The following is a 230,147-nucleotide window of genomic DNA, read 5'->3' on the forward strand; positions in this document are numbered from 1 at the left end:
TGAAGATCGCGCGCCAACAGTGCGGCACCCCGGCACCCGCTGCTGTCACCAAAGGCGGGTTTCAAAATTTCGGGTCGCCGCGCGCGGGGCAGGGCGGCGCGGTCTACCGCAGCGGCAAGATATGTATCAAGGTCGGGAATATTCGACAGGCCACCGCCCAGCACGATGCAATCGGGATCAACATGCAACATGATTGTATGCAGCAGTTCGCCCGCCAGATCGGCCCACACCGCCATCACCCGTTGATTGCCGGGATCATCCAGATGCGCCCCGATACTGCGCGCGGTGCGTGGCGCGCCAATCAGCGCCGTGGCCAGGTTGGCCATGCCGGTGCCGGAAATCAGGGTTTCATAACAGCCAACCCGCCCACAGCCGCATGTCAATAACGGCAAATCATGGGTGCGGGCCAGCAGCGCAGAAATGCCGTAATGGCCAATTTCCCCCGCCATTCCGTTCAACCCCGGCACAAGGCGGCCATCCTGGCACAGGCCGCCCCCCACCCCGGTGCCCAAGGCCAGGCCAAACACCCGCCGGTGATTGCGCGCCGCGCCGCCACAGGATTCCGACAGGGTGAAACACTGACTGTCATTGGCGGCCACAACCGTACCGCCCACGCGGTCGCGCAGATCGGGCGATAACCTTTGCCCATTGGCCGACAGGTTGGCGGCAAAGGTCACGCCGGTTTGCGCATCGACCAGCCCGGGCATTCCGATACCCACTGGCAAATCTTCGCACCCCGCCTGGCGGCGCAGCCACTGCACCTCGTGTTCGAGGGCAGCCAGAAGTGCGCCGTAGGACGCGTTAGGTGTTGGCGTGCGCCGCGCTGTGATCGCCAAAAGATCGGCCCCAAACAACGTCGCCTCGATCTTGGTGCCGCCAAGGTCGATCCCGGCGGCAACCGGGCGGTGGGGGGGGGATGCGTGGGCCATGATGATCCGGGCGATTTGCAGTAAAACCGCGACAGTGGACAAGAACCGGCAGCGCGGCAAGGGGGCGGATGTCTGTCGCGCCGCAATCGTGAAAGGCGCGGATAAGATGCTTGACACCACGGGGATCTTGGCCAGTATGTGGCCAAATTCAACCAGGGGTGCCCCGAGCGGGGCTGAGATGCGCAAGATGCGCGAACTCTTCACAGCTGATCCGGATAATGCCGGCGGAGCGAGGGAAAAATATGTTCATTGGCGCACAAGTGTCTCTTTATCCGATGGTGTCGGATTTTGTCCGGGTCATTCTTTCAGGGCTCAAGGGGATTGACCCCTACCGCGATCAGTTGCGCATCGAAACCGATGATGTTTCAACCCTGATGGTGGGCGCGCCCGAACCCCTGTTCGGCGCAATCCGCGATTTGTTTGCCGAGGCCGCGCGCGATCCGGCCCATGTGGCGATGCATGTCACGTTTTCGCGCGGCTGCCCGGGTGAACCCGATGACCCCAACTGCCGCTGTGATGTTTTGGCCACGGCGCAAGACACGCCCTTGGCCCAACGTCAGCAGCAAGCCGCAGAGGCGGTGCGGGCCGCGCCGGTTCTGGGGGTCGAGATCGACGTGCAGTTTTCGCTGTATGTCATGGGCCAGGATCGGCACATGGACGAAATCTATGGCTGTATCGAGTTTCTGAAAGACTCGGGCACGTTTTTGAAATCGAAAAACTTCTGTACCCGGTTGCACGGCGATGCGGGGGCGGTGTTTGAAACGGTGCGCCAGGCGTTTCTGCGCTTTGGCCCAGCCCAAGGTCATGTGACGATTGATCTGACCGCCTCGGCCAACAGCCCCACCGCGCGCTAAACCCCCACGTTTACCCAAGGGGTATTTTGATGCTGGCGCGTATTTTGCCAACGCTGATCATTGCTGCGCTGCTTTTGGCCGCGTGGGAGGGATATTGCCATCTGATGGGGGTATCGCCGATGGTTTTGCCGCCGCCATCGGGGGTGATCCGGGCGCTGGTGGCGCACCGCGATGCAATAATCCCACATGGGGTGGCGACCCTGACTGTGGCCAGCATCGGCTTTGCCCTGTCGGTCAGTTTCGCCTGTCTCACCTCGGTGGCGTTGTATTTCACGCCTTGGGCGCAGCGCGGATTGATGCCGCTGTTTGTGGTCAGTCAGACGGTGCCTTTGATCGCGCTGGCACCGTTGATGATCCTGTGGTTCGGGTTTGGATTGCTGCCCAAGGTGCTGTTGGTCATTCTGGTGACGTTTTTCCCAATGCTGCTGAGCCTGTTGTCGGCGTATCGCCAAACGCCGGGCGCTTTTGTTGATTTGCTGGCGTCGATGGGCGCCGGGCGCTGGGCGATTTTCTGGCGCGCCACGGTGCCGTCGGCGCGGGCGGCGTTTTTGGCGGGGCTGCGGATATCGGCGACCTATGCCATCGTGGCGACCATTTTTGCCGAATATGCCGGGGCGCGGCGCGGATTGGGCATTTATATCCTGTCGGCCAAGAATAATTTTCGCGCCGATCTGGTGTTGGCGGCGGTGGTGATATCGGCGCTGTTGACCCTGACGTTGCTGGGCGCGATCCGCCTTTTTGACCGGCTGACCGCCAAAGGGCCAGAGGTGCGCCGGGATGCTTGAAATTCGCGGTCTGACCATTGCGGCGCCGGGGCGCGATCTGGTGCGCGATCTGTCGCTGTGTTTGCCCGGCACCGGGATCACCGCGCTGATCGGGGCGTCGGGTTGTGGCAAAACATCGGTTTTGAAATGGCTGTCGGGGATTTTGCCGGCAGGACTGGTCGCGCGCGGGCAGATCATGCTTGATGGTCAGGCCATCACCCCGCCCCATCCCGCACTCAGTTATCAGCCGCAAAGCGATGCCTTGTTTCCTTGGCTGACGATCATGGAAAACGCGATTCTTGGGCTGGAGATGTCGGGCCTGTCGCGCCGCGCGGCCCGGGCAAAGGTGGCGCCATTGTTTGCGCCCTTTGGCCTTTCGGGGTGCGAGGCGCTGTTTCCGGCGCAATTGTCAGGCGGAATGCGCCAGCGCGCCGCGTTCCTGCGCACCATTGTGCAAGACAGCCGGTTTGTTCTGTTGGACGAACCGTTTTCGGCGCTGGACGCTGTCACGCACATGCGGATGCAGGATTGGCTGTTGGCCCGCCTCGCCGACCGCCCGCGCGGTGTTTTGCTGGTCACCCATGATCTGCACGAGGCAACGTGCCTGGCCGACCGCATTCTGGTGATGGCGGGCGGGCCGGGCCGGATCATTGCCGATATCCCCGTCACAACCCCACGCCCCGCGCGCAGCGAGGCGGCGCTGGCCGATCTGCGCGAAACCCTGAAATTCCATCTGTTAAAGGACACATCCCCATGATCAAGAACCTGTTTCTGGCCGCCTGTCTTTTGGCCCCTTTTGCCGCCCAATCCCAGGATGCCGATGTAACCATCGCGCTGGATTGGACATTGAACACCAACCACATCGGTCTGGTTGTGGCGCGCGACAAAGGGTTTTTCGCCGATGAGGGGCTGAACGTTGAACTTCTGCCCTATTCCGATACCAATTCGGCCGCTCTTTTGGCGGCTGGGGTGACCGATTTTGCCTATCTCACCTCGCTTGGATTTCTCAGCGCCAAGGCGGCGGGTGCCGATCTGGTGGCGCTGTGGGCCACGATGCAGCATGAAGCGGGGCGATTGGTGTATAACACCAACAATACCGAAATCACCCGCCCCGCCGATCTGTCGGGCAAAACCTATGCCGGATTCGGCAGCGCCTGGGAGGCGGCGTTGATCGGCACGATGATCGAAAACGATGGCGGCGATCCGGTGTGGGATACGGTCACCCTTGGCACCGGCGCCTATGAGGCATTGGCGACGGGTGCTGTGGATTTCACCCTTGAGGTCGCAACCTGGGAAGGGGTGAATGGCACGCTGTTGGGCCGCGAACAATCATCGTTTACCTATGCCGATTACGGCATTCCCGATCAGCAAAACGGCTATATCGGCACCCAAATGGCCACCTTGGCCGATGATCCCGATCTGGTGGCCCGGTTCATGCGCGCCACACAGGCCGGATACACCTGGGCCGCCGATAACCCGGATGCCGCGGCGCAATTGCTGATCGCGGCGGGCGATTTCCCGAATCCCGCGTTGGTGCAAGGATCAATGCAGGCGATTGCCCAAGGTGGGTATTTGCGCGATGGTGATCGGCCCGTGGGCGGGATTGATGCCGACCGGTTTGCCGCCATGGCGCAATTTCTGTTTGACAGCGGCGTGTTGAAAGACGCGGGCGGCACGACCCTGAACTGGCCGGGCGATGTTTCAGGGTGGTACAATCAGGACTGGCTGACCCAATGATCCTGAATGCCGTTGTTTTTGGCCACGGCAGCCACGAGGCGGCGTGGCGCGGCCCGGGGGTACAGGCCACCGCGCCATTGGAGTTGGCCCATTGGGTGGCCTGCGCCAAGGGGGCCGAGGCGGCGGGGTTTGATGGGTTGTTTCTGGGCGATATCCTGTGCCTGCAGGATCGCCCCGAACATCACCCGTCCGAGGCATTGGACCCGTTTCTGGTGCTGGCCGCTTTGGCGGCGGTGACCGAGCAGTTGACCCTGACCGGCACGGCCAGCACCAGTTTCAATCATCCCTGGCATCTGGCGCGGCGCATCCTGTCGTTGCACCACCTCAGCGGTGGGCGGGCCGGATGGAACATTGTCACCTCGTCCTATCCGCAAGAGGCGGCAAATTTCGGCTGGCCCGAAATGCCCCCCACCGCCGAACGCTATGCCCGCGCCGAAGATGTGGTTCAGGCGGTCAAGGCCCTGTGGTCGGGGTGGAAGGGTGTAAGCCGGATCGCCGACACATCCACCGGACGATATTTAAGCCACGCGCCAAAAGACGTAGGGCACACGGGCCGATACGGTGCGGTGGGCGGCGCCGTAAATCTGTCACCCGCGCCCTATGATTGGCCGCTCTTGGCCCAGGCGGGGTCATCGCCCGAAGGCATGGCGTTTGCCGCGCGCCATGCCGATCAGGTGTTTACCGTGCAATCCAATCTGGCGGACGCGCGGGCGTTTCGCCAGAGTGTTCGCAATCATGCCGCACAGGCAGGGCGCGATCCTGACACGGTCAAGGTGCTGCCGGGGTTGGTGCCGTTCGTGGGCGCAACGCGCGTGCAGGCCGAGGCAGAGCTGCAAAACCTGAGCGCGCGGATCGGGTTGGATCATGTCCTTACCAAACTGGAACGGTTCATCGGTGCGCCGCTGGCCGGGCTTGACCCGGATCAACCAGTCCCGATTGGCCCCGACGATCTGACCGACAATCGGTTCAGCAATTCGCGTGCGCGGCTTTTGTTGGCCGAGGCGCGGCAAGGCGGCCTGACCCTGCGCCAGTTGGCAGCACGCTTTGCCGCCGGGCGGGGGCATCTGTTGGTGGTGGGAACGGGGGCCGATGTAGCCCAGGTGATGCAGTCCTGGGTGTCTGGTGGCGCGGCAGATGGATTTAACATCATGGTGCCCGAACTACCCGATGGAAACGCCCGTTTTGGCGCGGGCGTGATGCCGCATCTCAGCAGGTAAAAATTTGATGTCGGGCGGCAATCGACCGCGGAAAACGTCAAAAATAACTGATAATGTGACTTAATTGGCCCACCATCGAAAAGCTTTCGCCAATACCGCGCCCCCGGATCGTGGCGCGATTGAAAGGCCGCGGCACCGACCCCATATGACGATCATGAAACCTTCCAGTTATCATAAGAGGGCCCTGCACACCGCGGGAAAAACCCAAACCCTTCGTTAGCCCCGGGCGGGGCGGGCGCGCTGTGCCGCCTCTCGCCTCGGGGGTTTTGCAGATCTTTGTGATCTGTCGAGATGGCGAAGGGGCCTGTGCCACATTTCATATTGCAAATTTTCGCAACCGGCGCTGTGGCAGGCGGCATTCTGACGTCATGGTTTTGATCCTTTTTCAACTGGAGGATGATATGCATCCGTTTTTCACTCGTCGGCTTCTTCTGGCCGAACTTCGCCGCGATAGGGCCATGCATGGCGACACTGCGGTTGCCAAGCCTGGGTTGTTGCAACGTGCCATGTGGTTGGCCAACCAGCGCTGGAAACGCCACAAGACGATCGCGGCCTTGCGCGCGATGGATGATCACATGCTGAAAGATATCGGCGTAAACCGGTACGAGATTACCGACATCGTCGACCGCCCCGCGCACCGCGATATGCATCTTGTGCGCAATCACGCAAACCACAACAGCGTGCGGGAAGAGCAAAGCAGCCTGAAACTGGCGGCCTGACCGGCGCTGTTGCCGCAGGGCGCGCGCACCGTCTTACCTGACGCTGTTGGAATTGCAGAATTTCAATGCGTCGGGTGGGGCGCTTTGGCGATGAGAACGTGCGTCGTGCCGTATTGGCTGGCGCAGCCGAACATGCGATGGTCCGGGCAGACAATCAGATGATCACTCGCAAGGGATACCGCCGTGCCAGCCTCAACCATCCTTGCCGCTGTGGGGCAGTTCCCACAAGATACCGCCGTTCTGGCGCGGGCTGTCGCGCTGTCGGTGGCCCATGGGGCGCGGTTGCACGTCGTTCATATTCTTGATCTGCCCGAAAGCAGCGCGTTTCCCGGCGATGTCGGCACCCTGTTTGGCCAAGCCGAAATCGCGGCGCGCGATACGATCAAGGCGGCGTTGGCCGAACTCGACGTCGCGCCCGACAGGATCGAAATTCATATTGAGGCTGGGGCGCACGCCCTGCGTCTGATTGAGATCTGCGAACATATCGCCCCCGATCTAATTGTAATGCGCGCCCATCAAAAGACCAAAATCTCACAGCGGATTCTCGGGTCGACCACCGAACGGGTGATTGCCGCCGGGTTGGCGCCGGTTCTTGTTGTAAAACAGATGGTTGGCGCGCCCTATGCGCGGGTGATCGTGGCCACCAACGGCAATGATGATGCGCAAAACGCGCTGGGATATGTGGCCAATCTGTTGCCCGACGCCAAATTGCATCTGGTTCAGGTGGTGCGCATCGCGCCGCAATTGGAAGAGGCGATGTTGCGCGTTGGAACCCGCCAATCCGGCCTGATCGCGCATCGGCGCAATTTGACCCGGATCGCCAAGGACCATCTGCACAGCCTGACCGAAACCATCGGCCCCCGTGCCACATCGCAGGCGGTGACAGGGGCGCCAGACACCGTTCTGGCGCGGTTGTGCCGCAACCCGGGCGTGGATCTGATTGCCCTTGGCCCCGGGCGTGCCAGCCTGATTCACCGTGCCTTTATCGGCAGTGTGTCGCGCCGTCTTTTGCGCGACGCGGCCTGTGACGTTCTGATCTGCACTGCCCTGCCAAAAAGTGGGTTGGCCTGACCACACAGGATGTTCCGTAGGCCCGCAAAAAAGCCTGCCAAGGGGTATCCCTGGCAGGCTTTTGCAATTGTGGAACGAAAGGTTTCGTTACTCGCGGTTGCCAAAAAGTGACAGCAGCATCATGAACATGTTGATAAAGTTCAGATACAGGCTCAGCGCGCCCATGATCGCGGATTTGCCCAACCATTCCTGATCCATCGCCTGTGCATGGGCGATATAATCTGTCTTGATCCGCTGGGTGTCATAGGCCGTAAGACCGGCAAAGATCAGTACACCAATCACCGAAATCGCAAACATGATCGCGGGCGAGCCGAGGAAAATGTTAACGATCGACGCCACGATCAAACCGATCACACCCATGATCAGGAACGACCCCCAAGCCGAGATGTCTTTCTTTGTGGTATAGCCCCACAGTGACAGACCGGCGAACGAGATCGACGTGACCAGAAACACCTGTGCAATCGACAGGCTGGTATAGGCCGCAAAGATATAGCTGATCGAAAGGCCCATCAGCGCCGAAAAGGCGTAAAAGAACAGTTGCGCACCGGCCGCCGACATTTTGTTGATCAGCGCGCCAAACGCGAACACCATGATCAGCGGGGCAAACATCACCAGCCAACGCAGCGGCGTGCCGAACACGGCGGCAACCATCGCGTCATTGGTGCCCACGGCCCAGGAAACGCCAGCGGTCAACAACAGACCGACCGACATCGTGCCGTAAACCTTGTTCATGTGCGCCTTCAGCCCCTGGTCGATCTCGACCGAGCGGGCGCCGGTTTTGGCGCGGATCGTTTGATATTCAGCCATGGATCGCCTCCTGATGGATATAGCTCTTGAGGCGGCTCAGATTGAACAGGCCGCCCTTGGGTCTAATATCGGCAGGGGCGGCCGTAAATTCAAGAACGTAAGTGTCGGATTTGCACCGTTTCTGTCGGGTTTGGTGAACAATTTGTCAAAACCCGGATCAGCGGCGCCAGTTTGCAGGCACATCCCAAAGCGCGCGGCGCGATTCCGCCTCGATTTCAGCACGGCTCAGGCCCAGATCATACAGAATCGCATCGTCCAACTCACGCAATTGCGCCCGTTGCCGACGTGCCGCGATCATCGCGGAAATCTGCGCGAACAGGCCAGGGCGCGTTTTAGGCTGCGCCGTGCAACACTCGGCGGTTGGGGTAAGGCTGGTCATGTCGGGTTTCTTTCTGTTTTGTGAACAACTGCGTGTTCGATATCATTTCTGTTGATGTATATGGCGGCTTGTGTTCAATATTGAAAACGAATGTTTTTTACTTCTGATATCAAGGATTGTGATATGCCCCGAAATCTCGACATGACCGCCCTGCGGTCATTCGTGGCTGTGGCCGAAACCGGGGGCGTGACCAAGGCCAGCGGGTTTTTGAACCTGACCCAGTCGGCCGTATCGATGCAGCTTAAGCGGTTGGAAGAAAACATGGGAATCAGCCTGATTGACCGGTCAGCGCGCAGTGTTGCCCTGACGTCGGCGGGGGAACAATTGCTGTCTTATGCCCGCCGGATGCTGGACCTGAATGATGAGGTGATCGCGCGCATGACCGGCACCTCGTATGAGGGGGAAATCATCGTTGGTCTGCCCCATGATATCGTGCACCCGGCGATTCCGCCGGTTTTGCAACGCTTTGCCGTAGATTTTCCAAGGGTGCGGGTGCAGTTGAAATCATCGCACACCCGGCGTTTGAAACAGATGTTTGCGCGGGGCGAATGTGATTTCATCCTTACCACCGAAGACGGGGTCGAAACCGGCGGCGAAACTCTGGTTGAACTGCCTCTGGTGTGGTTTGGCGCGCCGGGTGGATCGGCGTGGCGGGCGCGCCCTTTGCGATTGGCATTCTGTTCGAACTGTATTTTTCGTGCCGGGGCGCAGCGGGCCTTGGATGAGGCGGGGATCGATTGGGAAATGAGCGTGGAATCTGACTCAGATCCGGCGATCGAAGCCACAGTCAGCGCCGATCTGGGCGTTACCGCAATGATCGAAGGCACCGCGCCACAATTCATGGAGCAGATCCCCCACAACAGTGGTCTGCCCGATCTCAAACGGCAAAAGATCAACCTGTATGCCGGGGAATTGGCCCAAGGCGAAGTCGCCGAAGGCATGGCGGCATTGCTGCGCCAGCAATATCGCCTGTTGTGACGCCTTATTCCATGGTGATCACAACCTTGCCGGTTGAGGCGCGATTTCGCAACAGATCCAACCCTGTGGCCGCCTCGGCCAAGGGCAGGGTGTGGCTGATATGGGGGTGCAGATGCCCCGCACGGTACCACGCGAACAGCGTTTGCAGACTGTCAGTCAGAACCGAAGGGTTAAAGGCCAGATAGCCCCCCCAGTAATACCCCATCAGCGTGATGTTTTTCACCAATAAATGGTTGGCGGGCACTTGGGGTATATCGCCGCTGGCAAAGCCCACGAGCACGATTCGCGCTTCGGGGTTGCAGGCGCGCAGGGCGGCGCGAAACAAATCGCCCCCGACCGGGTCATAGACCACATCGACGCCGCCAAGATCTTTGAGTGTGCGGCGCAGATCGCCGGCGTCACTGTCGATCAGGTGGTCGGCCCCGGCCTTGCGCGCCACGTCCAACTTGGCCGCGCCACGGGCACAGGCGATCACGCGCGCGCCCATGAGTTTGCCAATCTCCACAGCCGTCAGCCCGACACCGCCCGCCGCACCCAGAACCAACAGGGTTTCACCTGGGCGCAGGCGTGCCTTGTGCGCCAACCCCACATGCGCCGTGCCATAGGCAACCTGAAACGCGGCGCCGTGTTCAAACGGCATCTCGTCGGGCAGGGTGACACATCGCTCGGCTGCAAACACGCCATGGTGTGCCAGCCCGCCCTGACCGCCAAACACCGCCACCCGTGCGCCCCGTGTCAGGCCGGTGACACCATCGCCAAGGGCTGTCACTGTCCCGGCCACCTCTAAGCCAAGGGTAAAGGGCAGGGCGGGCGTGTCCTGATAGGTGCCGTTTGCCATCAGCAGATCGGCAAAGTTCAACCCACAGGCGGCAATCCGAACCGCCACCTGTCCGGGGCCGGGGCGCGGACAGGGCACGCCGACCAGGGCGGGGGGTGATTCGTGACTGACAACTTGCAAGGCTTGCATCTGAAAATCTCCTGTCTGGGCGTCCATGCTATGGGTTTGACGCGCTATGGTCGAGGTGGGATCAACCCTAGGATGCCGTCAGATGCGCCGACAATTCCCCGATTTATTGAGGGAAAACACGCTAGAGGCGAGTTAACAAATAGTTAACTGGTAAAAATCCAGGGTGGAGCAAAAGTTAACATACTGTTGATAAACGGTTTTTATACCTATCTTCCATACCTGTCCTAAAAGGCAGGTTGAGTTGAACGCCCATACGCAGTTCATTGGCATGCAAGCGTAGGTATTAGGAGTAATGGTATGAAACATCCTGTAGATGTGCATGTAGGTAAGCGCGTTCGTCACCGCCGGTGGATGCTGGGCATGACCCAACAACAACTGGCACAACATGTTGGGATCAAGTTCCAGCAGATCCAGAAATATGAAACCGGCATGAACCGGGTCAGCGCATCGCGTTTGTGGGATATTGCAAGTGCATTGGATGTGCCTGTCGCCTATTTCTTTGAGGGGATGGACGAAATCGAAAGCGGCGATTCCCGCGCACCCGGAACTGTCAAGGGTGATATCTTGGCCGACAAGGAAGCGTTGGAACTGGTCCGTTCCTATTATGCGATTCCCGAAAATCAGCGCCGCCGTCTGTTTGAACTGGCCCGCGTTCTGAGTGACGTCGCCTAAGGGCGGCTTGACCGGCCTGTTCCCAACACCTACCCACGTGGGGTGGGTAAAGGGGAATGGGCGATGAAAGACAGCCAGTTGCAATCTGATTTAACGGCTTGCGCCATGGCAATGGCAGACGCGGCCCGGCCCGAAACCTTGCGGTATTTTCGCGCGGTGGGGTTGGCCGCCGACAATAAAGACACCAATGGCTTCGACCCGGTCACCCAAGGTGATCGTGCGGCCGAAACCGCGATGCGCGCGGTTCTGGCCCGGCGGCGCCCGATGGATGGCATCACCGGCGAAGAATTCGGCACCACACCCGGCACATCCGGGCTGGTTTGGGTGCTTGATCCGATTGATGGCACCCGCGGATTTTTATCCGGCACCCCCACTTGGGGCGTCTTGATTGCGGTGGGGGATGAGACCGGGCCGAAATTGGGCGTGATCGACCAACCCTATATTGGCGAACGTTTCTTTGGCGGCTTTGGTCAGGCGTGGGTCGAGGGGCCGATGGGCCGCGCGCCCTTGGCCACCCGTCCGCCGCGCCCGTTGGATCAGGCGATCCTGTTCACCACATTCCCCGAAGTGGGGAGCGATATCGAAGGCGCGGCATTCCGCGCCGTATCGCAACAGGCACGGCTGACCCGCTATGGCGTTGATTGTTATGCCTATGCCCTGCTTGCGGCAGGGCAGATCGATCTGGTAATCGAGGCGGGTTTGCACAGTTATGATATTCAGGCCCCGATCGCAGTGATCGAGGCGGCAGGCGGCATTGTCACCGATTGGACAGGCGCGCCGGTGCATCAGGGCGGGCGCGTTCTGGCCGCTGCCAACCGTGAAATTCATGCCGCTGCCTTGGCGATCTTGCGCAGCGTGGCTGGTTAATCCAGCTCTTTGATTTTTCTTGCTTAAAATATCCCCGCCGGAGGCTCCGCGTGTGCAAAAAGTGCCGCCTGTCAATCCGTGCGCCCCAACCGTGCAAACAAGCGCAATCCAAACGCGCTGTCCTGTGCGGCGGGGGGCAGTATCGGGTCGTACGCCGCGCGGATCACCTGACCGATTTCGGGGCGCAATATGGTCTGCCCGTCGGCAACAGTGGCCAGGGGCGAACGGTCGGTAAAGGCAAGATCCGACCATAAAACAATCACTTGCACCGCTTGCGACAGGGCCAGTGTTTCGGCCGGAATGTCGGACAAATGCGCATCCATGCGCAGGAATACAAACGCCGCCTTGATCCCGCCATCGGGGTCGAACCGGAAGATCCGGTATTGATTGGCTTCGCCCTGTGATAGCCGGTCGAGAAGCGGCATCAGGTCGGGGATCATCCGCTCTAACCCTGGCACTTCGCGCAATTCGTCCCAGTCGCGCAGGAAGAACACCATCAGGTTGGCGCCCAATTCGGGGTCGGTTTCGGCCATTTTATGACCGGCCAGGGTCACCACAGCCTCAATCGCGCCCTTGATCACCGGCAGGGTGGCATCGTCAACGCCAAACACCACCGGCACAATCGGACGGCCCCAGCGGGCAAAGGCGAAATCGCCGGATTTTCGGGTAAACAGGGCGGTCACATCTTCGGGGGTCATCGGGCATCTCCTGCGCGCCACAGCATCAACGCCAGACACGAACTCCAGCTTAGCGCGATCAGGCCAAGCCCCCGTTCATAAAGGCCATCCCACCCGTCGGGCATGAAAAAGAACACAGGTGCCGTGATGATCCACAGGGCGCCAAGGGCATAAAACACCCGCCGCATCGGTCCCTGCGCCATGGCAAAGGGGGCAATCGCAAATCCGGCCCCCAGACCGTAAACCAGATAGATATGTATCACGACGCCTTCATTGTCATTGTCACCATATTCGTTGCGCGCCCCCACAACGATGATCAGCGCGGCCAGCACCAACAATGTGAGGATGCCGATGCTCCAGCCGCGCCCGCCCGGATGCATATGCGCCGCCCCCACCGAAAGACACAGCAGGGCGGCGGCATAGGTATAAAGCCCGATATCGACGATAATCTCATGCTCGCCTGCGCCCAGATCGCTGATCGTGTCGGCGATCCAGTTGTAATCGGGCACGAAAAGCGGCGCGATCAGGATGGTTCCGATCAGGCCCAGCGCGCCAAGAAACCCCACCAGCGCGCAAAACCGCAACAAACCGGTGCTTTGGATAGAGGAGGCGCGCTTATCGCTCACAGGGCTGCTGCCACCTCGTCGGAAATGTCGAAATTGGCGGTGACGTTTTGCACATCGTCATCGTCTTCCAAGGCTTCGATCAGTTTCATCAGCTTTTGTGCGTCTTCCAGGCCCAATTCCGTGCGGGTTTGCGGTTTCCACACCAGTTTGGTCGAGGTTGATTCGCCCAAGGTGGCCTCAAGCGCATTGGAAACGTCATTCAGATCGGTATCGGCGCAATAGATATAGTGGCCGTCGTCGTCATGCTCTACATCTTCGGCGCCCGCCTCGATCGCGGCCATCATGATGTCGTCTTCGCTGCCGGTTTCAAGGGGGTACACGATTTCGCCCTTGTGGTCGAACATGAACGAAACACTGCCGGTTTCGCCCAGATTGCCGCCGTTTTTGGTAAAAGTGCTGCGCACGTTTGATGCGGTGCGATTGCGATTGTCGGTCATGGTTTCGACAATCACCGCCACGCCGTTGGGGCCATAACCCTCGTAGCGGATTTCATCGTAATTTTCCGATTCGCTGCCCGATGCCTTGGTGATCGCGCGTTGAATCACGTCTTTGGGCACCGAAACCGATTTTGCCTCTTTCACGGCCAGGCGCAGGCGGGGGTTTTTATCGGGGTCGGGGTCGCCCATCTTGGCCGCGACGGTGATTTCTTTGGCCAGTTTTGAAAACAGCTTTGAGCGTTGGGCGTCCTGGCGCCCTTTGCGATGCTGAATATTGGCCCATTTTGAATGGCCTGCCATGGTGGCTGCTCCGAATGCAATGGATATAATTGGTGCTGTCTATCCCAACAGGGGCGGGGCGTTCAAGCCATCACAACCCGGCACCGGGCAGGCCAAAAGCGGCATCGCCCACGGCAATCACCCGCACGCCGCCACCGGGCAGGCGCACCAAAACCTGTCGCGGGGCCAATCCGCCGCCGGGCAGGGTGACGCGGTAGGGCAAAAGATGCGGGCAGCCCGCCAGTGTGCCATCCCAGGCGCGCGCCGTGCCAGGGCGTTTTGCAACACACAGCGCACCGTCGGAAAATTGCACCGTTACGGTGTTGCGGTACATGATCGCCTGTCGCGGTTCGGGCGCGGTGGGCGGCGCCATCGGTGCGGCGGCACAGCCCGCCAACAGAACCAAACCTGCCAGACGCCGCATCAGAGGGGCCAGATCAAAGGTATCGTCACACATGCACTTAACCCCAATAAAATGTTCAGCGGAATCCCGACCCGCATGAAATCGGTAAATTTATACCCACCCGGACCATAGACCAACATATTGGTCTGATACCCGATAGGCGTGGAAAACGCCGAACTGGCGGCAAACATCACCGCCACAACCAACCCCCGTGGGTCCAACCCAAGGGCAAAGCCCAGTTCGATCACGATCGGGGTTAAAATCACCCCCACCGCATTGTTGCTGACCAATTCGGTCAGGGTTGAGGCCAACAGATAGACGCACAAAATCACCATTGTCGGCGGCAGCACGGTCAGCCATGGCTGCAACACCCCCACCAACAGGGCCACCGCGCCCGATTCCTGCATCGCCGCGCCCACCGCCAGCATTGCAAAGATCAGTGCCAGCAATCGCCCCTCGACAAAGGAAAACGCCTCATCCGCGTCGATGCTGCGGGTCAGCAGGATCACGGTGACCGCCAGCATCGCAAGGGCAAATATCGGCGCCACGTTGAATGCCGCCAGGATCACGACAGCGGCCAGCGCGCCAATGGCAATCGGCGCTTTGGAGCGGCGATAGGCCTGCACCGTGGGGCGGTTGACGTTGACCAGGTTCATATCCTGGGCCATGCGTTCGATATCTTCTCCGGCCCCTTCGATCAGCAGTGTATCGCCCACCCGCACCACCACATCATCCAGTTTGCGCCCGATATTCTGGTTCTGGCGATGCACCGCCAGCGGGTAAACACCATAACGGCGGCGCAACCGCATTGCCCCCAAACTGCGCCCCACCATCCGCGCGCCGGGGGTGATTAACACTTCAACGGTTTCGGTTTGGATCGAGCTGAGCTTTTCAACCGGGCGCAGGTTCGGATCGCTTTGCAGGCCCAGAAGCTCGGCCATTTCGGTGCGCAGCACGACACGGTCACCCGCCTGCAACACGACGGTGTCCATATTGCGGCGCAGCGAGGCATCGCCGCGCAACACGTCAATCACCCGCACACCTTCGCGCTGAAACAGGCCCACATCGCGCGGATGATCACCAATCAAATCGGAATCGTGGGGCAGGGCGACTTCGGTGAAATATTTCAGCTTGCGTTTGTCACTGATCATGCCGCCCATGGATTGGCGTTCGGGCAATAAAAACCGCCCCACAAACGCCAGATACAGCCCCCCAAGACAGACCTGCACCATCCCCAGTGGGGCGATTTCAAAGATCGAAAACGCCGCCATGCCATTTTGGCGCGCCACCCCATCGACCAACAGGTTGGTCGAGGTGCCGATCAGCGTCAGCGTGCCGCCCAGGATCGCGGCATAACTGAGCGGTATCAGAAGTTTCGAGGGCGAAATCCCCATCCGTTTGGCCAGTTGCACAAACACCGGAATCATCACCACCACGACGGGCGTGTTGTTCATGAATGCGCTGCCGATGGCGACGATGATCAGCGATAGTACCACGGTCAGAACCGGCTGTGTTTCGGCGCGGGCATCGGCGCGTTCGGTCAGCCATTGCAACGCCCCGGTGCGCACCAACCCGCCCATGACCAGAAACATCGCCGCAATCGTCCACGGCGCCGAGTTTGAAAACACCGCAATCGCCGCGTCATAGGGCAACAGGCCCAGAACAAACATTGCCGATGCGCCCGAAATCGCCACCACCTCGGTGGGATAGGTTTCGCGCGCAAACAGGATCAGCATGCCGATCAGGATGACGAAACATAAAATCGCCTGTGTTGTCGGATCGAAATTGAACAGATCCATCCCTGGCCCCTTTGGCAAATCGGTTTGTAAACCTTAGCTTGCTCGTGGCCCACCACAAGGCCGCCTTTGGCGGTGGGAAGGGAAAACCAACCGTGCAGGGCAAACAGCAGGCCAAACACCGCCGATGCCTGTTTTCAGGGCGCGCTGCCTTGCAAAACGCCGCCCTCACGCACCATCGTAACGCGCAAGGCGCGGCCTGTGGCATCGTCGGTTTCCACAAACAACCCCGACAGGGTGGCGGGGCCGGCGGCGGGGGTGAACCGCCCCTTGCTCATCCCGGTGATGAACCGGTTTAACGGCTCGGCCTTGTCCATGCCGATCACTGAATTGTAATCGCCGCACATCCCGGCATCGCTTTGATAGGCGGTGCCACGGGGCAGGATCATCGCATCGGCTGTGGGCACATGGGTGTGGGTGCCCACCACAATGCTGGCCCGCCCATCGCACCAATGGCCCATGGCCATTTTTTCACTGGTCGCCTCACAATGCATATCGACCAGCGCGGCGTTCACCTGCACCCCCAGGGGCGCGGCCTTCAGCACCGGCTCAATCGCGGAAAACGGATCGTCAAACGGGCGTTTCATGAATACCTGGCCCAACACCTGGGCCACCAACACCTTGCGCCCGCCCGGCGCGGAAAACACCCGTGCGCCGCGCCCCGGTGCCGCCTTTGAGTAATTCAGCGGCCGGATAATGCGCGGTTCGTCCTCGACAAAGCGCAGCATGTCTTTTTGATCGAAGGCATGATCGCCCAGGGTGATCACATCTGCCCCGGCCTCCAACAGCGCCTTGGCGTGATCTGCCGACAGGCCCGCGCCATTGGTGGCGTTTTCGCCGTTGACCACGACGAAATCCAACCGCCAATCATCGCGCAGCCCGGCCAGACGCCCGGTTATCGCGGCACGCCCGGCGCGCCCCATTACATCGCCTAAAAATAAGATTCTCATGGGGTGGTGGGTAAGGCGGAACCGGCCTAAGGGCAAGCCGGGGTTGGCAATTGTGCCCCCGCGTCATATCAGAGTGTAATTGTCAGTTATTACAGCCCGAAAGGCCGCGCCATGTATCTTGCCATGAACCGTTTTACCGTGCCCACCGAAAATGCCGAAGCGTTCGAGGCGCTGTGGCTGGGCCGCGACAGCCATCTGAAGGAAATGGACGGGTTTGTTGAATTTCACATGCTGAAAGGCCCCGAAACCGACGGCACGATCCTTTATGCCTCGCACACCGTCTGGGCCGATGAAGAAGCGTTTCGCGCCTGGACCCGCAGTGACGCCTTTCGCGCCTCGCACAAATCCGCGGGCAGCAGTGCGCAGAAACTGCACCAAGGCACGCCAACCTTTGAGGGGTTTTCAACGCTTCAGCATATCCGATAAGGCGTGCCGCCTTTGGCGTGGCTGCCTGGGGCTGCGTGCGGAATTTGGATATTTATAGCAAGAAAAAGCTAGGGCGTCAGCACGGCCCGGTCTGTCACGATCATGTCCAGTGGTTGATCGGTCGGCTCCAGCGGCAGGGTGTCGGCCTCTTGCGCGGAAAAGGCAAAACCGATGGCCAGGGTTGGCGCGGTGGCGCGTAGCTGTTCGAGGGTGCGGTCGTAATAGCCGCCGCCATAGCCCAGCCGCCCGCCGTTGCGGGTAAAGGCCAGTAAGGGCACGATCAGGATTTCCGGCACCATCCAATCCGGTTTGGCAGGAACCATCGCCCCGAACGGACCCCGGACCAGATCACAATCGGGTGTCCACAGCGCAAAGCGCAATGGCTGTCCCCGGCCCATGATCACCGGCACACCGACGGGGCCATGGGCCGCCGCCTCGGCCATCGCCGGGGTCGGATCGATTTCCGTGCGAATGGGTAGGAAACCCGACACAGGTACGCCGCGATGCCCGGCCAGAACCGAGCTGAGCAGCCCGCCCGCCCCCGGCATGGCAGTGTCGAATGCCGTCTTGCGACGGGCAAAGGCAGCGGTGCGCGCAGTGGCTTTTTCATCGGCGATGGTCATATCAGCACCATCGCCGCCAGCCCGAGAAACGCAAAGAATCCGACAACATCGGTCACTGTGGTGACAAACGCGCCCGAGGCCAGCGCCGGGTCAATGCCGGCCTTTTCCAACGTCATCGGAATGACCACACCGGCCAGGCCCGCCACCACCAGGTTGATCACCATTGCCGCCCCCAGAACGACCCCCAACAGTGGCGTGCCGAACCAGACAATGCCGACGATGCCCATGATCACCGCGAAAATACAGCCGTTCACAAACCCCGCGCCGATTTCGCGGCGCAGCACGCGCAGCGCGTTTGACGATGTCAGATCGCGTGTGGCCAGGGCGCGTACCGCCACGGTCATCGATTGGGTTGCCGCATTGCCGCCCATGGAGGCAACGATGGGCATCAGCACCGCCAGAGCGACGATGGCAGCCAGTGTCGCCTCGAACTGGGCAATGACCAGTGAGGCGAGAATCGCCGTCACCAGATTGACCGCAAGCCAGGGAAAGCGGCGGCGCACGATCAACATCGTGCTGTCGGCCAGGCTTTCATCGCCCACACCGCCGAGGCGTTTCAAGTCTTCGTCGTGTTCTTCGTCGAGCACCATCATCGCATCGTCGATGGTGATCACCCCCACCAAGCGGCCATCGGTATCGACCACGGGGGCGGAAATCAGGTGGTATTGGTTGAACGCATAGGCCACGTCGGCCTCTTCCTCGTCCACTTCGAAAATGCGAAAGCTGGGTTCGGTGATATCGGCCAGTTTCATCGTGCGCGGCGATGACATGAGTTTTCCCAAGGTCACATATCCGGCGGGGCGCAACCGTGGATCGACCAGAATCACATGATAGAACTGATCTGGCAAGTCTTCGCTTTTGCGCATGAAATCAATCGCATCGCCCACGTCCCAATGTTGCGGCGCCATGACGACCTCGCGCTGCATGAGGCGCCCGGCAGAATATTCGGGAAACGACAGGGCGCGTTCCACCGCCAGACGATCGGCGGCCTCAAGCACCTCAAGGATGGCATCCTGTTGCGGCTTTTCCAGATCTTCGAGCAGATCGACCACATCATCTGATTCAAGCTCGCGCACCGCGTCCGACAACACCTGGGGCGACAGCGCGGCGATCACCTCTTCGCGGATGCTTTCATCAAGTTCGGACAGGATTTCGCCGTCGAACTCTTTGCCGTACAGCGTGATCAGACGGTGTCGGTCGGAACTGTCGATCTGTTCCAGAAGGTCGGCGATGTCGGCCGCGTGCAGCGGCTCCATCAATTCGGTCAGGCGAGGGGCGTCACCCTGTTCGACCGCCGCAAGAATGCCCGCGACCGCACGCCTGTCCAAGGCATAGGCGTCGTCTTCGTCATTGGCGGGGGGGATCGGATCTTGCATGGTCAAAAAATGTGCCCTCCTGTGCGCTATCAGGTTTCATACGTCAGGTGAGATGGCACGACTAGGGGATAAGGCAATTTACCTGCAGCAGTGGCAGGGGTATTGAGGCAGAATGACAGATCAACACTCCGGGGCAACTGCCCGCCTTATTCTTGGGCAACTGATTGATATTCAGGATGACCCCTTTGTCGTACCACTGACGCAGGCGGTGCAATACCATCGCCATGGCGCGATTTTGGTACAGGATGGGCGGATTGTCGCCACCGGCCCAGCCGACACTGTGTGCGCCGCCCACCCCGGTGTAGCGGTGCAGGATATGGGCGAAGCGGTGCTGTTGCCCGGTTTTGTCGATGCCCATGTGCATTATCCCCAGACGGCGATCATTGCCAGTTGGGGCAAGCGTCTGATTGATTGGCTGAACACCTATACGTTTCCCGAAGAACAGCGGTTTGGCAATGCTGATTATGCCGCACAAATCGCGGCGCGGTATTTCGATCTGACCCTGGCGGCGGGGACCACCACGGTGTGCAGTTATGGCACGATCCATCCCGCATCGGTTGAGGCATTTTTTGCCGAAGGACGGGCGCGCGGCGTGCGAGCGGTGGCGGGCAAAACCTGTATGGATCGCAATGCGCCCGACGGGCTGCGCGATACGGCGCAATCGGCCTATGATGACAGCAAGGCATTGATCGACCGCTGGCATGGGGTGGACCGGTTGCAATACGCGATCACACCGCGGTTCACGCCAACGTCAACGCCCGAACAATTGGCCGCGCTGGGCGCGTTGTGGGGTGAATACCCTGATTGCCTGATGCAGACTCATCTGTCGGAACAGGTGGATGAAATTGCCTGGGTTGGTGATTTGCACCCCGAAGCGCGCGATTATCTGGATACATATGAGGCGCATGGATTGCTGGGCGCGCGGGGCGTTTATGGCCATGCCATCCATCTGAAGCCGCGCGAGGTGGATCGTTTGGCCGAAACGGGGGCGGCGGTGGTGCATTGCCCGACCTCCAATGCCTTTATCGGTTCGGGCCTGTTTCAGATGGCGGCGCTTAAGGCGCGCGGCGTTTCGGTGGGGCTGGCGACGGACACCGGTGGGGGATCATCGTTTTCGATGTTGCGCACCATGGCGGCGGCTTATGAAATCGGGCAGTTGGCGGGCACTGCGTTGCATCCGGCGCAATTGCTGTGGCTGGCCACCGCCGGTTCGGCAAGCGCTTTGCACATGGCCGATTGTGTGGGCACCCTGGCCGTGGGTAGTGAGGCGGATATTATCGCGCTTGATCTTGGCTCGACCCCCGCGATTGCGCAGCGGGCCGAACGGGCCGAGGATATTTGGGAGGCGGTGTTCCCCACCCTGATGATGGGCGATGACCGCGCGATTGCCGCCGTTTGGGTGGCCGGTCAGCCAATCGCAGTCTGACCAAAAGGAGCGCCTGCGGCGCACACGATGTTTTGTTTGGCGTTTGGTGCGCCTGTTGGATGATATAAAACCCAAGACGGGATATGCGGCAAGGGCAGGGATGATGCACCAGTTTTCAGTGCGTGTATATTATGAAGACACGGATATGGCGGGCATTGTCTATTACGCCAATTACCTGAAATATATCGAACGGGCGCGTTCGGATTGGGTGCGCGAACTGGGTATTGATCAGGGCGCGTTGCGCGACGCAGGCCAGGTGTTTGCAGTGGCGCGGATTGAGGCGGATTATGTGATACCCGCCCGGTTTGACGATGCGTTGCAGGTGCAGACCCGGATCGTCAGGTGCACGGGTGCGCGGCTGGTTCTGGCCCAGGATGTTTGCCGCGATGGGCAGGTAGTGTTTGCAGCACAGGTTACTTTAGTCGCGCTGGACCGGGCCGGGCGGGCCACCCGCCTGCCGGCAGAGTTTCGCCGAGCGGCGGGGCAGACGACCTAAAATATCGGCAGGGGGCCATTGATATTGGATTTACCCCTTACAATGCTTTAAGATGCTTCTTTAATGAAGGCCGACGACAGAGCGGTCGAAGAGTGAGCAGGAATAATGGAAACCGAAACCCTTGCGCTGGCGCAGAGCGCCGATTTTTCGTTGTGGGGGTTGTACGCCCGCGCCACGATCACCGTAAAACTTGTGATGTGGTTGTTGATTCTGTCGTCCTTTTGGGGCTGGGCGGTGATCATTCAGAAACACATCGTGTTCCGCCGCGCGCGCAATGAACAGGCCCGATTCGAGGCGGCGTTCTGGTCGGGCGAACCGTTGGACGAATTATATGACAAGATCGGTGCCGATCCGGGCGGGAGGGCCGAGGCCGTATTTGTCGCGGGCATGACCGAATGGCGCCGCTCGCACCGGGGCGATGGCGGGTTGATTCCCGGCGCGCAGGCGCGAATCGACCGCAGCATGGATGTGGCCATCACCAAAGAGGCGGATGAATTGGAAAAAGGGTTGCCGCTGCTCGCGACCATCGGATCGACCGCGCCGTTTGTTGGGCTGTTCGGCACCGTCTGGGGCATCATGAACGCGTTTATCGAGATCGCAGAGCAGCAAAATACCAACCTGGCCGTCGTCGCCCCCGGCATTGCCGAGGCGTTGTTGGCCACGGGTCTGGGCCTTTTGGCGGCGATCCCGGCGGTGGTCTTTTACAACAAGCTGAGTGCCGATTCCGACCGGATCGTGCGCGGCTATGAAAGCTTTGCCGATGAATTTGCCACCATCCTTTCGCGCCAGTTGGACGCCTGAACCATGGGGGCCGGAGCGATTGAAAACAGTGGTGGGGGCGGTGGGCGTCGCCGCAACCGTCGGGCCAAACGCAAACCGATGAGCGATATCAACGTCACACCGTTTGTGGATGTGATGTTGGTGTTGCTGATCGTGTTCATGGTGGCCGCGCCGCTGTTGACCGTGGGCGTGCCGATCGAATTGCCCAAAACCAGCGCCGAGGCGCTTCCGACCGAGCGTGAGGAACCCTTGACCGTGACGCTGACCGTTGATGGGCGGGTCTTGTTGATGAGCAATGAAACCGAAAGTGATGATCTGATCGGTCAATTGCGCGCCATTGCCGCCGAGCGCACCAGCCAAAAGGTGTTTTTGCGCGCCGATGGGGCCATTCCCTATGAGCGGGTGGTCCAGGTGATGGGCGCGCTGAATGCTGGCGGGTTCAACGAAATCGGTTTGGTCACCGAGACCGGCGGTCCGACGTTGGACGGCCAGGGGAATTAAGGGGCAGGGTGTGAGAACCGGTTTCACCCTTTCTGGCGTTGGCCATGTGGCACTGATTGGTGTCGCCCTCCTTGGTGGGTTGTTTGCGCTGAATCCGCCGCCGCCGCCCGAAGTGGCGAATGTGACGCTGTTGAGCGAAGAGGAATTTGCCGCCCTGACGCGGCCTGATGCGGGCGAAACCCCGGCACCGGCAACCGAACCCGAAGTGGAGCCAGTGCCCGAGCCAACACCGCCGGTTGAAACGCCGGCCGAGCCTGAACCGGCCCCGGCGCCCGAGCCTGAGCCCGAGCCTGAGCCGATACCAGAACCCGAGCCTGAACCGACGCCCGCGCCAGAGCCGGAACCGACGCCAGAGCCGGAATCCGAACCCGAGCCGACGCCGGAACCCGAACCGGTGGTTGAGGCCCCCGAACCGGCCCCCGTGGCCCCCGAACCCGTGCCCGAGCCGCAAGTGGCCGCGCCCGAACCCGAACAGGTCGCACCGCCCGTGGTGACCCCGCGCCCCACCGCGCCAACAGCCACCCCGCGCCCGGCCCGCCGGATCGCAAACGAGGCAACACCGCCCCCGCCGCCCGATGCGGAAACCGCGCCTGACCCGGTGGAAACCGCCGCGCCATCCCCCGACCCAACGCCCGAGCCTGATCCGGCCCCGCCCGAACCCACCCCGGTGGAACCCGCCGCCGCACCCGAAGAAACCACGACCGAAATCGTGACCGAGGCCGAAACCCCGACGGATGAGGCCGCCACCCCACCCGCGGCCGGCGCCCCCACCACATCGGCGCGCCCGGCCCGCCGACCAGAACGCCCGCGTACGGCCGAAGTGTCGCGCACACCCGACGCGCCGCGCACCCCGGGGCGCACCGCCGAAGCCAGCAGCGACAGCGTTGAGGCCGCGCTGCGCGAGGCGTTGGAAGGCGCGCAGCAAGATACCACACCGGTTCAGGCCGCGCCGTCGGGCCCGCCCCTGACCTCTGGTGAAAAAGAGGCGCTTCGGGTTTCAGTGCAACAGTGTTGGAACGTCGGCTCGCTCAGCTCGGAAGCGTTGCGCACCACAGTGGTTGTGGCGATGACGATGAACCGCGACGGCACGCCGATCAACAGCACGATTCGGATGCTGGAATCGTCAGGCGGCGATGATACCGCCGCCCGTCAGGCCTATGAGGCCGCACGGCGCGCCGTCATACGCTGCGGCGCGTCGGGCTTTCCGCTGCCGCAGGAAAAGTTCGGCCAGTGGCAGAATATCGAAATGACGTTCGATCCCAGCGGGATGAGGATGCGGTGATGTTTCCCCCCGCCTGTTTCACAGAAGTTCCGGCAGATGCGCAGGTTGACAACGCGCCACGCCAGAGCGTCGGGTCAGCGCAGCAGGCAAACATTCACGGTGGCGCACCGCGTGTTCCCCTGCCACAGTCGACGTATAACCAGTGGCGCACATTGGAACTTACGATTGATCCCAGCGGTTTGGGGGTATGACACAGCCCACCGCACCCGATAGGACAGGATGAGGATTTATATGACCCGTTTCCGCCTGCTAACCGCCGCGCTGGCATTGGCTTTGACGCCGTTTGCCGCGCCCGTTTTCGCCCAGGATGGCCCGTTACGCATCGATATCACCGAAGGGGTGATTGAACCGCTGCCTTTTGCTGTGCCGGATTTTATAGCCGAAGATGGCGGCGGCGGTGAATATGCCGCGCGTCTGTCCCGGCTGATTGCCGCCGATCTGGCCGGTACCGGGCTGTTTCGTGAAATCCCCGCCGATGCCTTTATCACCCAAGTCACGCAATTCACCCCATCGGTCGATTATGCCAACTGGAAAGCGGTGAATGCCCAGGCTTTGATCACCGGCGCGGTCAGCGCCAGCGCCGATGGCCGCCTGACGGTGAAATTTCGGGTGTTTGATGTGTTTTCCGAAGCGCAGCTTGGTGAAGGTCTGCAATTTCAGGGCACGACCAATTCCTGGCGGCGTATGGCGCACAAGGTGGCCGATGCGGTGTATTCCCGGATCACCGGCGAAGGCGGCTATTTCGACAGTCGGGTGGTGTTTGTATCCGAGCAGGGCCCAAAAAATGAACGCAAGAAACGTCTGGCGATCATGGATTTCGATGGTGCCAATATCCAGTATCTGACCGACAGCAGCTCTCTTGTGCTGGCGCCGCGGTTTTCACCTGCGGGCGAGCGAATTCTTTATACCAGTTACGAAACCGGCTTTCCGCAAATTTACCAGCTGGATGTGGGAAGCGTCAGCCGCGTGAAACTGCCGGTGCCTGCCGACAGCATGACATTCGCGCCGCGATATGCGCCCGATGGGCAAACCGTGGTGTTTTCGGCGGCCCAGGGCGGCAATACCGATATTTACCGTCTTCGCCCCGGGGGGCAGCCCGAACGCCTGACCAATACGCCCAGCATCGAAACCGCGCCCAGCTATTCGCCGGATGGCAACCAGATCGTATTTGAATCCGACCGGTCCGGCACCCCGCAACTGTATGTCATGGGGGCAAATGGCGGCGAGGCGTCGCGCATTTCCTTTGGTGCGGGGCGCTATGGCACGCCGGTCTGGTCGCCGCGCGGTGACCTGATTGCCTTCACCAAACAGAATGCCGGGCGCTTTCACATTGGCGTGATGCGCACCGACGGGTCCGAAGAACGCCTGCTGACAGCATCGTTTCTGGACGAAGGCCCGACATGGGCGCCCAATGGGCGGGTGTTGATGTTCATGCGCGAATCCCAAGGGTCCGATGGGCAATCCGCGCTCTATTCCGTTGATATATCAGGGCGAAACTTGAAAAAAGTGCCGATTGACGGGGCAGCATCGGACCCGGCGTGGTCGCCGCTGTTGAAATAGGGCGCCAATTGGCGGCGGTTTGCGCAAATCTGCCTGTAAATCGTCGGTTTTACCATCAGACGGCACGTCGCCGTTTCCAAACACGAAACACAGTGCTAGAATCCCGGGAAACGGGCAGAGGCCAGAACAGGATACTACAATGAAAAAAATCGGCACCGCGCTGCTGCTTATGATCGCAATGACCGCTTGCACCAACGCTGACAGGTTCGGCGGCGGTGCCGGGGGCATGGGCGGCGGCCCGAATGACGGCTTTGGCAGTTCAGGGCCATTGGGCAGTGAAACCATCGGCCAAGGCAGTCTGGACCCCAGTTCGCCAATGTATTTTCAACAGACCGTGGGTGACCGGGTGCTGTTTACAATCGACACCTCAACCCTGACCGATGATGGCCGCGCCACCTTGGCCGGACAGGCCCTGTGGCTGACCCGCAATCCCGAATACACAGCCATCATCGAAGGCCACGCCGACGAGCAGGGCACGCGCGAATACAACCTGGCCCTGGGCGCGCGCCGCGCGTCTGCCGCGCGTGATTATCTGGTGTCCCAAGGCGTCAGTGCCAGCCGGTTGCGGACCGTGACATATGGCAAGGAACGGCCAATCGAAGTCTGCTCCTCCGAAGCGTGCTATGCGAAAAACCGCCGCGCCGTGACGGTGATTGCCGCGGGCGGGGCGCTGTCATAACCATGAACCGTTCCCTTCTTCTTTCCGGTGCTTTGGTCTTGGCGATGGCGCTGCCGATTGGCGCACAGGCACAGGCACAGGATACCACACTGGCCGATATCCGGCAGGAATTGTCGATCCTGTTGGTCGAGGTGCAAAAACTGCGCCGTGAATTATCGACCACCGGCACGCCGGGCGTCGATCTGTCCAACACGTCGGCGCTGCAACGCATCGACACCATGGAGGCCGAGCTGAGCCGCCTGACCGGATTGACCGAACGTCTGGAAAACCGGGTCAATCAGGTGGTGGCCGATGGCACCAACCGCATTGGCGATCTGCAGTTTCGGGTTTGCGAACTGGAACCGGGATGTGACATTGGTGCATTAGAAACCACCGCGCCCCTGGGCGGCGAAGCGGCCCCCCGTGCGGCGCCGCCCCGCCCCGCAGAGACAGGCAACACCGAATTGGCCATGGGCGAAAAGACGGATTTTGATCGGGCCCGGGCGGTGCTCGATCAAGGTGACTTTCGCACCGCCGCTGACCTCTTTGCGACCTTTTCCCAGACCTACACCGCCGGCGCGCTGACATCGCAGGCGCATTATTACCGGGGTGAGGCGCTGTCGTCGCTCGGCGAAAACGAACAGGCCGCGCGCGCCTATCTTGAATCGTTTTCCGGTGCACCGGCAGGTGAAAAAGCGCCCGATGCCCTGTTGAAGCTGGGTTTGAAACTGGGCCAGTTGGGCCAACCCAGCGATGCCTGCGCCATTCTGGCCGAAGTCACCGACCGGTTCCCTGAAACCACAGCCAGCCTTGAGGCACAGACCGCACGGGCCGGGTTGGCGTGTGGATAAGCGGCGCGGCTGACAATCTGATCGACGCGGCGCAACGCCCCTTTGATCCGGCCCTGCCCGTGGGCGTGGCGGTTTCCGGTGGTGGCGATTCCATGGCGCTGTTGCATCTGTTAAGCCGGTCCAATCTGCACCTGCACGCCGTAACGGTTGATCATGGCCTGCGCGACGCCGCGCGCGACGAGGCGGCGATGGTTGCACGGTTTTGTGCCGCCCACGATATCCCCCACGATACATTGCATTGGCAGGGGCGCGATGCATCGGGCAACCTGATGGACCAAGCCCGGCGCGCACGCTACGGGTTGATGTCGGATTGGGCGCGGGAATTGGGCATTGGTCAGATCGCCCTTGCCCACCACGGCGATGATGTGGCCGAAACCTTTGTGATGCGGCTGGCGCGGCGGGCGGGGGTTGATGGGCTGGCGGCGATGACGCCTGATTTTGTCTGGGGGGATGTGCGATTTTGCCGCCCATTGTTGGGCCAGTCGCGCGCCGATCTGCACAGCTATCTTCACCGGCAGAACCTGCCTTATGTCGATGACCCCACCAATAGCGATCCGGCCCATGAACGTGCCCGGGTGCGCGGCGCCTTGGCCAACCTGGCCGATCATGGTCTATCGGTTGATATTTTACGCAATGCGGCGCAAAACCTGGCCGAGGCGCGCACTGCCTTGCGGTTTTCCGCCCATCACTTTGCCCGGGGAACCGTGACCCAACAGGACGGTGATCTTTTGATCGATGCGGTGGGGTTTTCGGCGCTGCCCCGGGAAATCCGACGCCGCATCGCCACCGCGGCGCAATGTTGGCTGAATGGGGCCGACTATGCCCGGCGGCGCGCCAAACAAGACACGTTTCTGGAGGCAATCAGGACCGGCCGCCAAACCACATTGGCGGGGTGTCTGATGTTGGCCAGGGGGGAAACCCGCCGGATAACCCGCGAATATGCGGCGGTTCAGCATTTGAAGACCGCCACAGACGCGCTGTGGGATGGGCGCTGGGTGCTGCGCGGTCCTCACGCCCACGATCTGCACATTGCGCCACTTGGCCCGTTGGGTTTGCCCCGGTGTGACACGTGGCGCGACCGCCCCTTGCCCCGGGCCAGCCTGCTGGCCAGTCCGGCGATCTGGCGCGGGAGCGCCCTGGTTGCCGCGCCCCTTGCCGGGTTTGGCGATGAGTGGTCTGCATGTCTGGCAAAACCCCGCGACGATTTCGCCGGATTCTTGTTATCGCATTGAACAAATCATCATGATCTCTATCTTAGAGACAACCGCCGTGATCCGGCGCAACAGATTTCTGTCAGGAGAGAACCTTTGGGGAACGCGCGAAACTTGGCCTTCTGGGCCGTTCTGATCCTTCTGGTCGTGGCATTGTTCAACCTGTTTTCAGGTGGCCAGTCGTCGATCAATTCACGCTCGATCAGCTATTCTGAATTTGTCGAAGCGGTGGACAGCGGCAATGTTTCGGCCGTGACCCTGGATGGTGAGCGGGTGATGTTCCGTGGTGCCGACGGCAGCGATTATGTCACGATTCGCCCCGATACCGGCGATGCATTGACCCAGCGGTTGATCGATAAAAACGTCACCGTGAACGCCAAGCCACAGGAACAAAGCGGTTTCACCACCATTTTGATGACGTTCCTGCCGTTCCTTCTGCTGATCGGGGTGTGGATTTATTTCATGAACCGGATGCAGGGCGGCGGCAAAGGCGGTGCCATGGGATTTGGCAAATCACGTGCCAAATTGCTGACCGAAAAATCGGGCCGGGTGACATTTGATGATGTCGCCGGCATTGATGAAGCCAAAGAAGAGCTTGAGGAAATCGTTGAATTTCTGCGCAATCCGCAGAAATTTTCCCGCTTGGGCGGTAAAATCCCCAAGGGTGCGTTGCTTGTCGGCCCTCCGGGCACGGGTAAGACCCTGCTGGCACGCGCCATCGCCGGTGAAGCGGGCGTGCCGTTTTTCACCATTTCGGGTTCGGATTTTGTGGAAATGTTTGTGGGTGTCGGCGCATCGCGTGTGCGCGACATGTTCGAACAGGCCAAGAAGAACGCCCCCTGTATCGTGTTCATCGATGAAATCGATGCCGTAGGCCGGTCGCGCGGTGTGGGCTATGGCGGCGGCAATGATGAACGTGAGCAGACGCTGAACCAGCTTTTGGTTGAAATGGACGGGTTCGAGGCCAACGAAGGCATCATCATCGTTGCCGCGACCAACCGCCCCGATGTGTTGGACCCGGCCCTTTTGCGCCCTGGCCGGTTTGACCGGCAGGTTCAGGTGCCCAACCCCGATATCAAAGGCCGTGAAAAAATTCTTGGCGTGCATGCGCGCAAGGTGCCGCTGGGCCCGGATGTGGATCTGCGAATCATTGCCCGTGGCTGCCCCGGCTTTTCCGGTGCCGATCTGGCCAACCTGGTGAACGAGGCGGCCCTGACCGCCGCGCGTGTGGGCCGCCGTTTTGTGGTGATGGAAGATTTCGAAAACGCCAAGGACAAGGTGATGATGGGGGCCGAGCGGCGTTCCATGGTCATGTCCGAAGACGAAAAGAAACTGACCGCCTATCACGAGGCAGGCCATGCCATTGTCGGTTTGAACGTGCCGCAACATGACCCGATCCACAAGGCCACGATCATTCCGCGCGGGCGCGCCTTGGGTCTGGTTCTGTCTTTGCCTGAGCGTGATCAGTTGTCGGTGTCCTGGACAAAATACACCAGCAAGATCGCCATGGCGATGGGCGGGCGTGTGGCCGAAGAATTGGTGTTTGGCAAAGAAAACGTCACCTCGGGCGCGGCCTCTGATATTCAACAGGTCAGCAAGATTGCCCGCGCCATGGTCACCCAGTTCGGATATTCCGAGGAATTGGGATATGTCGATTACGCCAACGAACAACAGTCGCATCTGGGGTCGTATGGTGGCGGCACGAACCATTCGGCCGAATATCAGCGGATCATTGACGAAAAGGTGAAAGAGATCATCGACACCGGTTATGAAACCGCAAAACGGATTCTGACCGAAAAGCGTGATGATCTTGAACGTCTGGCCCAAGGGTTGTTGGAATATGAAACCCTGACCGGCGCCGAAATCATGAAGGTGGTGAATGGCGAGCCGTTGAACCGCGGCGATGACAACGACAACCGCCCCGATCAGGGCAATACGCCGTCGCTGACCGCTGTTCCAAAAACCAAGAAACCAAAATCCCCCGATACAGGGTTAGAGCCTGAACCCTCTGCCTGAGCGTCGGGCAAAATAAGATTGCAAATCCCGGGTGCCGACAGGTTTCCGGGATTTTTGTTTGCGGCCTCTGATCGAAAGCGAAGCCATGCCAGCCCTGATCGCAACCCGTTATATCGGCACCATAAAATGGTTGGGCTTTGTCCCGCACCGCGACGGCGCCGAAATCGTAACCCGGAAACTTGAGCAAATGCCGCTGACTTGGGGCGGATATGCCCCAGATTGTCACAGTGGCGAAAATCGCCCGTCCTGTTCGCGCGTGTTGGCCCAGTACAAACGCAACACTGAAATTCGCAACACCCGGCAAATCTCGATCGTCAGTGATGAAGAATTGGCGCAGATTGCCGCAAAGCTGAGCTTGGATCGGATTGATCCGGCTTGGGTGGGGGCGTCAGTGGTGGTGAAGGGGATTCCCGATTTCACCCATATTCCGCCCTCTGCCCGGCTTCAGGCCGAAAATGGCACAACGTTGACCGTTGATATGTTGAACCAACCCTGTCTGTTCCCCGCCAAAACCATTGATATGGCGCACCCCGGTCAGGGCAAGGGGTTCAAGACAGCGGCCAAGGGAAAACGCGGTGTGACCGCGTGGGTGGAACGGCCCGGCACCTTGCGCGTGGGTGATCGGCTGGCATTGCATATTCCGGGGCAACGGGGCTGGACCCCCTGAAACAGAAAAAACCGGGCGAGGGGCCCGGCCTTTTCCAACCTTTAGAGAGTGAGTGCTTACACCAACGCGAGGGCGGCTAAAGCAAGACCTGTAAACAGGCCGCCATGAATGGCAAGTGTTACGGTACGCATTTGATTTATTCCTTACTGTTGTCTAACCAACCCGCCATGGCCATTCTGGTTCCCGTCGCCCGAAAAAGTTTCCGATCAACCACATATCTTCTGTACAAACGGCGATTTCACTGGCCCAAAGGTCGTAATCCCCCTCACGCTTGGGGGGCGCGCCGGGCTATGACGGGCGCATTGGACCACGCAGGGAAAAGGGACCACCGATCATGAGCCACAAGACAGATATCGAAATCGCCCGCGATGCCAAGAAACGCCCGATACAAGAGATCGGCGCGAAATTGGGCATTTCGGCGGATGATCTGCTGCCCTATGGCCATGACAAAGCCAAGATCAGTCAGGATTTCATAACTTCGGTGCAGGGGCGCAAGAACGGCAAGCTGATTCTCGTCACTGCGATCAACCCGACCCCCGCTGGCGAAGGCAAAACCACCACAACCGTTGGTTTGGGCGATGGTCTGAACGCCATCGGCAAGAATGCGGCGGTATGTATCCGCGAGGCATCGCTTGGCCCGAATTTCGGGATGAAGGGCGGCGCGGCGGGCGGCGGGTATGCCCAGATCGTTCCGATGGAAGAGATGAACCTGCACTTTACCGGTGATTTTCATGCGATCACCAGTGCGCATAATCTGTTGTCAGCGATGATCGACAATTCGATTTACTGGGGCAACCCATTGGAAATCGACGCGCGGCGCGTCGTCTGGCGGCGGGTTCTGGATATGAACGATCGCGCCTTGCGCCAGATCACCGCGTCTTTGGGCGGGGTGGCAAACGGGTTTCCCCGTGAAACGGGGTTTGATATTACCGTCGCCTCCGAAGTGATGGCCATTCTGTGTCTGGCCAAGGATCTGAAAGATCTGGAAAAGCGTCTGGGCGATATGATCGTTGCCTATACCCGCGAGAAAAAACCGATCTATTGCCGCGATATTCAGGCCGATGGGGCCATGACCGTGTTGTTGAAAGACGCGATGCAACCCAATCTGGTACAGACGTTGGAGAATAACCCGGCCTTCGTACATGGCGGACCGTTTGCCAATATCGCCCATGGGTGCAATTCGGTCATCGCCACCACGACCGCGCTGAAACTGGCCGATTATGTGGTGACAGAGGCCGGATTTGGCGCCGATCTGGGGGCCGAGAAATTCCTCAACATCAAATGTCGCAAGGCCGGTTTAACCCCGTCTGCGGTGGTTCTGGTGGCCACCGTGCGCGCGATGAAGATGAACGGCGGCGTGGCCAAGGCCGATTTGGGGGCCGAAAACGTTGATGCGGTCAAGGGTGGCTGTGCCAATCTGGGGCGTCATATCGAAAACATCAAATCCTTTGGCGTGCCGGTGGTGGTGGCGATCAACCATTTTGTCACAGACACCGATGCCGAGGTACAGGCGGTAAAGGATTACGTCGCCACCCAAGGGTCCGAGGCGATTTTGTGCCAGCATTGGGCCAAGGGCGGCGAGGGTACCCGCGAACTGGCGACGCGAATTGCAGAAATTGCCGATGCGGATCAGGTTGATTTTTCCCATACCTACGCCGATGATCTGTCTCTGGCTGACAAAATCGAAACCATCGCGACCAAGATTTATCGCGCCGACGGGGTGGTGATGGATCAAAAAATCCGCAACCAGTTGAAAGAATGGGAGGAACAGGGATATGGCCATTTGCCGGTGTGCATGGCCAAAACCCAATACAGTTTCACCACCGACCCCGAAGCGCGCGGCGCGCCCACAGGTTTCACCATTCCGGTGCGCGAAGTGCGCCTGTCGGCAGGGGCCGGGTTTGTCGTGGCGATCTGCGGAGAGATCATGACCATGCCGGGCCTGCCCCGGGTGCCCTCGGCCAATTCCATACGCCTGAATGACGCGGGCCAGATCGAAGGGCTTTTTTAAGCGTCGTCCGTAAAATTCACGAAACAGACAGGGGCAAGATTGCCATGACAGCCAAGATCATTGATGGAAAAGCATTCGCCGCCACGGTACGCGCCAAGGTCGCAACCCATGTCACCCGGTTGAAACAGGATCACGGCGTCACGCCGGGTTTGGCCGTTGTGTTGGTGGGCGATGATCCGGCATCGCAAATCTATGTCCGATCAAAGGGGAAAATGACCGCCGAGGTGGGCATGGCCAGTTTCGAACATCGCCTTGACGCCGAAACATCCGAGGCCGATCTGTTGGCCTTGATTGAAAAGTTGAACGCTGACAGCGCGGTGCATGGGATTTTGGTACAACTGCCTCTGCCCGATCATTTGAATTCTGATCTGGTGATCAACGCGATCAATCCGGCCAAAGATGTGGACGGGTTTCATATCTCGAACGTTGGCCTGTTGGGCACCGGGCAGAAATCCATGGTGCCCTGCACACCTTTGGGCGCGCTGATGATGCTGCGCGATCATTTGGGCAATTTGGCAGGGCTTGAGGCGGTGGTGATTGGCCGCTCCAACATCGTGGGCAAACCCATGGCCCAACTTTTGTTGAACGACAGTTGCACCGTCACCATTTGCCACAGCAAAACCAATGATTTGCAGGCGGTTGTGCGGCGCGCCGATATTGTGATTGCCGCCGTGGGCCGCCCGGAAATGGTGCCGGGCGATTGGATCAAACCGGGGGCGACGGTGATTGATGTGGGGATCAACCGGGTGCCGAATGGCGAAAAAACCAAACTGGTGGGTGATTGCGATTTCGCCTCCTGTGTTGAGGTGGCGGGCGCGATCACGCCGGTGCCCGGCGGCGTTGGCCCAATGACCATCGCCTGTCTTTTGGCCAATACCGTCACCGCCTGTTGTCGCGCCAATGGCTGGGCCGAACCCCAAGGGCTGACCGCCTAACCGGTTTTCTTGCGCCGATCCATCGGAAATGCGTGGGCCTTGGGGCCGGTGATCACGGCAATCGCCCCCGGCGCCATCAGGGTGTTTAGGGCCGGATCGTTACAGCGCAATCCGCCGGTATAGGTGCCAAAAGCGGGCATGATCACCCGTGTGCGATCAATCAGAAAACAGGGGCGCGAAATGTGGTGCCCTTTAAGGGGCAAGGTTACTTTGGGGTGATAATGCCCCGAAATCTCGCCGCGTGTCGGTGTTGCGATATGGCGAAACACCAACGGCCCGGCATTAAACTGCGCCAGATGGTGCCCGGCCAGATCGACCGCGCCGGGATCGTGGTTCCCTTCGATCCAGACCCAACTGCGCCCGGCCATCAGCCGCGCCAGCCCTGCCCGATCACCCTGTGTCATGGCCAAACCCGCGGCCAGATCATCAAAACTGTCGCCCAGACAGATAACTGTTTCAGGGTTCAACAGGCTGATTTCCTGTTCCAACCGCATCAACGTGTCGTGCGTTTCATAGGGGGGCAGCATCGTGCCACCGCGCCGCGCGATCCGTTCCGATTTCCCCAAATGCAGATCGGACACGCACAAAAGATTGCGCGCGGGCCAGTGCAACGTGCCGCTGGGCCGGGCGATCAGCGTGGTATCGCAAAAGTTGAAGGTATGGCCGTTCATTTTTTGTTCTTGCCGTGAAACACATTAAAATTCAACGTCATTCAGACCCGAATCTTCCATCAATTGCGTGGCTGCTTCGGCCAACAGCCGTTCGGTGGCTGCACCCTTGATTGGCACCCGCCCCATTTCCAACAGCATTGGCGCGGCAAGCGGGCTGACCGTTTCCAGTTGCCGCAGATCAATGCGCCCGGCGGTGCGCGCCAGCATGTCTTCGATCCGGCCAAAATCGACCAGGCCTTTCAACGCCTCTTCGCGGGTGATTTGCAGCAACACATGATCGGGATCGTATTTCAACAACGTGTCATACAGAATATCCGATGAAAACGCCGCCTGCCGCCCTGTCTTGCGCTTGCCGGCGGTCATGCGGTCAATCAGCCCGGCAATGACCGCTGTCGTCTTGAATGTGCGTTTCATCACCGCATTACCCGCCAGCCAGGTATCAAACCCCGCGCGCAGGTTTTGCGCGCTGAACACCGGGGCAGGATCGGTGATTTGGTCCAGCCCCCACACCATCACCGCATAATCTGTGGCAACGAATCCCAAAGGGTTCAGGCCCAACTCCTCCATCCGTTGAGTGACCAAAAGCCCCAGTGTTTGCATGGCATTGCGCCCGGCAAAGCCATAGATCACCGTGTGTTCGCGCCCACGCCAGGGAAAGGATTCGATCAACAACCGCCCCGGTTCGGGCAATTGCGACCGTTCGCGGTGCAGGTGCAGCCAGGCGCGGGTGTGATCCGGCAGATCAGGCCAATCGTCCTGTTGAAACATTCGCAGGATACGTTCGGAGAGTTGGGTTGAGGTGGCAAATTTGGTGCCCATGAAGGTGGCGATTTTTGGCTGTTTGTCGGCGCGGCGCGTCACCTCAACGGTAAGTTCGCGCAGCCCCTCATAACGCACGATTTCACCGCCGATCAGAAACGTGTCACCGGGGGTCAGGGTGGCGGCAAAGCCTTCTTCGACTTCACCCAAAGGGTGGCCGCCAAACCGGTTTTTCAGGCGTACCTTCAACGTATCGGTATCCTGAATCGTGCCAATGTTCATGCGGATCTGTCGCGTCGCACGCGGATCGCGCAAATGCCACAGCCCGTTGATGTGTTTCAGCCTTTGCCACCGGTCATAGGCGCGCAGGGCATAGCCACCGGTGGCGACAAAATCGAGGCAGGCATCGAAATCGGCGCGGGACAGGGCGCTGTAGGCCCCCGCGCTGGTGACTTCATTATACAGGGCATCGGCGTCAAACGGGCCGGCGCAGGCGGTGATCAGGATATGCTGGCACAGCACGTCGCGCGGACCGGGGCCGCGCGGCTCACCATCCAGATCGCGCGCTTTCACGGCATCCAAGGCGGCGACACATTCGACCACTTCAAACCGGTTGGCCGGCACCAAAAGAGCCTTTGACGGCGCGTTATAACGGTGATTGGCCCGCCCGATCCGTTGCACCAGACGTTTCACGTTCTTCGGCGCGCCAATTTGGATCACCAGATCGACATCGCCCCAGTCAATCCCCAAATCCAGACTGCCGGTGCAGACAATGGCGCGCAGATGGCCAGCGACCATGGCCTGTTCCACCTTGGCGCGCTGTTGTTTATCAAGGCTTCCGTGGTGAATGCCAATGGGCAGGCTTTCCTCGTTCGCTAGCCAAAGATAGTGAAAGAAAATCTCGGCCTGGGCGCGAGTGTTGTGAAAGATCAGGGTGGTTTTATGCTGTTTCACCTGCTCCAACACCGCCGGAATTGCATAAGCCGCGCCGCCCCCGGCCCACGGGGGCGGATCATCGGTGGTCAGCATGGAGATATCCGGGTCGGGGCCGGGATCGGCGAACAGGATATCGCAAGGGCCGGGGTGGCGGGCCAGAAAATGCGCAATCGCGCCGGGGTCTTCGACCGTGGCCGACAGGCCGACGCGGCGCAGATCGGGGATGAGCGTTTGCAAGCGGGCCAAGGCCAGCATCAATTGATCACCACGTTTGGATTCGGCAAGCGCGTGAATTTCATCCACCACCACCCGTTGCAACCCGGCAAAGATGCGCGGCGCGTCCTCATAACTGAGCAACAGCGCCAGCGATTCTGGCGTGGTGAGCAGGATATGCGGCGGATCGGCGCGTTGGCGCCTTTTTTGAGTTTGGGTGGTGTCGCCTGTGCGGTCTTCGACCCGGATCGGCAGGTTCATTTCGGCGATGGGCGTGCCAAGATTGCGTTTTATGTCGGCGGCCAGGGCCTTGAGCGGGCTAATGTATAAAGTGTGCAAGCCCGAAGGCGGATTTTCGGCCAATTCCACCAGCGAAGGTAGGAATCCTGCAAGCGTTTTTCCCCCGCCCGTGGGCGCGATCAGCAATTGCGCCGGGGCATCCGCGCGCGCCAACATCTGTTGTTGGTGCGAGTGGATGTGCCAGCCGCGGCTGGCAAACCAATCATGAAAGCGTTGGGGAAGGTCGGTCATACACCGTCAGATAGGGCGCGTCAGGGCAAAGGACCAGTGCGGTAAAGTGCGATTCGCAATCCACCATGTTGCACCGGTGGCAAGGCAGGCAGAAATTGCAGGCCCGTCGCCTTGGCCAATCCCGGATCGCTGGTGATGATGCCCACGCGCCAGCCCTTGAACCGCTCGGTCAGGGTTTTGCCCATCGCGCCATACAGCGCGAACAGCAGTTTACGTTGGCCGATGCGCGCGCCGTAAGGCGGATTAACGATAACGATGCCCGGCGCGGATTCGGGCGGGGCAAGATCGGAAATCGCCGCACGGGTGAAGGTGGTCAGCGGTGCAACCCCGGCCCGGTCTGCATTGGCGATGCTGGCGCGAATTGCGCCATCGTCACGGTCAGAGCCAAAGAAAACCGGTTTTGCCTCAACGGGTTGCGCGGCGCGCATGGCATCCCATGCCCGGCGGTCAAACCCCGCCAGATTCTCAAACGCAAAGGCCCGGTCGCGCCCGGGGGGCAGACCGGCGGCAATCTCTGCCGCTTCAATCACAAAGGTGCCCGAGCCGCACATTGGATCAACCACCGCCTGTGTGCCATCATACCCCATCTGACGCAGGAAAAGCGCCGCCAAGGTTTCGCGCATCGGGGCCTTGCCGATTTGCAATTTATGGCCGCGTTTGTGCAGTGGTTCGCCCGATGTATCGATTGAGAAGGTGCACAGGTCATCTTCGATTCGGGTTTTCAGAGTCAGCGTGGCTTCATCGCTGACGCTCAAACCTTGAGCATTCAGCGCGCCAACAATCCGCTGTTTTGCCGCCTTTTCATGGTAAATGCGTGATTTGTGACAGGAGACTTCCACTTTTACCGGGATGTCTGACCGCAAAATGTCAGAAAATGGAAACTTGCGCGCCCGTTTGTCCAGCTGCGCAATATGCATCGCACGAAATGCCCCCAGCCGGGCCAAAACCCGCGCCGCGCCGCGCAGATGCAAATTGCACCGCCAGACATCGAGCCAGCCGCCAGAAACGGTGACACCGCCGATGGCGATTTCGGGCGCATAGCCCAAGGCGCGTGCCTCTTCGGCAAGGGTTGTTTCAAACCCCGGAGGGCAGACCAGAAATATGTCAAACGATTCCATCCCGCCTGCCTAACCGCAACGGAGGGGAATGTCAGCGGATGATATCCTCTTCCTTCACAAACATATTGGCCCAGGCCCGATCCAAAAGTTCGGGCGTCATCTGATAGGGAATGCCCTCAAACTCGCAAATTGCGATCATCTGATCGATCAGGAACACGGGCTGATAATTGGCATAGACGTTATCAATGGTCGGATATTTCTTTTTGAACAGGTGAATCAGCGTCGCTTCGTTCAGCGGCATCTTCTTTTTCTTCGCCACCAAGGCAAAGATTTTCAGGTAATCCTGCTGGTTCGGGCCGTCGATTTTGATCTTGTAAAAAATACGGCGCAACGCGGCCTGATCGAAAATCTTGTTGGGGTGAAAGTTGGTCGAAAAGATCACCAGAGTATCAAACGGCACGGTGAATTTTTCACCCGATTGCAGGGCAAGGATGTCTTTTGATTCTTCCAAAGGCACGATCCAACGGTTGATCAACGCCTGGGGCGGCGATGCCTGACGGCCCAAATCATCGACGATAAACACACCGCCGGTCGATTTTAACTGCAATGGCGCCTGATAGGTGCGCGCCGTGGGATTATAGACCAGATCAAGCATTTCAAGGGTCAGTTCCCCGCCCGTCACCACCGTTGGGCGCAAACAATAGACATAGCGCGTGTCATACCGCGTGTGGCGGCGCAGGGCGTTTGGGTCTTCCTCCTCTTCCTTTACGCGGGTGTGCACGATGGGGTCATAGACCGTGATCACCTGACCGGAATATTCAATGGCACGGGGCACATAGATGTTATCGCCAATGGCATCGCGCACCCCGTTACTGATCGAGGATTTGCCGTTGCCGGGGGGCCCATACATCAGGATCGACCGCCCCGACCCAACCGCCGGCCCCAGATTATCAAGCAGATCATCGGGCAAGATCAGATGCCCCATGGCCCCGGTCAATTGCTGCCGGGTGATTTGAATATTGCGGATCGATTGGCGCTTTACCTGCTCGGAATACACCTCCAACGGTACCGGCATCGCCCCATAATATTCCGATTGGGCCAAAGCATCCAATGCGCGGGTTTTTCCGGCATCCGACAGGACATAGCCCATTTCACTGCTGGAACTGGCATGCAGGGTGCCTGTAGCCTCAACCAGTTTCTGCGCGCGGGCCATATCCACCAATTCCTGGGTCACATTGACCGGCAGACAGATCAGTTTGGCAATGTCCGACACATGTTCAGCGTTCATTCGGAACATGGTTTTCAACAGGATGTCGCGCATCATCACAATGGGCAATTGCATCTGTTCCAGAGTGCGGGGCGGGGGCGGAGCCATCACCGGCGTTGTCTGCATGTTCATATAAACACCTCAACATATTGTCTTTTATGTTGCCAATTTCACAGGCTTGCCCTGATTTGGTCACCATGCCTTGGCATTTCTCTGTCAAACCAGATGCCAGAGTATTGTGGCCAAATGATGGAAACGAGGGTTGAGATGAACAGAGCGCATCCTGTCAGGCTTTTGATGGCGATTTTCGCGCTGATCGCCGTTTTGGGCGGTTTAAGCTTGGCGCGCGGTGGGCTGTATATGGATCGCTATGAGGGCGATGTATTGCATCTGATCGAAATCGTGGTGCGCATCGCCGAGGGGCAGCGGCCGCATCTGGATTTCATGACGCCGATTGGGGTGCTGGCCACCTGGCCGATTGCCGTGTTCGTCAAGGCCGGGTTCGGCATTGGAGTCTCGATCCATCTGGCGCAGATTTCGGTGGCGGTGGTGTTGGCCCTGCCGGTGTTCTGGGCCGGCTGGACCCGGTTTTCACCCGGCTTTGCCTATATTTACGCGCTGTTCTGCATGGTTTTGGCGCTGGCCTTGGTTCATGGCGAGGCCGATCCAAATGTGTCGATGTCGATGCATTACAACCGCTGGGCCTGGGCGTTCAGCTTTGTCGCGCTGGCGCTGGCGTTTCTGCCCGCGCGGGGGCGCGAAACGGCGCTGATTGATGGGGCGCTGATCGGTGTGGCTTTAGCCATCGTGGTGTTGGTCAAGGTGACATATATCGTGGCCTTGGCCCCTGGTATCATTGTGGCGTTGTTGGTGCGCGGGGCTGGCCGGACATTGGCTGTGGCGTTGGTTTCTGGCGTTGTGACTTTGGCCCTCGTCACACTGATCATGGGGTGGCAATTCTGGCCCGCCTATGTTGGCGATCTGATTGCCACCGCCACATCCGAGGCACGCGCACATCCCGGCCGCCCATTGAACAAGGTGTTGACCGCGCCAATGTTTCTGGGCGCGCATATGTTGGTGCTTCTATGCGTCGTGATGCTGCGTCAGGGGGGGCGGCCACAGCAGGGGCTGGCGCTGTTGGTGCTGTTTCCGGGGTTGGTTTACATCACCTATCAGAATTTTGGAAACGATCCCCAATGGTTACTGCTGATCGGGTTGATGATGCTGATGGTGCGCCCCGCGCCGGGCGAACAAAATGCCTGGGGCTGGGATTTGCGCCAAGGGGTGACGTTGGCGGCGGTGGCCATGTTGGCGCTGATTTCGCCCTCGTTTTTCAACATGGGATACAGCCCGTTTCGCCATTTCACCGATGACCGCGCCGAATATGTGAAGATCTTTCCTAATTCCACCCAGCACGATGATTTCTATACTTCGGGCGAACGGGCGTTTCAGGTGAATCAACAGATTGCCGGTGAACGCCCCGGTGCAGGTTTGGAACAATTTGCCGCCCTGTCAGAGCGGGGCGAACTGGCCGTGCTGAACGGTGAAACCTTGCCCGCCTGCGGTATTCAAAACGGGCTGATCGCTTATTACACCGCCACGGTTGAACAGTTGGAGGCGCACGGATTTGCGGATGGCAGTTCCATCATGATGGCCGATCTGCTGTCAAACCTGCCACTGTTTTCCGATGGTATTTCTTGGGTCAAAGGCGGCGCGCCTTGGCGGTATGACGGGGTGCCTGGGGTGGAAAACGCCGATTATGTGTTGGTGCCGCTGTGTGCGGTAAACGAACGTAGCCGTCGCGCGATACTGCAGGGCATCCGCGATCGCGACATCACGCTGCGCGAGGTGCATCGCAACCCATTGTTTGTGTTGTTGGAAAAGGCTTAGAAACCCGCGGCCGACAGGGCAAGGTAAAACAAAAGCGTGCCGCCCAGTGCCAGGCCCAATGGAAACTTCTTGTTGGTCCAACTGGCCCAGTGGGGCACCAGTTTACGCACGGGCGACAGGTGTTTGGCGCCGCGGTGGGTGACGAACGCCGCCAAAGTAATCGCGGCGAATAAAAACAAAACCGCGCCGCCGTCTTGTGGCATCACAAAGGGGGCGGCGGCGGCGGCGAATTTCGCATCGCCCGCGCCCAAACCGCCCGCCATGTTCATCACGAACCCAACCGCCAACACCACCACCAGATGCAGCCAGTTCCACAGCCAAACCTCAACCGACAAGGCGATTGGCCCGACGATGAGATAGACGAAAACCAAGGCCATCACCGCCTTGTTCGGGATTTTCATGAACGCCATGTCGTTCCAGGCCACCCAAATACAGATCGGGGCGACAAAGGGTAAAAACCACCAAGCGGCGCTGGCGGGCAGCAACAGGTCCACGGGCGTCAGTTCTGCACGTTGGCTTCTAAGGCGCGCAGGGATCGCACCGCCGCCTCAAAGTGCTGGGGGTGAGTTTCGATGGCCTGTTGCAACAACCCCTTGCCGATAGAAATATCGCCCTGTTTGATCGCGCTTAACGCCATGGTGTGCATCAATTTCGCCTGTTCCACCTGGGTCATTGGCACCACGGGCATGTCATATTTGCGCTGGGCCCCGCGCGCCAGAACCAGATTGTTCTTGGCGGTGAACAGATCCCGGTCATAGGTGATGGCCTGGGTGAATAAACGCTCGGCCTCGCCATAATCGCCGCGCGACAGTTTGGAATAACCCCAATTGTTCATCACGCTGGCCGGCTTGGTTGTCAGCCCGGCGGCGGTTTCATAAAAACTGTCGGCCTTTGTCCATTCCTTGTTGCTGTCGGCGATCATCGCCTCGAGCCGGTAACGTTTGTAGGATTCAAAGGTGGGCGGCACGCGGTCCAGTTCGGCCTCGGCCTTGTCCCAGGCTCCATCGCGGATCAGGGCATCTGCCAGATCAATCCGGTCATCGGGGGTGGAGTCGGGGTGGTTTGTTACGGCGGTCCAGGTTGTGACGGCTTCGGTGTTGCGTTTGGCCCGGACCAAAGATTGGCCCAAACCGCGCTGTAAATCGATACGATCGGGGTTGTCTTGGGTGGCGCGGCGGAAATAATCGACCGCCTCGTTCGGATCGGCAACGGTCAGCATGATATCGTTCAGGTTGGTTTCGTCGATCACGTTCACGTTCTTGACGGCGCGGTCTACTTCGGCGCTGCCTGACCTGTCACAGGCCGACAGGGCAATGGCGCTGCCAAGGCAGAGCGCAAATGTAATGATGTGGCGCATGTGGCTGCGTCCTTTTTTCCTGCTCAATAGTGCGCTGTGCTTATCAAATACGCGACAGGATTCGGTAATCGCCCGTGCCCCTGCGCATCAGTGCAAAGCTGCTTATATCGACATCAGCATAGTCGGGGTTTTCGATTTTGGCGAGTGCCAGCGCAAGATTTGCCTTGATGTCGTCACTTTCGCCACTATCCAACGCAAAGGCGGTGCGGAACACACGCTCGGCCTCGCCATAGGTGCCGCGCTCCATCAAGACGACGCCCAGATTGTTCCAGGCGGGCACGAATGTCGCGTCTTTTTCCACAGCGCGGCGCAGGATGCGTTCGGCCTGGCCCAACCGGCCCAGTTGCAGGTTCGCCGACCCCAGCGCTGACAAGACATCGACAGTTGTGCCCTGTTGCCCCGCCGCGCGGTAATAGGCCTTGAGCGCCAATTCATGTTCGCCCGCGGCCATCAGCCGATGCCCCACCAGCAATCCATCAACGCTGTCCTCACCCCGGTCAACCTGCGGCGCAAATGGGCTGTCGGGTGAACGGCCAAGACCGCCGGTGTTGCCACAGGCGGTCAGGCTGAGAATCAACAGAATCGCGGTGGTGCGCATGGCCCCTACATTTTGAATTTGCCGAGCGTTTCGACGATGTTGTAAATGGATGGCCCCAACAGGATGATCAACAAAGGCGGAACCGTTAACATCATTGTGGCAAGGGTCATCTTGGTGGGCAAGGTATTTGCCTTTTCTTCGGCCCGCATCACGCGTTTGTCACGCATTTCGGCGGAAAAGACACGCAATGCCTCGGCCACCGACGTCCCAAAGGTGGCCGACTGGATCAGCACGGTCACAAAGGATGCCACATCGGTGACACCGGCGCGTTCTGCCATATCGCGCAACACCGATACCTTGTCCTTGCCGGCCTTGATTTCGTGACTGACGATTTCAAATTCATCGGCCAGGGCCGGAAACCCGACGCGGATTTCCTTTGATACGCGCACGATGGATTGATCCAGCGATTGGCCCGCCTCGACACAGACCAGCATCATATCCAGACTGTCGGGAAACCCGTTGGTAATTTCTTCGCGACGCTGTTGCAGCCGCTTTGTGACCCAATATTTCGGTGCCATATATCCGATACAACCCGGAATCAGCACCGATAATATCAACGCCTGGGTGCTGGGCGTGCCGGTCGCGCTGGTAGCGATGGCATAAAAAACCCCCAAAACCAGAAGGCCAAGGCCCAGCGCGAATTGCGCAAAGTGGAATGTGCGCACCGCGTCCTTGCTGCGGTATCCCGCTTGCATCAGTTTCAGGCGCACGGCGGAATATTCTTCTTCGTTTTGCGGCTCAAGAAAGCTGGAATATTTTTCCAGCTTGTCGTTTTTATTGCCTGCCCGCAGGGATTGTTGTTCGGGCGTGCCCGCCTTGGCCGCCTTGCGATAGGCACCCAGTTTATCCAGCGGATCCTGTTTTTTGGTCAACACAAAGGGCAGAGTGACCACCACCAACAGCAGCCCCAAACCCCCCACCAACAGTAGCGGCCCCATGGGGCCCAGTTGGGCAGTGATCATTTCATTCAGCTTTTCCATGGTGTTAGCCCCTTATACCTTGATGTTCACAAGGGTTTTCATCACAAAGATGTTGACCACAAGGAACCCGGCGACAACCAGACAGGCCGGAATGAAATACGCGGTTTCTTTTACAGCATCGTAGTAATTTGGTGATAAAAGGTTAATCATCACCAGCGCGCCCAAAGGAAACACCGACAGAAACATGCCCGACCACTTTGCCTCGGCTGTGATCGCCTTGACCCGGCGAAACAGTTTGAAGCGTGATCTGATCACCTTGGCCAAGCCATCCAGAATTTCCGCCAGATTGCCGCCTGATGTCTGCTGAATCGTCACCGCGACGGCGAGAAATCGCAAATCCTGCATGTCCATACGTTCGGCCATGGCTTTCAATGCCTCGCCCACGTTGCGGCCATAGGCGGCCTCATCCGCGATCACACCCATTTCGGTCCCCAACGGATCGGGCACTTCTTTGGCCACGATATTCACCGCAGCACTAAACGGGTGGCCCACACGCAAAGAGCGCACCATCAATTCAACCGCGTCGGGCAGTTGTTCTTCCATCAATCCCAGACGTTTCTTGGCCTTGCCATTGACCCAGACAAACACGCCGCCCACGCCCATGGCCGCCGCCACCGCAATGCGGATCGGGGTTGAGGCGCTGGTTTGCATGGTTAACCCGACATAGGCGATCAGGCCCAAAACGCCCATCACCATGATCATCTGTACCGGCGAAAACGCGATATTTGCCAGCTGCGCCTTTTTCGCCAGCATGGAATACAGCGGAATTTTCTGGCTTTTCATGTGCTGGCCCATCTCCTTGCGGAGCTGCTCCAACACCTGTTCGCGGCCTTTGCCTTTTTCCAACATATCCAGGCGGCGATTGACCCGGTTGTTCAGGCTGATCGATTTGCCGAAAACGGTAAGGTAGATGCCTTCGACCAACACCAAAACAGCCACAAAGATGAGGCCATAAATCAGCGGTTCTGCGCTAATGACCATGCCGGTTATCCTTTTGTGGGTTCAAAGATTTCCGAAGGCAATTCCATGCCCCACATCTTGAACCGTTCTGAAAAATGCGACCGAACGCCGGTGCCGGTGTAATGGCCGAGTATTTTGTTTTCGGGGGTCAGGCCGACGCGCTGAAAGCGAAATACCTCTTGCATCGAGATCACATCGCCCTCCATCCCCGTCACTTCGGTGATTGATGTCATGCGCCGCGATCCGTCTTGCAGGCGCGACGCCTGCACGATCAGATTGACCGCCGAAGATATTTGCGAGCGCACCGCCTTGAGCGGCATTTCAATGCCCGCCATGGCGATCATGTTTTCCAATCGCGATACCCCGTCGCGCGGATTGTTGGCGTGAATCGTGGTCATCGATCCGTCGTGGCCGGTGTTCATCGCTTGCAACATGTCGATCACTTCTTCGCCACGGGTTTCGCCCACGATAATCCGGTCAGGGCGCATCCGCAGGGCGTTTTTCAGGCAATCGCGCGCACTGACCGCGCCTTTGCCCTCTACGTTGGCGGGTCGGCTTTCCATCCGGCCCACATGGATCTGTTGCAGTTGCAGTTCGGCGGTATCTTCAATCGTCAAGATCCGTTCGGAATTGTCGATGAACGACGACAGAGCATTCAGCGTGGTGGTTTTGCCCGACCCGGTACCGCCCGATACGATGATATTCAGCCGGGTCGATACCGCCGCCTCAAGATACAGCGCCATTTCCGGGCTGAACGCGCCAAAGGCAACCAGATCTTCAATGCCAAGTTTGTCTTTCTTGAATTTACGAATCGACACCAGGCTGCCATCCACCGCAATCGGCGGCACCATCGCGTTAAACCGCGATCCATCGGCGAGGCGCGCATCGACATAGGGATTGGATTCATCCACCCGCCGCCCCACGGCCGACACGATCTTGTCGATGATGCGCAACAGGTGGCGTTCGTCCTTGAACGTCACATCCGAAAGGATCAGTTTGCCGTCGCGTTCGATGAAAATTTGCCGGGGGCCGTTGACCAGAATATCATTGACGCTGTCATCTTTCAGCAGCGTTTCCAACGGGCCAAGGCCCTTGACCTCGTCATACAATTCCTGATTCAGGGTCAGGCGTTCGTCACGGTTCAGCACGATGCCGATTTCATCCAGCGCCTCGGAGGTGATCTGCATGATCTCGGCCTTGAGATCGCTTTCGCTGGCTTTGTCCAGCGCCGACAGATTGAGGTTGTCCAACAACCGGTTGTGCAATTCGACCTTGATTTCGCCCAGACGTTCGCGGCGCTTTTTCTCTTTATCCACCGGCGCCACCTTGGCCGGAACCGGTTTGGCCATGCGCGGTGGGGCGGTGGTAGATTTGGCGGGCATCTTGGCCGCGGCGGCGACCTGGGCCAATGGTTTGGGGGCCGCATTGCCCGCCACTTTGGCGACATCTTGTTTCTTGTAGCGTGAAAACATCTGTTTTGCCCTTTATTTGGCGGCAGCGGCGGCTTTGCGGTTCAGCTCGTGGGCGGAAACCGCCAATTTCTGTATCTCGCGGCGCAGGGGGTTTTTCTTGGCCACCTCGGCCAAGGGCAGCCCGTGATCGCAGGCTTGCACCACCTGTGCGCCGCCATCGGGCAGCTGCACCTCAATCGAGATATCCAGATTTTCGGCCAGGCGTTTCACCCGGCCTTTGCCTGTAAGATCGGTGAATTTCGGGGCGCGGTTCAGGATATAGCGCAGTTTTTCAACCGGCAGATCTTCGGCCTTGAGCGCGCGGATCAGGCGCAGGGCATTTTGCGCGCTGCGCATATCCATTTCCAACAACAGAAAATACACATGGGCGGCGTTCAGCACGGTTTCTGTCCATTGCACCACGGTCGAGGGCATGTCGATCACGACATAATCGAAATTGGCGCGCGCCTGATCGATGATCCGCTCCACCTCTTCAGCGGAAATCAGGTCAAGCGGCAGCATGTCGACCGGGCTGGTCAACACTTGCAGTTTGTCGTTGAACGGCAAAAGCGCCTGAAGAAAACTTTCGTTGTCCATCGTGTCGGTGTTGGTCAGCATTTCAAACACCGCCTCGCGGCGCTGCAAATCAAGATATGTGGACACCGCGCCAAATTGCAGATCAAGATCCAGCAAACAAACGCGCGGTGCGCTATCCTTTGATAATGTGGCCAATTCCCAGGCCAGGTTCACCGCAAAAGTGGTGGCGCCAACGCCACCCGACAGGCCATGCACGGGCAATACCACGCCATCGCGCCCCTCTTTCGGGCGGGCGCGGAGCGGGGTGTCGTCGGGTTCGATCGCGGCGGGTTCGGGGGCGCGAATACGTTCGATGGCTTCGTGCAGCGCACCTTCGGGCAGGGGGTAGGGCACGAATTCCTTTGCGCCAAGTTTCAGCAACTGGTGCAAAACCATCGGGCTGACTTCTTCGGCAATGACGATCACGCGGATGTTGCGGGCAACGGCGGTCTTGATCAGGTCGGCAATGGTGGCAACATTGCTTTCGTCATCTTCGTCAATCGCGATGGCAACAAATTCCAGGCCCTCGGCTTCGTCCTGGGCCAGAAACATCGTGGCATCGGCAAACGACAGATCGCCCCAGCGTTCGCCCAGCTCGGCCTCCATGTCTTCGATCAAAAGGTCAAAGTTCTGCACATTCCGGCAGATGGTACAGGCCAGAATCGGTTCTGGCTCTGCCTGTTGAACCGCTGTGTTGTTCATTGCCTTTGTCCTTTTCGTTGCCACGCACCAGAGGGGCCTTGGTGACGACAGACGTCCCCATTTCGCCCGATCCCTGGGGTTTGACCGCGCCTGAGATTCGCGGTCCTTACCTTTGTTCTGGTGATATTGCGGGTCAATATTGGCGACATTGAGGCTATAAAATCATAATTATCCGATACTGAGAGACATTTTTATGGCCAAATCATACACAGATCCGGCAAATTGTGCCGGTTGGGGCCGGAAACGGAAAAAGCCCCACCAAAGGTTGATGGGGCCTTAACCAAACTGTTTACTGCGGCTTAACCTTCGGCGCCGGCAATCTCGGCCAGGCCACCCTTTTGCGATTCGGGCTTTGAGGTCGCGCTGTCGACATATTCCTTAAAAATGACCTCGGCGTATTTTCCGTTCAGATCACCGGAACAGCGCACCTGCCCGCGGCGATATTGCGGCACAGTGGTTTGTTGCGGACTTTTGGGGTTGGCATAGGCATCGGGGTTCAGAACCACGACATATTCAGGCACGATGTGGCCCTTGGGTTTGTCGACACATTTCTGCGCGATGGTGTTGCGCATTGTCGGATTGCCAAACTGGCCTTCGTCGATGAATGCACCGGCGGGTTGGTGCCAACTGCCCAACGGGGATGAGGTGTTTGCCGAACAGGCCGCCAGGGTCAGGGCGGTGCCGATCAGAACCAGTGATGTGATGCGCATGCTCATCCCCTCAATCCATTACATAGCCATAGGAGCCGCCAAAATCCTGCTTGGCAACTTCGCCGGCCGCACCCCGGGTGGGCCGATTGCTGTTTGATCCGGTGGTGCGGCCAAACAAAAACAGCTCTGATTCCGTGGGCAATGTGATCCGGTCGGTGGGCAATGCCAATGCTTCGCCGCGCACGGGGCTGACCAGATGGGGCGTGATGATGATCACCAGCTCACTTTGCTGGCGTTCGTATTCGGCGCTGCGAAACAGCGATCCCAACACGGGAATATCGCCAAGCCACGGCACCTGGCCTGACAAATCCTGAAAATCATCCTCAAGCAGGCCGGCAATGGCGAAACTTTCTCCGTCGCGCATTTCAACCACGGTGCTGGTTTCGCGCCGCCGGAATGAGTTTACCGAAAACCCGTTGGCCTGAAACGTCACGGTATTGTCCAGCCCCGAAACCGCTGCTTTCAGTTCCAGATTGATCAGATCCTTGTCCACGACACGGGGCGTAAAGGTAAGTTCGACGCCGAATGGTTTATAGCTGATCGAAACGCCACCTTCGCCATCGACCACCGGCACCGGGTATTCACCGCCGGCCAGAAACGATGCCTCCTGCCCGGACAGGGCGGTCAGGTTTGGTTCGGCCAAGGTGCGCACGACACCTTTGGATTCCAATGCCTCAAGCAGCACGGCAAATTGCATGCTGCCCGCGCCAAAGGTCAGGGCCAGCGACCCTTCGCTTTCCTTGTTTGAGGTGTATCCGTTACCGTTAAGTATGTCGAAAGCGTTGTTGTTTTGGCCCAGGGTGCCGGTGCCCAGGGTCAACCCTGTGCTGCCTTTGGTGCCACCCGCGGCAAACGAAGTCGACAGAGATTTGCGCACCGAGCGGGCCATTTCGGCAAACCGCACCTTCAACATCACCTGTTGGGTACCACCCACGCTCATCAGATTGCTGACCCGTTCGGGGGCATATCGGTTTGCCAGATCCAGCGCGCGATCCAGTTTGGTGATGCTCGACACAACGCCCGACAACACGATCCCATCATTGGCGGTGCGCACTTCGATCGGCTCGCCCGGCAAAATCTGGCGCAAGCGTTCCTTGAATTCTGCGATGTCGGGGGCGACTTGCACCTCGACGTTGGTAATCAACCGGCCTTCGGCGTTCAGCAGGGTCAGGGTGGTGCGCCCCGGCGATTTGCCCAAGACGTAAATCGTTCGGTCCGACAGGGTGGAAATATCGGCAATCGAGGGGTTGGCGATCGACAGTTCCGCGAACGGCACATCCGATTCGACAACGACCGCCCGGTTCATCGGCACGCTTAGCGAACTGGACGCCGACCCGTTCATCACCCGCAGCGTTTCGGCATTGGCAGTTGGAACGCTGGCCACAGCAAGGGAAAAGCCTAATAATGCGGCTTTCCAAAATCTATCAATGTTCATGTGACCTGCCTCTCTGATCACGGATGGGATCGGATCTTTTGCCCGAATTTTAACGAACCATGCGCGGATTTCGCTTTTTTTGCAATAATCAAGGTGTTGAAGGGCAGGATTGATGTGGATAAGTCGCAACACCCAAATAGGTTTTGCGCGGGCTTGGGGCGCGATCACCATATTGGGTGCCCGCGCCGTGTTTCGCACACCCCGCTTAATTCGTGCAAGCCACCGGAATTTCGACAACATCGGCGCCGCGGCGGGTGCGGATGGTGCACACACGTTCGACCTCGCGTTCAACGACGCGCTCTTCTTCGATACCAAGCAATTCGCGTTGGTTCATTTCAACCGCTTCGGAAATGGTGGTGTCCTGCGCGCCGACCAATGCCAACGACAGTTTGCCGGTTGATTGGGCCTGCGCCAAGGCGGCAACCTGACGCGATGTCACTTCGACGGTGACGGTCCGTGCTACGGTGGGGTTTGATCTGTCTTCGTCGGCGGATTGGTCAATACCAACCAGACGCACGCCGGTGTCGATAAGTTGCGTTACCTCTTGGCGGTCGCCGCGTGCGGTTGGCAAATTGCCAGTCCAGAACACATCGACACGATCACCGGGGCGCAAGAACCCCGAAACGCCCGATGCCACATCAACCCGCACCGCAAAGGCGCGCATTCCCGGCGACAGCCGCGATGATACGCCGGCGTCCACGCCGGGTTTGGTAACCTTGACGGCAAGAACCGCCTCGTCTTTTTCGATGGCGCGCAATACCGCGCGGGGTTTGCGATTGTCGTCGGGAAACAGCGTTTCCAGATCCGTGAATGCACCGCCCGGAATTGCATTGGCGGGCCAGGCCACAGCGCGCACATCGTCGGGCGACAACCATTCACCATATTGGGCAACCCGGTTCATCACATAAACCGTTTTGGTTTCAATTGATGGGGATCGGTTGGCGCGTTCTGCGTCGATTGCGGCCTGATATTCGCCGATATATCCGCGGGCAAGGTAAACGGCAGATCCGGCAAGCCCGAGCCCGAGGATCAGCACCAGTCCAAAGATCATACGCATGGCAATTCCTTTCCATAATCGTAACGCTGCGCCCAAATAATGGCGCGCTGTCTGTTGCCCCGATATTGCCGCGACTTTGGGGCGAAATAATGCTGAGAATGCGCAGTTATTGCGACGTCTGGGCGGCTGTGCTGCCTGCCTTTTGAATGCGGCGATGGGCCGGTTCGCGTAAAATTATGGCGCGGAAGGGCGTTACCAGTTTATCGTCGTGGGCCGCGCGGCAACGGCCGAGCTGACGTGGTTGGAAACGTCCTCTGCCCCACTGCCGTATGTGCCCATCACCGCCATCGCAAGAGATACGAGGCCAGCGGTCAGCAATACCCAATCAACCGTCGTGGCACCCGATTCGTCCCGAAAGAAGGAATGCAGTGTTTTCGGCATTAACAAACTCACACTATTTCATTGGCGTGTTGAATGCTGCGATATCCGTATCATCCCGCGTGTTTCACGAGGGGACAGGATGCCCACCATTATATGACTGGTCGCGCCACAAAAGCAGGCGGCGCGACATAGTATTCAGAATGTCGTTGTAACGGTGGTGCCGTTCAGGTGCGAAGATACGGCTTCGGTCACGGTTTTGGTGCCCGATGTGACCGAAGTCAGAACGGCAATGCCCAGTCCGACGATGGCGGCGGTCAATACAACCCAGTCAACGGTAACGGCACCGTCTTCATCGTTGCGGAATGTCTTGGCAAGCTTGAACAGTTTCATTTCATGTCCCTCATTGGGTTTCACGTTGGGTCACACTGGCGCCTGTGGATGTGGCCTGAAGGGCCGGGGCGTCGTGCGATGACCCTGTTATGAAGGGCATTTGGGGCGAGACCATGGCAGTTTTGGTATTATGCCAAGGCATCCGAGCGGTGTTTTAACGGCGTGAAACGGAAAAAGGCCGCACCTTTTGGTGCGGCCTTTTGTTTTGCGCGGGTGCGCAAGGTTTAGAATGTGGTCGTGACGGTGGTGCCGTTCAGGTGCGAAGATACGGCTTCGGTCACGGTTTTGGTGCCCGATGTCACCGAAGTCAGAACGGCAATGCCCAAGCCGACGATTGCGGCAGTCAATACAACCCAGTCAACGGTAACAGCGCCGTCTTCGTCGTTGCGGAATGTTTTTGCGAATTTGAACAGCTTCATTTTGAGTTCCTTTTCAGGGTGGGTTTCAGTCAGCGTCCCGATCCGACGGTTTGCGCGGATCGGTCTTTGTCTGACCGCGCATTCGGGATGTCGCTATATGGCGCTGCAATCTGGGCGACATTTGGGCAGAGCTGTGGAATATTTTAAGCACTGGTAAAACGGTATTGTCTTGCCATTAAGCATTTGGTTTCATGAGCGAAAATATTTCCAATTCCGCAGATCGCATCGGCAAGGCGTTCCACAATGGTAACAGTTGCCCAAGGATTGGTGCCAGAACCCGGTTAAATCTGGCGCATCGGTTGGTTTTTTGCGACGCTCTGTAAAACACGAACGGGGCGGAGCAGTCACCGTATGAGGCAGAGATTTATAGCGTCGATCACAATCGCGGCCATTTTGGCGGCCGCGCCGGTTATGGCCGAAGGGCCACCGCCGTTTCCCGAATTTACATTCAAGCGGATGAAGCCGCCAAAGCCGGGGGCCGTCAAAAGAATAACGGTTCAGGTGCAACCACAAACCGCGCGAATTACCGCACGCCCCGCGATCAAGGAAGATCTGCCCGGTATTGGCGAGGATTCATCGGCCCATGCGTGGTTCTGGACCAAGGTGAAGGGTGGATCACCCGCAATAAGGGTATCCAGCGCATTGTTGGCGTTGCAACACGCCCCCGGCGGCGGCGTGGCCAGCCCGCGTTTGCAGGCCCTGCGCGAAATTGCCGACCGGCACGGCACCGAAATTCTGACGGCCACGGTCGGCACGCGGATTTCACCGGCCTTTGCTCTGGCGGTGATTGCCGTTGAATCGGGGGGCCGAAGCGATGCATTGTCCCGCGCCGGGGCGCAAGGGTTGATGCAGCTGATGCCAGCCACCGCCGAACGGTTCGGTGTAAAGGACCGCACAATCGCGGCGGAAAACATCCGTGCCGGCGTGACCTATCTGAACTGGCTGATGGGCCGGTTCGATGGTGATCCCATCCTGGCCCTTGCGGGGTATAATGCGGGCGAGGGGGCGGTTGATAAACACGGCGGCGTGCCGCCCTTTGCCGAAACTCGGGGCTATGTGCCAAAGGTTCTGGCCGCCTGGGCCGTCGCCAAAGGCCTGTGCCTGACGCCACCCCAATTGATCACGGATGGCTGTGTGTTTGTCGGCAACCGGTCTTCGACGAATGGCTGAGCCAAAGCCGTTGATCCTGGATGTGGATGGCACATTCCTGCGCACCGATATGTTGTTTGAATCGTTTTGGGCCTGTCTGGGGCATGATCCAATCGCAACGTTGCGTGTGACCGTTGGTAATTTTCGCCATCCGGCCCTGTTAAAGGAACGTCTGGCGGAAATTGCACCGTTGCGTGTTGATTTGTTGCCGGTTCACCCCGAAATGGCCGAAATCGCCAAGGCCGCCAGCGATACCGGAGCCGAGGTGATTCTGGCCTCGGCCTCGCACCGGACGCTTGTTCAAGATCTTGCACGCGAACACGATCTGTCGCCACGGGTTTTCGCCTCGCATGCCGGTCACAACCTGAAAGGCGCGCACAAGGCCGATGCCTTGATCGAGGCATTCGGCGCAGGCGGATACCATTATGCCGGCAATGAACCGGCCGATATCCCGGTGTGGGAAACCGCCGAAACTGCCATCCTTGTCGGACAGCACGACAAGATTGCAAAGGATTTGCAATCCAAAGGCCACCCAACCCATCAGGTCAGGGGCGGCTGGGCGTGGCGCGATCTCAAACGCGCGGTGCGACCCCATCAATGGGTCAAAAACTCGCTTTTGATCCTGCCGATGATTGCCGCCCATGATTTCAGCCTTGACACACTGTTGCTTGTGCTGACCGGCATTATCGCATTTTCGGCTGCGGCGTCGTCGATTTATATCATCAATGATCTGCTGGATCTTGAAGCAGACCGCCTACACCCGACCAAACGCAACCGCCCCTTTGCCACCGGCAAGGTTCCGATCCGGATCGGAATGATCGCCAGCACGCTTCTGGCGGTGCTTGCCTTGGGTATCGGGGTCGCGCTGGGCGGGGCATTTTTGGCGGTGATCGTTGTTTATATGGTGCTGTCGCTGGCTTATTCTTTGAAACTGAAACGGATGCGTTGGGTCGATGTGTTCACCCTTGCCGCGCTATATACCCTGCGTGTTGTGGCGGGGGCGGCGGCCAGCGCTGTGGATGTGTCGATCTATATGCTCATTTTCATTTTCCCGGTTTTCCTTACTCTTGGCTGTGTAAAACGCATGACCGAACTTGCCCTGGCCACGGGGGATGAACCGCTTCCGGGCCGTGGGTATGGGCGCAAGGATCGCAGTGATTTGTTGAACATGTCGGGTCTGGGTATCGCCGGTGCCCTGGCGATTTTCACCCTGTATTCGATCAGCGATCAGGGCAGGTCACTGTACCCGACCACGTGGATTTTATGGCTTACGCTTATCCCGATCACCGCGTGGCTGATCCGGATGGTCGCGTTGGGATATTACGGCAAACAGGATTATGATCCGATCGTTTTTGCCCTGCGTGACCGGATCGGTATCGGGCTTCTCCTGATCATCCTGTCGCTGATGTTCTGGGCTGCGGGATTATGGGCGCAATGGTTTGGCTAAGCCACAACGTTCTTTTGGCTCCGGCTTTTGGCCCGTCAGTATATGCTGACAATGGGCCACGCCCCGCGCGAAGCGTGGCCCATAAGTTTATAAGCCGCTTAGCCGATGATGGCGTTCAGCGTGGCCGATGGGCGCATCACAGCTGCGGTTTTCTTGGCGTCGGTGTGGTAATATCCGCCAAGATCCACTGAATGCCCTTGCGCGCTTACCAACTCGGACAGGATCTTTTCCTCGTTTGATGCCAGGGCCTCGGCGATGGGTGCGAAATGGGTGGCCAGGTCGGTATCGGTGGTTTGTGCGGCCAGGGCTTCGGCCCAGTACCGGGCGAACCAATAGTGGCTGTCGCGGTTGTCCGGCTCGCCGACTTTGCGCGACGGTGATCGGCCATTGTCCAGAATGCCCTGGGTCGCATCGACGACGGCCTCGCCCAGAACGCGGGCTTTTTCGTTGCCCTTGGAGTCGGCAAGAAACGTCAGGCTTTCACCAAGCGCGCAGAATTCGCCTAAACTGTCCCAGCGCAGGTGGTTTTCTTCGACCAATTGTTGAACATGTTTTGGGGCGGACCCGCCCGCGCCGGTTTCAAACAACCCGCCGCCATTCATCAGTTTGACGATGGAAAGCATTTTGGCCGATGTTGCCAGTTCAAGGATCGGGAAAAGATCGGTCAGGTAATCGCGCAGAACGTTGCCGGTGATGGCAATGGTGTTTTCACCCTTTGTAATTGTCTCGAACGAGGCGCGGGTGGCTTCGCGCGGGGCCATGATTTCAAACTTGTCGGCGACGCCCTTTGCCTTGAGGATCGGTTCGACATAAGCGATCAGTTCGGCGTCATGGGCGCGCGCCGCATCCAGCCAGAAAATAGCGCGGCAGCCTTCGGCCTTTTGCCGGTCGATGGCCAGATTGACCCAGTCTTCGATGGGGGCCTTGCGCGCCGAGGCCGAGCGCCAGATGTCACCGGCCTCAACCTGGTGTTCGTGCAATACGGTGCCATCATCCAGAATCATCCTGACGGTTCCGGCATGGGGGATTTCAAACGTGGTCGGGTGCGATCCGTATTCTTCGGCCTTTTGCGCCATCAGGCCGACGTTTTGCACCGTGCCGGCGGTGGCCGGGTTCAGTTTGCCGTTTTCTTTGAAAAACTTGATGGTTTCGTCGTAAACGGGCGCATAGGAGTTATCGGGAATCACGCAATTTGCATCGGATTCCTTGCCATCCGGCCCCCATCCTTTGCCGCCTGCGCGGATCAGGGCGGGCATTGAGGCATCGATGATCACGTCTGACGATACATGCAGGTTGGTGATGCCCTTGTCGGAATCTACCATGTACATCGGCGGGCGCGCGGCGATGCAGGCTTCGATATCGGCCTGAATTTCGGGGCTGTCCTTGACCCGTGCCAGAATATCGCCCAGCCCCGAATTGGGATTCACGCCCAGATCGGCCAGGGCTTTGGCATGTTTGTCAAAGACCGGCGCAAGAAATGCCTTGACCGCGTGGCCGAAAATGATCGGATCGGACACTTTCATCATCGTCGCCTTGAGGTGCAGCGAAAACAGCGTGCCTTCGGCTTTGGTCTTTTCGATCTGATCGGCCAGGAATGATCTCAGCGCCGAGGCGCTCATGAATGTGGCGTCGACAACTGTGCCCGCGGGATAGCTGAGCCCGTCTTTCAACACGGTTTCACCGGCGTCATTTACCAGCACGATCTTGGCTGTTGTGTCCTTGTCCAAGGTGGCCGACACCTCGTTTGAAAAGAAATCACCGCCCGACATGGTGGAAACGTGGGTTTTGCTGTCTGCCGACCAATCGCCCATGCGGTGCGGGTTTTTCTGGGCAAAGCTTTTCACCGCCTTGGCGGCGCGACGGTCCGAGTTGCCTTCGCGCAAGACCGGGTTCACGGCCGACCCTTTCAGCGTGTCGTATTTGGCGCGCACGGCTTTTTCGGCGTCAGTTTCGGGTGTTTCGGGATAATCGGGCAGGGCAAACCCCTGCGATTGCAATTCCTTGATCGCCGCCGTCAACTGCGGCACGGACGCCGAGATATTTGGCAGCTTGATGATGTTGGCCTCGGCTGTTTTGACCAGACGGCCCAGTTCGGCCAGATCATCGGAATGGCGCTGTGCCTCTTTCAGATGTTCGGGGAAAGCGGCCAGGATCCGGCCTGCCAGGCTGATATCCTTTGTGCCGACAGAAACGCCCGCCGCCGCCGCAAATTTCTGAATGATCGGAAGAAACGACGCCGAGGCCAGTTCGGGGGCTTCGTCAACCTTGGTATAGATGATATCGGACATTGGATACTCCTTGAGAGTGGATTTTCCCCCTCATACCCGACCCAGTTGAAAACGTCGACAGTATACCGCTGTATACAGAGTAAAATTTTTCGGGGCCCACACGCGTTTTTCTGGCACCGCCCGGCGTTTCCGATTCGCATATCGCCCCGGCTGACCTTCCGCTGGGCCTGATGATTTTTGTTACAAATCACCTGATCGGTCGGGACAGTGGGGCGAAAAAATGCATCGCTTGCGCCCTTAAGCGGCAAGAGATTTGGCACAAACTGCCATAGGTTGTAAAAATGCCCGATATATGTGGTATTATTGCACTGTTTGGAATATCGAAACAAAACCTGCCGTTCCGCCCCATTCTGTCCTTATTTAGATGTGAAATCTCTCAAACGCGCACACGAAAGATGCGTCAGGCAAAATGAGGGCAGTATGTACTGGTGCAGGACCACCAAAGAATTGCGTTTGGCGCAAGCACGCTCATCTTTTGCCCAAGGGCAGAAGTGACGGCACGTGCTTGTTTTTGCCCATATCGCGTATCTTTCGGTGGTCATGATCCTTGGATCGGTCATGTCGAAAGATCTGTTGGGCGCGGCTCCGGCGGCGATAATCGGTATCGGGTTGTTGGGCACGTGGCGCTATACTTGGGGCGCAATCAACTTTAGCCGCGCCTTCTGGTTTCGCACCGTGGCCCACCCCCGGCGCAAGGCGGCGGCGCGGGCGCGGTTTGAACGCTCGGGGCATTTGTCCCATGCTTATATGTTGATGACATCCTACATGATTGCGCCGGAAACCACGATTGTGGTGTATCGCGCCCTGTTTCAGGCCGCCGCACAGGCCCGCGATGGCGCAACGGTTGTGGCGTCGGTTGTCGATGGCGCGGACGAGCGGTTGATCCGACAGCTTTTCGAGGCATCACCAGCGGCGCGGGCGCCAGTCAAACTGATCATTGACCGGATACCGGCCACCGGCAAGCGTGACGCGCTGGCGCGGTCCTTGCGGATTATCGCGCGGCATTATCCGACACAGCACGATGTGCTGTTGATTGCCGATGGCGACACCACTGTGCCCCACGACATCATCGAAGAAATCGTCCCGGTTTTCAGCGACCCGAAAATCGGCGCGCTGACCACGGACGAGGCGGTGGCAATTCCCGATCAAGGGCTGTTTCGCGATTGGTTCGAACTGCGTTTTGATCAGCGCCAGATCATGATGTGTTCGATGGGCCTGTCAAAACGTGTTCTGACCCTGACGGGCCGGATGTCGGCATTTCGCGCCAGTCTGGCCACGAACCCCGATTTCATCGAACAGGTGCAATCGGATTACATTGATCATTTGCGCCTTGGGCGGGTGAACTTTTTGACCGGGGATGATAAATCAACCTGGTTCTGGCTGTTGAAAAACGGCTATCAAATGGCCTATCTGCCCGATGTCCGGTCACAATCGGCCGAAACCCAACCCTTGCCCACATTCTATGCCTCGGCGCGGGTGCTGACCGTGCGGTGGTTTGGCAACATGCTGCGCACCAACGGGCGGGCATTGAAACTGTCACCGCTCAGGATCGGATTTTTCACCTGGTGGTCGATTCTGGATCAGCGGGTCTCGATCTGGACCACGATTGCGGGGCCGGCCTTGGCGCTGATGGCGGCGCTGTTTTATGATGTTGCCCTGATTGCGGCCTATGTCGCCTGGATCATGCTGACACGATATATATACGTCACGCTGATTACCGCCTTTCGCGGTCGGCTTGGCTTTCCCATTACCTTTCCGTTCCTTTTGTATTTCAGTCAGCTTTATGGCGCACTGATCAAGAGTTTTGTTCTGTTCCGTCTTGATCGGCAAAAATGGACGCGCCAATCGACCAATGCCGTGGCCGCGCGCCAGACCACCGGCCAGCGGGTGATCGCGGCCAGTTCCATTTACATGACATGTCTTACCTTTGGCTGGCTTTTGGTCGGCCTTCTTTATCTTGCGGGCGGCCTTTGATTTTGGATGAGCCGACGAAAACACCATTACCACGCGAAAGCCTGAATTTTATGAAACATGCCGATTTGCAGCCGCCCGACAGCGCCGTTGCCCTGCCTGCGGGGTTCGCCCACAAGGGCGAGCATCCGCAACTTGAGGTGCCGTTCACGGCATTGATCGGCACGCAAATGCTGACCGGGCGCAGCCTGTCGTTGACCAGTGCGGTCGTTTCCGGCGCAATGCCGACAGGGGTGGACGGCACCGTTGTTGCCATGGCGCTGCGGCTGAATTTTTCGGGGTTTGCGGTACTGTTGTATGTCGATGCCTGGGTCGAAAACGGCAACGAGGATGACACCTATACCCTGCATTTCACCGAACCCACGGGCGAACATCTGGCACCGCTGCGCTATGTTCTCAACAGTTATATCGCGGGTGATATCGTGTCTTTGGGCGGCTTCATGGGCTATACCGGCCCACTGAGTGTCAAGGAAAAGGCAGCCGCCCAAACGCCCGGTTTGTCGCATAAGATCCAGAACGTGGTGCGGCGTGGCATCGTGATTGCCCTGACCGCCGGTCTGGCGCTGATTGCGCTGAACCTTGCGCATGAACGGGTGGTATTTTCCTATGAGGCGCGGCCCGTGACCGTGACCGCGCCGGGCCAGACCCTGATGGCGACGGCGGCCGGGCAATTGACCTATGCCGATCCGAACGCCGCCAAGGGCGAGGTGGTGTATTCCATCCTGGCCAATTCGGGCGATTACCTGAGCGTTAAAATGCCCTGTGATTGCACCATCCTGCCGATGCGCAATTTCGTTGAAGGGGCCACAATCATGACCGGCACGCCGATTGTGCGGCTGGCATCGGGTGATGCGGGGCTGGTGGCCAACACGGAAATCAGTGCCGAAGGCGCTGTGAAACTGGTGTCGGGGCAGCAGGCCGAATTGGTGTTGGCGAATGGCACCGTTGTGCCGGTCACCCCCGAAATCCTGCCATCGCCCGATGATGGTGATCGCACGGTACGGGTGGAAATGACGTTGGATGACACAACGAACGTGGCACCGGGTCAGGTGGCGCGCCTGCGATTCCGGCGCAATTTGTTGCCATCGTTTCTGCATTAAACCGAGACTTTGAAATTTCAACAGGACCGATAGAAAAAGTGTACAGCCCGCCAAACCTGCCAGAGATCATCGCGGTTGCGTTCCGGCGCCGGATGCGTGGCGTGCTGACGGCGCTGGCGATGCTGTTGATGATCGCCCAGACAGGGGCGGCCCAACCCATCGAACCAATCCTGGCCGAGATCGAGGCGCGCTATCACACCCTGATCAAACAGACCCGCGCGATCAAGGCACCAACTGGCAAGGCCGCGGGCGCGGTTTCTGCAAAAACCACGGCACATCTGGTCACATCCGATTTGCGCGTTGCGCTGTTGAAACTGGCGCGCACAGATGAAACCGAAGGCCGCAAAATCATTCTGGCGGCGCAGGGCGGGCGTGATCCCGTGGCTTTGTCGCTGGCCGCAGGTCAGGCCACGTTGCCCGGTCTGTTGGCCAAGGCACAGCAGTTGTTCCCGGGTGCGGTGGGCGAACACGGCCTGGGCATACCGTTGATTATCGAGCAGGGCGCGGAGCTGTTGTTGGATCAGGGCGCAGTGCTGAGTCTGAACCGGGCAGCGGGTGCGTTTGTGGTTAATTTCGGCGCACTTACCATAAATGGCGGTGGAATCATTGCCGCAGGTCCGGGCAATGATGCGGCCTCTTTTGCTCCCTTTGTCGTTACGGCAGGGCAGGGGGTGATGGCCGCCGATAATGGCTATTTTGCCGGCCTTGGTTTTGGCGCTGATCTGACATTTGCCGGACTTTCTGTTATGATCAGTGGGCTTTACCCCACTGACCGGCCTTCGGTTTTGACGGGGTCAATCCTGCGCGATGTCGGGTCAGCGGTGTTTGTCGGCGGGGCAGGGGTTTCTATCACAAACAACCGGTTTGTTGATCCGCGCCGCACCGCGTTGATCCTGCGCGCAACACATGGGGCACAGATCGCCGACAATATATTTACCGACGGGGCGTCGGGTGATGCGATCCGTCTGGCGGCGGGGGCAACGGGCACCGATATTCGGGACAGCGAAATCTTTCAGCCCCGCGAAAGCGGCATCGCGCTGTTGGCGGGCAGTGGCGACACGGTGCTGCGCAATGTGACAATCTGGCGGCCCCGTCACAACGGTGTGCGGGCCGAACACTCGGCCTGTCTGTCGATGCGCAACCTGCAAATTCTGGGGGCGCGGCAAGAGGGCGTGACCCTGCGCGGTGTGCAGGGCGCGAAACTGGCCGACAGCGTTCTGATTGCCTCTAAACGTGCCGGGCTGTTGGTGGCCGATCTGCCCGGTGAGGTGACGACGCAAATCACCGGCAACCGGTTTGCGATGAACCGCACCGGAATCGAAACCGCAGCGGCCGGGCATCTGGCCCTGTCGGGCAATGATTTTCAGGATCAGTTCCCGCGCTTTCTGGCCGGGGATGTGCAATTCATGACCCCGGATCTGTTGCGCGATCTGACCGGCAAAGAGCAGATCATTCTGGCCGGTGGCAGCGCGCCCGGCACCCCGACCCCCGCCCCCGTTTGCGCCCCCGATACAAAGGATTAAGCCATGGTGTTTTCGTCTGAATCCTTTCTGTTCCTGTTTCTGCCGCTGTTTCTGGCGCTGTATTACCTCACCCCGACGCGGACGAAATCCTATACCATTCTGGCGGGCTCATACCTGTTTTATGCCTGGTGGCGGGTTGATTTTCTGGGGCTTTTGTTCCTGACCACGGTATTTGCCTATGTGGTGGGGCAAAAGGTTTCGCGCCACCGTGGCACGGCGCGGGGCAAGGCGTGGTTGGGCATTGGCGTGGCGGGATGTCTGGGCGTTTTGGGCGTGTTCAAATACCTGAACTTTTTCTTGGATAGCTTTGCCGCGCTGGTTGGCACCGATACGGCGGGCCTTGGCATTCATTGGCGGTTGATCCTGCCGATTGGCATTTCGTTTTATATCTTTCAGGCGCTCAGCTATCTGATTGACGTGCATCGCGGCGATGCCAAGGCCGACGCCCGGTTCATTGATTTCGCCGCCTTTATCGCACTTTTCCCACAACTGATTGCAGGGCCGATCCTGCGCTATAAGGATTTGGAGGATCAATTCAAAAGCCGCACCCACAGCGCCGAAATGTTTGCCGATGGCATGGCGCGGTTTCTGATCGGGCTGGCCAAAAAGGTACTGTTGGCCGATGCCATCGCGCCCCTTGCCAATCTGGCCTTTGCCAATTCCGGCGATGTCGGCATGGGGTTGGTCTGGGTTGGGGTCATTGCCTATATGCTTCAGCTTTATTTCGATTTTTCGGGGTATTCCGATATGGCAATCGGGCTGGGCAAGATGATGGGGTTCAATTTCCTTGAAAACTTCCGCTTTCCCTATATCAGCCGCTCAATCACCGAATTCTGGCGGCGCTGGCATATTTCGCTTTCAAACTGGCTGCGCGATTATCTCTATATCTCGCTTGGCGGCAACCGGCGTGGCAAACTCTGGACCTATGCCAACCTGATGACAGTGATGGTTTTGGGCGGGCTGTGGCATGGCGCGAACTGGACATTCGTTTTGTGGGGCCTGTGGCATGGCGGCATTTTGGCGGTTGAGCGGGCCACCGGCCATGATCGCCGCGCCGCCCGCCTGCCTTGGGCATTGCCGCTGACATTGCTGTGCGTGCTGATTGGTTGGGTGATGTTTCGCGCTGAAAACGTGGGCCAAGGGTTTGAGGTTTACGCCGCCATGCTGGGGGCCAACGGTTGGGTCGGCAACCCCGCCCTGTGGCTTGAGGTGACGCGCGAAAGTCTGGCGTTTACCTGTCTGGCGGTGGTGATTTGCATTGTCGAACCCCGCGCCTGGACGCTGTTTGAGGCGCGACGCGATTTCGCCATTCGCCCCGATGGCACCGTCGCAATCCCGATGGTGCAGGGCGCGGTATCTTTGGGCCTGATCGCTTTGGGCGTGTTCACGGTGATGAAACTGGCCGAGCAAAGCTATTCCCCGTTCCTTTATTTCCACTTCTAAGGGTTAATGCGATGATGTTTCCCACTCCAAATCTGGCCCTGAAACTGACCGTACCGGTGGCGTTTTTCGGATATGCCCTGTTGGCCAATCTGTCGTTGTTCACGGCCCCGAATGCCATGCTGCCCACTGCCCAAGGGCTGTTGAACGGTCAAATAACAGCCGCCATTGATGGGCTGTATCGTGAGAACCTGCCCCACAAGGCCCCCTCAATCGGCGTGATCGGCGCGGCGCGGTATCTGCTTTTGAGCGAAGGGCGGCCCGGCGTTGTGGTGGGCCAGGCGGGGCATTTGTTTACCTCGGAAGAATACCGCGCGGTTGATGGCGCGGTATATGGCGCAGCTTTGGCACAGGTGGCGCGGGCGGCGGCGCAATTGGACGGGTTGGGCGTGCAATTGATCGTCGCGCCGCTTCCGGCAAAGCTGGATCTGATGCGCGATTGGGCCAATGATGGCGCGGCGGCAAATGCGCTTGCGCAGCTCTATCAAACATTTCAAACCGATCTGCGCGCCAAAGGCATCAGCGTGGTTGATAGCCGCCCCGCCCTGGCCGCCAGCCCCGCGCCGTTTTTAACAACCGATACCCATTGGACACCGCAAGGCGCGCGCACCGTTGCCACCAGTATCGCCGCCAGCGGGACAGTTGCGCCGGGGTCCGATGGTTTTACCATCGAAACCGGCCGCGAAATCATCTTTGCCGGTGATTTGGTCAGCTATATCACATCCGACGCACTTGCGCCCTTTGTCGGCCTGTCGCGTGAAACCGTCACGCCCTATACCGCCGTGGCGCAGAGTGTTGAAACCGGTGTGCTTGACCTGTTTGGCGGGGATGGCGGCGGCATTGATCTGGTTGGCACATCCTATTCCGCCAACCCGAATTGGAGCTTTGCCGAGGCGCTGAAGCTGGAGCTGAGCCGCGATGTGGTGAACCATGCCGAACAGGGGCAGGGGCCATTTGCCCCCATGGCGGCATATCTTGCCACGCTTGATCCGCTGGCCCTGCCCGAGGTGGTGATTTGGGAAATTCCGGTGCGCTATCTGACCGATCCGGCGATGAAGGGGGCGGAATGAAACGGCACTCTGTATACAAGCGCCTGCTGGCGGGGATGATTGCCGCAACCTTGGCCCTGCCTGTATTGGCCGATCCTGCGCCACCACTTCTTGATCTGACGCGGCTGGGCGGTTATGACGCCGAGGCGCGCAAGATTTCCGTGACCCTGACACGCGGCGTGCGCAGCGGGCGCGATTTACCCACTCAATCTCTCAGAACCACGCGCGAACGGATGGTTGACGATTTGCCCGTAACCATCGACGCCTTGCGCGCCTTGGCCGATGCCGGCGATGGCATCGCCGCCCTGCGTTTGATTGCCCAGCTTGAGGAGGAGGGGCACAGTGCCGCACCCGAAAATCTGGCGCATTATTACGGGCTGGCCGCGTCAACCGGGCGGGTTGTCGGGCTGTTCGGGCTGGTACGCACCCTGAAACAGGTTGATCCGGCCAAGGCCGGGCCTGCGCGGTTGCGGATGCTGCAAGATATCGTGATGGCCTATGCCAAAGCAGGCAATCCGGTGGCCTCGGCGGCAATGATGGAGTTTCACCGCACCGGACACCCGTTTGGCCCGATGCCGGGCGCGATTGCAGAATTGGCCACGGCGGGGCAGGGCAAAAGCAATGCGGTGATCGCGCTGCAACTGGCGGGGGATCTGATTCAGACTGGATGGGATGATCCGGCCGCATTGGCCCGTGCGCAAACCCATCTGCGCGCCGCCGAGACAGCGGATTCGGTGCGCATAAAGTTGATCGCGGGCAATCTTTTGCCGGTGCTTGCGGCGCGCATTCAGACCCTTTCACCGGTTGAGGAGCCAAACGGATGATTGGACGATTGCGCATTCTGGCGCTCACCGCTCTTGTGGGTCTGTCAACCACATCTGCCATGGCCGACAGCGCCTTTGGCTGTTCGGGGTTGGAAACCGATGCCGATCTGGCCACGCTTGAGGGGCACGACGGTGTGTTTTTCCGCATGGTTTCAGACCTGCGGATGGATCGCCCGTTTTCTCAGGCGACCGTTGCCAATCTGGCCGAACTGTCGCGCGCTTTGGCCGAACGGGGCACCACATTGGTGTTCGCGCCGGTCCCGACCAAAGCGGTGACCATGCCCGATTGGCTGCCTGAACGCGCCCGCCTGATGGGGTTTGACCTGACCGTGGCAACGGAGGTGCAGCGCGATATCTTACGCCAACTTGACGCTGCCGGTGTCATCACCGTGGATCTGCGCGCCGCCATGGTTCAGGGTGGCGCGGGCCGTCACACATTTTTCGGCACCGATACACATTGGAATGCGTTTGGTGCCGAATTGGGCGCGATGGCCGTGGCCGAGGTGCTGAAGGCACAACCGATCTATGACAGCCTGACCAAAACCACCCATGAAACCGTTGAGATGGGTGAGAAAACGGCGTTTTCGGGTATGCGCCGGATTTTGCAACGTCGCTGTATCGAAACCCTGCCCGAACCGGTGACCATGACCTATGAAACCCGCGTCGCCAGCACCGGCGCGGCCATGGCGGGCGGCACCCTTGATATCGGGCTGAACGACGAGACATTGCTGGATATCGGGCTGGAAGACGAACCGCTGGATATCGGGCTGGACGATACGCTGCTTGATATCGGATTGGACGACACCGCGCTTGATATCGGGCTGGGCGCGGATGCGGGCGTGGCCCGCGACCCGGCCAGCCAATTGCCTGTTGCCTTGGTCGGTACGTCGTTTACCGATCTCGCGGTCAGCAATTTTCCGGGCTTTGTGGCACAACATGCCGGGGTTGAGGTGGTGAATTACGCGATCACCGGCGGTGGTCAGTATGGCGCAATCACATCCTATCTGACGTCCGACGATTTTCAGACCGCGCCGCCCGCGTTTCTGGTGTGGGAAAACCCGATCTATGCGAATCTGGCGCAAAATGGCAGCGGCCCGATGCGCGAACTGATCGCCGCCGTGCGCGGCTGCGCACAGCCGGTGGATATCACCATCGGCGATGATCGTGCGCGCCTGACTGCCACGTTGCCACCGGATTTGGGCCCCGATCACACCCTGTTTCTGGACACCGGCACCGGGGCCATGGCCAAGGCGACGTTCCGGTTTGCCAACGCCGCCGGGCGCAACCGCACCAAAACCATTGAACGGGGCGAACGCCTGCGCCTGAACGGGCGGTTTTACATGCCGTTGACCGGTCTGTGGCCCGGTGGCGCGCAGAGCGTTGAAATTGATTTACCTCTTCCCTTGGGTCAGGCCGCCACATTGTCTGTCTGCGCCCCCGAACCATCATTACAAAAGGATTGAACCATGTTCGACAGACGCCGTTTTCTGGCCCTCGGCCTTGCCACACTGATCCCGACCACAACGTCCGCCGCGGGCGATGCGGGCCTGTATCAGGATGTGTTTGATCCACAATCCAGCTTTATCCGCGTTCTTGCCCCCGGTCAGGGCTTTGCCACCGTGGCCGGCACCCGGCTGAGCGATTTTGAGGCCGGCCTGTCGCCCTATGTCAACGTGATGCCCGGCAGCGTGGCCATAACCCATGCGGGCGGCACCACCGACCTGACTGTGGCGCCCAGCAGCCATTACACCATCGTGTTGCAAACCGGTGCCGATCCGGTGGTGTTGGTCGATGATCTGGCGATGAACCCGGCCAAGGCGGATGTGTCGTTATATAACCTCAGCATGCGCGACGGGGTTGATTTGTTCGTGCCCGCCGCGCGCGCTGTGGCGTTGCAGGGCGTGCCGCTGTCGGGGGCAAAATCGGTCGCGCTGAAGGCGCCTCTGACGCTTGATTTCGAACTGCGCGTCGGTGACGAAACCCTGGCCACCGTCGGCGCGGTGGCATTGCAGCGTCGCGCCGGCGTGTCGGTCGTATTGACCGGGGCCGACAGCCAATTCACCGCCGTCGCGGTGCCAAACACCTATCAAAGGTAACCAATGATGCCCGAAGGCCACATTCAATCGCCCCCAAACCGGCGGCTGTCGGGCCTTCGGTGTGTTCTGGTGGCATGTTTCGCGCTGGGCAGTCCGGTTCAGGCGCAAGACACGCTGGATCTGCAATTCCGCCCCCCCGCGATCACGCCGGGGCCGATTTGCGAATCCCCCCCCACCGATGATGAAACCACCGATTTTTGGGGCGATTGGGATCAACGGGTTCTGCCCGACCGCCCGATGCGCAGCATTCGGCGTGATATGAACCGGCTGGTTCAGATCGACGGCGCGCGCTGGTTCGATACGGTGACGCGCGCAATGGATCTGTTGGAAAAATCCGATCCGGTGTTTGAGGGCGAAACCGCTTTGGTCATGCGCATTGCCGTGTTGGACGGTGCGGGCAAATTCGAAGACCTGACCACAAGCGGCCTTGTCGCACAGTTGGCCGCGCAGATCGATGACTTGAAACCGGCGTCAAAACTGGTGCTGTCGCGGTATCTGCGTAACGGGATCGGTATTGCCGCCGATTCCGCCATGGCCGACCGGTTGTTGGTTGATGCGGGTTATGCCGGCGATCCCAAGGCGCTGCTGGCGCTGGCCGCGCTGCAACTGGCCGGGAAGGCCCCTGCCGACTGGTCGGTTCCGGCAGAATTGGCCGTAGCCACCGCGTTCAGCACCATGGTGGGCGAGTTGGACCCACAGATTTGCGACCGCGCCACCCGGATCGCCACCCAATTTCGGTTGGGCGGCGTCGTCACGCCCGATCCGCAGCTGGCCCATGATTGGTATCGCTTTACCGCCGATCTGGGCAGTGGCCATGCGGCATGGAAGGTGGTCGAATACCACATGCGTGCCGAACAGTTTGAAAAAACCAACGATCTGCTGCTGCGCTATCTCGAAATGGCTGCGTCGGCCGATCTGTCTTATGCACAGATCGAACTGGCCCGGGTGTTGGAACGCGGCGCCCTGGCCCCCCGAAACATCGACCGCGCCTATGCCCTGTACGAGGCGGCGTCGCGCTCGGGCGATCTGCGCGGTTTGTCGCAATTTGCCCTGTTTTTGCGCCGCCATGAACCTGCCGATCCGACAGTGCGCGCGCCACGCGTTACGGTGTTGCAAAAGCTTACCGCGCGCAACGACGCGCCGGGCTGGGCGTTTTCGCAACTGGCTGAAACAACGCTGGAAGATCGCGGCGTCTGGGCCGGTGCGGGCGATGCGCGCCCCCTGTTGGAACAGGCGGTCAAACGCGGCAATCTTGATGGCCATGTGATGTTGGCGCAACTGATCCTGGCCAACAGCCCCAACGCGGCAAATATCGATCGGGCCGTTGATTTGTTGGCCCATGTGGTAAATGAACGGGGTGGATCACAGCCGATGAAGATGATCCGCGCCGCCCATGTGTGCCGTGCCAACGGCGCGCCAGATCGCGCCGCGGCCCAGTATTGGCTGGCTGAAGAGCAGGCCATCGGCGTATCGGATTCCGATGATCATTCCAGCCCTTTGTTAAGCCTGACCATCGCTGACAATGCCCCCCGGCTTGCCGAAATACAGTCTTTCGCGCTCAGCGGATCACCGAACGGATTGGCAATGTGGCGCCGCGTGATCAAGGCCGCACCGTTCGCCGATGAGGCGATGCGCAATTTCTGGGCCAACTACTTTGACCAGACCGATGCGCGCCTGGTCGCCCAGGCCAAGCTGGACCTGACCCTGACCCGCGATCCGGGCGTTCACGCGGTGATCTTTGCCGCCTTGCGCGAACGGCACGCGACCTCGGGCCCCAATTTCGCCGGTTGGCTGAACGACACCTTGGTGAGCGGCATGTATGGCCCCGAAATACTGGCACAGCTCAGCACCGAGGCCCGCACCGCCGCCACGATTGAGCTGACCCGCTCGTCTGCGATGGGGTATGGGCGGGCGATGATCGGTCTGGCCGCTCTGGCCAACACCCCCGCCGACCGGAGCGCGATATTTGATCGGTTTCGCGCCGTGATTGACGCCAATGGCGATTACGCCGCGCAACTGTTTGCCGCCCGCCATGGCGACCGGCCCGGGTATTACGCAGCCCGCGCCGCCGGGATCATGCCCTGTTCGTTTCGCAGTGCCATGGAAATGGCCGCGCTGGGCGGCGATTTGGGCAATACTGCGCAGGAAGACCACTGGCTTGCGGTGGCTGATGTTCTGGCGCCAGAGCGGACATCCTGGATGATCGCCTTGGCGCGCGCCTATTTGCGCGGTGGCAAGGCTGAAATGGGCCCCCGTGCAATGGATTTGCTGACCGAGGCCAGCGCACAGGGCGATATCAACGCCGATGTCGAGATCTTTCGCCTGATCGTGACACCCGGCGGGCCGTCTTACGATCCTGATCGCGCGGCGCGGATAATTGCATCGGCGCTGGAGGGTGGGCAAATGACGGTGCTGTCGCGCTATCTGTCGGCCCACCGCAACGCGGATCAGGCCACGCGCACCCGGATCGAAGCGCTGTTGGACATGCCGATGATCTATCGCAGTGCCGCCGAGGCGGGCGATGCGGTGGCGATGCGCATACATGGTCTGGTCTTGCGCGAACAGGCGGCAGGTGCGGCAGATCTGACCGCCGCCATGGGCTGGCTGGCCCGCGCCGCCAAGGCGGGCGATACCACCGCCATGACCGAACTGGGCGAGGCACTGGCCTTTGGCATCGGTTTGCCGGCGGATCGCGACCGCGCGTTGATCTGGCTGACCCGCGCCGCAGAACAGGGCAGCGACAAAGCCCGGGAAATCACCCGTCTGGTGGGGCTAAGCGAATGAAACCAAACCACATTCTCCCAACCCTGGGCTTGGCCGTCGGACTGGCCAGCCCCGCCATTGCCGGGTGTTTTCCGCCAACCGAACCGGTTGTAACCCTCGATTTCGGCAGCCGCTATGTGGCCGAGGATGCAAGCCGCGCAACCATCGACGATGAAAGCAATGCAGCGGTCAACGCCGCGCTGGCCCCTGTCGATGATTTTATCCGTGATCTGGCCTTTGCCGCCAACACGGTCACCCGCCATGGCGCGCCCGAGGCGGCACTGGCCGATTGCGTCGTCGCGCGGATTGCCGCTTGGGCTTGGGCCGATGCCCTGTCGGATTTGGGCAGCCTGACCGCCCAACTTTCGGTGGGGGGGCGTTTGGCCGGCATTGCCGAGGCGTATCGCCAGGTGCGCCCCTTTGCCGAGATCAACCACAGAACCGCCGCCATCGAACGTTGGTTGGAAAAACGCAGCGCGGAACAAATTGATTTCTGGGAAAAGGATGCCACCCACGGCGCACGGCGTGGCAATCTGCGCGCCTGGGCCAGCTTGGCGATATTTCAGGTCGCCGATTTAACCGGCGACGATGCGGCGCGGCTCTGGGCCTTTGCCTCGGCCGCGCGAATACTGTGCAGCGCGCGCGAAGATGGCAGCCTGCCGCAAGAAACCGGGCGCGGAAAATGGGGGCTGCACTATCAGTTCCACGCCATCGCGCCGCTGGTCACCCTGGCCGCGCGGGCGGCCCCAACCGATCCGGCGTTGATGACCATCTGCAACGGCGCATTGCCTCGCGCGGTCACCTATGCGTTGGACGATTATGCAAACGGCGGCCTGCGCACTGCAGAATATTCAGGCCAGGTGCAAACCTATTTCGATGGCACACAGAATTTGGAACCCCACGCCATTGCCTGGGTGCCGGCCTATCTCACCCTTACGTCAAGCGATGCCGCCAGCGCCCTGGCGGCAAAAACCGAAACCTTGGCCAATTCAAAACTGGGCGGCGATCAACGCTTGCTGTGGCAAGGCACGCAACCCTGAAACCACGCCTTGGTTTTTTCTTGCTTAAAATATCCTCGCCGAAGGCGAAAATCCTTTTGGGGCTACTTCACCAATCCCACGATCTTATAGGTTTCTGCCAGGATCGGCGCGGCAATTTCACGGGCGCGTTCGGCACCGCGGGCCAAAAGCCGGTCAATCTCATCGGTGTGCTGCATCAGCCGCGCCATTTCCGAGGATATCGGGGATAGCTTTTCAACCGCCAAATCCGCCAACAGCGGTTTGAACTGGCCAAATTGTTGCCCGGCGACCTGGGCAATCGCGGCCTCGGCGGAAATATCCGACAGGGCGGCGTAAAGGTTGACCAGATTGCGCGCGTCGGGGCGGCCCTCCAAACCCTCTAAGGTTTCTGGCAACGGATCGGGGTCGGTTTTTGCCTTGCGAATCTTTTTGGCGATGGCATCGGCATCGTCGGTCATATTGATCCGCGATGCATCGGAAGCGTCGGATTTGCTCATCTTTTTTGACCCGTCGCGCAGCGACATAACGCGCGTTGCCGCACCCTCGATCACCGGTTCGGTCATCGGAAAGAAGTCGACCTTGTAATCATTGTTGAATTTCGCGGCAATGTCGCGGGTCAACTCAATATGTTGTTTCTGATCTTCGCCCACGGGCACATGGGTGGCATGATAAATCAGGATATCCGCCGCCATCAGCGCCGGATAGGCAAACAGGCCGAGGGACGCATTCTGGCTGTTCTTGCCGGCCTTGTCTTTCCACTGGGTCATCCGCTGCATCCAACCCATCCGCGCCACGGTGTTGAAAATCCACGCCAATTGCGCGTGTTCGGGCACCTGGGATTGGTTGATCAGCACCGATTTTTCGGGATCAACGCCAGAGGCAATAAACCCGGCGCACAGTTCGCGGGTGTTGTGTGCCAGAGTTGCGGGATCTTGCCAGGTGGTGATGGCATGCAGATCGACCATGCAATAGATGGTTTCAAAGGATTGCCCGTTCAGACCACTGTTTTGCATATCGACAAAACGTTTGATCGCGCCGAGATAATTTCCAAGATGTAATCCGCCCGAAGGCTGAATGCCCGAAAACACCCGGGGTGTGAAAGAAGGCTGCGCCATCATGGATACTCCGCTGGAAATTCCGTCTGCGCTCGCTTACCCATGGGCGCAACCCTCGTCAAGGAAAGCCCCATAATGCAACAGTCGTATAATGCCCCGCCGTTCAACCCGCTGCCCCCTGTGGTGCTGGCCCTGACCGCGGCTTTGGTGGTGATCGAGCTGATTTTTCAGGCCGGTGCGCGTGGCTTTGGCGGGGCCGATGCGGTGGGCTGGCGGATTGCGGCGTTCAACGATTATGCGTTCATTCCCGATCTGTTTGAACGGTCTTTGGCCACGGGGCAATGGGCGGCGCGCGACATGGTGCGCCTGGTCAGTTATGTGTTCGTGCATCAGGGGTTTGCACATCTGGCGTTTGTTTTGGTGTTCCTTCTGGCCATGGGCAAATACGTCGGAGAGCTGTTTCATCCCATCGCGATGTTGGTGATCTTTTTCGGCTCGGCCATTGTGGGGGCCGTGGTGTATGGTCTTGTTCTGGATGACCGCATGGCGTTGATCGGGGGGTATCCGGCGGTGTACGGATTGATCGGGGCCTATTCATTCGTGATGTGGACCGGGCTGGGCGCGATGCACCAAAACCGTGCCAAGGCGTTCACCCTGATCGGGTTCCTGATGGTGTTCCAGTTGACGTTTGGCCTGTTGTTTGGCGGCGGCAATTATTGGGTGGCCGAACTGTCGGGGTTTGGGGCCGGTTTTTTACTGTCATTTCTGGTCAGCCCGGGGGGATGGGCGCGGGTCATGGACAAGCTGCGCCAGCGCTGAGCGCGGGTCTGGCCGCGCTGCGGATCGTTTGGGGCCAGGTCTGACCTGACGGAGGCGCTGACGCGCCACATCATGTTTTGATTGCCGATTGGGGCCGCTGGCGCGCCCTGCCATTGGCGTTGGTTTTTGCCCGTTTCTGACGGCGCAGAGCGGTGCTTGGCGCGCAGATTTCATGCCGTTTGCCGCCGACCTGCATACAAATGCGACTTGTGCAATGTCGCGAACAGACAATTACTTAGTTGAACTCTTGCCCCAGCAGGTTAGGTTTAGTGCCGATAGCAGCTTTAGCCCCAAGCCGCCCTGCCACATCCGAATGCCTGTTGGGCATCACGATCTGACAGGGGCGTTGCGGGATTTAAGCGGCTTTTGATGGTTGGGCGCCACGGTGCTGATTGCCGTCACGGACCTAAAAATGGAGAGATACTTTAATGACACGATTTATTTACGGCGCCGCATTTGCAGTTCTCGCAAGCCCCTCGATCGCATTCGCCCAGGAGCAGTGCGGCGAAGTCACGATCACCGAAATGAACTGGGATTCATCGGCGATTGTTACTGCGGTTTCGAAATTCCTTATGGAACAGGGCTATGGCTGTGATGTAACGGCGGTGCCGTCCGACACAACGCCTGCTGTGACATCGCTGTCGGAAAACAACGAACCCGACATCGTGACCGAGCTTTGGAGCAACTCGACCGGCGACGTTTATAAAAAGCTGATGGCCGAAGGCCGGATCGAAGAAGTGGGCAGCGTTCTGGACCCGGGCGGTGTTGAGGGCTGGTGGTTGCCGACCTATCTGGTCGAAGCACATCCGGAACTTGCCACGATTGAAGGCGTGATGGAAAACCCTGAATTGGTGGGCGGCATGTTCAACAACTGCCCCGATGGCTGGGGCTGCCGGATTGCCAACGACAACCTGATTCGCGCTTTTGGTCTGGAAGATTCGGGCATCGAGGTGTTCAACCACGGGTCGGGCGAAACGCTGGCCACGTCGATGGCATCGGCCTATCAGGATGAAAAGCCATGGTTTGGCTATTACTGGGGGCCGACAACGCCACTGGGCAAATTCGACATGACCAGCATTGATTTGGGTGAGTTCAACGAAGAAGCCCATGCCAACAACCAAAACGCTGGTGCGGATAATCCGATGCCGTCGTCGTTTCCGTCCGCCCCTGTGGTGACGGTTGTGACCAAGGATTTCATGGAAAGCCATCCCGACATTGCCGAACTGATGTCGAAGGTCACATTCAAGACCGACACGATGAGCCAGATTCTGGCCTGGAAAGAAGAAAACAACGCATCGAACGAAGAAGCGGCTGTTTATTTCCTGAAGAACAACCCGGATGAGTGGAGCGCCTGGATCAACGATTCAGCGAAAGAAAAGCTGGCACCGCTGCTGAAGTAAGCGTAATGGGGCAAGGGCTTTGGCACCGTTTCGCGGTTGCCATTGCGCAATGCCTGCCAGCCTATTGATAACCGACAGGGCCAGGATCAGATGATCCGGCCCTGTCGTCGATTGAACAGAACAACAAAAAACGAGCGAAAATAACCGGCTCGGATGAGGGATTCATGGCGACTTACGATTTCGTATTTGATGGGCTTGGCTTGCGCAAATGGTGCGGAGAAAGCGGCGACGACGGCGGTAGTATGCTGTCGATGGCGCAATTGCTGGCCGAAACCTCGGGTGAAGAAGTCGAAGCATCGCCATGGGAAACGCCGTTTCCCTCGATGGACGCCCTGCACGAGGCGTGCCCTTCGTTTCCGCAATCGCGCGAATTGACCAGCGGCCTTGAAGAAGGGTTTCTGGCGATCAAGGACACCCTGAAGATTGTGGTTGATCCGCTGACACAACCGCTAAGCTGGGCGTTGGAAAATGCGCTTTGGGTGATGCAGGCGGTGCCGTGGTTCATCATGATCCCGCTGCTGATGATTGTTGCCTATGCTGTTTCACGATCGCTCAAGCTGGTTCTGCTGGTGGCATTGTGTTTTGGTTTCCTCGCGTTTGTCGATTACTATGATTACACCATGCAAACGCTGGCGATCATATTCGTCTGTGCGTTCATATGTGTGTTGTTCGGGGTGCCCATTGGCATCGCCATGTCGCGCAGTGACCGAACCCAACGAACCATGATTCCGGTTCTTGACATGCTTCAGACATTGCCGCCCTTTGTGTATCTGATCCCGCTGATTTTCCTGTTTTCAGTGACCGAGCCGAAATTGTACGGCATCGCGATCATTCTGTATGCCATCGTGCCCGTCGTGCGATTGACCGATCTGGGCATTCGTCTGGTCGACAAGGACGTGATCGAGGCGGCCGACGCATTCGGGATGACCGAACGGCAGAAATTGTTTAACGTGCAAATTCCCCTGGCGCTGCCCAATATCATGGCCGGCGTCAACCAGACCATCATGATGAGCCTTGCCATGGTCGTGATCGCATCGTTGGTATCGGCGCCCGGTTTGGGTGTGTTGGTGCTGCGCGGTATCCGGTCGTTGGAATTGGGCGTTGGTTTGTTGTCGGGTCTGGGTATCGTGCTGCTTGCGATCATTCTTGACCGCGTCACCAAGGCCGCGTTGGCCCGTATCAACACAAGCCAATCATAAAAGGGGTGACGGACATGAGCGATGCAGACATCAAGATTTCGATCCGCAACCTTTACAAGGTGTTTGGCGATGATCCATTACCCGCCTTGCAACATGTCAAGGATGGCATGGGCAAAACCGAACTGCTTGAGACCCACAATCATGTGCTGGGTCTCAACGATATCAACGTCGATGTTCCTGCGGGCAAGACGACGGTTATCATGGGGTTGTCTGGGTCAGGTAAATCAACCCTGATCCGCCATTTCAACCGTCTGATCGAACCCACAGCAGGCGAAGTGTGGGTCGATGGTGAGAATATTCTGGAGTATAACGACAAGCAGTTGCGCCATTTGCGACAGCACAAGATGTCGATGGTGTTTCAGAAATTCGCGTTGTTCCCCCATCGTACGGTGTTGCAAAATGCCGGGCTTGCCCCGTCGATCGAAGGCGAGCGGGAAAGCAAATATGCCGACGAGGCGCGCAAATGGCTGGATCGGGTCGGCCTGTATGGCCAGGGCGATCAGTATCCGCATCAGTTGTCGGGCGGGATGCAGCAGCGGGTGGGCATCGCGCGTGCGCTGACCAGCAATTCTGACGTCATGCTGATGGATGAGGCGTTTTCCGCGCTTGACCCGCTGATCCGGACCGACATGCAGAACCTGCTGATCGAATTGCAGGCCGAGCTGCAGAAAACCGTGGTGTTCATCACTCACGATCTGGACGAGGCGCTGAAACTGGCGGATCATCTGGTGGTGTTGAAAGACGGGCTGGTCGTACAACAGGGCGAGCCGCAACATATTCTGTTGCACCCGGCCGACCCCTATATCGAAGATTTCGTCAGCGATATCAACCGCGCCCGCGTTTTGCGCGTGCGGTCGGTCATGGATCGCACGACCGATGTATCGGGCGATCATGCCGGTGAAATAGATCACGACGACACCCTTGAATCGGTCATTGCCCTGTCGGAAGGCGACACAAAGCTGAGTTATCGCGTGATCAAGAATGGCGCGCCTGTCGGGGTTTTGAACATGCGCAAACTTGTGCGCGCATTGGTGCCTTCAGAACAATCCGGTGACCCTGAAAGCGCCCGCCGCAGCGGATGAGCGTTGATCAGAAAACACGCCCCATGACGTATAGCGGCGTGTAAAACCCAAACCACACGCGGCCCGTTTCCCTGGATGTGGGGAATGGGCCGCGGTTGCGAGAATTTCGCGTCTTTAGCCACAAATCCCGTGCGCACCGGTGCGATGGGTAATCCATGGGTTGTCGGATCGAAACCCGTAACCATGGCTGCGATTGCAATTACATGACTGTGTCGGCCTTCTGGCAATGGCGCGCCGGGCTGGCGGTAACGCCCGATATCCGCGATTAAATGCCCGATTTTCTGTGGAAACACCTGATTTCCCCGCTTGACCCGAAAAATTGATACCTGATTGATACAGTCTATTGACGCATTCCCCAATGCTGCGCAGTATCAAGGCAATGCTGGGAACACAGTATTAACCTTTTGGGAGGAACCATGACTTATCACATCACACGCGCCCGCCGGGCGTTGGTTTTTGGCACGGCATCCGCCCTTGCCCTGACCATTGGTGCGGCGGCCAGTGCTGCCGATCTTGACCTGATGATCAACGCCAATGACAATCAGGCGGTGGTGATTGCCGATTTCATCGAACGTTACAAATCTGTTGCCCCGGATGTGAATATCACCCTGAACGTGGTCGGGTATGATGTGGTGCGCGAACAGCTTCCCGTGCAGCTCGAGGCCGGATCAGGGCCCGATATCGCCTTGGTCACCAATCTGGGCGGGCTCAATTCCTATTACCTTGATCTGACCCCCTATGTGGATGCCGCCGCCTGGGAGGCCGCCTATGGCGCGGTTCTGCCGTGGTATCGCGCGGGCAAGCCCGATGGGATTTATGGCTTTCACTCGGAACTGACCGTGACCGGCCCCTATGCCAACCTGACCATGTTCGAAGAGGCCGGCGTGGACCTGCCCGCCAACGGCGCCACATGGGAGGATTGGGCCGAAGCAACCCAGACCGTAATGGACGAAACCGGCGCCTATGCCGGGATGATCATGGACCGGTCGGGCCACCGCATGGCCGGCCCTGCCATGTCATACGGCGCGAAATATTTCGATGCCGACGGTGGTTTGTTGATCGATGACGGGTTCCGGACATTCAGCCAGATGATGCTGGATTGGCACGCCTCGGGGTTGATGCCCGCCGATATCTGGCCTGCCGTATCGGGCAGCAAATATGCCAACGGAAACGAAATGTTCTTTAACCAGGATGTGCCGTTTTACATGTCGGGGTCATGGAACGCGGGCAATGTGCAATCGAATGTCGGTGACAAATTCGACTGGGCCGTGGTGCCGGTGCCCTGTGGGCCTGCGGGCTGTGGCGTGATGCCGGGCGGGGCAGGGGTGGTGGCCTTCAACCATACCGAACACCCGCAAGAGGCCGCAAATTTCGTGGCGTGGTTGGCGGAAAAGGAAAACGCCAAGGAATGGTACACCCGCACCTTTTCAATCCCGGCCCATGCCGAGTTGCAGGAAGAGGGGCTGGATTATGCCAGCGCGGGGGCCTCGGCCGCTGTGGCTGACGGGTTGAACACCTTTGCCGCCATGGCCGGTGTCGCCGCCAAGCAAACGCCACAGGCTTTTGCGCTTCAGGGCAGCCCGGATAACTTTGTCGTTTTCAATGCCACCGCTCAATATCTGGGCGCGGCGATGAATGGCGAACTGACGCTGGATGAGGCGATGGAAAAGATCAAGGAAGAGATCGCAACCAACACCAACTGATCCTGTTGCGGGGCCGCGCCAAAGTGGCCCCGCACCCCACGACGCCTGAACCAAGGACTCTCCCACCATGAGCATCGCCGGACTTGCGAGCCTGATTATCGGCATCCTCTGGATTGGCGGCGGCACCCTTTGGTTGCTGTCGCGCCGCACCTATGGCGTGAAACAGATTCCTGGTTTTGCGATGGATCTGATCGGGTTTCCGGTGGAATTGTCACAAAGCGTGTTTGGCCGCAAAGGCGTGCCCTATGCGCTGTTGATGCCGAATATGGTGATCTTCGGCTTCTTCACCTTCGCGCCGATGATCCTGAATTTTTACGTCAGCTTTACGGGTGGATCATCAATCAACCTGTTTGATCGCCCCTGGATCGGCAGCGCGAATTACAGCGCGATCTTTCAATGCGAAAGCTATTTCGATCCGCGGACCTGTTCCAATCAGGGGTTCAGTTTCTGGCGCGGCATGGGCAACACGTTGATGTTTGTGTTGATCCAGGTGCCAATCCTATGCGCGGCTGCCTTGGCCACCGCGTTGGTGGTGAACAAAAATCTGGTGGGGCGCGGGTTTTGGCGGGCGATGTTCTTTTACCCCGTCATGCTGTCGCCGGTGGTGATCGCCAACATCTGGAACTGGGTTCTGCACCGCAAGGGCATTCTGAACGAAGGGTTGGGCCAGGCGTCCGATGCGATGACCGCGCTGTCGGGCATGGCCGGGTTTGATATGGTCGCCACGATCCTTTTCGCGGTCCTGTTGCTGGTAAGCAGCGAACGGGCGCTGCGCGCCAGCGTTGATCCGTCACTGCCGTGGGCGGCCCTGTTCGGGGTTTTGTTTCTGGCGGTGTTCACCTGGGCCAGCCCGCTGGCGATGATCGGGTTTCAGGCGGCGCCGTCTTTCTGGCTGGGCGCGGTGTTGGTGGGCGGGTTGTTGTGGTTTGTCTCAACCGCGCATCCGCGCGCAAGCTGGGCGATCACCGGGTTTTCGATTGTCGCGGTGATCCTGCTGTTGACGATTCAATTTGACGCCGTGTTTGATTTTGGCCGGTTCCGCCCGATCAATTGGTTGGTACAGCCCAACACCGGTTGGCCGTTCTTCTGGCTGATCTTTGTGTTCACATGGTCGCACATGGGGTTTTACATGCTGATCCTGCTGGCGGGCCTGCAGGCGATTCCCGCCGATCTGTACGAGGCGGCCAAGATGGACGCCACCAAACCCGCCCGGGCGTTTTACCGTATCACCCTGCCACTGGTCATGCCGACGCTGGTGGTGGTTTTGGTGCTGTCGCTGATCCGCAGTTTTCAGATTTTCGATGAAGTCTGGCTTTTGACCGGGGGTGGGCCGGGGCGCGAAACCTTCATGATCGTGCAACATATCTATGAAACCGCCTTTACCGGCGATCGGCCCGCCTATGGCGAGGCGGCGGCCGGGTCGGTTTTGATGGCGATCGTGATTGCCGTTTTCACGTTCTTCCAACTGTTCATCACCCGCCGCCAGTCGGAGCTGTGACCATGGGCCTTGCCACCTTTCTGACCCGCACGCGCGGCAGCGCCGACAAGGCAAATCGCATCGGCGCCGCTGACATTCTGGCCTATGGATATCTGGCGTTGGGCGTTTTGATCATCCTGGTGCCGGTGCTGTGGACATTCGCCAGTTCGGTCAAACCCGAACGCGCGGTTGACAGTTTCGACACCCGGCTTTTGCCAATGTCGCAAATCGAACGCCCGGTCGAAGGTGTGGGAAACAAAACCAGCTGGATTTATATTGATGAGGCCGGCACCACCCAAGAGGTGTTCAAGGCTGGCCCCACCCGGCGTGAAACCGACGTGGCCACATTCGATAACCCGACCGATGTGTTCACCGTGCCGCGCACCGGGTTGGAACCGAACGAAGAAGTACGGATCGCCACGGAAAATTACCTTGACCCGATTTTGAAACGAAATGGGCAGGATAATTTCACCTTCTTCACCTATCTGTTCAACAGTGTATTTGTCACCGTTATGGCCACGGCGATCACGCTATTGATCAACGCCATGGCCGCCTTTGCCCTGTCAAAATACCGGTTTCGCGGGCGGCTGACCTTTACCATCCTGATCATCGCCACCTTGTTGATACCCTCGTCGATCATTCTGGTGTCGCTGTTCTTTGTGGTCTGGTCGTTCGGCATTTTCGGCAGCCTGTGGGGCGTGATCATCCCCGCCGCTGCCACGCCCACGGGCGTATTCCTGTTGCGCCAATACATGCTGACCATTCCCGATGAATTGCTTGAGGCGGCGCGGATGGACGCCGCCAGCGAATGGCGCATTTTCTGGCGCATTGTGATGCCGCTATCGCTTCCGGCGCTGTCGGTTTTGGCAATCCTGTCGGTGATCTGGCGTTGGAACGATTTTTTATGGCCGCTGATCGTGCTGATTTCCGATCCTTCGGCCCATACGCTGCAAATCGGTCTGACCACGTTCAGCGGCGAATTTGATAGCGACTTCCATTATATCCTGGCGATGACGGTTGTATCGCTTATTCCGATCACCCTGGTGTTTGTGTGGCTGCAACGCTTTATCACCACCGGCATTGCGACGACGGGTTTGAAATGATGATACCGGCTTTGGAACTGAAGACCATCAAGAAATCCTGGGGCGCGTTGCAGGTTATTCACGGCATCGATTTGCATATCGAAGAGGGCGAATTTGTGGTGTTTGTCGGCCCGTCGGGCTGTGGCAAATCCACTTTGCTGCGTCTGATTGCCGGTCTGGATGACCCGACTTCGGGTGATATTCTGTTGCAGGGCAAGCGGGTGAACACCGTGCCTGCCTCTGAGCGGGGCCTGTCGATGGTGTTTCAATCTTATGCGCTGTATCCGCATATGTCGGTGCGCCAAAACCTGTCATTCGGGTTGGAAAACCTGCGCATGGACCGGGTCGAAATCGACCGCCGGGTCGATGACGCCGCCGCCCTGTTGCAAATTGATCCGTTGATGGCGCGCCGCCCCGGACAGCTTTCGGGGGGGCAACGGCAACGGGTGGCGATTGGTCGGGCGATCGTGCGCGAACCGCAGATATTTTTATTCGACGAACCGCTGTCAAACCTTGATGCCGAATTGCGCCTGCAAATGCGGGTAGAGATTGCAAATCTGCATGCGCAATTGGGCAACACGATGATCTATGTCACCCATGATCAGGTCGAGGCGATGACCATGGCCGACCGCATTGTCGTGCTGCGCTCCGGGCAGATTGAGCAAGTCGGCAAACCGTTGGAATTATACAACCGCCCTTGCAATAAATTCGTCGCCGGATTTCTGGGCGCGCCGCAGATGAATTTTCTGTCCGGCATGATCCACCCGGATGGCACGCTTGATATGGACTGTGGGCTGAAAATGCCGGTGCGGTTGGGGCAAACGCTGAGCCAGCCGGAAAAATGCACCTTGGGTTTGCGGCCCGAAAACATTGGCGTATCGCTGGACGGGGCCGGGGATATGACCGTGAAGGTGCAGAATTTCGAACAGCTTGGCTCGGTCACCTATATTTATACGGTTTTTGCAAATGGCGAAACGCTGACCGTGCAACTGGGCCAGCAAATTCCGTTGCGACGGGGCCAGGAAATTGGCGTGACGTTCGATCCAAACCGGTTTCATATCTTCGCAGGCGAAGACGAGCGCGCGCTGGAGCTGATCGGGCGGGCCACCGCATGAAAACCGCTTTGATCGGATTGGGCATGGTTTCGGCCACCTATATCGATGCCCTCGCAAAGACCGACATCACCCTGGCGGGGGTGTTTGCCCCTCGTGATACGGCGCGCACTGCGTTTCTGGAACAGCATCGCCTGAACGCACGGAACCATGGATCGATTGCTGAAATCGCCGCCAGCGATGTGGACTTCGTGATCGTAACCACACCGCCCAATGCGCGCGTCGACATCGTGGCCGAACTGGCGGCGGCCGGTAGACCAATCCTGATGGAAAAACCGGTTGAACGCAGTTTGGCGGCGGCCACTGCTTTGGTTGATATCTGTGAAACTGCGGGTGTTCCCTTGGGGATCATGTTGCAACACCGCGCCCGCCCTGTGGTGGGTGATTTGCGCCGTATGCTGCCCGAACTCGGGGCGTTGCGCATGGTTGAGGTGCACGTGCCGTGGTGGCGGCCGCAAACGTATTACGATCAACCGGGGCGCGGCAGCTATGCGCGCGATGGTGGCGGCGTATTGATATCACAGGCCATTCATACACTGGATCTGATGTTGTCGCTTACCGGCCCGGTGGCCCAGGTTACCGCGATGGCCGCAACCACCGGATTTCACACGATGGAGGCTGAGGATTTCGTCAGCGCCGGTTTGGCCTTTGCCAATGGCGCGGTTGGCACCCTGTCGGCCACCACGGCCAGCTTTCCGGGCCGACCCGAGACGATCACACTGCATTATGCCAACGGCTCGGCGCGGCTGGATACCAACCTGTTGTCGATTGATTGGCAGGATGGGCGGCGCGAAACATTCGGCGCCGCCACAGCCAGCGGGGCAGGGGCCGATCCGATGGCGTTCACGTCAGATTGGCACCGCGCCATGATCGAAGATTTCGCCGCAGCGCTGAGCCAGGGGCGCGCGCCAATGGTGCCCGGGTGCAGCGCATTAGAGGTGCATCGCCTGATTGATGCGTTGGAAAAATCGGCCCGTACCGGCGCCCGGAGGAACGTATAAATGCCATTCAAACTGGGCGTCATCGGTATTGATCATGGTCATATCTTTGGAATGTTGGGGAATATGCTGGCTCAGGGCTGCACCTGTGCCCAGTGGTGGACGGACGGCACCGCAGTGACCGAGCAGAAGTTTTCCGAAACTTTTCCAAAGCTTGAAAAGGTCGCCGATTACCGCGTAATTCTGGACGATCCCGAGGTGGCGATGGTGCTGATCAGTGCCATTCCCTGTGATCGTGCCGATCTTGCCATCGCGGCGATGGAAGCGGGCAAGGATGTGATGGTCGATAAGCCCGGCTGCACCACATTGGCGCAGTTGGCCGCGATCAAAGAGTGTCAGGCACGGACAGGCCGGATCTGGACGGTGAATTTTTCAGAGCGGTTCGAAGTGGCCGCCGTTGCCAAGGCCGAAGAATTGGTGAACGCCGGAGCCATCGGGCGGGTGGTTCAAACCCTGGGCTTGGGGCCGCACAAGCAAAACCTGAAAACCCGGCCCGATTGGTTTTTTGAAACCGAAAAATTCGGCGGCATTCTGTGTGATATCGGCAGCCACCAGATTGATCAATTTTTGCATTTCACCGGGTCAGACAGTGCCGAAATTGCCCATGCGGCTGTTGAAAATACAACAATGCCCGATCATCCGGGGTTTCAGGATTTTGGTGAAATCGTGCTGCGCTCGGACCGGGGGCGGGGGTATATCCGGGTGGATTGGTTTACGCCCGATGGCCTGCCCACCTGGGGGGATGGGCGGTTGTTTTTGCAAGGCACCGAGGGGCAGATCGAGCTGCGAAAATATACCGATATCGGCCAGCCACACCGCACCGGCAATCTGTATCTGGTGAACGGCCAAGACAACGTTCATATGGATTGTTCGCAGATGCCGCTGCCTTATTTCCCGCGTTTATGTGCCGATGTGCAGGACCGCAGCGAAAACGCCGTATCGCAGCGCCATACATTCACGACGATGGAATTGGCGATTCGTGCACAAGGCATGGCGTCATGATCCGCAGTGTTTCAATCATCGGCGCGGGCATCGGTGCGCAGCACCTTTTGGGCTACGGGGCGCTTCCCGACCGTTATCAGATTCACAGCATTTGTGACTTGGATGCCGAGCGCGGCGGTGCCTTGGCGCGAACGCATCCTGACGTCACCTATGGCAATGATTACAACGCCATCCTGGCCGACCCCAAGGTTGATGTCGTTGATATCTGCCTGCCACCCCATTTGCATTTTTCTGCTATTCTTGCGGCGCTGGAGGCTGGCAAGATCGTGGTCTGTGAAAAACCATTGGTCGCCTCATTGGCCGAAGCCGATCAACTGGCCGACAAGGTGGCGCAGACCGGCGGCATTGTTTCGCCTGTGTTTCAATATCGCTATGGGCTGGGCACGGCGCAATTGCTGGCGCTGATTGAGGCGGGGCTGGCGGGGCGCTGTTATGCGGGCACGTTGGAAACCCACTGGAACAGGGAAAAACCCTATTACGACATCCCTTGGCGCGGCACCTGGGCCGGTGAGCGGGGCGGCGCATTGCTGGGCCATGCAATCCATATTCACGATCTGTTGGCTTGGTTGATCGGCCCGGTGGCGCAGGTGTTTGCCGATACTGCCACCCGTGTGAATGACATTGAGGTGGAAGATTGCGCCGCCCTCTCGATCCGCATGGAATGCGGCGCGCTGATCACCAGTTCGGTCACGTTGGGCGCGGCAGATGATACCAGCCGGATGCGCCTGTTGTTCGAGGGTTTCACCGTTGAATCCGATCACGCGCCCTATTCCCTGGCGGAAAAATCATGGCGGTTTACTGCCCGCGCGCCGACCACACAAACGCAAATTGATGCGGTTCTGGCACAAGTGAGCGAGGCGAAAACAGGTTTTGCCGGGATGTTCGAGGCATTGGCAGATACGTTGGATGGCCAGGGCGGGCGCGATGTAACGCTGCAGGACGGGCGGCGCAGTCTGGAATTTGTCACCGCGGTCTATGCCTCGGCGCGCAGCAATCTGCCGGTTGCCCTGCCCCTTGCGCGCGATCACCCGCTATATGGCGGTTGGGTGCCCGATGCGGCCCGCGAGAGGTGAAATAGCGCGCCGGATGCTTGCCCCTGCGGCCCAAATCGCGGCATGCTGGCGGTGGATGACACAGACACAAGGCCCCCGGTTATGAACATGCACCCCACCCCCGACGCGGCCCGGGAATTGGCGCAAAACGTCGCGCTGCCGTTTGAACAGGCCCGCGCGATGCCGCGCAGTGTTTACACATCCGAGGAATTTCTGGCGCGCGAACTGTCAGAAATATTTGCCAAGGAATGGGTGTGCGTTGGCCGTTCGACACAATTCGCCAAGACCGGGGATTATATAACCGCTGACATTGCCGGACAGCCGGTCATGGTGCTGCGGGATGGCGATGGGGTATTGCGCGCCCAATCAAACGTTTGCCTGCACCGTATGTCGACCCTGTTGCAAGGGGCGGGCAATGTGCGCAGCGTCGTCTGCCCCTATCACGCCTGGACCTATAACCTGAATGGTCAGTTGCGCGGTGCGCCGGGCATGGCGCTGAATCAGGGGTTTGACCGGCACGATTATTGCCTGCCGCAACTGCGCTGTGCCGAATGGCTGGGATGGGTATTGGTATCGCTGAACCCCGACGCGCCCGACCCGCATTCGCATCTGCAACAGGCCGCCGATCTGATCGCGCCCTATGGTCTGGAGAATTATGTGCAGACCTTTCAGGAGCATCACCATTGGAACACCAATTGGAAGGTGTTGGCCGAAAATTTCATGGAATCCTATCACCTGCCGGTTTGCCATGCCGACACGATTGGCGGCTTTGTCAGTCTTGAAGAAATGGATTGCCCGCCGTCTGGTGCGGCCTACAACTATCACACGATCCTGAAAGATGCCGCCGCGCCACTGACCAATGCGCATCCGTCCAACACCACGCTGAGCGGTGATTTGCGGCGCACGACGGTGTTGTTGACCGTCTATCCAGCGTTGATGATCACGCTGACGCCGGGATATTTCTGGTATCTGTCGTTGCATCCCGACGGGCCGGGCAAGGTGAAAATCATCTTTGGTGGCGGTCTGTCGCCCGACTATGTGAATGATCCAAAATCGCACGAACACTTTGCCGCGCTGAAAGACCTGTTGGACCGGGTCAACCAAGAGGATCGCGGTTGTACCGAAAAGGTATATACCGGGCTGTGTTCCGATCTGGCACGCCCCGGCCATCTGAGCCATCTCGAAAGACCGAATTACGATTTTGCGACCTATCTCAACGACCGTATTCAGGGCCGCAGCTGACCGGCACCGCCCAAGGATTTACCGATCATCCTGACCTGGGCAAGGCGCGGGGTGGAACGATAAAAACACAAAACGGGGCCCGGTGAGGGGCCCCGCCTGTGCGTTTCACGAAAGTGGAACTTATTCTTCGACTGCGGATGCCGGTACTTCGTCGGCGGCCACTTCGTCTTCGTCTTCGGATTCCGAAGACACCAGACCGGCCGGTGCCGACAGGTTGGCGATGACGAAATCACGGTCGATGGTCGGGCGCGTGCCTTCGGGCAGGGTGACCGACGAAATCGTGACCGTATCGCCAATTTCCAGACCTGCGATCGAGATTGTGATCTTTTCAGGAATGTCACCGGCGGTGCAGCGCAGTTCGACTTCGGGGCGAACCATGGTCAGCACGCCGCCTTTTTTCAGGCCGGGGCACTCATCTTCGCCCTCAACCTCAACCGGGATAAACAGCGATACACGGCTGGTCCGGCGCAGACGCATGAAATCAACGTGCGTCGGCAGATCCTTGACCACATGGCGTTGTACGCTGCGGCAGATCACGCGCACATCTTCCTGGCCTTCCATCTTCAGATTGAAGAGGGTCGACAAGAACCGGCCAGCTTTCAACAGCTTCAGCAGTTCGTTGTAGGGCAGGTTGATCGGCAGCGGGTCAGCGCCGCCGCCATAGACGACTCCGGGCACAAGTCCTTCGCGGCGTGCGGAACGGGCGGCCCCCTTGCCTGTCCCCGTACGTGGCAGCGCCTGGATGTCTGGGGTATTACCAGCCATTGCAGTTCTCCATTTGATTCTAAGTTGCGGGCGGCCTCCAAGGGTGTCCGCCCATGAGTGCGCGGCTATAGGCGATATCGCGCGCCTTGGAAAGAGATTGTTGCAAGGTGGCGCGATGGAATTGAGCGGGCATGACACAGCAACGCCAACGGCGCGCGCTTTGGTGCGGGGTGTGACATTGCACTTGCCGTTTGCATCTTTGGCTGGCAAGGCCCGATCATGAGTATTTTGTCCGCAGTTCGATTGTCACGCGCCCCCGCTTTGGCCTTTGCCGGAATGGGCGCATTGTGGGGAACATTTGCCGCGTTTGTTCCGGTGATAAAGGCCGGTCTGGGCGCCGGTGACGCGGCGTTTGGGTTGGCGTTGTTGTGTTCGGCAATTGGGCTGGTGATGGCGATGTGGTTGGCGCCTCTTGCCGATGCGCGGTTGGGCCGGTGGGCGCTGCCTGTGGCCTCGGCGGCGCTGTCGCTGGCGTTTTTATTGCCCGGTCTGGCGGGCAGTCTGGTTGTTTTTGGCCTGTGCATGGCGTTGGTCGGAATGGGTTCGGGGCTGTGTGATGTGGTGATGAACGCGCGGGTCAGTGAACTTGAGGCGGCGCATGACCGGTCGCTGATGAACCTGAATCATGCAATGTTTTCCTTTGCCTATGCGGTTGCCGCGCTGATCACCGGGTTCGCGCGCGAGGCGGGGCTGCCCCCCATCGCGATGTTTTCCGCCGTCAGCGCCGTGGCGTTGGTGGCCACAATGGGTATGCGGATGCCCGTTGCGGTGATCGAAGAGGTCGCAGGCGCGGTGCGGCGCGCCTTTCCCACCCAGATCGTGTTTTGGGGCGGCGCGATTGTTTTGATCGGGTTCATGGCCGAAAACGCCGCCGAAGGCTGGTCGGCGCTGCATATCGAACGCACCTTGGGCGGCGGCGCGGCGCAAGGCGCGTTTGGCCCGGCGATGTTGGGCCTGACCATGGGAATCGGGCGGTTTTCGGGGCAGTTGATTGCCGACAGATTGCGCGCCAGCGTGGTGATCCGGTGGGCGGCGATTGTATCGGCCATTGGCGTGTTGGTGGCGGCGGGGGCGGTGAACCTTGCCATGGCCTATGTTGGATTTGCGCTGTTTGGGTTGGGCATTTCGGTACTGGCGCCCATGGGGCTGGCGTTGGTCGGACGGCGCGTGGCCCCCGAACACCGCACCAAGGCGATTTCGCGCACTGCCGTGATTGGATTTCTGGGGTTTTTCATTGGCCCGCCATTGATGGGCGGGGTGGCGGAACTCGCCGGTTTGCGGATGTCTTTTGCGTTGATCGGGGTGCTGTTGCTGACGATTGTGGCCATGCTCGTGCCATTGCGGCGCAGCGAATATCAGGTGGCAGGCAGCAGCCAAACCCGCCCGTAGGGGGGCAGGATCACCGTGTCGCCTGCCAGCGGCGCGTCATTCAGCGCGTCAATGTACCGGGTGCCCGGGATCAGGCCCAGGGTTTCACCCGCAATCTGTTGCACATGTTCGGTGAAATTGAACACCGCCGTCAGAGTTTGATCATCACCCAGACGCTGAACGACAAAAAGCGCCGGGTGGCCGGTGTGTAAAATGCGCGTGGGAACATTGCCCGCCAATTGTGGGGTGGCCTTGCGCCGGGTCATGATCGCGCGGGTGCCGCGCCAGATGCGCGCGCTTGGCGTACCGCCTGCCTCGGCCGCTTGGGCGGTCACCCAATCCATCGCCGGGCGCTGCATCCAGCGGCCATCGCCCGCCAGATCAGGATCGTCGCGGTAGCTGTGATTGTTCAACAGGCCAATCTCATCGCCCATATAAATCAACGGCATCCCGCCGAACGATGCGATCAGGGCGTGGCCCAGCAATATCCGGTTCACCGCCAGATCAATCTGCCCCTCATCGTCCGATTCCAGCGCCGTTTCCAACCCGGCAAGCGAGGCAAAGCTGCCGTTGGTGCGCCGATCACCGGTTTCTGGGTTCACCTGAAAATCGGCACCGCGCGCCCAACTGCCCGGAAACTGCCCGCTGTAAAAATCGGCCAGAAACGCCCGATGGCCCGGCCCCGAGATTGGCGGAAATCCGGCGGCATCGCGATCATCAATCGCCCATCCGATATCATCGTGACAGCGAATATAGGTGGCCCATTGCGCGCGGCGAAACGATTCGGGAAAATGGTGCGCCAACACGCCCGACATCATTCGCGTGTCGCGCGCGGCCAATGATGACCAGAATTGCACCATCAGATTGTTGTGATAGGCAAAGTTGCTTTCGCGCCCCGCATGGCGGCCTTGGCCCAGATACGCCACCAAGTCGCGTGGCCCGACAATGGCTTCGGCCTTGTGAACCATTGCCGGGGCGGCAATGCGCGTGGCTTGAACGATGGCCTGCAACAGATCATGCACCTCGGGCAGGTTTTGGCACCCGGTGCCCATGCGTTTCCACATGAAGGCGACGGCGTCCAAGCGCATCACCTCGGCCCCGTTATTGGCCAGATCCAGGATGATGCCCAGAACGGCCAAGAAAACTTCGGGGTTTTCCCAGTTCAGATCCCATTGGTATTCGTTGAACGTGGTCCAGACCCATTTGCCCATATCGGGGTAATAGGTGAAATTGCCCGGCGCCTGATTTGGAAACACCTCAACCAGCGTGCGTTCATATTCACGCGGCAGGGTTTCATCGTCAAACATGCGATAGAACGCTTGATAATACGGATCGCCTGCGCGGGCCTTTTGGGCCCAGTCATGTTCTTTGGCGGTGTGATTCAGCACCATATCGATGCAGGTTGAAATCCCCGCCGCACGCAGTTTTTTGGTGGTGGCGCGGAAATCCTTCATTGTGCCCAGGGCGGGATTGATCGCGCCATAATCCATCACCGCATAGCCGCCATCGCTATCGCCGGGGCGGGGTTTCAGGCAGGGCATGAAATGGGCATAGGTTACGCCCATTTTTTGCAGATAGGGGATGTGTTTTGGCACATCGCGCAGGGTACCGGCGAATTTGTCGATGTAAAACACATAGCCGACCATGTTTTGACTTAAAAACCAGTCTGGCATCACATCGCGCGCCAGATCCAGCGCCCGCAGATCGCGAGGCCGCGCCGCCCATTTTTCCGCCAGCAGCGCGCGCAGACGGGCAATGAAATCGCCCATATCCGTATGGCGTGCATAAAGCCGGTCTAGGGCGGCGCGCAAATCGCCCAAGCTGCGCTGCCAGCGCAGATCAAACAGGGGGTCGGGTTTTGTGGCGGGCGCTTGGGGCATAGCGGCCCTAGGTATTGCGCCGCCAGCGGTAAAAATCATCGTCGATCAACAGGATGTCGCGGTCCACATCTTCGATGTTTTTATGCCCGCACAGGGCCATGGTGAAATCCATCTCTTTGTGAATCACATCCAGCGCCGTTTCCACACCCTTTTGCCCCATCGCGCCTAGCCCATAGATAAACGCGCGGCCGATATAGGTGCCTTTGGCCCCCAGTGCGATCGCCTTGAGCACGTCTTGGCCCGACCGGATGCCGCCATCCATGTGCACCTCAACCTGATCGCCGACGGCATCGATGATTTCGGGCAAGATCCGGATTGATGACAGCGCGCCATCCAATTGCCGCCCGCCGTGGTTGGACACGATAATCGCATCGGCCCCGATTTTCAGCGCCATTTTGGCGTCTTCAACGTCAAGAATCCCTTTCAGGATCAACTTGCCGCCCCATTGCTCCTTGAGTTTGGCAACCTTGTCCCAATCGAGCCGCGGATCGAATTGTTCGGCCGTCCAGGCCGACAGGTTGGCCACATCGGTCACGCCCTTTGCGTGGCCCACGATATTGCCGAACTGGCGGCGCGGGGTTTTCAGCATGTCCAAACCCCAGCTCCATTTGGTGGCCAGGTTTGCAATGGATTTTGGCGTCAGCTTGGGTGGGGCCGACAGGCCGTTTTTGATATCCTTGTGCCGCTGCCCCAGGATTTGCAGATCCAGCGTCAGCACCAGCGCCGAACATCCCACATCCTTGGCGCGGGCGATCATGTTGGCGACGAAATCCTGATCGCGCATGACATAGAGTTGAAACCAGAACGGTTTGCTGGTTTCGCGCGCCACGTCTTCAAGGCTGCAAATCGACATGGTGGACAGGGTGAACGGCACGCCTTTTTTCTCGGCGGCCTTGGCGGCCAGAATTTCGCCATCGGCGTGCTGCATCCCGGTCATGCCCACGGGGGCGAGGGCGACGGGCATTGAAACATCTTCGCCAATCATTTTTGTGGCGGTGCTGCGCCCTTCCATATCCACGGCGACCCGTTGGCGCAGGCGCAGCAAATCGAAATCGGATGAGTTTTCGCGAAACGTCTGTTCGGTCCAGGCCCCGGATTCGCAGTAATCGTAAAACATCTTTGGCACGCGGCGTTTATAGATGCGTTTCAGGTCTTCGATTTCTGTGATGTGGGGCATGGGGTGTCCTTGGGTATTGGTCAGAAAACGTTACCGTTTCACGCAGGGCCGGGCAATGGCATAAGTGAAGACGCGGGCGCGATGATCTTAGGCCCGGTGCGCGCCATCCGACAGGGTTTTGACAAAGGTCAACACCTCGTCAACGGATTTGCCCGACGCCAGTTCGCTGACAATGGCCGAGCCGACAACACAGCCATCGGCGATGGCGGCAATCGCCTGACTGGCCTCGGGCGTGCGGATGCCAAAGCCCACGATCACAGGCAGGTCGGTGGCGGCTTTGATCCGCGCGACCTCGGGGGCGACATCGCCCGCTTCGGGTGCGGCGGCGCCGGTGATGCCGGTAATCGAAACATAATATACAAAACCGCTGGTGTTCTGCATGACTTTGGGCAGGCGTTTGTTATCGGTCGTGGGGGTGGCCAGACGGATGAAATTCAGCCCCGCCGCCTGGGCGGGAATGCACAGTTCGGCGTCTTCTTCGGGGGGCAGATCAACAATGATCAGCCCATCAATGCCCGCCTCTTTTGCCTGTTTCAGAAATGTATCCACGCCGCGCGAATAGATCGGATTGTAATATCCCATCAACACAATCGGCGTCGTATCATCGTTTTCGCGGAATTGCCGGGCCAGATCCAGTGTGCGGTTCAGGGTCATGCCGCCCTCAAGCGCGCGCTGACCGGCCAGTTGGATCGTTTCGCCATCGGCCATCGGATCGGTAAATGGCAAGCCCAATTCGATCACGTCAACCCCGGCCCCTGGTAACCCTTTGACCAACGCAAGTGAGGTGTCAAAATCGGGATCGCCCGCCATGATGTAGGATACGAATGCTTTTTTACCCTGTGCGCGCAGGTCTGCGAATTTGGCGTCGATCCGTGACATGATGATCCCCCTTTTTACCCCACGGGGTTTGCGCGAATTGGCGGACAAGATCAATGCCTGCCTTGTCTTGGGCTGCAAACTCCCCATATTGGTCCGATGAATTATGTTCTTGCCCTGTTTTTGCCGCCACTTTCGATCCTTTTGACGGGTCGGATTTTTGTGTCGATCATCGTGTTCCTGATCTGGGTGCCTGCGATCCTGATTTCCGGGGGGCTGGGCCATCCGATCTTTATCTTGCTGGCCTGGTTGTTGATCTATCAGGCGCGTGAGGACCGGCGCAGCAGATAACCTTGCACCTTTGGGCGCGCCGCCCTAGAACCCGCCGAGTTTCATGTAAGGAGAGCGCGCCATGGGGTTTAAAATGGGGATCGTCGGATTGCCGAACGTGGGCAAATCGACCCTGTTCAACGCGCTGACCAAAACCGCCGCCGCACAGGCCGCGAATTTTCCGTTTTGCACGATTGAACCCAACGTGGGCGAAGTGGCCGTGCCCGACGCGCGGCTTGAAAAACTGGCCGAAATTGCAAAATCCAAGACTATAATCCCCACCCGGATGACATTTGTCGATATCGCGGGTCTGGTTAAAGGGGCCAGCCGGGGCGAAGGGTTGGGCAACCAGTTTTTGGCCAATATCCGCGAATGCGATGCGATTGCTCATGTGTTGCGCTGTTTTGAAGACGGCGATGTGACCCATGTGGAAGACCGGGTTGATCCCGTGGCCGATGCCGAAACCATCGAAACCGAACTGATGCTGGCCGATCTTGATTCGGTCGAACGCCGTCTGGCGGGCCTGTCGCGCAAGGTGCGCGGTGGCGACAAGGAGGCGGTGCAGCAGGAACGCCTGTTGCAACAGGCCAAAACCGCGTTGGAAAACGGCAAACCGGCGCGCACCGTCGATGTGCCCGAAGACGACGCCAAGGCATGGAAATTGCTGCAACTTCTGACCAGCAAACCGATCTTGTTCGTGTGCAACGTCGCCGAGGATGAAGCCGCCAGCGGCAATGCCCATTCCGCGGCGGTGGCAAAAATGGCGGAAGAGCAGGGCGCGGGCATTGTGGTGATTTCCGCCAAGATCGAAGAAGAAATCAGCCAACTTGAATCGGACGAGGCCGAGATGTTTCTGGGCGAATTGGGTCTGGAGGAAGCGGGGCTGGATCGGTTGATTCGCGCCGGTTATGAATTGCTGGGCCTAGAAACATATTTCACCGTTGGCCCGAAAGAGGCCCGCGCCTGGACCGTGGCCAAAGGCACCGCCGCGCCCCAAGCGGCAGGGGTGATTCACGGCGATTTTGAAAAAGGTTTCATTCGCGCCGAAACCATTGCGTTTAACGATTTTGTAACGTTAGGCGGTGAGAATGCGGTGAAAGAGGCGGGTAAAATGCGGATTGAGGGGAAAAGTTACATCGTCAAGGATGGCGATGTGCTGCACTTCTTGTTCAACACCTGATCCAGGTTGCGGCCTGTTCCAGATCGGCGCGAAACAGCGCTGTATCGCGATCGCGCAATTCAGCATCGGGCACCCGCAACAAATAGGACGGGTGATAGGTGATCAGGATATCCTGACCATTGTGGTGTTCAATCTTGCCGCGCCTTTGGCCGATGTTCTTGCCACTGCCGGTCAGCGCCTGCGCGGCGGTCGCGCCCATGGCCAGGATCAACCGGGGTGATATTTCGGCTATTTCACCGTTCAGCCACCATTTGCATGCCTCAATTTCGGGGGCGTCGGGGCGTTGGTGAATGCGGCGTTTGCCCCGGGCGGTGAATTTGAAATGTTTTACCGCATTGGTAATAAACACCCGCTCCCGCGCCAAACCCACCTGTTTCGCCACCCCATCAAACAGTTGCCCGGCGGGGCCGACAAAAGGGCGGCCCGACAGATCCTCGTGATCGCCGGGTTGTTCGCCCACGATCATCACGTCGGCATCACGGGGCCCTTCGCCCGGCACCGCCTGTGTCGCGGATTTGTACAACGGGCAGCGGATGCAGGCATTCAGTGCGTCAGGCGTGGGGGCCACGGGCAAACGGGCCAAAATCCGGTCACTGCGCAGCGGCGGCAGGGTTGGTGTGGCCTCTTGCATGTCACGGGCGCGGCGTTCGGCCTGGGCGATCATATCGGGGATCAGCGTGGCCTCGGGCAGGTTTTTCCAATATTTTTTCGGCATTTCCGCCTGCATCGCTTTCACCTTCAACCGGGCCGGATTGAAGATATTGGCATAATAAGTGCGCCATAAATCCTCGGTTGCGTCGTCGGGCAGGGGCGGTTTGGTTACACCATCGCTGAACCGAATCTTGCCGCTTTCGAAATGCGCGGTCAGGTGCGGTGTCTGGATGATCCAATCCATATCACCAAACCGATTGGCGAAAAACGGCGCGGTGGGTTCGGTGATGAAATGGGTCGGTTCGAACCACGCGGCAAAGCGGCGGCGCGCCCCACCATCGATTTCACGAAACCGCACAAAGGCGGTCATCTTGTGTTTGTCGCGGCGCACCGCTTTTTCCATCTCGCGCAGCTTTGCCAGCCCTTGATCGCCGCGATCCGACATCAGGCCGGGCCTGTCGCGCAACCGCCACAACAGCGTGTATAACCGGCCAAACCGCTGCGGATCAGAGTGCCAGACCGCCACATTCATCAGATCAACATAGGCGCGCGGGACCGACAGGTGTTTATTTGGCCCGACCGGGGGTGGCGGCGCGGCAAACAAATCGCCGTCGGCGTTATCAAACTGCCAGATCACATGTTCCGGCGCGGTGGCACTGCCCAAAAGGCCGCGCGCCGCCTCCCGAAACGCGGTATCCGAATGGCGCATGGGGATGTGGACCGTCGGCATATGCGGCCCTAAAACAAGCTCAGCTGTTCAGGGGGCGGTGCAAATCTTGCGCGCAAATCGCTGCTGTCGGTCAGGGCGCCCGGCGTCCAATCAAGCAAGGTGACAAAGGCGCGGGCCTTGGTCATTGACGCGCCCATGCGCAACAAATCGTCATAGCGCAAGGTGCGGTGACGCCGGGTAGACAGAATGCGCCCCACGGTTTTTGCGCCAAAGCCCGGCACGCGCAGCAGCATTTCGCGCGACGCACGGTTCACATCCATCGGAAATTGCGCGCGGTTGGCCAGCGCCCAGGCCAATTTGGGATCAATCGCCAAATCCAGATTGCCATCGGGTGACGCGCCGGTGATTTCACCAACGTCAAACCCGTAAAACCGCAACAGCCAATCAGCCTGATACAGCCGATGTTCCCGCGCCAATGGGGGGCGGATCAGCGGCAATTTCGCGGTGGCATCCGGAATCGGTGAAAAGGCAGAATAATACACACGTTTAAGGTGATAACTGCTGTAAAGACGGGTGCTTTGGCCCAGGATTGTTGCATCTGTGCTATTGTCGGCACCCACGATCATCTGGGTGCTTTGCCCGGCGGGGGCAAATTTGGGCGGCCGTTTGCCAGTGTGCGACCGTTCGCGCCCGGCATCCTTGCGCAACCGCACATTGGCCATGGTGCGGCGAATTTCATCGGGGTTCTTTTCAGGCGCATAGGATTTGACCGCGGCATCGGTGGGCAATTCCACGTTGATCGACAGACGGTCGGCAAAAAGCCCCGCCTCTTCGATCAGCAGGGGATCGGCGTCGGGGATGGTTTTCAGGTGGATGTAGCCCCGAAAATTATGTTCGGTTCTAAGGGTGCGGGCGATGCGCACCATATCAGACATTGTGGCGTCCGAACTTTTGATGATGCCCGAGGACAGGAACAGCCCTTCGATATAATTGCGCCGGTAAAACTCAAGCGTGAGGTGCACCACTTCTTCTGGCGTAAATCGCGCCCGTTCGACGTTCGAACTGACCCGGTTCACGCAATATGCACAGTCATATATGCAGAAATTCGTCATCAGAATTTTCAGAAGGCTGATACAGCGGCCATCGGGCGCATAGGCATGGCAGATGCCGCTGCCCGTTGTGCTGCCCAATCCCGTGCCGTCGCGGGATGTGCGGCGTGATGTGCCGCTGGACGCGCAAGAGGCATCGTATTTCGCAGCGTCCGACAGGATCGCAAGTTTGGTCTGCAGGGTCAGTTTTGTCATGCTGTTCACTATATGTTCACATCTGTCATGTGCAATAGGCAGAGATGTCGCAATGGAATGATGAGGTACAATAATGCGTGAACGCAGAGGGGCAGACGGGGCACCTCAAGGTCTGGGGTGCGAATCTGTTACAGGTTTGAGATCCGCGCATTGATCAAATCAATGCCTTTCTGGATGCGATCAACCGGTATTGCGGAATAGCCGAGGCGAAAATATTCAGTCGGGGCATTGTCGTTATCGAAAAACGGCGCACCGGGTTCAATGAAAACGCCGTCTTGCAACAGGGCAGCGGCAAGTTGAACGGTATCAATGCCATCCGGGGCTTTTACCCACAGGCTGGAGCCGCCAAAGCGCGCCGCGCCCGCAACCGTAAGGCAACTGTGTTGCAAGGCGTCCAGCATTGTTTTGCGACGCTGTGCAAATTGCTGGCGCAGATCGCGGATCAACAGATCATAGTGCCCTTGGGCCAGAAAATATGCCGCCGTTCTTTGAAGATGCCCCGGTGGGTGGCGCAACATCAGCGAGCGTAATTCGCGCGCTTCGGCAATCACCCGTTCGGGGCCAACCAGATATCCAAGGCGCAGGCCGGGAAACAGCGCCTTGGAAAAGCTCCCCGCGTAAAGCACGCGTTCATCGACATCCAACGCCTTGAGGGCGGGGCTGGGCGGTTCGATAAAGCTCATCTCGAACTGATAGTCATCTTCGATGATGACCATGTCGCGGGCTTTGGCATCGGCAAGCAAGCGTTCGCGCCGACTGCGTGGCATTGTGGCTCCGGTGGGCGCATGATGGCTGGGGGTGACGAACACGGCCTGTGTGCCAGGGGGTATTTTGTCGGGGTTCAACCCGTGTTCATCGACATCCACGGTGGAAACATCGGCGCCACACCAGCGTAACGCCTGAAGGGTATCGGGATAGCCGGGGTTTTCGCACACGGCCTTCAGGGGCGTGCGTGTCAAAAGCTCGATCGCCAACCAGATTGCGTTCTGGGCGCCCACCGTGATCAGCACTTGTTGCGGCGTCGCGTTGATACCGCGACGTGGCAGCATCCGGGACAGCACGTAATTTACAAGCATCGGATCATCGGTCGCATGATCGCCGGCCATTTCATCAAAATCACGCCGACCCATCGCCTGACGGGCACATTCACGCCATGCGGAATGTTTGAATATCGTCGGATCCATTTGCCCGAAAACAAAGGGATAGGGCAGCGCGTGCCAGTCTTTGGGTTTTACAATCCGACGACGGTTTGCCAGGTTTTCCGAAAGCGCGTTGCGCCAGACTTCGCTGGATTCCACCGGCTTGGCGTTTCGCCCGATTGGCAGGCGGGGCAGGGCACCGGAATCGGCAACCATATATCCGCTGCGGTCCAAAGGTGTCAGATATTCCTGATCGACCAATTCCTGAAACGCGAGGGTCACGGTCATGCGCGCAACCCCTAGATGCGCCGCCAGTTTGCGCGACGACGGCATCAGCGCCCCGATCTGGGCCTGTCCGGAAAGGATGGCGTTTACAACCGTTTCCCTGATTTGCGCCTGCAACGGGCGGGCTGATTGCCGGTCAAGGAAGAACACTTCGGCTGCGATGCGGACTTTTTCCATTGGTTATCTTGGCCAACGAAACTGGTCTAAGTCAATAACGATCCTGGACCTAACGCCGAATCATCTTTTCGACATACTGCTGCGTCGACTTGAAGGGGGGAACACGATTTCCTTCAAGCATCGCGCTTTTGCGCACGCAACATTTGGAGGATAGAATGGCATTTATTTCACGGATCAAGGCCGCGACAAGCATCGCCGCCACGACTTTGGTCATGGGCATGGGCGCGGCCCAGGCTGACAATTTCAAGATCGCGGTCGGCGACGGTGCCGGCGGCACACAAGAGGCACTGGGCAAGGCATTCATCACTGCCCTCGAAGAAAACACCGGTGGCAACCACACGGGATCGTTGTTCTTGAACGGTCAGCTTGGCGCCGAACAGGCGACCGTCAATGACATGGCAATGGGCACGCTGGATTTTTCGATTCTGGCGATCAACAACATCACGCCGTTCTCGCCTTCGGTTGGCACGCTGACATTGCCTTATGTGATCCTGAGCCTTGAAGACGCTGTAAAGGTGACCCAAGGGCCCATCGGCGAAGAATTGATCGAAAACACGATCCGCGACGCCGGTGTGCGGATTATCGGTTGGGCCTATTCGGGGTTCCGCGTTTTGACAAACTCGGTCCGTCCGGTTGAATCCGTTGCCGATCTGGATGGTCTGGTGATCCGCGTTCCAAAGAACGAAATCATGATCGCCACATATAAATCATGGGGCGTGAACCCGACCCCGATGGCATGGTCCGAAACCTTCACCGGTCTGCAACAAAAGGTCGTCGACGGACAGGATAACCCTTATATCACTGTTTATGCGATGAAATTTGACGAAGTTCAAAAATACATCACCAACCTGCGCTATCTCTTCTCGATCGAGCCGCTGGTCGTGTCAGAAGAGCTGTTTCAGGGACTGTCAGCCGACGATCAGGCCGCCGTTCTGGCCGCCGGTAAAACCGCGACTGAGTTTTCAGCCGAGTTCCTGAAAGCCGAAGAAGAAACCATCAAGGCCGAGCTGGTATCGCGCGGGATGGAAATTTCTGATCCGGCCGATGATGAAGCAGAATTCATCCAACTGGCGACAGACGCTGTCTGGCCCCAGTTTTACGACTCCATCGGTGGTGTTGAAAAGCTGAACGAAGTGCTGACCGCTTTGGGCCGTGACCCCGTCCAGTAAAATCACGAACGGGGGGCGCGCATGATGCGCGCTTCCCACTCTGGGAGGAGGCCCTGTGATGACCCGTTTTTGGAACGTTCTCAATAACATCGAAAGCTATCTCTGCCGGGCATTACTGGTGATGTTCGTCGCGCTGCTCTTTACCCAAATCGTCTCGCGCGAGATGTTTGGCCATTCATTTTCATGGATCGAAGAACTGTCGGTCTACATGTTTGTGTGGTTCGTTTTCTTTGGCGCAAGCTATGCCGCCAAGATGAGCGCGCATAACCGGGTGACATTTCAATTCGGTATGCTTCCACGCTCCTGGATCAAGTGGATCGAAGGGTTTGCCGATCTGTTCTGGATCGCGTTCAACGTCTATTTTGTCTACCTCGCCGGGGATTTTGTTTTCAACAAGATGAACAAATTCTGGAAATCCCAAACGCTCGGGATCGAGATGAAGTGGATTTACATGGTCTTGCCGCTGGCGTTCACGCTGATGACGGTGCGGATCATTCAGGTCAATTACCTCAAGCTTTTCAAAGGTATCGACGTGAAAGACCCCGACAAGATCGATCTTGATGACTTCAAATCCGACAAAGACGCGTAAGCGGCGACAGGGAACACTTTTATGGAAAATGAAATCGTAACCATCCTGTTCAGCACTTTTTTGGGTTTGCTGTTTCTGGGTGCGCCGATCACCGTTGCGCTTGGCGTTTCGTCGATGATCTCGTTCTTGTACCTGGGTGAAAACCCTATCAAATTTGTCCAGATTGCATTCACGTCGGTGGGATCATTCCCGCTGATGGCTTTGCCCGCGTTCATTCTGGCCGGGGCATTGATGGAGGCCGCGGGCATTTCGCGCCGTCTGATCAATGTTGCCGAAAGCCTGGCAGGGCCGTTCACCGGCGGCATGTCGGCGGCAACTGTTGTGGGCTGTCTTTTCTTTGGCGCGATTTCGGGGTCTGGCCCGGCCACGACCGCGGCTGTGGGCATGTTGATGATCCCCGCGATGATCAAACGCGGCTATGACCGGGGCTATGCCTCGGCGGTGACGGCGTCGGCTGGGGGGCTTGGCATTGTCATTCCACCGTCAATCCCGATGGTTATTTTTGGCATCGCTGCATTGGGCATGATGGCCCCGCCTGAAGCTGTTGAAAAATTTGGATATTTCCAGACTGTTTCGATTTCGAAACTGTTCATCGCGGGCTTTATTCCGGCCTTTGTGATTGCCGGCAGCCTGCTGATCATGAACTGGATCCTGTGCCGCAAGCATGGCTATACCGGGTCTGCCGAAGGCTGGTCAGCGCGCAACATTTTTTGCGAGCTTTATCGCGGATTTTGGTCGCTGATGGCGCCGGTTGTCATTCTGGGCGGGATCTATACCGGGTTCTTCACCCCCACCGAGGCCGCGATTGTTGCGATTTTCTATACCCTGTTCGTGGGCATCGTGATCTATCGCGAACTGACGTTTGAATCTCTGAACCGTGCGCTTGAAACCACCACGTGGTTGTCGGGCCGGGTTCTGTTGATCCTGTTCACCGCCACGGTGTTTGGCCGGTTATTGGTTGAAAATCAGATCCCCGCGATCATTGCCAACGGGATGCTGTCACTGACCGATAACATCTATATCATCTGGGCGCTGATCATCTTTTTCCTGCTGTTTGTCGGGATGTTCATGGAAACGCTGGCCGCGATCCTGATCCTGGTGCCGGTGATGTTGCCTGTGGCGTATAACATGGGGATTGATCCGATCCACTTTGGCGTGGTGATGATTTGTACGCTGGGTATCGGGTTTCAGACCCCGCCACTGGGCGAAAACCTGTTCATCGCGTCGGGCATTTCGAACATATCAATCGAAAACATCTCGATCCGCGCTTTGCCTTTTGCGGCTGTGAATACGACCGCCATTTTCATCATCGCGTTCTTCCCCGAGCTGTCGCTCTGGCTGCCGCGCATGTTTGGCTACTGATCGGGAAAGGGAAAACCATGCAACCGATGATCACCAATATTCTGTTCGCGACAGATTTGTCAGAGAACTCTACCTATGCGTTGCGCAATGCGGCAAGTCTGGCACAGGCAACACGGGCCGAAATCCACGTGTTGCATGTCAGCGAACCTCTGTCTGATGATGCGCGCGTGGCTTTGGAAATGTTCATGCTGAACGCCGAGTCGCGCAAACGCGCGATTGAGCAACGCGGCGAGATGATCGCGCAGCTTTTGGACGAGCGTCAGGAACGTTTCTGGAGCGCACTTACGGGTGACGCGGCAAAGATCCGCGAACAGGTCACCTCAATCGAAGTGATCGAAGGCCACCCGGCCGAGGTCATCTTGCGACGTGCGCGCGAGCTGAAATGTGACCTGATCGTTCTGGGCGCCCATGATCATGGGTTCACGCAAACCTTTCTTGGCACGGTGGCCAAACGTGTGCTGCGCCGCGCCGATATCCCCACACTCATCGTCCCATACAACGACGATGGCCGCAACATCAAAAAATAACCCGAAATAGGAGACACGACATGTCCACGACACTCACAGCCAAAGATCTTGCCGATACGTTTGATGCGTTCAACCGCCACGATATCGATGGCGTGATGACCCATTTCGCCGATGATTGCGTGTTTTACACCGTCGGCGGCGATCAGGTGTACGGCACGAAAATCGAAGGTGCCAAAGCCATTGCCGATGCGTTTTCGGCCGTCTGGGGCGGGATGAAAGACGCCCATTGGGATCACCACAGCCACTTTGTGCACGGGGACCGCGCCGTATCGGAATGGACGTTTTCGGGCACTGGCGCCGACGGTATGCGCGTCGAAGCCGAAGGTGCAGATCTGTTCACGCTGCGTGATGGCAAGATCGTCGTCAAACAGGCGCTGCGCAAATCCCGCCCCCCATTCAAAGCAGCGTAACCCCTTATTTAGTTGACGGAGCATTCAGATGCTTGACTCTAAAAGACCAAAACACTGGCCCAAGGCCAGCTATGATCCGCGCTATGATCCAATCATCGATGCAGGCCCCGGTCACAACCGGGCCCATGCGCCGACCTATTGGGTCGACACAGCGGGCGACGTGCCCCAGGACGATGGCCCGATCAGCGGTGATGTTGATGTTGATGTGGCCATTATCGGGTCGGGCTATACCGGTCTGTCAACGGCGATTCACCTTGCCAAAGAACACGGCATCAAGGCCGTCGTTCTTGAGGCAAACGCCGTGGCTTGGGGGTGTTCCACACGCAACGGCGGTCAGGCGCAAATTTCGTCTGGCCGACTGAAACGGTCACAGTGGATTCAACGCTGGGGCGTCGATGTCGCCAAGAAGATGCACAACGAAGTGGTCGAAGCGTTCGAACTGTTCAACGATCTGATCGGATCGGATGACATCGACTGTGATCCTCAGACCGGCGGCCATTACTATATGGCGCATCGCGACAAGATGATGCCGAAGTTGGAGAAGGAAAGCGCGCTTCTCAACGATGTGTTCGGCTATGGCTCGCGGATGATCGGGCGCGACGAACTGCACGAAAGCCATGTGCGCGACCAAGAGGCCGTAGGCGCCATGTGGGAGCCTGACGGCACCTGCGTTCATGCGGCCAAGCTGGCGTTCAGCTATGTCCGTCTGGCGCGCAAACTGGGGGCAAAAATCCACCCCGCCAGCCCTGTGATGGGATGGAAAACCAAGAACGGTGTGCATCATCTGACAACACCGGGCGGGACAGTGCGCGCGCGCGCCGTGGCATTGGCAACCGCAGGCTACACGCCGCCGGGCCTGAACGAAAAGACCAAGCACCGGTTGATGCCGATCCTGTCAAATTCGATCGTCACCCGCCCCCTGACCGACGAAGAAAAGGCCGAATGCGGGTTTCAGGTGAAATCACCGCTGACCGATACGCGCACCTTGCGCCACTATTACCGGTTCTTGCCTGATGATCGTGTACAGATCGGCAGCCGCAGCGCGATCACCGGGCCGGATGCGGAAAACCCCAAACATCTTGCGCTGTTGCAAAAGGGGCTTCACCGTAAATTTCCCGTGCTTGAGGGGATCGAGCTGGATTATTCATGGTGGGGTTGGGTCGATGTCAGCCACGACATGATGCCGCGCATTTTCCAGCCCGACAAGAAACAGACGATCTATTATGCCCTGGGTTATGGCGGAAACGGCGTGATGTATTCTGCCCAGGCGGGCAAACGCATGGCGCAACTGGTTGCGGGCAAGGGGCAAGAACTGGATCTGCCGATCTTTACTTCGCCGCTGCCCAGCCACGGGATTTTGACACCGTTCCGGCGTTTGGGCCAGCGGGTCATGTATCCCTATTATTACCTGAACGACGAGATTCTCTGAAACCTTTCTCAAAGGATGACCAACATGAAAATGACTACAGAAGAGGCCTTTGTTAAGGTTTTGCAAATGCACGGCATCGATAATGCGTTTGGCATTATCGGGTCGGCGATGATGCCGATTTCCGATTTGTTCCCCGATGCGGGCATCAAATTCTGGGATTGCGCCCATGAAACATCGGGCGGCATGATCGCCGATGGCTACACCCGCGCATCGGGCAAGATGTCGATGGCGATTGCCCAGAACGGCCCGGGCATCACCAACTTTGTCACCCCGATCAAGACCGCCTATTGGAACCACACTCCGATGCTGTTGGTCACGCCCCAGGCGGCCAACAAAACCATCGGGCAGGGCGGTTTTCAGGAAATCGAACAGATGAAACTGTTCGAAGATATGGTGTGTTATCAGGAAGAAGTGCGCGATCCGTCGCGTATGGCCGAAGTTCTGAACCGGGTGATTGAAAAGGCGTGGCGCGGCTGTGCCCCGGCACAAATCAACATCCCGCGCGATTACTGGACCCAGGTGATTGACATCGAACTGCCCCAGATCATCCGCCTGGAGCGCCCACAGGGCGGCACCCAAGCGGTGAAAGAGGCGGCCAAGCTGCTGTCCGAGGCCGAATTCCCGGTCATCCTGAACGGTGCCGGCGTGATCTTGTCGGGCGGTATCGATGCCTCGGCGAAACTGGCCGAAGCGTTGGATGCCCCGGTGGCCTGTGGCTATCAGCACAATGATGCGTTTCCCGGTTCGCACCCTCTGGCGGTTGGGCCGCTGGGCTACAACGGATCAAAGGCGGCGATGGAGCTGATTGCAAAGGCCGATGTCGTTCTGGCGCTTGGCAACCGTTTGAACCCGTTTTCCACCTTGCCGGGCTATGGCATCAACTATTGGCCGCAAAATGCAAAGATCATTCAGGTCGATATCAATTCCGACCGGATTGGTCTGACCAAAAAGGTTGACGTGGCCATTCAGGGCGATGCCAAGGCCGTGGCCGAACAACTGTTGGAGCAATTGGCAGACGGTGCCGGCGACAAGGGCCGCAAAGAGCGTAAAGAACTGATCGCGCTGACCAAATCGCGCTGGGCGCAGGAATTGTCATCGATGGATCATGAAGACGATGACGATGAAGGCGTCACCTGGAATGAACGCGCCCGCAATCGTCAGCCCGACCGCATGTCGCCCCGCCAGGCCTGGCGCGCCATCATGTCGGCCATGCCGGCCGATGCGATCGTGTCGTCCGATATTGGCAACAACTGCGCCATCGGCAACGCCTATCCAACCTTTGACAAGGGCCGCAAATATCTGGCGCCGGGTCTGTTTGGCCCCTGTGGTTATGGCCTGCCTGCGATCCTGGGTGCGAAAATCGGCTGTCCGGACGTGCCGGTTGTCGGCTTTGCCGGTGACGGGGCCTTTGGGATTTCGATGAACGAAATGACGGCATGTGGCCGGGGCGATTGGCCCGCGATCACCATGATCATCTTCCGCAACTATCAGTGGGGCGCCGAAAAGCGGAACACGACCCTGTGGTTTGATGACAACTTTGTCGGCACCGAGCTGAACGAAGGGGTGAATTATGCCGAAATCGCCAAAGGCTGTGGCGTCAAGGGCGTACAGGTTACGGGCATGGAGCAGTTGACCGATGCCTTGAACACCGCAATCCAGGAACAGATGAATGACAATGCCACCACCTTTATCGAGGTTGTCCTGAATCAGGAACTGGGTGAGCCGTTCCGTCGCGATGCGATGAAAAAACCGGTTTCGGTTGCTGGCATCACGGCGTCGGATATGCGAGAGCAGCAAATCGGCTGATCGCCGCAAATACCGGGGAACGCGCGCGTCGCGTTCCCCACATACCCCTTTATGACCGCGCCGTTGGTGCGGTTCATTTCCAATTCATGACGCGTCTCGCGGTTAAGGAAGCAGTGTCAGATGGCAAATTCAACCACATCCCCCAGTGACCTGATCGCACGCGTCCCGGTTTTCTTTTCTACATATGGTCCCGGTTTCGCTGTTTCGGTCGTTGTTGCCGCCGCGGCGCAGTTTTTGTCCGAACATTATGGCGCGCCTGCCATGCTGATGGCGCTGTTGTTGGGCATCGCATTCCATTTTCTGGCCGAAGAGGGGCGCTGTGTGCCCGGTATCGGTTTTACCTCCAAAACCGTGTTGCGCATTGGCGTGGCTTTGTTGGGCGCGCGGATCAGTGTCGAACTGTTGATCGGCCTCGGGCCAAAACTGATCGGGCTGGTTGTGGCCGGTGTGATCCTGACAATCCTGTTTGGTCTGTTGGGCGCAAAATTGTTGGGGCGCGGCTGGCGGTTTGCGCTGTTGACGGGCGGCGCCGTCGCCATTTGTGGCGCCTCGGCCGCCATGGCGATCGCCGCCGTTCTGCCCAAGAACGAACATTCCGAACGTAACCTGATCTTTACCGTGCTCAGCGTGACCATTCTGTCGACCGTTGCGATGATCGCCTATCCGATCATCACCGCCGCGCTTGAACTTGATGATCTGGCGGCGGGTGTGTTTCTGGGGGGTACGATCCACGATGTGGCACAGGTTGTCGGTGCCGGTTTTTCCGTCAGCAACGAAACCGGTGAAACCGCAACGCTGGTCAAACTGATCCGCGTTACCATGCTGGCGCCGGTTGTGTTGGTGTTTGCGCTGGTGATCCGGGCCTTTGCAGATGACGATGCCGCCGATGGCACACGCCCGCCGCTGATGCCGCTTTTCGTGGTGATGTTTCTTTTGCTGGCGGCGATCAATTCGTTCGGGTTGATCCCGGCGTTTGCGCAGACGTTTCTGGCCGATTTGTCAAAATGGGCGCTGTTGGTTTCCATCGCCGCCGTAGGTATGAAGACATCGCTGCGAACGATTTTCGATGTCGGCGGTCAGGCGATCATCCTGATCGTGGCCCAGACCGTATTTATCGCGTCGTTCATTCTGTATGGCATCACCCATTTTGCCAGCTAACCGATAAAGGATTCGTCATGCGCGTCATTGATTTCAACGATACCGTCCCGACCACAAAACGTCGCCTTGCGGATTTGCCCGATCGCGTTGTTGAGGGCGATCCCCGGCACGAAACCCAGATGCGGTTCAGCACCGAAGACGGATCGCTGATTGCCGGCACCTGGACCAGCACGCCGGGCAAGTGGGTGGCCTTTGCAGACCGGGATGAATTCTGCGTTCTGCTGAGTGGGCATGTGAAACTGATCTCTGAAGATGGCACCGAGCAGGAATTCAAAACCGGCGACAGTTTCCTGATCCCCAACGGGTTTCGCGGATTCTGGCATGTTCTGGAAACTGCAACCAAACATTTCGTCATCCGCAGTTACGAGGGCGCATAAAATTCCCCGGCGAACGGATGATCTGTTGCGCGTTGGCACGCAGGTGCGCGGCTTGACAACCCGCGCCCTATGTCAAAGTATGATTGGTGAATGTGGCGCTGAATGATCCGGGCGCGCATGAAAACCCACCTTGATCAGCAGGAATATTTGCCCCATGGCTAAGGATACCCAAGGCAAGGCAGTCACCGCCGGTGGTGCCATTTTCGGCAAGCTCAAGGCGCTTGGCGTCGATTATGTTTTTGCAAATTCCGGCACTGATTTTCCGCCCATCATCGAAGGTCTGATCGAGGCCGGGCATAACGGTATCGAACTGCCCGACGCCATCACCGTGCCCCATGAAATGGCCGCCGTCAGCATGGCACATGGCTATTACCAGATCAGTGGCAAAATCCAGTCGGTGATGCTGCATACCAATGTTGGCCTGTCCAATGGCGCGACGGGGGCAATCAACGCGTCGTGCGATCATATCCCCGTGATGCTGATTTCGGGGCGCACGCCGGTGATGGAAAAGGATCGATTTGGCGCGCGCACGGTGCCCATCGGTTGGGGGCAGGAAATGTTTGATCAGACCGCGCTGGTGCGCGAGGCCTGCAAATGGGATTATGAGCTGCGGTTTCCCGAGCAGGTTTCTGATCTGTTCGACAGGGGCTGGGCGATTGCCAATTCAACGCCCAAAGGGCCAATTTACCTCAGCCTCCCGCGTGAGGTGTTGTGCGAACAGACGCCTGCACAGGGGTTGGATGCACCGTCGGCCATGGCCCCTGTCATCACCGGCCCCGATGCGCGGTCGCTGGCCCGGGCCGCCGATCTGTTGGCCAAGGCGGAAAATCCGCTGATCATCAGTCAGCGTGGCGCGGGGTCGCAGGACGCATTTGATGCGTTTGCGGCGTTCGTGACCGACTGGGCCTTGCCGGTGTCCCATTATTGGGCCAACCAGATATCGATCCCGCTGACCCACCCGATGCAAATCGGTGTCGCACCCGAGGATTTGCTGGCCAAGGCGGATGTGGTTCTGGTGATCAACAGTCTTGCGCCATGGTGGCCCGACAAGGTGACGTTGCGCGATGATGTTCAGGTTATCCAGCTTGGTCCCGATCCGTTGTTCACCCGCACGCCCGTGCGCAATTTTCCGGCCCATGTGACCCTTGCCGGTGAAACGGCGCCAACGCTTCATGCGCTGATTGATGCGATGAATCCGTTGGATCGTGACGATGATCTGTTAACCGCGCGCCGTGAGCGTATTGCCGAACTGGCAAAAACCAACCGCGACGCCGCATTGGAAAAGGCCGCAGGCGGCAGCCGCAATCCAATGACCAAGGACTGGGTCAGCCTGTGCCTTGGCCGCGCAATCAAGGGGCGCAAGGCCAGCGTGTATCACGAACTTGGCTGTCCGCTTGTTCCGCTCGATCTGGAATCGCACCAAAGCTATTTTCAGGAGCCCCATTCCGGTGGGCTTGGCTGGGGGTTTCCCGCCGCACTTGGCGCACAGTTGGCCGACCGCGAGCGTCTGGTTTTTGCAACGATGGGCGATGGCAGCTATATGTTTGCCAATCCCACGGTCTGTCATCAGGTGGCCGAGGCGCTTGAGTTGCCGGTCATCACCCTTGTGCTTAATAACGAAGAATGGGGCGCTGTCCGCCATTCGGTTCAGGGGCTTTATACCAAAGGTCTGGCGGCCAGATCCAACGACGTTCCGATGACCGCGCTGAAACCCAGCCCCGATTTCACCCGCACCGCCGAGGCAAGCCGGGCCTATACCGAAACCGTGACCAACGGTGCAGACCTGCCCGCCGCGCTGGACCGCGCGATAAGCGTGGCAACCGAGGAGAAACGCCAGGTTCTGCTGAATATCGCGATTGAGCGTGTGACCTGAACCAATTGCGGCCATCTGAAAATAAATGCGTTGGATGGCGGGACAAAAGCCAGGAATATGTTAGGCATAGCCAAAACCATCTGTAGGGAGGAAACACACATGATGAACCACCGATTGAACCGCAGAACCGCCACCGCCGCATTGGCGGTCGGGTTCATGGCCGCCAGCGCCGGAATCGCATCTGCTGCCGAGTATGAATTCAAGCTGCACCATTTCCTGAACGCCAACGCGCCGGCGCATACACAGATGTTGCAACCCTGGGCCGATGCCGTGGCCGAGGCATCGGGCGGCAAGGTCGAGATCGAGATATTTCCATCGATGACGCTGGGCGGACGCCCGACCGAACTTGTCTCCCAGGTCAGGGATGGGGTTGTCGATCTTGTCTGGACACTTAACGGTTATACGCCGGGCCTGTTTCCGCGCACCGAAGTGTTTGAATTGCCTACCGTATTCAAAAACGATCCCGCAGCCGCCAACATGGCAATGGTCGATTTGTTCGAAAGCGATCTGAAGGAAGAATACAAGGGTCTTGAGGTCATGTTCCTGCACACACACGCGGGGCAGGCGATTCACATGCGCGACACCGAAGTGCGCAGCCCTGACGATTTGAAGGGCAAGAAAATGCGCATCCCGACCCGCTCGGGTGGTTGGGTCATCGAAGCGCTGGGCGCGTCGCCGGCATCGATGCCCGTGCCCGAACTGCCGCCCGCGCTGCAAAAAGGCGTTGTCGACGGGGCGTTCATTCCATGGGAAATCATTCCGCCGCTGAAGATTCAGGAGCAGACGGAATACCAGATCGAAGGCGCTGACGAAGCGCGCTTTGGCACTTCTGTGTTTCAGGTTTCGATGAACCAGGGCCGCTGGAACAGCCTGCCCGAAGAAATTCAGCAGGCGTTCCGCACCGCATCGACAGGCGATTGGCCCAAGGAAGTTGGCCAGATCTGGCGCGCGGTTGACGATTTCGGCATCAATGTCGCGGTCGAAGCAGGCAATCAGCACATCACCCTGACCGAAGAAGAAACCGCCGTATTTGACGAGGCGCTGCTTCCGGTGGTTGATCGCTGGATCGAAGAGGTCGACGGCAAGGGCATCGATGGTGCCGCATTGGTTGAAAAGGCGCGCGCCGCCATCAAAGAGAACGCGACCCGCTGATGGAGAACCCGGCAAAGACCGACAGCAGCGGATTTTTCGCTGTTGTCCGCCGTATAACCGCCGCTTGGGCGATACTTGGCGGTGTCGTGCTGATCCTTGTGGTGTCGGTGAACATGTTTTCGGTCATCGGCGGGCTGTTCGCCAGCCCGTTCCCGGGTGATTTCGAACTGACGCAGATGGGCATCGCGATTTCGGTCTTTGCATTTCTTCCCTATTGCCAGGTGACAGGTGCCAACGTGACCGCCGACATTTTTACGTCGGCGGCTTCGGCGCGCACCATTGCGTTTCTGACGTTTCTGGGGGCCGTTATCGCGTTATTGTTCAGCGGAATCCTGTTGTGGCGCATGTTCTACGGGATGTTGGACCAGAAAGAGTTCGATTACACCACGGCAATCCTGTCGATACCTCAGTGGCTGGCCTATGTGCCGATCCTGATATCGCTTGCATTGCTGGCCTTGGCCGCGGTCGCGACGCTGCTGACCGAAGCTGAAACCATGCGCTCAGGAGGCGATCATGTCTGAATCCCTGATCCTGGGCCTTGGCGGGCTGATCGCGCTGGTCGGGCTGATCGCATTTCGCATACCCATCGCCTATGCGATGATCCTGGTCGGTGGCATTGGCACGATGCTGATAAACGGCCCGGCGCTGGTGTTCAGTCAGCTCAAGACGCTCGCCTATGGTCAATTCTCGATTTATGATTTGTCGGTCGTGCCGATGTTCATCCTGATGGGGGCAATCGCGTCAAAAACCGGATTGTCCAAGGCATTGTTTCGGGCCGCCAACGCATGGCTGGGCTGGATGCCCGGCGGCACCGCGATGGCGGCGATTGCCGGATGCGCCGGATTTGGCGCTGTGTGCGGATCATCTCTTGCCACTGCTTCGACCATGGGCAAGGTCGCGCTGCCTGAATTGCGCCGCTACAATTACTCTGGCGCGCTGGCGACAGGAACGCTGGCGGCGGGCGGGGTTTTGGGCATCCTTATTCCGCCATCTGTCGTTTTGATCATCTATGCCATCATCGTCGAGGCCAATATCGTCACGATGTTCATGGCTGCATTTCTTCCCGGTATTCTGGCCGTCATCCTGTTTTTGCTGACAATCGCGATTTATGTGGCCATCTGGCCCGAATCCGGCCCCAAGGGCGGTAAACCGGAACGGGCCGAATTCATCGAAGCAACCATCGGCATGATTCCGGTTCTCATCATCTTCGGGCTGGTGATCGGCGGGATTTACGCGGGCCTGTTCAACCCCACGCCTGCGGCCTCGGTCGGGGTGTTTCTGGTTGTCATTTTCGGACTGTTGCAGCGTAATTTAAGCTGGCAAGGGTTTCGTGAGGCGATACTTGAAACCGCGTCGACCACGGGCATGATCTATCTGATCCTGTTGGGGGCTGAACTGCTCAAGATTTTCATGTCGCGCTCGGGCCTTCCGCAAGAGGCGGCGTTGTGGGTCGCAAATTCGGGCCTGACGCCGATGATTGTCATGGTGATCCTGCTTGTGTCGCTGATCCTGTTGGGCTGCCTGATGGATTCGCTGTCGATGATCCTGTTGGTCATTCCGTTCTTCTGGCCTGTTCTGGTCGAAGTGAACGGCGGAATTTATCAGGGGGCCGACGGTGCGGGCTATGGCATGAGCACCGAAGAGCTCAAGATATGGTTTGGCATATTGGCGTTGATTGTGGTTGAATTGGGCCTGATCACACCGCCGGTTGGAATGAACGTTTTTGTCATTTCATCCCTGGCGAAAGACGTGCCGATGATTGAAACGTTCAAGGGCGTTTTGCCGTTTTTCATTGCTGAAATCATTCGTGTCGTCCTGTTGGTTGCGTTTCCAATCCTGACCTTGTGGTTGCCACGATTACTGCAATGATACGGGCGCGCCGTGGTTTTGCGCCACGGCGTCACCCCTGCGGACTCACGGCAGTTTTTGGGATTTTGCAACTTCGGCATCAGGCACGCCAACAGCGATTGCTTTCCGGTAATCCGGTCAGCGGTGTTGAGCATGCATTCCTGAAACCGCGCAACCGCACAGGCCGTCAGCGCCACAGTTGAACTTGCCAATTGTGCATATCTGTTGGAGGTTGGCCGCAATCCCCGGGATGGCCCCGCCGCCCAGCCAAATACGACCCCGCCAGCCTACGTGCCTCACTGGCTACCTTGGCGGCGACATAGTGAAAGGAACGACCAATGCAAAATCTCGATCTTTATATCAATGGCGCCCATATTCCGGCTGAAAACGGGCGGGTCTTTGACCGCTGCAATCCGGTTTCAGGCGATGTCGTGACCAAAGCCGCCGCCGCGTCACTGGGCGATGCGGCAAAGGCGGTGGATGCGGCGGCCAGCGCGTTTGAAACATGGTCGCTGACCGGCCCCGGTGAGCGGCGGAAAAAGCTGCTTGCGGCGGCTGAAAGCCTGCAAGCGCGGGCCGATGAAATTGTCGCCGCGATGAAAGACGAAATCGGCGCGACAGAAGGCTGGGCGCGGTTCAACGTGATGCTTGGCTCGGAAATGCTGATCGAGGCGGCGGCGATGACAACGCAGATCAAAGGTGAGATCATCCCGTCAAACCGCCCCGGTTCCACCGCAATGGCCGTGCGCCAACCTGCCGGTGTCGTGCTTGCCATGGCGCCGTGGAATGCGCCGGTTATCCTTGGCGTACGCTCGATCGCGACACCGTTGGCCTGTGGCAACACCGTGGTGATGAAGACCTCGGAAATCTGCCCGCGCGTTCATGCCTTGGTCATTCAGGCGATTGCCGAGGCCGGATTTCCCGATGGCGTGTTGAACGCAATCTCCAATGATCCCGATGATGCCGCCGACGTTGTAAAAACGCTGATCGAACATCCGGCAATCCGGCGGATCAACTTTACCGGCTCAACGCGGGTCGGGCGCGTGATTGGTGAATTGGCTGGGCGCAATCTCAAACCTGCATTGCTGGAACTTGGCGGCAAGGCGCCGATGATCATCCTTGAGGATGCCGACATGGATGCGGCTGTCGCGGCTGCGGGATTTGGCGCCTATATGAACCAGGGTCAGATTTGCATGTCGACCGAACGGATCATCACTGTCGGTGCCGCCGGCGACCGGTTTGTCGAGGCGTTTTCAGCCAAGGTCAGCAGTTTGAAAGCCGGCGATCCGCGCGACGGAAACGCGCCGCTCGGATCGTTGGTCAATGATACGGCGGCAGAGCGGATTCAAAGCCTGATTGCGGATGCACAAGACAAGGGCGCGAAACTGATTGCCGGTGGTGGCAAGGGCACGATCCTTGACGCGGCTGCGCTGGATCATGTGACCGCCGACATGCGTATCTACACCGAAGAAAGCTTTGGCCCGGTCGTTGCGATCATTCGCGCCGATACCGTGGACGATGCGGTTCGGATCGCCAACGAAAGCGAACTTGGGCTATCCTCGGCCGTGTTTGGCCGCGATACCATGGCGGCGCTGTCGGTTGCAAAACGGATCGAAAGCGGCATCTGCCATATCAACGGGCCGACTGTCCATGACGAAGCGCAGATGCCCTTTGGCGGTGTCAAGGCATCGGGCTATGGCCGGTTCGGCGGAACATGGGGCATTCACGAATTTACCGATCTGCGCTGGATCACAATGCAGGATGGCGATCTGCATTATCCGATCTAAGGCACAGCGCCCCGCGCCAGAGGCCCGCCACCCCTGAGGCAAGGCGGGCCTGTGGGACTGTAACAAAACTCTTCTTCCCTGAAACTAAGGGGGGAAGAGGATCAGGTCAGGCAGAAACGGCCAGACCGGCGCGGTTTGGAAAGTCAATCTGAACGGGTCGCGGAGCGTTTCAGTTCAAGAGCCGGGGTTCAGGAGAGGACAAGCCTAAAGAAATAATCAGCCCAAATGAAAGTCCTGCATGTCCGCAGTTCTTAACAAAAGGTTAACAAAAGGTTAACAGGATCGGCTAGAAGGCCTATAGGATGGTCTTATGCCTTTTGAAACCGAAATTGCCGCGATTCTGTGTGCCCTTGTTCTGGGCGGCGAAACCGAGGTGTCGCACCCTTACAACGTGGGCTATGATCTGCACCGCATTCGCGTGGATTGCGAAACTTCCGATCAGGTGGTCGAGGTTGGGTTGGATAAACGCTCGTCACTGGATTCGATCCAGCAGGCGCTGTTTGCCGCGTCGCTGACCGGCAAAACGCCTGTGGTGGCGATGATTGATACCGACGGGCGCGAAGGCCCGTTCGAGTTGCGCATCAGAACGGCAGCCCGGATGGCCGGGGTGACATATACCAGTTACAAGATCGACGCGCTGATCCGGCTTCAGATGACATCGTATATGCGCGATCGCCGTCTTCCGGGCCGGGGATCTTAAAGACACATTCGCCTTTACCTTGGCCCTTTTCGGGGTAGTCTGCGGCGCAGATAAGGGGGCATTTTATGAATATGGATCACGTGCGCGACCGGGGGCTGGTGCTTTTGGGATGTGGCAAGATGGGCTCGGCGATGTTGGCGGGGTGGCTGAAAGGCGGATTGCCGGCCACTTCGGTCTGGGTGGTTGACCCGGCACCATCGGACTGGTTGCAAGGGATCGACGGCTTGCACCTGAACACCGATTTGCCCGATGCCCCGGCCATCGTTCTGGTGGCGGTGAAACCGCAGATGATGGCCGATGCGCTGCCCACGCTGGCGGCGATGGGTAATGGGAAAACCTTGTTTCTGTCTGTCGCGGCCGGCACGTCGATTTCTTATTACGAACAGGTGCTGGGCGATAAAACGCCGATCATCCGTGCGATGCCCAACACCCCCGCCGCCGTGGCGCGCGGAATTACGGCGATCATCCCCAATGGCCCCGGTGCGGCGGGCATGGATCTGGCCGAGGCGCTGCTGTCTGCCGTGGGGCAGGTGGTGCGGCTGGAGAATGAATCGCAGATGGATGCGGTCACCGGTGTGTCGGGCTCTGGCCCCGCCTATGTGTTTCATCTGATCGAAACCCTGGCGGCCGCGGGCGAGGCACAGGGATTGCCCGCGCCCCTGGCCATGCAATTGGCCAAGGCAACCGTGGCCGGGGCAGGGGCATTGGCCGAGCAGGCCGAGGAAGACCCGGGCCAGTTGCGCGTCAATGTGACCTCGCCCCAGGGCACCACCGCCGCCGCACTTGAGGTGTTGATGAATGAAACCGATGGGTTCCCCGCGCTGTTGAAACGGGCGGTCAAGGCAGCGGCAGATCGGTCGCGGGAGTTGGGCGCATGATCGATTATGATGATTTTGCAAAGGTCGATATTCGCTGTGGGGTGATCACACGGGCCGAGCCGTTTCCCGAGGCGCGCAAGCCATCAATCAGATTGTGGGTCGATTTTGGTGGCGATCTGGGTGAGAAGAAAAGTGCCGCACAGATTACCGAACATTACACACCTGATGGTTTGATCGGCAAACAGGTGATGGCGGTGGTCAATTTTCCGCCCCGTCAGATTGGCCCGGTGATGTCAGAGGTTCTAGTTCTGGGCGTGCCTGATGATACGGGCGCTGTGGTTTTGTTGCGCCCGGATATGGATGTGCCCGTCGGCGGAAGGATGTTTTGATGGAAAAGATATTGATCACCCGCCGTCTGCCTGATCCGGTACTGGACGCGGCGCGCGCCCGGTTCGATGTGACCTTGCGCGATGACACAACCCCGATGAGTGCGGCAGAATTGGCAGATGCCATGGCGCAATACGACGGGATTTTGCCGACCCTTGGCGATCAGTTGACGGCCGATGCCTTTGTTGGAGACCTCAAGTGCCGCGTTCTGGCGAACTTTGGGGTGGGCTATAACCATATTGACGTTACGGCAGCGCGCGGCGCGGGCGTGGCCGTGTCAAACACTCCCGGTGCCGTCACCGATGCCACCGCCGATATTGCCATGACCCTGATGTTGATGACATGCCGACGCGCGGGCGAGGGTGAGCGTTTGGTGCGTGCCGGGCAATGGGCCGGGTGGCACCCCACACAACTTTTGGGCCAGCATGTGAGCGGTAAGACCGTGGGCATTGTCGGGCTGGGCCGGATTGGCAAGGCGATCGCGCGGCGCTGTCATTTTGGCTTTGGCATGGATGTGGTGTTTTACAACCGCTCGCAAGTGGCGGATCCGGGCGTACCGGCACAGCAATTAAACAGCCTGACAGATGTGGCAAATGCCTGTGATGTGTTGATTGTGGCGCTGCCTGCGACGCCCGAAACCCATCATATGATCAACGTATCGGTCTTTGCGGCGATGAGACCAACGGCGGTGTTTGTGAACATCGCGCGGGGCGATATCGTGGATGAAACGGCATTGATCGACGCGTTGCAAAGCGGGCAAATCGCCGGGGCCGGTCTGGATGTTTATGAGTTTGAGCCGAAGGTGCCACAGGCGCTTAGGGCTTTGGAAAATGTCACGCTTTTTCCCCACCTTGGCACCGCCACCCTTGAGGTGCGCACGGCCATGGGGATGATGGCGGTTGACAACCTGGTGGCATTTTTCGACGGGCGCGATTTGCCCAACCCGGTGTGAGCTAACGGAGGCGCTGACGCGCCACACGATGTTTTGTTTGCCGCCCTTGGCCGGTGTCAATACGGATCGCCCATGGCGGCGCGCCAATGGCGGCGGCACAGGGACAGATAGGTTTCGTTGCCGCCGATCTGCACCTGAGCGCCTTCCTGCAGTGCATTGCCCTGATCATCCTGGCGGATCACCATGGTGGCTTTGCGCCCGCAGTGGCAAATTGTGCGCACTTCGCGCAATTGATCGGCCACCGCCAAGAGGGCGGCCGAGCCGGGGAAAAGCTGCCCCTGAAAATCGACCCTGAGGCCATAGGTCATTACCGGCAGGCGCAAATCATCGGCCACCCTGGCCAATTGCCACACCTGCGTGGGGCTGAGAAATTGGGCCTCGTCCACGAAGACGCAGGCGAGGGGGGTGGTGTGGTGCTGTGCCTGGACCTTTTTGAACAGATGATCGGTGGGGGAAAATGTGTCGGCATCCTCCTTGATCCCGATGCGCGAGGCGATGCGCCCGTGCCCGGCGCGGGTATCAAGCTGTGCGGTCAGCAGATAGACCGCCATCCCCTGTTCGCGGTAATTGTTCGCCGCCTGCAAAAGCAGGGTCGATTTGCCCGCGTTCATTGTGGAAAAGTTGAAATAAAGTTTGGCCATGGCAGAGCATTATCCAACCGGTTCGGGGCGAAAACGGGCGCGCGGGGCGCCCGTATCGCATTTGTGTGATTGGGCGGATTACCCCTGCAACGGCCGCACGTCCAATTCACCTTCTTCCCTTGCCTGCATGGCGCGGGCTGCGGCGTGGGACGCAGCGAGGGTGGTGAAATACGGGATTTTGTCCATCAAGGCGACGTTGCGCATGGAGCGGGAATCATCGACGGCGCGCGCGCCTTCCGTGGTGTTCATCACCAATGCGATGTCGCCGTCTTTCATAATGTCGACGACGGTGCGCCCGCCCTCATACACCTTGTTGACCTGCGCGGTTTCCACCCCGGCATCGCGCAGGAATTTGGCGGTGCCTTTGGTGGCGGTCAAGGTCATGCCAAGCGAAAGCAGAATGCGCGCGGTTTCGATGAACTGATCGGTTTTGTCGGTGTCGCGGATCGACAGGAACGCCATGCCGGAGGTCGGCAAATCCACGCCCGCCCCCATCTGTGCCTTAAGGAAGGCGCGGGCGAACGAGCGATCCCAGCCCATGACTTCGCCGGTTGAGCGCATTTCAGGCCCAAGCAAGGTATCGACGCCGGGAAAACGGGCAAAAGGCAGAACCGCCTCTTTCACCGAATACCACGGCATTGCCGGGTCGGCCAATGTCATCGGATCGGCATAGGGCAACACATCGTCAAGGCCGGTGCCCGCCGGATAGGCCGGGCGTTTGGCAAAATTGCTCAGCGGTTCACCGGCCATTAGGCGGGCAGCGATGGATGCAATGGCGCTGTCGGTGGCCTTGGCCACGAACGGCACGGTGCGCGAGGCGCGTGGATTAACCTCAAGCACAAAGATGTTTTCGCCCTGAATGGCGAATTGCACGTTCATCAGGCCGACAACCCCAAGTTTCAGCGCCATCGCCTTGGTTTGTTCCTCCATTTCCGCAATCACGGAATCCGACAGGGTATAGGGCGGCAGCGAACAGGCAGAATCACCCGAATGCACGCCGGCCTCTTCGATATGCTGCATCACGCCGGCAATGTGCACATCTGTGCCATCGCACAGGCAATCGACATCAACCTCGACCGCGCCCGACAGATAACTGTCAAGCAACACAGGCGTGTCGCCCGACACCTGCACCGCGTGTTTGATATAACGGGCCAGATGCGCGTCATCGCGCACGATTTCCATCGCCCGACCACCCAGAACGTACGAGGGGCGGATCACCAGCGGATAGCCGACGCGCTGTGCGATTTCCATCGCTTGGGTGTCGGAATGGGCGATGCCATTTACCGGCTGTTTCAGGCCCAATTCATTCAGCATCGCCTGAAACCGCTCGCGGTCTTCGGCCAGATCGATGGCATCGGGCGTGGTGCCGAGAATGGGGATGCCGGCATCTTGCAGATCATTGGCCAGTTTCAGCGGCGTTTGCCCGCCAAATTGCACGATTACGCCGTGCAGCGTGCCATTTTCCTGCTCGACCCGCAGGATTTCCATCACATGTTCAAAGGTCAGCGGTTCAAAATACAACCGATCCGAAGTGTCATAATCGGTCGACACCGTTTCGGGGTTGCAGTTGATCATGATGGTTTCATACCCCGTTGCCGACAGCGCATAGCAAGCGTGACAACAGCAATAATCAAATTCGATCCCTTGGCCGATCCGGTTTGGCCCGCCACCCAGGATCACCACTTTTTTACGATCGCTCGGGCGCGCCTCGCATTCCACATCGCCCATCACCGGGGTTTCATAGGTGGAATACATGTACGGTGTCTGCGCTTCGAATTCGGCGGCGCAGGTATCAATGCGTTTGAACACGGCAGTGACGCCCAGGTTCGTGCGGGCGCGGCGCACCTGCCCCTCGTCGCGACCGGTTAAAGTGGCGAGGCGGGCATCGGTAAAGCCCATCATTTTCAGGCGGCGCAGCCCGTGTTCCGTCACCGGCAGACCATCGCGGCGCACCACCGCCTCGGCGTCGATGATTTCGCGGATCCGGGCCAGGAACCAGGGATCAAAACTGGTGATGGCGTTGATGTCATCGTCTGACATGCCTTCGCGCATCGCCTGGGCAATCACGCGAATCCGGTCTGGGGTTTGGCGCGACAGGGCGGCGGTGATATTGGCCGGGTCACTGCCACCTTCGATTTCGATTTCATCAAATCCGGTCAGGCCGGTTTCCATGCTGGCCAGTGCCTTTTGCAGCGATTCGTGAATCGTGCGGCCAATCGCCATCGCCTCGCCCACCGATTTCATCGCGGTGGACAGCAGCGGTTCCGAGCCGGGGAATTTTTCAAACGCAAAGCGCGGGATTTTGGTGACGACGTAATCGATGCTGGGTTCAAACGAGGCCGGGGTGACGCCGGTGATGTCATTGTCCAACTCATCCAACGTATAGCCAACCGCCAGTTTCGCGGCGATTTTCGCAATCGGAAACCCCGTGGCCTTGGAGGCAAGGGCCGAAGAGCGCGACACACGGGGGTTCATTTCAATCACCACCATGCGGCCATCAGCGGGGTTCACCGCCCACTGCACGTTTGAACCGCCGGTTTCCACGCCGATTTCGCGCAACACGGCAATGCTGGCCGTGCGCATCATCTGATATTCCTTGTCGGTCAGGGTCAGCGCCGGGGCGACCGTGATGGAATCACCCGTATGCACGCCCATGGGATCGACGTTTTCGATGGCGCACACGATAATCGCGTTATCGTTGCGGTCGCGCACGACCTCCATTTCAAACTCTTTCCAACCCAAAAGCGATTCGTCGATCAGGATCTGCGACACGGGCGAGGCATCGAGGCCAGATTTGCAAAAATGTTCGTATTGATCGCGGTTATAGGCCACGCCGCCCCCCGTACCGCCCAAGGTAAAGGCGGGGCGGATGATGGCGGGCAGGCCGACATAATCGATGGCCTCCATGCATTCTTGCATGTTGTTGGCGATGGTCGCCTTGGGGTTTTCCAGGCCGATCCGCTCCATCGCCTCGCGGAACAGTTTGCGATCTTCGGCCATTTCAATGGCTTGGCGGTTCGCGCCGATCAGTTCAACGTTGAATTTCTTCAACACGCCCATGTCATCCAGCGCCAGGGATGTGTTCAGCCCGGTTTGACCGCCCATGGTGGGGAGCAATGCATCGGGGCGCTCTTTTTCGATGATTTTGGCAACGATTTCAGGGGTGATCGGTTCAATATAGGTGGCATCGGCCAGTTCCGGATCGGTCATGATCGTGGCCGGGTTCGAATTGACCAGAATCACGCGATACCCCTCTTCGCGCAGCGCCTTGCAGGCCTGTGCGCCGGAATAATCAAATTCGCACGCCTGCCCGATAATGATAGGGCCCGCACCAATGATCATGATGGATTTGATGTCGGTTCTTTTTGGCATGACGCAGACCCCCAAGGCAGATAAATCTTGGGGGTTATAGGCGATGGTCACTCCGGTGCAAGGGCGATTGCGCCTCGCGCGTGCCCGCCGCAATCATTGCGCCCGCCAACAGCAACATCAAAGCGGTGGCCCAATCCGTCAGGGCCTCTATCGGAACGCCCAAAGTCTGGAATGTGCCGGCGCCCGCCATGCTGAGGGAAAAGAAAACTGCGATGAAAATCAGTTTTCCAACGTCCCCCAAACGCGAGATCAGCATCGGCGCAAAGGCGACTGGCGCAATGAAGTGATAGGCCCAGGCGATGGGCGACAGCAACGCCAGCACAATCATCGCCACGGGATACACGGCGTCATTGTCGGGCGCGCGGCGCGCCCAAATGGCCAATACGACCAACATGGAAAGCAGCGACAGTTTGGAAAACGCTTGCCAGACAGGGGGTTTTGCCATCACCCGCCAGCCGCCTTCGGGATCCAACCCCAGAGGCATCATTGGCGAAATGCGCATCAACGAGTCGGCAAAAAACCATTGGCCGATTAACTTGTCAAAGCTCCAGGATAGGGAAAGCGAAAGGCCAGTGTCTGATATCACACCGATGAGTCGCAGAAATTCAACGTGCAGCGGCCAACCGGCCAGCCAGATCGAGGCGGCCGCCAGCGCCCCACCGACCACCGCGAACGACGCCGCCACACGGTATTGCCGACGGGCCAGAACGATCACAATAAGAAGTGCTGGATACAACTTGATGGCCGCCGCCACGGCCAATGCCGCCCCCGCAGTAATCGGGGCGTTGGCGCGCAACCTCTCTAAAAACACAAGCGTCAGGGTGGCGACCAGGATTTGCGGCTGAATTTCATCGATCGCCGAGGTGCCAAAAAATGTGCCGAACATTACCAGTGTGACGAGTATCGCATGGGGCAAAAACGCCATTTCGCGGCCCAAAGCCCGCCAAGACAGGATCGGGATCAATGCCAGAAGGGCATAATTCACGCAGCGCGCGCCAAACGCGAAACTGGCAAACGACAGATCAGCCCAGCCCACCAGCACCGCCCAAATGGGGGGATAGACAAAGGGGAACAATCGTTCGGTGTGGCCAATTTCGGCGGCCAGTGTTCGCCAGGCCGGATCGGGGCGCATGGTGAATACCGTGTCGTCGGGCGGATAAATGATGGCCGGATTGCCGTTTGAAAATCCTTCGCCCGCCATCCAAACGGCCAAGAGATCGGCGGCATCGGGGGGCAAGCTGATCGAATAAAATACAAACAAGGCGCATAAAAGCACACCCAACCCCAAATAGATTGTTCTCAGCATGCCGGGCCTTTCACGATCTGACTGCACCGTTTCAATGATGTCTGAATGGATGTATGCGGGCAGTGTGGCAGGGTGATGGTGGTTGAATGGCCGCAACACGGCAGTTTGGCGGTGTGGCATGACCGTTGGGTTGGCTTGCGACCCGACCAGACCTTGACTTTCGCCGCGCTGACAGGTGTATCGGCGCAATCCTTATGTTTACGCCCCGGAGGCCCTGATATGCACGCCTATCGCACCCACACCTGCGCCGATTTGAACGCCTCGAACGTGGGCGATACCGTGCGCCTTTCGGGGTGGGTTCACCGGGTGCGTGACCACGGCGGCGTGTTGTTCATTGATCTGCGCGATCACTATGGCATCACCCAGGTGTTGTGCGACGGTGATTCTGCCGCCTTTGCCGAATTGGAAAAGGTGCGCGCCGAATGGTGCATCCGCATTGATGGCACGGTCAAGGCGCGCGATGCCGATCTGGTAAACAGCAAAATCCCCACCGGCGAAATCGAAGTGTACGCGCGTGGCATGGAAGTGTTGGGCGCGGCCAAAGAACTGCCGTTGCAGGTGTTTGGCGAACAGGAATACCCCGAAGAAACCCGCCTGCGGTATCGGTTCCTTGATCTGCGCCGCGAGGAGTTGCATAACAATATCGTGCTGCGCAGTGACGTGGTGCGCGATTTGCGTCAGCGGATGTGGGATCAGGGGTTCAACGAATTTCAGACACCGATCATCACCGCCTCATCGCCCGAAGGCGCGCGCGATTTTCTGGTGCCATCGCGCCTGCACCCCGGGAAATTTTATGCGCTGCCCCAAGCGCCCCAGCAGTTCAAACAGCTGATCATGGTGTCGGGGTTTGATAAATATTTCCAGATCGCGCCCTGTTTCCGCGATGAAGACCCCCGCGCCGACCGTTCGCCCACCGATTTTTATCAGCTCGATCTGGAAATGTCGTTTGTCAGCCAGCAAGACGTGTTCGACACGATTCAGCCAGTGATGCAGGGTTGTTTCGAACGCTTTGGTGGTGGGCGCACCGTCAATACCGAGTGGCCACAGATCAGCTATCGCGATGCCGCCCTGTGGTATGGCACCGACAAACCCGACCTGCGCAACCCGATCAAGATGCAAGTGGTATCGGATCATTTTGCAGGTTCCGGCTTTGCCATCTTTGCAAAGTTGCTGGAACAAGACGGCACCGAAATCCGCGCCATTCCGGCCCCCAAAGGCGGTTCGCGCAAATTCTGTGACCGGATGAACGCCTTTGCCCAAAAGGAAGGGCTGCCCGGCATGGGCTATATCTTCTGGCGCGATCAGGGGCAGGGCATGGAAGCCGCCGGCCCCTTGGCCAAGAACATCGGCCCTGAACGCACCGAAGCGATCCGTCAGCAGTTGGGCCTGGGCGTGGGCGATGCTGCGTTCTTCCTTGGTGGTAAACCCAGCGCGTTTGAGCGGGTGGCAGGCAAGGCACGGGTGACGATCGGCGAAGAATTGGGCCTGACCGACAAGGACAGCTTTCAATTCGCCTGGATCGTCGATTTCCCGATGTACGAGGCCGACGAGGAAACCGGCAAGATTGATTTTTCCCACAATCCGTTTTCCATGCCCCAGGGCGGGCTGGAGGCATTGCAGGGTGACCCCCTCAAGGTGTTGGGATACCAATACGATCTGGCCTGCAATGGGTATGAGCTGATCAGTGGCGCAATCCGAAACCACAAACCGGAAATCATGTTCAAGGCATTTGAATTGGCCGGCTACGGCGAAGAAGAAGTGCGCAAGCGGTTCGGCGGCATGGTCAACGCGTTTCAATACGGCGCGCCGCCCCACGGCGGTTGTGCGGCGGGGATTGACCGGATGGTGATGTTGTTGGCGGATGAGGCGAACATCCGCGAAGTCATCATGTTCCCGATGAACCAGCGCGCCGAAGATCTGATGATGGGCGCGCCAAGTGAGCCGATGAACGAACAGCTGCGCGAATTGCGCCTGCGCGTGCTGCCGCCCGAAAGCTGAGCAAGCGGGCCACCGCCGGTGGCGTAACGGCTCTCTTGTAAACAATGCAGGCGCTTATATCTCTATAGTCGGCGGTCCGATTTTCGGATCGGCGACGATATGAGGTCGGAATGAAACAGGCGACTGTTGCAGCGATCCGGTTTGGCTATGGATTGGGGCCCAGTGCGCAGCCAGCCACCGTGGCTGCGGTTCACGACTCGTTGCGCGGGCCGGACGTGGCGCGCGAAACCTATCCGCTTTTGCCCCGCGACGACGCACTTGCCCTGCGGATGGAGCTTTTCCTGACCGGGCGCGCCACCCGCAACGGTGAGGCAGGCGGCGAGGCGGCCAACGCTGTCGCGCGCAAGAAATTGCGCGCAATCGAAGCGACCACATTGCGCCATATGATCGCGCGGCGACTGGACGGGCCTGCGCCCCTGCGCGAAAGGCTGCACATGTTCTGGCTTGATCATTTCACGGCACGTCACAAAAGCACGCCCGAGGCCGCGAATGCCGCGCCCTATATTGATGAAACGGTGCGGGCCACAATGACCCTGCGCTTTGCCGATATGTTGCGCGCTGTCGTGACCGACCCGCGCATGATGCTGTTTCTGGATCAAACCGCATCGGTCGGGCCGAATTCTGTGCGCGGTAAGCGCCGTGGCCAAGGGTTGAACGAAAATCTGGCGCGAGAGGTGTTGGAATTGCACACGCTGGGCGTCAGCGGCGCCTACAGTCAAAGCGATGTGCGCGAATTGGCCAAGTTGTTGACCGGACTGCAATATCACCCGGCCAAGGGTGGCTTCAAATTTGTATCAAAATTTGCAGAACCGGGCGCCGAAACCATTCTGGGGCACCGCTATGGTGGGCGTGGCAAGGCCAAGCTGGCAGATATCTTTGACGCACTGGAAGATTTGTCGGTGCATCCGGATACGGCCGGTCACATGGCGCAAAAACTGGCGGTTCATTTTGTGTCTGACACGCCGGACCCTGCTTTGGTGCGGCATATGACCCAGGCGTGGCAGGATGGCGGCGGTGATTTGATGCAGGTTTACACAGCGATGCTGGAACATCCCGCCGCCTGGTCGCCGGTGATGGAAAAGGCAAAGCAACCCTTTGATTTCGTTGTCTCCTCACTCAGGGCGCTGGGCTATTCAGGGCAGGACATCATCACTTTGCCGCGCAAGGGGTTCAATCAGATGGTGGTCAATGGGATGCGCGATATGGGGCAGACGTTCCTGCGCCCCTCAGGCCCCGATGGCTGGAAAGAAACAGCCGAGGCGTGGATCACGCCTGTGGGTCTGGCAACGCGCATTCGATGGGCGATGGCCAGCCCCGGACGGTTGGCCGCGCCGCTGCCTGATCCGCGTGAATTTGTGGTTCGGGCGTTGGATGACGCGGCGTCGCCCGATCTGATCTGGGCGGCAAGTGCCGCGGATACTGTGGCACAGGGTGTCGGGCTGATCCTCGCCTCGCCCGAATTCAATCGCAGATAGAAGAGGCAGAACATGTCAGACACTGTTTCACGACGGCGATTTTTACAGCGCGGCGCGGCCTTGATCGGGTGTTCGGCTGCGGCGCACCCTTTCATGTCATCCGTCACCCTTGCTTCGGCCCCTTGGGATGCCCGGCTTGTGGTGATCATCCTGCGCGGCGGCATGGACGGGATGGATGTTGTGCGCCCGGTCGGCGATGCCGCCTATGCGGCTGCGCGGCCGCGATTGGTGCAAACACCGGGTTTGCCATTGGATGGGTATTTTGAACTGCACCCAACCCTGGCGCCGCTCATGCCATTGTGGCAGGCGCAACAGTTGGGGTTTGTTCACGCAGTTTCAACGCCCTACCGGGGCAAGCGAAGCCATTTTGACGGTCAGGATATTCTTGAGGCGGGCACTGGGCTGGATGTGTCGGGGCCATCAACCCGCGATGGATGGCTGAACAGAATGTTGCAAACCGTGCCCGGATTGGACAGTGAAACCGCCTTCACCATCGGGCGTGACGAGTTGAAGGTATTGTCGGGATCGGCCAAGGTATTGAACTGGTCGCCTGATGCGGCGCTAACGGTTTCGCCGCAATCGCGATTGTTGCTTGAAAGATTATATCACGCCGATCCCCTGTTCCGCGATGCCGCGTCAGAGGCGATTGAACTGGCCGATCTGGCGATGCCTGACGACAGCACCGAACGTTCAATGGCCTTGGCCAAGCGGATGAGCGCTGCAAAGCGGAATTCGGTGGCGCAATTGGCCGGGTTTGCCGCCGAACGCCTGTATCACGACACGCGGATCGCGGCGTTTTCATTGAATGGATGGGATACGCACCGCCGCCAAGACACCGGTATCAATCGTGCACTCGAACACCTGTCCGACGCGGTTCTGACGCTGAAGGCCGGGTTGGGCGGAGTCTGGGACAAAACCACTGTTATCGCTATGACGGAATTCGGGCGAACCGTGCGCGAAAATGGGTCAGGCGGCACAGATCACGGCACCGGGGGCGCAATGTTATTTGCAGGTGGGGCTGTGCGCGGTGGCCGGATCCTGGGCCAGTGGCCGGGGTTGGACGAGGCCGATCTTTTTGAACGGCGCGATCTGATGCCAACGGGCGATGTACGGGATTACGCCGCCTGGGCATTGCGCAGTGCATTTGGCATTGATCGTACCATTCTGGAAACCAGTGTTTTTCCCGGCCTGACCATGGGTGCGAACCCTGATTTATTGCTGTAATCAGGTGGCGATCAGCGTGGGTGGCGCGGTATCCTGCGCCACCGTATTTGCGCCCGCCATCAACGTGCCGATCAAGGCAAGGCAAAGCGAAAGCGCGCCGATGGCCAAAACGATTCGATCCAGATAATCGCTTTTGCGTTCATGCCGCATGACAGTTTCAACAAGCTTTTCCATGATCTTTCCTTCGTTGGCGATGGAACTTTTCTTATTGCTCTTGTGACTATGCTCTGAGAATGGTTAAGAAATTGGTCACAAATATGATGAAATCAGCACATCAACGTGACTTTTGCGCGAGAGGAACTTTGGCATGGACAGGCACGATAAATTGGGGCGTCCCGTTCCCAATTGGCAGCCGCCGCCACGTCCCGGGCCAGAAACTCTCACCGGGCGCGCCTGTTCCCTGCACCGGTTGCGTGCTGACGATCACGCCGCCGCGTTGCACCGCGCATTTTCCGATGATGATCGGACGTGGGATTATATGTCTTATGGTCCGTTCGCCTCGGCGTCGCGCTATCATCGGTGGGTGCGCGAAGTGGCAGGCGGCGATGATCCGTTTTTTTACGCCGTACATGATCAGGGAACCGGGCGGTTGGGCGGCGTTGCCAGTTTTCTCAGAATCGCGCCAGAGGCGGGCAGTATAGAAATCGGGCACATTGCCTTTTCTCCCGAATTGCAGCGCACCGTCGCCGCGACCGAGGCGATATATCTGATGATGGGCTGGGCGTTTGGCGCGGGATATCGGCGGTTCGAATGGAAATGCAACGCGCTGAATCACGCCTCTCGCCGGGCGGCGCAACGGTTTGGGTTCAGTTTCGAAGGCGTGTTTCGCCAGGCCGACGTGATGAAAGGGCGCAACCGCGATACCGCCTGGTTTGCCTGTATCGATCAGGAGTGGCCGGCCCTGCAAACGGCGTTTGAAGCTTGGCTTGCCCCAAGTAATTTTGACGCCAACGGTCAACAGCGTGAACGCCTGGGTGATCTGACCGCGCTTGTGCGGGTCGCGGGTGATCCGACATTGCGCTAGGGCGTCAGATCGCGATTGGTTGCGCCTTCAGGCGGTCGTGAACCATGGCCGAGACAATCGAGATTTGCACACCGGTGGGTTGTTGCGTCTGCGATAAATGCGAAAGTTTCTCTGTCGCACCTGTCAAATCCCTGTCACCGATACTGCGCGCGATGCCGGATAGGAAACCCGTCACGTATTTCATTCGCGCCGGATTGTCCGCCGATCCCAACAGATCGGACACATGCGACAGGTCGTCTTGCAATGCCAACAGATCGGGTTGCACGTATTCTTCCAGAACCGGTCGCGGGCCTTTTGGCTGACTGTCCCGGGGCAGGCGGGCCAGAACCGCCTCCAAAAACTCGCCGACAGATAACATCGGTTTTTCCAAAAACGCATCTGCACCCGCCTGCAGCGCCTTATCCCGCATGTCTGGATCACCCGAAGTGGCCAAAAGTGCCGGAATGCGCGGGCTGGCCTTGGCCAGTTCTTCGATCAGATCGCGCCCCGACCCATCAGGCAGACCCATATCGATGATCGCCACCGATGGCCGGTACACGCGCAGATGCCGTGCCGCCGCGGCCAACGTATCGGCCCGCCTGATCCGCGCGCCACAGCGCAGACACATCAGGCGCATCGCCTCACTGGCAAACCGGCTGTCTTCGACAATCAGAACGGTTTGGCCCAGTAGCGGCCGCGCCGCGGTGGGTTTGAACGGGAACAGGAATTCATCGTGCATATCAGGCATGGCGCGTCCCTTTTGAAACAATCGAGATTCGTTAACCTCGATGTTAATCGCAAATTACCTAAGCAAGGGTTAACCCCTGCGGCTTTGCGCCCCTTGCAGCATCCCGATGCGATGGTCATAACACCCCCAAACCACCCCAACCCAAGGATCAGGCAAATGATTGGCCGTTTGAACCATGTGGCAATTGCCGTTCCCGATCTGGACGCCGCCGCCGCGCAATACCGTGACACATTGGGTGCGCAGGTCGGCGCACCGCAGGACGAGCCCGATCATGGGGTGACAGTGGTGTTTATCGACCTGCCCAATACCAAGATCGAATTGTTGTATCCGCTGGGCGATGACAGCCCGATCAATGGATTTCTGGCCAAAAACCCGGCTGGGGGAATCCACCATATGTGTTATGAGGTCGATGATATCCTTGCCGCGCGCGACCGTCTGATTGATGCGGGCGCACGGGTTCTGGGCACAGGCGCGCCGAAAATTGGCGCCCATGGCAAACCGGTGCTGTTCCTGCATCCGAAAGATTTCAATGGATGCCTGATCGAGCTAGAGCAGGTCTGAGCTTTTTCTTGCTTTAAATATCCAAATCCGCCGCCAACCCCACGAAGGAGCCGCCTGATATGGGCATTACCTCTGCAATTGTCTTGTTCGTCATGATCTGGTTCATGGTGCTGTTTATCGCCCTGCCAATCGGGCTGCGCACCCAGGGTGAAGAAGGCGAAGTTGTGCCAGGCACCCATTCGGGCAGCCCGGCCAATCTGAAACTGAAACGTAAATTTGCATGGGTAACCGGCATCACGGTGGTTCTGTGGTGCGCGATTGCCTGGGTGATTGTGTCTGGCGCGGTTACAATGAAAGATCTGGATTGGTTCGATAGGATGAATCCGCCAGCCGGTGAAACAAATGAGTAAAGGTGGCCGCGCCCAATACCGGAACAAACAGGTTGGCCAATGGCACCATCAGCGGTACGGCCATTAACGCGCCCGCCATCCAGATGATGACCGAATGTTTGCGGCGCAACGCCCGGGCATGATCGCGCGGCATCCGACGCATGGCGACCAGTTGAAAATACTCGCGCCCCAACAGGTATCCGTTCAGCCCGATGAAAAGTAATGGCGCGGCGGGGGCAAAAACGGCGTAGATCACGAAGGCCACCAGATTGGCCGCAATCAAAACACCCATGAAATTCACAGAATCCCGCAGACCTTCGAAAAAGCCCACCGATTTGCCGGGGGGCAAATGGCCGTAATGTTGATGTTCAACCGCCTCGGCCACATCATCCAGAAACAGCGATGTGAATGCCGATGCCACCGGCACCATCAGAAATATCGACAGAACCAGCATGAACAGGATCGAAGCACCCGATAACAGATCGTCGATCCAGGTCACGGTGCCAACGCCCGGAATGGTCGCCTCGTCCGGGACAAGCCAATTGATCAGCCCCAAAAACACCGCGTAAACCCCGAACAACAACGCCACCGTCAGCCCCAGACCCAGCCACAGAACACGGCGAAAGCGGGGATCGCCCAACTGTCTGAGCGCGCGCAAAAAATCGTTAAAGATCATGGAGTGAACCAGGTGGTCAGTTTGCCAAGATCCGGGCGCGGGCGGTCCGGCGGAATCGCCGATTCGGTTCCGATATGAATGATACCGGCGATGGATTCGGTTTCCGACAGACCCAACCATGCGGTAATCTCGGGGTCGCGCGACGGCCAGCCCGACAGCCAGTTCGCGCCCCATCCGGCGGCCAGCGCAGCGTTCAGCAGCGCCAGACAAACGGCGCCGGCGGAATAATGCTGTTCCATCTGCGGAATCTTTTCCGACGGTTTGGGCGCCGCAACCACAACCACCGCCAGCGGGCTGGTGGCGTATTCTGCCTGTGATTTAGAGAGTTTTTCGGGCTCAACACCTGTCACACCGCCGCGATCGGCGACCATTTGCGCCATCGCGTCCAGTGCCGGCCGCTCCAGCACGATGAACCGCCAGGGCTCCAGTTTGCCATGATCCGGGGTGCGCGCCGCCGCGGTCAGCAGCGGATGCAGCGCGTCGCGGTCAGGGGCGGGCAGGCACAGCGTGCGCCATGGGCGCGACCGGCGGGTGAGCAGAAATTCAAGGGCGGCAGGGTTTGGTGTGGGCATGGCGGGCCTTTATGCTTGTTTCCCTGTTATGTCGGGGTCCGGGCGCGCGGGGTCAAGACGATCCTAGGGTTTTGGCCGCTGATAGGCCCCTTCGGGCAGGTTAAGTGCGGCGGCGATGTCTTTTACCTGGGCCAGTGACAGAGTGATTTTCTGTATCCGGTCGCTTTGCGGATCAAGCTGTTCCAGGGTCACGCAATCGTCAAAGGCGTTGATGGTCACGTCTTCGCAACGATGGGCGGCGGCATCATCGATGAGGGTGATCACCGTGGCGTCAAATTCATGCTCAATGGTAAACATACCCACAGCTTAGGGGCAGGGCGCAGGTTTGACTAGGCCCGTTGGGGCCGCCGGTGCATGGAATAAATAAGCGGTGCCAAACACATATGCGCGAGGTGGCGAAAGACCGGCAAAAAAGCCCGCGCCACGACTGGTCGTCACAGACCAGTGGGGTATTGTGGCACCAAACAGGAGGGCGCGGCATGCGGGCGATTTGGGTGGCAGTGGTGATGTTTGGTCTGGCCGGTTGTGCGGTGGCGCCGCCCATCGCGGCCCCGATTGCCCCGCCCCCCGCCGCCCCCTATCAAAGCGGCAAGATGGCGGCGCGCAATTTCATTTCGGTGGTCGAAACGGTTGAGCCGGTGGCCGAACGTGAATGTCGCGCCCGCACCACAGGGGTGAATTGCGATTTTCAGATCGTGGTGGATGATCGCCGCGAACTGCCACCCAACGCATTTCAGACCGTGGATGAGAAAGGCCGCCCGATTGTGGGCTTTACACTGGCGTTGATCGCCGAGGCGCGCAATACCGATGAATTGGCGTTTATCCTGGGCCATGAGGCGGCGCATCACATCGCGGGCCATCTCCCTAAGGCCCGGCAATCGGCGATGAGCGGTGCAATTCTGGCGGGTGTCTTGGTGACAATCGGCGGCGGTGATGCCACCAGCGTGCGCGAGGCGCAAAACATCGGTGCCACCCTTGCCGCGCGCCGCTTTTCCAAGGATTTCGAACTTGAGGCCGACGCGCTGGGCACGATAATCGCGGCGCGGGCGGGGTATGATCCGGTGCGCGGGGCCGAATATTTCACCCGCTCACCCGATCCGGGCAACCGGTTTTTGGGCACACACCCACCCAACGCCCAACGCATCGCAACCGTGCGCCGGGTCGCCGCAGGGCTTTAATCGGGAGCGACCACGCCCTTTTTCAGGATGATATTGCCATACAGCCGGGTTTCACCGGTTTGCACGATGGCAAAGGCGGTTTTTGCCCGCTCATAAAACGCGAACCGTTCCAGTTTGCCCAAGGTCACCGGATTGTCGGCGGTTTGGGTAACGATGGATTGAAACTCGGTCACGACCGGCGGTGTTGCATCGGGGTTATCGACCACCTGCATCACCAGAGCCGGATCGGGCACAAAACTGTCAAGTGGCATGATGGCAAGGATGGCGGACAAAACATCGGTGGCGCTGATTCCGTCCAACCGGTGACAGCGCTGGCCCATTGCCGTGCCGGGAAAGTTTGCATCGACAATGACAATATCATCACCATGGCCCATGGCGCGCAGGGTCCACAACAGATCGGGTGACAGGATGGCGGGGATGTTACGCAGCATGGGGAATCCTTTGGTTTGAGCGGTTGTTCTGACGTATATGTTATATCGGGCGAAAATAATCGGGGTGTTGGCGTTTCAGTGGCACAATCCGTTCGATCAACTGGCGCAGATGCAGCGATGTTGCCGCGCGCGCCTCTTCGGGGTTTTGGGCGCGGATCGCATCCAGAATTGCGTGATGTTCGGTCAGTGCTTCGGCGGGGCGGCCCTGTTCGGGCAACAACAACATCCGCGCGCGGCGCAGTTGCAGTGAAATTTGCCCGGCAGCGGCCACCACCTTGGGAAATCCGGTAAATCCCAGGATCAATTCGTGAAAGTCCACATCGGCGTCAAAGAATCCCTGAAAATCTTCGTCTTCGATCAACAGCGATTGCAGGCGCAGGTTGCGCGCCAGAACGATCAGGTGGTCGTCGGTGCGTTCTTGTGCCACTTTTGCGGCGGCGGCTGTTTCGATCGCTTCGCGCAAAAAACATTCCTCGCGCAGTTCGGCGAGCGAAAATTGCGAGACCCGCGTCGCCGATTGCGGGATGATTTCAACCAATCCATCCGATGCCAATCGCCCCAATGCCTCGGCCACGGGCGAACGGGATACGCCCAGCTGTTCGCACAGCGCCCCTTTGCGCAGAACGGTGCCGGGCGCAAAAGTCATATCCAGAATGCCATTGCGCAGGGCGGTATACACCCGCTGGCCCAAAGGCCCCTCAAGTCCGTCAATCGCAAGGTTCAAGGTGGGCTTGGGCATTTCTGATCCTTCCAACTGACATGTTAGTTGACAGGTGGAGCGTGTCAATCTAATCCAATGTGTAACACAGGCCCGATCCGGGCCAAGGGGGGAGCAGGATCGATGGACGTAAAAACCCGCACGCTGCGTTTGCATCCGCAAGACAACGTCGCAATCGCGCTGGCCGATCTTTCGGCGGGCGAATCCATTGGCGATTCGGGCGATACCCTGTTGCAATCGGTCAAACAGGGCCACAAGATTGCCGTTGCACCGATCAAGGCCGGGCAGAACGTGCTGCGCTATGGGCAGACGATTGGTCAGGCGACCCGCGATATTGCACCGGGCGAACATGTGCATGTGCAAAACCTTGGCATGGGCGAACATACCCGCGATTACGCCCATGCAAGCGAGGCTGTGGCGCTGAGCCCCGCCACCGAAGAACGTACATTCAACGGCTATCACCGCGCCGATGGGCGGGTGGGAACGCGCAATTATCTGGGCATTCTCACCTCGGTCAACTGTTCCGGGTCGGTGGCGAAATTCATTGCCGAAGCGGCAGAGAAATCCGGCCTTTTGGATGATTTTCCCAATATCGATGGCATCGTGCCAATCACCCATGGCACAGGCTGTGGCATGTCGGGCGAAAATGAAGGCTACGATACCCTGTTTCGCACCCTGTCGGGCTATGCCCAGCACCCCAATTTCGGCGGTATCCTGTTGATCGGGCTGGGGTGTGAAGTGATGCAGGTGTCGGCCCTTGTTGGTGGTCGGCCGATCCGTGCCGATGGCGCGCTGCGCTATATGACCATTCAACACGAAGGCGGCACCCGCAAGACCATTGAAAAAGGTCTGATCGAATTGCGCGGCATTGCAGAACTGGCCAACACTGCCACCCGCAAACCGGCGCCGGTGTCGGAATTGATGGTGGGGATGCAATGTGGCGGCTCTGATGGATATTCCGGCATCACCGCCAACCCGGCCCTTGGCGTGGCATCGGATTTGGTGGTGCGCCATGGCGGCACGACGATCCTGTCGGAAACATCCGAAATCTACGGGGCCGAACATCTTTTGACCCGGCGCGCGGTATCGGCCGAAGTGGGCGAAAAACTGATCGCGCGCGTGCGCTGGTGGGAGGATTACACCGCCCGCAATCTGGGCGAAATGGACAATAACCCAAGCCCCGGCAACAAACGCGGCGGGCTGACCACGATTTTGGAAAAATCACTGGGGGCCGTGGCCAAAAGCGGCAGCGCGCCGTTAAGCGACGTGTTTTTGTTTGCTGAGAAAATCGACACCAAAGGCTTTGTTTTTATGGACAGTCCGGGGTTTGACCCCTGTTCCGTGACCGGGCAAATCGCATCGGGCGCGAACCTGATCGTGTTCACCACCGGGCGCGGATCGGTGTCGGGGTATATGCCGACGCCGGGCATCAAAATCGCCACCAATTCCGAAATGTACCGCCGCCTGTCCGATGATATGGATATCAACTGTGGCGACATCATCAGCGACGGTGTGCCGTTAAATGACAAGGGGCGCGAGATTTTCGAAATGTTCATCCGCGTTGCATCAGGCGAGGAAACCAAAAGCGAAGAACTGGGATTTGGCGGCGTTGAATTTGTGCCTTGGCAGATCGGCGCGGTGATGTGACCATTGCATATGGAAAACCCGCGCCGGACACCGGCGCAATCTGAACCGCTGATCACAGTTTGGGAGGGCTGTCTGACATGACTTTTCTGGTCGAAATGAAAGGGATCGAAAAACGCTTTCCCGGCGTTCACGCGCTAAAGGGTGTGCAATTCGATCTGAAACCTGGCGAAGTTCACGCCCTGATGGGGGAAAACGGCGCCGGCAAATCGACCCTGATGAAAATCATGTCGGGCATTTATACCCCCGATGGCGGTGAGATGTTTGTTGATGGCAAGCCCGCCAATCCCGACAGCCCCCGCGCGGCACAGGAATTGGGCATTGGCATCATTCATCAGGAACTGAGCCTGATGAACGATCTGACGGCGGCGCAAAACGTGTTGATCGGGCGCGAACCCCGGCGCAGCTTTGGCCGGTTGGATGAGGCGGCATTGAACGCGCAAACGGCGGAAATTTTTGCCTCGCTCAATCTGGCGATGGATCCGCGCGTACAGGTCAGCACCCAAACCATTGCCCGCCAACAGCTGATCGAAATTGCCAAGGCCTTGTCGTACAAACCGCGCGTGTTGATCATGGATGAACCCACGGCGGCCCTGAACGACACGGAAATTTCCGAACTGTTCAAAGTGATTGAAATGCTCAAGGCCGATGGCGTTGGCATTGTCTATATCAGTCACCGGATGGATGAAATCAAACGCATCGCCGATCGTGTGACCATCCTGCGTGATGGGGCCTATATTGATACGCTCGATGCCGCCGACACGCCGCTGTCGAAAATCATTCAACTGATGGTGGGCCGTGAGGTGACGCAAAGCGCGCCGGTTATTCCTGACCTGTCGCAAAGCCCCGTCGCCCTTGAGGTGCGCAACCTGTCGCGGGGCAAAGACGTGCGTGATGTCAGTTTTGATGTGCGCAAGGGCGAAATTCTGGGCTTTGCCGGGTTGATGGGGGCCGGGCGCACCGAAGTGGCGCGCATCATCTTTGGCGCTGATCCCCGCGATGCCGGCGAAATCCTGGTGGGTGGTCAGCCGGTGAATATCCGCACCCCCCACGCCGCGGTTGAGGCGGGCATCGGATACCTGTCGGAAGATCGCAAACATTTTGGCCTGGCCGTGGATATGACCGTGCGCGCCAATGTGGCCATGGCCAATCTGGGGCAATTCACCAACCGGATCGGCGTGTTGGATGAGGCGGCCATGGAAACCACCGCCGTGAAATACATTGATCGCCTCGGCATTCGCACACCGTCGGATATGCAGGATGTGCGCCTTTTGTCGGGGGGCAATCAGCAAAAGGTGGTAATCGCCAAATGGCTGTTGCGTGATTGCGATGTTTTGATTTTCGATGAACCGACCCGGGGCATCGATGTGGGCGCGAAATCGGAAATCTATGATCTGCTTGAATCCCTTGCGGCGCAGGGGCGGGCGATTATCGTGATTTCATCGGAATTGCCCGAGGTCATGCGCCTGAGCCACCGGATTGCCGTGATGTGCGAAGGCCGGTTGACCGGAATCCTGCCCGGCGGGGCAAAAACCACCCAGGAACAGATCATGGAATTGGCCACCCGGCGCGAAAGTGCCCTGGTGGATGCAGAGGATGGATTATGAGCACAGCAGCAGACACCCCACCACCATCGGCCATTGCGCGCATTATCGCGGCGGGCACCCACCAAAGGGTGTTGGCCTTTGCCAGTTTGGTCGTGCTGCTGATCGGGTTTTCCATCGCCTCGCCGAATTTCATGCAAACCTCGAACATGATTGCGATTTTACAGGCGACATCGGTGAACGGCGTGCTGGCGATTGCCGTGACATTGGTGATCATCACCGGCGGCATTGATCTGTCGGTTGGCACGATGATGACGTTTTGCGCGGTGATCACCGGCGTCGTTCTGACCTATGCCGGGATGCCTTTGATCTTCGGGGTGGTTGCGGCGCTGGCCACCGGCGCGCTGTGCGGCACCTGTTCGGGCACGTTTGTGGCGAAAATGAAAATTCCGCCGTTCATTGCGACCTTGGGGATGATGCTGATCCTCAAAGGGCTGAGCCTGGTGATTTCCGGCACACGGCCGATTTATTTCAACGACACGCCGGGGTTTTCCGAAATCTCACGCGGATCCCTGATTGGTGAGGTTATACCCGCCCTGCCGATCCCCAATGGCGTGCTGATCCTGTTTATCGTGGCCGCATTTACCGCCTATATCCTTAACCGCACGGTGTTGGGGCGGTATTGTTTCGCCCTGGGTTCGAACGAGGAATCCGTGCGCCTGTCGGGGGTGAACACCGACCGCTGGAAAATCGCGATTTATGCGCTGGCCGGGGCGATTGTGGGCATTGCGGGCCTGCTGATCGCCTCGCGTCTGAACTCGGCGCAACCGGCACTGGGCCTCGGGTACGAGCTTGAGGCGATTGCCGCCGTGGTGATTGGCGGCACGTCTTTGTCGGGCGGGCGCGGGTCGATCCTGGGGTCGTTGATTGGGGCGCTGATCATGGCGGTGCTGACCAATGGCTTGCGGGTTTTGTCCGTCGCGCAGGAATGGCAAACCGTTGTCACCGGCGCGATCATCATTCTGGCAGTCTACGCCGATATGATGCGGCGCAAAAACTCAAACTAAACACAACCAAACCCCCGACCGGCAAACGGTCGGGATCATCGACAACCGAGGAGGAAACCACATGTTGTCACGTCGCGTTCTCATTGGCGCTCTCAGCGCCACACTCGCCCTGGGCACGGCCCCCATGGCCCTGGCCCAAGACGGCGAAATCTATATCCCGCTGGTATCAAAAGGGTTTCAGCACCAGTTTTGGCAGGCCGTAAAAGCAGGCGCCGACAAAGCCGCCGAAGAAGAAGGCGTGCGCATCACATTTGAAGGCCCCGACAACGAAACCATGGTCGACCGTCAGATTGATATGTTGGCCGCGGCCCTGGCCAACAATCCTGCCGCGATCGGTTTTGCCGCGCTTGACAGTCAGGCCGCGATCCCGCTGTTGCGTCAGGCCAATGAGGCCGGCATCCCGATCATCGCGTTTGATTCGGGCGTCGACAGCGACATTCCCGTCGCCACCGCCACCACCGATAACGTTGCCGCCGCCGCATTGGCCGCCGATAAAATGGCCGAAATGATTGGCAGTGAGGGCAAGGTTGCCGTGGTTGCCCATGACCAAACCAGCCGCACAGGCATTGACCGGCGCGATGGATTCCTGGATCGGATCAAGGCCGAGTATCCGAATATCGAAGTGGTCAGCGTGCAATATGGCGCCGGCGATCAGTTGCAATCGACCGAAGTGGCCAAGGCGATCATGACCGCCAATCCCGATCTGGATGGCATGTTCGGCACCAACGAAGGGTCGGCCATCGGCATCGTCAACGCCGTGCGCGAAATGGGGGCCGAGGGCCTGACCATCATCGGCTATGACTCGGGCAAGGCGCAAACCGACGCGATCCGCGATGGGCTGATGGCGGGTGCGATCACGCAAAACCCCGTTGGCATCGGCTATGAAACCGTAAAGGCCGCCGTTGCCGCGATGAATGGCGAAGAATTGCCCGCAATCATCGACACGGGCTTTTTCTATTACGACAAATCCAATATCGATGACGCTGAAATTCAGGCAGTTCTTTACGACTGATCCTGTTTTCACCACGGTCCGGGGGCACCCCTGGGCTGTGGTTTCTTCCTTTCCCGATCTTTGAGGATATTATGAAACTTTTGCGTTATGGCCCCCAGGGGCAGGAAAAACCCGGCTGTCTTGATGATGAGGGCCGCGTGCGTGACCTTTCGGGTCATGTGGCCGATATTGCCGGGGCCGCCCTGTTGCCCGATGAAATGGCCCGCCTGATGGCGCTGGACATCAACAGTTTGCCTGTTGTCCCCGGCACCCCGCAAGAGGATCTGCGCCTTGGCCCCTGTGTGGGGCAGACCGGCAAATTTATCTGTATCGGGTTGAACTATGCCGATCACGCCGCCGAAAGCGGGCTGGACGTGCCGCCCGAGCCGGTGATTTTCAACAAATGGACCTCGGCGATTGTTGGGCCGGATGATGATGTGATGATCCCGCGCGGATCGAGCAAAACCGATTGGGAGGTCGAACTGGGCATCGTGATCGGCAAGGGCGGTGTTTACATCGACGAAGCCAATGCAATGGATCACGTTGCCGGATTCTGCGTCATCAACGACGTGTCCGAACGCGAATACCAGATCGAGCGTGCCGGCACCTGGGACAAGGGCAAGGGCTGCGATACCTTCGGCCCCACCGGCCCGTGGTTGGTGACCCCCGATGAGGTGGGCGATTTCAACGCGCTGGCGATGTGGCTTGAGGTGGATGGCAAGCGGTATCAGGACGGGTCGACCGCGACGATGGTTTACAAGGTGCCACACCTGATTTCGTATTGTTCGCAGTTCATGAGCCTGCAACCGGGCGATATTATCTCAACCGGCACGCCTCCGGGTGTGGGCATGGGGCAAAAACCGCCGGTTTACCTGGCCGGGGGCGAAACCATGCGCCTTGGCATTCAAGGTTTGGGTGTTCAGACACAGGTCGTTAAAAAAGCCTGATAAGGCGCTGAGTGGTCTGACAAAAAAGGCCCGGCATCATCGCGATGCCGGGCCTTTCCATTTACCTATCGGTAAATATTACTGTGCGCCCCAGGCTTGGGGATAGTTATCCATGGTTTCACAACCACACATTGCATAGTGCAGTGGCGGCATTGCCGGGTTCACAAAATCGGCCAGGTTTTCCTGGGTGATCGTTGGCTGTGGCAACACCCATTCCGGGCCTGGCACGGCTTCGCCCTCAATCACGCGGGCGGCGGCGATCACGGCTGTGCGCCACTGATAGGTGGGATAGGTGGGGGCGATGGCGGTCATGCCTTCGTCTTGCCACTTGCGCAGGAAATCCTGCTGATCTTCGCCCACGAACACCGGAATATCGTATCCCGAATCCTCGAACGCCTCAACTGCGGCAACGGCGGTGGCCCCGGCATCCATCCACACCGCATCGATTGTGCCGCGCATCAGGTAATCTTCGACAATGGATTTGGTTTTGGCATTGTCACCATCGGTGAATTCAACGCCGACAATGTTCATGCCCGCATCGTCCAACACCCGGCGCCCGGCGGAATAGCGGGTTTCCAACACGTCAACACCGGGCAAAATGCGCAGCATCAGCACATTCGCGCCTTCATCGACGTTATCCTTGATGAACTCGGCCCCTTGAATACCAAAACCGTAACCGCCCACAGGATGCACAAATGTGACCGGGCATTGCGTGTTTACGCCGCGGTCAAACACAACCACTGGCATCGCTTCGCAGGCTTTTTCAACCGCCGGGGTCAGGGCGGCGGTGGTGTTGGGCGATACGATCATCACATCGCAGTTTCCACCCGCCAACAGATCGTTGATATCGGCGATCTGTTTGTCGTCCGATCCTTCGGCATCGACATGCACGAAATCGCCGATTGAATCGTGCAATTTCAATTCTTCCAGCATGTTGGTATAGCCGACAACGCGCCACGGATTGTTGACCCCCGCGTTCGAGAAACAGACGGTTGCGGGGCCTTCCATACCGGCATTTTCGACCATGGCATCGCCGATATATTGCACCCAAGGCTGATCGGCGGGGCCGTTCGCGGTGGCGGTAAGCTGTGCCTGTTGTTTGGCAAATTCTTCGGGATCGTTAAAGTTTTGCGCATAGACAGGTGTGAGGCAAAAAGCCAAAGCAGTGGCCGCAGCGGTGGTTTGGACGATATGTTTCATAGGTTTCCTCCCTTTGAAAAACGGGCGCTCGGTCCTGGCGCCTTTCAGGTTCCTGTTCGTTCTCTTCGGTGCATGGCCAGCGCGACAGCCGCGATCAGGATCAGACCCTGCACCACCTGCCGCACGGGTTGCGGCAGACCGAGGAAGTTCAAAAGTGTGAAGATGGCAGTCAGCGCCAGCGCGCCGCCAATGGCCGCCGGAACCGACCCGCGCCCGCCCAGCAATTGCGCCCCGCCCAAAACGGCGGCGGTGATCGCCTGAAGCTCGTAACCAAAGCCGACATCGGTCGAGACACCGGCAAACCCGCCCAGCAATATGCCCGCCACCGCCGCCGAAAGCCCCGAAATCATGAACGCGGTAATCCGCACCCGGTTGACCGGCACGCCACCCAACCGCGCCGCCAGGGGGTTATCGCCAATCGCATGGATCATCCGGCCCAGATTGGTACGGTGCATCGCCCAGGCCAGCAATCCGCCGATCACGATCAACACGATCACCGAAACCGGAATAAACCGCACCATCGGCACATCGCGGATCAATTCGCGGCCAAAAAACCGGAATGTGTCGGGCAGGTATCCGCGCGGCGCACCGCCCGACCACATAAACGCCAACCCGTTCAGAGTAATCATCATGCCCAGCGTCGCAATCAACGATGGCACGCGCAGAAAACACACCACCATGCCGTTGATCGCGCCAACGCCCAACCCCATGGCCAACATCAGCGGGATCACCCAATAGGTGGCCGATGGGTCATTGTTGGTCAGCATCGATGCCCCCACAACCACCAAAGTGATCAGTGACCCAACCGACAAATCGAAACCGCCCGACACGATCACATAGACCTGTCCCGCCGCCAGAATCGCCAGGGGCGCGGCGCGTTTGAGAAAATTCATGTATCCGGTGGGTTGGGCAAAGCCCGGATTCATCACCACAATCGCGATGATCAGCACGATCAGCAAACCCCAAACCGGGTTAAACCGAAACGGCGCGCGGCGCTTTGCGGGGGCGGTGGCCTGATCACTCATGCGACGATCCTTTTTGAGCGGAAGGCATAGAATGCAACGGCAGCAACGATGATGATTCCGCGCATGACTTGTTTGGCAAAGCTATCGACGCCGGCGATGTTGAACACCGAATCGATCAGGGAAAAGATGATCATCCCGGCCATGGTGCCAAAGATGCCGCCGCGCCCGCCGGCCAATACCGTGCCGCCAATCACGACGACTGCGATACTTTCCAGATCATACACCCCGTCCGACCCGATCCAGGGCGCGCCCGAGCGCAGACGGCTGGCCAGATACAGCCCCGCCACCACGGCGCAGAGTGAACAGATGACATGGGCCGAAACGATCACGCGGTTGGTCTTGATCCCGGCAAAGCGCGCCGCCTCTTCATTGCCGCCCACGGCGTAAATGTCAGACCCCAGTTTGGTAAACCGCAACACTGCCCATGCCGCGAGCGCCAGGAGAACAAGGAAGATCAGCGCGGCAGGCACGCCCAGAATTTCACCATAGGCAAAGATCTGAAACTCGGGCGGCACCGATCCGGCAAAATTCGACACAAAGGCCGACAGGCAGCCTTGGATGATCAGGCTCATCCCCAAGGTTGCGATCAACGGATTCACCTTTAGCCCGGTGATGACCAACCCGTTGGCAACCCCAACGATCCCCCCCAACACCAACGCCGCCAAAATGGCCGGTACGATCATGCCCGGCGATCCATCCATGATCACCGAGGCCAAAACCGATGTCGCCGAAATCAAGCTGGCGACGCTGAGATCGATCGAGGCGACGAGGATCACAAAGGTCTGGCCAATGGCGGTGATGCCAAGGGCGATGGAGCGGCCCAGAATGGCGACAAGGTTGCCAAAGGTCAGGTATTGCGTCTGATCGGTGATCAGCGCAATCGCCACATATAAACCAAATGCCAGCGCCAAAAGGATCACCGGCGCCCATTTTTCAAACCGGAATCCGGGTTTGGCGGGGGTGTTGTCAGTCACGCTCATGCGGGTTCCCCGATTTCATGGGTGGCGGCGTGCATGATGTCACGCTCGGACGCGCCGCGTGGGAATTTGGCGGTGATCCGGCCTTCTTGCATCACCACGATCCGATCTGCCGCGCCGATCACTTCGGGCAGGTCGGATGAGATCATCAATATCCCGGCCCCGTCGCGGGCCAGATCGCGCATCAGGTGGTAAATTCCGGCCTTGGCGTTCACATCAATGCCACGGGTCGGTTCGATGAAAATCAACAATTTCGGGTTCATCGCCAGCCACCGCGCGACAATGGCTTTTTGCTGATTGCCCCCCGAAAGGCCGCGAATATCCTGCTCGTATGACGCGGCGCGAATATCCATCCGATCCAGCAAATCATCGATCCGCGACAGATCGGCATTGGCATTGCGTTTGTGGGTCGCCCAAAACGGCGCAAAGGCGCGGGGTGTCAACATCGCGTTGTCGCGCACCGATTGCATCAGCACCAAACCCTCTTTCTTGCGATCCCCGGGCAGCAGGCCAATGCCCGCCTCAATCGCCTGGCGGGGCGAGGTAAAGTTATGCGCGGTGCCATTCAGCACCGTTTCGCCCGATGTAAACGGCTCTTGCCCAAACAGCGCCATGGCCAAGGCCACACGGCCCGCGCCCTGAATCCCGGCCAGACCAACAATTTCACCGGCCCGCACGGTCAGATCGATATTTTTCAACCGGGCGTTGCGGCCGCCTGTCACGGTCAGAACCGGCGCGCCGATTTCCGCGTCGGTGGCGGGGGGCGCGTAAAAATCAACGATATCGCGGCCCACCATGGCGCGCACGATGGCGTCGGGGGCTGGCACATGGTCGAACCGCGCGGCGACTTCGCCATCTTTCAACACTGTCACACGGTCGGCCAGGCGGGTGATTTCGCGCATCCGGTGGGTGATATAAATGATCGCCGCGCCCCGGTCGCGCAGTTTATCAACGGTTTCAAACAGTTCGGCACATTCGGTATCGTTCAGCGCCGCGGTGGGTTCGTCCATCACGATCACCCGCGCATCCAGCGATACCGCCTTGGCAATTTCCACCATTTGCTGTGTCGCCACGTCCAATTCGCCCACCGTGCTGTCGGGGTCAATCTTTGCGCCCGAGGCGAACAGATCCAGCACACGGCGGGTTTCGCGCCGCATCGCGCGCTCATCGATCAGGCCGAATTTGCCGCGCGGTTCGCGGCCCAGAAACAGGTTTTGCGCGACGGTGCGTTCGGGAAGCAGGGAAAATTCCTGATAAATCACCGAAATTCCTGCATGAAGCGATTGCACCGGATGGGTAAAATGCACCGGTTCCCCGCCGAGGCGCACCGCGCCACTGTCGGCCTGATAGACGCCCGACATGATTTTGATCAGCGTCGATTTTCCGGCGCCGTTTTCGCCCACCAGCGCCTGAACCTCACCGGCGCGCGCATCAAAGCTGACATCCGACAGGGCCTTGACCCCCGGAAAGCTTTTGCAAATCCCCTGCATTTCGATCACCGGGGCGGTCATGTCGTGGCCCATGTGTCGCGCAAGAATGTGTGAGACTCCCGGATTAGGGTTTCCAGATCGGGAAACAGCGGCCGCCAAACCCGCGTGGCGGCGGCCAGTTCCGGCACGCCCGCGCCAAACGCTTCGACGACGACCGGGCCATCAAACCCCTGTGCTTTGACCGTGCGAAACACGGTGGCGAAATCGATCTGGCCGGTGCCGGGAATGCCGCGGTCGTTTTCGGACACATGCAAAACGTGCATTTTGCGGCCCAATGTGGCGATGGCTTCGGTTTGGGATTTCTCTTCGATATTGGCGTGAAACGTGTCGTACATGATGCCAAAGGCCGGGTGATCCACCGCTTTGGAATAGGCGGCGGCCTGTTCCATCGTGTTCAGGAAATAGGTTTCAAATCGCGACAACGGCTCAAGCGCCAAGGTATACCCATGGTTCGCCGCACGTTCGGCCATGGCACGATGCGCCTCGGCGCCCCAAGAAATTTCATCGACCGAGGGGCCAGAGCCGGTGAAATGCCCCATTGGCGCGTGAAATGGCCCGCCCACGGTTTGCGATCCCAACGCCTCGGCGCAATCCTGAATCCAATTCAGATGCGCAAGGCCGCGTTTGCGAATGGCCGGATCGGACGACAGTGGATTGGCATCCGGGTCAGGCACGATTGAGGTTTGCGCCCGCCCCAGGCCGAACTCGGCCAGCAGCGCGCCCAGCCATGCGTAATGATCGGGGGTGCCGTGCATCACCGGCACCTCAACATGGTCATAGCCGGATTCGGCAATCAGGTTGAGAAGGGGCAGGGCGTTTTCATCGATATGCCCGCCAATGCACAACAGGTTGATGCCCAGTTTCATGGCGTAACCCACGCCGCATTATCGCCCGACGATTGCACGCAAGCATTCACAAACCGCATTCCGGCCAGGCCATCGGCAACACCGGGCAACATCGGGTTGGGTGTGCCCGCGCGCAGGGCGGCGGCGGTGTTGGCATAGATATTGGCGAATGCCTCAAGGTATCCTTCGGGGTGGCCCGGCGGCACGCGCGATGCGTCAACCGCATCGGTATGGGCCTGTGCGCCCATCCGGGTCAGGCGGCGGGTGGGGTCGCCAAAGGGAGTGAACCACAACTCATTGGGGTTTTCCTGATGCCATTCCAACCCGCCCTTGGTGCCATATACCTGAATCGACAGGCCGTTTTCATGCCCCGGTGCCACCTGACTGCACATAAGGGTGCCGCGCATCCCGCTGGCATAGCGCAGCATGACATGGGCGTTGTCATCCAACGTGCGCCCCGCGCCAAAGCTGTGAATATCGGCGGCGAGGCTTTCAACCTCTTGGCCGGTGATGAACCCGGCCAGATTGTGGGCATGACTGCCAATATCGCCCAAGGCCCCACCAGCCCCGGCGCGGGCCGGATCAACCCGCCATTCGGCCTGTTTGCTGCCTTGGGTTTCCACCGCCTCGGTCATCCAATCCTGAAGGTATTTCACATGCACCAGGCGCAAATCGCCCAGATCCCCGGCGGCCACCATGGCGCGGGCCTGGCGCACCAAAGGATAGCCGGTGTAATTATGGGTCAGGATGAATTGTGCGTCGCTGTCTTGGGCGGCTTTGGCCAGTGCCTCGGCCTCGGGCAATGTTGCGGTCAGGGGTTTGTCGCAGATCACATGGATGCCGCGGCGCAGAAATTCGGTGGCAGCGGGGGCGTGCAGGTGGTTGGGCGTGACAATCGACACCGCCTCAATCCCATCATCGCGGCCTGCCTCAACCTCGGCCATTTTGGCAAAGCTGTCATAGCTGCGCGCGGGGTCCAGCCCCAGTGCCGCGCCGCTTTCGCGGGCCGTTTGCGGGTTGGACGACAGTGCGCCGGCAACAAGCGTGAAATGCCCGTCCATCCGCGCGGCGATGCGGTGCACACCGCCGATAAACGCGCCAGTGCCGCCGCCCACCATGCCCAATCTGATCGGTTCCATGGTCATATCCCCAACATTTTAAGGTTCGCCGCCTGATCGACCCCGCCATCGGCAAAATCGTCGAATGCCTTGTCGGTCACGCGGATGATATGATCGCGCACAAAGGCGGCCCCTTCGCGCGCCCCGTCTTCGGGATGTTTCAGACAACATTCCCATTCCACCACGGCCCAGCCATCGAACCCGGCGGTGGTGAGTTTGGAAAACACGGCGCCAAAATCAACCTGGCCATCGCCCAAGCTGCGGAACCGCCCGGCGCGGTTGATCCATGGCTGATAGCCGCCATAAACACCCTGTCGCCCGGTGGGGTTGAATTCGGCGTCTTTGACGTGAAACATGCCGATCCGGTCGGCATAAATGTCGATATTATCAAGGTAATCAAGACATTGCAGAACGTAATGGGATGGATCGTACAGCATCTTCGCCCGTGCGTGGCCGCCGACACGGTCCAGAAACATTTCAAACGTCACGCCATCGTGCAGATCTTCGCCGGGGTGAATTTCGTAACACAGATCGATGCCGTTTTCTTCGGCATGGTCCAACAGAGGGTACCAGCGTTTGGCCAATTCATCAAACGCGGCCTCGACCAACCCGGCGGGGCGTTGCGGCCAAGGGTACAAATAGGGCCAGGCCAACGCGCCCGAAAACGTGCCAAGCGCGCTCAGCCCCATGTGGCGCGACGCAGTGATCGCCTGGCGCAGCTGATCCGCCGCCCAAGCCTGTCGTTCGGCGGGGTTGCCATGCACCGATGGGTGGGCAAACCCGTCAAACGCAATGTCATAGGCCGGATGCACCGCCACCAACTGCCCCTGCAGATGCGCCGAAAGTTCGGTTATGGTAATGCCGTTTTGCGCGGCAACGCCGATGATTTCATCACAGTAATTTTTTGAGGATGCAGCCTTGGCCAGATCAAAGAACCGGGCATCCCAACTGGGCAATTGCACCCCGGCATAGCCACATTCGGCGGCCCATTTGGTGATGCCGTGCCAAGTGTTGAACGGGGCCTCATCACTTGCGAATTGCGCAAGGAACAGGGCGGGCCCTTTGATCGTTTTCATATCGCCTCCCCTCGACATGGTTGCGTCGTGAAACGCTTGGTAATCGATTACATCAAACCACATCTTGAAATCAACACAAATTTGTAATCGATTACACGAAACTATATTCCGAAAGCCCATGTCAGACAAAATCCGTATCTCCGATGTTGCCGCTTTGGCCGGTGTTTCAACCGCAACGGTCAGTCGTGCTCTGGCGGCACCGGGCCGGGTGGGCAAGGAGACCCGCGAAAAGGTGCTGAAGGCGGTGCATGCCACCGGATATCAGGTGAACGCCGCCGCGCGCGATCTGCGCCAGCGGCGGGCGCGGTCCATCCTTATTCTGGCGCCGAACCTGTCCAACACCTTTTTCAGCCGGATTTTTGCCGCGATTCAGGAAGAGGCCAGCGATGCCGGGCTGACGGTACAGATTTCAGACAGCAGGATCGGGCGTGAAAAACTGGCGACCCTTGGCCATGACGGACGGGCCGACGGTATCATCCTGTTGGATGGCGAAATTGACCCGGAGCTGGTGAACAGTTGGCGTTTGCCTGTGATCCAGCTCTGCGAATGGAATCCGGCCTATCATGCGCCGTCGCTGGCCATCGACAATGCCGCCGCGGCCGGATTGGCGGTAAGGCATCTGGCCGATCTTGGTCACCGGAACCTGTTGCATATTGCCGGACCGGCGGGGAACATTCTGGCGCAAACCCGGCTTGCCGGATTTCAGGATGCGGCACAGGCGGCCGGAGTGGCGGCGGCGGTATTGCCCGGTGATTTCACGATGGAGTCGGGCGCAGGCGCGGCGCACCAATGGGCCGCGTCGACAAATCGCCCCACCGGTGTGTTTTGTGCGTCAGATGAATGCGCGCTGGGGTTTATCTCGGACGTGATGCGCCTGGGCTTTGATGTGCCGGGGCAGGTAAGCGTTGTCGGGTTTGATGACATCGAATTTGCCGATCGGTTCAACCCTGCCCTCACCACCGTGCATCAGCCCCGCGCGACACTGGGCCGTGACGGGGCGCGACAGCTGATCAAAATGCTGGCGGGTGGGGTAACCGATCCGGTGCTGTCGCAGGTGGTGCCGGCGCATTTGGTCACCCGGGTGTCGACCGGTAAGGCGCCAACCGTCTGAGGCACGGCGTTTGACCCGAAAACAGGTATTAACCCAGGTTTCTGATCTCATCCGTTGCCACACGGCCATCTTCCAAAGTGATGATACGGTCGGCCATTTCCAGAATTCTGGGATCGTGGGTGACCATGACAGTGGTGGTGCCGCGCACCTGACCCAGGGTTTTCAACAACCGCACCACGTTTTGCCCTGATACCTTGTCAAGGGCCGCCGTGGGTTCATCGGCCAACACGATTTCGGGGTTCGACACCAAAGCGCGGGCCACCGCCACCCGTTGCTTTTGCCCGCCCGACAGGTTGCCGGGCAGATAATCGCGCCGGTCTGACAGGCCCACCAGATCAAGCATGTGATGGGCGGCGATACGTTGTCTATCGGCGTTGGCGCGGCCATGCACTTCAAGCCCCATAAGAACGTTTTGCGTCGCGGTCAGGCTTTCATGCAAATTATGCGCCTGAAAGATGAACCCCAACCGTTTGCGCAGCGCCACGAGCGAGCGTTCATCTGCCCCGTGCAATTCTTGGCCCAGAACCCGCACGCTGCCGCTGCCCACTTCGCGCAGCGCCCCGATCAGGGTCAGCACAGTGGTTTTGCCCGATCCGGACGGCCCCATCAACACGGTCAAGCTGCCGCGCGCGATGGTCAGGTTGATATCAAACAAGGCCTGTTTGCGCGCATCGCCAGACCCAAAGAAATGATCAAGGCCGCGTACCTGTATCGGATCGCGTGTCAAAACAAATCCGCCGGGTCGGCATTGGCCAACCGCCGGGTTGCGATCGCGCCCGACAGGGTACAGGCGGCCAATGTGCCCAGAAACACCAGAATTGCGCGCCCGGCCTCCATTTCAACGGGCAGGCCCGTCACCGCATTCAGCCCTGCATAAAGCCCGATGGAAACAATCAGCCCCGGGATGAAGCCAAAGATCGCCAGGATGATTGCCTCTTCAAACACGATGCCCAAAAAGAATGAATGCCCGTATCCCATGGCCTTGAACGTTGCATATTCGCGCAGATGATCGGCCACATCGGTGGACAGTACCTGGTAAACAATCACCAATCCCACCAAAATGCCCATGAACACCCCAAATCCAAAGATGATGCCGGTGGGGCGCTGGGTTGACATGTACGACAGGTCTGATTGTGCGGCCTCTGGCATCGCTTGCACCTTGACGCTTTGCGCCGGCAAGGTGGCGCGCAGCCGGGCCACCACCGTATCGTGCGACACGCCATCCGCGACCTTAAGCAAGATGTGACTGGGCGCGCCGCTGCTGCGCGTTGGAAAGAACCGCAAAAAGGTTTGATCAGACATCATCAACATGCCATCGGCCAAAAACCCGCCGCCCACATCCATCGTGCCCACCGCCAACAGGGTTTTGCCATTGGCCTCGAATGCAAAGGATTCTCCGGTGCGCAGGCCCGCGACCACCGATTTTGGAATGCCCCGGGTGCCCAGATCCAGCAGGGCGGTGTTTTCCAGGGTCAGTTGGTTCAGATCGCCCCCGATTCCCGGTGCGACAAAGCCGGGCTGTGTGGAATCCACGCCAAAGGTCAGCATCGAAACCGATGTGCCATCGGGCAGGGTAAAGGGCAGGTTGCCAAGATACATCGGCGTCGCCCGTGCCACGCCGGGCACGCCCAACGCCTGAAACATCCTGACCCGCGCAACATTATCCTTGTCGGTCAGGGTGTTGCCGGCGGCAGAGGATAGGATGATATCAGCGTTGAACAATCCATAAGGCGCGATTGTCGAACTGTTCAGCGCGCCCATGATCCCCAATTGCATGAACACCAGCAGGTTGGCAAAGGCCACGCCGGAAACGGCAGCCACAAACCGCCCCTTGCTGTGGGACAGTTGCAACCACCCGATGGGTAAACGCCGGAATAACAGGGTCAGCAGGGTGTTCATTCAGAACGGCCCGCGTCGATGCGAACGATGGTTTCCAGATTGGTAAAGGTGCGCGCACTGGCGGATGACGCCTCGTCCAGATCAATGATTACCATAACGACCCGGGCATCGGTATTGGCCGCAGGATCCGCCGATGTGATGGATTGCCGCCCGATTTCCAACCCGATGGCCGATACCACGCCATGCAAATCCTGGCCCAGGGCATCGGCCGACACCGTTACCGGATCACCGATGGTCACGCGGCCGATCATGGTTTGGTAAACTTCGGCCTCTACCGTCATTTTCGAGATATCGCCAAGGTCGATCATGCCGCCGCTGGGCGGGCGTTCGCCCAGACGGGCGTTGATATCCAACACGGTGCCGCGCACCGGCGCGCGGACATAGGCGCGTTCAAGATCCTGTTTGGCGCGGGCCAGATCGGCGCGCGCGGCGTCCAGATTGGCCTCGGCCACGGCGATGTCGGCCTGGGCGGTTTCTGATCCGCTGTCATAGCGCGACAGGGTGGCGATGGCGCGTTCTTCGTCGCGCTGCGCCTCGCTGGCGCGTGCCAGGGCGCGGTCAAAATCGGCGCGGTTCATCACGCCGCGTTCAAACAGCGATGTGGCACGGTCCAATTCCGATTGCGCCACCTTTGCGGTGGCCTGAGCGCGCTCAAGCGAGGCCAATGCCTCGGCCGTGCTGGCGGCGATTGCGCTTTTGGTCTGGGCCAAATTCGCCTCGCGCACGCGCAGGTTGGCCGCGGCTGCGGCGGCGATGCTTTGCAATTGCGCCAGATTGTCGAGCACGGCAAGGATATCGTCAGCCTCGACCGTGTCGCCAATCGCCACCCGGATTTCGGCAATCCGCGCGTCGCCCGCCCCTGACGGGGTTGCGACGCTGGAAATATCACCAAAGGGGATGATCCGGCCCAAGGCGACAACATCGCCCTCGCTGATCACGGCCACCTGTTCTTGTGCGATGACCTGTTGAATGGCGGTGGCAATCGGGGTTTGGGTGCCGGCCCCGGGTTCAAGTCCGGTCGCGTTGAAAAATACCCGCAGGCCGGGGGGCTGAAAATACATGCCGATCACAGCGCCTGTGAACAGCGTGACCATGACCAGCGGTATAAGAAACCAGTGGGATCGCCGGGCGCGCCGAGGTGCCTGATCCGGGCCCGCCTTGGTGATCCCGTTGTCTTCCAAAGGCAGGGGCGGGGTGGTTTTTACGGGATCGGATGTCATGGGCGGTCTTTCAAAAGTGATAGCGCAGCATAACATCGTTTGACCGCCTGCACAGGTCGGGGCCCGTGCAGGCGGCCGGTGTTTTAAAAGCTCATGACGGTCGTGTCATCGGCAACGATTGCCGCGCCCATCGCATCGGGCGCGGCAGCGGTGACACCGTCCAGCAATACCGATGCATCCGTGCCTTTGCCGGGCAGATAAATTGCACAGACCTGCACCTTCAGGCCCTTTTGCGCCATCATCATCTGCATCAACCCTTGCGGGCTTGCGTCTTTCGGGGGCTGACCCGTGGTGGCCGAGGCGGGCGCGTCTTTCAGCGCGATATCGCCTGCCGGACCGCACAACAGCATCTCGGCTTTTGCACCGGCATCAATGGCGTTCATGGTCAGAACCATCGCCATCAACTGAGTCTGGGGTTCGGCCGCTGTCAGGATGGTGATCAGTTTGTTCGGCTCATCAGCCTGGGCCGCAGTGCCAAGGCCAAGGGCAAGGGCGGTGGCGGCAAACAGTTTTGAGAAACGCATTGGAATACTCCTTTGGAGGGTGAAAAAAAAATCAGACGTGGATCGCCAGCCGGATGGCATAGGCCACAAGGCCAAGTGCAAGCACACTCATGATCCACAAGGCGACAAACCAGGTGATTTTGCGCCACCTGCCCGGCATCAGTGGTACCCCACGGCCGGGTCAATCTTGCCGCGGAACACCCAATAGGCATAGGCGGTATAGCCCAGGATCATCGGCACCAGAACCACCGTGCCAACCAGGGCAAACCACAGGCTTTCATCAGGGGCGGCGGTTTCGGCAATGGTCAGGCTGGGCGGCACCATATTGGGGTAAAAGCTGATGCCGATTCCGATGAAACACAGAACAAACAGGCCCAGTGCGGCCAGAAACGGCTGTGCATCCTTACCGGCATTCAGCCCCGCAAACAGCGCCCAGGCCGTTGCCAGAACCGCGGCCGGCATCAAAACGCTCAGGACACTGCCGGGCAGGTTGAACCAGCGCTGAAAATACTCCGGATCCTGAAACGGCGTCAGAATGCTGACGATTCCGATAAAACCCAGCGTGCCCGCGCCCAGCCACCAGGCATATCCCTGCATCTGGCGTTGCAGGCTGCCTTCGGTTTTCAGGATGATCCATGTCGCGCCCAGCAGGGCATAGCCGACGATAACGGCAAGCCCGGTCAGCACGGAAAACACGCTCAGCCAATCCCACCAGCCCCCGGCATAGGCGCGGTCGACCACTTCGATGCCCTGAACCAGTGCGCCAAGGGCGATGCCCTGCATGAAGGCCGCAATCAGCGAGCCGCCGAAAAATGCCGCGTCCCAGACCCATTTCCAACGGGTCGTGCGCCAGCGATATTCAAAGGCCACGCCGCGAAAGATAAGCGCCAGCAACATTAGAATGATCGGCATGTAAAGGGCGGGCATGATCACCGCATAGGCCAGGGGGAAAACCGCAAACAATCCCCCCCCGCCCAGCACCAGCCAGGTTTCGTTGCCGTCCCAGATCGGCGCGATGGAATTCATCATCGTCGCCTTTTCCCGCTCACTTTCGGCAAAAGGGAACAGGATTCCAACGCCCAGATCAAAACCATCAAGGATCACATAGGTCAGAACCGCAAAGGCGATGATCCCGGCCCAGATAAAGGAAAGTTCAAACATCACATATCTCCTTATTCGCCGGGCAGGGCATTGGGGTTTGTCTGGGCCACGGGCGTGGTGCCAGCGGCGCGCAGGGGGCCATCCTGCAGGTTTGGTTTCAAATCACCCGTGGGGCTGTTCATCATGCGCAGCAGATAAAACGTGCCCGCGCCAAAGATGAAGAAATACACGATGATAAAGGCAATCAGCGAGGCAGCCACCGCCGGTGCGGCCACCGGTGCCAGACTGTCGCTGGTGCGCAGCAGGCCATAGACGGTGAAGGGTTGGCGCCCGACCTCGGTGGTGACCCACCCGGCCAGAACCGCTATAAACCCGGTTGGCCCCATGACAATCGCCGCGCGGTACAACCATGGGTCGGTATAAAGCCGCCCGCGCAGCCGCCGCCATAACGCCCAGGCCCCTAGGCCCAGCATGGCAAAGCCAAGGGCAACCATCACCCGAAAGCTCCAGAATACGATGGCGACGGGGGGCTGATCGGCCTGTGGGATTGTATCCAACCCATCCAGCGGCGCGTTCAGATCATGTTTCAGGATCAGACTGGAGAGTTTCGGGATTTGCACGGCATAATCGACCCGCTTATCCTCGGCGTTGGGGATGCCGAACAGGATCAGCGGCGCGCCGTCGGGGTGACTGTCGTAATGCCCCTCCATCGCCATGACCTTGGCGGGTTGATGCTCCAACGTGTTCAGCCCGTGCAGATCGCCCGCGAAAATCTGAATCGGAGCGACGACAATCAACATCCACATCGCCATGGAAAACATCCGCCGTGCCGGTGTATCGCCACGATCCCGCAACAGATGCAAACCGCCCACCGCACCCACAACCAGCGCCGTGGTCAGATAGGCCGCCAGCACCATATGCACCAGCCGATAAGGGAACGACGGGTTGAACACGATCTGCCACCAGTCTTCGGGAACGAACTGACCCAGATCATTGATCCCGTATCCCACAGGCGTCTGCATCCATGAGTTGACCGATAGAATCCAGGTGGCCGACATCAGCGTGCCAAAGGCAACCATCGCCGTGGCAAACATGTGCAACCCATCGCCCACCCGTTCACGCCCAAACAGCATGATACCCAGGAACCCGGCCTCAAGAAAAAACGCCGATAACACCTCATAGGCCATCAATGGCCCCAGGATCGGCCCGGTCTTGTCAGAAAACACCGACCAGTTGGTGCCAAACTGATAAGACATGACAATGCCCGAAACGACACCCATGCCGAACGCCACTGCAAAGATCTTTTTCCAGTAGTTGAACAGCGTCAGATAGGTGTCGTCGCGGGTGCGCAGCCAAAGACCATTCAAAACCGCCAGATAACTGGCCAATCCAATCGAAAACGCAGGAAAGATAATGTGAAACGATACGGTGAACGCGAACTGTGCGCGCGCCAGAGTTTCGGCTGTGAACTGGTCAAACATGGCGGGCCTGTCAGATTAGAGTTTCACGGTACGCAGGTAGGGGCGCAGGGTGGTGAACCCCTGAGGGAACGCTTTTTGCGCATCGGCGTCGGATACCGACGGGGGAATGATCACATCCTGTCCGGGCACCCAATCGGCGGGGGTGGCGATTTTTTTGCTATCACCCAGTTGCAGCGCGTCGATCACGCGCAAAATCTCATCGAAATTGCGACCCACGTTCATGGGATAGGTCAGCGTCAGGCGCACCTTTTTGTTCGGGTCAATGATGAACACCGAACGCACGGCGGCTGTTTCACTCTCGTTGGGGTGAATCATGTCGTACATCTTGGCGATCTTCAGATCGGCATCGGCCACGATCGGGAACTTCAGCACGGTGTTTTGCGTGTCGTTCACGTCTTCGATCCACTTGTTGTGCTCGTCCACGCTGTCGGTCGACAGGCCGATGGGCTTCACGTTCCGCTCGGCGAACTGTTCGGCCAACTGGGCGGTGCGGCCCATTTCGGTGGTGCAGACCGGGGTGAAATCGGCCGGATGGCTGAAAAAGAACGCCCACTGATCGCCAATCCAATCGTGAAACTGGATCGGGCCGTTGGTGGTTTCGGCGGTGAAATCGGGCGTGATGTCGCCAATTCTGATGCTCATGGTTTTTTTCCTATATTGCGAATAGTTCTTTACTGCACCTATCAAGGCAGGTTTACAAATGCAATACTTTGAATATATCTTTTGGGTGCGACAAGAAGGTGCGCCATGAAATTGACCAGTTATTCCAACTACGCGCTGCGCTCGCTTCAGCTGGCGGCGCTGAAGGCGCCCAATCTGGTGCGCATTGAAGATGTGGCCAGGATTCACAACCTGTCGCGCCCGCATATCATGAAGATCGTTCATGAACTGGGGCGGGCCGGGTATCTGGAAACGGTGCGGGGCCGGGGTGGCGGGTTTCGCCTGTCGCGCCCGGCGGATCAGATCATTGTGGGCGATGTCATTCGCATCACCGAAGGGCCGCTGGACGTGGTTGAATGTTTCAACCCGGCAAAAAATACCTGTCCGCTGATCGGAATTTGCGTGCTGTCAAAGAAGATGCAAGAGGCGACAGCCGCTTTCATGGCGGTTCTGGATGATTTGACGGTTGCGGATATTTCGGCCAACCGTGGGCAGTTGATGGCACGAATCGCCCCTCTGGATATTCCAACACTGGACACAGCCGCAGAATGAGTGACACAGATCAATGGGTCGAAGGATTTCCCGGGCTTGCGCGTTTGCAGCCGTCGGTGAAACAACTGCTGTTGTCGCGCAGCGCGATCATTACCGCCCCAGCGGGCACCATGTTGTTCGGACCGAACAGATCGCCGGAAAACATGCTGTTTCTGCTGGATGGTACGGTGCGGGTGCAACAGGTGTCGGAAACCGGCCATGAAATTGTGCTATACCGCATTCAGGCCGGGCAAAGCTGTGTTCTGACCACTGCCTGCCTGATCGCCTACGAGGATTACTCGGCCGAGGGCATTGCCGAAACACCCGTGCGCGCCGCCGCCGTGCCGCGCGATGTGTTTGATGATCTGGTGGCCCAGTCAAAGGCATTTCGCGATTTTGTCTTTGCCGCGTTTTCCAAACGGATCACCGATCTGTTTCTGATGATCGACGAAGTCGCCTTTCAGCGGATGGATGTGCGGCTTGCCGACAAGCTGATCGAGCTGGCCGATGACACGGGGGTTGTGGCCACGACCCACCAAAAATTGTCGGTTGAATTGGGCACAGCGCGCGAGGTGGTGTCGCGCCAGCTTCAGGAATTTCAGCGCCGCGGCTGGATCGAACAAAGCCGCGGGCGCGTCGAAGTGTTGGATCGCACCCACCTGAAAGCCCTGGCAGATCATAACACCTGATTGATTTTACCGGCTTGGTGACATTGTCACCGACGATCCGCGGCGCGGCGGTTAATCTGGGTGTAACTTTTGAAGGAGTTTGAAAAATGACTGCGAATGTAGGCACAATTGACCGGGTTTTCCGGTTTATTCTGGGCATCGTGCTGTTGGCTTTGCCATTTGTCAGCGGCATGGCGATTTTTGCATCCACCACAGCCACGGTTATTTCGGTGATCCTTGGGATCGTGATGGTGGCCACGTCGGCCATGCGGTTTTGCCCGCTTTACCGTATCTTTGGCATCCAGACGTGTAAGCTCTGATGTTTGAGACTGTTTTTACCCCGTTTCAATCGCTTGGTGGCGGTGCCCTGATTGGCATCGCTGCTGTTTTGCTTATGGCCACTCTGGGGCGCGTCATGGGGGCCACCGGCATTCTGGCCGGGTTCTTTCAACCGGCGGATCGCTCTGACTGGCTGTGGCGCGCGGCCATTCTGGCCGGTATGGTCAGCGGCCCGGTGTTCATCCTGTTTGTCACAGGAGAGATGCCGACGGTGCAGGTGCCGGTTTCAACCGCAATGTTGGTGATCGGCGGTCTGATCGTGGGGGTCGGCGCGACCTTTGGATCGGGCTGTACATCGGGCCACGGCGTGTGCGGCATTGCCCGGCTTTCGCCCCGGTCGATCGTGGCAACCGCCACCTTCATGATCGCCACCGCGATCACCGTATTTGTCATTCGTCATGTGATCGGAGGCTGATCGATGCGACTTTTCATAACCTATCTGATCGGGCTGGTGTTTGGCATCGGAATTGCGATTTCGGGCATGGCGAACCCCGCCAAAGTGCTTAATTTCTTTGACGTGGCCGGTGATTGGGACCCCAGCCTGGCATTTGTGATGGGCGGCGCGCTGATTGTCACGATGATTGGCTATCGCTTTGTGTTGAAACGTCCGGGGCCGATGTTTTCAGGCGCGTTTCAATTGCCCACACGCCGCGATCTTGATCTGCCGTTGATTGCCGGATCGGCCTTTTTCGGGGTGGGGTGGGGCATTGCGGGCTTTTGCCCCGGTGGTGCGTTGCCCGCGCTTGGCACCGGACGGTCCGAGGTTTTGATCTTTGTTGCGGCGATGGTCGCAGGAACGCTGGGCGCAAAATGGGCGCAAGGTGCCCTGAAACGCCGCGCCCAATCCACAGCCGAAGTTTGAGGAAATCAAGATGAGCTATCCCATAGACATGTCCGTAAAACCCGAGGTTTCCGCCCATTTCGATGAGGCCACGAACACGATCACCTATATCGTCAAGGATCCCACCAGCAATCATTGTGCCATCATCGACAGCGTGATGGATATTGATTATGCCGCCGGGCGCATCACCTATGATCACGCCGATGGCTTGATCGCCGAGATCAAAGAGCGCGGTCTGACCCTGGACTGGATCATCGAAACCCATGTGCATGCCGATCATTTAAGCGCGGCGCCCTACCTTCAGCAAAAGCTGGGCGGCAAGATCGGCGTTGGTGAAAAAATCATGGTGGTGCAGGAAACCTTTGGCAAGGTGTTCAACGAAGGCACCGAATTTCAGCGTGACGGATCACAGTTTGATGCGTTGTTCAAAGAGGGCGACACCTATAAAATCGGAAATATGCAAGGGTTTGCCATGCACACCCCCGGCCACACACCGGCATGCATGGTGCATGTGATCGGCGATGCCGCCTTTGTGGGCGATACATTGTTCATGCCCGATGGCGGCTCGGCGCGGTGCGATTTTCCCGGCGGCGATGCGGGTGATCTGTATGACAGCATTCAAAAGGTGCTGTCGCTGCCCGATGAAACCCGGCTTTTCATGTGCCACGATTACGGTCCGAACGGCCGCGCGATTGAATGGGAAACCACAGTGGCCGAACAAAAGCGCGACAATATCCATGTGGGGGGCGATAAAACCCGCGCAGATTTCATCAAATTCCGCACCGAACGCGATGCACAGCTTTCGATGCCGAAACTGATCATCCCATCGTTGCAGGTGAATATGCGCGCGGGCGAAATTCCAAAGGATAAAGACGGCAATCAAATGTTGAAAGTGCCGGTGAACGGACTTTGAACCAAGGGGACCATCCATGGAAATGAAAGCACTGACCGCAGGTCTGTCCGTGAGCGGACAGATCGTGCCTGCCGATTTACCGAAAATCAAGGATGCCGGTTTCCGCGCAATCCTGTGCAACCGGCCCGATGGCGAAGGGTCGGATCAGCCCTCGTTTGATGAACTTGCCAAGGCGGCGGGCGAACTTGGTCTGTCGGCGGCCTATTTGCCGATTGTCGCGGGCAAGGTCAGCGACAAGGACGCCGCCGATTTCGACAAGGCCCTGACCGAACTGCCCGGCCCCGTGTTGGCCTATTGTCGCACAGGCACACGTTCGGCCACCCTGTGGTCATTGGCGCAGGCGGAGAAACGCAGCCTGGCCGATATTCTGGCGGCGACCAAGGCCGCGGGATATGACATGGCGGGCGTCGTGCGCCGCATCGTCAATGGCGGCAAAACCCCGACCGACACGGGCGATGCCAGTTATGATGTCGTCATCGTTGGGGCGGGGGCCGGGGGCATCGCCGCCGCCGCCAGCCTGAAATCACGTCAGTCCGGTCTGGAAATCGCAATCATCGATCCGGCAGATATTCATTATTACCAACCCGGCTGGACCATGGTGGGCGGCGGTATTTTTGAACCCCAGGACACCGCGCGCACCATGGGGTCACTTATTCCGCGCGATGTACATTGGCTTAAATCTGCCGTGGCCGCGTTTGAACCTGAAAACAACGCGGTGATCCTGGATGGTTGCCGGGTGGTGAAATACAAGCGCCTGATCGTGTGTCCGGGTCTGAAACTGGACTGGAACAAGATCGACGGTCTGGTCGAAACCCTGGGCAAAAATGGTGTAACGTCGAATTATCGCTATGATCTGGCGCCCTATACCTGGCAATTGGTCAATGGCATGTTCGAAGGACGGGCAATTTTCACCCAACCACCGATGCCGATCAAATGCGCCGGCGCCCCGCAAAAGGCGATGTATCTGTCGGGTGATGCCTGGCACCGGCGCGGTGTGTTGAAAGACATTGATATTCAGTTCAACAATGCCGGTGGCGTGTTGTTCGGGGTCAAGGATTACGTGCCTGCCCTGATGAAATATGTCGAAAAATACGACGCATCGCTGAATTTCTTTCACAATCTGGTGGCGGTCGATGGCCCGGCCAAAAAGGCATGGTTCGACGTGGCAAAACCCGACATGCCGGTGGAGCGGGTCGAGATGGAGTTTGACATGATGCATGTCTGCCCGCCCCAAACCGCCCCGGATTTCATCCGCGTTTCGCCCTTGGCCGATGCGGCGGGATGGGTCGATGTGGATCAGGCAACGCTGCGCCACAAAACCTATGACAACATCTGGTCATTGGGCGATGTGATGAACGCGCCAAATGCGAAAACCGCCGCTGCGGCGCGGATTCAGGCGCCGATCGTGGCCGAGAACATCATCGCCGATATCGCCGGACGGTCGCCAGTGGCGCAATACAACGGTTATGGCTCTTGCCCGCTGACGGTTGAACGGGGCAAGATCGTGCTGGCCGAATTCGGCTATGGCGGCGCGATGCTGCCCAGTTTTCCGAAATACGTGATCGACGGCACCAAACCATCGCGCGCGGCATGGTTTCTAAAGGAAAAGATGCTGCCGCCGGTCTATTGGAAGGCGATGCTGAAAGGTCGCGAATGGATGGCCAAACCCGAAAAAGTCACCGCCGGGTAAAACACCTTGGCCGTTCCTGTTTATCAGGAACGGCCCCAAATCCGAGAATCCCATGACATTTGCACGATATCTGCCCATCCTCACCTGGGGGCGGGCGTATAACCGCACAGCCCTGTCCAACGATCTTGTGGCGGCTTTGATCGTTACGATCATGCTGATTCCGCAATCGTTGGCCTATGCGTTGCTGGCCGGCCTGCCGCCCGAGGCAGGGCTTTATGCCTCGATTGCGCCAATCATCCTGTATGCGATTTTCGGAACCAGCCGCGCCTTGGCGGTGGGGCCAGTGGCGGTTGTATCGCTGATGACGGCCGCCGCCCTGAACAATATCGTTGAGCAGGGCACGATGGGCTATGCGCTTGCCGCGCTGTCGCTTGCGGGGCTGTCGGGGCTGATGTTGTTGGTTATGGGGCTGTTTCGGCTGGGGTTTATCGCCAATTTCCTGTCTCATCCGGTGATTGCGGGGTTCATCACCGCATCGGGCATCATCATCGCGGCAAGTCAGCTGAAGCACATCCTGGGGATCAATGCCGAAGGTCACAACCTGTTGGAATTGGTCGTTTCCTTGGTGCGGCATTTACATGAAATCAACTGGATCACCGCCATTATCGGCGTGCTGGCCACCGGATTTCTGTTTTGGGTGCGCAAGGGTTTGAAACCGCTGTTGCAACGGTTCGGCCTGGGCGCGGGGTTGACCAGTGTGTTGGTGAAAACCGGGCCGGTTGCGGTTGTGGTGGCGACAACGCTTGCCGTCTGGCTTTTCGGGCTGGCGGATCAAGGGGTCAAAATCGTGGGTGAGGTGCCCCAAAGCTTGCCACCGCTGACCCTGCCGTCATTTTCGCCGGAATTATTGGGCCAACTTTTGCTGCCGGCGTTTCTGATTTCGATCATCGGCTTTGTCGAATCGATTTCCGTCGCACAGACCCTGGCCGCCAAGAAACGCCAACGGATTGATCCGGATCAGGAATTGATCGGCCTTGGGGCGGCCAATATCGGCGCATCCCTGACGGGTGGATTTCCGGTGACTGGCGGGTTTTCACGGTCGGTGGTCAATTTTGATGCCGGGGCCGAAACCCCCGCCGCCGGGGCATTCACGGCGGTTGGTCTGGCCATTGCCGCGCTGGCGCTGACGCCGCTGATCTATTTTCTGCCCAAGGCGACGCTGGCCGCGACGATCATCGTTGCGGTGCTGAGCCTGGTGGATTTTTCGATCCTGAAACGCAGTTGGGGATATTCAAAGGCGGATTTCGCCGCCGTGTTGGCGACCATCGTGATCACCCTTGGACTGGGCGTTGAAATCGGCGTGTCGGCGGGCGTTGGGCTTTCCATTTTGCTGCATCTTTATAAATCGTCAAAACCCCATATTGCCGAAGTGGGGCAGGTGCCGGGCACCGAACATTTCCGCAATATCCTGCGCCATGATGTGATCACCGACCCGGGTGTTGTCACGCTGCGGGTGGATGAAAGCCTGTATTTTGCCAATGCGCGGTATCTTGAGGACAAGATTCACAACCGTGTTGCCGGGGATACCATGGTGCGCCACGTAATCCTGCAATGTTCCGCAATCAACGAAATTGATCTGAGCGCGCTTGAGTCACTGGAGGTGATCAATGAGCGCCTGCGCGAAATGGGGGTCAAACTGCACCTGTCCGAGGTAAAAGGCCCGGTGATGGACCGCCTCAAAGAGCAGCATTTCCTGAAGGACATGACCGGCAAGGTGTTTCTGTCGCAATATCAGGCCGCTCTGACGGTTGGGTCGCAAACTTGATCTATCGCTCTCACCGCCCTTAATGATCGATCGGCAGGCCGCTTGGGACAGTTTCGGGAATGCCCAAGCGCCCGGCCTGTGCCACCGGGTCGGTCAGGCTGTGCAGGAATGCCTCAAGTGCCGTAAGGTCGGCGTCGGTCAGGGCGATCGGTGGTGTTGTCACGGCGGCGCGAATGGCATCAACATGGGCGATGTCGGCCAGTGGGCGCATATCATCGCCTGTGCCGATGCCAGGCATCATTTGCACATTCGCGATAATGTCATCCGGATTCACAGTAAAATCGGTATGATGCTTTAGAAAATCCGACAATCGCGCAAATGCACCCGTATGCCCATAGGGCGCGGTCAGCGCGACGTTGCGCAGGCTGGGCGTGCGAAACCTGTAGGCATCTTGCGCCACGCCGGTCACTTCCATCCGGCCTTCATCGCGTTGGTGATCCTCGAACGACGCGGCCTTTCCGGGGCCAAATTGCGGAACGCCCATGGCGTGAAACCCGTGATCGGTTTGAAACGGGCCGCTGTGACAGGTGGCACATTGTGCGGCACCATGAAACAGATCCATGCCAAGGGCGGCATCATCGGCCAGGCTGTGTTCGCCGCGCAGCACTGTATCAAAGGGTGACGTATCGCTGCGCCATTCAAATTCGATGAAGGATGCAATGGCATTGGAAATATCGGTAAAGGCGATGGGCCGACCGGCGGCGATTTCGGGATATACCGCCTGAAACCGCAGCCTGTATTCAGGAATGTCGGCCACCCGCTGGCTCAGCAGATGCCATGCGCCACCGGGGCCGGTGATCATGCCCTGACGTACCGCGCGGGCCACGTCGTTTTCGGAATAATGCCCGGCCATTTCATCCTGGCTAAGCACGGGAAACATGGTTTGTGCCGATAATACGCCATCAAACCCCACCACCATATCATCATCCATTGGCGTACGCAGCCCCGAGGCGCGGGCGCTATCGGCCTCAACCCGACCATCGTGAAACAGCACGCTGAATTCCCGCGCGCCAAGGTTGAACAGGGCGGGCGCGTTGCGCGGTATCCGTTCTTCGGGCGGGTTATTGGGATCGGGGCGGCGATCGGGGCCCAGACCGATGCCACCTTCGCCAATCCCCAGGGGCAAGCCATCGGCGGTGCCGAATTTGGGGTGGTGGCAGGTGCCACAGGAAATGTTGCGATTGCCCGACAGGATCGGATCCCAAAACAACAACTGCCCCAGTTTCGCGGCGTCCTGTGCCGCGGGCCGGAACATTGCATCGCTTACCGGCGGGGGCAGATCGCCCGCCTGTGCCGCGCCCGCGGTCAACAACACCCAAACCCATGATTTCATGACATACTCCCACCATTCACAGGCCCAAGGATACAGGGTGAATGCCGGAATGCGTACAGGAATTTTGGATAAAAGAACACCGCCCCCGGGTTCACGGTTGGAACCTCAGGGGGCGGCGCCGATGGCGGTTATCCTTGCACGCCCTTAGGCCGCTGGATGGTATCGGGTCTCCTCCCACGAACGCCATCAGATCTTGCAATCTCACATTGGTGTGATGCCTTGTTTCCGGTGAAAAGTCCACAAAAAACGTTTACGGATTGGTCATAAATTGGGCATCCGGCGCAGATCGAGGGTGAAGGGATATTCAGGATGCGGCGTTTCGGCCACCGGATCCCATGTGCCAACGGTGTGCCCGTGGGGTTGGAACCGCGACAGGCGGCGCGCCTCGGCCTCGTTTCCGTTGACCGGAAAGGTATCGTAATTGCGCCCGCCGGGATGGGCCACATGATAGGTGCAGCCGCCCAGCGCCTTGCCCGTCCAAGTGTCGTAAATATCAAAGGTCAACGGCGCATCGACCGGCAAAACCGGGTGCAGCGCCAGCGGCGGTTGCCACGCCTTGAACCGCACGCCGCCCACCGACACACCGTTGGTTTTGGTGCGGCTCATCGGCACCCGACGTTTGTTGCAGGTCACGATATAGCGGTCTGGATCGGCGCAAGTCAGCTTTGCCTGCATCCTCTCGACCGAACTGTCGGTATAGCGCACGGTGCCGCCGATTGCACCGGTTTCGCCCAACACATGCCAAGGCTCTAACGCTTGGCGAATTTCCAGATGCGCGCCTTCATATTCGACCTCGCCGCAGAACGGAAAACGGAATTCGGCCTGGGCCTTGAACCAATCGGGCGACAGGTCAAATCCGTGATCGCGCAGGTCGCGCAGCACTTCAAGAAAATCCTCCCACACCAGATCGGGCAGCATGAACCGGTCTTGCAACGCTGTGCCCCACCGGGTCAGCGGCCCCTTCAGCGGGGCGGCCCACATCCGCGCGATGATGGCGCGCAACAGCAGTTGTTGCGCCAAAGACATGCGCGGGTCTGGCGGCATCTCAAAGCCGCGAAATTCGACCAGGCCCAAACGGCCCGTGGGGCCATCGGGGGAATACAATTTGTCGATGCAGATTTCGGCGCGGTGGGTGTTGCCGGTGACATCGACCAACAGATTGCGCAACAAACGGTCAACCAGCCAGGGCGGCGGCGGCGTGCCTTCGCCGGGGGCCGGAATTTGGTTCAGCGCGATTTCCAATTCATACAGCGCATCATGGCGCGCCTCGTCAATGCGCGGCGCTTGTGATGTGGGGCCGATAAACATGCCCGAAAACAGATAGGACAGGGCCGGGTGACGCTGCCAATAGCGGATCAGCGAGGCCAACAGATCGGGCCGGCGCAAGAACGGGCTGTCGGCAGGGGTGGCCCCGCCCACCACCACATGGTTGCCACCGCCGGTGCCGGTGTGGCGCCCGTCGATCATGAATTTATCGGCGGCCAGGCGGGTTAGGCGGGCCTCTTCGTACACGATTTCGGTGATCGCGCGCACTTCGTCCCAATCTTTGGCCGGGTGCACGTTCACCTCGATCACGCCGGGGTCGGGGGTGACGCGGATCACATTCAGACGCGGATCATGGGGCGGGCCGTATCCCTCAATATGCACGGGCAGACCTTGGGCTTTGGCCGCGGTTTCCGCTGCGGCGACCAGTTCAAGGTAATCCTCAAGCTTTTCAACCGGGGGCATGAACACGCACAGCCGCCCGTCGCGCGGTTCCACCGAAACCGCCGTGCGCACCGCGCCGCCGACTTCGCCCAATGTCTGTTCCACCCGATCCTGGGTGGGTTCCGAGGCGGTGAAGCTGCTGCGCGCCTGGTGTTTCTCGGCGGCTTCGGCATCGGTTTCGCCACCGTATTCGGGCAGGGGGGGCCGGGCATCAAACGGATCTTGCGGGATCACATGGGGAAAGGCCGAGTCGGGCACATGGGGCAGGGTGCCAAGCGGCAGACGGTATCCAACCGGGCTGTCACCGGGCACAAGGTACAGGTGATTGCGGCGCAACGACCATTTTTCACTGCGCCAGCCTGCGGTGGCCTTTGCCTGCCATTTTTGCACGGGCAAGACATATCCCGAAGGTTCGGTCAGGCCGCGCGCAAACACCCGCGCGATGCGCTGCCGTTCTTCTGGGTCTTTCAGTTTTGAATTTTCCGGGGTGACATTTTCGGGCAGATTGGCCTCTTTGATGATCCATTCTGCCGGGTCTTCATAGGCGGGGGTCACGTTTTCGCCAGGCACGCCCAGGGTTTGCGCCATATCGGCCAAAAACTGCGCGGCTTGCTTTGGGGTTGCCTTGGCATCACGGCCTTCTTCGGCCACCAGATCGGGGTTTTTCCAGACCGGTTTGCCATCTTCGCGCCAGTAGAGTGAAAATGTCCAACGGGGCAGGGTTTCGCCGGGATACCATTTGCCCTGTCCGTAATGCAAAAAACCGCCGGGGGCGAACCGGTCGCGCAACCGGCGGATCAGTTGATCGGCAAAGGCGCGTTTGGTGGGGCCGACCGCGCCGGTGTTCCATTCTTCGGCCTCGAAATCGTCAATCGAAACAAATGTGGGTTCGCCGCCCATGGTCAGGCGCACATCACCATCCGCCAGCGCCTGATCCACCTTTTTGCCAAGGGCGTTCAGATCATCCCATGCGGTATCGGAAAACGGTTTGGTTATGCGTGGATGTTCGGCCACGCGCGTCACCTTCATGTCGAAATCAAACGTCACATCCGCCGCACTGGCCATGCCGGAAATCGGCGCGGCGTTGCGATAATGGGGCGTTGCGGCCAAGGGAATATGGGATTCGCCTGCCAACAAACCGCTGGTCGGGTCCAGGCCGACCCAACCGGCACCGGGCAAATATACCTCGCACCAGGCGTGCAGATCGGTGAAATCCTTGTCGGTGCCTGCGGGGCCATCCAGCGCGGTCAGGTCGGGTTTCAACTGTACCAGATAGCCCGATACAAACCGTGCGGCCAGGCCGAGGTGGCGCATCGCCTGCACCAAAACCCAGGATGTATCGCGGCACGATCCCTTGCCGGTGGTGAATGTTTCTTCGGGGGTTTGCACACCCGGCTCCATCCGGATGACATAGCCGATTTCCTGTGACAACCGGCGGTTCAGCGTGACGATGAAATCATTGACCGGGGTCTTTTCGCGCGGCACCGACGCCAGAAAAGCCGACAATTGCGGACCCGCCGGTTCGGGCGACATATAGATCGACAGATCGGGCAAAATATCATCGTCATAATCAAACGGCCAATATTCAGCGCTGTCTTCGACGAAAAAATCGAACGGATTATAAACCGACATGTCGGCGGTGACGTCCACCTCGATCTTTAATTCGCGCACCGGTTCGGGAAACACATAGCGCGCCATCCAGTTGCCATAGGGATCTTGTTGGTGGTTCACGAAATGCGGCTGTGGCGATACCTTAAGTGCGTGGGAAATCACCCGCGTGCGGCTGTGCGGGGCCGGGCGCAGGCGAATGATCTGTGGACCCAAAGTCACGGGTCGGTCGTATTGATAGTGGGTCAGGTGATAGATGCTGGCATAAATCGACATTAGGCCCCCAGGGGTTTGGTTTGCCTACAAATCTCACATAAAACCGTTGCTGACCACCCGATAGGGTGCAATCAGGCTGTGAATGAACTGCATCTTGTCGATAACCGGCGCGTTCAAAACGAAAGGGTAAAGATCGGGCTGGCCCAAGGCACGGTTGACCGCGTTGATCGCAATACTGACGGGCACAAAGGCATCAACCACCGCCTGCGCGTCCGGTGCGCCGTAAGGATCAAACGGCGCGCCGCCGCCCATGCCATAGGCCATGGCGGTATCCAACCCATCAACCATATGCAGCCAATGGGCAAAGGTTTCGGCGAAATCCTCCCACGGGTGGGACGCGGCATAGGCGCTGACGAAAGATTGATCCCAATCGGGGCGGGGGCCGTTGGCATAATGGGTTTTCAGCGCCTGCTGATAATCGGCGCGATCATCGCCAAACAGGGCGCGGCATTCCTCCAGACGGTTGGAATCCTGTACCAGAACCTGCCAGTAATAATGGGCAACCTCATGGCGCATATGGCCGATCAGGGTGCGGTACGGTTCGCCCATGGCGGTGCGGCGCGCCTCGCGGGTGGCATCATCGCCCTCAGCCACGTTCAGGGTGATCAGACCGTCGGCATGACCGGTCAGCACCTTTTCATCCTTGCTGTCGGCCAGAAAATCAAAGGCCAGCGCCTGTGCCCCATCCACGGGGGTGGGCAGGTTCCAGCGGATCAGCGAATAAAACAGCCGCCGCTTTGCGCGCTCGATCTTGGCCCAGGGTTCGCCGTGATCGGCGGCATCGGGCACGGTGCGGTTGTGTTGGCACGCCCGGCAATACCCGCTGGCCGGATCGGCCACCCAATTGCACAGCGCCGCGTTGGCGTTGCGGCACAAAACGGCGGGGGGGGCGGGGGTGAACGATTGGGATTCGGGCGCAAACCCCAAGGTGGTGGCACAATGCACACAGGAATGATTGCTAAAATGCACTTCTTCCTCACAGGTAGGGCAGGCAAAGCGTTTCATCTTTGGTCCGATCAGTCAGAGTTGCGCGGCAACGCGGCCAATGCTTTGTCAGCGGCCCAACCCGTGCCCAAGGCCACGATCAGGCCCCATATTGCCCATATGGCGAACAGAGCCATAAATACAAGGCAGAATGCCGAAACCAGAAAGGCGTTTGTGTAATCTTCGACCATGTCATGCCCCCTTTCATAGGGCCATGATAGCCAGCTTGCGCGCGCTGTCATCTGACATTCGCGTCAGCGCGCGGCGTTCAGTGCCTTTGGCAGACAGTGCGCCAACAAATCCAGATCTTCGGGCAAACCACAGCCGATGCGGATACACCTGTCTTGCGGCGCGACAAACGGCATCCGCACAAAGACACCCTGTTTGGTGAGTTCCGCCAAAACCCGGCGGGCAAATGCACCATCACCGCCACAATCGACAGTAACGAAATTGGTGGCCGAGGGCAGGGGGATCAACCCGTTATCGCGGGCGATTTCACCGATACGATCCCGCGCGGTGGCGATTTTTGCAATGACTTCGGTAAGATACGCCTGATCCTGTACGGCGGCCAAGGCCCCGGCCTGTGCGATGCGGTTCATCCCGAAATGGTTGCGAATCCGGTCAAATCCGGCAATCAGATCGCGTGGCCCGATGGCATAACCCACCCGCGCCCCGGCCATGCCGTAGGCCTTGGAAAAGGTGCGCATGCGAATGACATTGGCTATGTCGGGGGCGATCTGTGGCGCGGTGCCAGCGGGGGCGGTATCGATATAGGCCTCATCCAACACCAACAGCGTGGTTGCGGGCAGGTGCGCGATCATGTCTTGGATCGCAGTGGCACTGTGCCAGGTGCCCATGGGATTGTCGGGGTTTGACAGATAAATCAGCCGCGCATCGGTGGATTTTGCGGTGGCGATCAAGGCCTCCAGATCTTCGTGATCATCGCGATATGGCACCTTGTGCAAGGTGCCACCATATCCGGCCACATGGAAATTGAATGTCGGATAGGCGCCATCGCTGGTCACCACATTCACCCCCGGTTCCACTGTCATGCGGCAAAGATAACCCAAAAGCGCGTCGATCCCTTCGCCGATCTGAATATGCGCCGGATCGATGGCGTGAAGATCGGCCAGGGCGTGGCGCAGGGCGTGATTTTCGGGATCGGCATACATCCAGACATCGCGCGCGGCGTTTTCCATCGCCTTTATCGCGCTGGGCGCGGGGCCGAACACGTTTTCATTGGCCCCAATCCGGGCGCGAAACGGCGCGCCGCGCTGGCGCTCTTGCGCCTCGGGGCCGACAAAGGGCACCGTGGCGGGCAGGCTGGCGATATGGCGGGTCAGGAACGTGGACATCGGCGCGCCTTCTTATTGGGCCGGGGGCGGTGCGACAGCCCCCGGCGAATTGATCAGCCGATTTCGGCCAAACGATGCAACGCGGTTTCAAGGCGCTGTTTTTCTTCGGCTTTCACGGCGGCCTGCGCCTCGGTTTCCTCAATCACCTGGGCATCGGCGTTTTCACGGAACTTGGGGTTTTTCAACCGCCCGTTCAGGCCCCCCAGTTCTTTTTCAACCTTGCCCAGAGCCTTGGACAGGCGCGCCTTTTCTGCCGACACGTCGATAATATCGGCAAGGGGCAGGGCAAATGTGCCCCCCGCAACCGGGATTGTCGCGCTGCCTTTGGGGGCGGTTTCGGCCAAGGCCAGGCTGTTGAGCCGCGCCAGTTTTTCGATCATCGGCGCGTTGTTGTTCCATGCGGTCTGGCCCGGCTCATCCAGATCCAGCATCAACAGATCAACCTTCAGCGCGGCAGGCACGTTCATTTCACCGCGCACCGACCGGATGCCTTCGATCAGGGAAATCACCCAGTTCATTTCACTGTCGGCCTGTGGGTCGATCAATTCATCGCCATAGGTGGGCCAATCGGCATGGATCAACATTTTTGACCGCTCGATCTGGCCCCACAACTCTTCGGTGATGAACGGCATGATCGGATGCAACAGGATCAGACACTGATCCAGCACCCAAGCCAAAGTTTGCCGGGTTTCGATTTTCTGTGCATCTGTCCCATCCAACAGCAGCGGTTTGGACAGTTCCACATACCAATCGCACACCTTGCCCCAGACAAAGACATACAGGGCATTGGCGGCATCGTTGAACCGATAGGCGGAAAGCGCGGCGTCAACATCGGCCCGCACCTTTGCCGTTTCGCCGATGATCCAGCGGTTCACGGTTTGGCTGGGTTGGGGCAGGCCCTTGTGGGTGGTGGCGCCATTCATTTCGGCAAAGCGGAACGCGTTCCACAGTTTGGTGCCAAAGTTGCGATTGCCGGCAATGCGCGCGGTCGACAGTTTCAGATCGCGCCCCATCGATGCCATGGCGGTGAGGGTAAAGCGCACCGCATCACAGCCGTATTCATCAATCAATTCCAACGGGTCCAGAACATTGCCCAAAGATTTGGACATTTTCTTTCCCTTTTCGTCACGCACCAGGGCATGCACATACACCGTATCAAACGGTTTTTGCCCGACCACGGCATATTGCATCATCATCATCCGCGCGACCCAGAAAAAGATAATATCAAACCCGGTGATCAGAACCGAAGTGGGGAAATATTTTTGCAAAGCTTCGGTGTTTTCGGGCCACCCCAAGGTGCCGATGGGCCAAAGCCCCGAGGAAAACCAAGTGTCCAAAACATCGGCATCGCGCCAAATTGGATAGACCAGTTTGGTGGGGTCCTGGGTCACGTTATATTCGGCAAGGGACACCGCCAGTTGATGAATCGCGGCGCTGCGATCGGCCACCTCAACCACACGGGCGTTGTTCAGCGGGTTTGGCAGGCTGGCCAGATCATCGCGAAACCGCTCGGTAATCGTGGCGGGATCGGCGGCGCAGTGGGTGCGCCGCCCGGCATGAACCAGATGATCGCGGGTCAACAGCGCCAAAAGCTCGACCTCATCCAAGGTATTATCGCCTTCGTCGTCCTTGAAACTTGAGGTGTGCAGATCAAGGCCATACCAGACCGGAATCTGATGCCCCCACCACAATTGCCGCGAAATGCACCAAGGTTCGATATTTTCCAACCAGTTGAAATACACCTTGCGGTCTTGTTCGGGCAGGATCGTCACCTCACCCGATTTTACCGCATCAATCGCGGGTTGCACTATTTTGGCGGTGTCCACAAACCACTGATCGGTCAGCATCGGTTCGATTACCACCTTTGAGCGGTCGCCAAACGGCTGCATGATCTTTTTATTTTCCACCAGCGGGATCGTGGCAGGTGCGCCTTCGTCCGTTGACGGGTTTGGCACCATCACGGCCAAACCTTCGTCGGTGATTTGTTCGACAATTTGTTTCCGGGCCTCAAACCGGTCAAGCCCGCGCAGATCTTCGGGCACCAGATTGGTTTCGCGCACATTCGGCACCGGCTGTTCGCCCGACGATTGAACCTGACCATGATAGGTATTCACCCAATCGCGGGCATAATCCCCGGCTTGGCTTGCGCTTTCGTCATAGGGCAAGCCATCGGCGCGCATCTGCCCACGGGTATCGAGCAGGGAATAGAGCGGAATGCGATTACGCTGCGCCACGGCATAATCGTTGAAATCATGGGCACCGGTGATTTTCACCGCACCCGACCCAAAGGCGGGATCGGGGTAGTCATCGGTGATGATCGGGATCAGGCGGCGCTGTTCCTTTGGCCCCACCGGAATTTCACACAGCTTGCCCACAATCGACGCATAGCGCGCATCAGACGGGTGAACGGCGACAGCCCCATCGCCCAACATGGTTTCAGGCCGGGTGGTGGCAATGGAAATATAATCGCGGGTTTCGCGCAGGGTTTCTTTGCCGTCTTCGTCTTTTTCCACATATTCATAGGTGGCCCCATCGGCGAGGGGGTATTTGAAATGCCACATATGGCCGTCGGTTTCGATATTTTCGACCTCAAGATCGGAAATCGCGGTTTCAAATTGCGGATCCCAGTTGACCAGCCGTGTGCCGCGATAAATCAAACCCTTGTCGTACATATCGACAAACACTTTGATCACGGCATCGTGGAAATTGCCCTCTTCGCCCTCGGGGGCTTCGGGCGCGCCTGACATGGTGAAGGCTTCGCGCGACCAATCGGCCGAGGCACCCAAGCGTTTCAATTGGCCAATGATGGTGCCGCGCGATTTGATTTTCTGTTGCCAAACCCGTTTGGTGAAATCTTCGCGCCCCATTTCGGTGCGGGTTTTTTCGCCATTCGCGGCCATATCCCGTTCGGTGACCATTTGCGTGGCAATGCCCGCGTGATCGGTGCCGGGTTGCCACAACGTGTCAAACCCGCGCATCCGGTGCCAACGCACCAGAATATCCTGCAAGGTGTTGTTAAACGCATGGCCCATATGCAGGCTGCCGGTGACGTTGGGCGGCGGGATCATTACGCAAAACGTTTCGGCGCGGCTGGCATTGGCCCCGGCCATAAAACATCCGGCGTCTTCCCAGGCATCATAAATGCGCCCTTCGGCGTCGGCGGCTTGGAATGTTTTTTCCATCGGCATTGCGCTGTTCCTTTGGCTGCTTGGCCCTGATTTAACCGCTTGCGCCTGCAAGGGAAAGGGCGCGCGTTTATCGGCGTTGGATTTGGATATTTTTAGCAAGAAAAAACCCAAACGTGGTGGGAAAGTCCGGCCGTGCCGCTGGTTGGTAAACAAATAATCATGTGCGCCGCAAGGCGCCCGTTTTGGTCAGGCCGCGGTGATTGACCGGTCGAGCTTTGTACTTAGATGCACCAGGCTTTCTGTGTCGACCACACCGGGCAGGGTGGCGACGGCTTCGATGGTGTCATCCAGATTTTCGGTGGTGTCGGCGGCCAGTTGCACGATCATGTCAACCCGCCCCGATGTGGTGTGAACCACCTCAACCTCGGGGATTGCCTTGAGCCGGGCCAGAACGGCGGCGCCGCTGCGCGGTTCGATTTCCATCATCACCGTGGCGCGAATCCGGCGCACTGTGACTGCCTGACCTAAGCGCACCGTGTAGCCGCCGATCACCCCGGTGCGCTCCATGCGTTCGATTCGCGCCTGCACTGTACTGCGCGCGACCTTAAATCGCCGTGCCAATTGCGATGTCGAGGTTGAGGAATTGGCCGCCAAAGCCGCCAAAAGTCGTTGATCCAGATCATCCATCATTTCGCCCGCCAGTTTCGTCATTTTAACCGATGTTCTGGGCGATTTTACTCTTTTCTTAGGCGAAATCAACGGGCATATGACCATCAGACTTCAGGAGATAAGGGCGGCTTTCTCGCGCACCTGGCCTGGGGTGGTGGACCTTCGTGTGTGCCTCCCAACCGGTGATCCGGGCAAGAGAAAGCAGCGTTCTTTTACGTAATCCTTCCTGAGGAGACCTTGTGTCATGGGCCTGTCAAAAACCATTTTCGCCAACCCAACCGAATACCTTGTGCGCGAACAACCCGAGGATCCGGTTCTGTTTTTTGCGCCGATGGTTTTGCAAGCCACGGCGCGCCGGTTTTTGCGCGGTTTTCCGGGCCTTGTAACCTATGCCGTCAAATCCAACCCCGACGAAATGGTTGTGGCCAATCTGGCCGCTGCGGGAATTCGCGGATATGATGTGGCCTCGATTTTCGAGATTGATCTGATCCGCCGCGTCGCCCCCGGTGCGGCGATGCATTACAACAACCCCGTGCGCTCGCGCAGCGAAATTGCCCGCGCGGTTGAATTGGGTGTGCGGTCGTTCAGCGTGGACAGCCACAGCGAATTGGCCAAATTGCAGGATTTGGTGCCCGCTGGTGCCGAAATCGCCGTGCGTTTCAAGCTGCCGGTCAATGGCGCCGCCTATAACTTTGGCGCGAAATTCGGCGCGACCGCTGAAAAGGCCACTGAACTGTTGCGCGCGGCCCGGGATATGGGGTTTGTCGCATCGCTTACCTTTCATCCCGGCACCCAGTGTGTCGATCCGATGGCATGGGACAGCTATATCCGCACTGCCGCGCAGATTGCGACAGATGCGGGCGTGGAGATTGCCCGTCTGAATGTGGGTGGTGGGTTTCCATCGCACCGTCTGAGCGATGTGAACCCCGAGTTGGAAAACATCTTTGGCCTGATCGACCGGGTCACAACCGAAGCGTTTGGCGATGCACGCCCGGCGCTGGTGTGTGAGCCGGGCCGCGGATTGGTCGCGGAATCGTTTTCGTTGGCCACCCAAGTGCGGGCGATCCGCGATGATGAACATGTGTTCCTGAACGATGGCGTCTATGGCGGATTGGCCGAACTGCCGCTGATCGGGATCATTGACCGGGTCGAAGTGCGCGATCCTGCCGGTGCGCGCCGCAATGCCCCTGGGCGGGCGCGGATCGTGTTTGGCCCGACCTGCGATTCGGTTGATCGGTTGCCCGGTGAATTGGCGCTGCCCGGTGATATGGCCGAAGGCGATTTCGTGATGTTTCATGGGCTGGGTGCCTATTCTACCGCCACGGTCACCCGGTTCAACGGCTTTGGCAATTTTCAGATTGTCACTGTTATGGCGCTTCACGGTTAAAATAGCGTGGTGGCGGGGCTGGACATGGCCCCGCCTGCCGTTACTCTTCGATGCGTAATCAGACGCGTAGGAGCAGACCCATGGACACCTTCGGCAAATCACAATCGACGACGCGTGTTGAGGATATTCGGTTTCTTACCGGTGGTGGGCGTTATGTGGATGATATTGCGCCGAAAGCTGCGCTGTTTGGCTATGTTTTCCGCTCGCCCGTGGCCCATGCTACGATTGGTGATTTGAATGTGAATGCCGCGCGCCAGGCAACCGGTGTAAAGATGGTTCTGACCGCCGCCGATGTGCGCGATCTTGGCGTCGAACTGAACATGGGCGCGTCCCTGATCGACAACCGTGATGGCACCAAGGGCGCGGCACCCGCCCGCCCGTTTCTGGCCACCGACACGGTGCGGTTTGTCGGCGAACCGGTCGCCTTTATCGTCGCCGAAACCCTGTCACAAGCCCGCGATGCCGCTGAATTGATTGATCTGGATTACACCGATTTGCCGGTCAAGGTGGATGTGGAGCCGGGGGGCCAAACCCTTCATTCCGAGGCGCGTGATAACATTGCTTTTGATTATGGCTTGGGCGATGAGGCGGCGACCGACGCGGCATTCCGCGCCGCCGCCCATACCGTCAGCCTGCGCATTGATGACAACCGCGTCATCGCCAATTCGATGGAGCCGCGCGGGGCCTATGCAGAGTGGGAAAATGACCGCCTGCATGTCTGTTTCAACGGACAGGGGGTGTGGGGCCTCAAGGGCGATCTGGCCAAGGCGTTTTCCCTGCCCCCTGAACAGGTGCGTGTGACCAATCCCGATGTGGGCGGCGGATTCGGGATGAAGGCATTCACCTATCCCGAATATCTGATGGTCGCCACTGCCGCCAAAGCGTTGGGAAAACCCGTGCGCTGGATGGGCGAACGCACTGAATCCATGCTGTCGGACAATGCCGGGCGCGATCTGGTCAGCACGGCGGAGCTGGCCTTTGACGACGATTACAAGATCACCGCCTATCGCATCAAATCCCTGTGCAACATGGGCGCCTATAACAGTTCGTTCGCGCAATTCATCCAGACCGAACTGTTCGCGAAGGTGTTGATGGGGGTGTATGATGTGCAAACCACCTGGATGAACGCCATCGGTATTTACACCAACACCACCCAAGTTGACGCCTATCGCGGGGCTGGCCGCCCCGAGGCGATATTCGCGCTGGAGCGCGTGATCGATTATGCGGCGCGCGAATTGGGCGTTGATCCGTGGGAACTGCGCCGTCGCAATTTCATTGCCGCCGATAAATTTCCCTATACCAGTGCGACCAACGAAACCTATGATGTGGGCGATTTTCACCGGGTTCTGGCGTCGGCCGAACAACACGCTGACAGGGCCGGGTTCGCCGCGCGCCGCGCTGAATCGCAGGCGGCGGGCAAATTGCGCGGTCTGGGATTGTGCTATTACATCGAATCGATTTTGGGCAACCCGTCGGAAACCGCAACGGTTGAATTTCAGGACGATGGCACAGTGCTGATCTTTGTCGGCACCCAATCCAACGGCCAGGGCCATGAAACGGTCTATGCCAAATTCCTGTCCGATCAAACCGGCATCCCGTTTGAGGCGATATCGGTGATCCAGGGCGACAGTGACCGGATCGCCAAGGGGGGCGGCACCGGCGGATCGCGCTCGGTCACGGTGCAAAACAATGCCACGCTTTATACCGTGCGCAAGATCATCACCGATTTCAGCGCCTTCCTGGCCGAAGAATACGACACATCCGAAATTGAGTTCGATGATGAGCGTTTTCGCATCCCCGGCCGCAACGAAACCCCCACCATGCTGGAGGTCGCGGCCATGGCCCGCGCTAAGGGGCGTAGCGATCTGTTGCGCCAGACCGAAACCCAAACCTTGCCGGCCCGGTCTTTCCCCAATGGCGCCCATGTGGCCGAGGTTGAGATTGATCCCGATACCGGCGTCGTCAGTATCGCAAAATACACCGTCGTCGATGATTTTGGCAATCTGATCAACCCGATGCTGGCCGAGGGCCAAGTCCACGGCGGTGTCGCCCAAGGCATCGGTCAGGCGATCACCGAACGGGTGGTTTATGACGCCGAAGGCCAGCTTTTGACCGCCACATTCATGGATTACGGCATGCCCCGGGCCGACGATCTGCCGATGATTGCGTTTTCCACCGAACCGGTGCCATCGACCGCCAATATCATGGGCATGAAAGGCTGTGGCGAGGCGGGCACCGTCGGGGCATTGGCCGCGGTTTCCAACGCGGTTCTGGATGCGGTGTGGGATCGTGGAATCCGACAGATCGACATGCCGTTCACCCCGATGCGGGTGTGGGCCACCCTGAACCAAAGCGCGCAAATCGCCGCCGAATAAACCCGTGATTGGTGGTATCCGTCAATCGCCCTGGCACGCGCGGCGGGGGCCCGTGACCCATGTTATCATCCTTGATGGTACCATGTCTTCTCTGCAAAAGGGCTGTGAAACCAATGCTGGGCTGATCTATAAACTCCTCGCCGAATTGCCGGTGCGGGCCAATGTTTCGCTGCGCTATGAACCGGGTATTCAATGGCGCACGTGGCACAGCCTGCGCGATGTGATCACCGGCAAAGGGCTGAACGGACAGATTCAGCGGGCTTATGGCGCGCTTGCCTCGCGGTATCGGCGGGGCGACCGGATTTTCATGTTCGGATACAGCCGCGGGGCGTATGCGGTGCGATCATTGGCCGGGGTGATCGACCGTGTCGGGTTGGTGCGCGCCGATCACGCGACAGCGCGCACCGTGGCGCGGGCTTACCGCCACTATCGCGATCTGACCGATGCCACCGCTTTTTCCGCCGCCAATTGCCATGAAGCCGCGACTGTCGAAATGATCGGCGTGTTTGATACGGTCAAAGCTCTGGGGTTACGCGCGCCGTTGTTATGGCGCGATTCGGACCCGGCCCATGAATTTCACAATCACGAACTGGGCCAAACGACGCGCAACGGATTTCACGCGCTCGCCCTCAATGAAACCCGCCGGGCCTATGACCCGATTTTGTGGGACAGCACGCCGGATTTCACCGGAACGCTGAAACAAATGTGGTTTCGCGGCACCCATGGCGATATCGGTGGCCATCAGTTGTGCCGCGCCGAATGCCGGCCGCTGGCAAATATTCCGCTTACCTGGATGCTGGAACAAGCCGAAGAATGCGCGCTTGCCTTGCCAAATGACTGGCGTGCAAGGTTTCAGACCGATCCGGAGGCCCCCAGTATCGGCAACACCGAAGGCTGGGGCAAATTCATCCTCAATCGTGCCCCCCGCATCCCCGGCCACGACCCGAGCGAGGCAATTCATCCCACGGCGCGGTGAGGCGATATTTCGCTGAAATTAGCCAAAACAGACACCGCCAACCGTGGCGCGCCAGACAAAATATCAAATGCGCCAAAGGCGCTCAATCTGGTCAGGGTCAGCCCGGTATCGCCATGATCAAACACGTGGTCGACCCGCTTGCGTACAAGGTATCATCCTTGGCGTTGCGGATTTCGCCATGGGCCACGGCGGTTGAACGTCCGGCATGAACAACCCACCCGGTGGCCAGAATATCGGTGCCTGCGGGGATCGCGCGGTTGATGTTGATCTTGTATTCCAGCGTTGTGTAAATCGATCCTTGCGCCACTTTGGTCATCACCGCGCAGCCCATGCAACTGTCCAGCACCGTGCCATACCAGCCACCATGGATGCCTCCGACCGGATTCATGTGGTCAAACCCGGGTGTGCCGGTAAAGACCACGCGCCCGGGGTCCACCTCACTCACCCGGCAATTCATCAGGCGGCCAATCGGTGGCCCGGCCTGACGGCCATCGCGCACGGCCTCCATGAACGCCATGCCCGACATGGATAACACCTTGTCGCGGCTGGGCAGATCATCGGGAGAGGTTGCAAAAAACATCAAATCTGTGTGGCGTGATCAGGCGACGTTTTCAAGGGTGGTCTTTTGCGTGACCCCGAGGGCATGGCAAACATCCCGCGTCAGATGCGGTTTGTTGAGGGTGTAGAAATGAAAATCCTCCACGCCTTCGTCCATCAGGGTGCTGCACAATTCGGTGCAAATGGTCGTGGCCAGCAATTCTTCGCGGCCATCGCGGATGGCGGTGGTAAAGGCATCATCCAACCACTGGGGCACCGATGTGCCACAGCGCGCGGCGAATTTCTTGACCCCGTTCCAGTTTTCGATCGGCAGAATGCCGGGAACGATCGGCGCATCGATTCCGGCGGCGGCACAGGTGTCGCGGAACCTCAGAAACGTATCGGGCTCGAAAAAGAACTGTGTGATGGACGAATGGGCGCCTGCATCGATCTTTTTCTTCAACCAATCCACATCGCCGCCGGGGGTTTTGCAATCGGGGTGGGGGTCGGGATAGGCGCCAACGCGAATGTGAAAATCGCCGGTTTCGGCCAAAGCGCGGGTCAGTTCGACGGAATTGGCAAAGCCATCGGGATGGGGCTGAAACGCACCGGCCCCCTTGGGTGCATCGCCGCGCAGGGCGACAATCTGGGTCACGCCCGCCTCTTTGTAGCCGCGCACGATGTCCATGGTTTCGTCGCGACTGGCGTTGACACAGGTCAGGTGGGCCGCAACGTTCAGTTGATATTTGCGATGCAGCAGGCGCACTGCCTCATGGGTCAGGTCGCGCGTAGTGCCGCCCGCGCCATAGGTGACGGAAACGAAATTCGGATCCAGCGGCGCAAGGGTCTGCACTGTGTCCCACAGCCGAAACGACGCCTCAAGCGATTGTGGCGGGAAAAATTCAAACGAAACATTGGGCGTGGGCATCTGGGGCATCCTGTGCTTGCGGTGTCCCCTTGTGCCAGAAATGTGAATGTGAGACAAATTCATAAAATTCATCAACATCATGAGGCGATCATGCATATCGAGTTTCGCCACCTGCGCACGATCAAGGCGATTCATGATGCCGGCGGGGTCGCCCGCGCCGCCGAGCAGTTGAACATCACCCAATCCGCGCTGTCCCATCAGGTGAAAGGGCTGGAAGATCAGGCCGGTGTGGAATTGTTTGCGCGCCGTTCGAAACCTCTGAAATTGTCAGCGGCGGGTATGAAATTGTTGCGCCTGGCCGAACGGATATTGCCGGAAATCGAAGCGGTACAAGACGAATTTGCGGGGCTTGTCAGCGGCAAATCCGGCCGGTTGCACATAGCGATTGAATGTCACGCCTGTTTTGAATGGCTGTTTCCGGTGCTTGAGAAATTCCGCCATGCCTGGCCCGATGTGGATGTTGATATCCGCCCCGGTCTGGCCTTTGGCGCGCTGCCCGCGTTGCAAAAGGAAACAGTGGATCTGGTGATTTCATCCGATCCCGAAGATTTGCCTGGCGTAGGGTTCACACCTCTGTTTGATTACGAACCGGTGTTCGTGGCTGCGGCCAATCATCCGTTGGCCAGCAAACCCTTTGTCGAAGCCGAGGATTTCCGCAATGAAACGTTGATCACCTATCCGGTGGAACGCGCGCGCCTTGATGTCTTTACCGAGCTTCTGGCACCAGCCAGAGTAGAACCACATGGGGTCCGCCAGGTTGAATTGACGGCGGTGATCCTGCTTTTGGTGGCGTCGGGGCGTGGGGTGGCGGTGTTGCCCGATTGGGTGCTGCGCGAAGTGCGGTATCATTCCGACTATATCACCCGGCCCCTGACCGCGCAGGGTGTGACCAAACGCCTGTATGCCGCAACCCGCAGCGAAGACACGACAATGCCGTACATGTCACATTTCCTGCGGCTGTGCCGCACCGAACCGATGAAGTTGCAGCGGGGCGGGGTTTGACCAAAAGGACGCGCTGACGCGCGACACGATTTTTTGTCTGGTGCCCGTGGTCCGGTGTGGTGTGCCACCTCAGGGGTTGGCATTTGTCTGCCCGGGGTGTATCGCGCGGGCTTGGGGTTTTGAGGGTAAAAGCGATGCAAGGCAGTGCGAATCTGAACGTGATGATCAAGGCGGCGCGCCGGGCGGGCCGGTCTTTGGTCAAGGATTTCCGCGAAGTGGAAAATCTGCAGGTGTCGACAAAGGGTGCCGGTGATTTTGTCAGCCGCGCCGACATTGCCGCCGAAGCGATCATTCGCGAAGATCTGATGGCCGCGCGCCCCAACTATGGCTGGTTGGCCGAAGAAAGCCCCGAGATCGAGGGCAAAGACCCGACCCGCCGCTGGATCGTTGATCCGCTGGATGGAACGACGAATTTTTTGCACGGTTTGCCGCATTGGTGCATTTCCATCGCGCTGGAACACAAGGGCGAGATCGTGTCGGGTGTGATTTTCGATCCGGCCAAGGATGAGATGTTCGTCGCCGAAAAGGGCGGCGGGGCCTGGATGAATGAAAGCCGGATCCGTGTATCGGGGCGGCGGTCCCTGATCGAGGGTGTGTTTGCCTGTTCCATTCCCCATTCCGGTGGACCCGGCTTGCCCGAAAAGTTGCGCGAATTTGCCCGCATTATGCCCGCAGTGGCGGCGGTGCGCCATTGGGGATCGGCCGCGCTGAACCTGGCCTATGTGGCCGCGGGGCGGTTTGATGGCCAGTGGGATCAGCGTTTGAAACCCTGGGATGTGGCGGCCGGCCTGTTGATCTGTCGCGAGGCAGGGGCCCTGATGGAGCCGATGCAAGAGGGCCGTTCGATGTTGGAACATGGCAACATGATCGTTGCCAATGAGGCGATGTTCACCGGATTTGCCAAACTGGTACGCGGTTAATTCTTTGCGTCTGAGGGGTGGTTTTGCCCATCGGCCCATGGGATCGGGTCATGGTCGGGCAGATACATCCCCTGGATGCAGGCGGCGTTGATACCCACTTCTGCGGGATTGCTGCGCCGGTTGTGGTGCGTGTAAATTCCACAGGTCTTGCAAAAGTGGTGGCGCGCGGTGTTGGTGCCGAACTGGTAAAGTTGCAGATTGTCCGCGCCTTGCACAATTACAACATTTTCGCGCAAGGCAGTCACCGCCGCCGCGCCCCGTTTTACACAAAACGAACAATCGCACCGGCGGATCGTGTTCATCCCATCGCTTAGGGTGACATCCAGAACCACGGCGCCGCAGTGACATGTTACTTTCATCGGCGTCTCACGGTTGGCACGTTTGTGCGCGATAATTTATACTGCGCTTCGGGGTGGGGCGGTTTGCCTTGGGTGCGGTTCCAGAACGCCGGACCGCCCCGGCGCAGCCACAGACGAATGCTCAGAACAATACCGGCGACAAACCCGCCCGCATGGGCCCAATACGCCACTCCGCCGCCATCCAGCGGGGTGTTGACACCTGAAAACATCTGAATGCCAAACCACAGGCCCAGCACGATCCAGGCGGGAACCGGGATGATGCGAAAAAACACGACAAAGATGATCAAAACATCGATTCTAGCCTTGGGAAACATCAGCAGATAGCCCCCCATCACGGCGGCAATTGCCCCCGAGGCGCCGATCATTGGAATGCCGCTGATCGGGTCGGCCATGGTTTGCGCCAGCCCCGCCGCAATACCCCCCGCCAGATAGAAGGCCAGAAACGGCCAATGACCCATCTCATTTTCAAGGTTATCGCCATAAATCCACAAAAACAGCATGTTGCCCGCCAAATGCATAAAGCCGCCATGCAGGAACTGTGAGGAAATATAGGTCAGCGGATCAGATTTGGCCGGAATCAGCGCCCAGTTGAAATAGAATTCATCCAACGCGCGCTGACTGGGTTCAAGCGTCAGCATCCCGGCAAACACCGCGATATTCAGCACGATCAGCGCATAGGTGACGAACGGTGTGCGTTCAGACGGGTTATGGTCGCGAATGGGAAACATAGGCGGCAGAGTTGCCCGTGTTTCCCACTGTGGTCAAGCGGTTGCCGCCTCGGCCAGCAATTGCGCATTGCCCCCGGATGCGGTGGTGTCGATGCAAATGTGCCGTTCAAACGTGCAATCATTGGCGGTGATCCGGGCGGTGATCAACGGGGTGATTGCGCCGCGCCGTTTGGCCAGGGTCTGTGCGATGGCGCGCGCGGTGGCCGCGTCACCCCACCACACGACGCCGCCCATTTCCGGCAGGGTTTCAAGCGCGGCAATGTCCAGGGGCGGGCAGGGCAGGGCGGTGCCGCCCCTTGCCATCACATCGCGCATTTGCGCGGCGCGGGCGGGTTCGCCCGGCCCCATGCACAAGATTGGCGCGCGGGGATGCACCGACAGGCGGTTGGATTCCCCGGTCGGGCCGGGCAATTCAACGGCGCGGCGTTTTGGATCGTTTGCGCCTTTGGTCAGACCGCGCGAAAGGGCATCCAGATTTGCGGCGTCTTTGGTGTCTTCGATCGCTTCGCTCACTTTGGGGGGCGCGGTAAACCGGGGCAGATAAGATGGCCCGCCGGCCTTTGGTCCGGTGCCCGATAACCCTTCGCCGCCAAAGGGTTGGCTGCCCACAACCGCGCCGATCTGATTGCGGTTCACATACAGGTTGCCCGCTTTGATCCGGTCACTCACGTGTTGAACACGGGTGTCGATGCGAGTGTGCAGGCCAAACGTCAACCCATAGCCGGTGGCGTTGATATCGCTGATCACACGGTCCAGTTCATCCGCCTGAAACGTGGCAATGTGCAGGACCGGGCCAAAGATTTCTTCCTTCATCGCGGTGATACCGGGCACCTGAATCGCGGTGGGGGCCAGGAAATGACCCTGCTTCGGCGCCTTGAGTTGTTTTAAAACGCGGCCTTCGGCCTGGGCCTGTCGGATATGGGCGGCAATGTTACGATGTGCCGTCTGATCAATCAACGGCCCCACATCACTGGCCAGATCCCAAGGGTCACCAAGGGTCAGTTCATCCATCGCGCCAAACAACATCTGTTGGAATTCATTGGCGATATCGGATTGCACATACAAACAGCGCAGGGCCGAACACCGCTGCCCCGCCGATTGGAACGCCGATTGCACCACATCGCGCACCGCCTGTTCCAACAATGCGGTGGAATCGACGATCATCGCATTCAGGCCGCCGGTTTCCGCGATCAGGGGCGCGCCGGGGTCCATGTGATCGGCCATATTGGCGCGAATGCGCAGGGCTGTGGCTGTTGAGCCGGTGAATGCCACGCCGTCAACCCGCCGATCTGCGGTCAGCGCGGCGCCGACCGCGCCATCCCCGGGCAACAACTGCAGCGCAGATTTTGGCACACCGGCCCGGTGCAACAGCGTTACCGCCGCATGGGCAATCAGCGGCGTTTGCTGTGCGGGTTTGGCCAAAACCCCATTGCCCGCGGCCAGTGCCCCCGCGATTTGGCCGGTGAAAATGGCCAAGGGGAAGTTCCACGGTGAAATACAGGTGAACGTGCCGCGCGCATCATCGGTCAGCCCGGTGCACTGGGCGGCGTAATAGCGCAGAAAATCAACCGCTTCGCGCAATTCGCCGGTGCAATCGGGCAAGGTTTTGCCAGCTTCGCGCGCAAGCAGGGCAAAGAACAGGCCGAAGTTTTCTTCGTAAAGATCGGCGGCACGGTTCAGGATCGCGGCGCGATCCTGCGCCGGGACCGGCCAGGGTTGCGCGGCCGCCATGGCTGTTTGCACATCGGCCGCGCTGGCATTGCGCACCTGGCCGATTTCCTGCCCATCAACGGGGCTGATCACAGGCTGGGCCGCGTCAGGATTTGCCGGGCCTGCAAGGATTGGCGCGGCGCTGTGGGGCGTGTCGCGGTGCGGGGCGCGGGCGGCTTTGATTTGTATCAGGGTTGGGGCATCGTTCAAATCCCACCCTTTGGAATTTGCGCGCCCGTCAAACAGTTCGGTGCCGGGGCGCACCGGGGCCTTGCGCGCGATCTGATCAAACGGGTCGGCGGCAACCTGTGCGGCGGGCACGTCTTTATCGACAATCTGGTTCACAAAGGATGAGTTCGCACCGTTTTCCAACAGGCGCCGCACCAGATAGGCCAACAGATCGCGGTGCGCACCCACGGGCGCATAGATACGGCAGCGGGTGTGTTCGGCCGCCAGAACGATATCGTGCAATTGTTCGCCCATGCCGTGCAGGCGTTGGAATTCGAATGCATTCTTATCACTGGCCATATGCAGAATGGCGGCAACCGTGTGGGCGTTGTGGGTGGCGAACTGGGGATAGATCCTGTCGGTCATCTGCAACAGTTTGCGCGCATTGGCGATATAGCTGACATCGGTGGCGGGTTTTGCGGTGAACACCGGAAACCCGCCCATGCCCAGGGTTTGGGCATGTTTGATTTCACTGTCCCAATAGGCCCCCTTGACCAGTCGCACCATGATCTTGCGATCCAGTTTGGTGGCCAGTCCGTGCAGCCAGTCAAGAACGGGTGCGGCGCGCAGGCCATAAGCCTGAACCACTACGCCAAAGCCATCCCAACCGGCCAGTTCGGGATCGGCAAGCACCTGTTCGATTACCTGCAACGACAGGGTGAGGCGGTCGGCCTCTTCTGCGTCAACGTTGAATCCGATGCCAAGGCGCGCCGCCTGACGGGCCAAAGTGGTGACACGCGGCACCAGTTCATCCAGCACCCGTTCGGTTTGTGCCACTTCGTATCGCGGATGCAGGGCGGAAAATTTCACGCTGATGCCGGGGTTTTTGCGGATATCGCCGTGGGTGGCGGCCGGGGCCATGGCGGTGATCGCATCGGCATAGGCCTTGGTATAGCGCGCGGCATCGGCGGCGGTGCGCGCCGCCTCGCCCAACATGTCATAGCTATAGGTGTATCCGCGCGCCTCCATCTTTGCGGCGCGCGCCATCGCGCGGGGCATGGTTTCGCCCAACACGAACTGGCGGCCCATTTCGCGCATCGCACGGGCCACGGCAGTGCGGATCACCGGTTCGCCCAACCGTTTGATCGCACCGCGCAATGTGCCCGCCATGCCCGGTTTTTCATCCTTCAACACCTTGCCGGTCAGCATCAGTGCCCAGGTTGAGGCATTGACCAGCGGCGATGAGGAGTGGCCCAGATGGCTGCTCCATTTGCTGGGCGCGATCTTGTCTTCGATCAGATCATCGATCGTTGCGGAATCCGGCACGCGCAACAATGCCTCGGCCAGACACATCAGCGCGATGCCCTCTTCGGTGGACAGGCCGTATTCGGCCAAAAACACCTCCATCAAACCGGGGTTTGCGCCGTTGCGGATTTGCGTGACCAAGTCGGCAGCGCGGGCGCTGATTTTGACGCGGTCCCGGGGCGGCAACGCGGCGGTTTCGATCAGCGCCGCCAGAATTGCATCGGCATCGCCATAGGTTTCGGCGTCAAAGGGCAGGGCGGGAGAGTGAAGTGCGTCGCGCATATCGAACCTTTCGAAGGATTTAATCAGGTATATCGGATATCAGACGTGACGATGGCCCGATTATGCGCCATTCTCGGGAAAAATGACCAACTTTCAGGGGTGCAGCAGTGCAAATGGATGTTTCCGATCTTGACCGGTTTGACCGCGCGATTCTGGCGATTCTGGCTGTTGAGGGGCGGATCAGCGTGACCGAGCTTTCCCAACGGATCGGGCTGAGCAAATCGCCCACGCAAACACGGCTGAAACGGTTGGAACACAGCGGCATCATCACCGGATATCGCGCAATGATCGACCCGGTGCGCGTGCAGCGCGAACATGTGGCCTTTGTCGAGGTCAAGCTGACCGATACCCGCGAGGCGGCGCTGGCGGCGTTCAACACCGCCGTGCAAAAGGTGCCAGAGGTCGAGCAGTGCCACATGATCGCGGGCGCGTTTGATTACCTGCTAAAGGTGCGCACCGCCGATATGACCAGCTATCGCGCGGTGCTGGCCGAGCGTATTTCATCACTGCCCCATGTGGCGCAAACTTCGACCTATGTGGCCATGGAGGCGGTGAAGGACGTGGCGCTGTAGGCGCGAACAGGCGATCGTCGGGTGTTTCGCCAATGCGCAGAAAATTAGCCGCAAACCGCTTGAAGATTTTCGCGCGGCACCCTAGCAAGGCGGCACTGCGGGCGTGATGGAATGGTAGACATAGCAGACTTAAAATCTGTGGGCCTTTGAGCCGTGGGGGTTCAAGTCCCCCCGTCCGTACCATATTTGGGATTTGGGGGCTGGATCAGACCAGCACCGCCTCGGCCTTTTGATTGCCCACACCGAACACCCGTTTGTAACGTTCGATTTCCAGGCCCGGCCCCATCGCCTTGTTCGGGTTGTCCGACAGTTTTACCGTCGGGCGGCCATTGGCGCTGATCGCCTTGCAGACAAGGGAAAATGGCTTCAGCTTGTCACCGGGCACCAATCCGCGAAAATCATTGGTCAACAATGTGCCCCAACCAAACGAAACCCGCACCCGCCCGTTGAACTGGGCCTGAAGCTGGGCGATTTTGGTGGCGTCCAACCCATCGGAAAAGATCACCAGCTTTTGCTTTGGGTCTTCGCCCCGGCTTTGCCACCATTTGATTGCGGTTTCCGCACCCGTGGCCGGATCGCCCGAATCGATGCGGATGCCTGTCCAACCGGCCAGCCAATCGGGGGCATGTTCCAGAAACCCGACCGTGCCATAGGTATCGGGCAGGATGATGCGCAGGTTGCCTTCGTGTTCTTCGGCCCAATCGGCCAACACGTCATAGGGTGCCTGGCGCAGGGCGGCATCGGTTTCGGCCAGGGCGGAATAGACCATGGGCAGTTCATGGGCATTGGTGCCGATTGCCTCAAGTTCGCGGTTCTTTGCGATCAGACAGTTTGACGTGCCGACAAATTTCTCGCCCAGCCCCTCTTGCATGGCTTGCACGCACCAATCCTGCCACAGGAACGAATGCCGCCGCCGGGTGCCAAAATCGGCCAGCCGCAGATCGGGCACATCGCGCAACGCCTCGACCTTTTCCCACAACTTGGTCATGGCGCGGGCATATAAGACCTGAAGCTCGAACCGCCCCATCCCGGCCAGCACCTTGCGCGAGCGTAGCTCCATCAGGATGGCAAGTGCCGGGATTTCCCACAGCATGACTTCGGGCCAGTTGCCCTGAAACGTCAGCTCGTATTGGCCATCGCGCTTTTCCAGCTCATAGGCCGGCAGGCGCAGAGCCTCGAACCAATCCATGAATTCGGGGGTGAACATTTGCCGTTTGCCATAAAACGTGTTGCCGCGCATCCACGTGCTTTCGCCGCGCGACAGAGAAAGCGAGCGCACATGATCAAGCTGTTCGCGCAATTCGCCCTCGTCGATCAGATCGGCAAGGCGAATCGATTTGGTGCGGTTGATCAGGGAAAACGTGACCTGGGTTTTGGGTTTGTTGCGAAATACCGATTGGCACATCAGCAACTTATAGAAATCCGTATCGATCAAAGACCGTACAATCGGATCGATCTTCCATTTGTGGTTCCAAACCCGGGTGGCAATATCGACCATGCTCAGTTTCCTCAAGATGCCGCCCCTTGTGGCCCAGTCCGGGGGGGCAGGGCAAGGGGGCGGATTTTCTGGTTTGGGCTTGGCACTTTGGCCGTGGTTGCGTATTTCAGGGGAATATTTGGAGGGCACGATATGACGGCGCAGGTATTTATCGATGGTGAGGTGGGCACGACAGGTCTGCAAATTCGCGAACGGTTGACCGGGCGCGATGATATCACGCTGATTTCCCTGCCCGAGGATCAGCGCAAGGATGCGTCGGCTCGTCGCGATGCCCTGGCCGCGGCCGATGTTGCGATACTGTGTCTGCCCGATGACGCCGCGCGCGAGGCGGTGACGCTGTGCCAGGGCACCGACACCCGGCTGATCGATGCCAGCACGGCCCACCGCGTGGACCCCGATTGGGTATATGGATTTCCCGAAATGACCGCAGGTCAGGGCGCGGCGGTGGCGGGTGCGGCACGGGTCAGCAACCCGGGCTGTTATTCCACGGCGGCGATTGCGCTGTTGCGCCCGTTGCGCCGCGCGGGCGTCATCGGCGCCGAAGCGCCGGTGTCGATCTTTGGCATTTCCGGCTATTCCGGTGGGGGCAAAGGCATGATTGCCGAATTTGACCGCGGCGAAAGCGAGGGCAGTTTCATCTATGCCACCGGGCAGGGGCATAAACACCTGCCCGAGATCGTGCGCCATGGGTTGTTGGACAATCTGCCGATCTTCATTCCGTCGGTGGGGCAGTTTGCCCAAGGTATGGTTGTGCAAATCCCGCTGCATCCGGGTATGTTTTCGGGATCAATGAATGATGTTCACGCGGCACTGGCGCAATATTACCGCGCCGGTTTCGTTTCGGTGCGCCCTTTGGGCGATGATCCGGCGCGCGAATTGCCACAGGCGGTGAATGGCACCAACAGGTTGGAACTATCGGTGCTGGGTGACGCGGCCACCGGGCGCGTTGTGCTGTCGGCGGTGCTGGATAATCTGGGCAAAGGCGCGTCGGGGGCGGCGGTGCAGAACCTGAACCTGATGTTGGGCCTGCCCGCCGATACTGGACTTTAGGCCAGGGTCACGCCTGCCTTTTTCATTGCACTCAGTGCCGCGTCACGCGATCCGTCAAAATCGATGGCGCGGCACAGATCCGGGCGCACGGTGACGTCAAACCCCAATTGCGCCCCATCCACCGCCGAATAATTGACGCAAAAATCCAACGCCAATCCAACCAGAGTGATCGCATTGATGCCACGGGTGCGCAAATACCCCTCCAGCCCCGTGGGGGTGGTGTGATCATTTTCAAAAAACGCGGAATAGCTGTCGATCGCGGGGTTGAACCCTTTGCGAATGATCAGATCGCCATCAATGCGCAAATCGGGGTGAAAGGCGGCGCCATGGCTGCCCTGAATGCAATGATCGGGCCACAATACCTGTGGTCCATAGGGCATTTCGATCACGCTCATCGGGGCGGCCCCGGGGTGGGACGATGCAAACGAAGAATGCCCTGCCGGATGCCAGTCCTGGCTTAGAATCACGGCATCAAAGGCCGGCATCAGCGCGTTGATCCCGGCAACGATGTCATTGCCGCCAGACACGGCCAAGGCCCCGCCGGGGCAGAAATCATTCTGCATGTCGATCACAATCAGGGCGGATTTCTCTGTCATGGCGATACCTCAACGTGTTTTGGCCATCCTACACCTTGCGGCGCGCGGGCCAAGGGCGTATTTGGCGCGCCATGATTACCATTGCAGCCCTTTATCATTTCACCCGGTTTGACGATCCTGCCGCCCTGCGCGGCCCGTTAGCGGCCCTGTGTTGCGAAGGCGGGGTCAAGGGCATTTTGCTGCTCGCCCCAGAAGGGATCAATGGAACCATTGCCGGGTCACGCGGCGCGATTGACGCGGTGTTGGCCCATATCCGCGCCTTGCCCGGCTGTGCAGATCTGGTGTGGAAGGAAAGCCAGGCCGAGACCCAACCGTTTTTGCGGATGAAAGTGCGGCTGAAACGCGAAATCGTGACCATGGGTCAGCCCGAGGTTGATCCGGTGGCGGGCACCGGCCATTACGTGGCCCCCGCCGATTGGAACGAACTGATTTCAGCCCCCGATGTTGCGGTGATCGATACGCGCAACGATTACGAAGTGGGGATCGGCACGTTTGAGGGCGCGATTGACCCCGAAACCCCGACATTCCGTGATTTCCCGGCCTGGTGGGAAAAGAACAAAAACCGGTTCTCCAACAAACGCATTGCGATGTTTTGCACCGGCGGTATCAGGTGCGAAAAATCGACAAATTATCTGATGTCTCAGGGGGTTGAGGATGTGTTTCACCTGCAAGGTGGCATCCTGAAATATCTTGAAGAGGTGCCAGCGGATCAATCTTTGTGGCGCGGCGAATGTTTTGTGTTTGATCAACGGGTCGCGGTCGGCCATGGATTGCAGGTTGGAACCCATGATCTGTGCCATGCCTGCCGCCGCCCGATTGCCGAAGCCGACAAGGCGCGCCCGGAATATGAGGCGGGCGTGTCGTGCCATCAATGCCTTGATACGATTTCCGATGCCGACCGGGCGCGGTTTCGCGAACGCCAGCGTCAGATCACCCTGGCCCGCGCCCGGGGGCAAACCCACCTGGGTGCCGATCAGGGATAGCCCGGCGGGGTCAGCGGCACGCGGCCCCGGTTGGTCAGCACCCAGCATTTGCGCCCCTCAAACACGGCAACGGTCAGCGGATTGCCATATCCGGCCCCGGTATCAAGATTGACCCGGTTGCCGGCGTGATCCGGCGTTTCCGTCACTGTGTGGCCATGCACAACCAGCGGTCCATGATCGGTGGTGTCGGTGATGAATTCCTGCCGGATCCAGACCAGATCCTCTTCGGCCTGATGGTTCAGCGGCACACCGGGGCGGATGCCCGCGTGCACAAATATCAGATCGTCGGTCTTGTACGTCAGCGGCCGTGTAAACAGAAAATCGCGATGCGCCCGAGGAATGGCAAACGCCATATCGGCGGCAATGTCGCCGGGTGCGCGGGCCGGGTTGCCATCCACCCCGTAAGAGGCCAGCGTCGTCATCCCGCCCAAACGCGGATGCCGCCAGGTCAGGCCATTGGTCAACCGCGCCTCGTGATACGTCGGGTCATCGGTAAAACGCTGAAACATGCGGTCATGGTTGCCCTTCAGCACGATCCAGGGCGCACCGGCGGTGATGCCATCAATCAGGTGATCAATCACCCCTTTGCTGTCTGGCCCCCTGTCGCACAGATCCCCCAGATGAACGACCGGTGCATCGGCGGTGCCATGGGCGGCGCGGTCTTGCGCCACGCGATCATGGGCGGCGTGCAGCATTTCGATTTGGCCGTGAATATCCCCGATGGCATAGATCGTCATTTCATTTCTTTCCTCGGTCAATGCACCGCGTCAGCCATGCGGTGTTGAAACGTTCAATGCCTCCGGCGGGGATATTTTCAGCAAGAAAAAACCACGGTCAGATTTCGTTATTGACGGCGTTCAGAATGTGAACCGCTGTCATCAAATCAAGATGTGCGCCGCCGCCGTTTTTGAAAAGGGTAATTTCATCCGCGTCGCTGCGGGCAAAACTGCCGCTGGCCAGATCATAGAAATCGGCGCGGATCGCATCACGGCTGATGGTGCCATTGTCGAGCGGGATTTTCAGCTCGCCGATGTGATCCAATGTGGTATCGCGGCTGTCAACAAACAGGCTGGCGCGGGTGAGGGCGATATCATCCGCCTCGCGCATGTCAGGGCGGTAAGCGCCGATCAGATCAATGTGTTGACCGGGGCGCAGCCATTCGCCACGAAGGATCGGCTCGGTCGTCATGGTGGTGGCGATGATGATATCGGCCTTGGCCACAGCGCCCGCCAGATCGGATGTGGCGGTGGTGATGTCATTTTCCATCGCCCGGGCATTGGCGGGGGAGCGGTTCCAAACCAAAAAGCGGGCGTTTGGAAACAGCGCGCCATAGGCGGCGCGGGTCGCGCGCGCCTGATTACCCGCGCCCAGGATCAGGATCGTTTCACTGTCCGGTCGGGCCAGATGGCGCGCGGCAAGCAGGCTGTCACCGGCGGTTTTCCATTTGGTGACGAGGTGAAAATCAATCAGCGCGGTCAGGGTGCCATCGTCGTCAGAATACAGATTGACGCCGCCGTTCACCATCGGGTCACGCCCCGGAAAGATCGTGGCGGTTTTCACCGCGATGCCCAGGCCATCAATCCAGGCGGCGCGCGATAAAACCGTATCCTTGCCCCGGTATAAAAAGCTGTCCTTGATATCGGCCCGGGGCAGGGTGTGCCCCGCGGCCAGGGCATCGGTCAGCGCCAGCCAATCCAACGCCTGTTCGCCTTGATCAAATGAAATGGTGGTGAATGTCATGTCGCCTCTGCCTCGCTCAACAGGCCCGCGGCGATCAGGCGCTCGGCCCAGCCTTGGGGGGTGGTGAAATGGTGGGTTTGCCAGCCGCGCGTCTGGGCGGCACTGATGTTTTCGGTGCGGTCATCGGTAAACAACAAGGTGTGAGGAGGGAGGGCACAATCGTCCTCAACAATTTGGTAAATTCTGGCATCGGGTTTCACCACCCGCAACGCGCCCGACACATAGGTGCGGTCAAATTCCGACAGGAAATCATGTTCGCTTTTGGCCAGATCAAAACTGCCGACACCGAAATTGGTCAGGGCAAACACCGGCACGCCCTTGGTGCGCAGGGCGCGCAACAACCGCACCGATCGGTGAATCACCGGTTGTGCCAATTGCAGCCAGTTGTCATGCCAATCGCGGATTTCGCGGTGCCATTCGGGGTGGGCATCGGCCATGTCGTAAATGGTTTGGGTGAAATCATGCCCCATATCCACCCGTTCGTTCATGCCGATCACATCGACCTGATCGAACAATGCCTTGCGCCGGGCCGGACCAATGGTGCGGTCGTAATATTTTTCGGGCTTCCATTCCAAAAGCACGTTTCCGATGTCAAAAACAACCGCCTGAACGGTCATGCCACATCCTTTGCACTGGCGCGCACCGCGCGGTCCAACCCATCCAGAAACCGTGACCGGTCGGCCTTTGTGAACGGTTTCCCGCCGCCTTGGCGAAACGGATCGGCGGCGCGTAGATCGGTCATCAGATCGCGGGTGGCGAGGGTTTGGCCGATGTTCTTTTCGGTCAGCGGCTCACCATCGTGTTTGATCACCCGCGCGCCGTTTTCAATGGCGCGCGCCGCCAGCGGGATATCGGCCGTGACCACCACATCGCCCTTGGTGGCACGGTCGGCGATCCACATATCGGCGACATCGGGGCCATCATCCACGATCACCAGTTCCACATTGGGGTTGCGCGACGGGCGGATGCCGCCGTTGCACACCAGAAACATCTTGGTGTTCAGGCGCGTCGCCACGGTTTCCGCCTCGGTTTTGACCGGGCAGGCATCGGCATCGATATAAATCATGCCAGCGCCGCAGCGTGAAACGCGATATGCTCATCAATGAATGTCGAGATGAAGAAATAACTGTGGTCATATCCCGGCTGCATCCGGAATACGCCGGGCTGACGCCGCGCGGCCATGGCATTTGCCAATGTTTCGGGGCGCAGTTCTTCCATGAACTGATCATCCGTGCCCACATCGATCAACATCGGCCCCTCAAACCCGGTTTGCAGCATGAGCAGGCTGGCATCATGAGCCTGCCAGGTGGATTCATCATTGCCCAGATAGGCGGCCATCTGTTTGCGGCCCCAATCGCTGTGGGTGGGGTTGCAGATCGGCGAAAATGCCGAAACGCTGGAAAACCGACCGGCCAGGCCCATCGCCAAGGTCAGTGCGCCATGCCCGCCCATGGAATGGCCGGTGATCGCCTGGCGGTCAAAATCCAACGGCTGATCGGCCAGGGCGGCGGGCAGATCATCCGCCACATAATCCCACATCTGGTAATGGTGTGCCCAGGGGTCTTGGGTGGCATTTACATAAAACCCTGCGCCCTGGCCCAGATCGTAAGCCTCATCATCGGCCACGCCCGCGCCGCGCGGCGATGTGTCGGGAAACACCAAGGCCAGACCATGGCGCGCCGCGTGCGCCTGTGCGCCCGCCTTGACCATGGCGTTTTCATGGGTGCAGGTCAGCCCCGACAGAAACCAAAGCACCGGCACCTTGCCGTGTTTTGCCTGTGGCGGCAGAAACAGGCCAAAGGTCATTTCGCCCCCCGTGGCGGCGCTGTCATGGGCATAAACCCCTTGGGTTCCGCCGAAACATGTATTTTCTGATATGGTTTTCATGGTTTGACCTCTTTCGTTGCCCTATGGCTATCCCGTGGCAAGGGCGCTGGCAACACCGCCGCCGGTGATCCAGGCGATCACCAACGAAACGCTCAGCACCGACAGGGCAGTTGAAATCAGGATTGAGGCCGACACCCGCTGTGGCGCAACCCCGTAATGTTGGGCGATGATATACACATTTCCCGCCACCGGCAGCGATGCCGCGGCAATCATCACCCCGGCGGCATAGGGATCAACCGGAATGACATACAACACGGCCACGGCCACCGCCAAAGGGTGCAGCGCCAGTTTGCAGGTCGACAGCCAAATCGCCACGCTGACCCGTTCGGCCGATTTTGACGCCAGCGATGCGCCGATGGCGAACAGGGCGCCGGGCGTGGCCGCGCCGCCCAATATCGCCAGAAATTCGTTCATCGGTGCCGGGATCGGCCATTCCAGTGCGGCCCAGCCAAACCCAAGAGCGATGGACATGATCATCGGATTGCGCATCAGGCCCAAACCCACAGTGCGCACTACTCCAAAGGCCAACCGCCCGTCGCGCCCGCCCGTGATCAGGATCACCACCAGCGATCCAAACACGATCAGATCGACGGCGATAATCAACATCACCGGGCCGATCGCCCCGTCGCCCAGAAGGAGAACCAACATCGGCACGCCTAAAAACCCGACATTGCCAATCACCGCGCATTGCGCCTCAATTGCGGCCTGTTCCACCCCGACCCCCCGGATCACCGCCACAACCGTGGCCAACAGATATACCGCCAGCGACGCGCCGAAATAGGCCAGGATCAGATCACCGTCCAAAACCTCCCAGAATGACAGGTTGGCGGCGAACCGGAACAGCATTGCCGACAGGGCAAAGTAGAACACGAACTTGGTCAGATATCCTGTCGCCTCGGCGGTGAAAAACCGGGTGCGCCCGGCAAGATAGCCAAGGGCGATCAAGGCAAAGAAAGGCAGGGTTTTCATGAAAATCTCAACCATGTCAAATGGCTAGACCGTCACCGATGAGAACACAATGCGCCCTGGTTTTTTCTTGCTGAAAATATCCGCGCCGCAGGCATCCTGCCCTTGCCACATGCGCAACGCGTGATAACTCATGCCCCAGTAGGGAACAGGCGCTTGCCCCGATTGAACCAAGCGGTTTACACTTGTCCAAAGCCGGGGGTGGCCATGAACATGTTGGATCAGACGATCAAAAAAGGCCGCAAATTCGATCAGGTTCTGACCGGCGCGCGCGCGGTATTTCTGGCCGATGGGTTTGAGGGCGCCAGCGTCGATGAGATTGCCAAGGTGGCGGGCGTGTCGAAGGCCACGTTATACAGTTATTTTCCCGATAAACGGGTGCTGTTTTCCGAAGTGGCCAAGGCCGAATGCCGCCGCCAGGCCGATACCGCCATTGCCCAGATCGACATGGCCGGCCGCCCCGAAACCGTATTGTTTGCGGCGGGTTCACATCTGATCCGGTTTTTCCTGTCGGATTTCGGGCAACGGGTGTTTCGCATCTGCGTGGCTGAAACCGAACGGTTCCCCGAACTGGGCCGTCAGTTTTACGAAAGCGGCCCGGCGGTGGTGGAGGCGGCGCTGGTTGGTTATTTCGATCTGGCGATGGCGCGGGGGGAACTAAAGATTCAGGATCAACCGCTGGCCGCGCATCAATTCAGCGAGTTGTGCAAGGCCGAGCTGTTTCCAAAGCTGGTGTTTGGGGTGCAAACCAGTTTCAGTGGTGCCGAGGTCGACCGCGTGATCGGTGGCGCGGTCGACATGTTCATGGCCCGCTACGGCGCTTAATCAATCCGGCGCAGGTGGAACTGACTGCCGATTTTCTTGGTTTCGAACCGCTTCAGCTCTTGCACCAGATCGCTCAGCTTGCGCTTGCCATAGGTGCGGGTGTCGAAATCGGGGTTGTCGGCCATGATATATTGGCCAAGCGGGCCAAGGGCATACCATTCATCATCCTGATCGATCTTGTCCATCGCCTTGATGATCAGGGGCACGGCGTTGATCGGGGGTTGTTTGCCACCGGTGGCGGGGGCTGTCTCGCCCTTTTGGGTGGGGGCCGGTGGTTCATCGATGATATTTTCGATCAGAATGAACCGGTTGCACACATTGCGCAGGGATTCCGGTGCCTTGCCTTCGCCAATGCCGATCACCACCAGACCCTGTTCGCGGATGCGGTTGGCCAAGGCGGTAAAATCGCTGTCGGAACTGACGATGACAAACCCATCGAACCGCCCTGTGTGCAAAATATCCATGGCATCGATCACCAGCCCGATATCGCTGGCGTTCTTGCCTTTGGTGTTTGCGGTTTCCTGATGCGCGACAAGGCCAAGCGCGCGCACGGTGCCGCTCCAATTGGCCAACTGGCCCGAGGACCAATCGCCGTACACCCGGCGCAGGGCCGGTTCGCCGATGGTGGTGATTTCTTTTAGGATCGCACCGGCATATTTCGCAGGAATATTATCGGCATCGATCAAGACGGCATAAAGGGGACGGTCATTGTGTTTCATGACCGTCCCATATCATACTGAAATAACTTTGGAAGAATTCAATAGCACCAAAGCGGCCCGCAAATCGGCATTCGGCGCGACGTTTCTGTTTCGGCGTCCGTAATCACGTCAGTCAGTGACGGATCGCCCGCCGCCAACTCCTTTGCCAAGGCAAAGGCATCTTCGCGACTGGTCAGCGCATCGCCCGGCGCTGCCGCCGCACCGCCAAGAGTGGCCCGCAGCCGGATGCCGGCGAGAACCAGAACCGGCTCACCCCGCGCCTGGCCCAGGGCAATAAGGTGTTCTGACATTGCGATTTCGTCCAGCACCGCAGGCGATGCAGTTTCCTGCGCCTGAATCGGCAGGGCAAAAGAGGTGGCAATGGCAAGGGCGGCAAGCAGTGTTTTCATATCTGGCATCCGTTTGAAGGTAAGCAATACAATAACGCTAGATCGGCATTTTCGGCCGCGCAACGGTTTCGTATCGGATGACAGAGTTTGTCATTCGGTCGCCGGTGATCAGGGAAACAGGCGGCGGCGCATGGTGACAGGGCCATCGCCGCCCGCCTCGATCCGGGCAATTGCATCGGCAATCGGTTCGCGCCGGGTGATCATGCCAAAGGCGGTGGCGTGAATCATGGTGTCCGCGTCTTCGGCAAGGGCAACATGCCCGGCCCAGAATATCACATCGTTGCGCTGACAGGGCTGATTGTCACCCAAGGGCACGCCCAACGTGCGCGCCTGTTGATCGCTGTCGCCCATACAGGCAATTCCGGCGGCCAGACACGCCGCCTGCACCAGCCCCGAACAATCAAGACCATCGCCGGTATTCCCGGCCCAAAGATAGGGCGTGCCCAAAAACAGGGCCGCGGTTTCGGCAGGGTCGGGCAGGGGGGCCGACACCGGGCGCAGATGATCGCGGTGCACGATCCCGGTGCCACCGTGCCAATTCACCGCGTGCCAATCCGACCTGTCGTCGCTCACGCTGACGCGGGCGTTGAACGGCAGGCGCATCAGCGGTGCGGCCTTCATTCCCGCCTGCGGGTAAATATGGGTTTGGCGCACACGCACGGCATGGGTGGGCGGGATGACCGGGCCAAGGGCGGCCTCATCGAGATACCCGCAATATCCATCCTTTCGGGATTGAACAAAGGCAACGCCGCCGCGCCGTTCATAGACATCGACGATATCGCCAAACAAAAGCTGTCGGTCGCGGGGGCCATCGGGCCGGGCCAAAAGAAAGACGGCAAATGTGATAACTTGCGCCGGTTGCGGGGTGACAAAGCGGTCGGCCTTTACCTCACCCTCGAGATGAGCAGCGGCGACGCGGCCATTGGCGGGGGTCTGGCGGCGGTCTGTCACAGGTTCAACATTCCCGGAAGCGCCTGAAGAATGGCGCGTGCGCCCATGCCAACGCCGCCTTTGGGGCGGGCGGGGGCGGGCGTGGGATTCCAGCCGTAGATATCAAAATGGGCATAGGGCGCAGACCCGGCAAAGCGGCGCAAGAACAGCGCGGCGGTGATCGATCCGGCAAATCCGCCCGATGGCGCATTGTCCAGATCGGCAATGCCCGGTTCGATCATTGTTTCATAAGGATCCCAGAACGGCATCCGCCACAACGGATCGCGCACCTGTGTCCCGGCATGAAACAGCGCATCGGCGATACCGTCATCGTCACAGTAATAGGGCGCCAGATCCGGCCCCACGGCCACCCGCGCGGCCCCGGTCAGGGTGGCCATCGAGATCGTCAGATCGCTGGGGGTTTCTGCGGCCAGCGCCAGAGCGTCGGCCAGAACCAGCCGGCCCTCGGCATCGGTGTTGTTGATTTCAACGGTCAGGCCATTGCGCGCGGTCAGGATATCGCCGGGGCGAAAGCTGTTTGCCGCCACGGCGTTTTCCACCGCCGGGATCAGCACGCGCAGACGCAGTGGCAGGTTTTGTGCCATGATCATATGCGCCAGACCCAGAACCGTTGCCGCGCCGCCCATATCCTTTTTCATCAGCGCCATTGAGGCACCGGGTTTCAGGTTCAGCCCGCCGGTGTCAAAACACACGCCCTTGCCCACCAGGGTCAAGGTGGGGCCGGCATCGCCCCAGATCATATCAATCAGGCGGGGGGCGTCGGCGGCGGCGCGGCCCACGGCGTGGATCATCGGAAAATTATCGGTCAACAGGGCGTCACCGGTGGTGACGGACACCGCCGCGCCATGGGCGGCGGCCAGATCGCGTGCGGCCTGCTCCAGCGCGGCTGGCCCCATATCGCTGGCCGGTGTGTTGATCAGATCGCGGGTCAGAGCCTCGCCCTTGGCGATGGTTTCCAGCCGGGCCGCATCAACCCCGTCGGGCGCGCGCAACATTGCCTTGGGCGGCGCGGATTTGGCATAGCGTTCAAACCGATACCCCGCCAACAGCCATCCCAGCGCCGCCTCATCCAAGGCCGGGCCGGTCATGTCTGTGTGCAATTCCCAGGTGCCCTCGGGCAGGTTGGCGCGCGCGGCGGCCACGGTGAACCGCCGCCGCCGGGCGTCGTTCGCGCCGCCAAGACCAACAATCGCGCCCACGGGCGCACCATCGGGCCCCGGCAGCACCAAAACCGTATCCGCCGCGCCGGTAAAGCCGTTGGCGCGCACCCACGCGCGATGGGCCGGCTCCGCGCGGTCAAGCCACCGATCCAGCCCTTGGGTGTCAACCACATGCAAGGGCAGGGCGGTTTCATCGGCGGGGGCAAAACGAAGGGGCATGGGGGGTGGCCTTTCCAGAAAACACTTCCGCCACACTAACCCTGTTTTGCCCGCCGACAAGACCCCATCGGTTACACGATCTGATCCTGCAAATCCCAGATTTCAGACAGGGCATCATTGCCCAACCGCACCAACCGGGCCAGATTAGCCGACAGCGCCACACCATCACTGCCCTTGGCCAATGTGGCTACGGTAAAGGCGACGCGCGCCATCCGCTCCAACCCGATGCGCCCGGCAATTTCGCCTATGGCGATGCCTTCGGTTTTGATATCGTCAAACCGGTCCTGGCGATACGCCCCCGCGATCCGTGACAGGCCCAGGGCCACGTCTTCCAACGCTTCGGCGACGTTGTTGTCGGCCTGATTTGCGCTGTTGGTATCGCGCAACAGCGCCAGACATGCCGGATCAATCGACACCGGTTCGATTGGCCGCAACATTGCGACCTTGTGTTGAGTGTTCATATTCTTCCACCTCTCTTGCCCCACAGGCATCATTTCAGAAATGGCTCAACAATTCGTTGCCGCGTGAGGGCAGAAATCGCTCGAATTCCCCGAAAATTGGCACTACACGGGGGCACAACAGGCCGTTGAGAAAAAGGATCTTGGATGGAATTCGCCCAACCGCTTCCCGCCTATTTGGTACAGCGTTATCATGGCTGGAAGGCGACGACATATACCGAGAACAAAGTGTGGTATCGCCATTTGGCCAGCGAGGGGCAGCATCCCCGCGCCATGGTGATTTCATGTTGCGACAGCCGTGTGCACGTTACCTCTATTTTCGGGGCCGAGCAGGGCGAGTTTTTCATTCATCGCAATATCGCCAATCTGGTGCCGCCCTTTACCGACGACGGCGATCACCACGGCACATCGGCGGCGGTGGAATATGCGGTCACCGCGTTGAAGGTGCCCCATATCATCGTGCTGGGCCATTCCAACTGTGGCGGTGTGAAAGGGTGTTACGACATGTGTTCCGGCACCGCGCCCGAGCTGGAAAAAAAGACCAGCTTTATTGGCCGCTGGATGGATATTTTGCGGCCCGGTTACCTGGCGCTGAAGCAAACCGAAGATGTTGCGCGCCAGATCGAGCTGGAACATGCGGCGGTGCGAATTTCGCTGGATAATCTGATGTCATTCCCCTTTGTCGCCGATGCCGTGCGCGAAGAGCGTCTGACCCTGCATGGATTATGGACAGATATCGGCGAAGGCGGCCTGTGGGGATTTGACGGCAAAGCCAAAGCGTTTGAACCGCTTTGATTGCGTAGGGCAGGCGGCATCTGGCCGCCTGTCGTGGCGCGCCGGTTGGTTCAAATGGATGCCAGCAGCGCCTCGCGCGGGGGCGACATGCGGATGCGCAAATCGGTCAGTTGCGCGGCCACCGAATGTTGTGGCACGGTGCGCGGGCGCCCATCCCAAAACAGGTTGATCTGCGGCATCCGCGTTTCCAAAAGCGCGGTCTTGCGGTTCTGGCGGGCCTTTTCAACAAGTTCCTGATACATCTGAAACTCCGTTCTTACTTCGAAATTATGGCGTGGTGCGGTTGGTGTGATATCCCAATTCGGCTGCAAACAGCCGGGTGATTTCTGCGCGGCTCAGGCGTTCTGGTGCGCGCGGGCAATGTGATTGGCGTTCCAACGTGACCGGGATTGGCCAGGCATTGTTCCAAAATCGGCCGAGTATTCGTGTCAGGTGTTTCATCATCCACTCCGATCATCACCCCCCACGCCCGCATATGGCGCGCTGTGGGGGGCTGAGATTCAAGGTTGTTCCGCTTGATTTGCCGGCCCGATCAACGGTGGCGGGAGCATCGTTTCGAATGCCCCGATCTGTGAACGGTGCCCCAGTTCCCTGGTCGGCATCGTTCGGTGCGGCGGTCAGGATCGCGTTGTCGTATGTCAGGCACCCCTGCACTGTCATACCGTCGATCTGCCTTGCCGCGCCTCTCCCCTCTCCCGAACCAAACTGTCCGAGGTCATGACCCGGTTTAACACGCACATTGTTGCCGGACCTTTACGGAACCAATTTCAATCCGCCGCGCTCTGTTAACCTTTGACGTACAGAACTGATTTTGTTGGATAAAAAACAGGTTTAGTGGTGGAATTTTCTGTATCTCCGCGCCCTTTTCACGGATTGTTCCCGGATTTCACCCCATGGTAAGCTTTCTGTCTGGTAAAGATTTACCAATTTGCCCCGTATTCCCCGGTTTTATCAACGGTTCGTCAACCTTGATCATACGGATCAGGCAACCGGTGCCGCGAATCGGCGGGCCATCTTGGGCGCGGCCCGCGATGCACGATCCTTGCCGACCGCAGATGATTTGGAAAAGCCTCTGGCATTTCCGGGGCAGAGGACGCTAAAATCACACCACAGCTTTTTAATTCCGGATCACTCCAATGGCCGCGCCGCACCTTCCCAAACAAGCCTCTGATTTGCGCCTGCCGCTGCGCGATTTGATGCGCGGCGCGCGGCGCACCCTGTCCTTGCCCGAGGCCGCGTTGAAACCCGCGCTGGGCATATTGCCCGGGCCTGTGGGCGATATATTGCACCGGATGTCAGGGTTGCTGCCCGATTTTGAATCCGCCGGGCAACCCGCGTCGCGCGCTGACATCGATTTGGTGTGCCAGGGGTTGGCAGGGGTCAAGGGGCGCAATATTTCGCGGGCGTTTGCCAGGGTATTGGCCCATGGGATGGAGCGCGTTTTGGATCAGAGCGGCGATACGACCCTGTTGATCAGTGAAACCTTGGCCGCAATTGCCTTTGGCGCTTTGCGCTTTGATCAGGGGGCGGGCGATGATGTGGCCGATGCCGCGGCCCAGCTTTGGCTGGCACTGGATGCGGGCCATGTGATCGGCGTGGTGCCGGGCACGCCCATCGCCATCAATGCGGCCGATTCGGCGCGTATTCACAGTGCCTTGCACGCTTTGGTGCTGTGGCTGCTGACCGAACGCCCCGACGACCCAAGCCAGGAGGATGACATCCTCGCCCTGTGCGCCGCCTTTGCCAGCGTGACCGAAGCAGAGCGATCCGCCGCTTTGGCGACGCCCGAAACCTTGGCGCAGATGGTGCGCCAACACGCCGTCATGATCTGATGACGCCCGAACCTTCGCCCCTGGATCACGGTCAGCCGATCCGCAAATCCATTCGTCGCCTGCGCTGGTTCGTGCAGGGCTTTCGCGCGCAGATGGAACAGATGGAACAGGAAACCGGCCTGCGGTTTGCCTTGGATGCGGGTAAATTGTCGGCGGCGTTTCTGGATTGGTTGCGCGCGTTCGAAACCCACCGGCCCGATGATCCTGCAGATCGCCGCGCCTATACCGGCTTTGCGGCCGGCCTGATGCTGCGCACCCTGCTTGACCATGGGCCGGCCCGGTTGGTCGAACCCGGCAGGGCGACGCCAAGCGATGTGCCGGAACATTTCTGGCCCGAAGGGTTCTTGTATGTGTCGTTCTGCCTGAATGTGCGCGCGGCCGTGCTGGCGCAGGATTTTCACGAAAAACAACGCATCGTGCCAGAACTGACCGATTTGCGTACCTGGTGGTCGTTCAAGGAAAACACCGCCGAAGACGTCACACAGGCCATCGGATTTCTCGATCTGTTCGCGGGCGAAACCCCCGATTGGGAAATGCCCGGCCTGTTTCGCAGCAAAGCCGCCCAGAACCGCGCCCTGACCGATGCCAAATCCATGGTCGCCTTGGGCGGCACCAAACCTGAATAGGAAACCCTATGCATATCATGATAATCGGGGCCGCCGGAATGATCGGCCGCAAACTGACCGAACGGCTGGTGGCCGATGGCACTTTGGGCGGAAAGCCGATCACCGCCTTCAGCCTGATCGATGTGATCGAACCCGCCGCACCCGCCGGGTTTGGCGGCACCTGCGTCTGTCAGGCCGCCGACCTGTCGGCGCCTGACGTGGCCGCCGCGCTGGCCACGGCCCGCCCGGATGTCATCTTTCACCTCGCTGCCATTGTCTCGGGCGAGGCCGAGGCCGATTTCGACAAAGGCTATCGGATCAACCTTGATGGCACCCGCTATCTGTTTGATGCGATCCGCGCCGAGGGGCAAACCGAACCCTATTGCCCCAGGGTGGTATTCACCTCCTCCATCGCAATCTTCGGCGCGCCCTTTCCCGATCAGATCAGCGATACTTATTACCACACGCCGCAAACCAGCTATGGCACCCAAAAGGCGATCTGCGAATTGCTTTTGGCCGATTATTCCCGGCGCGGCATCTTTGATGGGATCGGCATCCGCCTGCCCACCATCTGCGTGCGTCCCGGTGCACCCAACAAGGCGGCGTCGGGGTTCTTTTCCAATATCTTGCGCGAACCCCTGATCGGCCAACCGGCTGTTCTGCCGGTTCCCGATACCACGCGCCATTGGCTCGCCAGCCCCCGCGCCGCCGTCGGGTTCCTGATTCACGCGGCAGTGTTGGATACTGCCCCCTTGGGCCAGCGGCGCAACCTGTCCATGCCCGGCCTCAGCACAACAGTGGCCGAACAGATCGAGGCCCTGCGCCGCGCTGCCGGTGACAAGGCTGTCGCGCTGATCAAAATCGAACCCGATGAAACCATCGCAAAAATTGTCGCAGGCTGGCCCGAAAACTTCGATCCGCAACTCGCCATTTCGCTGGGCTTCACCGCTGACCCGTCTTTCGATGCCATCATTCAGGCGCATATCGATGACGAACTGGGCGGCACCCTGCCGTGATCATTTCTGTTTTCTAAATATCCCGGGGGGGGCCGCAGGCCGGGGGCAGCGCCCCCAACCCCCGCTCAAAACATCTGGATCGCGACCCAGATAATCACCACACCTGCCGCCATCTCAACGGCAGGCAATACCAATTGCGCGACCGGTCCCGCCGTCAGCGAAATCAGCGCCCCGCGCCGCAGGCCGGTGGCAGCCAACGCCACGCCTATGGTGATTGTCGCGGTGCCCAGACCCATGGCAAATGCTCCGGCCACCCCGGCCAGACCCACACCCATTTGCCAGGTCAAAAGCAACAAAAACAGCGCCCCAGTACAGGGCCGTATGGCAATGGCACCGATTAAAACCAAGGCATCGCGCCAGCTTTGCACACCTTCGGCCTGTTCCAGGGTGGGGCCATGGGCGTGGCCGCAACTGGCACAGGTGCCATCCGTGCCCGGCACCGGCGCATGGCTCTGCGTGCGCCGCACCACCCACAATTTGCGCCCACCGCGCCAGAACAACCACCCCCCGATCAGCCCGATGGCGACAAAGCTGGCGGGGGCCAGATAGTTTTCGGCGACGCCGGTCATGTCGGTCCGGCCCAGGCTCAACACTGACAATCCGCCATAAACCAGAATGACCGCTGTTCCGGCCTGTGCCATGGATGACGCAAGGGCAATTCCCGCCAGCCGCGCCATGGCCACGGTGCGCCCCAACCCATAGCCGCCAATCAAAACCTTGCCATGGCCCGGCCCGGCAGCGTGAAAGAACCCATAGGCAAAACAAACACCCATCAGCGCGGCAAACGCGCCCGGTTCGCCCGCCCGCAAGGCCCGCAGACCCCGCGCCATCGCGGTTTGAAACGCGCGTTGTCCCTCTGCCGCCCAACTGGCCAGCGCGCCGGGCGCACCGGCCCACCACCCGATCACGCCCAACGCGATCAGGCCGAGGGTCAGAAATCCAATCACCCGGCGCATGAACACCGATCCGTGCGCGCGCTTTTGTTATCGGCAAAAGAAACGGGACGCGGGAAAAGCACTGCCCCTTTCAGGACAGCGCGATAAGGCGTTACTTTATCCCTCATAAACAATCTGCCATCGCTTGTGCCATTGCGCCCAGCAGGGTGGGATAAAATGCCTGCCCCGTGGGTATTGTCGTGCCCAACGGATCCAATAGGCCGGTGCGCGCGGCGCTGCCATCAAACACGGTGGCCACCACCCCGGCGTTGAATTGCGGTTCGGCAAATACGCATGTGGCGCCGGTGCGCGCGACAATGGCGCGAATATCGGCAATGCGCGCCGGGCTGGGGTCAGACGCATCGCTCAGCGATATCGCGCCGGCCGGTGTCAGGCCGAATGCCGTTTCAAAATACTGATAGGCATCGTGAAACACGACATAGGGCGTATCGGCAAACGGTGCCAGTTGTGCCGTGATGTCGTGCACCACGGTGTCGATCTCGGCCTGTCCGGTGGCGGCGTTGGCGCGGTAGGTGGCGGCATTGTCCGGGTCAGCCTGTGCGAGGGCGTCACCAATAATCCCCAGCCACGCCTGGCCATTGCCGGGCGAAAGCCAGGCGTGTGGATCATGGGCGTGATCGTCATGATCGTGGCCATGATCGTGGTCGTGATCCGCATCCATCAGGTTTGTTCCCTCACGGCGCTCCAATACCTCGGTTTCGGGTCTATCCAGCAATGTGATGTGGCGTGCGGACCCGGCCAGGGTGGCCATCGGCTTGGCCAATCCGGGCGACAGGTCGGGGCCGATCCAAACCACCAGCTCGGCCTGTTCCAGCGCCGAGGCATTGCTGGGGCGCAGAGCGTAATCATGGGGCGATGCGCCCGGTGCGATCAACAGATCGGGTGTGCCGACCCCTTGCATCACACGGGCGACCAATCCGTGAACCGGGGCGATATCGGTTACCACACGGGGTGGTTCGGCCCAGACGGGGGTGGTGAAAACGGTCAGGGCACAGAGCAGGGGCTTGAACATTACGTCTATCCATGTAACTTTATAACATAACCTTCGTAAGTGATATACTATAACACTTCAAGTTCTTTTTTTGGAAAGTCGCCCGATGACCGTACCTGCCTTTCAACGTCACGATCATGCGGCCTGTATCGACAGCGCCGTGGCCGCCGCCGCCGCCGCCTGTGCGGCGCGGGGGTTGCAATTTACCGAAATCCGCCGTCGGGTGCTGGAAATTCTGCTGGCAGAACACCGGGCCTTGGGCGCCTATGACATCTTGGAACAGTTGCGCGCCGAGGGGCGCGGCGCACAGCCGCCCGTGGCCTATCGTGCACTGGATTTTCTGGTCAAACACGGGTTCGCCCACCGGATCGAACGATTGAACGCCTTTGCCGCCTGCGCGCATCCGGGGGTGGATCATGCGCCTGCTTTTTTGATTTGTCGATCCTGCAGCGCGGTGGCTGAGGCCGAGGCGGGGCCGGAACGGGCCTTGGGGGCCGTGGCCGCGGCGCAGGGCTTCACCATTGAACAAACCGTGGTCGAGGCCGAGGGCCTGTGCCCCAATTGCACGCCCGAGGCACAGGCATGAGCCTGTTGTCGCTGGAAAACGTGGCGGTGCGCCTTGGCGGGGCCGATGTGTTGCGCGATGTGACGTTGAATTTTGACCGGGGTGAGATTGTTACCATTGTCGGGCCAAACGGCAGCGGCAAATCCACCTTGCTGCGCACGATGATCGGCGCCGTCGCCCCATCAGCGGGGCGGGTGGTGCGCATGGCGGGGCTGCGCATCGGATATGTGCCCCAAAGCCTGCATATTGATCCGACCCTGCCGATGACGGTGGCGCGGTTCTTATCCCTGCCCGTGCGGCGCGGTGCGGCCGAGGTTGCGGCGGCGCTGGCGCAGGCCGGGGTTGCAACCCTGGGCACGCGACAGATGGCGCGCCTGTCGGGGGGGCAGTTTCAGCGCGTTCTGTTGGCCCGGGCGCTGTTGGAAAAACCCGATTTGCTGTTGCTTGACGAAGCAACGCGCGGTCTGGATCAACCCGGATCGGCGGCGTTTTACCATCAGGTGGAAGAATTGCGCCAGACCTTGGGCTGTGGGATCGTCATGGTCAGCCATGAACTGCACGTTGTGATGGCGGCGTCGGACAGGGTGATTTGCCTGAATGGTCACATCTGCTGCGAAGGCAAACCCGATGTGGTGGCCAGTGCGCCGGAATACCGCGCCCTGTTTGGCACCGGAACCGGCGGCGCGCTGGCGCTGTATCGCCACGAACACACCCATTCCCACGATTGCGATCACAGCCAAGAGGCGGCATCATGATATTGGACAGTTTTTTGATCCGTGCGGCATTGGCGGGGGTGGGCGTGGCGCTGGCTGCGGCACCGCTGGGCTGTTTCGTCGTGTGGCGAAGGATGGCGTATTTCGGCGATGCCACGGCCCATGCGGCGATACTTGGCGTTGCGCTGTCGCTGGCCTTTTCCATGTCGGTGTTTGTGGGCGCATTGGTGGTGGCACTGGCCATGGCAGGGCTTGTATCGTCCCTGTCAAACCGGGGTTATGCGATGGATACGCTGTTGGGCGTGCTGGCCCACTCGGCGCTGGCCTTTGGATTGGTTGCGGCGTCGTTTCTGACCGGGGTGCGGTTGGATCTGATGGCTTATCTGTTTGGTGATATCCTGGCCGTGTCGCGCACCGATGTGATGGTGATCTGGGGCGGCGCGGCGCTGGTTCTGGCGCTGCTGTCGTGGCGGTGGTCGGCGCTTCTTACTGCGACACTGAACACCGATCTGGCCTATGCCAGCGGTATTGATCCGCGGCGCGAACAACTGGTGCTGACCGTGGCGCTGGCCGTGGTTGTGGCCGTGGCGATAAAGGTGGTTGGTGCGCTGTTGATTGGGGCAATGTTGGTGGTGCCCGCTGCCGCCGCCCGGCCTCTGGCGCGCACGCCCGAATCCATGGCGATCATCGCGGCAGTGATCGGTGCCGCCTCGGCCCTGGGGGGATTGGCGGCGGCGTTTCGGTTCGACACGCCCACCGGCCCCACCATCGTATGTGTGGCTGCGGTGTGTTTTGCCGTTACGGCAGTATTTGGCGGAGTGCGCCGCGCGGCTTGACAGGCAGTGTTACCGATAACATAACCAGATGACAACCAAGGGGGATCGCATGGACCGATATGTTGTCATGGGGGTGTCGGGCTGCGGCAAAAGCGTGATTGGCGCGCTTTTGGCCGAACGGATGGGGGCCACGTATATTGATGGCGATGATCTGCACCCTGCTTCGAACGTGGCGAAAATGGCTGCGGGTACGGCCCTGACCGATGAGGACCGCGCGCCGTGGCTGGACCAGGTTGGCGCAACCCTTGGCGCGGCGCAGGGCGTTGCGATTATCGGCTGTTCGGCGCTGAAACGCATTTACCGCGACCGGATTCGCGCGGCGGCGGGGCAGGATGTGATGTTCCTGCATCTGTCGGGTGACAAAACGCTGATTGCGGGGCGAATGGGCGCACGCACCGGGCATTTTATGCCCACATCCCTGCTCGACAGTCAGTTTGAGGCGTTGGAGCCGCCCACATCCGATGAAACCGCGCTGAGCGTTGATATCGGCCCTGATCCGGCTGTGATCGTGAGCAATATTTTGGCGCAGCTTGGCCCAAAGGATCGGTGATTGGGGCGCGGCGCGTTGCAATCGCGGTTATGGAATGGGCATGTTGCACCATTTGGAATAAGGGGCCGAAATGCCAAAATCGCCCACCATGAAGGACGTGGCCCGCGCGGCAGGGGTTTCGGTGATGACAGTCAGCCGTGCATTCAAGGCCGAAAGTTCGGTTAACCCCGAAACCCGCCAGCGCATTCACAGCGTCGCCGAAGACATGGGATATGTGTTTGATGCGATGGCTGCAAACCTGCGGGCGCAGAAATCAGATTTTATCGCAGTGACGATCCCGGCCCTGAACAACGGGAATTTTGCCGATACGGTTGACGCCTTGTCGCGCCGGATGGGCGCAGAGGGCCTTCAGGTGTTGTTAGGATATGATCATTACGATGTTACCGAAGAAGAGCGGCTGATCGAACAATTGCTGCGCCGTCGCCCCGAAGCGATTGTCGTCACCGGCGGCACCCACACGCCCCGCGCGCGGCGGCTGCTGGCGGGGGCGGGGATTGCAGTGATTGAAACCTGGGATCTGCCTGTTGATCCGGTTGGTCACGTGGTGGGGTTTTCGAACGCGGCCTGCGCCGATGCGATGGTCGATCATCTGGTCGGGCAGGGGTTTCGCCGCATCGCATTTATTGGCGGGGACCGCAACGAAGACACCCGCGGCGCCGAGCGCAAGCGCGGGTTCCTGCGCGCCATGGCGCAGCGTGGGCTGCCGGCGGATCGGATGGTTGGCGCGGGGCCACCGCCGATTTCCATGCGCGAGGGCGCAGATGCCATGGCGCGGCTTTTGAGCGATTATCCCGATACGGACGCGGTGATGTGCGTGTCTGACCAATCTGCATTCGGAGCCATGACCGAATGCGCGCGGCGTGGCGTTCGCGTGCCGCAGGATATCGCCATTGCCGGATTTGGTGCCTATGACATCGCGTCGCTGTCGGTGCCCACGCTGACCACGATTGATCCGTTTCCCGCCCTGATCGGCACCCGCACGGCAGACCTGATTCTGGCATTGCGCGATGGCACCGCGCCCGCGGGCAGGCAGACGATCAAAATCAGCCCGGTCTTGCGATTGGGCGGATCGACCGCGCGAGATTAATCCAGACGCACGCTTTTCCCAACGGTTGTGCGTTCCTGGGTGGAAAATCCGGCATAGGTGCGCAATCCGAAATTCGCGCTTACCGCAATCACGACAATGGCGACGAAGGCCAAGATCATTACCTTCATGTTTTCGCCCCCTTGTTTTCGCGCGCTTTCACTTCATCCACCCAAATGCTGTGGTGTTCGCGGGCCCATTGCTCTTCGACATCGCCCGACCCCATGGCGGCATAGGCCCCCTCCATTCCGACAGAGCCGATATAGATATGGGCCAGCACAATGGTGGCCAGAACAATGCTGACGATTGAATGCCACAACTGGGCATATTGCATTTCTTCATGGGGCGTCAGTGCCGTGTTCAGGGGCGCCTGATTGAACCATCCGGGAATGCCCCAGGCATTTATGGTTTCAAATGTCGCCGCAAACATCGGCATTTCAAACGGAAACAACAGCGAAAGCCCGGTAACGGAAATCGACGTGCCCAACAGGATCACCGACCAGAAGATCACCTTTTGACCGGCATTGAACTTTTTCGCCGGGGGATGGCCCCCCCCGAAAATGCCGCCACCTTTCAACAGCCAATTGATATCGGTCTTGTCCGGCAGGTTATGCGCGACCCAAAACACGAATATAATGACGAGGGCCAGCATGAAGGCCCAGGAAACGTTGTTGTGAATCAACTTGCAGGCAAGGGCGACGGTGGAAAACGCATCATGCCCGATCACCGGAATGATGAATTTTCGGCCAAACAGGGTGATCGTGCCCGACAGCGCCAACAAAATGAACGAACCTGCCAACAGCCAATGACCAAACCGTTCGGCGGCTTTGAAACGTTCGATCCTACGGCCGGTTTTTTCGCCTTCAATCGGAATGCGGCCCCGGATCAGGTAAAACAAAATCAGCGCAATCAGCGTGCCCAACAGGATGAAGAACCCATAAGTCATCAGCGGCCCGCGCTGTTTCAGCCACCACATGCCGCGATCCTGAATCAGAACTTCGGCGGCAGGGCCGTTGTTTTGGGTGGTGACATCGGCGGTGTTGAACCGCAGGGCGCGCCACAATTCAGGGTCTGACGCCCCGCCGCGCGTGCCAAGTTGTTCTGTAATCGGCAGCCCTGCATCAGGGTTGCCGGTATTTGCGCGTCGGGCGCTGTCGTCGACCTTTTGTTGGGCCTGACGGGCCATGATATCGGCCAGCGTGGGCGCACCGCCCGTCGATGAGCGATCAGGAATTTCCTGAGCCTGAACGAGGCCCGCCATAAGAATGATGCTGAGCGTACAAAGTACGGTTCGAAGAATATTCATCGGCGGCTTTTCCTCTACCTGGGCGTGCCTCAGATTAGCCCAACGGGACAAAAGTGGGAAGGCTCTGAACACAGTTCACTACCGTTTGATCCGATAGGTCTGGCGTCGGCCCCGTGCCGGGCTATGCCCACGAAAAAGGGCACCCAAATCGGGTGCCCTTGATCGGTGTCAGGTTGATCAGCAGGGGGCGGTATAACGCGACCCGTCACTGCGCTGGTACACGCACTGGCCCGGCTGGTTGGCCCGGCCGATATAGTTACCCGCCGCAGCACCGGCAGCCCCGCCGATAAGCGCGCCAACAACTTTGTCATTCCCGCCCGATACAGCGGCCCCCGTGGCGGCCCCCAAAGCGGCCCCTGTCAGGGTCGATTGACCGGGTGTATCGCAGGCAGCGACCAGACCGACGAGGGGAAGAACGAAAAACAGGCGTCTCATAAGACTACTCCGATATGTGGAACTCGTACACCAAGACCGCAGGTCAGGGAAAGTTCCCGTTAAAAGTGAAAAGTATCCCCAGACATTTTCGCCCCGGGATACGGGTGTCAGAACATCAGGGCTTAACCGCCCTTTTGATCATAGGCGGTGCCCCAGCCCCAGGCGCCCGATCCAAATCCGCGCGCCACAACGCGTTCGCGGTAAATGTTGGCAACATCGTTGCCATCACCGGCCAACAGGGCCTTGGTGGCGCACATTTCCGCACAAAGCGGCAGTTTACCCTCGGCGATCCGGTTCCGACCGTATTTCTGGAACTCGGCCGCCGAATGGTTTTCTTCCGGGCCACCGGCGCAGAAGGTGCATTTGTCCATCTTGCCGCGCGATCCGAAATTCCCCGCCTGTGGAAACTGCGGCGCACCAAAGGGGCAGGCGTAAAAGCAGTACCCACAGCCAATGCACAGATCTTTCGAGTGCAGGACCACGCCATCATCGGTCTGATAAAAGCAATCCACCGGGCACACCGCCATGCAGGGCGCGTCGGAACAATGCATACAGGCCACGGAAATCGACCGTTCGCCCGGTTTGCCATCATTGATGGTGATCACCTTGCGGCGGTTGATGCCCCACGGCACCTCGTGTTCGTTCTTACAGGCCGTGACGCAGGCGTTGCATTCAATGCAGCGTTCGGCGTCGACCAGAAACTTTGCTCTTGCCATCTCGTTCTCTCCTTACGCTGTCCAGATTTTGCAGAGGGTCGCTTTGGTCTCTTGCATCTGGGTTACGCTGTCATAGCCATAGGTTTGGGCGGTGTTGGTGGATTCACCCAACACATAGGGATCGGCGCCTTTGGGGTATCTGTCGCGCAGATCAACGCCTTCCATGTGACCACCAAAGTGGAACGGCATGAAGGCCACGCCGCTGGCGACACGTTCGGTCACCATTGCCATCACTTTCACCTTGCCGCCTTCAGGGCCTTCGACCCAAACCTGTTCGCCATCCCGCACGCCCAGATTATTGGCATCGCGAATGTTGATTTCCACGAACATATCCTGCTGCAATTCGGCCAGCCACGGGTTTGAACGGGTTTCATCACCGCCACCCTCGTATTCAACCAAACGCCCTGAAGTCAGGATGATGGGATATTCTTTCGAAAAGTCGTTTTCCTGAATTGACGCATACATGGTGGGCAGACGCCAGAACTGTTTATCCTCATAGGTTGGATAATCGGCCACCAGATCGCGGCGGTTGGTATAGAGCGGTTCGCGGTGCATCGGGATCGGATCAGGGAACGTCCACACGACGGCGCGGGCCTTGGCGTTGCCATAGGGTGCACAGCCGTGTTTTATTGCCACCCGTTGGATCCCGCCCGACAGGTCGGTTTTCCAGTTCACACCACCGGATTTCGCCTGATAATCCGACGGAATTTCGCCTTGTTGGCTGGTTTCGCCGACTTCCTGTTCTGGGCCGGGGCCGGGATCACCATCGGGGAAGCCGGCCACACGGTTGATCGCCGCCAGTTCCTCATCGGTCAGGTCGCCGTCCCATCCCAGATCGCGCAGCATCTGCATGGTAAATTCGGGATATCCATCCTGAATTTCCGAACCCACCGGATACACGCCTTCGGCCAACAGATTGTCGCCGTTACGCTCGACACCAAACCGGGCGCGGAACCCCATGCCGCCTTCGGCCACGGGCACCGAAAGATCGTACAGGTTGGGTGAACCGGGGTGGTTCATTTCGGCGGTGCCCCAGCTGGGCCATGGCAGGCCGTAATAATCGCCATCGGCCGGGCCGCCCACGGCGCGCAGCGTGGTCTTGTCGAACGTGTGCTGGTTGGCCATGTGCATCTTCATCCGCTCGGGCGATTGGCCGGTATAACCGATCGTCCACATGCCGCGGTTGAATTCGCGGGTGATGTCTTCGACATTCGGTTCATCCCCGTCCATGCCGATATTGCGGAACATCTTGTCGTGAAAGCCGAACTTTTTCGAGAACATCGAAATGATCTCATGATCGGTTTTCGATTCAAACAATGGCTCGACCACCCGGTCACGCCACTGCAATGACCGGTTCGAGGCGGTGACCGACCCGCGTGTTTCATACTGGGTCGTGGCGGGCAGCAGGTAACAGCCATCCTGGCGGTCCTGCATCACGGCCGACACGGTTGGGAACGGATCGATCACGACCATCAGGTCGAGTTTTTCCATCGCCGTGATCATTTCTTTCTGGCGGGTCTGCGAGTTGGGGGCGTGGCCCCACAGAACCATGGCGCGGGTATTGTCGGGCTGATTGATATTCTCTTTCGCCTCAAGCACACCATCGATCCAGCGCGAAACCGTGATCCCCGGTTCGCCCATCATCTGGCGGTCTTCGCCGTCTGCGCCAGCGCCTTGCATGACTGAAAAACGCCCTTTCAGCCAATCCAGGTCTTCCTCCCAGACCCGCGCCCAATGGGCCCAGGATCCGTCGGACAACCCGTAATATCCGGGCAAGGTATCGGCCAGAACGCCCAGATCGGTGGCGCCTTGTACGTTGTCGTGCCCCCGAAAGATGTTGGTGCCCCCCCCGGACCGACCCATGTTGCCAAGGGCAAGTTGCAAGATGCAATAAGCGCGGGTGTTGTTGTTACCGTTGCTGTGCTGGGTGCCACCCATGCACCAGATCACTGTGCCGGGCCGGTTGTTGACCAGGGTGCGCGCGACACGGGCCAGTTGTTTGCCCGGTGTGCCGGTGACACGCTCAACCTCTTCGGGGTTCCATTTGGCGACTTCGGTCTTGATCTGGTCCATACCCCACACGCGGGTGCGGATGAATTCCTTGTCTTCCCAACCGTTGTCGAAAATGTGCCACAGGATGCCCCAAACCAATGCCACGTCGGTGCCGGGGCGGAACCGGACATATTCATCGGCATGGGCCGCTGTACGGGTGAACCGCGGATCGCATACGATCAGGGGGGCGTTGTTCTGTTCCTTGGCCTTGAGAAGGTGCAACAGCGACACGGGATGTGCCTCGGCGGGGTTGCCGCCGATCACAAAGATCGCCTTGGAATTGTGGATGTCATTATAGCTGTTGGTCATGGCGCCGTAGCCCCATGTGTTGGCCACACCCGCCACCGTGGTCGAATGGCAGATCCGCGCCTGGTGGTCGATGTTGTTGGTGCCCCAATAGGCGGCAAACTTGCGCAACAGATAGGCCTGTTCGTTGCTGTGCTTGGCCGAGCCCAGCCAGTACACCGAATCGGGGCCGGATTCATCGCGGATTGCGGCCATCTTGTCGCCGATTTCGTTGATCGCCTGATCCCACGAAATCCGCTCCCATTCGCCGCCGACTTTTTTCATCGGGTATTTCAGGCGGCGTTCGCCATGGGCATGTTCACGCACCGATGCGCCCTTGGCACAATGGGCGCCCAGGTTGAATGGGCTGTCCCAGCCGGGTTCCTGGCCGATCCAGACGCCGTTGGCGACTTCGGCAATGACGGTACAGCCGACCGAACAATGGGTGCAGACGGATTTGATGATTTCAACATTGCCGGTCATTGCCTGTTGTGCCGTGGCGCGGGTCACCGACCCGCCGGTGGCCGAAATCGCCGCCAAGCCGCCAATCGCCAGCCCGGACCCGCGCAAGAATGCGCGCCGGTCTACCGACGTGTTGGCCACCTGGGCGGCAATACCACCGCGCGCGGTGCGCCGGGACGTGCTGTTTGTCTTTTTGCGTAACATGTCTTTCTCCCTTCCCTCGCTCCCTTTCGGGGCTGGGTATTGGTGGTGTTCTTAAAACCGGGCGCTGGCCAGATAGGCACGGGTGTGGGCGGTATCCTGCATGGTTTGACTGTCCAGGTTCACCTCGGCGCTGGCCTTGGTCGGGGTCAGGGTTGCGGCGACCACGGCGGCGGGGGCGGCAGTGCCGGCCAGTTTCAGAAAATCGCGGCGGCTTGCGCCTTTTTCGGTGTCTTTGGTCATTGGGATGTCTCCCTTTCTGATGTGGTGGGCATCCCCACCGGTGATTGCCCCGAACGGGGGATTAGACGGCGAGGCGAAACGCCTCACGCTCGATCTCAAGAAATGCGCGGCCCACATCGCCCACAGAGGCATACAGGACCGAATTCTTCGCACCTGTCAGATCGGTAAAGAAATGCGGTGCCCAGGGTGCGATATGGGCGCCGAAAAACGTTTTCTGCTGACTCAGATCGGCAGGTCGGCCAAACCGGCCCACGATCATCCCGCCCATCATCTCCATCAGCGATGCGGCGTTGTCTTCGGGTTCAAACACATTGGCGGCGCGGGTGATGCCAAGTTGGCTCATGTCCGTGCGCAGCCGGGCCAACGGTTTTTCGTTCAGGAACCCAGTCAGATAATAACTGGCATAAGGGAGCAGTTCGCCACGCCCCAACCCGATGAACAGCGCGTTGAATTCGCTGCGCACGGCCTTTGGTTTGCTGACGCGCGCCACATTGGCCAGCCCCGCAATGGCACGGCCCAGTTCAGTATCATCGCCGGTCAATCCCGCGCATTGATCCAACAGCAGTTGATCGGGCGGCCCCGCCAAAAGCAGGCCGATAAAATTATAGAGATCCGCGCGCAGGCGGTCTTCGGCGCTGATGTCGATGGTTGGGGCGGTGTTCATACGCTGGCCTCTTGATCAAAACGAAACCGCATGCGGCGCGGGGCGGGTGCGGGTTCTGGCGCCGTTTCGGCAGTGGCAACCGGCATATCGGCGGGCGCTTCGGTTTCGGCCTCGGGTGCAGGTTCGACTGCGTCATCCTCGGCAATGTGCTCTGACGGGTCTTCCTCAGGATTGCACGCTTCTGCCTTGCGCGCCAGCGCTTCGATATGGGCCAACATGCCTTTGCCCACCTGATAGGTTGTGGCAATCACGCCATTTCCGGTTGAACCGGTCAGGTAATCATCATCGTAATCGTTCAACCCGTCAACACAGGCCAATACCGGATTGCTGCGCCATAATTTGCGCAGGGCGCGGTTGCGCAGCCGCAGTGGCACGCCTTTGGCCATGAACGCGGCAAAATCATCGCCCATTTTCAACGTATCGGGATCGGGCAGGTTCAGACGCGCCAGCACTGCCTCATCGGGTTCGGCCTCTGACGCGGCGTCAATCTGGGCCTGATGTTCGGCTTCGGCGATCCGCGCCTCTTCGGCCTGTTCCGCGCGTACGGCGGCGCGGCGGCGATCCCAGTATGAAAGGTGGTTTGTCATGACCGCACCTTGTGGCCGGGCGCGCGGTAAACATCAGAGGGTTGCGCAATGCGCGCATCGCCCACGCCGTCTTCCACCTGATCAACGCGGGTATTGCGCCGCTTGCGTTTGACAAAGGGTTCTTCGCGGTGATGTTCGTCAATGAACTCCTGAATCCAGGCGGCCATTCCGGCGGGCATCGCCACGCGTTCCACCACTTCTTCGCCCGAATCGCAGTAATCCTGCCCCTCATAGGGGGACACGGTCACAACCTGTGGCTCAAGCGGGAATTCACCCTCGCTGGGGCGAAGAACCACATAAACCGATGGCTGTTCGGCCTGCAATTCGTGAACATAAGCCTCGGTATCCGATGGATACAGGGTCAGCGGCAGTGTGGCCGCATGATAGAGGGAAACCGTGTCGGAGTGCGCCAGCACTTTCCATTTCGCAGGCCCGGCACCGGGCAACACATCGGATGCCGACCAGGCCCATTTGGCCCATCGCGTCACCCCAGGTGTCCGTTTCAGAACCACACCCAAGGGCACAGTCCTTGATTTGCTGAACAGAAAGGCCAAGTTGTTCCTCTTGCGTTTGCGGTGTATCTATTGTGCAATAATTTCCTGCAGTTAAAAAGCAAAATTTTGTTCACTGTTGCATACATCGGGATTGACACAGTGAAACCGAGGGCCGCATCCATGGGCCGCGTTTTGGGTTTACCTTAGCCCGCTTTCCTGACCAAATGGGCGCCGAAAAGCGGGGGAATGCCCGCAAAAGGGGATCGACATGACCAACACCGTTCTGATCTGCAGCTGCCTTGGCAGTCAAACCGTTGCGGGTGATACGATCGAAGGCGCAACCGGGCAGCGCTGTTCGCGGCTGCATTCTGCCCTGTGCACGGATCAGATAGATATCGTGGCGCAGGCACTGCAGGCGGGGCCGGTGACGATTGCCTGTGGTCAGGAGGTGGCGCGTTTCGAAGAGTTGGCCGAAGAGCTGGGGGTTGAACCGCCGCTTTGTGTCGATCTGCGGGATCGAGCAGGGTGGTCGGAGCAGGGCGATGAGGCGGGGCCGAAAATGGCCGCACTTCTGGCCGAAGCCGCGGTTGCGGTGGCACCTGCGCGCACGATGGATGTGGAATCCGAAGGCACCTGTCTGATTCTCGGCGCCGCCGATGTGGCGCTGGCGGCAGCGCGGGATCTGGCCGATATTCTGGCGGTGACTGTGTTGCTCGACACCGCCGATGAGGTTGAACATACCACCGCGTTTGATGTGGTGGTGGGGCGTCTGGCGCGGGCCAGCGGCACGTTGGGTCAATTTTCCCTGCGCATCGACGGGTTGCAACAGGTTGTGCCCGGCGGGCGCGGCGCGCCTGTGCTGACACCACCCCGTGATGGCGCGCAGTCCGAATGCGATATTATTCTGGATCTGCGCGGAACAACGCCGCTGTTTCCCGCGCCGCAAAAGCGCGATGGATATCTGCGCGCCGATCCGGGCCGCCCGGCGGCGGTTGGGGCCGCCGTTCTGGCCGCATCGCAGATGGTGGGAACGTTTGAAAAACCGCTTTATATCCGGCTGGAGCCGACATTATGCGCCCATTCGCGGGCCGAACAGGTGGCCTGTACCAACTGTCTGGATATTTGCCCGACCGGTGCATTCATGCCCGATGGCGACCATGTGGCGATTGATCCGATGATCTGTGCGGGCTGTGGGGCCTGTTCGGCGCTGTGCCCATCGGGGGCGATCACCTATGACGCGCCCAGTGTTGAGTCGGTGTTTCGCCGGCTGACCACATTGGCCGATACCTATCGCAAGGCCGGCGGTGGTGTGCCCCGCCTGTTGGTGCATGATGCGCCCCACGGGGCCGAGATGATCGCCCTTGTCGCGCGCTATGGCCGCGGATTGCCGGCCGATGTGATCCCGCTTGAGGTGGCCGCCCTTGAGGGGTTCGGCCACGCCGAAACCCTGGCCGCCCTGATGGTGGGCTTTGCCAGTGTCGATATCCTGCTGACGCCGAAAACCGACCGTACTGCGCTTGAACGCGAGGCGGCGCTGACCGGGGCGATTGCGCCGGGTGCGGTGACATTGATTGATATGGTTGATCCTGATGCCCTGTCCGATCACCTGTATGGTGGCGCGGCGCGCGCACCGGTCATCCAGACCGCACTGCCCATGGGCAGCCGCCGTCAGGTGGCGCGTCTGGCGGCGCGGGCGCTGAATCCCGATGGCGCGATGTTGGATTTGCCTGTGGGCGCCCCTTACGGCGCGGTTGTCGTCGATACCGACGCCTGCACCCTGTGCCTGTCGTGTGTGTCATTGTGCCCATCGGGTGCGCTGGGCGACAATGACGATCTGCCGCAATTGCGGTTTCAGGAAGATGCCTGTTTGCAATGCGGGCTGTGCGCCAACATCTGCCCCGAAAACGCGATCACGCTTGAACCCCGGTTCAACCTGACCGAAACCGTCCTGCGCCAGGTGGTTCTGCACGAGGAAGAACCGTTCGCCTGTATCGAATGCGGCAGCCTGTTCGGGGTGAAATCCACCGTCGAGAAGATCACCGAGAAACTGGCCGGGAAACACGCGATGTTCGCCAATCCCGCCGCTGCGCGGATGATCCAGATGTGCGACAACTGCCGCGTGCAATCACAGTACCACAGTCAGAACAACCCGATGGCCGGAGCAGAGCGCCCCCGCGTGCGCACCACCGACGATTATTTGTCAAAGCGCAAGGACCACTAGCGCCCGGCGCGGTCCCTTGACTGTACCGCGATAAGGGCCAACATCATTTCAAAGCAATCAAAGGAGCGACCCCATGAGCGAAGATTTCAACATGTCGATGCGCAAGTTTCTGAAACAGGTCGGCGTGACCTCGCAACAGCAGATCGAAGAAGCCATGCGCGAAAAGGGTGCAAGCGGCAAAACCTATGAGGCCAAGATGGTTCTGACCATTGATGGCCTTGAATTGGAACACACCGTCACGGGCACGATTTCGGGGCAAAGCTGAGGTGGCGCTGACCCGTGATGATGTTCTTGCGGCGCTGAAAACAATCACCGATCCCTTGGCCGGGTCCAGCATTGTTGACGCCGGTATTGTCAAAGCGTTGACCGTGCAGGATGGCGCGGTGCGGTTCGTATTGGAAATCGCACCCAGTCAGGCAAATGCATATCAGGCGGTGAAAGACGCCGCCGAGGCGCGGGTGAAAGCATTGGATGGGGTGGGCACGGTTTCGGTCGTGCTGACCGCTCACTCCACCCCATCCGCCCCGCCGGATCTGCAAATGCGCAAATCCGAACCCAAGGGTCCGCAGAAAATTCCCGGTGTTGATCGGATACTGGCAATCGCCAGCGGCAAGGGCGGCGTCGGAAAATCCACCGTCGCGTCGAACCTGGCCTGTGCGCTGGCGGCTGAAGGGCGGCGTGTGGGCATGTTGGATGCCGATGTCTATGGCCCCAGCCAACCGCGTATGTTGGGCGTGTCGGGGCGGCCCGCATCGCCCGATGGCAAAACCATTCTGCCCCTGCGTAATTACGGCGTCACGATGATGAGCATCGGGTTGATGACCAACGAAGATCAGGCGGTCGTCTGGCGTGGCCCGATGTTGATGGGCGCGTTGCAACAGATGATGATGCAGGTGCAATGGGGCGCGCTGGATGTGTTGATCGTCGATCTGCCGCCGGGCACCGGCGATGTGCAGATGACCCTGGCGCAAAAGGCCGACGTAACCGGCGCACTGATCGTCAGCACGCCCCAGGATGTGGCATTGCTCGATGCGCGCAAGGGCATTGATATGTTTAACCAACTGAACGTGCCGATTGTGGGCATGATCGAAAACATGTCGACCCATATCTGCACCAATTGCGGCCACGAAGAACATGTGTTCGGCCATGGCGGCGTGGCCAGCGAGGCGGCAAAACTGGGCGTGCCTTTGCTGGCGGAAATTCCGCTGCATCTGTCGATCCGACAGGCCAGCGATGGCGGCGCGCCGATTGTGGTGTCGGCCCCCGACAGCGCGCAGGCCCAGGTATTTCGCAGCGTCGCGCGCGATCTGATCGCAAAGGGTCAGGCGTAAATGGATCTGCCGCCGCTGTTTTCGCCGCTTGCCAGTGCCGGGGCCGATCCGTTTGCCGTGGCGGTGGCCGAGGCGCGGGCGGGGTGTGACGCCGGGCTGGTGGTTTATGATTTTGACCACGAAAGGCTGCGCGCGGCGATTGTATTCGCCCCCGAAGTAACGCTGTCACAGGCGGTGATCATGCTGCCCCTGTGCGGGATCGGGTTTCAGAACGCCCTTGGCGCGCTGGGCCCGCCCGAAGTGGCGGTGCATCTGGGTTGGGATGGGACGCTGCGGGTGAACGGCGCGGTGTGCGGCACCTTGTCGATGGCCGCGGCGCCCCGTGATCCTGGGGCCGAGCCTGATTGGTTGGTGATTTCACTTGATCTGGCCCTGTGGGCGCCAATGGGCGACACGGGTCTTACCCCCGACACCACGACCCTGGCCGCAGAAGGCTGTGGCGATGTCGAACCGGGCGTATTGTTGCCCGCCTGGCTGCGCCATACCCTGGTGTGGCTGACCACATGGGAGGATGAGGGCAACGCGCCGCTGCACCGCGAATGGATCGGGCTGGCCCATGGAATTGGCACCGATACGGTGATATTGGGGCAGGCGGGGCATTTTACCGGGGTCGATGCCGATTTTGGCCTGCTGTTGAAAACCCAAGGCGGCACACGGCTGTTGCCGCTGAGTGATGTGATAAGGGATGTGCCATGAAACTGGCCCGCGCGATCCATTTCGACGAAAGTGATACGCGGGTGTTTCACAGCCCCGCGCGCACCGGTGAGTGGTGCATTTCCGGTGGGTTTGAATTTTCGAACTGGTCCGAGGCGGATTTGACCGGCAAGGCAAAACAGGCATTTTCAAACGGTTGGATGGGCTGTGAAACCTTTGGGCGGGTCAGTTTCGTGGCGGTGACACAGGTTGAACCGGGCGAGGTTGAGGCATTGACCCAAGCCCTGGCACAGCATTTCGTGGATATTTACGGCGCGCCATCGCTTGAGGCCGCCCGTGGTGTGGCCGAGGGCGAAATCGCCCACATGGCCGAATTATGCGAAGATGCCACGCCAAACACCCTGTTGACGGTTGCGCGCGAACTGACCGAAGCGGGGGTGCGCGAAGGATACCGCATGATCGAGCCGCAAGACGCCGGATTGGAACAATTTGCCATTCACGGCTCTCTTGATGATGAGCCCCACAGCCATTGACGAAATGGACCCGATCGCCATTTGCAAAATTGACCGGCTGGTTTTGCCGCGCTAGGCTGTGAAAAGACATTTATCGCACAATAACATCCGTCGCGGGGGGCGCTTATGACATTTAATTCGCAACTGAAATTGGGCCTGGGGCTGTTGATGCTGGCCGGGTTGCCCGCAACCGCCAGTGCGCAGGATGCCGCGCTTTACGCTTATCCGACGGAAAATTTCTGTCCGGCAGGATTGCAGCCGATCACGATTTCCGGCGTCATCTGTTGCGGTGTGCCAACCCGCGCGCAAAGCTATGCACAGATGATGCAGCATCCGGTTCAGCGCAAAGTCCAAAAGGTACGCCGGGTGCAGCGTGAATATATCCCGACGCAAAAGGGCATTCCGACCGGCAAAGGGTTGGGAGACTGAAAAAAACCTGCCCACTCAGACTGACGTGGGCAGGTTTTCGGGCCTGAAATGGCTTAGCGCTGATCCGGCGCTTTTGCTTCTTCTGCCAGATCTTTCAAAACATCGTCCAAGGCCACGGTGCGCGTCTGTTTTTCGCCCAGACGACGCATGGAGACGGTGTTGTCCTCAACCTCCCGCGCGCCGATGGCCAGGATCACCGGCACCTTGCCCATGGAATGTTCGCGCACCTTATAGTTGATCTTTTCATTGCGAATGTCGGCCTCGGCCCGCACGCCCACGGCGCGCAGTTTTTCCACCACCTCTTGGGTATAGCCATCGACATCAGAGATGATCGAGGCAACAACCACCTGACGCGGCGCCAGCCAGAAGGGCAGGCGTCCGGCGAAGTTTTCGATCAGGATGCCGATGAACCGTTCAAACGATCCAAGGATCGCGCGGTGCAACATGAACGGGCGGTGTTTGGCGGAATCCGCCCCGATATAAGTGGCGTCGAGCCGTTCAGGCAGGTTGGGATCGACCTGAAACGTGCCGCATTGCCATTCGCGGCCAATCGCATCGGTCAGTTTGAAATCGAGCTTGGGGCCGTAAAACGCGCCTTCGCCGGGATCGATTTCATAGGGCGTGCCGGTGGCCTTGATCGCGTTTTCCAACGCTGCTTCGACATAATCCCACGATTCCTCGCTGCCGACCCGTTTTTCAGGGCGGGTGGACAATTTGATGTCGAACTTTTCAAACCCCAGATCTTTGTAGACCGACGCCAATAGGGTGATGAATTTCGCGGTTTCTGCCTCGATCTGGTCTTCGGTACAGAAGATATGCGCGTCATCCTGGGTGAATCCGCGCACCCGCATCAACCCATGCAGTGCGCCCGAAGGTTCATAGCGGTTGCAGGCGCCAAATTCGGCCATGCGCAGGGGCAGATCGCGGTATGATTTCAAACCCTGATTGAACACCTGCACATGGCAGGGGCAGTTCATCGGTTTCAGGGCATTCACCGCCTTGGCGGCGGCGTGCTCTTCCTCGACCTCGACGATGAACATGTGTTCCTGATAATTGTCCCAGTGGCCCGAGGCGACCCACAATTTGCGGTCCACCACCTGTGGTGTGTTCACCTCGACATAGCCATCGGCATATTGGCGGCGGCGCATGTAATCTTGCAACTGGGTATAGATGCGCCAGCCATCGGGGTGCCAAAACACACGGCCTGGCGCCTCTTCCTGAAAGTGAAACAGGCCCATTTCGCGGCCCAGTTTACGGTGATCGCGCAGCGCCGCCTCTTCCAGCATCGTCAGATGCGCCTTGAGGTCTTTGCGGTTCTTGAACGCCACGCCATAGATGCGTTGCAGCATCGGGCGCGACGAATCGCCCAGCCAATAGGCCCCGGCGACATTCATCAACTTGAACCCATCGGCGGGCAGTTGGCCGGTGTGCTGTAAATGCGGGCCACGGCACAGATCCTGCCAGTCGCCGTGCCAATACATGCGCAGGGGTTCATCGCCCGGGATGCGTTCGATCAGCTCAACCTTGAACGGTTCGTTGCGGTCCTGATAATGTTGAATGGCGCTTTCGCGATCCCAGATTTCGGTGCGCACGGGATCGCGGGCGTTGATGATGTCTTTCATCTTGGCCTCGATCACCTCCAGATCTTCTGGGGTGAACGGCTCGGCACGGTCAAAATCATAGAACCAGCCGTAATCGCGCACCGGGCCGATGGTGACTTTGACATCGGGCCAGATTTCCTGAACCGCGCGGGCCATCACATGGGCCAGATCGTGACGGATCAGTTCAAGCGCAGGCGCGTTATCGGCCATGGTGTTGATCGCGATGGCCCCATCTGTGTCGATCGGCCAGGCCAGATCGATATGCGCGCCGTCCAACGTTGCCGAAATGGCCTTTTTCGCCAGCGACGGGGCGATGGATTGCGCCACCTCGGCGGCGGTAATGCCGGCATCATAGCTGCGCTGATTGCCATCGGGAAATGTGAGGGAGATTTGAGCCATCTGGCCGATCCTCGTCTGTTTGGCGCCTACGAAACGCCCGGTTGCGGGTAAAATGTGGGGGGGTCATGACCAATGCGGCGTCCGGTGTCAACACATGCGCGCCAAGATTGGTTGCATCGCGCCCGCTGCGGGCTAGGGTGGCGCGACAACGGAGGGCAGACATGACCGAGTTTTTCGACACACCCCAAGGGCGGCGCATTGCCTATCATCACAGCACCGGCGCGGAGCCGGGCGTGGTGTTTTTGGGCGGCTTCAAATCCGACATGCAAGGCACCAAGGCTGTGCATCTTGAAGCATGGGCCAAGGCGCGGGGCCGGGCATTTTTGCGGTTTGATTATTCGGGCCATGGCGAGTCATCGGGGGCCTTTAGCGACGGCTGTATCGGCGATTGGGCAGAAGATGCCATGGCGGCGATTTCCGGGCTAACCGAGGGGCCGCAAGTTTTGGTCGGATCGTCCATGGGCGGTTGGATTTCGTGTCTGGTGGCGCGGGCGATGCCCGAACGGGTCGCCGGGTTTGTGGGCATCGCGGCGGCCCCGGATTTCACCGAAGACAGCATGTGGGCCGGATTTGACGATGGCCAAAAGGCGGCCCTGAATGAGGCGGGGCAGGTGGCCTTGCCCTCGGACTATGGCGACCCTTATATCATCACCCGCCGGTTGATCGAAGATGGCCGTAACCAATTGGTTTTGCGCGATCCTTTGTCGATTTCCGGGCCTGTGCGCCTGCTTCAGGGTACGGCGGATGCGGATGTGAAACTGTCGGTCGCGCTGCGGCTTTTGGACCATATCCGGGGGGGTGATGTGCGGCTGACTTTGGTTAAAGGTGCCGATCATCGGTTTTCGACGCCGGAATGTTTGCGCCTGATTGAAGGCGCCGTCGAAGAGGTTTTGGCGGCGTGCCAACGATAGAGCACCGGATCAGTCTGATCCCATCGGGCATGGGCGATCTGAATATGGTGGCCGCATTCTGGCAAGCGCCAAGTCGGGTGCGGGTGGACCGCGCGGATCAAAGCGAAAGTTTGCCACCCCTTTCGGGTCGCGCCTTGTGGGTCGCCGGGCACAACCTTAGGGTGGCGCGATGAGTATTTATGTTGGCCTGTCAGTGGAGTGTGCGGTGTGAACGAACCTTTGGTGTTGTTGCCCAGCTTCATGGCGGACGCGCGGATCTGGGGCGCCCAGATTGAGACATTTTCCCAGACCCATGCCATTCATCTGGCCCATGTCGGGTATGAAGGATCGGTCGAGGATATGGCTGAAATGGCGCTGGTCGGGGCGCCGGAAACGTTTTCTTTGGCCGGTCACGGATTGGGCGCGATGGTCGCGATCGAGATGCTGCGCCGCGCCCCGGAACGGGTCAGGCGAATCGCGCTGATGTCGACGAATTGTCTGTCGGAAACGCCCCCCGCTGCGGCGGAACGCGATTTGCGCATTGCCCGTGCCAAGGCCGGACGGCTGGCCGAAGTCATGGAGGCCGAGGTGCCGCCAAGCTGTTTCGCACCGGGCGAATACCACGATATGGTGGTGGGATTCATGGGGCAGATGGCGCTGGATCAGGGGGTGCCGGCGTATTTGCGGCAAGCCATGGCGTTGCAGCGGCGGCCCGATCAGCAAAGAACCCTGCGCCAGGTGCGGGTGCCCACGCTGATCCTGTGTGGGGAACATGACACGCTGTATCTGCCGCGCCGCCACGAATTCATGGCGGGTTTGGTGCCCCGGGCCGAACTGGTAATATTGCCGGGGGCCGGGCACGCGCCGATGGTTGAACGCCCGCGCGCCACGAATGAGGCTTTGCGCCGGTGGATGGCGGGCGAACGGCAACTGCGGGTTTCAGACAGCTGAGTTTGACCGGACAGAGGGGCGATGCCCCACGCCATGCCCCCCACCCCCGGCTTGCGCCGGGTGCGGGGCCCGTGGGTGCCTGTGGCCATCTGCGGTGATTTTATTCTGCCGCAGTCGCTTTTGGTGGGGTTTTGGTTTGCACCTGCTGTGTCGGTGTCACGGCTGAGCGGCTGTTGCGATCAATGAAGTCCAGCACGAGGGGGCGGATATTGTTACGCCAGCTTTTGCCAGCGAAGATGCCATAGTGGCCCGCGCCCGGTTCGACATGGGATGCCTTTTTGCTGTCGGAGAGGCCGGTCAGCAGATCAAGCGCCGCCAGACATTGACCGGGGGCGGAAATATCATCATTTTCACCTTCGACGATTTTCACGGCAACATCGGTGATTTTCCCGATGTCCACCTTGTGACCGGCGACGGTGAAATCATTACGGGCGATGTCACGGTTCTTGAACACCTGTTCAACGGTGGAAAGGTAGAATTCGGCGGTCATATCCATCACTGCCAGGTATTCATCATAGAACTTGTTGTGTTTGTCGTGATCGCCCGCTTCGCCTTGGGCGACCTTCATGATCTGATTCGAAAATGCCTTGGAGTGGGTTTCAAGGTTCATCGAAACAAAGGATGACAGCTGCAACAGGCCCGGATATACCATGCGCCCGGCGCCGGCATATTTGAAACCAACCCGTTGAATCGCCGCTTCTTCCAGTTGGCCCATGGTGATGCGGCGGCCAAAATCGGTGACATCGGTGGCGGCGGCGTCCGGGTCGATCGGGCCACCAATCAGGGTCAGTGATGCGGGCTGTGCGCCGGGGTCCTGTTCGGCCAGTAGCGCCGTTGCCGCAAGGGCCAGGGGCGCGGGTTGGCACACCGCGATGACATGGGTGTCAGGGCCGAGATGGCGCATGAAATCAGCCAGATAGAGGGTGTAATCCTCAATATCGAATTTGCCCTTGGACACCGGGATATCGCGGGCATTGTGCCAATCCGTGATCCAGACATCGGCATCGGGCAACAGCGAATTCACGGTTGAACGCAACAGCGTGGCATAATGCCCCGACATGGGTGCAACCAACAAAATGCGCCGGGTGCGTGCAGGGCGCCCCGATACATCAAATCGGATCAGATCGCCAAACGGGCGCGACAGCTCGGTTTCGACGTTCACGACCATATCACGGCCATCAAGGTTAAGAATACTGCCGATGCCCCAATCGGGTTTGGCCACCATGCGTGCAAAGCTGCGTTCGGTGACATCACCCCAAGCGGCCATCATCTGAAACATGGGATTGGGAACCAGGCCAACGGCCGGGTAGGATCCGATGGCCGACGCGGTTGCGCCCAGCCATTGATTGGTGTTGCGGATGGTCTCCAATAGATCATAGGTCGCCATGTATCGCATATTGCTCCTTACTCAGGGGGGTGCCCCGATAGAATCACACTTTGAACCCATCTGACAGAATCGTTATGATGGGGGGCGCGGTTCTTATGCTGCTGTGCAGCAATTTAGGGTGGAAATATTAATATGACAACAAAAGATTCAAAAGACGCTACGGACAATGCGCCGTCTGCATTGCTTGAGGCGAATCTGGCCAAGGTTGAAGAACTGTCGTCCCGGCTGATTGCGGCACTGTCGAACAAACGCACGGTGCCCAGTAATTTGCAAGGGCCAAGCCAGGATCTGTTTCAAAAGGCGGCTGCCGCATATGTGGCTGAAATGATGTCAAATCCGTCAAAGATGATGGAGCAGCAGGTCGGATTCTGGGCCAAGTCAATGAAACATTACATGGAAGCCCAGCAAACCCTGGCGAGCGGAAAATTATCTGCCCCCGCCGATCCGGGCCCCAAAGACCGGCGTTTTTCCAACCCGATGTGGGACACGCACCCCTATTTCAACTATCTCAAACAGCAATATCTGTTTTCCTCCGAAGCGATGAGCAATGCCGTGACATCGTTGGAAGGGTTGGACGCTGCCGACCGGAAACGTGTGACATATTTCACCCAACAGATCATGGATATGTTCAGCCCGACCAATTTTCTGGGCACAAACCCCGAAGCCCTGGCGCGCGCTGTCGAGACCGAGGGCCAGTCCCTGGTCGATGGATTGGAAAATCTGGTCCGCGATATCGAGGCGAATGAAGGCGAGTTGATCGTTTCACTGGCCGATAAAGAGGCGTTCAAGGTGGGTGAAAACATCGGCACGACCGAAGGATCGGTGGTGTTTCGAAACAAGATGTTCGAGCTGATCCAATACGCGCCAAAAACCGAAAAGGTGCGCAAAATCCCGCTGTTGATTTTTCCGCCCTGGATCAACAAATTCTATATCCTTGATTTGAAACCGAAAAACAGCCTGATCAATTGGATTGTCGAACAGGGATACACCCTGTTTGTGGTCAGTTGGGTGAATCCTGACGCCAGCTATGCGGGCATCGGGCTGGGCGACTATATCGAAGACGGCTATTTGACCGCGATTGAAGAGGTCAAGGCGATCACCCAGCAAGAGCAGATCAATGTGATCGGGTATTGCATTGCCGGCACCACCTTGGCGCTGACACTGTCCTTGCTGAAACAGCGCGGCGATACATCGATCAAATCTGCCACGTTTTTTACCACGCTCACGGATTTCGCGGATCAGGGCGAAGTGGGCGTGTTTCTGAACGATGATTTTATCGATGGGTTAGAGCAGGAGGTCGGTCGCAAGGGGATACTTGAATCGTTTTATATGGCGCGCACGTTCAGTTATCTGCGGGCCAATGATCTGATTTATCAGCCGGCAATCCGCAGTTATATGATGGGCGAGGCGCCGCCAGCGTTCGATCTGTTGTATTGGAACGGCGATGGCACCAATCTTCCGGACTGCATGGCGATGGAATATTTGCGCGGGCTGTGCCAGGAAAACAAGTTCGCCGATGGCGGATTTGATTTGCTCGATACGACGCTGCACCTGCAAGATGTTCAGGTGCCCGTCTGCGCCATTGCCTGTGAAACCGATCACATTGCCGCTTGGGGCAGCAGTTATGTTGGAATCCAGCAAATGGGCAGCCGGTCAAAAACGTTCATCCTGTCGGAATCCGGCCATATCGCAGGGATCGTGAATCCGCCCAGCAAGAAGAAGTATGGCCATTATACCAACTCCGCTTGGCCAAAAGACCCCGAATCCTGGAAGAATGATGCAGAATTTACCGCCGGATCGTGGTGGCCCACGTGGGAAACATGGCTGCGCAAACGTTCCGGCGCGCAGGTGCAAGCCCGGGTTCCGGGCGAGGGGGGGCGCGAAATTCTGGCCGCCGCACCAGGCACTTACGTCATCGCAAAGCCGGATGTGTGATTTACCAGCCTGAAAAAATATGCTGCAGTGCAGAAAAAGCTTGAAATGCCGCACTGCAGCATGTACATAGGGTTCAGGAATTCACAAGCGGCCTTGCCGCAGATACGGAGAACTGAACATGGCTACGAAAGCACAAGATTACACAAAATCCATGCAAGACATGATGGGCGCATTCCCAATGGACATGTCCGCCTTTCAGGATGGCTTCAAAACTTACGCCGCTTACGGCGAAAAGATGAGCAAAGTCGCATTGGAAGCTGCTGAAAAGTCGGCCGAAATCTCGACAGCCTGGACCAAAGGCACCATCGCCAAATTGGGCGACGTGACCAAAACCAAATCCGAGCCCAACGACTATTCCAAGTCGATGAGCGATTTCGCTTCGGCCCAGGCCGAAATGTCCAGCGAAGCTGTTGCCGCATTCGCCGAAGTTGCGAAAAAAGCGCAGATGGAAACTGTTGAGCTGATGTTGGCCGCCGGCAAGAACGCCAGCGAAGACATGACAGCCGCCGCCCAAAAAGCTGGCGAAGACATGACCAACGCCGCGAAAAAAGCGACAAACAAGTAAAAGATCTGACATCGGCACCCTCCCTGCCGGTCATGATCTAAGGGCGAGCCTTGTGCTCGCCCTTTCTTTTTGTGCTGCACTGCCATATTCTGGTGCTGCACCGCCAAAATGGGAGGCTTCTTTGGCCGATAGTTCCACGACACTTTTGATCAAACGTTACGCCAGCCGTCGCCTCTATAACACCGAAACCAGTGATTATGTGACGTTGGAAGACATCGCCGGTTTCATCCGCGCCGGGCGCGATGTTCAGATCGTCGATCTGAAATCGGGTGATGACCTGACCCGCCAATACATGTTGCAAATCATTGCCGAGCACGAATCCAAAGGCGAATCCGTGCTGCCGCTTGGCGTTCTCACCGATCTGGTGCGCAGCTATACGACCCAGGCGCAATCGGTGGTGCCACAATTCCTGGCGATGAGTTTTGACATGCTGCGCGATGGCCAGTCCAAAGCCATGGAAAGCCTGTCAAACCCCATGTCGGCCATGCCCGGATACGACGCGATGCGCGCCCAGCAACAGGCATTTCTCAAGGCGGTAACGGGCGGGCTGATCGACAAACCCGCCCCGCAAAATGACAGCAAACAAGAGCTGAGCGATATTCGCGCCCAACTTGCCGATCTTCAGGAAAAGCTCAGCAAGATCGAAAAATAGCGCCGGGGCCAGGTTTTTTCTTGCCGAAAATATCCCGGGGGGTACGGGGGGCTGGCCCCCCGCCCTTAACCGACTTCCGCGAATACCTGTTTTAACGCAGCTTCCAACCGCTCGAACATCTCGTCCATTTGCGGCGGCGTCATAACAAAGGCCGGGCACAACACGATGGCCTGGCCCAACGGGCGGCAGATCAGCCCGTGATCGGTGCAGGTGTTGGCGATACGTTCGCTGACCGACAATGATCCATCAAACGGTGTCTTGCTTGCCTTGTCCTTGACCGCCTCAAGCGCGCCCATCAACCCTTTGCCGCGCGCTTCGCCGATATTGCCCATCTGCGCGAGATGGGCCATGCCGGCCTCAAACTGTGGAATCAGCGATTGCGCCTGGGCCAACAATC

At 59.1% G+C, this 230,147-nt stretch carries 224 protein-coding genes, 1 tRNA gene and 1 riboswitch (2 of these 226 only partly in view); of the genes, 121 read left to right on the top strand and 104 right to left on the bottom strand.

Annotation, left to right across the window (positions count from 1 at the left end; all coding sequences use genetic code 11):
- On the bottom strand, positions 1–1,046 hold the 5' portion of the coding sequence (locus tag C8265_RS05705) for an ROK family protein (protein WP_164512279.1). The gene continues 13 nt to the left of window position 1, outside the view; 1,046 of the gene's 1,059 nt are visible here — the first part of the coding sequence; it begins with the start codon at positions 1,044–1,046; its stop codon lies beyond the left edge, outside the window.
- Positions 1,047–1,073: 27 nt separating this feature from the next.
- A riboswitch (TPP riboswitch) is annotated at positions 1,074–1,179 on the top strand.
- Between C8265_RS05705 and C8265_RS05710 the strand changes: the two genes are divergently transcribed.
- The 7 genes from C8265_RS05710 to C8265_RS05740 all read left to right on the top strand — a co-directional run bounded on the left by C8265_RS05710 (position 1,172) and on the right by C8265_RS05740 (position 7,291).
- A complete protein-coding gene (locus C8265_RS05710; RefSeq protein ID WP_108483051.1) occupies positions 1,172–1,783 on the top strand; it encodes a YkoF family thiamine/hydroxymethylpyrimidine-binding protein in 612 nt (203 codons plus the stop codon). Its footprint overlaps the riboswitch before it by 8 nt.
- Before the next feature lie 29 nt (positions 1,784–1,812).
- Entirely contained in the window at positions 1,813–2,568 is a 756-nt protein-coding gene (locus C8265_RS05715) for an ABC transporter permease (RefSeq protein WP_108483052.1), read from the top strand.
- On the top strand, positions 2,561–3,304 hold the full coding sequence (locus tag C8265_RS05720) for an ABC transporter ATP-binding protein (RefSeq protein ID WP_108483053.1): 744 nt from the start codon (positions 2,561–2,563) through the stop codon (positions 3,302–3,304). Before C8265_RS05715 ends, C8265_RS05720 begins: the two co-directional genes overlap by 8 nt.
- On the top strand, positions 3,301–4,284 hold the full coding sequence (locus tag C8265_RS05725; RefSeq protein ID WP_108483054.1) for an ABC transporter substrate-binding protein: 984 nt from the start codon (positions 3,301–3,303) through the stop codon (positions 4,282–4,284). Before C8265_RS05720 ends, C8265_RS05725 begins: the two co-directional genes overlap by 4 nt.
- Positions 4,281–5,501: an NtaA/DmoA family FMN-dependent monooxygenase gene (locus tag C8265_RS05730; protein WP_108483055.1), complete on the top strand. Its 1,221-nt coding sequence runs from the start codon at positions 4,281–4,283 to the stop codon at positions 5,499–5,501. Before C8265_RS05725 ends, C8265_RS05730 begins: the two co-directional genes overlap by 4 nt.
- A gap of 368 nt (positions 5,502–5,869) precedes the next feature.
- Positions 5,870–6,220 carry a DUF1127 domain-containing protein gene (locus tag C8265_RS05735; RefSeq protein WP_126623146.1) on the top strand — a complete coding sequence of 117 codons (351 nt, stop codon included), beginning with the start codon at positions 5,870–5,872 and terminating at the stop codon, positions 6,218–6,220.
- Positions 6,221–6,403: 183 nt separating this feature from the next.
- Positions 6,404–7,291, top strand: a complete 888-nt coding sequence (locus tag C8265_RS05740) for a universal stress protein (protein WP_108483057.1) — start codon at positions 6,404–6,406, stop codon at positions 7,289–7,291.
- A gap of 87 nt (positions 7,292–7,378) precedes the next feature.
- Here C8265_RS05740 and C8265_RS05745 read toward each other — a convergent pair whose 3' ends face one another.
- Positions 7,379–8,098: a Bax inhibitor-1/YccA family protein gene (locus C8265_RS05745; protein ID WP_108483058.1), complete on the bottom strand. Its 720-nt coding sequence runs from the start codon at positions 8,096–8,098 to the stop codon at positions 7,379–7,381.
- Positions 8,099–8,255: 157 nt separating this feature from the next.
- Positions 8,256–8,477 carry a DUF1127 domain-containing protein gene (locus C8265_RS19640; protein ID WP_206050280.1) on the bottom strand — a complete coding sequence of 74 codons (222 nt, stop codon included), beginning with the start codon at positions 8,475–8,477 and terminating at the stop codon, positions 8,256–8,258.
- 123 nt (positions 8,478–8,600) lie between these two features.
- Between C8265_RS19640 and C8265_RS05755 the strand changes: the two genes are divergently transcribed.
- On the top strand, positions 8,601–9,455 hold the full coding sequence (locus tag C8265_RS05755) for a LysR family transcriptional regulator (RefSeq protein WP_108483324.1): 855 nt from the start codon (positions 8,601–8,603) through the stop codon (positions 9,453–9,455).
- Positions 9,456–9,459: 4 nt separating this feature from the next.
- On the opposite strand, the gene C8265_RS05760 is transcribed toward C8265_RS05755, so the two are convergent.
- The gene (locus tag C8265_RS05760; protein WP_108483325.1) at positions 9,460–10,422 is read right to left on the bottom strand and encodes an NADPH:quinone oxidoreductase family protein; all 963 of its coding nucleotides are present in this window, start codon (positions 10,420–10,422) and stop codon (positions 9,460–9,462) included.
- Between the two features lie 297 nt (positions 10,423–10,719).
- Between C8265_RS05760 and C8265_RS05765 the strand changes: the two genes are divergently transcribed.
- Positions 10,720–11,094, top strand: a complete 375-nt coding sequence (locus tag C8265_RS05765; protein WP_108483059.1) for a helix-turn-helix domain-containing protein — start codon at positions 10,720–10,722, stop codon at positions 11,092–11,094.
- 63 nt (positions 11,095–11,157) lie between these two features.
- On the top strand, positions 11,158–11,961 hold the full coding sequence (locus tag C8265_RS05770) for an inositol monophosphatase family protein (protein WP_108483060.1): 804 nt from the start codon (positions 11,158–11,160) through the stop codon (positions 11,959–11,961).
- 71 nt (positions 11,962–12,032) lie between these two features.
- Here the strand turns inward: C8265_RS05770 and C8265_RS05775 are convergent, their stop codons facing one another.
- The 6 genes from C8265_RS05775 to C8265_RS05800 form a co-directional block, all read right to left on the bottom strand.
- Positions 12,033–12,659 (bottom strand): hypothetical protein, encoded by a 627-nt coding sequence (locus C8265_RS05775; protein WP_108483061.1) that lies wholly within the window; start codon positions 12,657–12,659, stop codon positions 12,033–12,035.
- Entirely contained in the window at positions 12,656–13,264 is a 609-nt protein-coding gene (locus tag C8265_RS05780; RefSeq protein ID WP_108483062.1) for a DUF998 domain-containing protein, read from the bottom strand. The genes C8265_RS05775 and C8265_RS05780 overlap by 4 nt, the downstream gene beginning before the upstream one ends.
- Complete coding sequence (locus C8265_RS05785) at positions 13,261–14,001, bottom strand: YebC/PmpR family DNA-binding transcriptional regulator (RefSeq protein WP_108483063.1); 741 nt, start codon at positions 13,999–14,001, stop codon at positions 13,261–13,263. Before C8265_RS05785 ends, C8265_RS05780 begins: the two co-directional genes overlap by 4 nt.
- A gap of 70 nt (positions 14,002–14,071) precedes the next feature.
- Positions 14,072–14,437 (bottom strand): hypothetical protein, encoded by a 366-nt coding sequence (locus C8265_RS05790; protein ID WP_108483064.1) that lies wholly within the window; start codon positions 14,435–14,437, stop codon positions 14,072–14,074.
- Positions 14,404–16,182 (bottom strand): SLC13 family permease, encoded by a 1,779-nt coding sequence (locus C8265_RS05795; protein WP_108483065.1) that lies wholly within the window; start codon positions 16,180–16,182, stop codon positions 14,404–14,406. The genes C8265_RS05790 and C8265_RS05795 overlap by 34 nt, the downstream gene beginning before the upstream one ends.
- Before the next feature lie 134 nt (positions 16,183–16,316).
- Positions 16,317–17,129, bottom strand: a complete 813-nt coding sequence (locus tag C8265_RS05800; protein ID WP_108483066.1) for a TIGR00282 family metallophosphoesterase — start codon at positions 17,127–17,129, stop codon at positions 16,317–16,319.
- A 111-nt stretch (positions 17,130–17,240) separates the two neighbouring features.
- Here C8265_RS05800 and hmuQ point away from each other — a divergent pair, with 111 nt between their 5' ends.
- Positions 17,241–17,555: a heme-degrading protein HmuQ gene (gene hmuQ, locus C8265_RS05805; RefSeq protein WP_108483067.1), complete on the top strand. Its 315-nt coding sequence runs from the start codon at positions 17,241–17,243 to the stop codon at positions 17,553–17,555.
- Between the two features lie 68 nt (positions 17,556–17,623).
- Here the strand turns inward: hmuQ and C8265_RS05810 are convergent, their stop codons facing one another.
- Together C8265_RS05810 and mgtE are read right to left on the bottom strand one after the other, a co-directional pair.
- Entirely contained in the window at positions 17,624–18,178 is a 555-nt protein-coding gene (locus tag C8265_RS05810) for a 5-formyltetrahydrofolate cyclo-ligase (RefSeq protein ID WP_108483068.1), read from the bottom strand.
- The gene (gene mgtE, locus C8265_RS05815; RefSeq protein WP_108483069.1) at positions 18,175–19,554 is read right to left on the bottom strand and encodes a magnesium transporter; all 1,380 of its coding nucleotides are present in this window, start codon (positions 19,552–19,554) and stop codon (positions 18,175–18,177) included. The genes C8265_RS05810 and mgtE overlap by 4 nt, the downstream gene beginning before the upstream one ends.
- 112 nt (positions 19,555–19,666) lie before the next feature.
- On the opposite strand from mgtE, the gene guaD reads away from it, so the two are divergent.
- The 13 genes from guaD to folD all read left to right on the top strand — a co-directional run bounded on the left by guaD (position 19,667) and on the right by folD (position 33,948).
- A complete protein-coding gene (guaD, locus tag C8265_RS05820) occupies positions 19,667–20,980 on the top strand; it encodes a guanine deaminase (RefSeq protein ID WP_108483070.1) in 1,314 nt (437 codons plus the stop codon).
- A 100-nt stretch (positions 20,981–21,080) separates the two neighbouring features.
- Positions 21,081–21,476 (top strand): tol-pal system-associated acyl-CoA thioesterase, encoded by a 396-nt coding sequence (ybgC, locus tag C8265_RS05825; protein ID WP_108483326.1) that lies wholly within the window; start codon positions 21,081–21,083, stop codon positions 21,474–21,476.
- Between the two features lie 105 nt (positions 21,477–21,581).
- Positions 21,582–22,277, top strand: a complete 696-nt coding sequence (gene tolQ / locus C8265_RS05830; RefSeq protein ID WP_108483071.1) for a protein TolQ — start codon at positions 21,582–21,584, stop codon at positions 22,275–22,277.
- 3 nt (positions 22,278–22,280) lie between these two features.
- On the top strand, positions 22,281–22,757 hold the full coding sequence (gene tolR / locus C8265_RS05835) for a protein TolR (protein ID WP_108483072.1): 477 nt from the start codon (positions 22,281–22,283) through the stop codon (positions 22,755–22,757).
- 10 nt (positions 22,758–22,767) lie between these two features.
- Complete coding sequence (locus tag C8265_RS05840; RefSeq protein WP_108483073.1) at positions 22,768–24,039, top strand: hypothetical protein; 1,272 nt, start codon at positions 22,768–22,770, stop codon at positions 24,037–24,039.
- A gap of 231 nt (positions 24,040–24,270) precedes the next feature.
- Positions 24,271–25,599 (top strand): Tol-Pal system beta propeller repeat protein TolB, encoded by a 1,329-nt coding sequence (tolB, locus tag C8265_RS05850; RefSeq protein WP_108483327.1) that lies wholly within the window; start codon positions 24,271–24,273, stop codon positions 25,597–25,599.
- Positions 25,600–25,738: 139 nt separating this feature from the next.
- Complete coding sequence (gene pal / locus C8265_RS05855; RefSeq protein ID WP_108483075.1) at positions 25,739–26,278, top strand: peptidoglycan-associated lipoprotein Pal; 540 nt, start codon at positions 25,739–25,741, stop codon at positions 26,276–26,278.
- A 2-nt stretch (positions 26,279–26,280) separates the two neighbouring features.
- Positions 26,281–27,108: a tol-pal system protein YbgF gene (gene ybgF / locus C8265_RS05860; protein WP_108483076.1), complete on the top strand. Its 828-nt coding sequence runs from the start codon at positions 26,281–26,283 to the stop codon at positions 27,106–27,108.
- Positions 27,099–28,340, top strand: a complete 1,242-nt coding sequence (tilS, locus tag C8265_RS05865; protein ID WP_240610993.1) for a tRNA lysidine(34) synthetase TilS — start codon at positions 27,099–27,101, stop codon at positions 28,338–28,340. Before ybgF ends, tilS begins: the two co-directional genes overlap by 10 nt.
- A gap of 75 nt (positions 28,341–28,415) precedes the next feature.
- The gene (gene ftsH / locus C8265_RS05870) at positions 28,416–30,335 is read left to right on the top strand and encodes an ATP-dependent zinc metalloprotease FtsH (protein WP_108483077.1); all 1,920 of its coding nucleotides are present in this window, start codon (positions 28,416–28,418) and stop codon (positions 30,333–30,335) included.
- 85 nt (positions 30,336–30,420) lie between these two features.
- Positions 30,421–31,002, top strand: a complete 582-nt coding sequence (locus C8265_RS05875; protein ID WP_108483329.1) for an MOSC domain-containing protein — start codon at positions 30,421–30,423, stop codon at positions 31,000–31,002.
- A 334-nt stretch (positions 31,003–31,336) separates the two neighbouring features.
- Positions 31,337–33,013: a formate--tetrahydrofolate ligase gene (locus C8265_RS05880; RefSeq protein WP_108483078.1), complete on the top strand. Its 1,677-nt coding sequence runs from the start codon at positions 31,337–31,339 to the stop codon at positions 33,011–33,013.
- A gap of 44 nt (positions 33,014–33,057) precedes the next feature.
- A complete protein-coding gene (gene folD / locus C8265_RS05885) occupies positions 33,058–33,948 on the top strand; it encodes a bifunctional methylenetetrahydrofolate dehydrogenase/methenyltetrahydrofolate cyclohydrolase FolD (RefSeq protein ID WP_108483079.1) in 891 nt (296 codons plus the stop codon).
- Here folD and pdeM read toward each other — a convergent pair.
- From pdeM to C8265_RS05905, 4 genes are read right to left on the bottom strand one after another with little or no spacing between them, the layout of a single operon-like run.
- Positions 33,945–34,619, bottom strand: coding sequence for a ligase-associated DNA damage response endonuclease PdeM (pdeM, locus tag C8265_RS05890; RefSeq protein ID WP_108483080.1), 675 nt, complete (start codon positions 34,617–34,619; stop codon positions 33,945–33,947). The genes folD and pdeM overlap by 4 nt on opposite strands.
- Before the next feature lie 24 nt (positions 34,620–34,643).
- Entirely contained in the window at positions 34,644–37,058 is a 2,415-nt protein-coding gene (locus C8265_RS05895; RefSeq protein ID WP_108483081.1) for a ligase-associated DNA damage response DEXH box helicase, read from the bottom strand.
- A gap of 20 nt (positions 37,059–37,078) precedes the next feature.
- Entirely contained in the window at positions 37,079–38,176 is a 1,098-nt protein-coding gene (locus tag C8265_RS05900; RefSeq protein ID WP_108483082.1) for a THUMP domain-containing class I SAM-dependent RNA methyltransferase, read from the bottom strand.
- A 31-nt stretch (positions 38,177–38,207) separates the two neighbouring features.
- Positions 38,208–39,515 (bottom strand): P-loop NTPase family protein, encoded by a 1,308-nt coding sequence (locus tag C8265_RS05905; protein ID WP_108483083.1) that lies wholly within the window; start codon positions 39,513–39,515, stop codon positions 38,208–38,210.
- Between the two features lie 135 nt (positions 39,516–39,650).
- Between C8265_RS05905 and C8265_RS05910 the strand changes: the two genes are divergently transcribed.
- Positions 39,651–41,273, top strand: coding sequence for a glycosyltransferase family 87 protein (locus tag C8265_RS05910; protein WP_126623147.1), 1,623 nt, complete (start codon positions 39,651–39,653; stop codon positions 41,271–41,273).
- On the opposite strand, the gene C8265_RS05915 is transcribed toward C8265_RS05910, so the two are convergent.
- The 13 genes from C8265_RS05915 to C8265_RS05975 all read right to left on the bottom strand — a co-directional run bounded on the left by C8265_RS05915 (position 41,270) and on the right by C8265_RS05975 (position 52,229).
- Positions 41,270–41,761: a prepilin peptidase gene (locus C8265_RS05915; protein ID WP_240611006.1), complete on the bottom strand. Its 492-nt coding sequence runs from the start codon at positions 41,759–41,761 to the stop codon at positions 41,270–41,272. The genes C8265_RS05910 and C8265_RS05915 overlap by 4 nt on opposite strands.
- 11 nt (positions 41,762–41,772) lie before the next feature.
- Positions 41,773–42,630 (bottom strand): tetratricopeptide repeat protein, encoded by an 858-nt coding sequence (locus C8265_RS05920; protein ID WP_108483086.1) that lies wholly within the window; start codon positions 42,628–42,630, stop codon positions 41,773–41,775.
- A 43-nt stretch (positions 42,631–42,673) separates the two neighbouring features.
- The gene (locus C8265_RS05925; protein ID WP_108483087.1) at positions 42,674–43,228 is read right to left on the bottom strand and encodes a tetratricopeptide repeat protein; all 555 of its coding nucleotides are present in this window, start codon (positions 43,226–43,228) and stop codon (positions 42,674–42,676) included.
- Positions 43,229–43,233: 5 nt separating this feature from the next.
- Positions 43,234–44,208 (bottom strand): type II secretion system F family protein, encoded by a 975-nt coding sequence (locus C8265_RS05930; protein WP_108483088.1) that lies wholly within the window; start codon positions 44,206–44,208, stop codon positions 43,234–43,236.
- Positions 44,209–44,220: 12 nt separating this feature from the next.
- The gene (locus tag C8265_RS05935; RefSeq protein WP_108483089.1) at positions 44,221–45,189 is read right to left on the bottom strand and encodes a type II secretion system F family protein; all 969 of its coding nucleotides are present in this window, start codon (positions 45,187–45,189) and stop codon (positions 44,221–44,223) included.
- A 5-nt stretch (positions 45,190–45,194) separates the two neighbouring features.
- Positions 45,195–46,640: a TadA family conjugal transfer-associated ATPase gene (locus C8265_RS05940; RefSeq protein WP_108483090.1), complete on the bottom strand. Its 1,446-nt coding sequence runs from the start codon at positions 46,638–46,640 to the stop codon at positions 45,195–45,197.
- A 12-nt stretch (positions 46,641–46,652) separates the two neighbouring features.
- Positions 46,653–47,897, bottom strand: a complete 1,245-nt coding sequence (locus C8265_RS05945) for a CpaE/TadZ family protein (RefSeq protein WP_108483091.1) — start codon at positions 47,895–47,897, stop codon at positions 46,653–46,655.
- Between the two features lie 299 nt (positions 47,898–48,196).
- Positions 48,197–48,613, bottom strand: coding sequence for a hypothetical protein (locus tag C8265_RS05950; RefSeq protein ID WP_108483092.1), 417 nt, complete (start codon positions 48,611–48,613; stop codon positions 48,197–48,199).
- A 4-nt stretch (positions 48,614–48,617) separates the two neighbouring features.
- A complete protein-coding gene (locus C8265_RS05955; protein WP_108483330.1) occupies positions 48,618–50,042 on the bottom strand; it encodes a type II and III secretion system protein family protein in 1,425 nt (474 codons plus the stop codon).
- Positions 50,043–50,247: 205 nt separating this feature from the next.
- Complete coding sequence (gene cpaB / locus C8265_RS05960; RefSeq protein ID WP_108483093.1) at positions 50,248–51,099, bottom strand: Flp pilus assembly protein CpaB; 852 nt, start codon at positions 51,097–51,099, stop codon at positions 50,248–50,250.
- 192 nt (positions 51,100–51,291) lie between these two features.
- A complete protein-coding gene (locus C8265_RS05965) occupies positions 51,292–51,480 on the bottom strand; it encodes a Flp family type IVb pilin (RefSeq protein ID WP_108483094.1) in 189 nt (62 codons plus the stop codon).
- A gap of 135 nt (positions 51,481–51,615) precedes the next feature.
- Positions 51,616–51,810 carry a Flp family type IVb pilin gene (locus C8265_RS05970; RefSeq protein ID WP_108483095.1) on the bottom strand — a complete coding sequence of 65 codons (195 nt, stop codon included), beginning with the start codon at positions 51,808–51,810 and terminating at the stop codon, positions 51,616–51,618.
- Between the two features lie 224 nt (positions 51,811–52,034).
- Positions 52,035–52,229: a Flp family type IVb pilin gene (locus tag C8265_RS05975; RefSeq protein WP_108483096.1), complete on the bottom strand. Its 195-nt coding sequence runs from the start codon at positions 52,227–52,229 to the stop codon at positions 52,035–52,037.
- 351 nt (positions 52,230–52,580) lie between these two features.
- Between C8265_RS05975 and C8265_RS05980 the strand changes: the two genes are divergently transcribed.
- Together C8265_RS05980 and C8265_RS05985 are read left to right on the top strand one after the other, a co-directional pair.
- Positions 52,581–53,399 (top strand): lytic transglycosylase domain-containing protein, encoded by an 819-nt coding sequence (locus C8265_RS05980; protein WP_108483097.1) that lies wholly within the window; start codon positions 52,581–52,583, stop codon positions 53,397–53,399.
- The gene (locus C8265_RS05985; protein ID WP_108483098.1) at positions 53,392–54,825 is read left to right on the top strand and encodes a UbiA family prenyltransferase; all 1,434 of its coding nucleotides are present in this window, start codon (positions 53,392–53,394) and stop codon (positions 54,823–54,825) included. Before C8265_RS05980 ends, C8265_RS05985 begins: the two co-directional genes overlap by 8 nt.
- Positions 54,826–54,923: 98 nt before the next feature.
- Here the strand turns inward: C8265_RS05985 and C8265_RS05990 are convergent, their stop codons facing one another.
- Positions 54,924–57,113, bottom strand: coding sequence for an NADP-dependent isocitrate dehydrogenase (locus tag C8265_RS05990; RefSeq protein ID WP_108483099.1), 2,190 nt, complete (start codon positions 57,111–57,113; stop codon positions 54,924–54,926).
- A gap of 501 nt (positions 57,114–57,614) precedes the next feature.
- On the opposite strand from C8265_RS05990, the gene C8265_RS05995 reads away from it, so the two are divergent.
- The 10 genes from C8265_RS05995 to C8265_RS06040 are packed head-to-tail and all read left to right on the top strand — an operon-like array spanning position 57,615 to position 70,919.
- The gene (locus C8265_RS05995; protein WP_240610994.1) at positions 57,615–59,087 is read left to right on the top strand and encodes a glycosyltransferase; all 1,473 of its coding nucleotides are present in this window, start codon (positions 57,615–57,617) and stop codon (positions 59,085–59,087) included.
- A 50-nt stretch (positions 59,088–59,137) separates the two neighbouring features.
- Positions 59,138–60,184 (top strand): efflux RND transporter periplasmic adaptor subunit, encoded by a 1,047-nt coding sequence (locus tag C8265_RS06000; RefSeq protein ID WP_108483100.1) that lies wholly within the window; start codon positions 59,138–59,140, stop codon positions 60,182–60,184.
- Positions 60,185–60,222: 38 nt separating this feature from the next.
- Complete coding sequence (locus tag C8265_RS06005) at positions 60,223–61,707, top strand: right-handed parallel beta-helix repeat-containing protein (RefSeq protein WP_108483101.1); 1,485 nt, start codon at positions 60,223–60,225, stop codon at positions 61,705–61,707.
- Between the two features lie 3 nt (positions 61,708–61,710).
- Complete coding sequence (locus C8265_RS06010; protein ID WP_108483102.1) at positions 61,711–63,150, top strand: MBOAT family O-acyltransferase; 1,440 nt, start codon at positions 61,711–61,713, stop codon at positions 63,148–63,150.
- Between the two features lie 11 nt (positions 63,151–63,161).
- Entirely contained in the window at positions 63,162–64,217 is a 1,056-nt protein-coding gene (locus C8265_RS06015; RefSeq protein WP_108483103.1) for an alginate O-acetyltransferase AlgX-related protein, read from the top strand.
- On the top strand, positions 64,214–65,020 hold the full coding sequence (locus tag C8265_RS06020; protein ID WP_126623148.1) for a hypothetical protein: 807 nt from the start codon (positions 64,214–64,216) through the stop codon (positions 65,018–65,020). Before C8265_RS06015 ends, C8265_RS06020 begins: the two co-directional genes overlap by 4 nt.
- Positions 65,017–66,483, top strand: a complete 1,467-nt coding sequence (locus C8265_RS06025; protein ID WP_108483105.1) for an alginate O-acetyltransferase AlgX-related protein — start codon at positions 65,017–65,019, stop codon at positions 66,481–66,483. Before C8265_RS06020 ends, C8265_RS06025 begins: the two co-directional genes overlap by 4 nt.
- A gap of 3 nt (positions 66,484–66,486) precedes the next feature.
- Positions 66,487–67,116 (top strand): alginate O-acetyltransferase AlgF, encoded by a 630-nt coding sequence (locus C8265_RS06030; RefSeq protein WP_108483106.1) that lies wholly within the window; start codon positions 66,487–66,489, stop codon positions 67,114–67,116.
- Positions 67,117–67,122: 6 nt separating this feature from the next.
- The gene (locus C8265_RS06035; protein WP_164512280.1) at positions 67,123–69,900 is read left to right on the top strand and encodes a tetratricopeptide repeat protein; all 2,778 of its coding nucleotides are present in this window, start codon (positions 67,123–67,125) and stop codon (positions 69,898–69,900) included.
- Positions 69,897–70,919: an alginate lyase family protein gene (locus C8265_RS06040; RefSeq protein WP_108483108.1), complete on the top strand. Its 1,023-nt coding sequence runs from the start codon at positions 69,897–69,899 to the stop codon at positions 70,917–70,919. The genes C8265_RS06035 and C8265_RS06040 overlap by 4 nt, the downstream gene beginning before the upstream one ends.
- A 62-nt stretch (positions 70,920–70,981) precedes the next feature.
- Here C8265_RS06040 and trpS read toward each other — a convergent pair whose 3' ends face one another.
- Entirely contained in the window at positions 70,982–72,013 is a 1,032-nt protein-coding gene (trpS, locus tag C8265_RS06045) for a tryptophan--tRNA ligase (RefSeq protein ID WP_108483332.1), read from the bottom strand.
- Positions 72,014–72,088: 75 nt separating this feature from the next.
- On the opposite strand from trpS, the gene C8265_RS06050 reads away from it, so the two are divergent.
- The 12 genes from C8265_RS06050 (at position 72,089) to C8265_RS06105 (ending at position 86,121) form a co-directional block, all read left to right on the top strand.
- Positions 72,089–72,772, top strand: a complete 684-nt coding sequence (locus tag C8265_RS06050) for a rhomboid family intramembrane serine protease (protein ID WP_108483333.1) — start codon at positions 72,089–72,091, stop codon at positions 72,770–72,772.
- A gap of 428 nt (positions 72,773–73,200) precedes the next feature.
- Complete coding sequence (locus C8265_RS06055; protein ID WP_108483109.1) at positions 73,201–74,172, top strand: ABC transporter substrate-binding protein; 972 nt, start codon at positions 73,201–73,203, stop codon at positions 74,170–74,172.
- A 164-nt stretch (positions 74,173–74,336) separates the two neighbouring features.
- Positions 74,337–75,371 (top strand): ABC transporter permease, encoded by a 1,035-nt coding sequence (locus C8265_RS06060; protein WP_108483110.1) that lies wholly within the window; start codon positions 74,337–74,339, stop codon positions 75,369–75,371.
- Positions 75,372–75,385: 14 nt separating this feature from the next.
- Positions 75,386–76,453 carry a quaternary amine ABC transporter ATP-binding protein gene (locus C8265_RS06065; RefSeq protein ID WP_108483111.1) on the top strand — a complete coding sequence of 356 codons (1,068 nt, stop codon included), beginning with the start codon at positions 75,386–75,388 and terminating at the stop codon, positions 76,451–76,453.
- 416 nt (positions 76,454–76,869) lie between these two features.
- A complete protein-coding gene (locus C8265_RS06070) occupies positions 76,870–78,156 on the top strand; it encodes an ABC transporter substrate-binding protein (protein WP_108483112.1) in 1,287 nt (428 codons plus the stop codon).
- Positions 78,157–78,223: 67 nt separating this feature from the next.
- Complete coding sequence (locus tag C8265_RS19645; protein ID WP_206050283.1) at positions 78,224–79,654, top strand: carbohydrate ABC transporter permease; 1,431 nt, start codon at positions 78,224–78,226, stop codon at positions 79,652–79,654.
- A gap of 2 nt (positions 79,655–79,656) precedes the next feature.
- Positions 79,657–80,736 (top strand): carbohydrate ABC transporter permease, encoded by a 1,080-nt coding sequence (locus C8265_RS06080; protein WP_108483113.1) that lies wholly within the window; start codon positions 79,657–79,659, stop codon positions 80,734–80,736.
- Complete coding sequence (locus C8265_RS06085) at positions 80,733–81,830, top strand: ABC transporter ATP-binding protein (protein ID WP_338065771.1); 1,098 nt, start codon at positions 80,733–80,735, stop codon at positions 81,828–81,830. Before C8265_RS06080 ends, C8265_RS06085 begins: the two co-directional genes overlap by 4 nt.
- Complete coding sequence (locus C8265_RS06090; protein ID WP_108483115.1) at positions 81,827–82,828, top strand: Gfo/Idh/MocA family protein; 1,002 nt, start codon at positions 81,827–81,829, stop codon at positions 82,826–82,828. Before C8265_RS06085 ends, C8265_RS06090 begins: the two co-directional genes overlap by 4 nt.
- Positions 82,829–83,827, top strand: coding sequence for a Gfo/Idh/MocA family protein (locus C8265_RS06095; RefSeq protein ID WP_108483116.1), 999 nt, complete (start codon positions 82,829–82,831; stop codon positions 83,825–83,827). It abuts the gene before it with no gap.
- Positions 83,824–84,900 (top strand): Gfo/Idh/MocA family protein, encoded by a 1,077-nt coding sequence (locus C8265_RS06100; RefSeq protein WP_240610995.1) that lies wholly within the window; start codon positions 83,824–83,826, stop codon positions 84,898–84,900. Before C8265_RS06095 ends, C8265_RS06100 begins: the two co-directional genes overlap by 4 nt.
- A gap of 81 nt (positions 84,901–84,981) precedes the next feature.
- Complete coding sequence (locus C8265_RS06105; RefSeq protein WP_108483336.1) at positions 84,982–86,121, top strand: aromatic ring-hydroxylating oxygenase subunit alpha; 1,140 nt, start codon at positions 84,982–84,984, stop codon at positions 86,119–86,121.
- 120 nt (positions 86,122–86,241) lie between these two features.
- On the opposite strand, the gene C8265_RS06110 is transcribed toward C8265_RS06105, so the two are convergent.
- Positions 86,242–86,886: a 50S ribosomal protein L25/general stress protein Ctc gene (locus C8265_RS06110; RefSeq protein ID WP_108483117.1), complete on the bottom strand. Its 645-nt coding sequence runs from the start codon at positions 86,884–86,886 to the stop codon at positions 86,242–86,244.
- Between the two features lie 219 nt (positions 86,887–87,105).
- On the opposite strand from C8265_RS06110, the gene C8265_RS06115 reads away from it, so the two are divergent.
- On the top strand, positions 87,106–88,275 hold the full coding sequence (locus tag C8265_RS06115) for an MFS transporter (RefSeq protein ID WP_108483118.1): 1,170 nt from the start codon (positions 87,106–87,108) through the stop codon (positions 88,273–88,275).
- Here C8265_RS06115 and C8265_RS06120 read toward each other — a convergent pair.
- From C8265_RS06120 to trpA, 3 genes are all read right to left on the bottom strand, one after another.
- Entirely contained in the window at positions 88,242–90,134 is a 1,893-nt protein-coding gene (locus tag C8265_RS06120) for an amylosucrase (RefSeq protein WP_108483119.1), read from the bottom strand. The genes C8265_RS06115 and C8265_RS06120 overlap by 34 nt on opposite strands.
- Before the next feature lie 7 nt (positions 90,135–90,141).
- Positions 90,142–91,311, bottom strand: a complete 1,170-nt coding sequence (locus C8265_RS06125; RefSeq protein WP_108483120.1) for an alpha-hydroxy acid oxidase — start codon at positions 91,309–91,311, stop codon at positions 90,142–90,144.
- A gap of 87 nt (positions 91,312–91,398) precedes the next feature.
- The gene (gene trpA, locus C8265_RS06130) at positions 91,399–92,190 is read right to left on the bottom strand and encodes a tryptophan synthase subunit alpha (RefSeq protein ID WP_108483337.1); all 792 of its coding nucleotides are present in this window, start codon (positions 92,188–92,190) and stop codon (positions 91,399–91,401) included.
- A gap of 96 nt (positions 92,191–92,286) precedes the next feature.
- Between trpA and C8265_RS06135 the strand changes: the two genes are divergently transcribed.
- Together C8265_RS06135 and ychF are read left to right on the top strand one after the other, a co-directional pair.
- Positions 92,287–92,478 carry a hypothetical protein gene (locus C8265_RS06135; protein WP_108483121.1) on the top strand — a complete coding sequence of 64 codons (192 nt, stop codon included), beginning with the start codon at positions 92,287–92,289 and terminating at the stop codon, positions 92,476–92,478.
- A 61-nt stretch (positions 92,479–92,539) separates the two neighbouring features.
- On the top strand, positions 92,540–93,637 hold the full coding sequence (gene ychF / locus C8265_RS06140; RefSeq protein WP_108483122.1) for a redox-regulated ATPase YchF: 1,098 nt from the start codon (positions 92,540–92,542) through the stop codon (positions 93,635–93,637).
- Here ychF and C8265_RS06145 read toward each other — a convergent pair.
- From C8265_RS06145 to pdxR, 3 genes are all read right to left on the bottom strand, one after another.
- Entirely contained in the window at positions 93,627–95,018 is a 1,392-nt protein-coding gene (locus C8265_RS06145; protein WP_108483123.1) for a UdgX family uracil-DNA binding protein, read from the bottom strand. The two genes, ychF and C8265_RS06145, sit on opposite strands and share 11 nt — an antisense overlap.
- Before the next feature lie 8 nt (positions 95,019–95,026).
- Complete coding sequence (locus tag C8265_RS06150; RefSeq protein ID WP_108483124.1) at positions 95,027–96,262, bottom strand: putative DNA modification/repair radical SAM protein; 1,236 nt, start codon at positions 96,260–96,262, stop codon at positions 95,027–95,029.
- Between the two features lie 128 nt (positions 96,263–96,390).
- Positions 96,391–97,863, bottom strand: a complete 1,473-nt coding sequence (pdxR, locus tag C8265_RS06155) for a MocR-like pyridoxine biosynthesis transcription factor PdxR (protein ID WP_108483125.1) — start codon at positions 97,861–97,863, stop codon at positions 96,391–96,393.
- Between the two features lie 155 nt (positions 97,864–98,018).
- Between pdxR and C8265_RS06160 the strand changes: the two genes are divergently transcribed.
- The 18 genes from C8265_RS06160 (at position 98,019) to C8265_RS06245 (ending at position 116,207) form a co-directional block, all read left to right on the top strand.
- A complete protein-coding gene (locus C8265_RS06160) occupies positions 98,019–99,032 on the top strand; it encodes a TRAP transporter substrate-binding protein (RefSeq protein WP_108483126.1) in 1,014 nt (337 codons plus the stop codon).
- 58 nt (positions 99,033–99,090) lie between these two features.
- Positions 99,091–99,621 carry a TRAP transporter small permease gene (locus C8265_RS06165; protein ID WP_108483127.1) on the top strand — a complete coding sequence of 177 codons (531 nt, stop codon included), beginning with the start codon at positions 99,091–99,093 and terminating at the stop codon, positions 99,619–99,621.
- Positions 99,622–99,642: 21 nt separating this feature from the next.
- Positions 99,643–100,983, top strand: coding sequence for a TRAP transporter large permease (locus C8265_RS06170; RefSeq protein ID WP_108483128.1), 1,341 nt, complete (start codon positions 99,643–99,645; stop codon positions 100,981–100,983).
- 17 nt (positions 100,984–101,000) lie between these two features.
- Positions 101,001–101,510: a universal stress protein gene (locus tag C8265_RS06175; protein ID WP_108483129.1), complete on the top strand. Its 510-nt coding sequence runs from the start codon at positions 101,001–101,003 to the stop codon at positions 101,508–101,510.
- Between the two features lie 20 nt (positions 101,511–101,530).
- The gene (locus C8265_RS06180) at positions 101,531–101,920 is read left to right on the top strand and encodes a nuclear transport factor 2 family protein (RefSeq protein ID WP_108483130.1); all 390 of its coding nucleotides are present in this window, start codon (positions 101,531–101,533) and stop codon (positions 101,918–101,920) included.
- Between the two features lie 28 nt (positions 101,921–101,948).
- The gene (locus tag C8265_RS06185) at positions 101,949–103,349 is read left to right on the top strand and encodes an NAD(P)/FAD-dependent oxidoreductase (RefSeq protein ID WP_108483131.1); all 1,401 of its coding nucleotides are present in this window, start codon (positions 101,949–101,951) and stop codon (positions 103,347–103,349) included.
- A 24-nt stretch (positions 103,350–103,373) separates the two neighbouring features.
- Positions 103,374–105,155, top strand: a complete 1,782-nt coding sequence (xsc, locus tag C8265_RS06190; protein WP_108483338.1) for a sulfoacetaldehyde acetyltransferase — start codon at positions 103,374–103,376, stop codon at positions 105,153–105,155.
- A 120-nt stretch (positions 105,156–105,275) separates the two neighbouring features.
- Complete coding sequence (locus tag C8265_RS06195; protein WP_108483132.1) at positions 105,276–106,313, top strand: YeiH family protein; 1,038 nt, start codon at positions 105,276–105,278, stop codon at positions 106,311–106,313.
- Between the two features lie 17 nt (positions 106,314–106,330).
- On the top strand, positions 106,331–106,690 hold the full coding sequence (locus tag C8265_RS06200; RefSeq protein WP_108483133.1) for a cupin domain-containing protein: 360 nt from the start codon (positions 106,331–106,333) through the stop codon (positions 106,688–106,690).
- 154 nt (positions 106,691–106,844) lie between these two features.
- The gene (locus tag C8265_RS06205) at positions 106,845–108,563 is read left to right on the top strand and encodes a thiamine pyrophosphate-requiring protein (protein WP_108483134.1); all 1,719 of its coding nucleotides are present in this window, start codon (positions 106,845–106,847) and stop codon (positions 108,561–108,563) included.
- Between the two features lie 99 nt (positions 108,564–108,662).
- The gene (locus tag C8265_RS06210; protein ID WP_240610996.1) at positions 108,663–109,715 is read left to right on the top strand and encodes a TRAP transporter substrate-binding protein; all 1,053 of its coding nucleotides are present in this window, start codon (positions 108,663–108,665) and stop codon (positions 109,713–109,715) included.
- Positions 109,715–110,236 (top strand): TRAP transporter small permease, encoded by a 522-nt coding sequence (locus C8265_RS06215; protein WP_108483135.1) that lies wholly within the window; start codon positions 109,715–109,717, stop codon positions 110,234–110,236. Before C8265_RS06210 ends, C8265_RS06215 begins: the two co-directional genes overlap by 1 nt.
- A complete protein-coding gene (locus C8265_RS06220) occupies positions 110,229–111,584 on the top strand; it encodes a TRAP transporter large permease (RefSeq protein WP_108483136.1) in 1,356 nt (451 codons plus the stop codon). The genes C8265_RS06215 and C8265_RS06220 overlap by 8 nt, the downstream gene beginning before the upstream one ends.
- Positions 111,585–111,901: 317 nt before the next feature.
- The gene (locus C8265_RS06225) at positions 111,902–113,350 is read left to right on the top strand and encodes an aldehyde dehydrogenase (RefSeq protein ID WP_108483137.1); all 1,449 of its coding nucleotides are present in this window, start codon (positions 111,902–111,904) and stop codon (positions 113,348–113,350) included.
- 310 nt (positions 113,351–113,660) lie between these two features.
- Positions 113,661–114,050: a hypothetical protein gene (locus C8265_RS06230; RefSeq protein ID WP_108483138.1), complete on the top strand. Its 390-nt coding sequence runs from the start codon at positions 113,661–113,663 to the stop codon at positions 114,048–114,050.
- A 65-nt stretch (positions 114,051–114,115) separates the two neighbouring features.
- Entirely contained in the window at positions 114,116–114,928 is an 813-nt protein-coding gene (proC, locus tag C8265_RS06235) for a pyrroline-5-carboxylate reductase (RefSeq protein ID WP_108483139.1), read from the top strand.
- The gene (locus C8265_RS06240; RefSeq protein ID WP_108483140.1) at positions 114,925–115,257 is read left to right on the top strand and encodes a tRNA-binding protein; all 333 of its coding nucleotides are present in this window, start codon (positions 114,925–114,927) and stop codon (positions 115,255–115,257) included. Before proC ends, C8265_RS06240 begins: the two co-directional genes overlap by 4 nt.
- The gene (locus C8265_RS06245) at positions 115,257–116,207 is read left to right on the top strand and encodes a 2-hydroxyacid dehydrogenase (protein ID WP_108483141.1); all 951 of its coding nucleotides are present in this window, start codon (positions 115,257–115,259) and stop codon (positions 116,205–116,207) included. Before C8265_RS06240 ends, C8265_RS06245 begins: the two co-directional genes overlap by 1 nt.
- A gap of 56 nt (positions 116,208–116,263) precedes the next feature.
- On the opposite strand, the gene C8265_RS06250 is transcribed toward C8265_RS06245, so the two are convergent.
- The 3 genes from C8265_RS06250 to C8265_RS06260 all read right to left on the bottom strand — a co-directional run bounded on the left by C8265_RS06250 (position 116,264) and on the right by C8265_RS06260 (position 121,526).
- Entirely contained in the window at positions 116,264–116,848 is a 585-nt protein-coding gene (locus C8265_RS06250; protein WP_108483142.1) for a thymidine kinase, read from the bottom strand.
- 78 nt (positions 116,849–116,926) lie between these two features.
- Positions 116,927–120,220: a carbamoyl-phosphate synthase large subunit gene (gene carB, locus C8265_RS06255; protein WP_108483340.1), complete on the bottom strand. Its 3,294-nt coding sequence runs from the start codon at positions 120,218–120,220 to the stop codon at positions 116,927–116,929.
- Positions 120,221–120,254: 34 nt separating this feature from the next.
- A complete protein-coding gene (locus tag C8265_RS06260) occupies positions 120,255–121,526 on the bottom strand; it encodes a glycosyltransferase family 87 protein (protein ID WP_164512281.1) in 1,272 nt (423 codons plus the stop codon).
- 219 nt (positions 121,527–121,745) lie between these two features.
- Here C8265_RS06260 and aspS point away from each other — a divergent pair, with 219 nt between their 5' ends.
- The 3 genes from aspS to C8265_RS06275 all read left to right on the top strand — a co-directional run bounded on the left by aspS (position 121,746) and on the right by C8265_RS06275 (position 126,223).
- The gene (aspS, locus tag C8265_RS06265; protein WP_108483144.1) at positions 121,746–123,524 is read left to right on the top strand and encodes an aspartate--tRNA ligase; all 1,779 of its coding nucleotides are present in this window, start codon (positions 121,746–121,748) and stop codon (positions 123,522–123,524) included.
- A 110-nt stretch (positions 123,525–123,634) separates the two neighbouring features.
- Complete coding sequence (locus C8265_RS06270; RefSeq protein WP_108483145.1) at positions 123,635–124,999, top strand: DUF1800 domain-containing protein; 1,365 nt, start codon at positions 123,635–123,637, stop codon at positions 124,997–124,999.
- A gap of 12 nt (positions 125,000–125,011) precedes the next feature.
- On the top strand, positions 125,012–126,223 hold the full coding sequence (locus tag C8265_RS06275) for a DUF1501 domain-containing protein (RefSeq protein ID WP_108483146.1): 1,212 nt from the start codon (positions 125,012–125,014) through the stop codon (positions 126,221–126,223).
- Here the strand turns inward: C8265_RS06275 and C8265_RS19445 are convergent, their stop codons facing one another.
- Positions 126,224–126,397, bottom strand: a complete 174-nt coding sequence (locus C8265_RS19445; RefSeq protein WP_164512282.1) for a hypothetical protein — start codon at positions 126,395–126,397, stop codon at positions 126,224–126,226. It lies immediately after the preceding gene.
- A gap of 133 nt (positions 126,398–126,530) precedes the next feature.
- Here C8265_RS19445 and C8265_RS06280 point away from each other — a divergent pair, with 133 nt between their 5' ends.
- Positions 126,531–127,247 (top strand): GNAT family N-acetyltransferase, encoded by a 717-nt coding sequence (locus C8265_RS06280; RefSeq protein WP_108483147.1) that lies wholly within the window; start codon positions 126,531–126,533, stop codon positions 127,245–127,247.
- 4 nt (positions 127,248–127,251) lie between these two features.
- Here C8265_RS06280 and C8265_RS06285 read toward each other — a convergent pair whose 3' ends face one another.
- Positions 127,252–127,974 carry a response regulator gene (locus C8265_RS06285; RefSeq protein ID WP_108483148.1) on the bottom strand — a complete coding sequence of 241 codons (723 nt, stop codon included), beginning with the start codon at positions 127,972–127,974 and terminating at the stop codon, positions 127,252–127,254.
- Positions 127,975–128,130: 156 nt separating this feature from the next.
- Between C8265_RS06285 and mce the strand changes: the two genes are divergently transcribed.
- Together mce and C8265_RS06295 are read left to right on the top strand one after the other, a co-directional pair.
- Positions 128,131–128,535 carry a methylmalonyl-CoA epimerase gene (mce, locus tag C8265_RS06290; protein ID WP_108483149.1) on the top strand — a complete coding sequence of 135 codons (405 nt, stop codon included), beginning with the start codon at positions 128,131–128,133 and terminating at the stop codon, positions 128,533–128,535.
- A gap of 59 nt (positions 128,536–128,594) precedes the next feature.
- Positions 128,595–128,885 (top strand): DUF1467 family protein, encoded by a 291-nt coding sequence (locus C8265_RS06295; protein ID WP_108483150.1) that lies wholly within the window; start codon positions 128,595–128,597, stop codon positions 128,883–128,885.
- Here the strand turns inward: C8265_RS06295 and C8265_RS06300 are convergent.
- The 3 genes from C8265_RS06300 to C8265_RS06310 form a co-directional block, all read right to left on the bottom strand.
- Positions 128,821–129,540: an EI24 domain-containing protein gene (locus C8265_RS06300; protein WP_108483151.1), complete on the bottom strand. Its 720-nt coding sequence runs from the start codon at positions 129,538–129,540 to the stop codon at positions 128,821–128,823. The genes C8265_RS06295 and C8265_RS06300 overlap by 65 nt on opposite strands.
- Positions 129,537–130,112, bottom strand: a complete 576-nt coding sequence (locus C8265_RS06305) for a nitroreductase family protein (protein WP_108483152.1) — start codon at positions 130,110–130,112, stop codon at positions 129,537–129,539. Before C8265_RS06305 ends, C8265_RS06300 begins: the two co-directional genes overlap by 4 nt.
- A 63-nt stretch (positions 130,113–130,175) precedes the next feature.
- Complete coding sequence (locus C8265_RS06310; RefSeq protein WP_108483153.1) at positions 130,176–130,409, bottom strand: hypothetical protein; 234 nt, start codon at positions 130,407–130,409, stop codon at positions 130,176–130,178.
- A 182-nt stretch (positions 130,410–130,591) separates the two neighbouring features.
- Here C8265_RS06310 and C8265_RS06315 point away from each other — a divergent pair, with 182 nt between their 5' ends.
- Entirely contained in the window at positions 130,592–131,290 is a 699-nt protein-coding gene (locus C8265_RS06315) for a M48 family metallopeptidase (RefSeq protein WP_108483341.1), read from the top strand.
- On the opposite strand, the gene C8265_RS06320 is transcribed toward C8265_RS06315, so the two are convergent.
- Together C8265_RS06320 and C8265_RS06325 are read right to left on the bottom strand one after the other, a co-directional pair.
- The gene (locus tag C8265_RS06320) at positions 131,287–131,721 is read right to left on the bottom strand and encodes an RbsD/FucU family protein (RefSeq protein WP_108483154.1); all 435 of its coding nucleotides are present in this window, start codon (positions 131,719–131,721) and stop codon (positions 131,287–131,289) included. The genes C8265_RS06315 and C8265_RS06320 overlap by 4 nt on opposite strands.
- A 40-nt stretch (positions 131,722–131,761) precedes the next feature.
- On the bottom strand, positions 131,762–132,460 hold the full coding sequence (locus C8265_RS06325) for a GntR family transcriptional regulator (protein ID WP_108483342.1): 699 nt from the start codon (positions 132,458–132,460) through the stop codon (positions 131,762–131,764).
- A 102-nt stretch (positions 132,461–132,562) separates the two neighbouring features.
- On the opposite strand from C8265_RS06325, the gene C8265_RS06330 reads away from it, so the two are divergent.
- The 5 genes from C8265_RS06330 to C8265_RS06350 all read left to right on the top strand — a co-directional run bounded on the left by C8265_RS06330 (position 132,563) and on the right by C8265_RS06350 (position 138,632).
- Positions 132,563–134,086 carry a UxaA family hydrolase gene (locus C8265_RS06330; protein WP_108483155.1) on the top strand — a complete coding sequence of 508 codons (1,524 nt, stop codon included), beginning with the start codon at positions 132,563–132,565 and terminating at the stop codon, positions 134,084–134,086.
- Between the two features lie 77 nt (positions 134,087–134,163).
- Positions 134,164–135,690: a sugar ABC transporter ATP-binding protein gene (locus C8265_RS06335; protein ID WP_108483156.1), complete on the top strand. Its 1,527-nt coding sequence runs from the start codon at positions 134,164–134,166 to the stop codon at positions 135,688–135,690.
- Complete coding sequence (locus C8265_RS06340; protein ID WP_108483157.1) at positions 135,687–136,694, top strand: ABC transporter permease; 1,008 nt, start codon at positions 135,687–135,689, stop codon at positions 136,692–136,694. The genes C8265_RS06335 and C8265_RS06340 overlap by 4 nt, the downstream gene beginning before the upstream one ends.
- Positions 136,695–136,755: 61 nt before the next feature.
- Complete coding sequence (locus tag C8265_RS06345) at positions 136,756–137,706, top strand: ABC transporter substrate-binding protein (protein ID WP_108483158.1); 951 nt, start codon at positions 136,756–136,758, stop codon at positions 137,704–137,706.
- Positions 137,707–137,777: 71 nt separating this feature from the next.
- Positions 137,778–138,632 carry a fumarylacetoacetate hydrolase family protein gene (locus tag C8265_RS06350; RefSeq protein ID WP_108483159.1) on the top strand — a complete coding sequence of 285 codons (855 nt, stop codon included), beginning with the start codon at positions 137,778–137,780 and terminating at the stop codon, positions 138,630–138,632.
- A gap of 78 nt (positions 138,633–138,710) precedes the next feature.
- Here the strand turns inward: C8265_RS06350 and C8265_RS06355 are convergent, their stop codons facing one another.
- From C8265_RS06355 to C8265_RS06385, 7 genes are read right to left on the bottom strand one after another with little or no spacing between them, the layout of a single operon-like run.
- On the bottom strand, positions 138,711–139,832 hold the full coding sequence (locus C8265_RS06355; RefSeq protein ID WP_108483160.1) for a substrate-binding domain-containing protein: 1,122 nt from the start codon (positions 139,830–139,832) through the stop codon (positions 138,711–138,713).
- Positions 139,833–139,876: 44 nt separating this feature from the next.
- Positions 139,877–140,857, bottom strand: a complete 981-nt coding sequence (locus C8265_RS06360; RefSeq protein WP_108483161.1) for an ABC transporter permease — start codon at positions 140,855–140,857, stop codon at positions 139,877–139,879.
- A complete protein-coding gene (locus C8265_RS06365) occupies positions 140,854–141,837 on the bottom strand; it encodes an ABC transporter permease (RefSeq protein WP_108483162.1) in 984 nt (327 codons plus the stop codon). The genes C8265_RS06360 and C8265_RS06365 overlap by 4 nt, the downstream gene beginning before the upstream one ends.
- Positions 141,834–143,345, bottom strand: coding sequence for a sugar ABC transporter ATP-binding protein (locus C8265_RS06370; protein ID WP_108483163.1), 1,512 nt, complete (start codon positions 143,343–143,345; stop codon positions 141,834–141,836). Before C8265_RS06370 ends, C8265_RS06365 begins: the two co-directional genes overlap by 4 nt.
- On the bottom strand, positions 143,342–144,190 hold the full coding sequence (locus C8265_RS06375) for a sugar phosphate isomerase/epimerase family protein (protein WP_108483164.1): 849 nt from the start codon (positions 144,188–144,190) through the stop codon (positions 143,342–143,344). Before C8265_RS06375 ends, C8265_RS06370 begins: the two co-directional genes overlap by 4 nt.
- Positions 144,187–145,308 (bottom strand): Gfo/Idh/MocA family protein, encoded by a 1,122-nt coding sequence (locus C8265_RS06380; RefSeq protein WP_420818846.1) that lies wholly within the window; start codon positions 145,306–145,308, stop codon positions 144,187–144,189. Before C8265_RS06380 ends, C8265_RS06375 begins: the two co-directional genes overlap by 4 nt.
- Positions 145,309–145,310: 2 nt before the next feature.
- Complete coding sequence (locus tag C8265_RS06385) at positions 145,311–146,363, bottom strand: sugar phosphate isomerase/epimerase family protein (RefSeq protein WP_108483344.1); 1,053 nt, start codon at positions 146,361–146,363, stop codon at positions 145,311–145,313.
- Positions 146,364–146,481: 118 nt separating this feature from the next.
- On the opposite strand from C8265_RS06385, the gene C8265_RS06390 reads away from it, so the two are divergent.
- Positions 146,482–147,474, top strand: coding sequence for a LacI family DNA-binding transcriptional regulator (locus tag C8265_RS06390; RefSeq protein WP_108483165.1), 993 nt, complete (start codon positions 146,482–146,484; stop codon positions 147,472–147,474).
- A 28-nt stretch (positions 147,475–147,502) separates the two neighbouring features.
- On the opposite strand, the gene C8265_RS06395 is transcribed toward C8265_RS06390, so the two are convergent.
- The 8 genes from C8265_RS06395 to C8265_RS06430 all read right to left on the bottom strand — a co-directional run bounded on the left by C8265_RS06395 (position 147,503) and on the right by C8265_RS06430 (position 154,320).
- Entirely contained in the window at positions 147,503–148,201 is a 699-nt protein-coding gene (locus C8265_RS06395) for an ATP-binding cassette domain-containing protein (RefSeq protein WP_108483166.1), read from the bottom strand.
- Positions 148,198–149,373 (bottom strand): FtsX-like permease family protein, encoded by a 1,176-nt coding sequence (locus tag C8265_RS06400; protein WP_108483167.1) that lies wholly within the window; start codon positions 149,371–149,373, stop codon positions 148,198–148,200. The genes C8265_RS06395 and C8265_RS06400 overlap by 4 nt, the downstream gene beginning before the upstream one ends.
- Positions 149,370–150,593 (bottom strand): efflux RND transporter periplasmic adaptor subunit, encoded by a 1,224-nt coding sequence (locus C8265_RS06405; RefSeq protein ID WP_164512284.1) that lies wholly within the window; start codon positions 150,591–150,593, stop codon positions 149,370–149,372. The genes C8265_RS06400 and C8265_RS06405 overlap by 4 nt, the downstream gene beginning before the upstream one ends.
- Before the next feature lie 83 nt (positions 150,594–150,676).
- Positions 150,677–151,117: a hypothetical protein gene (locus C8265_RS06410; protein WP_206050286.1), complete on the bottom strand. Its 441-nt coding sequence runs from the start codon at positions 151,115–151,117 to the stop codon at positions 150,677–150,679.
- Positions 151,118–151,148: 31 nt separating this feature from the next.
- A complete protein-coding gene (locus C8265_RS19890) occupies positions 151,149–151,256 on the bottom strand; it encodes a DUF2474 family protein (protein WP_108483169.1) in 108 nt (35 codons plus the stop codon).
- Positions 151,256–152,257 (bottom strand): cytochrome d ubiquinol oxidase subunit II, encoded by a 1,002-nt coding sequence (gene cydB / locus C8265_RS06420; RefSeq protein ID WP_108483170.1) that lies wholly within the window; start codon positions 152,255–152,257, stop codon positions 151,256–151,258. Before cydB ends, C8265_RS19890 begins: the two co-directional genes overlap by 1 nt.
- Before the next feature lie 11 nt (positions 152,258–152,268).
- A complete protein-coding gene (locus C8265_RS06425; protein WP_108483171.1) occupies positions 152,269–153,678 on the bottom strand; it encodes a cytochrome ubiquinol oxidase subunit I in 1,410 nt (469 codons plus the stop codon).
- A 15-nt stretch (positions 153,679–153,693) separates the two neighbouring features.
- Positions 153,694–154,320 carry a peroxiredoxin gene (locus C8265_RS06430; RefSeq protein ID WP_108483172.1) on the bottom strand — a complete coding sequence of 209 codons (627 nt, stop codon included), beginning with the start codon at positions 154,318–154,320 and terminating at the stop codon, positions 153,694–153,696.
- A 105-nt stretch (positions 154,321–154,425) separates the two neighbouring features.
- Here C8265_RS06430 and C8265_RS06435 point away from each other — a divergent pair, with 105 nt between their 5' ends.
- From C8265_RS06435 to C8265_RS06470, 8 genes are all read left to right on the top strand, one after another.
- Positions 154,426–154,890, top strand: coding sequence for an RrF2 family transcriptional regulator (locus tag C8265_RS06435; RefSeq protein WP_108483173.1), 465 nt, complete (start codon positions 154,426–154,428; stop codon positions 154,888–154,890).
- Positions 154,887–155,558: a Crp/Fnr family transcriptional regulator gene (locus C8265_RS06440; RefSeq protein WP_108483174.1), complete on the top strand. Its 672-nt coding sequence runs from the start codon at positions 154,887–154,889 to the stop codon at positions 155,556–155,558. Before C8265_RS06435 ends, C8265_RS06440 begins: the two co-directional genes overlap by 4 nt.
- Positions 155,559–155,644: 86 nt before the next feature.
- Positions 155,645–155,857 carry a YgaP family membrane protein gene (locus C8265_RS06445; RefSeq protein WP_108483175.1) on the top strand — a complete coding sequence of 71 codons (213 nt, stop codon included), beginning with the start codon at positions 155,645–155,647 and terminating at the stop codon, positions 155,855–155,857.
- A complete protein-coding gene (locus tag C8265_RS06450) occupies positions 155,857–156,291 on the top strand; it encodes a YeeE/YedE family protein (RefSeq protein WP_108483176.1) in 435 nt (144 codons plus the stop codon). Before C8265_RS06445 ends, C8265_RS06450 begins: the two co-directional genes overlap by 1 nt.
- Before the next feature lie 3 nt (positions 156,292–156,294).
- Positions 156,295–156,738 (top strand): DUF6691 family protein, encoded by a 444-nt coding sequence (locus C8265_RS06455; RefSeq protein WP_108483177.1) that lies wholly within the window; start codon positions 156,295–156,297, stop codon positions 156,736–156,738.
- A 10-nt stretch (positions 156,739–156,748) separates the two neighbouring features.
- The gene (locus tag C8265_RS06460; RefSeq protein WP_108483178.1) at positions 156,749–157,630 is read left to right on the top strand and encodes an MBL fold metallo-hydrolase; all 882 of its coding nucleotides are present in this window, start codon (positions 156,749–156,751) and stop codon (positions 157,628–157,630) included.
- A 16-nt stretch (positions 157,631–157,646) separates the two neighbouring features.
- Positions 157,647–159,320, top strand: coding sequence for a bifunctional protein tyrosine phosphatase family protein/NAD(P)/FAD-dependent oxidoreductase (locus C8265_RS06465; protein ID WP_108483179.1), 1,674 nt, complete (start codon positions 157,647–157,649; stop codon positions 159,318–159,320).
- 52 nt (positions 159,321–159,372) lie between these two features.
- On the top strand, positions 159,373–161,085 hold the full coding sequence (locus C8265_RS06470; RefSeq protein ID WP_108483180.1) for a SulP family inorganic anion transporter: 1,713 nt from the start codon (positions 159,373–159,375) through the stop codon (positions 161,083–161,085).
- Between the two features lie 19 nt (positions 161,086–161,104).
- On the opposite strand, the gene C8265_RS06475 is transcribed toward C8265_RS06470, so the two are convergent.
- From C8265_RS06475 to C8265_RS06505, 7 genes are all read right to left on the bottom strand, one after another.
- The gene (locus tag C8265_RS06475; protein ID WP_108483181.1) at positions 161,105–162,418 is read right to left on the bottom strand and encodes a cytochrome-c peroxidase; all 1,314 of its coding nucleotides are present in this window, start codon (positions 162,416–162,418) and stop codon (positions 161,105–161,107) included.
- A 261-nt stretch (positions 162,419–162,679) separates the two neighbouring features.
- The gene (locus tag C8265_RS06485) at positions 162,680–166,009 is read right to left on the bottom strand and encodes a transglutaminase family protein (protein ID WP_108483182.1); all 3,330 of its coding nucleotides are present in this window, start codon (positions 166,007–166,009) and stop codon (positions 162,680–162,682) included.
- Positions 166,010–166,042: 33 nt separating this feature from the next.
- Positions 166,043–167,014, bottom strand: a complete 972-nt coding sequence (locus C8265_RS06490; protein ID WP_108483183.1) for a zinc-binding metallopeptidase family protein — start codon at positions 167,012–167,014, stop codon at positions 166,043–166,045.
- Positions 167,015–167,025: 11 nt separating this feature from the next.
- Positions 167,026–167,184, bottom strand: coding sequence for a hypothetical protein (locus C8265_RS19450; protein WP_164512285.1), 159 nt, complete (start codon positions 167,182–167,184; stop codon positions 167,026–167,028).
- Positions 167,185–167,247: 63 nt separating this feature from the next.
- Positions 167,248–168,348 (bottom strand): pyridoxal phosphate-dependent aminotransferase, encoded by a 1,101-nt coding sequence (locus C8265_RS06495; RefSeq protein WP_108483184.1) that lies wholly within the window; start codon positions 168,346–168,348, stop codon positions 167,248–167,250.
- 53 nt (positions 168,349–168,401) lie between these two features.
- Positions 168,402–171,536: a valine--tRNA ligase gene (locus C8265_RS06500; RefSeq protein WP_108483185.1), complete on the bottom strand. Its 3,135-nt coding sequence runs from the start codon at positions 171,534–171,536 to the stop codon at positions 168,402–168,404.
- A gap of 186 nt (positions 171,537–171,722) precedes the next feature.
- Positions 171,723–172,163: an Lrp/AsnC family transcriptional regulator gene (locus C8265_RS06505; RefSeq protein ID WP_108483346.1), complete on the bottom strand. Its 441-nt coding sequence runs from the start codon at positions 172,161–172,163 to the stop codon at positions 171,723–171,725.
- Positions 172,164–172,389: 226 nt separating this feature from the next.
- Here C8265_RS06505 and C8265_RS06510 point away from each other — a divergent pair, with 226 nt between their 5' ends.
- The 3 genes from C8265_RS06510 to C8265_RS06520 all read left to right on the top strand — a co-directional run bounded on the left by C8265_RS06510 (position 172,390) and on the right by C8265_RS06520 (position 176,883).
- Positions 172,390–173,532, top strand: coding sequence for a type III PLP-dependent enzyme (locus C8265_RS06510; RefSeq protein ID WP_108483186.1), 1,143 nt, complete (start codon positions 172,390–172,392; stop codon positions 173,530–173,532).
- Between the two features lie 80 nt (positions 173,533–173,612).
- Entirely contained in the window at positions 173,613–175,907 is a 2,295-nt protein-coding gene (locus C8265_RS06515) for a xanthine dehydrogenase family protein molybdopterin-binding subunit (protein ID WP_108483187.1), read from the top strand.
- 52 nt (positions 175,908–175,959) lie between these two features.
- A complete protein-coding gene (locus tag C8265_RS06520; protein WP_240610997.1) occupies positions 175,960–176,883 on the top strand; it encodes a DUF2235 domain-containing protein in 924 nt (307 codons plus the stop codon).
- Positions 176,884–176,980: 97 nt separating this feature from the next.
- Here the strand turns inward: C8265_RS06520 and C8265_RS06525 are convergent, their stop codons facing one another.
- Together C8265_RS06525 and metF are read right to left on the bottom strand one after the other, a co-directional pair.
- Positions 176,981–177,463 (bottom strand): PaaI family thioesterase, encoded by a 483-nt coding sequence (locus C8265_RS06525; protein ID WP_108483188.1) that lies wholly within the window; start codon positions 177,461–177,463, stop codon positions 176,981–176,983.
- A gap of 18 nt (positions 177,464–177,481) precedes the next feature.
- On the bottom strand, positions 177,482–178,348 hold the full coding sequence (gene metF / locus C8265_RS06530; RefSeq protein WP_108483348.1) for a methylenetetrahydrofolate reductase [NAD(P)H]: 867 nt from the start codon (positions 178,346–178,348) through the stop codon (positions 177,482–177,484).
- 90 nt (positions 178,349–178,438) lie between these two features.
- On the opposite strand from metF, the gene C8265_RS06535 reads away from it, so the two are divergent.
- Both C8265_RS06535 and C8265_RS06540 read left to right on the top strand, forming a co-directional pair.
- Complete coding sequence (locus C8265_RS06535) at positions 178,439–179,350, top strand: LysR family transcriptional regulator (protein ID WP_108483189.1); 912 nt, start codon at positions 178,439–178,441, stop codon at positions 179,348–179,350.
- A 134-nt stretch (positions 179,351–179,484) separates the two neighbouring features.
- Complete coding sequence (locus C8265_RS06540) at positions 179,485–180,270, top strand: inositol monophosphatase family protein (RefSeq protein WP_108483190.1); 786 nt, start codon at positions 179,485–179,487, stop codon at positions 180,268–180,270.
- Here the strand turns inward: C8265_RS06540 and C8265_RS06545 are convergent.
- The 3 genes from C8265_RS06545 to putA are packed head-to-tail and all read right to left on the bottom strand — an operon-like array spanning position 180,267 to position 184,822.
- Positions 180,267–180,629, bottom strand: coding sequence for a GFA family protein (locus C8265_RS06545; protein WP_108483191.1), 363 nt, complete (start codon positions 180,627–180,629; stop codon positions 180,267–180,269). The two genes, C8265_RS06540 and C8265_RS06545, sit on opposite strands and share 4 nt — an antisense overlap.
- On the bottom strand, positions 180,626–181,357 hold the full coding sequence (locus C8265_RS06550; protein ID WP_108483192.1) for a rhomboid family intramembrane serine protease: 732 nt from the start codon (positions 181,355–181,357) through the stop codon (positions 180,626–180,628). Before C8265_RS06550 ends, C8265_RS06545 begins: the two co-directional genes overlap by 4 nt.
- Positions 181,358–181,390: 33 nt before the next feature.
- Positions 181,391–184,822, bottom strand: coding sequence for a bifunctional proline dehydrogenase/L-glutamate gamma-semialdehyde dehydrogenase PutA (gene putA, locus C8265_RS06555; RefSeq protein WP_108483193.1), 3,432 nt, complete (start codon positions 184,820–184,822; stop codon positions 181,391–181,393).
- Between the two features lie 113 nt (positions 184,823–184,935).
- On the opposite strand from putA, the gene C8265_RS06560 reads away from it, so the two are divergent.
- Both C8265_RS06560 and C8265_RS06565 read left to right on the top strand, forming a co-directional pair.
- On the top strand, positions 184,936–185,394 hold the full coding sequence (locus C8265_RS06560; protein WP_108483194.1) for an Lrp/AsnC ligand binding domain-containing protein: 459 nt from the start codon (positions 184,936–184,938) through the stop codon (positions 185,392–185,394).
- Positions 185,395–185,491: 97 nt separating this feature from the next.
- A tRNA-Leu gene (locus C8265_RS06565) sits at positions 185,492–185,577 on the top strand.
- Positions 185,578–185,599: 22 nt separating this feature from the next.
- On the opposite strand, the gene pncB is transcribed toward C8265_RS06565, so the two are convergent.
- Positions 185,600–186,892, bottom strand: a complete 1,293-nt coding sequence (gene pncB / locus C8265_RS06570; protein WP_108483195.1) for a nicotinate phosphoribosyltransferase — start codon at positions 186,890–186,892, stop codon at positions 185,600–185,602.
- 132 nt (positions 186,893–187,024) lie between these two features.
- Here pncB and argC point away from each other — a divergent pair, with 132 nt between their 5' ends.
- Positions 187,025–187,942, top strand: coding sequence for an N-acetyl-gamma-glutamyl-phosphate reductase (gene argC, locus C8265_RS06575; protein ID WP_108483196.1), 918 nt, complete (start codon positions 187,025–187,027; stop codon positions 187,940–187,942).
- Here argC and pncA read toward each other — a convergent pair.
- Positions 187,939–188,538 carry a bifunctional nicotinamidase/pyrazinamidase gene (pncA, locus tag C8265_RS06580; protein WP_108483197.1) on the bottom strand — a complete coding sequence of 200 codons (600 nt, stop codon included), beginning with the start codon at positions 188,536–188,538 and terminating at the stop codon, positions 187,939–187,941. The genes argC and pncA overlap by 4 nt on opposite strands.
- Positions 188,539–188,609: 71 nt before the next feature.
- Here pncA and trhO point away from each other — a divergent pair, with 71 nt between their 5' ends.
- A complete protein-coding gene (gene trhO, locus C8265_RS06585; protein ID WP_108483349.1) occupies positions 188,610–189,521 on the top strand; it encodes an oxygen-dependent tRNA uridine(34) hydroxylase TrhO in 912 nt (303 codons plus the stop codon).
- Here the strand turns inward: trhO and C8265_RS06590 are convergent.
- The 6 genes from C8265_RS06590 to C8265_RS06615 form a co-directional block, all read right to left on the bottom strand.
- Positions 189,512–190,258, bottom strand: coding sequence for a metallophosphoesterase (locus C8265_RS06590; protein ID WP_108483198.1), 747 nt, complete (start codon positions 190,256–190,258; stop codon positions 189,512–189,514). The genes trhO and C8265_RS06590 overlap by 10 nt on opposite strands.
- A 97-nt stretch (positions 190,259–190,355) precedes the next feature.
- Entirely contained in the window at positions 190,356–191,261 is a 906-nt protein-coding gene (locus C8265_RS06595; RefSeq protein WP_108483199.1) for an ornithine cyclodeaminase family protein, read from the bottom strand.
- Positions 191,258–191,878, bottom strand: coding sequence for an HAD family hydrolase (locus C8265_RS06600; RefSeq protein WP_108483200.1), 621 nt, complete (start codon positions 191,876–191,878; stop codon positions 191,258–191,260). The genes C8265_RS06595 and C8265_RS06600 overlap by 4 nt, the downstream gene beginning before the upstream one ends.
- Positions 191,875–192,327, bottom strand: a complete 453-nt coding sequence (locus tag C8265_RS06605; RefSeq protein ID WP_108483201.1) for a YaiI/YqxD family protein — start codon at positions 192,325–192,327, stop codon at positions 191,875–191,877. Before C8265_RS06605 ends, C8265_RS06600 begins: the two co-directional genes overlap by 4 nt.
- On the bottom strand, positions 192,324–193,148 hold the full coding sequence (gene fghA, locus C8265_RS06610) for an S-formylglutathione hydrolase (protein WP_108483202.1): 825 nt from the start codon (positions 193,146–193,148) through the stop codon (positions 192,324–192,326). Before fghA ends, C8265_RS06605 begins: the two co-directional genes overlap by 4 nt.
- Before the next feature lie 27 nt (positions 193,149–193,175).
- Entirely contained in the window at positions 193,176–194,132 is a 957-nt protein-coding gene (locus C8265_RS06615) for an AEC family transporter (RefSeq protein WP_108483203.1), read from the bottom strand.
- A 189-nt stretch (positions 194,133–194,321) separates the two neighbouring features.
- Between C8265_RS06615 and C8265_RS06620 the strand changes: the two genes are divergently transcribed.
- Complete coding sequence (locus C8265_RS06620) at positions 194,322–194,939, top strand: TetR/AcrR family transcriptional regulator (RefSeq protein WP_108483204.1); 618 nt, start codon at positions 194,322–194,324, stop codon at positions 194,937–194,939.
- Here the strand turns inward: C8265_RS06620 and C8265_RS06625 are convergent.
- From C8265_RS06625 to C8265_RS06645, 5 genes are all read right to left on the bottom strand, one after another.
- Positions 194,936–195,658 (bottom strand): NYN domain-containing protein, encoded by a 723-nt coding sequence (locus C8265_RS06625; RefSeq protein WP_108483205.1) that lies wholly within the window; start codon positions 195,656–195,658, stop codon positions 194,936–194,938. The genes C8265_RS06620 and C8265_RS06625 overlap by 4 nt on opposite strands.
- Before the next feature lie 38 nt (positions 195,659–195,696).
- Complete coding sequence (locus C8265_RS06630) at positions 195,697–196,047, bottom strand: hypothetical protein (RefSeq protein WP_108483206.1); 351 nt, start codon at positions 196,045–196,047, stop codon at positions 195,697–195,699.
- A 108-nt stretch (positions 196,048–196,155) separates the two neighbouring features.
- Positions 196,156–196,998, bottom strand: a complete 843-nt coding sequence (locus tag C8265_RS06635) for a C40 family peptidase (protein WP_108483207.1) — start codon at positions 196,996–196,998, stop codon at positions 196,156–196,158.
- A complete protein-coding gene (locus tag C8265_RS06640) occupies positions 196,995–198,377 on the bottom strand; it encodes a leucyl aminopeptidase family protein (protein WP_108483208.1) in 1,383 nt (460 codons plus the stop codon). The genes C8265_RS06635 and C8265_RS06640 overlap by 4 nt, the downstream gene beginning before the upstream one ends.
- A gap of 71 nt (positions 198,378–198,448) precedes the next feature.
- Complete coding sequence (locus C8265_RS06645; protein WP_108483209.1) at positions 198,449–198,838, bottom strand: hypothetical protein; 390 nt, start codon at positions 198,836–198,838, stop codon at positions 198,449–198,451.
- 144 nt (positions 198,839–198,982) lie between these two features.
- Here C8265_RS06645 and C8265_RS06650 point away from each other — a divergent pair, with 144 nt between their 5' ends.
- On the top strand, positions 198,983–199,630 hold the full coding sequence (locus C8265_RS06650) for a carbonic anhydrase (RefSeq protein WP_108483210.1): 648 nt from the start codon (positions 198,983–198,985) through the stop codon (positions 199,628–199,630).
- Positions 199,631–199,680: 50 nt separating this feature from the next.
- Here the strand turns inward: C8265_RS06650 and C8265_RS06655 are convergent, their stop codons facing one another.
- Both C8265_RS06655 and C8265_RS19455 read right to left on the bottom strand, forming a co-directional pair.
- Positions 199,681–199,872, bottom strand: coding sequence for a hypothetical protein (locus tag C8265_RS06655; RefSeq protein ID WP_108483211.1), 192 nt, complete (start codon positions 199,870–199,872; stop codon positions 199,681–199,683).
- Between the two features lie 25 nt (positions 199,873–199,897).
- Entirely contained in the window at positions 199,898–200,071 is a 174-nt protein-coding gene (locus C8265_RS19455; RefSeq protein WP_164512287.1) for a hypothetical protein, read from the bottom strand.
- A 695-nt stretch (positions 200,072–200,766) separates the two neighbouring features.
- On the opposite strand from C8265_RS19455, the gene C8265_RS06660 reads away from it, so the two are divergent.
- Genes C8265_RS06660 through denD form a run of 3 tightly spaced genes read left to right on the top strand, consistent with a single transcriptional unit; the run spans position 200,767 to position 203,083 of the window.
- Positions 200,767–201,462, top strand: coding sequence for a hypothetical protein (locus tag C8265_RS06660; protein ID WP_108483212.1), 696 nt, complete (start codon positions 200,767–200,769; stop codon positions 201,460–201,462).
- Positions 201,462–202,088 (top strand): hypothetical protein, encoded by a 627-nt coding sequence (locus tag C8265_RS06665; RefSeq protein ID WP_206050290.1) that lies wholly within the window; start codon positions 201,462–201,464, stop codon positions 202,086–202,088. Before C8265_RS06660 ends, C8265_RS06665 begins: the two co-directional genes overlap by 1 nt.
- Positions 202,089–202,096: 8 nt before the next feature.
- A complete protein-coding gene (gene denD, locus C8265_RS06670; RefSeq protein ID WP_108483213.1) occupies positions 202,097–203,083 on the top strand; it encodes a D-erythronate dehydrogenase in 987 nt (328 codons plus the stop codon).
- 65 nt (positions 203,084–203,148) lie between these two features.
- Here denD and C8265_RS06675 read toward each other — a convergent pair whose 3' ends face one another.
- A complete protein-coding gene (locus C8265_RS06675) occupies positions 203,149–204,039 on the bottom strand; it encodes a nickel/cobalt transporter (protein WP_108483214.1) in 891 nt (296 codons plus the stop codon).
- Between the two features lie 103 nt (positions 204,040–204,142).
- Positions 204,143–205,051 carry a zinc ABC transporter substrate-binding protein gene (locus C8265_RS06680; protein ID WP_108483215.1) on the bottom strand — a complete coding sequence of 303 codons (909 nt, stop codon included), beginning with the start codon at positions 205,049–205,051 and terminating at the stop codon, positions 204,143–204,145.
- Between the two features lie 85 nt (positions 205,052–205,136).
- Between C8265_RS06680 and C8265_RS06685 the strand changes: the two genes are divergently transcribed.
- From C8265_RS06685 to C8265_RS06705, 5 genes are all read left to right on the top strand, one after another.
- A complete protein-coding gene (locus tag C8265_RS06685) occupies positions 205,137–205,616 on the top strand; it encodes a Fur family transcriptional regulator (RefSeq protein WP_108483216.1) in 480 nt (159 codons plus the stop codon).
- Complete coding sequence (locus tag C8265_RS06690) at positions 205,613–206,350, top strand: ATP-binding cassette domain-containing protein (RefSeq protein ID WP_108483217.1); 738 nt, start codon at positions 205,613–205,615, stop codon at positions 206,348–206,350. Before C8265_RS06685 ends, C8265_RS06690 begins: the two co-directional genes overlap by 4 nt.
- Positions 206,350–207,144 carry a metal ABC transporter permease gene (locus tag C8265_RS06695; RefSeq protein ID WP_108483350.1) on the top strand — a complete coding sequence of 265 codons (795 nt, stop codon included), beginning with the start codon at positions 206,350–206,352 and terminating at the stop codon, positions 207,142–207,144. The genes C8265_RS06690 and C8265_RS06695 overlap by 1 nt, the downstream gene beginning before the upstream one ends.
- A 49-nt stretch (positions 207,145–207,193) precedes the next feature.
- On the top strand, positions 207,194–207,694 hold the full coding sequence (locus C8265_RS06700; RefSeq protein ID WP_206050292.1) for a gluconokinase: 501 nt from the start codon (positions 207,194–207,196) through the stop codon (positions 207,692–207,694).
- Between the two features lie 70 nt (positions 207,695–207,764).
- Complete coding sequence (locus tag C8265_RS06705; protein ID WP_206050294.1) at positions 207,765–208,781, top strand: LacI family DNA-binding transcriptional regulator; 1,017 nt, start codon at positions 207,765–207,767, stop codon at positions 208,779–208,781.
- On the opposite strand, the gene C8265_RS19895 is transcribed toward C8265_RS06705, so the two are convergent.
- The 9 genes from C8265_RS19895 to C8265_RS06745 form a co-directional block, all read right to left on the bottom strand.
- Complete coding sequence (locus tag C8265_RS19895) at positions 208,778–208,909, bottom strand: hypothetical protein (protein WP_276308494.1); 132 nt, start codon at positions 208,907–208,909, stop codon at positions 208,778–208,780. The two genes, C8265_RS06705 and C8265_RS19895, sit on opposite strands and share 4 nt — an antisense overlap.
- Positions 208,906–210,084 (bottom strand): formate dehydrogenase subunit gamma, encoded by a 1,179-nt coding sequence (locus C8265_RS06710; RefSeq protein ID WP_108483218.1) that lies wholly within the window; start codon positions 210,082–210,084, stop codon positions 208,906–208,908. The genes C8265_RS19895 and C8265_RS06710 overlap by 4 nt, the downstream gene beginning before the upstream one ends.
- A gap of 177 nt (positions 210,085–210,261) precedes the next feature.
- A complete protein-coding gene (locus C8265_RS06715) occupies positions 210,262–210,519 on the bottom strand; it encodes a glycine zipper 2TM domain-containing protein (RefSeq protein WP_108483219.1) in 258 nt (85 codons plus the stop codon).
- Between the two features lie 122 nt (positions 210,520–210,641).
- Complete coding sequence (gene fdh3B, locus C8265_RS06720) at positions 210,642–211,235, bottom strand: formate dehydrogenase FDH3 subunit beta (RefSeq protein ID WP_108483220.1); 594 nt, start codon at positions 211,233–211,235, stop codon at positions 210,642–210,644.
- 12 nt (positions 211,236–211,247) lie between these two features.
- Positions 211,248–214,238, bottom strand: coding sequence for a formate dehydrogenase subunit alpha (locus C8265_RS06725; RefSeq protein WP_108483221.1), 2,991 nt, complete (start codon positions 214,236–214,238; stop codon positions 211,248–211,250).
- 51 nt (positions 214,239–214,289) lie between these two features.
- Positions 214,290–214,478, bottom strand: a complete 189-nt coding sequence (locus C8265_RS06730) for a ubiquinol-cytochrome c reductase iron-sulfur subunit N-terminal domain-containing protein (RefSeq protein WP_108483222.1) — start codon at positions 214,476–214,478, stop codon at positions 214,290–214,292.
- Positions 214,479–214,539: 61 nt separating this feature from the next.
- Positions 214,540–215,142 (bottom strand): TorD/DmsD family molecular chaperone, encoded by a 603-nt coding sequence (locus C8265_RS06735; RefSeq protein ID WP_108483223.1) that lies wholly within the window; start codon positions 215,140–215,142, stop codon positions 214,540–214,542.
- The gene (locus C8265_RS06740) at positions 215,139–215,729 is read right to left on the bottom strand and encodes a DUF3306 domain-containing protein (RefSeq protein WP_108483224.1); all 591 of its coding nucleotides are present in this window, start codon (positions 215,727–215,729) and stop codon (positions 215,139–215,141) included. The genes C8265_RS06735 and C8265_RS06740 overlap by 4 nt, the downstream gene beginning before the upstream one ends.
- On the bottom strand, positions 215,726–216,253 hold the full coding sequence (locus tag C8265_RS06745; protein WP_108483353.1) for a DUF3305 domain-containing protein: 528 nt from the start codon (positions 216,251–216,253) through the stop codon (positions 215,726–215,728). The genes C8265_RS06740 and C8265_RS06745 overlap by 4 nt, the downstream gene beginning before the upstream one ends.
- Before the next feature lie 238 nt (positions 216,254–216,491).
- Between C8265_RS06745 and C8265_RS06750 the strand changes: the two genes are divergently transcribed.
- From C8265_RS06750 to C8265_RS06775, 6 genes are all read left to right on the top strand, one after another.
- Positions 216,492–218,444, top strand: coding sequence for a 4Fe-4S binding protein (locus C8265_RS06750; RefSeq protein ID WP_108483225.1), 1,953 nt, complete (start codon positions 216,492–216,494; stop codon positions 218,442–218,444).
- Between the two features lie 73 nt (positions 218,445–218,517).
- Positions 218,518–218,709, top strand: a complete 192-nt coding sequence (locus C8265_RS06755; RefSeq protein WP_108483226.1) for a DUF6494 family protein — start codon at positions 218,518–218,520, stop codon at positions 218,707–218,709.
- A gap of 1 nt (position 218,710) precedes the next feature.
- Positions 218,711–219,775, top strand: a complete 1,065-nt coding sequence (locus tag C8265_RS06760) for an Mrp/NBP35 family ATP-binding protein (RefSeq protein WP_108483227.1) — start codon at positions 218,711–218,713, stop codon at positions 219,773–219,775.
- On the top strand, positions 219,776–220,471 hold the full coding sequence (locus C8265_RS06765) for a biotin/lipoate--protein ligase family protein (RefSeq protein ID WP_108483228.1): 696 nt from the start codon (positions 219,776–219,778) through the stop codon (positions 220,469–220,471).
- Positions 220,468–220,962: a DUF6505 family protein gene (locus tag C8265_RS06770; RefSeq protein WP_108483229.1), complete on the top strand. Its 495-nt coding sequence runs from the start codon at positions 220,468–220,470 to the stop codon at positions 220,960–220,962. Before C8265_RS06765 ends, C8265_RS06770 begins: the two co-directional genes overlap by 4 nt.
- A gap of 105 nt (positions 220,963–221,067) precedes the next feature.
- Positions 221,068–221,370, top strand: coding sequence for a hypothetical protein (locus tag C8265_RS06775; RefSeq protein WP_206050296.1), 303 nt, complete (start codon positions 221,068–221,070; stop codon positions 221,368–221,370).
- Positions 221,371–221,423: 53 nt separating this feature from the next.
- Here C8265_RS06775 and thrS read toward each other — a convergent pair whose 3' ends face one another.
- Complete coding sequence (thrS, locus tag C8265_RS06780) at positions 221,424–223,370, bottom strand: threonine--tRNA ligase (RefSeq protein WP_108483230.1); 1,947 nt, start codon at positions 223,368–223,370, stop codon at positions 221,424–221,426.
- Positions 223,371–223,531: 161 nt separating this feature from the next.
- Here thrS and C8265_RS06785 point away from each other — a divergent pair, with 161 nt between their 5' ends.
- Both C8265_RS06785 and C8265_RS06790 read left to right on the top strand, forming a co-directional pair.
- Positions 223,532–224,281 (top strand): alpha/beta hydrolase, encoded by a 750-nt coding sequence (locus tag C8265_RS06785; RefSeq protein WP_108483231.1) that lies wholly within the window; start codon positions 223,532–223,534, stop codon positions 224,279–224,281.
- A gap of 207 nt (positions 224,282–224,488) precedes the next feature.
- Entirely contained in the window at positions 224,489–225,211 is a 723-nt protein-coding gene (locus C8265_RS06790) for an alpha/beta fold hydrolase (protein ID WP_126623149.1), read from the top strand.
- Between the two features lie 100 nt (positions 225,212–225,311).
- On the opposite strand, the gene phaZ is transcribed toward C8265_RS06790, so the two are convergent.
- The gene (phaZ, locus tag C8265_RS06795; protein WP_108483233.1) at positions 225,312–226,607 is read right to left on the bottom strand and encodes a polyhydroxyalkanoate depolymerase; all 1,296 of its coding nucleotides are present in this window, start codon (positions 226,605–226,607) and stop codon (positions 225,312–225,314) included.
- 123 nt (positions 226,608–226,730) lie between these two features.
- On the opposite strand from phaZ, the gene phaC reads away from it, so the two are divergent.
- The 3 genes from phaC (at position 226,731) to phaR (ending at position 229,750) form a co-directional block, all read left to right on the top strand.
- Complete coding sequence (phaC, locus tag C8265_RS06800) at positions 226,731–228,533, top strand: class I poly(R)-hydroxyalkanoic acid synthase (protein ID WP_108483234.1); 1,803 nt, start codon at positions 226,731–226,733, stop codon at positions 228,531–228,533.
- 118 nt (positions 228,534–228,651) lie between these two features.
- Positions 228,652–229,098 carry a Phasin gene (locus C8265_RS06805; RefSeq protein WP_108483235.1) on the top strand — a complete coding sequence of 149 codons (447 nt, stop codon included), beginning with the start codon at positions 228,652–228,654 and terminating at the stop codon, positions 229,096–229,098.
- A 121-nt stretch (positions 229,099–229,219) separates the two neighbouring features.
- Positions 229,220–229,750, top strand: coding sequence for a polyhydroxyalkanoate synthesis repressor PhaR (gene phaR, locus C8265_RS06810; RefSeq protein ID WP_108483236.1), 531 nt, complete (start codon positions 229,220–229,222; stop codon positions 229,748–229,750).
- A gap of 65 nt (positions 229,751–229,815) precedes the next feature.
- Here phaR and C8265_RS06815 read toward each other — a convergent pair whose 3' ends face one another.
- Positions 229,816–230,147: the final stretch of an aminotransferase gene (locus C8265_RS06815; protein WP_108483237.1), read on the bottom strand. 1,033 nt of this gene lie beyond the right edge of the window; 332 of the gene's 1,365 nt are visible here — the last part of the coding sequence; the start codon falls outside the window, past its right edge; its stop codon occupies positions 229,816–229,818.

The organism is Oceaniglobus ichthyenteri (assembly GCF_003057885.1).
In the GTDB taxonomy this organism is placed as follows: Bacteria; Pseudomonadota; Alphaproteobacteria; order Rhodobacterales; family Rhodobacteraceae; genus Oceaniglobus; species Oceaniglobus ichthyenteri.

Bases quoted from the DNA above. Each gene is read 5' to 3' on its own strand.
- C8265_RS06735 (WP_108483223.1), bottom strand. From the start codon at position 215,142: ATGAACACCGCCCCAACCATCGACATCAGCGCCGAAGACCGCCTGCGC.
- C8265_RS19890 (WP_108483169.1), bottom strand. From the start codon at position 151,256: ATGCCGGGCAGGTGGCGCAAAATCACCTGGTTTGTCGCCTTGTGGATC.
- C8265_RS05925 (WP_108483087.1), bottom strand. From the start codon at position 43,228: ATGCGCACCACCGCGATTCTGTTGATTCTCAGCCTGACCGCCTGTGGC.
- C8265_RS06595 (WP_108483199.1), bottom strand. From the start codon at position 191,261: ATGACATTCACCACCATTTCATTTGATCAAGGCGAACAGGCGTTGGAT.
- C8265_RS06055 (WP_108483109.1), top strand. From the start codon at position 73,201: ATGACACGATTTATTTACGGCGCCGCATTTGCAGTTCTCGCAAGCCCC.
- C8265_RS06525 (WP_108483188.1), bottom strand. From the start codon at position 177,463: ATGTTTTTTGCAACCTCTCCCGATGATCTGCCCAGCCGCGACAAGGTG.
- C8265_RS06485 (WP_108483182.1), bottom strand. From the start codon at position 166,009: ATGTCGATTTATGCCAGCATCTATCACCTGACCCACTATCAATACGAC.
- C8265_RS05800 (WP_108483066.1), bottom strand. From the start codon at position 17,129: ATGAGAATCTTATTTTTAGGCGATGTAATGGGGCGCGCCGGGCGTGCC.
- hmuQ (WP_108483067.1), top strand. From the start codon at position 17,241: ATGTATCTTGCCATGAACCGTTTTACCGTGCCCACCGAAAATGCCGAA.
- C8265_RS06040 (WP_108483108.1), top strand. From the start codon at position 69,897: ATGAAACCAAACCACATTCTCCCAACCCTGGGCTTGGCCGTCGGACTG.
- C8265_RS06110 (WP_108483117.1), bottom strand. From the start codon at position 86,886: ATGGCTGGTAATACCCCAGACATCCAGGCGCTGCCACGTACGGGGACA.
- C8265_RS06070 (WP_108483112.1), top strand. From the start codon at position 76,870: ATGACTTATCACATCACACGCGCCCGCCGGGCGTTGGTTTTTGGCACG.
- C8265_RS06680 (WP_108483215.1), bottom strand. From the start codon at position 205,051: ATGTTCAAGCCCCTGCTCTGTGCCCTGACCGTTTTCACCACCCCCGTC.
- C8265_RS06740 (WP_108483224.1), bottom strand. From the start codon at position 215,729: ATGACAAACCACCTTTCATACTGGGATCGCCGCCGCGCCGCCGTACGC.
- C8265_RS06325 (WP_108483342.1), bottom strand. From the start codon at position 132,460: ATGCCCAAGCCCACCTTGAACCTTGCGATTGACGGACTTGAGGGGCCT.
- C8265_RS06495 (WP_108483184.1), bottom strand. From the start codon at position 168,348: ATGTCCACGTTCCTGACCCGCCATATCGCCAGCCTGCCCGCCACGGTG.
- C8265_RS05770 (WP_108483060.1), top strand. From the start codon at position 11,158: ATGAAAGACAGCCAGTTGCAATCTGATTTAACGGCTTGCGCCATGGCA.
- C8265_RS06685 (WP_108483216.1), top strand. From the start codon at position 205,137: ATGACCGTACCTGCCTTTCAACGTCACGATCATGCGGCCTGTATCGAC.
- trhO (WP_108483349.1), top strand. From the start codon at position 188,610: ATGATTACCATTGCAGCCCTTTATCATTTCACCCGGTTTGACGATCCT.
- ychF (WP_108483122.1), top strand. From the start codon at position 92,540: ATGGGGTTTAAAATGGGGATCGTCGGATTGCCGAACGTGGGCAAATCG.
- C8265_RS06540 (WP_108483190.1), top strand. From the start codon at position 179,485: ATGCAAGGCAGTGCGAATCTGAACGTGATGATCAAGGCGGCGCGCCGG.
- C8265_RS06305 (WP_108483152.1), bottom strand. From the start codon at position 130,112: ATGCCCACACCAAACCCTGCCGCCCTTGAATTTCTGCTCACCCGCCGG.
- C8265_RS06510 (WP_108483186.1), top strand. From the start codon at position 172,390: ATGGGCCTGTCAAAAACCATTTTCGCCAACCCAACCGAATACCTTGTG.
- C8265_RS06145 (WP_108483123.1), bottom strand. From the start codon at position 95,018: ATGCCGACGGTCCACATCCCCATGCGCCATTCGGATACCGCGTTTCGG.
- C8265_RS06390 (WP_108483165.1), top strand. From the start codon at position 146,482: ATGTCAGACAAAATCCGTATCTCCGATGTTGCCGCTTTGGCCGGTGTT.
- C8265_RS06600 (WP_108483200.1), bottom strand. From the start codon at position 191,878: ATGACCGTTCAGGCGGTTGTTTTTGACATCGGAAACGTGCTTTTGGAA.
- C8265_RS05975 (WP_108483096.1), bottom strand. From the start codon at position 52,229: ATGAAGCTGTTCAAATTCGCAAAAACATTCCGCAACGACGAAGACGGC.
- C8265_RS06470 (WP_108483180.1), top strand. From the start codon at position 159,373: ATGACATTTGCACGATATCTGCCCATCCTCACCTGGGGGCGGGCGTAT.
- C8265_RS19445 (WP_164512282.1), bottom strand. From the start codon at position 126,397: ATGGAAAAGCTTGTTGAAACTGTCATGCGGCATGAACGCAAAAGCGAT.
- C8265_RS06770 (WP_108483229.1), top strand. From the start codon at position 220,468: ATGAAACTGGCCCGCGCGATCCATTTCGACGAAAGTGATACGCGGGTG.
- C8265_RS05760 (WP_108483325.1), bottom strand. From the start codon at position 10,422: ATGCAAGCCTTGCAAGTTGTCAGTCACGAATCACCCCCCGCCCTGGTC.
- pncA (WP_108483197.1), bottom strand. From the start codon at position 188,538: ATGACAGAGAAATCCGCCCTGATTGTGATCGACATGCAGAATGATTTC.
- C8265_RS06385 (WP_108483344.1), bottom strand. From the start codon at position 146,363: ATGAAAACGATCAAAGGGCCCGCCCTGTTCCTTGCGCAATTCGCAAGT.
- C8265_RS05950 (WP_108483092.1), bottom strand. From the start codon at position 48,613: ATGAGCATGCGCATCACATCACTGGTTCTGATCGGCACCGCCCTGACC.
- C8265_RS06135 (WP_108483121.1), top strand. From the start codon at position 92,287: ATGAATTATGTTCTTGCCCTGTTTTTGCCGCCACTTTCGATCCTTTTG.
- C8265_RS05725 (WP_108483054.1), top strand. From the start codon at position 3,301: ATGATCAAGAACCTGTTTCTGGCCGCCTGTCTTTTGGCCCCTTTTGCC.
- C8265_RS06775 (WP_206050296.1), top strand. From the start codon at position 221,068: ATGACATTTAATTCGCAACTGAAATTGGGCCTGGGGCTGTTGATGCTG.
- mce (WP_108483149.1), top strand. From the start codon at position 128,131: ATGATTGGCCGTTTGAACCATGTGGCAATTGCCGTTCCCGATCTGGAC.
- C8265_RS06260 (WP_164512281.1), bottom strand. From the start codon at position 121,526: ATGCTGAGAACAATCTATTTGGGGTTGGGTGTGCTTTTATGCGCCTTG.
- C8265_RS06550 (WP_108483192.1), bottom strand. From the start codon at position 181,357: ATGTTTCCCATTCGCGACCATAACCCGTCTGAACGCACACCGTTCGTC.
- xsc (WP_108483338.1), top strand. From the start codon at position 103,374: ATGAAAATGACTACAGAAGAGGCCTTTGTTAAGGTTTTGCAAATGCAC.
- cydB (WP_108483170.1), bottom strand. From the start codon at position 152,257: ATGTTTGAACTTTCCTTTATCTGGGCCGGGATCATCGCCTTTGCGGTT.
- C8265_RS05810 (WP_108483068.1), bottom strand. From the start codon at position 18,178: ATGACCATCGCCGATGAAAAAGCCACTGCGCGCACCGCTGCCTTTGCC.
- C8265_RS06010 (WP_108483102.1), top strand. From the start codon at position 61,711: ATGGTGTTTTCGTCTGAATCCTTTCTGTTCCTGTTTCTGCCGCTGTTT.
- C8265_RS06275 (WP_108483146.1), top strand. From the start codon at position 125,012: ATGTCAGACACTGTTTCACGACGGCGATTTTTACAGCGCGGCGCGGCC.
- C8265_RS06505 (WP_108483346.1), bottom strand. From the start codon at position 172,163: ATGGATGATCTGGATCAACGACTTTTGGCGGCTTTGGCGGCCAATTCC.
- thrS (WP_108483230.1), bottom strand. From the start codon at position 223,370: ATGGCTCAAATCTCCCTCACATTTCCCGATGGCAATCAGCGCAGCTAT.
- C8265_RS06320 (WP_108483154.1), bottom strand. From the start codon at position 131,721: ATGCTGCGTAACATCCCCGCCATCCTGTCACCCGATCTGTTGTGGACC.
- C8265_RS06665 (WP_206050290.1), top strand. From the start codon at position 201,462: ATGACGCCCGAACCTTCGCCCCTGGATCACGGTCAGCCGATCCGCAAA.
- C8265_RS05745 (WP_108483058.1), bottom strand. From the start codon at position 8,098: ATGGCTGAATATCAAACGATCCGCGCCAAAACCGGCGCCCGCTCGGTC.
- C8265_RS05930 (WP_108483088.1), bottom strand. From the start codon at position 44,208: ATGGAAAAGCTGAATGAAATGATCACTGCCCAACTGGGCCCCATGGGG.
- C8265_RS06630 (WP_108483206.1), bottom strand. From the start codon at position 196,047: ATGAAAACACTGCTTGCCGCCCTTGCCATTGCCACCTCTTTTGCCCTG.
- C8265_RS06295 (WP_108483150.1), top strand. From the start codon at position 128,595: ATGGGCATTACCTCTGCAATTGTCTTGTTCGTCATGATCTGGTTCATG.
- C8265_RS06270 (WP_108483145.1), top strand. From the start codon at position 123,635: ATGAAACAGGCGACTGTTGCAGCGATCCGGTTTGGCTATGGATTGGGG.
- C8265_RS06605 (WP_108483201.1), bottom strand. From the start codon at position 192,327: ATGATTTATATCGATGCCGATGCCTGCCCGGTCAAAACCGAGGCGGAA.
- C8265_RS06195 (WP_108483132.1), top strand. From the start codon at position 105,276: ATGGCAAATTCAACCACATCCCCCAGTGACCTGATCGCACGCGTCCCG.
- C8265_RS05735 (WP_126623146.1), top strand. From the start codon at position 5,870: ATGGTTTTGATCCTTTTTCAACTGGAGGATGATATGCATCCGTTTTTC.
- C8265_RS06090 (WP_108483115.1), top strand. From the start codon at position 81,827: ATGAAAACCGCTTTGATCGGATTGGGCATGGTTTCGGCCACCTATATC.
- C8265_RS06500 (WP_108483185.1), bottom strand. From the start codon at position 171,536: ATGCCGATGGAAAAAACATTCCAAGCCGCCGACGCCGAAGGGCGCATT.
- C8265_RS06330 (WP_108483155.1), top strand. From the start codon at position 132,563: ATGGACGTAAAAACCCGCACGCTGCGTTTGCATCCGCAAGACAACGTC.
- phaC (WP_108483234.1), top strand. From the start codon at position 226,731: ATGACAACAAAAGATTCAAAAGACGCTACGGACAATGCGCCGTCTGCA.
- C8265_RS06085 (WP_338065771.1), top strand. From the start codon at position 80,733: ATGATGATACCGGCTTTGGAACTGAAGACCATCAAGAAATCCTGGGGC.
- C8265_RS05990 (WP_108483099.1), bottom strand. From the start codon at position 57,113: ATGTCCGATATCATCTATACCAAGGTTGACGAAGCCCCCGAACTGGCC.
- tolQ (WP_108483071.1), top strand. From the start codon at position 21,582: ATGGAAACCGAAACCCTTGCGCTGGCGCAGAGCGCCGATTTTTCGTTG.
- C8265_RS06030 (WP_108483106.1), top strand. From the start codon at position 66,487: ATGTTCGACAGACGCCGTTTTCTGGCCCTCGGCCTTGCCACACTGATC.
- C8265_RS06240 (WP_108483140.1), top strand. From the start codon at position 114,925: ATGATCGATTATGATGATTTTGCAAAGGTCGATATTCGCTGTGGGGTG.
- C8265_RS06475 (WP_108483181.1), bottom strand. From the start codon at position 162,418: ATGAAATCATGGGTTTGGGTGTTGTTGACCGCGGGCGCGGCACAGGCG.
- C8265_RS05785 (WP_108483063.1), bottom strand. From the start codon at position 14,001: ATGGCAGGCCATTCAAAATGGGCCAATATTCAGCATCGCAAAGGGCGC.
- C8265_RS06020 (WP_126623148.1), top strand. From the start codon at position 64,214: ATGAAACGGCACTCTGTATACAAGCGCCTGCTGGCGGGGATGATTGCC.
- C8265_RS06205 (WP_108483134.1), top strand. From the start codon at position 106,845: ATGGCTAAGGATACCCAAGGCAAGGCAGTCACCGCCGGTGGTGCCATT.
- pdxR (WP_108483125.1), bottom strand. From the start codon at position 97,863: ATGGAAAAAGTCCGCATCGCAGCCGAAGTGTTCTTCCTTGACCGGCAA.
- C8265_RS05765 (WP_108483059.1), top strand. From the start codon at position 10,720: ATGAAACATCCTGTAGATGTGCATGTAGGTAAGCGCGTTCGTCACCGC.
- C8265_RS06435 (WP_108483173.1), top strand. From the start codon at position 154,426: ATGAAATTGACCAGTTATTCCAACTACGCGCTGCGCTCGCTTCAGCTG.
- C8265_RS06370 (WP_108483163.1), bottom strand. From the start codon at position 143,345: ATGACCGCCCCGGTGATCGAAATGCAGGGGATTTGCAAAAGCTTTCCG.
- argC (WP_108483196.1), top strand. From the start codon at position 187,025: ATGACGGCGCAGGTATTTATCGATGGTGAGGTGGGCACGACAGGTCTG.
- C8265_RS19455 (WP_164512287.1), bottom strand. From the start codon at position 200,071: ATGAAACACCTGACACGAATACTCGGCCGATTTTGGAACAATGCCTGG.
- C8265_RS06785 (WP_108483231.1), top strand. From the start codon at position 223,532: ATGACCGAGTTTTTCGACACACCCCAAGGGCGGCGCATTGCCTATCAT.
- C8265_RS06805 (WP_108483235.1), top strand. From the start codon at position 228,652: ATGGCTACGAAAGCACAAGATTACACAAAATCCATGCAAGACATGATG.
- C8265_RS06730 (WP_108483222.1), bottom strand. From the start codon at position 214,478: ATGACCAAAGACACCGAAAAAGGCGCAAGCCGCCGCGATTTTCTGAAA.
- C8265_RS05710 (WP_108483051.1), top strand. From the start codon at position 1,172: ATGTTCATTGGCGCACAAGTGTCTCTTTATCCGATGGTGTCGGATTTT.
- C8265_RS06590 (WP_108483198.1), bottom strand. From the start codon at position 190,258: ATGACGATCTATGCCATCGGGGATATTCACGGCCAAATCGAAATGCTG.
- C8265_RS06080 (WP_108483113.1), top strand. From the start codon at position 79,657: ATGGGCCTTGCCACCTTTCTGACCCGCACGCGCGGCAGCGCCGACAAG.
- C8265_RS06755 (WP_108483226.1), top strand. From the start codon at position 218,518: ATGAGCGAAGATTTCAACATGTCGATGCGCAAGTTTCTGAAACAGGTC.
- C8265_RS05920 (WP_108483086.1), bottom strand. From the start codon at position 42,630: ATGCGCCACATCATTACATTTGCGCTCTGCCTTGGCAGCGCCATTGCC.
- C8265_RS06455 (WP_108483177.1), top strand. From the start codon at position 156,295: ATGCGACTTTTCATAACCTATCTGATCGGGCTGGTGTTTGGCATCGGA.
- C8265_RS19640 (WP_206050280.1), bottom strand. From the start codon at position 8,477: ATGACCAGCCTTACCCCAACCGCCGAGTGTTGCACGGCGCAGCCTAAA.
- C8265_RS06050 (WP_108483333.1), top strand. From the start codon at position 72,089: ATGCAACAGTCGTATAATGCCCCGCCGTTCAACCCGCTGCCCCCTGTG.
- C8265_RS06465 (WP_108483179.1), top strand. From the start codon at position 157,647: ATGGAAATGAAAGCACTGACCGCAGGTCTGTCCGTGAGCGGACAGATC.
- C8265_RS06350 (WP_108483159.1), top strand. From the start codon at position 137,778: ATGAAACTTTTGCGTTATGGCCCCCAGGGGCAGGAAAAACCCGGCTGT.
- C8265_RS05940 (WP_108483090.1), bottom strand. From the start codon at position 46,640: ATGTTTTCACGCTACAAGAAACAAGATGTCGCCAAAGTGGCGGGCAAT.
- C8265_RS06015 (WP_108483103.1), top strand. From the start codon at position 63,162: ATGATGTTTCCCACTCCAAATCTGGCCCTGAAACTGACCGTACCGGTG.
- C8265_RS06445 (WP_108483175.1), top strand. From the start codon at position 155,645: ATGACTGCGAATGTAGGCACAATTGACCGGGTTTTCCGGTTTATTCTG.
- C8265_RS06340 (WP_108483157.1), top strand. From the start codon at position 135,687: ATGAGCACAGCAGCAGACACCCCACCACCATCGGCCATTGCGCGCATT.
- fdh3B (WP_108483220.1), bottom strand. From the start codon at position 211,235: ATGGCAAGAGCAAAGTTTCTGGTCGACGCCGAACGCTGCATTGAATGC.
- C8265_RS06645 (WP_108483209.1), bottom strand. From the start codon at position 198,838: ATGAACACTCAACACAAGGTCGCAATGTTGCGGCCAATCGAACCGGTG.
- C8265_RS06345 (WP_108483158.1), top strand. From the start codon at position 136,756: ATGTTGTCACGTCGCGTTCTCATTGGCGCTCTCAGCGCCACACTCGCC.
- carB (WP_108483340.1), bottom strand. From the start codon at position 120,220: ATGCCAAAAAGAACCGACATCAAATCCATCATGATCATTGGTGCGGGC.
- ybgF (WP_108483076.1), top strand. From the start codon at position 26,281: ATGAACCGTTCCCTTCTTCTTTCCGGTGCTTTGGTCTTGGCGATGGCG.
- C8265_RS06765 (WP_108483228.1), top strand. From the start codon at position 219,776: ATGGATCTGCCGCCGCTGTTTTCGCCGCTTGCCAGTGCCGGGGCCGAT.
- C8265_RS06150 (WP_108483124.1), bottom strand. From the start codon at position 96,262: ATGACAAAACTGACCCTGCAGACCAAACTTGCGATCCTGTCGGACGCT.
- C8265_RS06310 (WP_108483153.1), bottom strand. From the start codon at position 130,409: ATGTTTACCATTGAGCATGAATTTGACGCCACGGTGATCACCCTCATC.
- C8265_RS06615 (WP_108483203.1), bottom strand. From the start codon at position 194,132: ATGGTTGAGATTTTCATGAAAACCCTGCCTTTCTTTGCCTTGATCGCC.
- C8265_RS06655 (WP_108483211.1), bottom strand. From the start codon at position 199,872: ATGTATCAGGAACTTGTTGAAAAGGCCCGCCAGAACCGCAAGACCGCG.
- C8265_RS06335 (WP_108483156.1), top strand. From the start codon at position 134,164: ATGACTTTTCTGGTCGAAATGAAAGGGATCGAAAAACGCTTTCCCGGC.
- pdeM (WP_108483080.1), bottom strand. From the start codon at position 34,619: ATGAACGGCCATACCTTCAACTTTTGCGATACCACGCTGATCGCCCGG.
- metF (WP_108483348.1), bottom strand. From the start codon at position 178,348: ATGCCCACGCCCAATGTTTCGTTTGAATTTTTCCCGCCACAATCGCTT.
- C8265_RS06725 (WP_108483221.1), bottom strand. From the start codon at position 214,238: ATGTTACGCAAAAAGACAAACAGCACGTCCCGGCGCACCGCGCGCGGT.
- C8265_RS06450 (WP_108483176.1), top strand. From the start codon at position 155,857: ATGTTTGAGACTGTTTTTACCCCGTTTCAATCGCTTGGTGGCGGTGCC.
- C8265_RS06640 (WP_108483208.1), bottom strand. From the start codon at position 198,377: ATGCCCCTTCGTTTTGCCCCCGCCGATGAAACCGCCCTGCCCTTGCAT.
- trpA (WP_108483337.1), bottom strand. From the start codon at position 92,190: ATGTCACGGATCGACGCCAAATTCGCAGACCTGCGCGCACAGGGTAAA.
- putA (WP_108483193.1), bottom strand. From the start codon at position 184,822: ATGCGCGACGCACTTCACTCTCCCGCCCTGCCCTTTGACGCCGAAACC.
- cpaB (WP_108483093.1), bottom strand. From the start codon at position 51,099: ATGCGTATGATCTTTGGACTGGTGCTGATCCTCGGGCTCGGGCTTGCC.
- aspS (WP_108483144.1), top strand. From the start codon at position 121,746: ATGCACGCCTATCGCACCCACACCTGCGCCGATTTGAACGCCTCGAAC.
- C8265_RS06710 (WP_108483218.1), bottom strand. From the start codon at position 210,084: ATGAATATTCTTCGAACCGTACTTTGTACGCTCAGCATCATTCTTATG.
- C8265_RS06230 (WP_108483138.1), top strand. From the start codon at position 113,661: ATGCCTTTTGAAACCGAAATTGCCGCGATTCTGTGTGCCCTTGTTCTG.
- C8265_RS06120 (WP_108483119.1), bottom strand. From the start codon at position 90,134: ATGCCCCAAGCGCCCGCCACAAAACCCGACCCCCTGTTTGATCTGCGC.
- C8265_RS06160 (WP_108483126.1), top strand. From the start codon at position 98,019: ATGGCATTTATTTCACGGATCAAGGCCGCGACAAGCATCGCCGCCACG.
- C8265_RS06750 (WP_108483225.1), top strand. From the start codon at position 216,492: ATGACCAACACCGTTCTGATCTGCAGCTGCCTTGGCAGTCAAACCGTT.
- C8265_RS05900 (WP_108483082.1), bottom strand. From the start codon at position 38,176: ATGGAATCGTTTGACATATTTCTGGTCTGCCCTCCGGGGTTTGAAACA.
- C8265_RS06700 (WP_206050292.1), top strand. From the start codon at position 207,194: ATGGACCGATATGTTGTCATGGGGGTGTCGGGCTGCGGCAAAAGCGTG.
- C8265_RS06125 (WP_108483120.1), bottom strand. From the start codon at position 91,311: ATGCCCCACATCACAGAAATCGAAGACCTGAAACGCATCTATAAACGC.
- folD (WP_108483079.1), top strand. From the start codon at position 33,058: ATGACAGCCAAGATCATTGATGGAAAAGCATTCGCCGCCACGGTACGC.
- guaD (WP_108483070.1), top strand. From the start codon at position 19,667: ATGACAGATCAACACTCCGGGGCAACTGCCCGCCTTATTCTTGGGCAA.
- C8265_RS06355 (WP_108483160.1), bottom strand. From the start codon at position 139,832: ATGAAACATATCGTCCAAACCACCGCTGCGGCCACTGCTTTGGCTTTT.
- C8265_RS05790 (WP_108483064.1), bottom strand. From the start codon at position 14,437: ATGTGTGACGATACCTTTGATCTGGCCCCTCTGATGCGGCGTCTGGCA.
- C8265_RS06535 (WP_108483189.1), top strand. From the start codon at position 178,439: ATGCATATCGAGTTTCGCCACCTGCGCACGATCAAGGCGATTCATGAT.
- C8265_RS06025 (WP_108483105.1), top strand. From the start codon at position 65,017: ATGATTGGACGATTGCGCATTCTGGCGCTCACCGCTCTTGTGGGTCTG.
- C8265_RS06105 (WP_108483336.1), top strand. From the start codon at position 84,982: ATGAACATGCACCCCACCCCCGACGCGGCCCGGGAATTGGCGCAAAAC.
- C8265_RS06675 (WP_108483214.1), bottom strand. From the start codon at position 204,039: ATGCGCCGGGTGATTGGATTTCTGACCCTCGGCCTGATCGCGTTGGGC.
- C8265_RS06705 (WP_206050294.1), top strand. From the start codon at position 207,765: ATGCCAAAATCGCCCACCATGAAGGACGTGGCCCGCGCGGCAGGGGTT.
- C8265_RS05970 (WP_108483095.1), bottom strand. From the start codon at position 51,810: ATGAAACTGTTCAAGCTTGCCAAGACATTCCGCAACGATGAAGACGGT.
- pncB (WP_108483195.1), bottom strand. From the start codon at position 186,892: ATGGTCGATATTGCCACCCGGGTTTGGAACCACAAATGGAAGATCGAT.
- ybgC (WP_108483326.1), top strand. From the start codon at position 21,081: ATGATGCACCAGTTTTCAGTGCGTGTATATTATGAAGACACGGATATG.
- C8265_RS06175 (WP_108483129.1), top strand. From the start codon at position 101,001: ATGCAACCGATGATCACCAATATTCTGTTCGCGACAGATTTGTCAGAG.
- C8265_RS06220 (WP_108483136.1), top strand. From the start codon at position 110,229: ATGTCTGAATCCCTGATCCTGGGCCTTGGCGGGCTGATCGCGCTGGTC.
- C8265_RS06410 (WP_206050286.1), bottom strand. From the start codon at position 151,117: ATGCGTTTCTCAAAACTGTTTGCCGCCACCGCCCTTGCCCTTGGCCTT.
- C8265_RS06035 (WP_164512280.1), top strand. From the start codon at position 67,123: ATGCCCGAAGGCCACATTCAATCGCCCCCAAACCGGCGGCTGTCGGGC.
- C8265_RS06430 (WP_108483172.1), bottom strand. From the start codon at position 154,320: ATGAGCATCAGAATTGGCGACATCACGCCCGATTTCACCGCCGAAACC.
- C8265_RS06285 (WP_108483148.1), bottom strand. From the start codon at position 127,974: ATGCCTGATATGCACGATGAATTCCTGTTCCCGTTCAAACCCACCGCG.
- C8265_RS05980 (WP_108483097.1), top strand. From the start codon at position 52,581: ATGAGGCAGAGATTTATAGCGTCGATCACAATCGCGGCCATTTTGGCG.
- C8265_RS19450 (WP_164512285.1), bottom strand. From the start codon at position 167,184: ATGGTCGAAGATTACACAAACGCCTTTCTGGTTTCGGCATTCTGCCTT.
- C8265_RS06515 (WP_108483187.1), top strand. From the start codon at position 173,613: ATGGACACCTTCGGCAAATCACAATCGACGACGCGTGTTGAGGATATT.
- C8265_RS05955 (WP_108483330.1), bottom strand. From the start codon at position 50,042: ATGAACATTGATAGATTTTGGAAAGCCGCATTATTAGGCTTTTCCCTT.
- C8265_RS06660 (WP_108483212.1), top strand. From the start codon at position 200,767: ATGGCCGCGCCGCACCTTCCCAAACAAGCCTCTGATTTGCGCCTGCCG.
- C8265_RS06100 (WP_240610995.1), top strand. From the start codon at position 83,824: ATGATCCGCAGTGTTTCAATCATCGGCGCGGGCATCGGTGCGCAGCAC.
- C8265_RS06315 (WP_108483341.1), top strand. From the start codon at position 130,592: ATGCGGGCGATTTGGGTGGCAGTGGTGATGTTTGGTCTGGCCGGTTGT.
- C8265_RS05935 (WP_108483089.1), bottom strand. From the start codon at position 45,189: ATGGTCATTAGCGCAGAACCGCTGATTTATGGCCTCATCTTTGTGGCT.
- C8265_RS06560 (WP_108483194.1), top strand. From the start codon at position 184,936: ATGGATGTTTCCGATCTTGACCGGTTTGACCGCGCGATTCTGGCGATT.
- C8265_RS06405 (WP_164512284.1), bottom strand. From the start codon at position 150,593: ATGACATCCGATCCCGTAAAAACCACCCCGCCCCTGCCTTTGGAAGAC.
- C8265_RS06545 (WP_108483191.1), bottom strand. From the start codon at position 180,629: ATGAAAGTAACATGTCACTGCGGCGCCGTGGTTCTGGATGTCACCCTA.
- tolR (WP_108483072.1), top strand. From the start codon at position 22,281: ATGGGGGCCGGAGCGATTGAAAACAGTGGTGGGGGCGGTGGGCGTCGC.
- C8265_RS06375 (WP_108483164.1), bottom strand. From the start codon at position 144,190: ATGAAACTGGGCATCAACCTGTTGTGCATTGGCGGGCATATCGATGAA.
- C8265_RS05965 (WP_108483094.1), bottom strand. From the start codon at position 51,480: ATGCCGAAAACACTGCATTCCTTCTTTCGGGACGAATCGGGTGCCACG.
- phaZ (WP_108483233.1), bottom strand. From the start codon at position 226,607: ATGCGATACATGGCGACCTATGATCTATTGGAGACCATCCGCAACACC.
- C8265_RS06460 (WP_108483178.1), top strand. From the start codon at position 156,749: ATGAGCTATCCCATAGACATGTCCGTAAAACCCGAGGTTTCCGCCCAT.
- C8265_RS06115 (WP_108483118.1), top strand. From the start codon at position 87,106: ATGAGTATTTTGTCCGCAGTTCGATTGTCACGCGCCCCCGCTTTGGCC.
- pal (WP_108483075.1), top strand. From the start codon at position 25,739: ATGAAAAAAATCGGCACCGCGCTGCTGCTTATGATCGCAATGACCGCT.
- C8265_RS06185 (WP_108483131.1), top strand. From the start codon at position 101,949: ATGCTTGACTCTAAAAGACCAAAACACTGGCCCAAGGCCAGCTATGAT.
- C8265_RS05945 (WP_108483091.1), bottom strand. From the start codon at position 47,897: ATGAACAACACAGCGGTTCAACAGGCAGAGCCAGAACCGATTCTGGCC.
- C8265_RS06225 (WP_108483137.1), top strand. From the start codon at position 111,902: ATGCAAAATCTCGATCTTTATATCAATGGCGCCCATATTCCGGCTGAA.
- C8265_RS06620 (WP_108483204.1), top strand. From the start codon at position 194,322: ATGAACATGTTGGATCAGACGATCAAAAAAGGCCGCAAATTCGATCAG.
- C8265_RS06300 (WP_108483151.1), bottom strand. From the start codon at position 129,540: ATGATCTTTAACGATTTTTTGCGCGCGCTCAGACAGTTGGGCGATCCC.
- C8265_RS06065 (WP_108483111.1), top strand. From the start codon at position 75,386: ATGAGCGATGCAGACATCAAGATTTCGATCCGCAACCTTTACAAGGTG.
- C8265_RS05985 (WP_108483098.1), top strand. From the start codon at position 53,392: ATGGCTGAGCCAAAGCCGTTGATCCTGGATGTGGATGGCACATTCCTG.
- C8265_RS06360 (WP_108483161.1), bottom strand. From the start codon at position 140,857: ATGAGTGATCAGGCCACCGCCCCCGCAAAGCGCCGCGCGCCGTTTCGG.
- C8265_RS05875 (WP_108483329.1), top strand. From the start codon at position 30,421: ATGCCAGCCCTGATCGCAACCCGTTATATCGGCACCATAAAATGGTTG.
- C8265_RS05775 (WP_108483061.1), bottom strand. From the start codon at position 12,659: ATGACCCCCGAAGATGTGACCGCCCTGTTTACCCGAAAATCCGGCGAT.
- C8265_RS05715 (WP_108483052.1), top strand. From the start codon at position 1,813: ATGCTGGCGCGTATTTTGCCAACGCTGATCATTGCTGCGCTGCTTTTG.
- C8265_RS05895 (WP_108483081.1), bottom strand. From the start codon at position 37,058: ATGACCGACCTTCCCCAACGCTTTCATGATTGGTTTGCCAGCCGCGGC.
- C8265_RS06245 (WP_108483141.1), top strand. From the start codon at position 115,257: ATGGAAAAGATATTGATCACCCGCCGTCTGCCTGATCCGGTACTGGAC.
- C8265_RS06170 (WP_108483128.1), top strand. From the start codon at position 99,643: ATGGAAAATGAAATCGTAACCATCCTGTTCAGCACTTTTTTGGGTTTG.
- C8265_RS06440 (WP_108483174.1), top strand. From the start codon at position 154,887: ATGAGTGACACAGATCAATGGGTCGAAGGATTTCCCGGGCTTGCGCGT.
- C8265_RS06165 (WP_108483127.1), top strand. From the start codon at position 99,091: ATGACCCGTTTTTGGAACGTTCTCAATAACATCGAAAGCTATCTCTGC.
- C8265_RS06200 (WP_108483133.1), top strand. From the start codon at position 106,331: ATGCGCGTCATTGATTTCAACGATACCGTCCCGACCACAAAACGTCGC.
- C8265_RS05755 (WP_108483324.1), top strand. From the start codon at position 8,601: ATGCCCCGAAATCTCGACATGACCGCCCTGCGGTCATTCGTGGCTGTG.
- fghA (WP_108483202.1), bottom strand. From the start codon at position 193,148: ATGAAAACCATATCAGAAAATACATGTTTCGGCGGAACCCAAGGGGTT.
- C8265_RS05795 (WP_108483065.1), bottom strand. From the start codon at position 16,182: ATGGATCTGTTCAATTTCGATCCGACAACACAGGCGATTTTATGTTTC.
- tolB (WP_108483327.1), top strand. From the start codon at position 24,271: ATGACCCGTTTCCGCCTGCTAACCGCCGCGCTGGCATTGGCTTTGACG.
- C8265_RS06425 (WP_108483171.1), bottom strand. From the start codon at position 153,678: ATGTTTGACCAGTTCACAGCCGAAACTCTGGCGCGCGCACAGTTCGCG.
- C8265_RS06060 (WP_108483110.1), top strand. From the start codon at position 74,337: ATGGCGACTTACGATTTCGTATTTGATGGGCTTGGCTTGCGCAAATGG.
- C8265_RS06180 (WP_108483130.1), top strand. From the start codon at position 101,531: ATGTCCACGACACTCACAGCCAAAGATCTTGCCGATACGTTTGATGCG.
- C8265_RS06250 (WP_108483142.1), bottom strand. From the start codon at position 116,848: ATGGCCAAACTTTATTTCAACTTTTCCACAATGAACGCGGGCAAATCG.
- C8265_RS05730 (WP_108483055.1), top strand. From the start codon at position 4,281: ATGATCCTGAATGCCGTTGTTTTTGGCCACGGCAGCCACGAGGCGGCG.
- C8265_RS06380 (WP_420818846.1), bottom strand. From the start codon at position 145,308: ATGGAACCGATCAGATTGGGCATGGTGGGCGGCGGCACTGGCGCGTTT.
- C8265_RS05905 (WP_108483083.1), bottom strand. From the start codon at position 39,515: ATGAACATGCAGACAACGCCGGTGATGGCTCCGCCCCCGCCCCGCACT.
- C8265_RS06000 (WP_108483100.1), top strand. From the start codon at position 59,138: ATGAAACATGCCGATTTGCAGCCGCCCGACAGCGCCGTTGCCCTGCCT.
- C8265_RS05880 (WP_108483078.1), top strand. From the start codon at position 31,337: ATGAGCCACAAGACAGATATCGAAATCGCCCGCGATGCCAAGAAACGC.
- C8265_RS06400 (WP_108483167.1), bottom strand. From the start codon at position 149,373: ATGAACACCCTGCTGACCCTGTTATTCCGGCGTTTACCCATCGGGTGG.
- mgtE (WP_108483069.1), bottom strand. From the start codon at position 19,554: ATGCAAGATCCGATCCCCCCCGCCAATGACGAAGACGACGCCTATGCC.
- C8265_RS06650 (WP_108483210.1), top strand. From the start codon at position 198,983: ATGGAATTCGCCCAACCGCTTCCCGCCTATTTGGTACAGCGTTATCAT.
- C8265_RS19645 (WP_206050283.1), top strand. From the start codon at position 78,224: ATGAGCATCGCCGGACTTGCGAGCCTGATTATCGGCATCCTCTGGATT.
- denD (WP_108483213.1), top strand. From the start codon at position 202,097: ATGCATATCATGATAATCGGGGCCGCCGGAATGATCGGCCGCAAACTG.
- C8265_RS06365 (WP_108483162.1), bottom strand. From the start codon at position 141,837: ATGAGCGTGACTGACAACACCCCCGCCAAACCCGGATTCCGGTTTGAA.
- trpS (WP_108483332.1), bottom strand. From the start codon at position 72,013: ATGGCGCAGCCTTCTTTCACACCCCGGGTGTTTTCGGGCATTCAGCCT.
- C8265_RS06095 (WP_108483116.1), top strand. From the start codon at position 82,829: ATGCCATTCAAACTGGGCGTCATCGGTATTGATCATGGTCATATCTTT.
- proC (WP_108483139.1), top strand. From the start codon at position 114,116: ATGAATATGGATCACGTGCGCGACCGGGGGCTGGTGCTTTTGGGATGT.
- C8265_RS06280 (WP_108483147.1), top strand. From the start codon at position 126,531: ATGGACAGGCACGATAAATTGGGGCGTCCCGTTCCCAATTGGCAGCCG.
- C8265_RS06210 (WP_240610996.1), top strand. From the start codon at position 108,663: ATGATGAACCACCGATTGAACCGCAGAACCGCCACCGCCGCATTGGCG.
- C8265_RS06490 (WP_108483183.1), bottom strand. From the start codon at position 167,014: ATGAAACGCTTTGCCTGCCCTACCTGTGAGGAAGAAGTGCATTTTAGC.
- C8265_RS06215 (WP_108483135.1), top strand. From the start codon at position 109,715: ATGGAGAACCCGGCAAAGACCGACAGCAGCGGATTTTTCGCTGTTGTC.
- C8265_RS05720 (WP_108483053.1), top strand. From the start codon at position 2,561: ATGCTTGAAATTCGCGGTCTGACCATTGCGGCGCCGGGGCGCGATCTG.
- C8265_RS05910 (WP_126623147.1), top strand. From the start codon at position 39,651: ATGAACAGAGCGCATCCTGTCAGGCTTTTGATGGCGATTTTCGCGCTG.
- C8265_RS06625 (WP_108483205.1), bottom strand. From the start codon at position 195,658: ATGAAACACAATGACCGTCCCCTTTATGCCGTCTTGATCGATGCCGAT.
- C8265_RS06715 (WP_108483219.1), bottom strand. From the start codon at position 210,519: ATGAGACGCCTGTTTTTCGTTCTTCCCCTCGTCGGTCTGGTCGCTGCC.
- C8265_RS06690 (WP_108483217.1), top strand. From the start codon at position 205,613: ATGAGCCTGTTGTCGCTGGAAAACGTGGCGGTGCGCCTTGGCGGGGCC.
- C8265_RS19895 (WP_276308494.1), bottom strand. From the start codon at position 208,909: ATGAAGGTAATGATCTTGGCCTTCGTCGCCATTGTCGTGATTGCGGTA.